Origin of the sequence: Pseudomonas sp. HS6, from assembly GCF_023375815.1 — a bacterium.
Lineage (GTDB): Bacteria > Pseudomonadota > Gammaproteobacteria > Pseudomonadales > Pseudomonadaceae > Aquipseudomonas.
The window spans coordinates 4,740,227-4,966,303 of the sequence record NZ_CP067412.1 but is presented as its reverse complement, the minus strand read 5'-3'; the positions used below and the strand labels follow the sequence as shown (position 1 = coordinate 4,966,303).

The following is a 226,077-nucleotide window of genomic DNA, read 5'->3' as shown; positions in this document are numbered from 1 at the left end:
CATTCGATCGTGCGCATCGATGAAGTGGAACGTCTCGGTACGCCGAAAATCAGCGAGGCGCGTGGCGCGGTCGGCAATGTGATGCCGTTTCCGGTGCCGATGCCCGAGAAGTAAGCGGGGCGGGAGAAGGGACTACGGCAGGGGCGAGAACGGCGTACGGCCGTCGGCGCTCTGCAGTTCCATCAGGTATTTACGGAAAATTTGCCCGAGCACCTGGGTGGCTGTTTCCAGGTCTTCGCGGGGCATTTTCTCGGCGACTTCGTCGGCGGTGTCCAGTGCATCTTCGGCGCCGTTGACCGCGGCCATCTTCAGCACGATGTACGCCTGAATGTTGTTGGCCTGCACGCCTTCACCGTGGAAGAACATGGTGCCGAGTTTGAATTGCGCCTGGGCGTGGCCTTGCAGCGAGGCCTTTTCGAAATAGCTCAGGGCTTGATTGAGGTCGCGCGGCGCATTCTTGCCGTCGTAGTAGAACTCACCCAACTCGTATTGCGCTTGCGCATCCCCCTCATCCGATGCCTTTTGGCAGGCGGCGAGGGCCTGCGTGACATCTTGCGGCTGAGTATTGAGGGTGCAACGACCCATCGCCGGGATCAACAACGAGTTGCCGCCTGCTTGTGCATGTGCGAGCAGTGGCTGAAGGAGCAACAGGCAGCCCAAGGCAAGGGTGCGGCCGGTGCGGTTCATGAGAATCGACTTACCTCTGAAGGGCGCGCGGACCCATCGAGGGATCCAATAAGCGCGCATTATGAAATAAGCAGGGCCAACCTTACAAAGTCTTTACTCGATTTTCTGCTGTGTGGGGAATATATCACCCGGTTTGCGGGATATTTTTGGCAGAAGCGTCGGAGAAAGCGCTGGAATGTAGGTGAAAGCTGACGCTGGCAATGGCCAACGTCAGCGATCAAGCCATTACTTCAGTTTGGCGAACGCGCGCTCGGCAGCGTCGAGGGTCAGTTTAAGCTCCGCTTCGCCGTGGGCGATCGAGGTGAAACCGGCTTCGAATGCGCTCGGTGCCAGGTACACGCCACCTTCCAGCATCAAGTGGAAGAACCGACCAAACAGTGCTGCATCGCTGGCCATCACGTCTTCAAAAGTAACAATGTCGTCGGCGCCGCTGAAGTACAGACCGAACATGCCGCCCGCCTGGGTGGTCACGAAGGGAATGCCCGCCGCGTCAGCGCGCTGTTGCAGGCCGTCGAGCAGGCGAGTGGTGTAATCGGTCAGCTCGGCATGGAAGCCCGGGCGGCTGATCAGGCGCAGGGTGGTCAGGCCGGCGGCCATCGCCAGCGGGTTGCCCGACAAGGTGCCCGCCTGATAGACCGGGCCCAACGGCGCAATGCGCTCCATGATCGAACGCTTGCCGCCGAAACAGCCGACCGGCATGCCGCCGCCGATGATCTTGCCGAAAGTGGTCAGGTCCGGGGTCACGCCGTAGTAAGCCTGGGCACCGCCGAGGGCCACGCGGAAGCCGGTCATCACTTCGTCGAAGATCAGCACCACGCCGTGCTTGTCGCACAGGCTGCGCAGGCCTTCGAGGAAACCCGGTGCCGGCGGCACGCAGTTCATGTTGCCGGCTACTGGCTCGACGATGATGCACGCCACGTCCTGGCCGACTTCAGCGAGCATTTTTTCAACGGCGTCGATGTCGTTGAACGGCAGGGTCAGGGTGTGTTTGGCGAACGCCGCCGGCACGCCGGCCGAGCTTGGTACACCCTGGGTCAGTGCACCGGAACCGGCCTTGACCAGCAGGCTGTCGGAGTGACCGTGGTAGCAGCCTTCGAACTTGATGATGCTGTCGCGGCCGGTGAAGCCTCGGGCCAGTCGGATCGCACTCATGGTGGCTTCGGTGCCGGAGCTGACCATGCGCACCATCTCCATCGACGGTACCAGCGAGCAGACCAGATCGGCCATCTCGGTTTCCATCGCGGTCGGCGCGCCGTAGGACAGACCGTGTTGCAGCTGGTTACGCACCGCGTCCAGTACGTCCGGGTGGCTGTGGCCGAGGATCATCGGGCCCCAGGAACCGACGTAATCCACATAGCGCTTGTCGTCTTCGTCGGTAACGTAGGCGCCTTCGGCGTGCTTGAAGAACAGCGGCGTGCCGCCGACGCTCTTGAACGCGCGAACCGGCGAGTTCACGCCACCGGGAATGTGTTTCTGGGCGTTGGCAAACAGGGTTTCGGAACGAGACATGATCGGGCTCTCAAAAATCAGGATTTGAACAATTCGTTGAATGCACGGGCGCGGCGGGTCACTTCGGCGGTGCTGTCGGCGCCGAACAGGCCATGGACCACGGCCAGCAGATCGACACCGTGGGCCACCAGCGGCGCGGCGTTGTCGAGGGTGATGCCGCCAATCGCGCAGATTGGCAGGTGCAGCGTCTGGCGGGCCTGATCGAGCAGTTCGAGGCTGCAGGTCGGCGCACCGGGTTTGGTGTTGGAGTTGAAGAAGCGACCGAAGGCGACGTAGCTCGCGCCTTCTTTGGCGGCTTGTTCGGCCAGCTCCAGCTGCGCGTGGCAGGTCGAGCCGATGATTGCCTTGGAACCGAGCAGGGCGCGGGTCGGCGACAGCGGGCCGTCGGTCTGGCCCAGGTGTACGCCGACGTTCAGGCGAGCGGCCAGTTCGGCGTCATCGTTGATGATCAATTGGGTCTTGTAGCGCTCGCACAGATCACGCAAGGCCTCGGCCTCACGCAATCGCCGGGCTTCATCGCTGCTCTTGTCGCGGTATTGCAGGAGGGTGACGCCGCCTTCCAGCGCCGCCTCCACATACGGCAGAAACTTGCCGGCCAGTAATGGGCCGTCGGTAATGGCGTACAGGCCACGTAGTTTCATCAGGCAGACCTCACGACGTTACGAGCAGAAATCCAGCGGCAGACGACGCGGCACGAACTGGCCTTTACCCAGTTGTTCGGCATCGCGCAGGGTGCGCCAGGTGTAATCCAAAGCGGTGCGCACAGCGCTGGCCAGGTTTTCGCCCAGTGCCAGTCGGCCGGCGAGGGTGCTGGCCAGGGTGCAGCCGGAACCGTGATAGCTGCCGGGCAGACGCTGGCACTTGAAGGTTTCGCGCAGGCCGTCGCGGCTGTAAAGGCGATTGTGGATTTCGGTTTCGTCGCCGTGACCACCGGTGATCAGCAGGTTCTTGATGTACGGCAACAGTTTTTCAGCGCACTCGTCCGCAGTGCCTTCTGGCAGTTCGGCGAGGATCCGGGCTTCGGGAAGGTTGGGCGTGGCGATGATCGACAGCGGCAGCAGGCGTTCGCGCATGGCGTAGCCGACCTCGTCCTTGCCCAGGCGTCCGCCGCCGCCGGCGCGCAGCACCGGGTCGCAGACCACTGGCAAATGCGGGTGCGCCTGAAGCAGTTCGACGACGGTGTCGACCATTTCCAGGGAACCGAGCATGCCCAGTTTCACTGCCGCGACTTCGGAGTCGTTAAGTACGGCATTGGCCTGGGCCAGTACCCACTCACGGTCTAGGACGCGGAAGTCAGTGACGTTGACGGTGTCTTGCACGGTCAGGGCGGTGACGGCCGGAGCCGCATGGCAACCCTGAGCGAGCAGGGCTTCGATATCTGCCTGCAAGCCGGCGCCACCACTGGGGTCGTGGCCGGAGAGACAGAGGACAACGGGGCGTGAGCTGTAGATATTCATGGTGCGCGAGCTTACCACCAAACCTGTTTTTCGGGTGTTGTGGCGCAGCACTCGGCCGATAACCTCGGCAACTGGATCCGCACGGGTTTTCACACTCTGACCGAGCCAACAGCTCTAGCTCGGTACTCTGCTCTGAAACGCCCGTTCTAGAGCCTTTGTCGGAAAAATTTCCATGGTGCTCAATGGCCATCAACGGCTATGCTAGAGTGGATCCAAACCAATAACAGGTAATACCGGTTTTACGTCTACTCAAAGGGAATGGGGGGCTTCCTGACACAACCGGACAAGCCACGCTGGGGCTTCAATGCGCTATTTGTTGATGTTGCTGTTCTGTTTGCCCCTCCTGGCAAACGCCGTCGAATTCGACGAGTTCACCCAGAGCCTCCCGCTGGGTCGATCCCTGCAAGTGTTCGAAGACCCGAGCGGTCAGGCGAGCATTGCCGACGTCCGCGCGCAAGCCGCTGCCGGACAATTCAAGGCCCACGATAAAGCCACGCTCAATGCCGGTTACTCGCGTTCGGCGTTCTGGCTGAAGATCGACCTGCATTACCGCCCGAGCAATCCGGCGGCGCAGCGTACCTGGCTGCTGGAACTGGCCTACCCGCCGCTCGATCACCTCGACCTGTATCTGCCCGATGCCGCCGGCGACTATCGTCTGGTGCGCCAGACCGGGGACGCGTTGCCGTTCGCCAGTCGTGAGATCCGGCAGAACAACTACCTGTTCAACCTCACGTTCCGGCCGGACCAGCAACAGACCGTCTATTTGCGGCTGTCCAGCGAAGGCTCGATCCAGGCACCGGTGACGTTGTGGTCGAGCACCGCGTACCTCGAAGACCAGCCGGTGCGCCTGTACGTGCTGGGTCTGATTTATGGCGTGCTGCTGGGGATGCTGGTCTACAACCTGTTCATCTACCTCAGCGTGCGCGACACCAGCTACCTCTATTACATCTTCTATATAGGCTCGTTCGGCCTTTATCAGCTATCGGTCAATGGCGCAGCGGTCGAATACTTCTGGCCAAACAACCCGTGGTGGACCAACGCCTCGACGCCGTTCTTCATTGGTTGCGCGGGCCTGTTCGGCAGTCAGTTTGCCCGCAGTTTCTTGCAGACCAAAAACCACAGCCGCTGGCTCGACCGTCTGTTGATTGCCCTGATCGCCTTCGGCGCGCTGGTGATGGGGCTGTCACTGATGACCAGTTATGCGCTGGCCCTGCGTCTGGCGACGACACTGGCGTTGACGTTCACCATAGTGATCTTCGCCGCCGGGATTCTCGCCTGGTGGCGCGGCCTGCGAGTGGCGCGCTACTTCATCATCGCTTGGTCGGCGTTTCTGCTCGGCGGCATCGTCAACACGATGATGGTCCTGGGTTTGCTGCCGAACGTGTTCCTGACCATGTACGCCAGCCAGATCGGCTCGGCCATCGAGGTGGCGCTGCTGTCGCTGGCGCTGGCCGACCGTATCAACGCCATGCGCGAGCAACAGGCACAAACACTGTTCGATGCCGGCCAGAAACTCGAAGTTCTCAACCAGCAACTGGCCCACAGCAACAAGCTCAAGGACGAATTCCTCGCGACCCTGACCCACGAACTGCGCACGCCGATGAACGGTGTGATCGGTTCGCTGGAGCTGATGCAGACCGTCGAACTCGATCCGGAACTGGAGCAATACCAGCAGACCGCCGCCGGTTCGGCCCGGGACATGATGCGCATGGTCAACGGCATCCTGACCCTGACCGAACTGCAGGCCGGCAAGCTCAAGGCAACGCCGGGCAGTTTCAGCCTGCGCGCCGTGGTCGAGGCGCTGCGCGTGCAGTTCGATGGCAACGCGTCCAGCAAGTCGCTGGACTTCAAGGTCGAGGTGTTGCCGACCCTGCCGGATCGCCTGCAGGGCGACAGCGCCAAACTCGCGCAATGCCTGGAGTGCCTGCTGGACAACGCGATCAAGTTCACGCGCGTCGGCGGTCTCGCCTTGCGAGTCACCGGCAAACCGTCGACGGACAATCGTCTGGCGCTGTCGTTTGCGGTGATCGACACCGGCATCGGTTTTACCGATCTGGGCGAGGCGACGATGTATCAGCGATTCTTCCAGCTCGACGGTTCGATGACCCGCGAATACGGCGGCCTGGGCGTCGGTCTGGCGATCTGCCGACAACTGGTGGAACTGCTCGGTGGCAAGTTGACTCACCGCTCGGAGCCGGGGCGCGGCAGTCGCTTTCAGCTGGATGTCGAGTTTGAATTGCCAGCGGTTGAAGCCGCTCCAGTGTTAACGCGCGATGCCGCGCGCGCCCCGCAGGACTGCACCGTATTGCTGGTGGACGACAACAGCGTCAACCAATTGGTGATGCGCGGCATGTTGCTCAAGCTCGGTTTCCGAGTGCGCACCGCCGACCATGGTGCCGCGGCGCTCGAATATTTGCAGCGCGAAGCGTTCGATGCGGTGCTGATCGATTGCCAGCTGCCACCGCTTGATGGCGCGTCGTTGTGCTGCCAGATCCACGACTTGCCGGGCTGCGCCAACCTGCCGGTGTTCGTGATCGCGCTGGGGGCGGATCGAGAGCATTGCGCATCTGCCGGCTCGATCGATTACCTGAGCAAACCGGTGAAATTCGAAGACTTGCAGGTCGCGATGCAGCGGCGGGTGTTGAGTTGTTGATAGGGTGAAAGCGCCGGCATTTAGGCCGGTATGACACTTTGATCGGTTCGGGGGCGGTGCTTAACTGAAGCTCTGGCCGATCAAGGAGCCCCGTCATGAACCTGCATCAGTTCGCCGAAACCCACGAAGTCACCAACCAGCCACCGTCGCTGGACGGCACCAACCTGTACCGCATCGACCTGCCGTTGCAGGAGTGGTCGCGGCGGTTCGGCGCTGGCTGGGCCGAGTCGCGGATTGACGCCTACGGCGCGCTGGCCGGCGGGCCGCTGATGGAGGCCGGGTTCCTCGCCAACCAGAACAAACCGGTGTTCGCCAGCCATGACCGCTACGGTCATCGCATCGATCTGGTGGAATTTCACCCGGCGTATCACGAGCTGATGCGCACGGCCATCGAACATGGCCTGACCTCGTTGCCTTGGGCTCATCCGCAGGAAGGCGCCCATGTTGCCCGCGCCTCCATGAGCTATCTGCACAGCCAGGCCGAGGCCGGCAGTGGTTGCCCGTTGACCATGACTTTTGCCAGTGTGCCCGCGCTGCGCTTGCAACCGGATCTGGCCGAACAATGGCTGCCGAAAATCCTCGCCACCGAATATGACCCGCGCAATGTCGGCATGGCCCATAAAACCGGCGTCACGATCGGCATGGCGATGACCGAGAAACAGGGCGGCACCGACGTGCGCGCCAACACCACCAAGGCTTATCCGGTCGGCGCCAGCGGCCCGGGCCAGGCTTATGAACTGGTGGGGCACAAGTGGTTCTGTTCGGCGCCGATGTGCGATGCGTTCCTGACGCTGGCGCAGACCGACAAGGGCCTGACCTGTTTCCTGCTGCCGCGCCATCGTCCGGACGACACGCGCAATCAGTTCTACATCCAGCGCCTGAAAAACAAACTCGGTAACCAGTCCAACGCCTCCAGCGAAGTGGAGTTCCGTGGTGCGTTGGCGTGGATGGTCGGCGAGGAAGGGCGCGGCGTGCCGACGATCATCGAGATGGTGGCCATGACCCGTTTTGATTGCATGGTCGGCTCCAGCTCGCTGATGCGTCAGGCCCTGACCCAGGCCAGCCATCACTGCGCCCATCGCAAGGTCGGCGGCAAACTGCTCAGCGAACAACCGCTGATGCAAAACGTGCTGGCCGATCTGGCGCTGGAAAGCGAAGCCGCGCTGGCCCTGAGCCTGCGCATGGGCAAGGCGCTGGATCATCTGAACGATCGCCACGAAGCGCAGTTCGCCCGACTGGTGACGGCGGTGGGCAAATACTGGATCTGCAAACGTGCGCCGGGGATGATCAACGAAGCCGCCGAATGCATGGGCGGCGCCGGGTATGTCGAAGACAGCATCCTGCCGCGCCTGTACCGCGAAGCGCCGGTGAACTCGACGTGGGAAGGTTCCGGCAACGTGCAATGCCTCGATGTGTTGCGTGCACTGTCGAAAGAGCCGGGCGTGCTCGATGTGCTGTTCAACGAGCTGGGCGACGGCCATGGCGACAAACGGCTGGCCGCGCATATCCAGCAATTGCAGGCGTCGTTCAAGGACACTGGCGACATTCAGTACCGGGCGCGGCAACTGACTGAAGACATCGCTCTGGGGCTGCAAGCGAAGCTGTTGCTGGAGTCCGGGAACTCGGCGGTCAGCGATGCGTTTATCGCCAGTCGCCTGAGTGGGGGCGGCCGTGTCTACGGCGCGTTGCCCCGCGGGCTCGATGTCGAAGCCATCGTCGCTCGCTCCACCCCGCAAGGTTTCTGACTGCAATTTCCAAGCACCGAAAGTCCTTGTGGGAGCTGGCTTGCCAGCGATGACGGCCTGTCAGTCAACATCGATGTTGAATGTGATCGCCTCATCGCGGGCAAGCCCGCTCCCACAGGGATCGCCTATACCTGTCAGATTGATGAATAGCCACAACGCCACTGTTTCCGTGACGCCACGATGCAGGCAAGATGAAGCTCTGCAAGTCAGAACACAGGAAGCTGATCGTGACCGAAGCGTTTATTGTCGTTCAAACCGCTGAACAAGCCGTGGATCGTCTGGCCGAGCTGCATGAGCGGGCCACCACGGCGCTGAACTCGGCGCTCAAGCGTTATCTGAAGGATCGCGTCGAGCCCGACGCCGAGCAACGTGCCCTGTTCCGTTATCCCGAACTGCGTCTGACCTATCACTGCCAGGGCGAAGTCCCGCAGACCACCCGCGCTTACGCCAAGGTGCAGTTGCCGGGCACCTACAGCGTGACCGTCACCCACCCGGCGGCGTTTCGCAAATACCTGCTGGAACAACTGGTGCCGCTGATGCACGACTTCACGGTGACCGTGGAAGTCGGGGTCAGTGCACAGAACATTCCGTACCCGTACGTGGTCGAGCAAGGCGATGAACTGGCTGGTTCCGGCGTCACCGCCGCCGTGCTGGCACGGGTGTTCCCAAGTACCGACCTGTCTGCCGCCACCGATGGCATCGCTGATGGTCTCTATGACTGGGAAAACACCGATCCGCTACCGCTGGCACTGTTCGATGCGGCGCGCGTCGATTTCTCGCTGCGTCGACTGGTGCACTACACCGGCAGCGACTGGCGCCACGTGCAGCCGTGGATTCTGCTGACCAACTACCACCGTTATGTCGACCAGTTCATCGTTCACGGCCTGGAACAACTGCGCAATGATCCGCGATTCGTGCGCATGGTGCTGCCGGGCAACGTGATTATCGAAAAAAGCATGGATCATGGCGAAGCGTCGGCAATTGCTGCCGGTGTGGTCTGGCACCGCTACCAGATGCCGGCCTATCACCTGATCGCCAGCGATGGCCATGGCGTGACGCTGGTCAACATCGGCGTCGGCCCGTCCAATGCGAAGAACATCACCGATCACCTCGCGGTGCTGCGTCCGCATTGCTGGTTGATGATCGGTCACTGCGGCGGTCTGCGTCAGTCGCAGACCATCGGCGACTACGTATTGGCTCACGCTTATATGCGTCGCGACGGGATTCTCGACCGGGTGGTGCCGCCGAACATTCCGATCCCGGCCCTGGCCGAAGTGCAGATGGCGTTGCAGCAAGCGGCGGCCAACATCACCGGCGAGAAGGGCGACGACCTGAAAAAACGCCTGCGCACCGGCACCGTGCTGACCTACGACGACCGTAACTGGGAATTGCGCTGGGCCCAGGAACGACCGCTGATCAACCTGTCCCGCGCCGTGGCGGTGGACATGGAAAGCGGCACCATCGCCGCCCAGGGTTATCGCCTGCGGGTACCGTACGGCACGTTGCTGTGCGTTTCGGACAAACCGCTGCACAGTGAAATCAAGCTGCCGGGTTCGGCCAACGCGTTCTACGAGCGTGCGGTCAGCCAGCACTTGAAGATCGGTATCGAAGCAGTGGACCTGCTGCGCACCGAACTCAACTCGCTGCACTCGCGCAAACTGCGCAGCTTCGACGAGCCACCGTTCCGCTAACGGTTTGTCGTGGTCATTTGGCGGTTGGGGCACTAGCATTAGCAGCCCGACCGCTAGATGCTCTTTTCGCCATGTCCCGTCCTCAACGTCCACCTTCCCGCCGCCCCGGTGCGAAGCCATCCTCTTCAGCCCCGCGCCGTGTCGCCAAGGCACCCCCGGCCGAGCCGAAGCTGATCCTGTTCAACAAACCGTTCGATGTGCTGACGCAATTCAGCGACGGCGAAGGGCGGGCGACGCTCAAGGATTACATCGACGTTCCGGGTATCTACCCGGCCGGGCGGCTGGACCGCGACAGCGAAGGTTTGCTGCTGCTGACCAACGACGGCCAGTTGCAGGCGCGGATTGCCGACCCCAAGCACAAGCTGGCGAAAACCTATTGGGTGCAGGTCGAAGGTGTGCCGACGGCCGAGCAGTTGCAGCGTTTGCGTGACGGCGTCGAACTGAATGACGGCATGACCTTGCCCGCCGAAGCGCGGCAACTGGATGAACCCGAGCTGTGGCCGCGCAATCCACCGGTACGCTTTCGCGCAACGATTCCGACAACGTGGCTGGAACTGGTGATTCGCGAAGGGCGCAACCGCCAGGTGCGACGGATGACGGCGGCGGTGGGGCTGCCGACGTTGCGGCTGGTACGGGTCAGGATTGGTGACTGGACGATCGAAGGGCTCGATCAGGGCCAGTGGAAAGAAGTGCCGGCGCGCTTATAAGGCGCCGGATTCGATCAGGCCGATCACCACACTCTTGATGATGAACGCGGCCACGCCCAGGCCCAGTACGAAGAACAGAATGAACGAGCCGAAGCGCCCGGCCTTGGACTTCTTCGCCAGATCCCAGACGATGAAACCCATGAAAATGATCAGGATGCTGACCAGACCAGTCATCATCCACTCTTCAAATACTGCTGGATCCATTGGGTTCTCCGGCGCGCACGGGGCTAAAAGGGCGCGGCGAGTATACGCCAAGGGGTGCGGGGTGGCATTGATCTGGGTCTGATCCGACGACTGGCCCTCACCCTAACCCTCCCGAAACGTCGGACCGCCCAGAGGGAGAGGGGACTGACCGTGCGATGCTCACGAATTACGCCGACGTGAAAAAGCTGCAGTGAATCCGAAACCAATCCGAGACCGAATCCATAATCGACCCAATTTCTCAGGTCGATGCATAGCGCAAGACAATAAGGTCGGCCCCCTCTCCCACCGGGAGAGGGCTGGGCGGGCGGCGTTCCGATGAGGGCTGCTCTTGATCAGCTACGCAGATGAGTCAGCGGCAATTCGGTACTGTTGAGCACCTGATTCAGCACAAAACTCGACCGCACGCTCGTCACTCCTTCAATCCGCGTCAGATGTCCCAGCAGCAGCTTCTGATAGTGATCCATGTCCGGCACCACCACTTTCAACTGATAGTCAGCATCCACCCCGGTCACCAGGCTGCATTCCAGCACTTGCGGCAAGGTGCGGATCGCCGCTTCGAAGTTCTCGAAACGCTCCGGCGTGTGCCGGTCCATGCCGATCAGCACGTAGGCGGTCAGGCTCAGGCCGAGCATCTTGCGATCCAGCAGGGCGACCTGACGGGAGATGTAGCCGTCGTCCTCCAGTTGCTTGACCCGGCGCGAGCACGGGGAGGGCGACAGACCGATGCGCTCGGCCAGTTCCTGGTTGGAGATGCGGGCGTCGCGCTGCAATTCCGCCAAAATGCTGAGGTCGTAACGGTCGAGTTTGCTCATCAATCGGTCCTTTGTCCTAACTATTGCGGCGGATTATCTATCCAGGGTTAAAAATTGCGCAAGTGATGTTTATTTGAGCAATCTTCGCAATCCTCTGTCGCGGCCTCCGGCCTATTCTTATCACCAGAATCACTGCTCGGTAACACAGTCCACGCGGCCCGCCCAATCCGGCCCGCCGCGGCCGCCACCCCCACCGGGGTTGTGCCGGCCCCCGAGCTACACACTGTCCAGAAGACGGCGTGAGGTGAGCCGACGTCAAAAGCGTCGAGCCAGGACGAAGTTCTCTAGAAGGGAGGCCGACGGGTCTCCCTTTTTTCTTGCCCGCAATTTGGCCTCGCTCGCTCAATAAATAAATGGCGTGACTGATAACCTGTAGCAGAACCCGGTGCGGACATTCCCGGTCTTAGCTACAAGCCCCTCTTAATTACAGGGTCCAGCCCGCAGTGAGGAATTTCATGAAGTCGCGTATCTGGCGTCTGGCCAGTGTTGGTTTGCTGTGTGTGAGTGTCTGTGCGCAAGCGCTGGCCGATGAGCCGCAGAATCGCGGTCCCGAGGGCGGTGGACGCGAGCGGGAGCATCAGGGCAATAATCAGGGCAACAACCAGAATCATGGCGGCAACAATCAGCCGCGTCCGCAAAACCAGCCGCAGCAGGAACAGCCGCGGCCGCAGAACAACGAAATCATTCGCGGCGACAACAGCCGCCAGTTCGAGCACAACGGCCAGCAGCACAACAACAATGGGCAGTGGCAGAACCACGACCAGAACCGTCCGGCCTACAACCCCAATCCGGTTCGCCAGCCACCGCCGCCACCGCAACTGCCGGCCAACAGCCTGCCGATCCAGCCACGCCCCGACACCGTGCGCCAGACTCAGGAACCCCGTCAGGGCTACTACCGCGATGAGCGTCCGCAGAATGGCTACCACCAGAACTGGCAGACCGGTAATCGTCCCAACGACAACCGCTGGCCGGGTCGTCCGGACGGGCATGGCAACGGTTGGGGCCCCGGCCCGCAATACCGGCCGGGCCACATGATCGACCGTTTCCCGGATCGTGATTACCGCGTGCCATATCGCGGCCAGGATTATTTCTACTCGGGTGGCTACTGGTATCGCCCGCAAGGCCCGCGCTACATCGTGGTTCAGCCGCCACGCGGCATCCGTATCCAGTACTTGCCGGATTACGCCCGTGAAGTGTGGATCGGCGGTTCGCTGTTGTTCCTGGCAGCAGGCTCGTACTACGCCTATCAGGAAGCGACTCAGGATTACGTAGTGGTCGAGCCGCCGGTTCAGCAACCGCCGCAACCGGCGAGCAACGGCTATGACGTCGAAGCGTATCCCGCCAACGGCCAGTCGCCGGAGCAGGTCCAGCAGGACGGCTATCAGTGCTATCAGTACGCGGTGCAACAAAGTGGTTTCGATCCGCGCACCGCGACCTATCAGCCGGCGCCCGAAGTGGTGCAGGCCTACCGCCAGGCTCAGGGAAATTGCCTGAGCAGTCGCGGTTATCAGGTCAGTTATTGAGCCTTGGCGGCTTTGACCACTTCCTGCGGGTCGGCGTGCACCAGCACTTCGGCCCGCGGGTAAGCGGCGTGAATCGCATCGGCCGCCTGATCGCTGATGCCGTGAGCGACTGACAGCGTCAGCTCTCCCGGCAATTCCAGATGCAACTGCACGAACCAATGATTGCCGGAAATCCGTGTGCGCAGATCATGCGCGCCCAAAACACCCGGCACACCACACGCCAATTCGAGCATGTGCTGACTGACATCCACCGGCAGTTCTTCATCCATCAGCACCGAAAAACTTTCCCGGGCGATCTGGATCGCGCTCCATAGAATGTATGCCGCGATCCCCAGACCGAACCACGCATCCAGTTGATCGAAACCGAACCCTGCCAGTACCAGCGCAATCAGAATGCTGCCGTTGAGCAACATGTCCGAACGGTAGTGCAGGGAGTCTGCGCGAACCGCGTTGGAACCGGTCTGTTTGATCACCCGGTGCTGCAAGGTCAGCAACGCCGCCGTCAGCAGCAGGGAAAACACGATCACACCGATGCTCAACCAAGGTGCGCCGAGCGGCTCCGGATTGTTCAAACGCTCATAAGCCTGAAACGCAATCAGCACCGCACTGCCGCCAATGAACAGCGCCTGCGCCATGCCCGCCAAGGACTCGGCCTTGCCGTGACCATAACGGTGATCGTCATCCGCCGGGCGTAGCGCGTAATGCACCGCCAGCAGATTGAGCAGCGAGGTGATGCCATCGAGGGCCGAGTCGGTAAGGCCGGCGAGCATGCTCACCGAACCGCTCAGCCACCAGGCGATGGCTTTGGCGATGATCAACGTACAGGCCACCGCCACCGAGGCGCGGGTCGCCAGCCGCAGCAGGCGGGCGTGTTCGGGGCTGGTGGTCATGAGTCGGGTCGTTCCTTCTTAAGCGGCGGGTTGCAGGCCGAACATCGCCAGTTGCTGTGTACTGCCCTTGTGCTGGATCAGGCGCGGGTCATCCAAAGGCAGGTTGCGGCCCAGCTCAGTTTCGAGAATAGCCTGCAACTTGAGGTTATCGACCTGGCCGTCCGGGCCGATGGCTTGCTTGAGCTTGGCCGGATCGACCTGTGCTGTGTGGCCCGGTTCGAAATAGATCGCGCCGGTGGTGAAGTCCACGGCGAACGCGATCAGGCCGGGAATGATGTAGAACAACAGGCCCACGGCATCGAGCACGGCAATCGCCGGGTCGATCTTGCCGTCGATCTGGCCGCGCCGGTCGGGATAGAAAATCGAACCGCACGCGGTGATCTGAGTGAGCAGGGTGGCAACCAGTACACCGCCGATCAGGCGAAAAGGTAAGCGCATGGGAATCTCCTGAGTCATCTATTAACGAAGCGTTGTCTTGTGAAGTTAAGACCCTGACGAACGCCTGGCAGTTCGCCGTTATACTCGCGGCGGCAGGGCGTGCCCACAGTAAATTGCGGCCCCGTCTCACCCCTATCGAAATACGTTGAGGATTGAAGTTGTTTTCTCCAGATCCATACCGCGTGATGGCTACCGAATCCTTTCGGGGTTCGGCCCTCCGGGCTAAAGCTGTGAGCGCGCCATGCTGCGTTGCGGGACTTGGCAAGGAAACGACCCTTACCTGCCTCCCGCGCCTTGCCTGGCACGCTCACAACTTTAACGCGACTCGCAATTTACTGTGGGCACGCCATGGGGAGCCAGCATGATTTCTTTGCCGATCGATGAAGTTTTACCCGCCCTGCGTGAAGCGTTGGCGACACGCCACGAAGCCGTGCTCGAAGCACCGCCCGGCGCCGGTAAAACCACCCGTGTGCCGTTGGCCTTGCTCAATGAAGCGTGGCTGAACGGGCAGACCATTCTCATGCTCGAACCTCGTCGGTTGGCCGCGCGCGCAGCGGCGGAACGGCTGGCCAGCGAGCTGGGCGAGAAGGTCGGTGAAACCGTCGGTTATCGCATTCGCCTCGACAGCAAGGTTGGCCCCAACACACGCATCGAAGTGGTCACCGAAGGCATTCTTACCCGACGCTTGCAGGACGACCCGGCGCTGGACGGCGTGGGGCTGCTGATCTTCGACGAATTCCACGAACGCAGTCTCGACGCCGATCTGGCGCTGGCCCTCAGTCTGAACGGTCGCGAACTGTTTCGAGCTGAACAACCGCTGAAGATTCTGCTGATGTCCGCCACCCTCGAAGGCGAACGTCTGGCCGGGTTGCTCGACGACGCGCCGATCCTGCGCAGCGAGGGCCGGATGTACCCGGTGACAATGCGCTGGGGCCGGCCGTTCCAGCCCGGCGAATACATCGATCAACGCGTCACGCAAACGGTACTCGAAGCGCTGCACGATGAAACCGGCAGCCTGTTGGTGTTCCTGCCGGGGCAGGCGGAAATCCGCCGTGTCCATCAGCAACTGGCGGACGCCATCGGTGCGCGCAGTGACGTCTTGCTCTGCCCGTTGCACGGTGAACTCGACCTTAATGCCCAGCGTGCCGCCATCGATCCGGCCCCGACGGGTCAGCGCAAGGTGGTGCTGGCCACCAACATCGCCGAGACCAGCCTGACCATCAACGGCGTGCGCGTGGTGATCGATGCTGGACTGGCGCGAGTGCCGCGATTCGATCCGGGCAGCGGCATGACTCGCCTCGACACTCAACGCATCTCCAAAGCCAGCGCCACCCAGCGTGCGGGTCGAGCCGGGCGTCTGGAACCGGGCGTTTGTTATCGCCTGTGGTCGCAGGATCAGCACGAACAACTGGCGGCCTATGGCAGTGCGGAAATCCTTTCGGCGGATCTCGCCGGCCTGGCTTTGCAACTCGGTCGTTGGGGCGTGGTGCCGAGTGATCTGATCTGGCTGGACGTGCCGCCAGCGGCCGCGTATGCACAGGCGCAGGATCTGTTGCAGCGCCTCGGTGCGTTGGACGGTGAAACCCTCAATCGTCACGGTCAGGCCATGGCTGAATTGCCGGCGCATCCGCGCATCGCGCATTTATTGCTACGCGGTCAGGCACTGGGTTTGGCGACCATGGCGTGCGACGTCGCCGCGTTGCTCGGTGAGCGCGACATTTTGCGCGGTGCGGGGGCGGATCTGCACAGTCGTCTGGTGCTGCTGTCCGGCGAAGAGCGCGCGGCGCGCGGTGCTCAGGGCGGGGTGCAGCGCGCCCGGCAACTGGCGCGGCAATATCGTGGCTACCTTCGCGGTAAGGCGAGCGAGCCGGTCAGCGATCCCGACCACCCGCGCTGGCTCGGCGCGCTGCTAGCGCTGGCCTACCCGGATCGCGTCGCCCAGCAGCGGCGTGCCGGTGGTGCCGAATATCGTCTGGCCAACGGTCGTGCGGCGCTGTTCGCCGAAGCCGACAGCCTGATGAAGGAACCGTGGATCGTGATCGCCGACCTCGGCAGCCGCCAAGGTCAGCGTGAAGAACGGATTTATCTGGCGGCGGATTTCGATCCGGCGCTGTTTGATTCGGTGCTGGCCGAACAGGTGCACACCGTCGATCAACTGGACTGGGACGAACGCGAAGGCGTGCTGCGCGCCGAGCGTCAGCGCAAAGTTGGCGAACTGATCCTCAGCCGTGAACCGCTGACCAGTCTCGACGAAAACGCCCGCAGCCAGGCGCTGGTCAATCTGGTACGGCGTAAGGGGCTGGAGCTGCTGCCGTGGACCCCGGAACTGCGCCAGTGGCAGGCGCGGGTCGCCTTGCTGCGCCAGCTCGATCTGGACGCCAAACGCGACAGCCAATGGCCGGATGTCAGCGACGCGACGCTGCTGAAAACCCTCGAAGACTGGCTGATGCCTTATCTGGGCAAGGTCTCGCGGCTCAGCCATTTCGCCAACCTCGACCTGTCGAGCATCGTGCGCAATCTGCTGCCGTGGCCGCTTCCACAGCAACTCGACGAACAGGCTCCGCATCACCTGAGCGTGCCGTCGGGCTCGTCGATTCGCCTCGACTACAGCGAACAACCACCGATTCTCGCCGTGCGCTTGCAGGAACTGTTCGGCCTCGCCGACACACCGCGCATCGCCGGCGGCCGGCAAGTGGTCAAGCTGCACCTGCTGTCGCCAGCACGGCGTCCGGTGCAGGTGACGCAGGATCTGGCCAACTTCTGGCGCAGCACCTATGCCGAGGTGAAGAAGGATTTGAAGGGGCGGTATCCGAAGCATTACTGGCCGGATGATCCGCTGGTGGCTGAAGCTACCGCACGAGCCAAACCGCGCGGTACTTGACGGTCAGCGACTGGCCTTCGCCGTCAGCTGCTCCCGGCAATAATCGGCAAACAACTGCGCCGGTTTGGTCAGTTGCCCGCGTTTGAGCCACGCGGCCACCAGGCCTGAGCCGGTAACGTCTTCGACGATGTCCACGCACACGACTTTCTTGCCGTCGTAGGTGCATTCCGAATGCGGGCGGGTGACCAGGATCGAGAAGCCGAAACCCTGGCCGACCATGCCGCGCACCATTTCGATCGACGGCGAGCTGAATTCGATGCGTGGCGACAGGCCCAGTTCTTCGAACAGGCTGACGAAGTAGGTGCGGCTCGGTTGCACGTCGAGCAGGATCATCGGCTCCAGGCACAAGTCCCGCAGCGACACTTGCTTGAGTTGGGCGAAGCGATGATCTGCCGGGAGCAGGGCGTAAGGCCGTTGGGCGGGCATCAAGGGTTCGGTTTCGATGGTGGCGTCGAGGTCGTGCTTGTACAGGATTGCCAGATCGAAGGTGCCCGAGGTCAGGCCTTGCACCAGCTCCTGTTGTTCGCCGTCGCGGATGCGGATTTTCACCCCCGGATACAGCGCCGAGAACCCGGCAATCAGCTGCGGCAAGTACAGCGGCGCGACCGTTTCAAAGCAGCCGATATCGATCTGCCCGGCCACCACGTCGTTGTCGGCGAGGGCGTTCTGTTCGAACTCCTTGGCCATGCGCAGCAGTTCCTGGGCTTTGCGGAAGAACCGCGCGCCGCTGGGTGTCAGGGACACGCCCTGGGCGTGATGGCGGATCAGCAGTTGCACGCCGAAGCTGTCTTCCAGCCCCTTGATCGCCGTGGAGATCGCCGGTTGCGCGATGTACAGCTTGCGCGAGGCTTCGGCGACGCTGCCGCATTCGACGGTGGTGATGAAGTATTTCAACTGACGCAGGTTGTAAGCGGCCACGGTGAACCTCAAAGCGAACGGATTCCACATCCAAGCAATTTGTAAGCCGCCGGCCTCCGTTCTGTCGGCGGTATTTTTGTTCCTGAACAATAGCCTTATGCGCGCGTGAAGGGGCCATCGGCTGGCTACCTTTTTTATTGTCTGCGAAGACATTTTTACTGGTTTTAGCTCACGCAGGCCTGAGCGACTATCGATTCCGCACTGTTCTCAAAAGAATAAAAGTCCAAGGAGCATCCACCGTGTTCGAGCTTGCAGACTGGCAGCGCAAGGCCGCTGAATTGAGTTTTCCCGATCGGGCCGTGATCGACGGCAAGTTGCGTCCAGCGCAGTCGGGGCAGACCTTTGCCGCGATCAACCCGGCCACCGGCCAACTGCTGGCAAACGTCGCCGCGTGCGGTGAAGAGGACGTCGATGCGGCGGTGCGCAATGCACGGCAGGTGTTCGAGGCCGGCACCTGGGCCGGGCGTTCACCGACCGAGCGCAAGCAAGTGCTGCTGCGTCTGGCGGATCTGATTCTGGCCCATCGCGAAGAACTGGCACTGCTCGATTCGCTGAACATGGGCAAACCGGTTATGGACGCTTACAACATCGACGTGCCGGGCGCCGCCGGGGTGTTTCGCTGGTACGCCGAAAGCCTCGACAAACTCTACGATCAGGTCGCGCCAAGCGCTTCGAATGTGCTGGCGACCATCACCCGCGAAGCGCTGGGCGTGGTCGCCGCCGTGGTGCCGTGGAATTTCCCGCTGGACATGGCCGCGTGGAAACTTGCGCCAGCGCTGGCGGCGGGCAATTCGGTGATTCTCAAACCCGCCGAGCAATCACCGTTTTCCGCCTTGCGTCTGGCCGAACTGGCGCTGGAAGCCGGGCTGCCGGCCGGCGTGCTGAACGTGCTGCCGGGGCTCGGCGAGCAGGCCGGCAAAGCCTTGGGCCTGCACCCGGATGTCGATTGTCTGGTGTTCACTGGCTCGACGCAGGTCGGCAAATATTTCATGCAGTATTCCGCGCAGTCGAACCTCAAACAGGTGTGGCTGGAGTGCGGCGGCAAGAGCGCCAATCTGGTGTTTGCCGACTGCAAGGATCTGGATCTGGCGGCGCAGAAAGCCGCGTTCGGGATCTTCTTCAATCAGGGCGAAGTCTGCTCGGCCAACTCGCGATTGCTGGTGGAGCGCTCGATTCATGATGAGTTCGTTGAACGGCTGAAGGCTCAGGCCGAGCGCTGGCAGCCGGGCGATCCGCTGGACCCCGCGAGTGCGGCCGGGGCAATCGTCGACACCGGTCAAACCGAAAGCATCTTGCGCTTCATCCACCAGGCCGAACGCGAAGGCGCGACCCGCGTCTGTGGCGGGCGGCAGTTGAGTTTCAACGGTTCGAGCAACTTCGTTCAGCCGACGATTTTCACCGACGTGCAGCCGCACATGACCCTGTTTCGCGAAGAAGTGTTCGGCCCGGTGCTGGCGGTGATTCCGTTCGATGACGAGGCTCACGCCTTGCAACTGGCCAACGACAGCGTCTACGGTCTGGCGGCGTCGCTGTGGACGGATGATCTGCATCGCGCGCACCGGGTGGCGCGGCAATTGCGAGCCGGTACGGTGTCGGTCAACAGCGTCGATGCGCTGGACGTGACCGTGCCGTTCGGCGGTGGCAAGCAGTCCGGTTTCGGTCGCGACCTGTCGCTGCATTCATTCGACAAATACACCCAGTTGAAAACCACCTGGTTTCAACTGCGCTCATGACAGCCGCTCACAACAAGAAAGGAGATCCGGCGATGACCACCTCACGTGAAACCCGCGACTACCAGGCCGCCGATGCAGCGCACCACATTCATGCGTTCGTCGACCAGAAGGCCCTCAACGACGAAGGCCCACGGGTGATGGTGCGCGGTGACCGCCTGCACCTGTGGGACAACGACGGTCGGCGCTACCTCGACGGCATGTCCGGGCTGTGGTGCACCAACCTCGGTTACGGCCGCAAGGATCTGAACGCCGCCGCGAGCCGGCAACTGGAGCAGTTGCCGTACTACAACATGTTTTTCCACACCACCCACCCGCAGGTGATCGAGCTCTCCGAGCTGCTGTTCAGCCTGCTGCCGGGGCATTACAGCCACGCGATCTACACCAACTCCGGCTCCGAGGCCAACGAGGTGCTGATCCGTACCGTGCGCCGTTACTGGCAGGTGCTGGGCAAGCCCGAGAAGAAAATCATGATCGGCCGCTGGAACGGCTATCACGGTTCGACCCTGGCGGCGACGGCCCTCGGCGGCATGAAGTTCATGCACGAAATGGGCGGGATGATTCCCGACATCGCGCACATCGACGAGCCGTACTTCTTCGCCCACGAAGGCAACCTGACACCGGCTGAATTTGGCTTGCGAGCCGCGCGGCAACTGGAAGCGAAGATCCTCGAACTGGGCGCCGACAAGGTCGCCGGATTCATCGCCGAACCGTTCCAGGGCGCGGGCGGAATGATCTTCCCGCCGGAAAGCTACTGGCCGGAAATCCAGCGCATCTGCCGCAAGTACGACGTGCTGTTGTGCGCCGATGAAGTGATCGGCGGCTTCGGTCGCACCGGCGAATGGTTCGCCCACGAGTACTTCGGTTTCGAGCCGGACACCCTGTCCATCGCCAAGGGACTGACCTCCGGCTACATCCCGATGGGCGGCTTGATTCTGTCGAAGAAAATGGCCGATGTGCTGGTGGAGCAGGGCGGGGTGTTCGCCCACGGACTGACCTATTCCGGGCACCCAGTGGCGGCGGCGGTGGCGATCGCCAACCTCAAGGCCCTGCGTGATGAAGGCGTGGTGACGCGGGTCAAGGATGACATCGGCCCGTACCTGCAACAGTGCCTGCGCGAGGTGTTCGGTAATCATCCGCTGGTGGGCGATATCCAGGGCACGGGCATGGTTGCGGCGTTGCAACTGGCCGAAGACAAGGCCACGCGCAAGCGCTTCGCCAATGAGAACGACATCGCATGGCGCTGCCGTACGATTGGTTTTGAGGAGGGGGTGATCATTCGATCGACTTTGGGGCGGATGATCATGGCGCCGGCGTTGATTGCCAGCCGTGAAGAGATTGACGAGCTGGTGGGCAAGACCCTGAAAGCGCTGGATCGTACGGCGCAGGAATACGGTCGGCTCTAAGCTCTATTGAAGGTCCTTCGGACCTTATCGCGAGCAAGCTCGCTCCCACAGTTTCGGGGTGGATCACAATTTTGTGAACGTCCGATAAACCTGTGGGAGCGGCGGTGCGACGTTTCGACTTGCTCGCGATTACGTCAGCCGATTCAACATCGTTTTTGCTGTCCTGCACCCCCTCCGTGCACCCCCGTCCGACGCGCCCTTTCGCGGTGCGCACTACCCAGTTTTTTCATCGTTCGCGTCTAACTATTTCCTCGTTTTCCTGACGCCAAGCCTGGGTCAACATCGATTTCGCCAGCCAAGGCATTGCCCGCCAGAGTCCAGCAGAGACCGCAGCGTGCAATCGCGACACCCCGGCTGGCCGTACTGCCCATGACAACTAAATCAACAGCGTTGGGAGTGCTCCATGAACAAGTCCTTGTTTACCCGTCTTGCATGTCCTCTGGCGATCTCCGCCCTTTCAATCACCGCCGCCCAGGCCGGCACCTTGTCGATCGGCCACACCACGTGGGTCGGTTACGGCACCCTGTATCTGGCCCAGGATCTGGGCTACTTCAAGGAAAACGGCCTGACCGTCGAATTGCCGGTGGTCGAAGAAGCGTCGATGTACATGGCCGCTCAGGCGTCCGGGCAATTGTCCGGCTCGGCCTCGACCATCGACGAAGTGCTCAAGTACCGCCCGCAGTTCTGCTTCAAGGCTGTGGCCGCGCTGGATGACAGCCATGGCGGCGACGGCGTGCTGGTCGGTAAAAACGTGAAGAGCCTGCAAGAACTCAAGGGCCAGGCCGTGGCCGTCAACGAGGGTTCGACCTCGCAGTTCTGGCTCTCGTACCTGCTGAAAAAGAACGGCATGAGCATGAGCGACATCACCGTGCAGAACATGACCGCCGACGATGCCGCCACCGCGTTCATCGCCGGTCGCGTGCCGGCCGCCGTGACTTGGGAGCCGCATCTGTCGATGGTGCGCGACAAGCAGCAGGGCAAGGTGCTGATCGACAGCAGCAGTACGCCGGGCGTGATCGTCGATGTGGTGGCGCTCAACTGCACGGTGATCGAGAAGCAGCCGGAAGACGTCAAGGCGTTGGTCGCCGGTCTCTACAAAGCCGTGCAGTACACCAAGGACCATCCACAGAAAGCCTACGAAATCATGGCCAAGGGCGTCGGCGGTTACCTGTCCGATCCGAAGGAACTGGCCGCTGCCGCGCAAGGCGTGCGTTTCTACGATCAGGCCATGAGCGAGAAGCTGCTGGGCAAACCGGGTACGCCGGGGGATAGCGCACCGCTGATCAAACTGGCCAACGAAACCGCCAGCGAATTGCAGGGCAAGCCCTACAACGTCAGCAACGACGATCTGGTCGACAACCGTTTCGTCAGCCCGCTCTAGGAGATTGGTCATGTTCAAGCGCAATTCATGGCTGAGCCGCTGCATCACACCGAAGACCGGATTGCCGGTGCCGGTAGTGTGGAGCGCCAGCGGTCTGGCCTGGGTGTTGCTGGTCGGCCTGTGGGCCGGGTTGTCCTACGGCGGCATCGTACCGGGAATGTTTCTGCCGACGCCCGGCGCGGTGGTCGAAGCCGCCGTGCGCCTGAGCCGCGACGGCACCCTCGGCCAGCATGTCTGGGCCAGTGTCGAAGTGGTGATGGTCGGCTTCATTGTGTCGTCGCTGGTGGCGGTGCCGCTGGGCTTGCTGATGGGCAGCTTTCGCATCGTCCAGGCGTTCCTCGAACCGCTGGTCAACTTCATCCGCTATTTGCCCGTGACCTCGTTCGTGCCGCTGTTCATCCTGTGGATCGGCATCGGTCTGGAACAGCGGGTGTCGGTGATCATTTTCGGCGTGTTCTTCCAGCAACTGGTGATGATCGCGGACGTGTCCAAAGGCATTTCCAAGGACTTGATCAACGCCTCCTACACCCTCGGCTCCAACCGGCGTGACGCGGTGCTGCATGTGATCGCCCCGGCGTCGTTGCCCGGCGTGCTCGACACTTTGCGGGTGACCATGGGTTGGGCCTGGACCTATCTGGTGGTCGCCGAACTGGTCGCGGCTTCCAGTGGCCTCGGTTATTTGAGCCTCAAAGCCATGCGTGGTTTTCAGGTCGACGTGATTTTTCTCGCCATCGCGATCATCGGCCTGCTCGGCCTGGTCACCGATCAACTGTTTCGCTTCTTGCGTTTGAGGATTGCCGCATGGGCTCAGTAACCGCTGCCAACCGTCGTTTCATCGAGCCGGTCGCCGCACCGACACTCGCCGCGGCAAGGTTGCAGGTGGACAAGGTCAGCCTGCGCTACACCAAACCCGGCGGCGGTACGTTCACCGCGCTGGAGGAAGTGTCGTTCGAAGTGCCGGATCAGCAATTTGCAGTGCTGGTCGGGCCGTCGGGCTGCGGCAAGTCGAGCCTGCTGTATCTCACCGCCGGCCTGGCCGAGCCGACCTCCGGCGAAATCTACGTCGGCGGCCAGCAAGTGCAGGGCCCCGGCGCGGATCGCGGGATGGTGTTCCAGAGCTATACGCTGTTCCCGTGGCTGACGGTGCGGCAGAACGTCGAGTTCGGCCTCAAGCGTCGGGGTATGCCGGCGGCGCGGCGCAAGGAGATCGTCGATCACTACGTCCATGAAGTTGGCTTGTCAGGATTTGCCGACAACTACGCCAAGCAGTTGTCCGGCGGCATGATGCAACGGGTAGCGATTGCCCGGGCGCTGGCCAACGATCCGCAGATCCTGCTGATGGACGAACCCTTCGGCGCCCTCGACAGCCAGACGCGCCTGCAAATGCAGCAGCTGTTGTTACGTGTGTGGGGCAACAGCAAAAAAACCGTGCTGTTCGTCACTCACGACATCGACGAGGCGATCCTGCTCGGCGACCGGGTGTATGTGATGGGCGCCAGGCCTGGGCGGATCAAGCAGATCCTGGATGTGCCGATCGAACGTCCACGCACGCTGGACATGGTCATGGAGCGCTCGTTCATCGACATGAAGCGGCAGATCTTCGGGCTGTTGCACGACGATCTTGAAGAGGCTCACTGAGATCAGTTGGGTGGCAGGAGGAACTTCGCAATCACCGGCAAATGATCGGAAATGCGCAACGTATCGTCCTGACGCACCGTGGCTTCGACCCGTTTGATTTTCGGGCTGTAGAACAGGTAATCGACCGTGCGGTCCGGGCCATTGAGGCCAGGGTCGTTGGGGTAATGGGTCAACCACTTGGCGCGGTCGATGCCACTGGCTTCGTTATTGGTCGGGATCATCGGGTACTTGTCCCACAGCAGATGCAGCGCACTGTCCACGGAGTAGGGCGTGCGCTGTTCGGTGGGCAGGCGCCGGTACTGGCCGAGCGGCAACAGGTTGAAGTCACCCCCGATCAGCCACGGCGTGCCGTGGCTTTCGTGTTTGTCGAGCACCTTGGCCACCGCCGCCACTTGCGCCTGCAAGGTTTCGTCCGGCTGGATGGCGCGATCCAGATGCGTGTTGAACACCACCAGTTGCCCGCCATCGCTGAACGGCAGGGTGGTGGCGAGCAGGGCGTTTTTCGGCTGGAACTGACGGCTGATGATATTCAGTGGTTGCACCGGCAATTGCAGGCGTTCGGCGTGTTCGATGCGAAAGCGGCTGAGGGTGGCGAGTTGCCGGCCAACGCTGCCGAAGATATGCGGATCTGGAACGAAATCGGCCTTCCAGTCGAAGGCATGGACGCTACACGGATAGAGGTCGGCGAGGCGCTCCTGCAACAGCTTGAGCTGGTTCTGATAGTCGCTGGCCTTGGCGCCGTCATCCAGCTCCTGGATCAACACCACATCGGGTTGCTCGTCGCGGATCACCCGGGCCACTTCGTCGAGGCTGAACGCCATGTCTTCAAGAGTGGGGGACTCGTCGTCGCCGTGGGCCAGGTCGTTCCAGAACACGTAACGCTTGCCGGCCAGGTATTGCACGTTCCAGGTCATGACCTTCAGCGCCTGGCCGGGCACCAGCGTCGGCGGCTGCCCGGTGCAACTGACCGGCAGGGTCTCCCGGGCGTCGGGGCGCCAGGTCAGGCTGAAGATCATCATGCCGATCAGCGCGACGGCCAGCAGCACGGAGAGCAGGGTGTAGCGCAGTAGACGGGTCATGGCTCGGCTTATAGCGATACGGAAGTGGTCCCGAGCATACGCGAGACCCCCGCATCACCCAAGCGCAGAGCGGTCAGACTATTCCGTCACGTTTGTCGGGCAATTCGCTGATCAGCATGAACAGGCGGAACAGCACCACGCTGGTAAACAGTTGCAGGAAGCTATGACCGCTGTCGATCAACACGGCGATCAACGGATTCTGCGGATCGGGATAGACCTGCAAGGTCAAACCCTTGAGCAGCCACAGCGGCCCCATCACACAGAGGATGCACACCAGAATCCGCAGGAAATGCCCACGGCTCAGGCGCAGGCTTTCCTTCATGGCCTGCAACGGGCCGTAGCCGCGCAGCACCAGCAGGTATTCACCGAAGGCCAGGGTGACCATCAGCCACAGGCCTGGCAGGAAATACAGGGACAGCCCGAGCAGAATCAGCAGCGTGTTGAGCGCGGTGAGCACGGCAAAGCGTGGCCAAAGGCGCGCCGACATCGCCAGCAGATCGAGGGTTTGCGGGGATTCGCCACGGGTGCGGGCGTCGAGAAACAGGATCAGCGCGGCGGTGTACAGCGGATAAACCAGCAGGCCGACGATCACGCTGATGGCCGAATAACCGTCCGGGTCGGTTGTGTGATCCACCACTTGTTGCAGCGCGGCTTCGAAGATCACCAGCGGCAGGCACAGCTGGACGATCCGCGCCAGATTGCGTTTAAAGAAATACAGCGAGTCACGCAGCACATCGAAGGCATTCATCAGTCGGTATCGCAGGTCAAAAACAGTGGCTCACTTTAACCGATGATGTGCTGCCGGGCGCAAACGTAAACGTTCGGTAAAGACCATTGAAACATTCTGTCACTGCCTCCATTACAGAGGTGCGCCTCCTCCACCGTGGAGGAGGGCAACGTTATCCCCGGCAATCTACGAGGTCGCCATGAACAGCGAAGAGCAAACCCTGATCGATGGACTGTTTTCCCGGCTGCAACAGGCCGAAACGGAGGCAGCCCCGCGCGACGCCCTGGCTGAGGCGCGGATCAAGGAACACCTGACGCGCCAACCGGCCGCAGGCTATTTCATGACCCAGGCGATTCTGGTGCAGGAGGCCGCGATCAAGAGCCTCGACGAACAGAACAAACAACTGACTCAACAGGTTCAGCAACTGCAAGCCGAACTGCAATCGGCCAAGGCGCAAAGCGCAGCCCCGGCGCCGAGCGGCGGTGGTTTCCTGTCGAGCATCTTCGGCGGCAGCAGCCCGCGCCCGGCGCCGACCCAAAGCGCCCCGGCGTCCACTGGCGGCTGGCGTGAACCGGCACCGCAACAGAACTTCGGTGCACCCGCGCCACAACAGAACTTCGGCGCGCCACCACCGGGTTATGGTCAGCAACAAGCGGCCCCGGCGGCGGGCAGCAGCTTCCTCGGCGGCGCCCTGAAAACCGCAGCGGGTGTGGCAGGTGGCGTGATGCTGGCACAAGGCATCAGCAGCCTGTTCCATCACAACCAGCAGCCGGAAGAAATCGTCGAAGTGATCAAGGAAGAGCCTGCGCAAGTGGCCGACCAGGGTAATAACGGTTGGGGCGACGACCAGCGCATGGCCAACAACGACTCCTTCGGCAACAACCAGGGTGGCTTCACCGACACCGACTACAGCGATGACAACTCGTCGTTCTTCGATGACGACGATTCCTTCGTCTGATTCACCATTCGTCCGGGGCGCCTGAGCGCCCCGGGCCGATTATTCGCGGAACCTTCCTTCGGGCTGGCATACTGAGCGCCTTTTTCGGGCCTGGTGCCTGATCCGGCTCATGCGCGTCAGCGCTCACAGGAACTCCGGTGAAAAAAATCGCAGTGTTCGCCGATGTGCAGAACCTCTACTACACCGTGCGCCAGGCCTATGGTTGCCACTTCAACTATGCGGCACTGTGGGCGGATGTCAGCCAGCACGGGCAGATAGTCGAGGCCTACGCCTACGCGATCGACCGGGGCGACAGCAAACAGCAGCAGTTCCAGCAGATCCTGCGCAACCTCGGTTTCACCGTGAAACTCAAACCCTACATCCAGCGCAGCGACGGCTCGGCCAAGGGCGACTGGGACGTGGGCATCACCCTCGACATCATGGACGCCGCCGACCACGTCGACGAAATTGTCCTGGCCTCCGGTGATGGCGACTTCGACATGCTGCTCGAACGCATCATCAATAAACACGGCGTGCAAGCGGTGGCCTACGGCGTCCCCGGCCTGACCGCCAACTCGCTGATCCGCGCCGCCAGCCGTTACGTGCCGATCGAAGGCGCGCTGCTGTTGAAAAACTGAGCGTTGCTCAAGAATTGATTTGGACGGAGTACCACCCGGTTTGGAACGCATTGCAGTCATCGACTTTGAAACCACCGGCATCTCGCCGAGCAGCAGCTGCCGGGCCACGGAAATTGCCGTGGTCATGCTGGAAAACGGCCGCATCGTCGAGCGTTACCAGAGCCTGATGAACGCGGGCGTACGCGTCCCGGCCTTCATCGAACAACTCACCGGCATCAGCAACGCCATGCTGCGCACCGCGCCCTCGGCCGAGCAGGTGATGAACGAAGTCAACGAATTCGTCGGCTGCACACCGCTGCTGGCGCACAACGCCGCCTTCGACCAGAAGTTCTGGGACTTTGAACTGGGCCGGATCAAACGTACTCGTTTGCAGAATTTTGCGTGCTCGCTGTTGCTGGCTCGCCGTTTGATGCCAGCGGCGCCGAACCACAAGCTCGGCACGCTCACCACCTTCGCCCAACTGCCGCATACCGGCCAGGCGCACAGGGCGATGGCGGATGCGGAGATGGCGGCGAATTTGCTGGCGCATCTGGCGGATGAATTGCGGCGCAAGCATGGGGTGCGGGAGCTATCGCACGACCTGCTGTGCAAATTGCAGAAGGTGCCGGCCGCCAAGGTCGGCGAGCACCTGCAACGCTATCGCTGATTTCAGGCAAACGAATTTCCCTGTGGGAGCGGGCTTGCCCGCGATGGCGTATTGTCTGTCACCCAAATTGTTGGATGTGACGGCCTCATCGCAGGCAAGCCCGCTCCCACAGGGATCACCATCGCCTCAGGATTTGCCGTTCCCTTCGATGTGACCGAGCGGCACCCGTTTCTCTATCGCACTCGACAACACGATCGACGTCTTGCTGAACCCGAATTTCGCCACCCGGTTGATCAGCTCTTCCAGTTCGGTCATCGAGCCTACGGCTGCCTGCATGATCACGCACGGGTCGCCGGTGACGCGGTGGCATTCGGTCAGTTGCGGAATTCTGATCAGTTCGTCGTACACCTTCGGGTTGCCGTGCTGGTTCAGGCGCAGTTCGATGACGCACTGGATCGGCAGGCCGAGCTTGGCCATGTCGACCTTGGCCGAGTAACCGGTGATGACGCCGCTGGCCTCGAGTTTGGCCACGCGCTCGGCAACGGCGGGGGCGGAGAGGTTCACTTTGCGGGCGAGGTCGGCGTAGGACGCGCGACCGTTTTCGAGCAGGGCGCTGAGCAGCATGCGGTCGTATTTGTCCAAGGTCGGACTCCTGAAAATGCCAGACTTTCGAAATCGCGGTATCGGCCGCCGATCTCCGTGTTTTCAAAAGTGTACCGGCGCGATAAACAGGTTTTGTAACTTATTTTTAGCGGTTGGCCTTTCTAGAATAACCAGTCTCCCTGCCTTGATGTCGAGTCGTCTCATGTCTGCCGTGCGCCGTTTTTCCTTGCCGCTGATCGCCGCGTTTTTTGCGTTGTACGTGATATGGGGATCGACCTATCTGGTGATCCGCATCGGCGTCGAATACTGGCCGCCGCTGATGCTCGGCGGTGTGCGCTTCGTGATTGCCGGCAGCCTGATGTATGCGTTCCTGCGCTGGCGCGGGGCACCGGCGCCGACCTGGGCGCAGTGGAAAGCGGCGGGGATGATCGGGATTCTGCTGCTCAGCTTCGGTAACGGCGCGGTGACGCTGGCCGAGCACAGCGGCGTGGCGTCGGGTGTCGCGGCGCTGGCGGTGGCTACGGTGCCGTTGTTCACTTTGCTTTGCGGTTATTTCTGGGGCGCACGAAACACCCGTCTGGAATGGGCCGGGGTGGCGATGGGGATTATCGGCATCGCGATGCTGAACATGGGCTCCAACCTGCAATCGAGCCCGCTGGGTGCGGCGCTGCTGATTTTCGCGGCGGCGAGCTGGGCGTTCGGCTCGGTCTGGAGCAAACACCTGCCGTTGCCTCAGGGCGCGATGGCCAGTGCCGTGGAAATGCTGGTGGGCGGCGTGGTGCTGCTGATCGGCAGCGCGGCCAGTGGTGAACATTTGCAGGCCATGCCGCCGCTGGAAGGCTGGCTGGCGCTGGCGTACCTGATCTTCTTCGGCTCGATCATCGCTTTCAACGCCTACATGTACCTGTTGAAAAACGTTCGTCCGGCGGCGGCCACCAGTTATGCCTATGTGAACCCGGCGGTGGCGGTGTTGCTGGGGATCGTGTTTGTCGGCGAGACCATCGGGATCGAGGAGGCGTTGGCGATGCTGGTGATCATCGGCGCGGTGGTGCTGATCGGTCTGCCGCAGTGGCGCCGCCCACGGCAGCTTCCGGTGGTCAGCGAGCCTGCTGCCGCAGCGAAGGCCATTGCGACGGAGCAACGTGCGAATTAGGGTAAACTGCGCGCCATCGCACACTTGCTCTGATTTTTCCTACGGTACTCCCATGACTTTCGCCACCCTTGGCTTGATCGAACCCTTGCTGCGCTCCCTCGAGAAGCTCGGCTACCAGACCCCGACGCCGGTGCAGGCGCAAGCCATTCCCGCTGTGCTGGCCAGTCGCGACCTGATGGCCGCGGCCCAGACCGGCACCGGCAAGACCGCCGGTTTCGCTTTGCCGCTGTTGCAGCTGCTGAGCATGGAAGGGCCGAAAGTCGCTGCCAACTCGGTGCGCGCATTGATCCTGGTGCCGACCCGCGAGCTGGCCGAGCAAGTCCACGAAGCCGTGCGCCAATACGCCGAAAACCTGCCGTTGCGCACTTACGCGGTGTACGGCGGCGTCAGCATCAACCCGCAAATGATGAAGCTGCGCGGTGGCGTTGATCTGTTGGTGGCGACCCCGGGCCGCTTGCTCGACCTGTTCCGCCAGAAGGCGCTGAAATTCAATCAGTTGCAAACCCTGGTGCTCGACGAAGCCGACCGCATGCTCGACCTGGGCTTTTCCGAAGAGCTGGCGAACATTTACCGCGCGCTGCCGAAGAAACGTCAGACGTTGCTGTTCTCCGCGACCTTCTCCGATGACATCCGCCTGCTGGCCGGGCAGATGCTCAACGATCCGCTGAGCATCGAAGTCAGCCCGCGCAACGTTGCCGCCAACACCGTCAAGCAGTGGGTGGTGACGGTGGACAAGAAGCGCAAGCCGGAACTGTTCGTGCACCTGATGCGCAAGAACAAGTGGAAGCAGGTGCTGGTGTTCGCCAAGACCCGCAATGGCGTGGACGCGCTGGTTGAAAAACTCCAGGGCCTGGGCGTGAATGCCGACGGCATCCACGGCGACAAGCCGCAAGCGACCCGTCAGCGTGCGCTGGATCGGTTCAAGGCCAGTGAAGTACAGATTCTGGTGGCGACCGATGTTGCTGCTCGTGGTCTGGATATCGAAGACCTGCCGCTGGTGGTCAACTTTGATCTGCCGATCGTTGCCGAGGATTACATCCACCGTATCGGCCGGACCGGCCGCGCGGGCGCAACCGGTGAGGCTATTTCGCTGGTGTGTGCTGATGAAGTGAACATGTTGTCGGCGATTGAAACGTTGACCCGAGCCACCTTGAAGCGTGAAGTTGAGCCGGACTTCGTGCCGGAGCACCGTGTGCCGGACACTGATGCCAGTGGTCAGGTGATCAAGAAGCCGAAGAAACCGAAGAAGCCGAAAGCTTCCGGGGGTGGCGGCAAGCGCAATCTGGGCAAGTGGGTGGACAGCGGGGACACCCCGGCGCCGGAGGTGGCGATCAAGCCTGTGCGCAAGGTGCCGGTGTTCAATACTGGGCCGCGTAAGCGTAAGCCTTAAAGATCAAAAGCCCCTCACCCTAACCCTCTCCCAAAGGGAGAGGGGACTGACGGGGTTGTTTTTACGAATTACGCCGACCTGAAATATCGATTCGAACTCAGGTTTTTAAAAGCACTCGATCGCTGAATCCATAATCGACTCGGTCTTTCAGGTCGATGTCGGACGCCAGACACCTCGGTCGGCTCTCTCTGAGGGAAGGGGACTGATGGGGGGATGCTTCAGAGATGCGCCGACCTGATCCTGCTTTCCCGAATCCATAATCGACTCGGTCTTTCAGGTCGATGGATGACGCCTGACACCTCGGTCGGCTCCCTCTCCCTCCGGGAGAGGGCGGGGGTGAGGGTGAAGGGGGGACGACTCAAATCTCCCGTCTTAACCACTCCAAAACTCCAAGACCTGCCGCCCGCCCACTGGCAAAACAAGCCGTCAGCAAATACCCCCCCGTCGGCGCTTCCCAATCCAGCATCTCCCCCGCACAAAACACCCCCGGCAACGCCTTGAGCATCAGCCGCTCATCCATCGCCTCGAACGTCACGCCACCGGCACTGCTGATCGCTTCGTCCAGCGGACGGGTTTTCACCAGCGTCAGCGGCAAGGCCTTGATCGCCCGGGCCAGCAGCGCCGGATCGGCAAAGGTTGCGGCATCAGTGAGTTCACGCAACAGCGCCGCTTTCACCCCATCAATCCCGACCTGACTGTGCAGATGCTTGGCCATCGAGCGCGAACCCCGAGGTTTGCTCAACGCCGTCTGCAATTTATCCACAGGTCGGCCGGGCAGGAGGTCGATGTGAATAGTTGCTGTACCGTGCACATTGATCGCCTCACGAATCGGTGCTGAGAGCGCGTAAATCAAACTGCCCTCGATTCCGGTCGCAGTGATCACGCATTCACCCAGACGCGGAACATCGTCGTTCAAACCGATGGCGATATTTTTCAGCGGCGCGCCGGCGAATTTGCTGACCATCACTTCGCTCCAGGCCTGCACCTCGAAGCCGCAATTGCTCGGCTGTAACGGCGCCAGTCCTACGCCGCGTTGCTCCAGCGGCAGCATCCACGCGCCGTCGGAGCCCAGCCGCGACCAACTGCCACCGCCGAGGGCCAGCAGGGTGGCGTCGGGATTGAGGGTTTTCTCGCCTTCCGGGCTGTCGATGCGCAACGCGCCGTTTTCATCCCAGCCGAGCCAGCGGTGGCGGGTGTGGATAACCACGCCGCTGTCGCGCAGGCGCTTGAGCCAGGCGCGCAGCAATGGCGCGGCTTTCATGTCTGTGGGGAACACCCGGCCGGAGCTGCCGATGAAGGTTTCGATGCCCAGTTCGTGAATCCAGCGGCACAGTGCGTCGGCGTCAAATGCGCGCAGCAGCGGGGCGATGTTCGGGGCGCGTTCGGCGTAGCGCGAGAGGAACGCCGGGTAGGCTTCGGAGTGAGTGATATTCATGCCGCCGACCCCGGCCAGCAGGAACTTGCGGCCCACCGAGGGCATGCCGTCGTACAGATCGACGCGGACTCCAGCCTGGCTCAGCACTTCGGCGGCCATCAGGCCGGCGGGGCCACCGCCGATGATGGCGACGTGGGCGGGAAGGGCGGCGGAAGTCTGGGTCATGGCGTGCGCTGCGGTCTGACGAAATATGGCGCGCATTCTAACAGCGCAGTCACTGGGTGGGAGCGAGCTTGCTCGCGAAAGCGGTGAGTCATTCAGTTAAATGTTGAATGTGCTGACGCCATCGTCGGATCGCCGCCCGGACGAAGCTCGCTCCCACAGGGATTTGTGATGATCTAAAGGTCTGATCAAAAAATAACCAGCTTGCTGCAGGCCATGTTCAGCGTGGGCTGTAGTCCCTTTCGCTCAGGTTATCCACAGGCCGTTCCACAGCCATTGTGGGTAACGCAGCACAACTCAATGACAACCGGATGACTGCCAGACGCGCTGCGCGCTGTGATGCAGGATGCCGTGGCGGCGGGCGAGGGCGTGGCGATCCTTGCTGTAACCGCCGCCGATCACGCCGACGACCGGGATGTCGCGACCCAGGCAGTGGCGCATCACGCTTTCGTCGCGGGCGGCAACACCTTCGTCGGTCAGTTGCAGATAGCCGAGGGCGTCGTCCTTGTGCACGTCGACACCAGCGTCGTATAGCACCAGATCCGGCTGATACAGCGGCAGCAGATAGTTGAGTGCATCGTCGACCACTTTCAGGTAATCGGCGTCGCCCATGCCGTTGGGCAGCGGAATATCCCAGTCGCTTTCGGCTTTGCGTGCAGGAAAGTTCTTTTCGCAGTGCAGGGAAACGGTGATCGCTTCCGGGGTGTTGTGCAGAATCCGTGCAGTGCCGTCGCCCTGATGCACGTCGCAATCGAAGATCAGCACGCGGTTCACCCGGCCACTTTGCAGCAGGTAGTGACTGATGATCGCCAGGTCATTGAAGATGCAGAACCCGGCGGGATAGTCGTAGTGGGCGTGATGAGTGCCGCCAGCGAGGTGACAGGCCAGACCATGTTCCAGCGCTTTCTCTGCCGCCAGGATCGAACCGCCGACCGCCCGCACGGTGCGTCGCGCCAGCGCTTCGTTCCACGGCAGGCCGAGGCGCCGCTGGTCTTCGCGGGACAGCTCGCCACTCATGTAGCGTTCGATGTAACTGCGGTCATGAGCCAGGGCGAGGATATCGGCGGGGCACAACTCAGGGCGCAGCAGGTCTTCATCGCGGGTCAGGCCGCTGTCCACCAGGTGATCGCGCAGCAGGCTGAATTTCAACTTATGCAGTGGTATACGCTGCCTGACCCGTCTTCCACCGTCCTCGATCTGCGTAGCTATACTGGCCCCCCAAACCCAATCAAGGTAGTCAACGTCCATGACGTCAAAGCAACTACGCTCGGCTCAAGCAGATTTACAGGTTTTGCTGAAATCATCGGAACTAATGAGCGAGATCCAAGCATTTAAGTCTTTCGATTTCATGGAGCGTTTGCGTAGAGAAGTGAGAACGCCAAACGGTTCTAAGGTTTGCTTTTCCGATAAGGCTGCAAAGAGCTTTGAACGGCTTAGTTCGATTGTTGAGAAAGTACTGCCGAGTAAGGAGTTCGTCGAGTCGGACGATATAGATCTCGCATGTAAAGCCGTACTCGGACGTTGGTACGAAGAAGGCGTAGCCGATGATGTCGGGTGTTTTGTCAACGAAGTTGAAAGCGTAGTTTTCCAATCAATCAACGTACACAAATTCTACTCATCCTTGAGTGGGCTTGAGTTCAAGGATCTTGATGAACTTACTTTTGGGGATGTGGTAATTCACAGGCCTCGTCTCGAAGTAATGGAGTCCAGCGTTGCCCAAGACGCCGTTATCAGCAGTGCATGGAGAGAAATGAACTATGGCCTGTGGTTGGTTGTTCAAGTTAAAGGAAGTCCAGATCACGCAGAACGTCGCTTCTTTGAACTGGCTAAAGCCACGTGTGGGTTACTTTCCCTTGCTTTCACCACTTGCCTAGATCGTGGCGGGGCGGCAGTACGTCTTATTCCGAGCGTAGAAGGCCGTTTTAAACCAGGGGCGGTTACATGGTTCTCAATAGACACAAGTACTCAGTTGCTAAATCTTAAAACCAGCTTCGATGGGTTTCAGTGTTTGGACCTGACACAAGATAATGCGACTTCCCTGCTAGATTGCGAGTGGTTCCAAGAGCTTGTTCGTATAAGTCAGTTAGATTCCGGAAGTGATGCAGAAAGAGCCTTGCGTCGTGGGCTGTATTGGTTCTTTGACGCTCAGGCAGATACAAGCATGGACATGAAATTCGTAAAGTACTGGAGCTGTATTGAATGCATGTTTTCCATAAGTAAAGATAAGGTGGTCAATCAGATTAGGAAAGGACTGACGGCCTTGCTTAGTTATGGGCGATATCAGTTCTCGAAGCCTGAGGGCTGGAGAGCATTAGATTCTCGAGTGGTTTATCTTTACGATTTACGCTGCAACGCTGTACACGATGCTCAACATGGTCATATTGCCTTGCGAGATGTTATTGATGTCAGCAAGTGGGCGGCCTTCGTTCTCATGGAAGTTTCAATGATGATATCCCGTGGGATGGAAACTCGTTTACAACTAAAGGAAGAGATAAGCTGCATTCAGAAGTTCCATTCTTCTATCGGGGTAGCTGATAGAACAGGCAGTGACTCGGCAATTTTCAAAAACAGCTATGCCCACTTCGAAAATCGTTTCAACGAGCGAGGGAGATAATATCACGACAGAATCGATAGCCGAGTATAGGCGGCTAAGTGTGGTTCGGTGGTTAACCCGGTTTTTAGCCCCGTGCAGCGCTTTACAGCACGTTTTTAAAATATGGTCGGGTGACATAAGCCACCCGTAGAACGCGGCTGTAATCGTTTCCTGATGGCTTTCAGCGTGTATCAGAACCCGAAGTCATCATATGTTGCATCCACCTCGGCTTGAGTGATGCCAATGTACGCCATCGTTACCGCTGGACTTGAGTGATTCAACACTTTGCAAATCAGCTCGATGGACTTGCCTCCACTGTGCATCAACCAGCCGCGCGTCTTCCGCATCGAGTGGGTGCCGAGGGCCAGCCCCATCTCATCACCTACGGCCTTGAAGGCGTTCGCTACGGCGATGCGGCTTACCGCTTTGCCCTTGGCCCGGTTGCTGTCCACCTGAAACAGGTACGCGTGTGTGGGATGTGCGGCCCTGCGGCGCCCGATGAGGGTCTTGGCGCTGGTGTTGAGTTTGATGGAACGGGTCTTGCCGGTCTTCCCTTCCGTGATAACCAGCCGTTCGCCCTGCACATCGTCGAAAGTAAGGGTCAGCAGATCGCTGATACGAAGGGCGGTGTTGACCCCGAACCGCCAGATATCGGCGTACAGGGTGTTGCCCTTGGCATTGAGGGTCAGCTTGCGGCTGATGGTTTCGGCGTCACTCTCGGTTTTTACTGCTTCGACGATCTTCATTCTAGTTTACGTTCCATGTTGTTTTCAGTTGATATGTTAATTAGAACACACCATCTCGGAAGGAGTCCACTGTTTCCGTGGGTTGGCTACTTAACACAATAGCATTCTGTTAATTAGAGGTCGTTCCCGTGGCGACTGGGCAGGCGCGTGGGTCTGTCCGTGGTATCCGTTGCCGTGGGGTGTAGGCCTGCTGGCCTGCCCCAGATCGATGCAAGGGCATTGGTCAGGGTGTGCAGTTGACTGTGCAGCGGCTGTGCAAGCGGTGTGCAGCCGCTGTGGGGGTTGCCTTGATCGTGTCCTGACCGCTGGCTGATCCGGCGATGCCGCCCCCGCTGTAGTGGAAAGCTGGCAATTCCTGGTGCTGGGTGTAGGGGAATCTGCCGTTACGGCGGAAAACCGCGTGTCAGGCGCGATCTGCTTAACCCCCGTGCCCGGAATCATTGGGTTTGACGCCATGTTATGCCGCTGGGGGCTGTAGCTGACGCCCATAATCTAATAGTTATTGGTCAAGAAATGACCAGTTATTCAACTTCAGTTTCAGTGCCTGCCAACAGGTGTTTGTTGATGACCCCGTATCGGCGTATCCGCACTTCACCAAACACTCTTGTAAGATCATGGGGGTTCTGAGTAAGAATCTTGTTTGCCTTCACTTCCCGCTTTCTCTCAGTCAGTTGCTGGTAGATCACGTTCACTTCCGTTGGAAAGTAACGATAAGCAAGCTCTTGAAAGCCTACAGTCTTCTGCGTTGTGTATAGCGTTAGATAAGCCTGATGGACTTTTCCCAGTCTGAGAGTCTGGATTCGGATCAGGAATGGTTGGTTTGGAAACTTTCTCCCCAACTCCCGTCTAAACACTTTCTGGTATTCAAGTAGGTTTACACTTTCTTCTGGATCATCACAGAAGACTGAGTACTGGTAAGTCCATATTGGATCAAGTAGGTACTTGGCAAACTTCCTCTTCGTCTTATCCTCAGATGATTCCATTTGCTTATACATCCTTTCCGATGGCTTACGTGATAGAGGGATAACCCATAGAGGGTCTTCATTTTCACCTCCTATACCATGCCGGTTTTCAACACCAAAAACGAGTGTGATATCCGGGGCGATAAACCGTTGTCTGGCCCTTTATCCATAGGGGTCTTATGGCGGTTAAGGTCTGTCGAGATAAGGGGCGGTCAATAGCGGCGATTCTGCTATTTTAGTGCGGTAAAATCAAGGCCGTTACCGGCCCAGACTCGATGCCTGTTCGGCCTGCTCCATTGCCGCAACGTACTGCACCGCCAGATGAGCCAGAAACGCCCGTGGGGACATCTCGTAACGTAGGGCGTGCCAAGACAGGGCGTGGAACACATCAGGCTGTAAACTCACCGCAAGCGCCTTGGGGCGGTGTTCTGGCTGGCCTTTCATGCTGCCACCTGTGCGTCAGGTTGGGCAGGCTTTGCGTGCATCGCCAGTAGTTCCGCCAGTGCCGTCTGTGCCTCGGTTGCTTCCTGCTTCGCTGCTGCTTTCGCAAGTTTCGCGGCGGTATCTGCCTCGGCTGCATGGCGCTTATTGAAGAGTGTTTCTTCCAGCACCTGGGTGGTCTGGGTTTTATTACGTTCGAAGCGAGTCTTCTCGTACTCTTCGCGTGTTGTTTCAGCCAAGTCCAGAAGTTCAACAGTAACAGTAGCCTCTGGCTTCCGAAGAATCGCCTTGAAGAACAAAGACTCCGCGTTAGCCTTAACGATCGAGTAACCTTCGCGGATAAACTCCTGTAGTTCTATCAAGGCAAGTTCCAGTGGCATATATCGAACGAAGTCTACGTGAACTGCCTTACCCTTGTGATGCAGTCCTTCCGACCATCGATTATATTGCTCAACATTCTTACTCAGAAGAGTCTGATACTCGTCCTCATCATAAGGGTAGAATTCTACAACGGTATCGCCGTAAGTGTAGTTTGTGTTAGTCATGTTTAGTTTCCTTTGGTTTGTTTCGAACGGGTTTAAAGCCATTCCTGAAGTTGGTGATGGTGGCCGCTTTGGTGGCCTTGGCAGGCTGCTGGGGAGCCGCTGGAGACGCCTTGACAGGTACGGTAGGCTTGGCCTTCTGTGCTGCTTGTACGCGCGTTCTGTGCGTGTACAAGTCATCGGTGGTGGCGACCATCCCGGCTGGGAATACTGCATCTTCCAATGCCGACAAGTACGTCAGTTCGTCCTGCGTTACTTGGGCATAATCAAACTTGTCTGATGCCGTGGTTGGTTGTTCCAAGTAGTACGATAAAATCGCTTGATTGGTCTTGTCGACCTCAAGCCACAAAGTGCTGTTATTCATCAAACGGCCCCTTGTTCTAGTTGGCTGGTATTCTCTAACTCCTGGGCGAGAAACTCTCGTTCAAGTTGTTCCGGGGTAGACTTGTTGTTAGCTCTCCAAGTTTTGACTTGGCAATGTACCGAGCAGAACCGAGACAGGCCGGACCTAGAAAAGAAGTTTCGAGAGCAACACTCGCAAGTGTGCTTGCGTAATGGACGCTGGGCCATGTTTATTACCTCATGTATGTATATGGATTTTCCCGAAGGAATAAAAAACCCGTTCTCGAAACGAGGTTACGGGCTTGGGGTACTGCTAGTTACACTTGTTAATGGGCAAGTGCAGTATTGCTCTGTTGCAGAGCGAATTAGTGGCCAGTTCGTTGCACCTCTGGCCGAGGCTGGACATTAAAGACTTTAGAAATCTCGCGAACTTCAAGCCTATCCATGTACAACTAAACCGATCATTCTGCCTCGGAATCGGAAACGAGGTTATGCATCATAGTTGGAAAGGAATGGTCCGAACTATGACGTAGCAGGCGGGTATGTGACGGGGGTATTGCGAGGGAGTGGTTAAGTTGTTTCTTCCACTAAGATAATGATAACACGCTTTACTGTAGAGTCAATACATGCATACGAAATAAGTTGCACTTTCTTTGTGATTGTGCGTCGTTGGCGAGTTGTTATTGGTGAGTTTACTAGTTGCGGAAGATATGAAGGCGATGCTGCGTGAAATCTGGTGGGGAATACCCCTGCTGGAGTTTCAGATTTCACACAGGAACGCACGTTTTCACTGACTTCCGTTGTTGTTCACGGAAATAACTAAGCCATCTGGATACCCGATGTTCCACCGCTTGGTCTTTCGGTCATAGCCGATGTACTGAACTGTCGCTGCTGGGTTGTCGTCGCCGGAGCGGTTGACTTTAAGTGTCCCGTTTTTGTGGCAAATGATTCGATAACCATCCAGTTGCAGCAGGTTGCTGACGGCGAATTTGTCTCCGTGCATGAACCGGTAGAATCCCCAGCCTGCTGGGTCTGCCTCAGTCCCGGCGGTGGCGGTGTTAGGCAGAGATGCCAGTTCCTGTTCCAACTGCTTCTTGTCGGACACCAATTGTGCGTACTCGGCCTCTGCATCCTTATCGCTCTCGTCCAGCATTACGAGTCGGCGAAGTCTGGCCTGCTGCTGCCTCAACTGATCTATCTGGCCCTCCAGCTTGATCTGTAAACGCTGGGTTTCTGGTAACTGGGTTCGCAAATACGCACGGAGGGCATGCGGCTTTCGCGTCTCCATGTAAAACCAATAGACCACCGGCACCGGGATTGTTTTTTGATTCGTACAGTTGGCGCTGTTCGCCATCCGGCGATAGCAACGTACTACATCGGTCTGCTGTCTGGTGGTCTGACGGAGCAAGACCATGTTGGCACCGCACTCGCCACACTGAAGCAGGCCAGCCAGTGAGAACTTACGTGCAACGGTTGGCGCCTGTTCAGCTAGGTCAGCCAACAGATTCTGCACCTGGTAGAACAGTTCCTCAGTCACCGCAGGATCAAACACATTCCTAATCAGTTCTCCGGGCTCCTGACGGGTCTTCCCGTTCTCCCGAACAGTCTTGGTGCGTTGCCAATGACCGATAGCAGCAATGTTCTTCAGGGCGTGTTTCAGGCTCTGCCGATTGGCGAAGTGTTCGGAGTCGCGGTTGGCAATGAGACGGAGCGGGACACCGTTGGAGAAAGATAAGAACGCCTGCTGGATCACTTTCTCAGAACCGTCCTCCTTGAGCTTGCCTTCACTGGTAAGCCAGAAGGGGTTGCGGCGTTTGATCGTCTCGCCATCCTTGGCTAACAGGGTTCGCCCGACATACGACTTCGTGATCTGACCAGACAGCCGCTTCGAAAAGTCATGGGCTGCTTTGGCTTTCATCGCCAGATACAGCAGGGAGTCATTCTCCAAGCTGGATATGTCGTAATGCTGGTTGTCATCCAGCGTCACCAGAGTGACACCCGCCTTCATAATAGTGTTCAGGTGGGAGAGTGTGTCGTACGGCTTCAGGCGGCTGAATCTGTCCATCGCCTCAACAAGAACGACGGAGCCAGCAGGGATGAAGCCTTCTTTAATGGCGGCTAGTAGCTTACTCAACTCGCCATCTGTGGCGTGTGCACCATCGAAGCCACTGACGCCCAAGTCTTCAAACCTACGCTCGTACTCTGTGTACTCAGGGTTGCGAGCCAGCCAGTCCGTAAAGTCTTGACGCTGGCGACGGCGGCTATCCCCGTCCTTCTGCTCCATGCTGCTAAAACGGAGGTACGGTACTGCGAATGGCATGTGGATTTCTCTGAAGAGGTATCACTGTATAGCTTAAAGTGTAGCAGGCGGAACTTGTCCATGGGGAAGCGGTGATCCGCCGGAAATTCCGGGCTGTAGTCTTCGTGGTAAATCAGCGGCAACGGCATGGTGGACTATTCATAAAGGCTGCAGGAAAGAGTGCAAAGCCTAACAGCGATGTAGACTTGCGGCATGGAAACGGAGGGGCACGATGGAGCCGATACTTGAGCTGGAAAGCGCGCGACTGCTGATGCGTCAATGGCAGGACGCGGATTTGCCGGCATTTGCGGCGATGTGCGCCGATCCGCAGGTGATGCGCTACTTTCCCGCCCCCTTGAGTCGGCTGGAAAGCGCTGCGCTGATCGGCCGTGTGCGCGGGCATTTCGCCGAACACGGTTATGGTTTGTGGGCGCTGGAGCGCAAGGACACCGGCGAGTTCATCGGTTTTACCGGGCTCGGCGTGGTCGGTTTCGATGCGCCGTTTACCCCGGCGGTGGAAATCGGCTGGCGTCTGGCGAAAGAACACTGGGGCCTGGGATATGCCAGCGAAGCCGCGTGGACCGCGCTGCGCTGCGGCTTTGATCGTTTGGCCCTGAAGGAGATCGTGGCGTTCACCGCGCAGAGCAATCTGCCGTCGGAAAAAGTCATGCAGGCCATCGGCATGCATCACGACCCGGCCCATGATTTCGATCACCCGAAACTGGCTGTCGATCACCCGTTGCGTCGACATCTGTTGTACCGCATCACCAGGGAGCAATGGCTGCAGACCCTGCATGGCTAAGCCGACACGGACGTTTACAATGGCGCGATCATGGCTCGCGCCAGAACCTGAATTGGCCGCCGCAGCCGAGACTGCGCGGCATAGCGTTGTGTGAGGAGAGTCTGAATGAGCCAAGTGTTGGAAGATCTGGTGGATCTGCTGACCCTCGAACCGATCGAGGAAAACCTGTTCCGTGGTCGCAGTCAGGATCTGGGCTTTCGCCAGTTGTTCGGCGGCCAGGTGCTCGGCCAGTCGCTGTCGGCGGCCAGTCAGACCGTTGAAGAAACGCGTCATGTGCATTCGATGCACGGTTATTTCCTGCGTCCAGGCGATGCCAAGTTGCCGGTGGTTTATTCCGTTGATCGCGTGCGTGACGGCGGCAGTTTCAGCACCCGCCGTGTGACCGCGATCCAGAAGGGCCACCCGATTTTCACTTGCAGCGCTTCGTTCCAGTACGACGAAGAAGGCTTCGAACACCAGAGCCAGATGCCGCAAGTTGTCGGCCCGGAAAACCTGCCTTCGGAGCTGGAACTGACCCAGCAACGCGCGCACCTGATCCCGGAGCACATGCGCGAAAAACTGCTGTGCCCGAAGCCGATCGAAGTGCGCCCGGTCACTGAAAAAGACCCGTACAACCCGCAGCCGGCGGATCCGGTCAAGTACGTGTGGTTCCGCGCTGATGGTGCGCTGGCAGATGCTCCGGCGCTGCACAAATACCTGCTGGCCTACGCCTCGGACTTCGGTCTGTTGACCACGTCGATGCTGCCTCACGGCAAATCGGTCTGGCAGAAAGACATGCAGGTCGCCAGCCTCGATCACGCCTTGTGGTTCCACAATGATCTGCGTGCCGATGACTGGTTGCTGTATGCCATGGACAGTCCGTGGGCCGGCAACTCTCGCGGGTTCTCCCGTGGCAGCGTGTTCAACCGCGCCGGGCAACTGGTGGCGTCGGTGACTCAGGAAGGCCTGATTCGTCATCGCAAGGATTGGGCATGAGTCTGGCGCAGGTGCGGCACTGGGTGTTCGACATGGACGGCACCCTGACCGTCGCCGTGCACGACTTCGCGGCGATCCGCGTGGCGCTGTCGATCCCGCCGGAGGACGACATCCTCACGCATCTCGCGGCGTTACCCGCCGAGAAAGCGGCGGCGAAACATGCGTGGCTGCTGGAGCATGAGCGGGATCTGGCGCTCGGCTCGACCCCGGCGGTCGGTGCGGTGGAGCTGGTGCGCGACCTGCACGCACGGGGTTATCGCCTCGGCATCCTGACTCGCAATGCGCGGGAGCTGGCTCATGTGACGCTGGAGGCCATCGGCCTGGCTGATTGCTTTGCGGTGGACGATGTATTGGGCCGCGATGAGGCGCCGCCGAAACCGCACCCGGGCGGTTTGCTGAAACTGGCCGATGCCTGGCAAGTGTCGGCGAGTGAGATGGTGATGGTCGGTGATTACCGGTTCGATCTTGATTGCGGCCGGGCGGCAGGCACCCACACGGTGCTGGTGAACCTGCCGGATAATCCTTGGCCAGAGCTGACGGACTGGCATGCGAAGGATTGTGTGGAATTGCGGCGGATGTTGTTCGCCTGAAAATAAACGGGGGCTTCGGCCCCCGTTTTTTATTGCTCGAATATTGCTTTCTGCCCTTCCGGCGAGGTCAGCATGCCGTCGCCGTTATGCCCGACCCCGGGAACCTCCACCAGCCGCTGATTCACCCCTTCAGGATGACGACGCAGCAAGTAACCGAAAAACAGCTTCCCGCGCTCCAGTCGATAAGCCCCCTGGGCTTTGGCGGCGCAGCTCTTGTCCAGCGCCGGGTGTTGCGGGTCGGTGTCCTGCTGGCCCAGCAGATAAATCACCTCGCGTTTGACGTAACGGCTTTCAAGTTGCGCGGGTGTTTGCCCACCCGAGTAAATCGGTGGGTCTATCAGACCGTACTTCCAGCGGTTGAAACCGGGGCACTGCGCGTGATCGAAGGCCACCGGGCGTTGCTCATTGAAGTAGGCGTACGACGAGGGGTTGGCGACCACGTAACGCAAGCGAATGCCTTCAGTCTTGAGCGCCGGTTGCTCCTGGGCCAGCAGCGCATAGCGCTGCACCACCTGACCGCCGCCGGAGTGGCCGAAGATCACGATCTGCTTCACGTCCGGAAACTGCTTGCGGTCGCTGAGCCGGCCAATGATTTCGTCGAGGGCGGCATAGGAGCTGAGCGCGTTCGGCCCTGTGGATAACCCGCCGCCCATCCATTCATTGCCTTTCCAGCGCAAAACGCTGGCGGGCAACGAGTAGAGAGCGACATCGCTTTCGTTGAGAAACTGTGGAGCGATCACCAGCGTGTTGGCGGTTTGCCCGGCCAGTTCGGCGGCGCTCTCTCCACTCTTGCGATAGGTTTCGGCGTTGCGCAGCTTGCCATGAATGACGATCAGCACCCGCTCGATTTTTGCCGGCGCCGGGCCGATGCCCACCGCCATTTCGCCGGCCTGCAATTGCAGGCGTCCGGGACTGATCGCGTCGACGCCGGCCGCTTGCGCGGTGCCGCCGATGAACAGTAAAACCAACAGCCATTTATGCATTTACAGGTTTTTCGCCGCAAAGGTATCGCACTGGCCGACCTGGCCCTGGGCGAATCCGGTTTTGAACCAGCGCACCCTTTGCGCCGACGTACCGTGGGTAAACGAGTCCGGCACCACACGGCCCTGACCCTGTTGTTGCAAACGATCATCACCGATGGCGTTCGCTGCGTTCAAGGCTTCTTCGATGTCGCCCGGTTCCAGCCAGTTCAGACGTTTCTGGGCGTTGTAGGCCCAGACGCCGGCCAGGCAGTCGGCCTGCAGTTCCTGGCGCACCAGCAGACCGCCGTCGCCTTGCATCTGCCGACCTTGCTGGCGGGCGGCCTGAATTTTTGCCGAGACGCCAAGCAGCGTCTGCACGTGGTGTCCGACTTCGTGAGCGATCACATAGGCTTGGGCGAAGTCGCCGGCCGCCTTGAAGCGTTGGGACATTTCCTGGAAGAACGCCATGTCCAGATAGACCTTCTGGTCTGCCGGGCAATAGAACGGGCCGGTGGCCGAGGTGGCCATGCCGCAGGCCGAATTGACCCGGTTGCTGAACAGCACCAGGGTCGGATCTTTATATTGGCGGCCGGCCTGCTGGAAGATCGCACCCCAAGTGTCTTCGGTGTCGCCGAGGATCGAGCGCACGAATTCGGCCTGTTCATCGTTGGCCGGCGGCGCCTGACGGGTTTGCGACGTCGGTGCGACTTGCTGTGTGCCTTGGCCGGTGAGCTGACCGAGAATCTGCAGCGGATCTTGCCCGGTGATCCAGCCGATACCGACGATCAACAGGATCGCACCGAGGCTCAGGCCTTTGCCGCCACCGAAGCGCATGCCGCCACCGCCACCGCCCATGTCATCGCCACGGGCATCGACGACGTTGTCACTGCGTCGACCTTTTCTCCATAGCATGTGGGAATCCTCTATCTGTATGTGGTGATCAGTGTTGCTGGTACGCGGGAACGGCGCCAGTCCGGTCGTCAGACCATAGTGATTGGCAGCGGTTCTGACAAACGCTGTCTGTTCGCAAATTTACAGCTGCGCGGCGTTGAAAGTATCGCAGGCATCGACCCGACCGCTATCGAGTCCGCGACTGAACCAGCGGCTGCGTTGAGGCGATGTGCCGTGGCTGAAAGTCTCTGGGCGTATCGTGAGATTTTGCGCGCGTTGTAAGTAGTCGTCACCGAATACGGAAGCCGCATTCAGGGCTTCGTCGATATCCCCTGGTTCCAGCCAGACCAGACGCTGCTGCGCTTGATGGGCCCAGACGCCGGCAAGGCAATCGGCCTGCAACTCGGTGCGGACCTCAAGACCAGCGTCGCCAGTTACGGGCTGGCGTGCCAGGAGTGCCGTTTCAAAGGGTGCGGAAAGTCCCATTTCGAGTTGCACATGATGACTGACCTCGTGGGCAATGACGAAAGCTTGAGCGAAGTCGCCAACTGCCGAGTATTCATGGGCCATTTGATCGAAGAACCCGGGGGCCAGATAAATCTGCCGGTCTACGGGGCAGTAGAAGGGGCCGCTCGACGCGCTGGCATAGCCACACGCTGACGCTATGTCATTGTCGAATAACGTCAGTGCTGGCGGCGGGTAGTGCAGGTCAGCCTGGGTGAACAACTGTTTCCAGGTGTCTTCGGTGTCACCCAATATCGATTCGATAAACCTCAGTTGTGGATCTTCAATCACTGAAGGTGAAAGGCTGAAGGCGTTTTCTTCGGTCGTGTGTTGCAGCGGCGCAGGAGTGAGTGTCGAGTAGATTACCGTGCCTGCCAGCGCGGCGGTGACCAGTCCTGCCCCGAGCTTCTTCCCCGTCAGTGTTCGGGCATCCTTGCCCTTTCGCCTGTCATTGACGTTGTCGCTGGGTCTTGCCTTGTTCCAAAACATGCTTGCGGTTCCTCATAGGTTGATCAGGGCGTTTTTCGCCTCGCCTATGAATAACCCGATCAAGTCCGAGACTGCAGGACATATGTGTAAGAGCGCGTAAGACGGTCCGCGAATGTGATGCTTCGTGCCTGACCAGCGCTCATTTTTCAATTCACTCTTCGGACACGTCCCACACTGGCGCAAAGTCCGGACTGACCTGACGTTCGCGCTTGGAGAGACTGGCGATCAACGCACGATCTTCATCGTCCAGATTGACCTCAAGTGCCTTCAGATTGGCTAGTTGGTTGGCTTTGCTGCTCGCTTTGGGAATGGCCGCGACGTTGCTTTGATCGAGCAGCCACTTCAGCGCAACCTGAGCCGGCAGTACACCATGCCTTGCAGCAATCTGCTGGATCTCGCGAATGTGTGAAACCTTATTGCGTGCCAGTGGCGTGTAGGCCGTCAGCGCCAGGTCGTGTTGCCGGGCGTAATCCAGCAGTGCGTTTTGTCCGAGCAGGACGTGGTACTCGACCTGGATCGCTGACAGAGGAATCCCAAAGTCATCGACGACTTTGCGCAACAACTGCAGCGGAAAATTTGCCACCCCGATATGGCGAGCCAGGCCTTGCTCCTTGAACGAGGCGAGGGTGTCGAGGGTGCGCGGCAAATCCCAATCAGTGGTCGGCCAATGGATCATGAACAGGTCGACATATTCGCTGCGCAACGCCTTGAGGCTGCGATCCAGTGAATGACGCATGGCATCAGGTTGCAACTGATCCCACCAGACTTTGGTGGTGACGTGGATCTGCTCGCGGGGTGTGGGTGTATTCATCAGTGCCCGCCCGACCGCGTCTTCGTTGTTGTAGGCGGCCGCCGTGTCGATATGTCGGTAGCCGAGTTCCAGCGCTTGCTCCACGGCGCGGGTGCATTCGTCGCCGAGCATCGGCCAGGTGCCGAGGCCGAGTTTCGGCAGGTTCAGTCCGTGTTTATTGACGATGTGCTGCATGGTCGGCGCTTCCTGCAAGATGGGGTTTCGGAATGGAATCCGAAAACTAAACAACGTCATCCGGCAGGGGCAACTCGTCAGCTGAGAAAGAGGGCGATTATCGAGCAATCGGTTCCAGATTTCGCAATCTCTGATATGTATTTTAGAATCGGCAAAACTTCACTGGGATCGCACCATGGCCGGCAGTCAGATCGAACGGGTTTTCAGCGTGCTCGAGAGCCTCACCCACGAGCCGCGCGGACTGCCGTTGCAAACCCTCGCGGAACAAATCGACATTCCGAAAAGTGCGACGCATCGCTTGCTCGCCGAATTGTCCCGGCTGGGCTATGTCCGGCAGAACCCGGAAACCCTGCGATATCACTTGTCGACCAAATTGGTGGCGATGGGCTTTCGTTACCTGTCGAGCAGCGGCGCCGACATCGTGCAGCCGGTGCTTGATCGACTGGCGCAGGAAACCGGCGAACTGGTGCGGCTGGGCGTCACCGACGGCGAGCGCCAGACCTGGATCGCCAAGTCACAGGGCGCGCGCAGCGGTTTGCGTTACGACCCGGACATGGGCCGCGATGCGCCACTGTTCTACACCGCGTCCGGTCATGCGTGGCTGGCGAGCATGAGTGATGCCGAGGCGTTGTCGCGGGTTGAACGTCAGGCCGCCGACATGCCGGTGGATCTCGGGCCGAATGCACCGCGAACCAACATTCAACTGCTCGAGCATCTGCGCGTGGCGCGCGAACAGGGTTACGCCTGTGTCGAAGAAAGTTCGGCGGTGGGCACGTCGGCCATTGCTGCCGTGGTTCGGCACCCGGCGGATGGCCGAGTGATCGGGGTGTTGAGCATTGCCGGCCCGAGTGCGCGGATGCCAGGGGCGAGATTGCATGAACTGGCGCCGCTGTTGTTGAAGTTTAGCGAGGAGTTGTCGGCGGCGAGCCTCGCTTCCGAGTTGTTCGTATAACCACGCAACGGCAGACGGGATTGGGCTGTCTGTAAAACTGTGCGTTGATCGCACAGCATTTGGCTTGAAGGGTGTGAGAATTTGGAACTTGGTTCTAAATTATCGCTGGAGGCTTTTTCCTCATTTTGATTTCTAGAGATAGCCAATGACCGTCAGCACTCCGCTTTCCGGCGTCAACCAACCCTTCAAGGGGATCTTGCTGATTGTCGTGGCGACGTTTCTGTTCTCCAGCCACGATGCGCTATCGAAATACCTCTCGGGTTTTTATCCGATCATCATGGTGGTGTGGGCGCGGTATCTGGTGCACACGCTGCTGATGGCGGGGATATTCCTGCCGCAATCCGGGCTGCGCGTGCTGCGCACCAAACGCCCGTTATGGCAATTGGCGCGGGCGTTGTGCCTGCTGGGCACCAGCCTGTTTTTCACCACGGCGCTTTTGTACATCCCGCTGGCCGAGGCCACCTCGGTCAACTTTCTCGCGCCGGTACTGGTGACGGCGTTGTCGGTGCCGTTGCTCAAGGAGCGGGTGACGCGGGGCCAGTGGATCGCAGTGATCTGCGGGTTTATCGGCGTGCTGATCATCGTCCATCCCGGCGGTGAATTGTTCACGCCAGCGATTCTGTTGCCGTTCTGCTCGGCGCTGTTTTTCTGCTTCTATCAACTGCTCACGCGCAAGCTCAGCGCGATCGACAGCCCGACCACCAGCAACTTTTTCGCCGGTTTATGCAACACGCTGGTGATGAGTGCGCTGGTGCCGTTCTTCTGGCAGGTGCCGAGCCTCGGCCACGCCTTGTTGATGCTGGCGCTGGGCAGTTGCGGGATGACCGCGCACCTGTTTCTGACCCAAGCATTCCGGCATGCCGCGCCGGCGTTGCTGGCGCCATTCGGCTATTGCCAGATTGTGTTTGCGGGGTTGCTGGGGTGGTTGCTGTTTGCCCACACGCCGACCCTGATGACGGTGATCGGGATCGCGGTGATCTGTTGCAGCGGACTGGCGGCAGCGTGGCAGCAGAGCCGGCGCTGAAGACGTGACCGGCCTGAAATCAGGCCGGTCAGTGCAGGAAGGTTATTCGGTGACTGTAGGAATTTTGCGCGGTGCCATGAAGTACATCCAGGTCAGCGCGAGGAAGTACATTGCCGGAATCAGGGTGAACAGCACGGTGTAGTTGTTGTTGGTGACGGTCAGGATGTGGCCGACGATCTGGGTCATGAACATCCCGCCGATCGCCGCGCACATGCCGCCGAAACCGAACACCGTGCTCATCATGTGCTTGGGCGTGTAGTCCATCACCAGGCTCCAGATGTTCGCCGTCCAGGCCTGGTGCGCGCCGATGGCCAGGGAGATCGCAGCCACTGCGACCCACAGGTTGGCGGAGCCGGCGGCCATGACCACGCCGATGATGCAGCAGGCGAACAGGAACATCGACAGCAGTCGCGCCTTGATCGAGTTCATGCCGCGACCGATCAGGAACGAAGACAGAATCCCGCCGCCCACACTTCCGAAGTCGGCGGTGACGTAGATGATGATCAGCGGAATGCCCATCTGGGTGACGTTGATGCCCAGGTTGTATTGCTGATTGAGAAACGGCGGCAGCCAGTACAGGTAGAACCAGAACACCGGGGCAGTCAGCGAGTAGGCGAGAGCGAAGGCCCAGGTGCCGCGCATGCGCAGGATTTTCGAGAACGGTACGCGGGCCTGTTCCGGTTCGACTTCTTTCTGGATGTAGTCCAGTTCCGATTGTTTGACGCTCGGGTGATCTTCCGGGTTGAAGTACTTCAAGCCCCAGAACAGCAACCAGATCCCGCCCAGTGCCGACATGCACAGGAACGCGGCCTGCCAGCCCCATACGTGAAGGATCAGCGGCAGCAGCATCGGGGTGAACATCGCGCCGACGTTGGTGCCGGCGTTGAAGATGCCGGTGGCCACCGCACGTTCGCCGGCCGGGAACCACAGGCGCGTGGTTTTCACGCAGGCCGGGTAGTTGGCCGCTTCAGTCAGGCCGAGGATGAACCGGCAGACCATGAAGCCCACCGCCGACGTCGCCAGACCATGGGCGCCGGTGGCCAGGCTCCAGAGGAGCACGGCGCAGAAGAACACGCGTTTCACGCCCACCCGGTCGATCAGGCGTCCTTGCAGCACGAAGCCGATCGCGTAGCCGACCTGAAACCAGAAGTTGATGTTGGCGTAGTCCATCGCCGTCCAGCTCATTTCCTTGGCGAGGATTGGCTGCATGACGCCGAGGGCGGCTCGGTCGATGTAGTTCAGGGTGGTGGCGAAAAACACCAGCGCCAGCATGCCCCAACGGGTCTTGCCGACGGCCATGGCGCCGCGGATCTTGTCGCCGATGCCACCCGTGGCAGTGCTCATGGCCGGGGCCATGCGGGAAGTCTGTGAAGGAATCATGTGTTCCACCCGTTTTTGGATTTGTTATTTGGTGTGCTTTTTTTGTGCACGCTGCGACCGGTGGTTCAGATCCGGACTCAAGGTGAAAGGGATGTTGGGCAGTGGGCGAAAAATCGTCAATTCGCCAAACCGGCATTGTGTTCGATAATCGCACGCAAAACTAACCGGGTAGTACAGTTTAAATTGCTCAATGAAAAACCGGGACCAATAATTCGCTCACCTTATAAAAACGGCGCAATCCCCGTAGCCGACGTCTCCACCGGGAGTTGAAACATGCAGCGATCCATTGCCACCGTTTCCTTGAGCGGAACCCTGCCGGAAAAACTCGAAGCCATCGCCGCCGCCGGGTTCGACGGGGTGGAGATTTTCGAGAACGACCTTCTGTACTACGACGGCAGTCCCCGGGAGATCCGGCAGATGTGCGCCGACCTCGGCATTGCCATCACCTTGTTCCAGCCGTTCCGCGATTTCGAAGGCTGCCGCCGCGATCGTCTGGACCGCAATCTGGAGCGGGCCGAACGCAAGTTCGATCTGATGCAGGAACTGGGCACCGACCTGGTGCTGGTGTGCAGCAACGCTTCCCCCGACAGTATCGGCGATCAACAGATCCTCATCGATGACCTGCGCCTGCTGGCCGAACACGCTGGTGCCCGTGGCTTGCGCATCGGTTATGAAGCGTTGGCCTGGGGCCGTCACGTCAATACTTATCAACAGGTCTGGGACATCGTGCGCCAAGCCGATCACCCAAGCCTCGGCGTGTTGCTCGACAGCTTCCACACCTTGTCGCTCAAGGGCGATCCTCGGGCGATTGCCGAGATTCCCGGCGACAAGATTTTCTTCGTGCAGATGGCCGACGCGCCGATTCTGGCGATGGATGTGCTGGAGTGGAGCCGGCATTTCCGCTGCTTCCCGGGGCAGGGCGAGTTCGATCTGCCGGGCTTTCTCGCGCCGATCATCCAGAGCGGCTACACCGGGCCGCTGTCGCTGGAAATCTTCAACGACGGCTTCCGTGCCGCGCCGCCTCGGGCCAATGCGGCTGACGGTCTGCGTTCGCTGCTGTATCTGGAGGAGAAAACCCGCCAGCGTCTGGAGCAGGAAATCCGCCCTGTGGATAACCGCGAAATCCTCTTCGAGACGCCGAAGGCCAGCGCCTACAACGGCATCGAGTTTCTTGAGTTTGCCGTGGACGAAGCGCTCGGCGCCAAACTGTCGAACTGGCTGGAGCGACTGGGCTTCGTCAAGGCCGGACAGCATCGCTCCAAGAGCGTCAGCCTGTTGCGCCAGGGCGATATCAACCTGATCCTCAACTCCGAACCTTACTCGTTCGCCCACAGTTTCTTCGAGGCACACGGCCCGTCGCTCTGCGCCACCGCCGTGCGGGTCAAGGACAGCGCCAGTGCGCTGGCCCGCGCCGTCGCCTATAAAGGTCAGCCGTATCGCGGACTGGTCGGCCCCAATGAATTGGAGCTGGCAGCGGTGCGCGCGCCGGATGGCAGCCTGATTTATCTGGTGGGCGAAGAGGCGGATGTTTACGGCACCGATTTCAATCTGCTGCCGAATGCTGTGGCTCGCGGCGGCCTCAAACGCATCGATCACATGGCCATGGCGCTACCGGCAGACAGCCTCGACAGTTGGGTGCTGTTCTACAAGAGCCTGCTGGATTTCGAGGCCGACGACGAAGTGGTGCTGCCGGATCCGTACGGTCTGGTGAAGAGTCGAGCGCTGCGCAGTCGCGACAGTTCGATCCGTCTGCCGCTGAACATTTCCGAGAACCGCAACACCGCGATTTCACACGCGCTGTCGAGTTATCGTGGCTCCGGGGTGCATCACATCGCCTTCGATTGCGATGACATCTTTGCTCAGGTCAGCCGGGCCAAAGAGGCGGGCGTGCCGCTGCTGGATATCCCGCTCAACTATTACGATGACCTCGCGGCGCGTTTCGACTTCGATGACGAGTTTCTCAGTGAGCTGGCGTACTACAACGTGCTTTATGATCGCGATGCTCAGGGCGGCGAGTTGTTCCATGTCTACACCGAGCCGTTCGAAGGGCGATTCTTCTTCGAGATCATCCAGCGCAAGAACGGCTATGCCGGCTATGGCGCGGCCAACGTCGCGGTGCGGCTGGCGGCGATGGCCAAAGCACGCAGTGGCGCTGTTCGCCAGGCGAAGTTGTAGGAAATTCGTAAACGCGGGATTAAACACGGGTCGCGCAGCTTCCTTCACCGGGGCGCGCGGCCCATAATCGCCAGCCTGTGCAGTGATGGCCGTGAGCCCGCAATGACAATGACTTCAGAACTTTCCGCAGCCCCCGTTTTACCAGCGGTAGAGCCGCGCAAGAGTCGCAAGAACAACCCGGAAAAAACCCGCGAAAACATCCTCCAGGAAGCGATCGTCGAGTTCGTCCAGCAGGGCCTGTCCGGTGCTCGCGTGGACGCGATCGCCGAGCGCATCCACACCTCCAAGCGCATGATCTATTACTACTTCGGCAGTAAGGAGCAGTTGTACGTCGAGGTGCTGGAGAAGCTCTACGGCGATATTCGCAGCACCGAAAACCGTCTGCACCTGGCCGAGCTGCCGCCGGTGGAAGCGATCCGACGCCTGGTGGAGTTCACCTTCGATCACCACGACCGCAACGTCGATTTCGTGCGCATCGTCTGCATCGAAAACATCCACAACGCCGAGTATGTGAAGCGTTCCGATGCGATCAAGGCGATGAACAACACGATCCTCGATTCGCTGGGCGAAATCCTGGCGCGGGGTGCCGCTGAAGGTGTATTTCGCACCGGGCTCGACGCGCTGGACGTGCACCTGCTGATCAGTTCGTTCTGCTTCTATCGCGTATCGAACCGCCACACGTTCGGTGAGATCTTTCAGATCGACCTGCCGGACGAAACCATCAAGCAGCGTCATCGCGAGATGATTTGCGAGTCGGTGCTGCGTTACCTGCAGGCGTGATCGGTATTGAGGGGGCGTCGCCCCCTCATGGTTTTATCCTTTCATGCTTTGAAAGTGCGCCAGCATTCGCTGCGCATCCGGCGCCACGCCGCTGAACAGCTCAAACGCCTTCACTGCCTGAAACACCGCCATGTTGCCGCCATCCAGGGTTCGGCAACCCAAGGCGCGGGCGTTGCGCAGCAGCTCGGTTTCAAGCGGGAAATACACGATCTCCGCCACCCACAATTCTGGACGTAGCAGCGCCGCCGGCACGGGCATGCCCGGCAATTTGGCCATGCCCATCGGCGTGGTGTTTACCAGGCCATTTGCCTGACTCAGTGTGCTCGCCAGATCATGCCCGGCAATCGCCCGGCCAGCGCCGAAATGCTGATTGAGGTTGTTCGCCAGACTTTCCGCGCGCTCGACGTCCACATCAAAAATGCTCAGTTGTTGTACGCCTTCGCTCAACAAGGCGTGGGCCACCGCCGCGCCTGCGCCACCGGCGCCCATCTGGACCACCCGTTCGCGGGCAACGTCTGGCAGGCCGCGACGAAAGCCTTCGGCGAAACCCAGGCAATCGGTGTTGTGGCCGACGCGCTTGCCGTCCTTCAGCACCACCGTGTTCACGGCGCCGATGCCCCGGGCTTCGGGAGACAGCTCATCGAGCAGCGGAATGATTGCCTGCTTGCACGGGAAGGTGATGTTCAGCCCGGTGTAGTTCATTCGTTCGGCGGCTAGCAGCAGGTCGGGCAGGGCGTTGCTGTCCAGTTGCAGTTGATCGAGATCGATCAAACGGTACAGGTAACGCAGACCCTGTTCGTCGCCTTCGTGTTCATGCAGCGCCGGGGTGCGGGACGCCTGGATGCCGGCGCCGATCAGCCCGGCCAGTATCACGTTGTTGCGGTTCATGCGGTTCGCCCCTTCAGCCGCTGGCTGAAATGTTCCAGGGCCAGGCGATAACCGTGGCTGCCGAAGCCGCACATCACGGCCGTGGCGATGGCCGAAACGAACGAGTGATGACGGAACGGCTCGCGCGCGTGGACGTTGGACAGGTGCACTTCGATCACCGGCAATTCGCTGGCGACCAATGCGTCGCGGATCGCTACCGAAGTGTGTGTCCAGGCGGCCGGGTTGATGACGATGCCGGCGCAGCGTTGTCGGGCGCCGTGAATCCAGTCGAGCAGTTCGCCTTCGTGATTGGTCTGGCGAAATTCCACGGCCAGGCCGAATTCTTCGGCGGCGCGGCCGCACAGGGCAGAGATGTCGGCCAGGGTTTCGTGACCGTAGGTCGCCGGTTCACGGGTGCCGAGCAGGTTCAGGTTCGGGCCGTTGAGCACCAGAACGATAGGGGGCATTGGGGCAAACTCCACTTATTGTTTTTGGCTTGGGTCGAGGGTTTCGACCTGTGGAGTTAAATTGTACTAGCTAGTTACTTTAAGCAATTGCTCTGCATCGACAGCCCTGTTTTGTGTGCGGTGATCGCACACTGGCGAGAGTCAGCGCGGCAATTGCTCCACCAGAAAATCGATGAAAGCCCTGACGCGCAGCGGCATGTGGCGATTCTGCGGATACAGCAAAGTGAACGGCCGCGAGCGTCCGCTGTAGGGTTTGAGCACTTCCACCAGTGAACCGTCGGCCAGTTCCTTTTCGACGATGAAGCGATAGGTCTGGAACAACCCGGCTCCGTGTTTGGCCAGGGTCACGCCGCCGAGTACGTCATCGGAACAGCAGAAATTGCCTTCGGCGAGAATTTCCCGTGGCGCGTCTTCGTCGTAAAACAGCCAGGTGATCCGCCGCCCGTTGCTCGGCAACTCGTACTGGATGCATTCGTGCTGTTCGAGGTCTTCAAGGGTCTGCGGCGTGCCGGCACGTTTCAGGTAATCGGGGCTGGCGACCATCACCAGCCCGGCATCTTCCAGGTGCCGTGCGATCAGGCCTGAATCGGGAATGGCCCGCACGCGGATAGCCATGTCGTAACCCTCGCCGACGAAGTCGATGTTGCGGTTGCTGATGTGCATGTCGACCTTCACCTGAGGGAAGCGCGCGCGAAAGGCCGGCAGCAGCGGCAGGATCCGATGATGGGCGTAGGTTGTAGGAATACTGATGCGCAGGGTGCCGGACGGTTCCTGCTGCTGGCCCATGGCTTCCCGTTGTGCCTCGACCAGTTGCGCCAGCGCCTGACGGCATTCTTCGTAATAGCGCCGGCCGCTGTCGGTCAATTTCACACTGCGAGTGGTGCGTGCAAACAGGCGTACGCCGAGACGTTCCTCCATGCGTGATACCGAGCGGCTCACCGCCGCCGGCGTCACCGAAGCCGCCTGCGCCGCCCCCGTGAAACTGCCGCACTCGGCGGCCAGGCAAAACAATTCGATGCTGCCCAGCCGAAGATCGTCGAAGTGTCGCTGCATGATTGATTACACCGGGGAATGAGTCTTCGTATGTAGCAAATGCGCAGCCGCTGCGAAAGAACTGCTTACCATTTTGCGCGGGGCTTTTGCGGTTCCCGCACTAGGCTCGGAAGGTAGCGGCGATAGCAGGCGTTGGCGCCGATGGTCGGATTTGCCAGGGAATGGCAAGTGTTGAAACTTTAAACCTAACGGATGGGTAGCATGAAGGTATGCAGTTACAAAGGACTGTCAGTGGTGATCATGTTGCATGACGAGCATTGTCCGCCCCACGCACATGTGGATGCAGGCGTCTGGAGCGCGCGCTTCAAATTCAGTTTCTGGCACAACGGCGTTGAACTGTGGGATGTGGTGCCGTTGTCGCACCGACCGCCGGTTGCCCTGCTTGAGGGGCTGCGCCAGTCGCTGCGTGAAACCGATCATCTGCGGCGAGCCCGCTGGATCTGGTGGACACGTTTGCGAACGGCCTGCCTCGACAATCAATGGTGGGACGGGCAGTCGAACCAGGTGGCGGTGCTGCGGGAAGTGACCAGCACCAGTTTCAGGATTGGATCGGCGTATTACGAGCCGGAGGTCAACAAAACCCTGTTGGATCTGGTCGGCGCATACGAAGGAGTGGAAATAGAATTATGAAAACAGTCAAAGCCGCGCTGCACGCCGATCGCCCCGTTACGCAAAAGCGTCTGGACGAGGCTGTCGACCGTGGTGGCGTGCGCCGTCGCAGCAGCCTGCAAGCCGTGTCGGTGGCCTTTCAGAAACCGTGTCTGGTCATCCACTTTGAAGACGACAGTGGCGTGTTGCTGCCAGTGAATCTCTACCGCGAATTCGATGATTTCGAACCGGAAGACTTCACCGGATTGAACATAGGCTTTGCCGGCACCGCCCTTTGCCATGACGGCAAGGACTTGCAGGTTTCCATCGCCGGCATGATCTCGGCCAGTCAGCCATTGATGGCTATGGCAGCCTCGGTGATCGCCTCCCGCAATGGTCGTCAAAGCAGCACCGCGAAAGCTGAAGCTGCACGGGCCAACGGCAGGAAGGGCGGGCGCCCGCGCAAGATCGATCCCGTGCCATGAACAGGCACAAAAAAGCCGTCGATCAGGACGGCTTTCTTGTTTCTGGCACTTGCGATCAACGTCGAGTCAACAGCACGCCGGATTCCATGTGGTGGGTCCACGGGAACTGGTCGAACAACGCGCAGCGGGTGATGCGATGCGTGTCGTGCAGTTGGGCGATGTTGGCCGCCAGGGTCTCCGGGTTGCAGGAGATGTACAGGATGTTGTCGAAGCGACGGGTCAGTTCGCAGGTGTCCGGGTCCATGCCGGCCCGTGGCGGGTCGACGAACACGCTGCCGAACTCGTAGCTCTTCAGGTCGATGCCGTGCAGGCGACGGAACGGGCGAACTTCGTTCAGGGCTTCAGTCAGCTCTTCGGCGGACAGGCGCACCAGCGTGACGTTATCCACAGCGTTTTCGGCCAGGTTGCTCAACGCGGCGTTAACCGACGTCTTGCTGATTTCGGTGGCCAGCACTTTTCGCACGCGAGTCGCCAACGGCAGGGTGAAGTTGCCGTTGCCGCAATACAGCTCAAGCAAGTCGTCGCTGCGATCGCCCAGTGCTTCGTAGGCCCAGTTGAGCATCTTCTGGTTCACGGTGCCGTTGGGCTGGGTGAACGCGCCTTCCGGCTGGCGATAGCTGAAGGTGCGGCCGCCGACTTCCAGTTTCTCGACCACGTAATCGAGGCCGAGCACTTCGCGCTTGCCCTTGGAGCGACCGATGATGCTGACGCCCAGGTCCGCCGCCAGTTTGGTGGCCGCCGCGTGCCAGTGCTCGTCCAGCGGACGGTGATAGCACAGGGTGATCATCGCGTCGCCGGCCAGAGTGGTCAGGAACTCCACCTGGAACAGCTTGTGGCTCAGCGCTGCACTGGCCTGCCAGGCCGCCTTCAATTGCGGCATCAACTGGTTTATGCGCAGGCTGGCGATCGGGAACTCTTCGATCAGGATCGGCGTGCGCTTGTCGTCCTGCGCGAACATCGCGTAGTGACGCTCGCCACCCTCGCGCCACAGGCGGAATTCGGCACGCAGGCGGAAGTTCTGCAGCGGCGAGTCGAACACCGTTGGCTCCGGTGCATCGAACGGGGCCAGCAGGTCACGCAGGCGTGTGACCTTGTCTTCGAGTTGTGCGGCGTAGGCCTGGGAATCAAAAGTCATGCGTTGAACCAACCCAACTTGATCACGAACAGAATCGACAGGATCACCAGCGCCGGGTTCAGCTCACGGGCGCGGCCGGACAGCAGTTTGATTGCTGTCCAGGCGATGAAGCCGAAGGCGATGCCGTTAGCGATGGAATAGGTGAATGGCATCGCCAGGGCGGTGACCACGACCGGCGCGGCGACGGTGATGTCGTCCCAGTCTATTTCCGCCAGGCCCGAAGTCATCAGCACGGCGACGAACAGCAGTGCCGGCGCGGTGGCGAATGCCGGAACACTCGATGCCAGTGGCGAGAAGAACAACGCCAGCAGGAACAGAATCGCGACGACGACGGCGGTCAGGCCGGTGCGGCCCCCGGCACTCACGCCCGCAGCAGATTCGATGTAGCTGGTGGTGGTCGAGGTGCCCAGCAGCGAACCGGCCATTGCTGCAGTACTGTCGGCGATCAGCGCACGGCCCATTTTCGGCATGTGGCCGTCCTTGCCCATCAGGCCGGCGCGCTTGGCGACGCCGATCAGGGTGCCGGAGTTGTCGAACAGGTCGACGAACAGGAAGGCGAAAATCACGCTGACCAGACCGATGTCCAGTGCGCCCTTGATGTCCAGTTGCAGGAAGGTCGGGGCCAGCGAAGGTGGCATCGAGGTCACGCCGCCGAACGGGGTGAAGCCCATCACGATCGAGACAATGGTCACCGCGAGAATGCCGATCAGCACCGCGCCGCGCACTTTCAGGGCTTCAAGGGCAACGATCAGGGCGAAACCAAGGGTGGCCAGGATCGGTGCCGGTTGCTTCAGGTCGCCGAGGCCGACCATGGTCGTCGGGTTGCTGACCACGATACCGGCGTTGTGCAGGGCGATCAGCGCCAGGAACAGGCCGATACCGGCGGCAATCGCCGAACGCAACGGCAGCGGGATGCTGTTGATGATCCATTCACGGATGCGGAAGATCGACAGCAGGAAGAAGCACACGGCCGAGATGAACACCGCACCCAGCGCCACTTGCCAGGTATGGCCCATGTGCAGCACGACGGTGTAGGTGAAGAAGGCGTTCAGGCCCATGCCCGGCGCGAGAGCGATCGGGTAGTTGGCGATCAGGCCCATGACCGTGGAGCCGATGGCGGCGGCAAGGCACGTGGCGACGAACACCGCGCCTTTGTCCATGCCGGTCTCGCCGAGGATGCTCGGGTTGACGAACAGAATGTAGGCCATGGCCAGGAAGGTCGTGACGCCCGCCAGAATCTCGGTCCGCACGTTGGTGTTGTGTGCCTTGAGTTGAAACAGCCTTTCCAGCATGTCTGCTCCCCGTGGCGCGCGTGGCGCCGTGAATGTATCGACCTCAACAGCAAAGCACAGACCGTCGCAAGCGCCTGGAAAATTGTGGTGGGCCGGAAAAAGCCGCGCATCATACCAGCAGCGTGAGGAATATGGCGGATGTTGGTATCGATCGTCGGCGAAGTTTTGTGTCGCGGCCAAACCGGCCATACTGCGCGCTGATTTTTCGGGAATGGATCGCATGAACAAGCATTGGATGAACGCCTGCGGGTTGATAGCACTGTTGCTGGCCGGGGCACCCGCTGCATTCGCTGCGTCGGCATCGCCGCTGAGCGAGGTGAAAGTCATCAAGGTTCAGTCGGCGTCCTGCGGGCTCGAGGACATTACCGATGGCCAGGTGCAGACCCGTTGCGATCACAGCGCGCCGGGCATCAAGGTCTATGTGCTGGAAATCGGCTATGGCCAGAGCCAGCCCCAGGCTGCACTGGATGGTTTTGAAGTGAACGGCACGCGAAGCCCGGTATGTGCCTTCGATAACGGCAATCTGACCGAGTGCACGCCCGGCAGCAAAACCGTTGGTTCTCTCTATACCTTCGATCTGGCAGGTCGGCAGGAGGGCACTTTCACGTTCAGCAACACATCGATCAACGCCCCGCGCAACACGATGTCGACCCAGCTTTACATCAAGTAACGGCTGTCGCGAACAGGGCAGGTCAAAGCTGACTACGCTTTAAAGATCACCCAGCGGATGTCGCCCATGACCTTTAGAGCCCTGATCACCCTCGCCGAGGGCATCGATGATCTGCAATGCGTGACCCTGATCGACGTTCTGCGCCGGGCCGGCGTCGAAGTGGTGGCGGCCAGCATCGAGGGCCGGCGTATGCTCACCTGCGCCCGAGGCACGCGACTGACTGCCGACGGTATGCTCATTGATGTGCTGGCCCAGACCTTCGACCTGATCGTCCTGCCCGGTGGCATCGTCGGCGCTCAACATTTGGCGGCCCACCAGCCCCTGCAGCAACTGCTCAAGGATCAGGCCAGCGCTGGGCGACTGTTCGCCGCCATCGCCGAATCCCCTGCGATCGCCCTGCAAAGCTTCGGCGTCTTGCGCCAAAGACGCATGACCTGTTTGCCCGCCACCAGCCATAACCTCTCTGGATGCACGTTTGTTGATCAATCGGTAGTTGTGGACGGCAATTGCATTACCGCCCAAGGTTCCGGCGCCGCGCTGGCGTTCGCGTTGGCGCTGGTCGAGCAACTGGTGGGCAAGGCCGCCAGAGCGAAGGTAGCGGGGGAGTTGCTGGCCTGAGAGCGTCAGGCGTGAGCGACGATTCGCTGAATGGCTGGCTGCTCACGATGTTCGGCTTGCCAAAGGTCGTAATCGGTTTGAACCCCTAGCCACATACGAGCCTTGCCAATCCCCGCGCGCTCCAGACGGACGGCCAAATCCGGGCTGATCGGCGCATGCCCGTGCAATACACGAGAAAGGTGAGGGCGGGCGAATCCAAGATGCCGAGCCAATTCGGTAACGCTGATACCTAATTCCGGCAATACATCCATCAGCAGTGTTTCACCGGGGTGTGGCGGGTTGTGCATGGGCATGAGCCTGCCTCCTGTCAGTGGTCATCCAGATAGTCGATCAGTTCGATATCCGAACCTGCAAATCGAAAGATAACCCGCCAGTTCCCGGACACACTGAGTGACCAGTACTCGCAAAGCTCCCCTTTCAGTGGATGCAGACGCCAACCGGGAAGGTCTAGATCCCCGGGGACCGCTGCCCGATCCATGAACTGCAGCATGCGCGATAGCCGTTTAGCGTGATCGGCGTGAGTCCCGCGAGTCGAACCAGTTTCATAGAAGCCACGAAGGCCTTTGTGCTGAAAGGATTTGATCATGCGGCGAGTGTAAGGTGATACGTTACACTCAATGCGGTATCTATGTACCGCATCTTTTCGAGTTGATTGTGCTTGGAGGGGGGCTCCGCTGATGGAACCCGTGCAGCTAGGCTTTCACCTCTTCCACCGGCACATGCATCCGGTCGCGATTGGCCAGGGTCGGGAACAGTTTGATCCAGGTCCCGGTTACCACCAGCGTACCGATCCCGCCCATGACCACCGCCGGCACGGTGCCGAACCAGTGGGCGGTGAGGCCGGATTCGAATTCACCCAACTGGTTCGAGGCGCCGATGAACAGGCCGTTCACCGCGCTGACCCGGCCGCGCATTTCGTCCGGGGTTTCCAGTTGCACGAACGAGGCGCGAATCACCATGCTGATCATATCCGCCGCGCCCAGCACCACCAGCACCGCCAGCGAGAACCAGAACGACGTCGACAGACCGAAGGCGATGGTGGCCACGCCAAATATGCCCACAGCGGTGAACATCACCCGGCCGACGTTTCGCTCGACGGCAAACCGCGCCAGGAACAGCGACATCATCAACGCCCCCACCGCCGGCGCCGAGCGCAACAGCCCCAGCCCCCACGGCCCGGTCAGCAGGATGTCCTTGGCGAACACTGGCAAAAGCGCCGTGGCGCCACCGAGCAGCACGGCGAACAGGTCCAGCGAGATAGCGCCGAGAATGTCCGGGCGGCTGCGAATGAAGCGAATCCCTGCCAGCAACGAGTCCAGCGTTGCCTTGCCTTTGTTCAGCGGTGTCTGCCGCGCGGGCAGGTTGAGCATCAACGTGCAGGCAATGACATACAGAATGACCGTCGGGCCATACACCCACACGCTGCCGAAGGCGTAGAGCAGACCGCCCATCGCTGGTGCGACGATGGTTGCCGATTGCTGCGCCGACTGCGCAGCGGCGACGGCCCGCGGGAACAGCGTGCTGGGCACGATGCTCGGCAACAGGGCCTGAGTGGTCGGCAGTTCGAAGGAGCGTGCGGCGCCGAGCATAAACGCCAGGATAAAGATCATTTCCCGGGTGACATGGTCGGTGGCGCTGCCGATGGCCAGCGCCAGGGCGATCAAGGCCTGTAACGACTGGCAAATCGCCGCGACCTTGCGCCGGTCGTAGCGGTCGGCGACATGCCCGGTGTGCAGCATGAACAGCACCCGCGGAGCGAATTCCACCAGCCCGACCAGACCCAGGTCGAGCACGTTGCCGGTCAGTTGATAGAGGTTCCAGCCAATCGCCACGGTGAGCATCTGGAAACCGCTGGCGGTGAAGACCCGGGCAAACCAGAACGCAAGAAAGGGACGGTGGTGACGTAACAGCAAGGGCTCTTGGCTGGGCATCGGCGGGCCGGTCTTGATCGAGGGGAACCGCGAGATTATCACCAGTCTGTAACAGGAAGTTGCCATGACAAAAAATTTAGTTAGCCAGACATCGATTTTCCGGCACCTGAACATCAATTCTCGTCAGCGATGTATTTCAGGGCGTTGCCAGGACTCTGAGGCAACTTGTCACGCGGCAAAAGACCACGCGGTTCCCCGTCGGAAATGGGACTACTCTTTCAACGTTGATTGATCCAGATCAAGACCCTTCGCGGAACCGATCCCGGACCCATCGGCAGACTCCCTGCGTCGCGATGCCTGTAAAAAGAAGAACGAATCCGAGTTCGCCGCACTCCATACCCGTGGGGGCAGTGGTTCAAGGCCGCCAGCCTTGGAACCGTTATCTGATAGAGGAAAGCTTATGTTCGGTTTAGAGGCACTAGATCTCGCCCGAATTCAGTTCGCGTTCACCATCTCGTTCCATATCCTGTTCCCGGCGATCACTATCGGTCTTGCAAGCTACCTCGCGGTGCTGGAAGGCCTGTGGCTGAAAACCGGCAACGACACCTACCGCGATCTCTACCATTTCTGGTCGAAGATCTTTGCCGTCAACTTCGGCATGGGGGTGGTCTCGGGCCTGGTCATGGCCTATCAGTTCGGCACCAACTGGAGCCGCTTCTCGGACTTCGCAGGTTCCGTCACCGGGCCTTTGCTCACGTATGAAGTGCTCACGGCGTTCTTCCTCGAAGCCGGTTTCCTCGGCGTGATGCTGTTCGGCTGGAACAAGGTCGGACGCAAGCTGCACTTCTTCGCCACGGTCATGGTTGCCATCGGCACGTTGATTTCGACGTTCTGGATTCTCGCCTCCAACAGCTGGATGCAGACGCCGCAGGGCTTCGAAATCGTCAACGGTCAGGTGATTCCGACCGACTGGTTTGCCATCATCTTCAACCCGTCCTTCCCGTATCGCCTGATGCACATGGCGACGGCGGCGTTCGTGGCGACCGCATTCTTCGTCGGCTCCTCTGCGGCCTGGCACCTGCTGCGTGGCAAGGACAACCCGGCGATCCGCACCATGCTGTCGATGGCGATGTGGATGGCGTTGATCGTTGCACCGATCCAAGCGGTGATCGGCGACTTCCACGGCCTCAACACCCTCAAACACCAGCCGGCGAAAATTGCCGCGATCGAAGGCCACTGGGAGAACCACGGCGACGAAGCAACGCCGCTGATTCTGTTCGGCTGGCCGGACATGAAGGAAGAGAAAACCAAGTATGCGGTGGAGATTCCGTACCTCGGCAGCCTGATCCTGACGCACTCGCTGGACAAGCAAGTCCCGGCGCTCAAGGAATTCCCACCGGAAGACCGGCCAAATTCGACCATCGTGTTCTGGTCGTTCCGGATCATGGTCGGCCTCGGTTTCCTGATGATTTTCACCGGTCTCTGGAGCCTGTGGCTGCGCAAGCGCGACACGCTCTACACCTCGCGGCCGTTCCTGTACCTGGCGTTGTGGATGGGGCCGTCTGGTCTGATCGCGATCCTGGCGGGCTGGTTCACCACTGAAATCGGTCGTCAGCCGTGGGTGGTCTACGGGCTGATGCGCACGGCGGATGCGTCGTCCAACCACAGCTTCATGCAGATGAGCATCACGCTGATCATGTTCGTGGTGGTGTATTTCGCGCTGTTCGGTGCGGGCCTGGGCTACATGATGCGCCTGGTGCGCAAAGGGCCGAAAACCGACGAAGGCAAGGAAACCAACGACGGTGGTCCTGGCCAGAAACGCACACCGGCCCGTCCGTTGTCCGCTGCCGACGACGATGGCGCCGAACACGACCGCAGCCTGACCAAGGAGATTTGAGTCATGGGTATTGATCTTCCGCTGATCTGGGCCGTGATCATCATCTTCGGCATCATGATGTACGTGGTCATGGACGGTTTCGACCTGGGGATCGGGATTCTCTTCCCGTTCATCCCGGGCAAAGTCGACCGTGACGTGATGATGAACACCGTCGCCCCGGTATGGGACGGCAATGAAACCTGGCTGGTATTGGGCGGCGCTGCGTTGTTTGGCGCGTTTCCGCTGGCCTATTCGGTGGTGCTGTCGGCGCTGTACCTGCCGCTGATTTTCATGCTGATCGGGCTGATTTTCCGTGGCGTGGCGTTCGAATTCCGCTTCAAGGCCAAGGACGACAAGCGTCACCTGTGGGACAAGGCGTTCATCGGTGGTTCGGTGGCGGCGACGTTCTTCCAGGGCGTGGCGCTTGGCGCGTTCATCGATGGGCTGCCGGTGGTCAACCGGCAATATGCCGGCGGCTCACTGGACTGGCTGACGCCGTTCACGCTGTTCTGCGGCGCTGCGCTCGTGGTGGCGTATGCCTTGCTCGGTTGCACGTGGCTGATTATGAAGACCGAAGGCAAGCTTCAGGAACAGATGCACAACCTGGCGCGCCCGCTGGCCTTCGTGCTGCTGGCGGTGATCGGTGTCGTCAGCCTGTGGACGCCCCTGGCTCATCCGGAAATTGCGACGCGCTGGTTCAGCATGCCGAATCTGTTCTGGTTCATGCCGGTGCCGATTCTGGTGCTGGTGACGATGTACGGTCTGATCCGCGCGGTGGCACGCAATGCCAACTACATGCCGTTCCTGTTGACCCTGGTGCTGATCTTCCTCGGCTACAGCGGTCTGGGCATCAGCCTGTGGCCGAACATCGTGCCGCCGTCGATCTCGATCTGGGACGCCGCCGCGCCGCCGCAAAGTCAGGGCTTCATGCTGGTGGGCACGCTGTTCATCATCCCGTTCATCCTGGGTTACACCTTCTGGAGCTACTACGTGTTCCGCGGCAAGGTCACCCACGAAGACGGCTATCACTAGGCGTGATCACGATGGCGCCGACGGCGGCGCCATCTCCCTCAACCGGAGGATGAAAGCATGACCGGCAAACATTCCCTGCACGACATTGAAGAAGCCGAAAAAAAGCCGCTGTGGCAGCGGCTCGGCTGGTTGGCCATGATCTGGGTCGGCAGCGTCGGTGCACTGTTCATCGTCGCCAGCCTGATGCGCATGTTCATGAACGCCGCAGGCCTGACCACGCATTGAAACTTCCCATCCCGCTGCCTTGCGGCACGGATTTTTGACCCTCCGACCGGAGGGTTTTTTTTGTCCGGGTTATTTGCGCGCCTTGAGGATCACGAATTTCGGCGTGGCCGCGACTTGCTCGACACCCCGGAACAGCCGCGCCAGTTTGCTGTGATAACCCAGGTGACGGTTGCCGACGATGTACAGCGCACCGCCAACCACCAGCGCTTCGCGGGCCTGCTGGAACATGCGCCAGGCCAGGAAGTCGCCAACCACCTGTTGCTGGTGGAACGGCGGGTTGCACAACACCACGTCCAGCGATTGGGCTTCCTGGCCGGCCAGGCCGTCGCCGGCGCGCACGATCACTTCACGTTCTCCCAGTGCCGCGCGCCAGTTTTCGGCCGCGGATTGCACGGCCATGAACGACTCGTCCACCAGCGTGTAATGCGCGTCGGGGTTTTGCAGCGCGCTGGCGATGGCCAGTACGCCGTTACCGCAGCCGAGGTCGGCGACTCGTGCCGCGCCGAGATTTTTCGGCAGGTGCGGAAGGAAGGCGCGGGTGCCGATGTCCAGCCCTTCGCGGCAGAACACGTTGGCGTGATTGAGCAGTTCGATGGCCGGCTCGTCGAGGTGATAACGGGTCGGGTAGGGCGAGACGGCCGGTGCCTTGGCCTCGGGCGTGGCAATCAGCAAGCGTGCCTTCTTCATCGCCAGCGACGCCTGAACCGGACCGATGTAGCGTTCCAGCAGATCGCCGGCGGCGCGAGGCAAATGCTTGACCATCGCCGCAGCCACCACCTGCGCACCGGGCGCCAATTGGCCTTGCAGGCGAATCAGTTGTTCTTCCAGCAGCGCCAGGGTTTTCGGGACGCGGATCAGTACCCGGTCGAACGGCCCGATTAACGGCTCGCTGGCAGGAATACCGCGAATAGCATCAAACACCTGGCCATTGCGCAGCAGATTCTTTTCCAGGCCCTGAAACGCCAGGAATGAATCGCCACTGGTACTGACCTGCACTTTGCCCGAGAGGCTGATGGCCAATGCGCCGAAACTGTCGTTGAGCACCAATACTCGGGTATCCGCCGGCAGATTCTGTTCGGCCAGATGATTGAGCAGGTATTCGTCAGCCGCATCGAAGGCTTGCAGCGGTTCGTTCTGCTGTTCGGGCTGGCGGATCAGATCAAGCTGGGCGAAGGGCGTATCGAGCAAAGGCATGGGGCGGGGACTCTGGGTAATCGACGGGTGTCCCGCGGCCCTGGGAATCGTGCGGCGGAACCGTCCGAGTGGACAGCGGCGCGAAGTCTCGCGTCATCACTCAGGAAGGTCGCAAATGGTACTTTTTTTTCGACTGTATTACTTGCCTGTTTTCGGGGGCGCCGACTAGATGATCCCTGCCTTGGTGGCGGCGATGACGGCGGAGATCTTGTTGCAGACATTCAATTTCAAAATCACGTTTTGCACGTGATAGTTAACGGTGCGTTCGCTAAGGCTCAGGATTCTGGCGGTTTCATAGGCTGTTTTACCGGATGCACACAGTTTCAACACTTCAACCTCCCGAGTTGACAGGCGAGGCGCTCGGGCCTTGGCCGGTCGCCTGGGAAGCGTGTGCGCGAACAATTCGGCGAGATGGCTGGTGACGTAAAACATGTAGCCAAAATGTTCATACAGCTCGATCGCACTGATTGGACAGTGGGGGCGGGCCAGGCTGAGAATGCTGCACAGACCACTCTCTTCGTGATGAAACGATTGCGACCAGCCGTATTGCAATCCCTGTTCTTGCAACGCTTCCCAAAGGGTTGGCGTATTTGAAAATAATTCCTTGCTCCATGATATCGGCAGCATTGAGTGATTGCAGTGTGCTATTATCGGGTCAACTTTACAGTAACTATTTTCCTCGTACTGTTTGTTCCACATTTCGGGATAGTTATTGATATTCAAGGCTTTGGGTAATGCCTCGCGATCAGTCGATGTGACTGATATTCCGCAAAACTTGAAGCCGATGTTTTTAGCAAATGTCAGCAGAATCGGGTAGGCCGTTTCAATTCTTGTTGAGAATGTCACCTGTTGTATCTGCCGCTCCTTCCACAGTTCCATTTGAAGAATCTCCGAAAGTATTTCACTGGGGTGTGATCTTGGATCCAAGAGTCAGTCACGGAAACGAGTGTAGGACTCTTCCTGCATGGATGTTTGGATTTTTTTGCTCTTAATGGCTGCGTTAGATAGGAATATCGGATTTTAAAATGAATAAAAGTTCATGCGTTGAATGGCGATGTCATTATATTCAAGGCGTCATTCAACGTCCGTCTTGAAGGCTGTTTGGCAGTTGTTAACGCTTCTGTTTTTCTTTAAGGATGATGGCGTTAAATGCCACTACAAACCGTCAGTGTTTCAAAAACAGTAATTGAGGGACACTGAAGCCCTTCGCCGAGGGAGTACCGCATGACCGCCAGCGCAGAAAAATACAGCCGTCAGACCTTGCTTGAAGTACAGCCGTTGACGTCGAGTCTGTTCACTTTGCGTACGACCCGCGATGCCGGTTTTCGCTTTCGAGCCGGGCAATTTGCCAGGCTCGGGGTGACCAAGGCGGATGGCAGCACGGTGTGGCGGGCTTACTCCATGGTGTCTTCGCCATTCGATGAGTTTCTTGAGTTCTTTTCCATCGTAGTACCCGATGGCGAGTTCACCAGTGAGTTGAGCCGTCTGAAGGCAGGCGATACGTTACTGGTGGATCGCCAGGCCTTTGGTTATCTGACGCTGGACCGTTTTGTCGATGGTCGTGATCTCTGGCTGTTATCCACAGGCACCGGTGTGGCGCCGTTTCTGTCGATCCTGCAGGATTTTGAAGTGTGGGAGAAATTCGAACGAATCATTCTTGTCTACAGCGTGCGGGAGGCGCGCGAACTGGCTTATCAACAGCTGATTGCCGAGTTGAGTCAGCGTGACTACTTGGCCGATTACGCTCACAAGTTCCAGTTCATTCCAGTAGTGACGCGCGAGCCGCATGTGGGCGCCCTCAACGGGCGCATTACCACGCTCATCGAAAACGGGGAGCTGGAGAAAATAGCCGGTATCGAGCTTGAGCCGGTTCATTCACGGGTCATGCTCTGCGGCAATCCGCAGATGATCGATGACACCCGGGCCTTGCTCAAGCAGCGGGGCATGAACCTCAGCCTGACGCGGCGGCCAGGGCAGGTAGCGGTGGAAAACTACTGGTGAAGAAACGGCGCCCTCAGGCGCCGTTAGTGGATATCAAGGCCGATTGTTCTGGGCCTTGAGCAGATCGCGGATCTCACCCAACAGTTCTTCTTCCTTGGTTGGCACTGGCGGCAAGGTCGGTGCCACGGCTTCTTCGCGTTTGAGGCGGTTGATGGCTTTGACGCCCATGAAGATCGCGAACGCGACGATCACGAAGTCCAGAATGCTCTGGATGAATTTGCCGTAGGCCATCACGACCGCTGGGGCGCTGCCCTCGGCGGCTTTCAGGGTAATCGCCAGGTCACTGAAGTCCACTCCGCCGATCAGCAGGCCGATTGGCGGCATGATGACGTCACCGACAAACGACGAAACGATTTTGCCGAAGGCCGCGCCGATGATGATACCGACGGCCATGTCGACCACATTGCCTTTGACCGCGAAGGCCTTGAACTCGCTGAGCACGCCCATAGTTATTTCCTTGTTACAGATGAGTTTGGTGTACGCAGTGTAAATCAGCAAAACGCGTCCTGCGCGAAACACCTTCTTACAATGCTCGTTTTTATCGACACATCAATTCGCGATTAGTTTGCAAAGTGCCACTAATCGCGCGCGAATTACTCCGCAAGGCTCTGATCGAGAAGCTATTTTTCTCAATCGCAGGAGTGTGGATTTTCTATTTATGTTCGCCGTCGTGACTCTCTAGCCTCTGGTTGGCGCACCTGGATGCGCCTCAAACAACAGAGGAACCTGAAATGAATTCCACACTTGGTTCAGGGGTATTTCCCCTTCGCCGTACCGTCGGCGTATTGGCCGCCAGCCTGCTGACCTTTTCCGTGAACGCCGCGCCCCTGACCCGTGACAATGGTGCGGCGGTCGGCGACAACCAGAACTCGCAAACCGCCGGCGCCAATGGCCCTGTGCTGTTGCAGGACGTGCAACTGATCCAGAAACTGCAGCGCTTCGATCGCGAGCGCATTCCCGAGCGCGTCGTGCATGCCCGCGGCACCGGTGCTCATGGTACGTTCACCGTCACCAACGATCTCAGTGATCTGAGCAAGGCCAAGGTGTTCGCTGCCGGCCAGGTCACACCGGTGTTCGTGCGTTTCTCCGCTGTGGTTCATGGCAATCATTCTCCGGAGACGTTGCGTGACCCTCGGGGCTTCGCGACCAAGTTCTACACCGCTGACGGTAACTGGGATCTGGTCGGTAACAACTTCCCGACGTTCTTCATCCGCGACGCGATCAAGTTCCCGGACATGGTGCATGCCTTCAAGCCCGATCCGCGCACTAACCTGGACGATGACTCGCGGCGCTTCGACTTTTTCTCCCATGTACCGGAAGCCACCCGTACATTGACCGAGCTGTATTCCAACTCAGGGACGCCCGCCAGTTATCGGGAGATGGATGGCAACGGTGTGCACGCCTATAAGTTGATCAACGACAAGGGTGAAGTGCACTACGTGAAGTTTCACTGGAAAAGTTTGCAGGGGATCAAGAATCTCGATCCTGAACAAGTCGCAAAAGTTCAGGGTCGTGACTACAGTCACATGACCAATGATTTGGTAACTAATATCAACAAGGGCAATTTTCCGAAGTGGGACTTGTACATCCAAGTCTTGAATCCGCAAGATTTGTCCAAGTTTGATTTCGATCCATTGGACGCAACCAAGATCTGGCCCAATGTTCCTGAACGGAAAGTTGGACAAATGGTCTTGAATCGCAATCCGGCAAATGTCTTCCAGGAAACTGAACAGGTGGCCATGGCGCCGGCCAATATTGTTCCCGGTATCGAACCTTCGGAAGATCGCTTGTTACAAGGCCGAGTGTTCTCTTATGCCGATACTCAAATGTATCGCCTGGGTGCCAATGCCCTGCAACTTCCTATCAACGCTCCAAAAGTTGTGGTGAACAATGGTAATCAGGATGGCGCGATGAACTTCGGTGCCAGCAATACGGGCGTGAACTACCAGCCGAGCCGCTTGCATCCGCGTGAGGAGCCGCAAGGCGCACGGTACAGCCAGACGTCCCTGCAAGGCAGCACGCAGCAGGCGAAAATCCAGCGCGAGCAGAACTTCAAGCAGGCTGGTGATCTGTATCGGTCCTTCAGCAAGAAGGAACGTCAGGACCTGATCGAGAGTTTTGGCGGTTCGCTGGCGAGCACCGATGACGAGAGCAAGCACATCATCCTGTCCTTCCTCTATAAGGCTGATCCGGAGTACGGCGCCGGCGTGACCAAGGTGGCCAAGGGCGACCTGGATCGGGTCAAGGCACTGGCGGCCAAACTGGTCGACTAAGAACGATCGCGGGGCCCGAAAGGGCTCCGTTTCCCTTCAAGGAGGCGACTCATGCGTGTCTGTCTTTCGCTGTTGCTGGGCTGTCTGTCGTTCGCGACCATGGCAGCACCGGCCGAACAGGACCCTGATGCGCTTAAGGCGCAATTGCAGGACTACTACTTCAATGCCGCCCGTGAGGGCGATATCGCCGTACTCGATACCTTCATCGAGGCGGGCTATTCCCTGGATACCCGGGATGCCAAGGGTTACACCGCGCTGATGCTCGCGGCTTACCACGGCGAAGGTGACGCAGTGGACAAGTTGCTGGCTGCCGGGGCGAATGCCTGTGCTCAGGATCAGCGCGGCAACACGGCCCTGATGGGGGCCATATTCAAAGGGGAATTGCAGATCGCCCGCCGATTGATGGCTACCGACTGCAACCCGGACCAACGCAACGGGGCGGGTCAGACCGCTGCGATGTACGCAGGGCTGTTCAAGCGTGAGGCATTGCTCGACGCCCTCAAGGCCAGGGGCGCCGATCTGAACGCGCAAGATCCGTTGGGCAACAGCGCCGCGCGTCTGGCCAGCGGGGAAATCCGTACTGCCGCGCCGCGCTGATCGGCGACGGCTGCGTTATCATCGCGGTTTTTGCCGGGGGTTCAGATGGCCAAGGCCAAGCGCATGTACGGCTGCACCGAATGCGGCGCAACCTTTCCCAAGTGGGCCGGGCAGTGCGGCGAATGCGGCGCGTGGAACACCCTGACTGAAACCATGGTCGAGAGCGGCGGCGCCGCCGCCCCGAGCGGGCGCACCGGCTGGGCCGGGCAACAGGCCCAGATCAAGACCCTGGCTGAGGTCAGCATCGAAGAGATTCCGCGTTTTTCCACCGCCTCCGGCGAGCTGGATCGAGTGCTTGGCGGTGGTCTGGTCGACGGCTCGGTGGTGTTGATCGGCGGCGATCCGGGTATCGGCAAGTCGACGATTCTATTGCAGACCCTGTGCAACCTCGCCAAAACCATGCCGGCGCTGTACGTCACCGGTGAGGAATCCCAGCAACAAGTGGCGATGCGCGCACGCCGACTTGGGCTGCCGCAGGATCAATTGCGGGTGATGACCGAAACCTGCATCGAAACCATCATCGCCACCGCCCGCCAGGAAAAACCCAAGGTGATGGTGATCGACTCGATCCAGACGATCTTCACCGAACAACTGCAATCGGCGCCGGGCGGCGTGTCTCAGGTGCGCGAAAGTGCGGCGTTGCTGGTGCGTTACGCCAAACAAAGCGGCACGGCGATTTTCCTGGTCGGCCACGTGACCAAAGAAGGGGCATTGGCCGGCCCGCGTGTTCTGGAGCACATGGTCGACACCGTGCTGTATTTCGAAGGCGAGTCCGATGGTCGGTTGCGTCTGCTGCGGGCGGTGAAAAACCGTTTCGGTGCGGTCAACGAACTGGGCGTATTCGGCATGACCGACAAGGGACTGAAAGAAGTCTCCAACCCTTCGGCGATTTTTCTCACGCGCGCTCAGGAAGAAGTCCCGGGCAGTGTGGTGATGGCAACGTGGGAAGGCACCCGGCCGATGCTGGTGGAAGTCCAGGCGCTGGTGGATGACAGTCATCTGGCCAACCCGCGTCGTGTCACGCTGGGTCTGGATCAGAATCGTCTGGCGATGCTGTTGGCGGTGTTGCACCGTCATGGTGGCATTCCGACCCACGATCAGGACGTGTTCCTCAACGTGGTCGGCGGAGTGAAAGTGCTGGAAACTGCGTCCGACCTGGCGCTGATGGCCGCCGTCATGTCGAGCCTGCGCAACAGGCCGTTGCCCCATGATTTGCTGGTGTTCGGTGAGGTCGGTCTGTCTGGTGAGGTGCGCCCGGTGCCAAGCGGTCAGGAGCGGTTGAAGGAAGCCGCCAAACACGGCTTCAAGCGCGCGATCGTGCCCAAGGGCAACGCGCCGAAGGAAGCGCCTCCAGGCTTGCAGATCATTGCGGTGACGCGTCTGGAGCAGGCGCTGGATTCACTCTTCGAGTAATCAGACGTCCATCAATGCCCCAAGCTCTCGTTCGAGCTCGGCCTCATCCCCGAGGTTGAGCTCGATCAGGCGGCGCAGGCGCTGGATCGACTCCAGGCTGATGTGCCGGCACTCGAAGCCCAACTGGCCATGATCGTCGTGTGCGAGTTGCACATCCATCTGGATGTCGGTGTCGTCGCTCAGGTGAATGTCGACGTTGAAGTCCTGCGTTTCATCCCCCAGCCACGGCTCCGGCCGCTCGATCAACAGCCCCTTGAGCGACAGGTCGATCAGCTTCACCGGCCAGATGTACTCGCCCTGGCTCAATTCGGTTCTGGCATCGAACGCGATACGTTTGAAGCGGCGACGCTCGGACGGGTGCTCGCTCATGGCGCAATCCTCTGGACGGTTCGCTGACTATAGACCCGCCATGTCGAGTGTTGCCAGTCAGGCAGGGCGTCCGACCAATGTCGGGGTATGGCCTTTGCCGCCAGTAGCGCTAAACTCGGGGTGGCTGTCTTTCTTGTCCACCCTGGCTGGAATAATAAAATGAAAAATAATAATAGCCTGCTGCGCCACTTACCCTGGCTAGTGCTGGCAATCGTAGGAGCGTGCGCCCTGGGCGTAGTGGCATTGCGCCGAGGCGAGGCGATCAACGCCTTGTGGATCGTGGTCGCCGCCGTGGCCATTTATCTGGTTGCGTACCGTTACTACAGTCTGTTCATCGCTAACAATGTGATGCAACTCGATCCACGCCGGGCCACCCCCGCCGTGCTCAACAATGACGGTCTGGACTACGTTCCGACCAACAAACACATTCTCTTCGGACACCACTTCGCGGCTATCGCCGGCGCGGGGCCTCTGGTCGGTCCGGTATTGGCTGCGCAGATGGGCTACCTGCCCGGCACGCTGTGGCTGATTGCCGGCGTGGTGCTGGCGGGCGCGGTGCAGGACTTCATGGTCCTGTTCATGTCCACCCGTCGTAACGGACGCTCCCTGGGCGACATGGTGCGTGAAGAAATGGGCCGTATCCCCGGCACCATCGCGCTGTTCGGCTGCTTCCTGATCATGATCATCATCCTCGCGGTGCTGGCGCTGATCGTGGTGAAAGCCCTGGCCGAGAGCCCGTGGGGCATCTTCACCGTGATGGCGACCATCCCGATCGCGATGTTCATGGGCATTTACATGCGCTACATCCGTCCGGGCCGCATCGGCGAAATCTCGGTGATCGGTGTCGTGCTACTGCTCGGTTCGATCTGGCTGGGCGGGCAGATTGCCGCTGACCCGGTGTGGGCCAAGGCCTTCAGCTTCACCGGCGTGCAAATCACCTGGATGCTGATCGGTTACGGCTTCGTTGCCGCTGTGCTGCCGGTCTGGCTGATCCTCGCGCCACGTGACTATCTGTCCACGTTCCTCAAGATCGGTACCATCATCGCCCTGGCGATCGGCATCCTGGTCACCATGCCCGAGCTGAAAATGCCGGCCCTGACCCAGTTCGTCGACGGCACCGGCCCGGTATGGAAGGGCGGTCTGTTCCCGTTCCTGTTCATCACCATCGCTTGCGGTGCGGTATCGGGCTTCCACGCACTGATCTCGTCCGGCACCACGCCGAAACTGCTGGATAACGAAACCAACGCCCGCTACATCGGTTACGGCGGCATGCTGATGGAGTCGTTCGTGGCCATCATGGCCATGGTTGCCGCCTCGGTGATCGAGCCTGGCGTGTACTTCGCCATGAACAGCCCGGCGGCAGTCGTTGGCGGTGATGTGGTGGCGGTGGCGACCGCTGTCAGCAACTGGGGCTTTGCAATTACCCCGGAAGCGCTGCAGGCCGTGGCGCATGACATCGGCGAAACCACCATCCTGGCCCGTGCCGGTGGTGCGCCGACCCTGGCGGTCGGTATCGCGCAGATCCTGCACAGTGTCCTGCCGGGTGAAAACACCATGGCGTTCTGGTACCACTTCGCGATCCTGTTCGAAGCGCTGTTCATCCTGACCGCTGTGGACGCCGGCACCCGTGCCGGGCGCTTCATGCTGCAGGACCTGCTCGGCTCCTTCGTACCGGCGCTGAAACGTACCGAATCCTGGACCGCCAACCTGATTGCCACCGCCGGTTGTGTGGCGATGTGGGGCTGGTTGCTGTATCAGGGCGTGATCGATCCGCTGGGTGGCATCAACACCTTGTGGCCGCTGTTCGGTATCTCCAACCAGATGCTGGCCGGTATCGCGCTGATGCTCGGCACCGTGGTCCTGATCAAAATGAAGCGTCAGCGCTACATTTGGGTCACCCTGCTGCCGGCCGCCTGGCTGCTGATCTGCACCACGACCGCAGGCTTCATCAAGTTGTTCGACGCCAACCCGGCCGTGGGCTTCCTGTCACTGGCCAAGAAGTACAGCGATGCACTGGCCGCAGGGCAAGTGATCGCACCGGCCAAGAGCGTCGAGCAGATGCAGCACGTGATCTTCAACGCCTACACCAACGCAACGCTGACCGCGCTGTTCCTGTTCGTGGTATTCAGCATCCTGTTCTATGCGCTCAAGGTCGGCATCGCCGCCTGGGGCAAAAAAGAGCGTACGGATAAAGAATCGCCATTCCAGGCCCTGCCGGACGCGTAACCAGAGGATTGCACCATGTTCAATGACCTGAGTCGCCTCGGTAAATACCTCGGTCAGGCCGCGCGCCTGATGGTCGGCATGCCCGACTACGACACGTACGTCGAGCATATGCAAACCAAACACCCGGACAAACCGGTGATGAGCTACGAGATGTTCTTTCGCGAACGTCAGGAAGCCCGTTACGGTGGCAAGGGTGGGCCGAAGTGCTGTTGATCTGACAGCCCGAGGTTGATGCAATCCCCCTGTGGGAGCGAGCTTGCTCGCGATAGCGGAGTGTCAGTTGGCGAATGCGTTGACTGACACACCGCATTCGCGAGCAAGCTCGCTCCCACATTTGTTTTGTGTTGTTCATCAATTTTGTGAAGGGGATCGATGTTGTCTTCTCCAATACCTGTAACGGTGCTCAGCGGTTTCCTCGGCGCCGGCAAGACCACCTTGCTGCGCCATCTATTGAAAGCCGAGCACGGCCTGAAGATCGCCGTGATCGAAAACGAATTCAGCGACGCCGGCATCGACACCCAACTGCTGGGTGACGAACCGGTGCAAGTCATGACCCTGGCCAACGGCTGCGTCTGCTGCACCATTCACACCGACCTGACCAAAGCCCTGTACCTGTTGCTCGAGCGGCTGGACAGCGGTGAAATCGCCTTCGATCGGCTGGTCATCGAGTGCACTGGCCTGGCCGACCCGGCGCCAGTGGCACAGACATTTTTCATCGACGAAGAACTGCGCGAGCGTTACCTGCTCGACGGCATCATCACTCTTGTCGATGCCGCTCACGCCGAACTGCACCTGACCCAGACCATCGCGCAGGCGCAGATCGGTTTTGCCGACCGCTTGCTGGTGAGCAAGACCGATCTGGTGGACGAAGCCGCGTTCACCGCGCTCAGTGAACGCCTGACCCGTATCAACCGCCGTGCGCCGATCCGCGTGGTGGAACACGGCAACATCGATCTGGCTGAATTGCTCGACGTGCGCGGCTTCAACCTGAATGCCGATCTCGGCGGCGGGGTGAGTCTGCGCCCGGTCAGCAAGGCGCCGTCCATTGACCGGATTTCCAGTCTGGTGCTGCGTACCGATCAGCCGCTGGATATCGATCAGCTCAGCGAGTTCATGAACGAATTGCTGGAAGAACACGGCAAGCAGTTGCTGCGCTACAAGGGCGTGCTGAACATTGCGGGCGAAGATCGTCGGCTGGTGTTTCAGGGCGTGCTGAAACTCTACGGCTTCGACTGGGACACCGAGTGGTCCGAGGGCGAGGCACGGGAAAGCGTGATCGTGTTTATCGCCGATGATCTGCCGGAAGAGAAGATCCGGGCGGGGTTTGCTCGGGTCGTGGCAGGCTGAGGGATATTCGGCGCCCGTGATGAAATCATCGCGGGCAGGCCCGCTCCCACAGGTCAAGCAGCGGGCACAATATTTTTGATCACCTCAAACCCTGTGGGAGCTGGCTTGCCAGCGATGGCGATCTAACCGACAACGCATTGCTCAGGGGCTGAACCCAGCAACGTCTGCTCAAGATGATCCAGATGCCGGTTCATCAGCATGCCGGCTTTTGAAATATCTCCGCGCTCCACCGCCTCGACAATTGCCAAGTGTTCCTCCCATGCGCAACAGCTGTGCGTCTGCTCGCCACATCGCGCAATCGCCAGTGACGTCAGCGGCACCAACGTGCCGAGAAAGTGCGCCAACGGTGCATTCCCCGCCATTTTCGCCAACTGCAAATGAAACTCCCCGGACAGACGAATCGCCGCGCCGCGTCGATCTTTATCCACAGCCTGGCGTTCGCGTTCGATCAAGGCGCGTAGACGTTTCAGATCTTCAGCCTGCGCATGCTGACAAGCCAGCCGCACCAGTGTGTTCTCAGCCAGGCGCCGAGCGTGCAAGGCCTGACGCGTCTGCTCGGCGTCCGGCGCGGCCACTCGCGGCCGGTGGTTGGCACGTAGCACGATGATCTGTTCGTGGGACAGTTGGGTCAGTGCCCGACGCACATCGGCGCGGCTGACACCGAACATGTGCTTCAGAGTGTCTTCGGTGAAGCGGCTGGCGGCATGCAGTCGCTGTTCGAGGATCGCGTCGAACAGTCGCGGATACAGATCCTCCACCGGCGCCTGCAGGCGGGAGAAGGGCAGGGCCGCCGAGGTCTGGCGAGGGTGCGACGGCGTGGCAAGACTGTTCATGGCCGGTCTCCAGTGTGAGGCGTTTCAATTGCTCAGGTTGTCATCCGGAATATTCAGTTCGATGCCCATGCGTTGGCCTTCACGCAGGATATGCCGGCGCATTTCGGCACTGGCCTGAGCGCTGTTCTTGCTGCGGATCGCGCGTACCACGGCTTCGTTTTCCTCAAGGCGTTCGGCCAGGTGCTCCGGCGAATTGCGCAGCACTTCGGCGCTCTGCTTGAGGGCGTTGCTGGTCTGTTGCACCACGCTCTGGAAAATCGGGTTCGAGGTCAGGGTGAACAGTTCTTCGTGGAACGCGATGTAGGCGCTGACGCCTGCCTCGCTGTCACCTGCTTCGAGGGCTTCGCGCATGTCCATCAGCGTCAGGCGCAATTGCCCGACTTCCTTGCTGCTGATCGACTGCGCCACCAGACCGACGATGAACGGTTCGAGGGTGTAGCGCAGTTGCAGTACGTCTTCGAGGCTGGCGCCGGCCACGGCGCTGTCGTGGCTTTGGCTGTCGCTGGCCTGGGCGTCAAGTACCACCACGCCTTTGCCTGGCATCGAACGCACCAGACCGAGGGTTTCCAGCACGATCACCGCTTCGCGCAGGCTCGGGCGGCTGATGCCCAGTTGTTCGGCCAGTTCACGCTGACCCGGCAGCATCTCGCCGGAGCGCCATTGGCCACGGGCGAGGGCAGCCCGGAGTTTTTCTACCACTGAGTTGACGACGGTGGATGTAGTAATCACGTGTTTGCTCCATGAGCCGTGCCTGCATGTGCGCAGGCACGGCGCTCATTCAGAATTCTTTGGCCGCCGCTTGAGCGACCGTTTTTCTCGGCTGAAAGTTATAGCCCTGCTCGCCGTTGAGTACCTTGTTCGCCCGTTGTACATCGATGTCCTTTTCCCAGCGGGCGATGGCCACGGTGGCGACGCAGTTGCCGATCAGGTTGGTCAGTGCCCGGCCGATGCCCATGAACCAGTCCACTGCCAGCACCAGCACCAGACCGACCACCGGAATCGCCGGGATGGCAGTCAGCGTGGCCGCGAGAATCACCAGCGCCGACCCCGGAATGCCGTGTGCGCCTTTCGACGTGATCAGCGACACCAACAGAATCGTCAGCAGATCGGTCATGGCCAGCGGTGTACCGGTGGCGTTGGCAATGAACACGATGGCCAGGGTCAAGTAGATCGAAAAACCGTCGAGGTTGAATGAGTAACCGGTGGGGATCACCAGCCCGACGGTCGAGCTGCCGATGCCCAGATGTTCCAGCTTGCGCATGATCTGCGGCAGCACGGCATCGGAGGACGCTGTGCCCATGACGATCAGCAATTCTTCACGCAGGTACTTGAGCAACGGCCACATACGCAGGCCGGAGACACGCATCACCAGACCGAGAATCACGCTGACGAAGGCGATGCAGGTCAGGTAGAACAAGCCGACCAGGCTGCCCAGGTGTTGCAGCGAATCCAGGCCATATTTGCTGGTGGTGAAGGCGATGGCGCCGAACACGCCGATCGGCGCCAGACGCACGATCATGCCCATGATCCGGAAGATCACATGGCTCAGTTCGTTGATCAGCCGCGAGATCCCGGAAGCCGCTTCTCCCACCAGGTTCAACGCGCTGCCGAACAGCACCGAGAACAACAGTACTTGCAGAATGTTGTTGTCAGCAAAGGCGCCGAGTACCGACGTTGGAATCAGATCCATCAGGAACTGAGTGGTGGTGTGCATGTGCTGGCCGCGCTCGGCGATGTCGCCCATGTCGGCGGCGGACAGCTGCTCCAGATGGATGTTGGCGCCGCTGCCGATCCCGGTGCTGAACGCGAACACCAGACCGATCACCAGCGCGATGGTGGTCAGCACTTCGAAGTAGATCACCGACTTGAGGCCGATGCGCCCGACCTTCTTCAGATCGCCGGCACCGCTGATGCCGCTGACCACCACGCAGAACACGATCAGGCCGATGAGCATCTTGATCAGTTTGATGAAACCGTCGCCGAGCGGTTTGAGCTGGGCCGAGTATTCAGGAAGGGTCAGCCCGCAGACGATGCCGAGCACCAGTCCGAGAACCACTTGGAGGAAGATTGAACGCGAGCACCATCTGAGCATGGGAGGAATCCTGGTCGGTGTCCTGACTGCCGTACGCGGGGCGTATCAGATTCAGGACTTAATTATTGTGGTCTTACCGGTATGTCCAGTGCGGGTGCAGTCTAGGCGCTGTTTTTTGGGGATCGCAAGTGAAAAATGACGAATTGGCATGACCGGTCTGACCAGTTGGGCGCAAGGCCCCGACCTTGAGCCATTCGTGGTTCAAAACTTTTTTGTGAACGAAAAAAAACCGGCCATCACTGGCCGGTTTTTCATGCTGCGGTTTTAACGTCGCAATTAAGCGCCGTATACCGGCAGTTTCTTGCAGATGGCTTTGACTTTCTCACGAACGGCGTCGATCACCGCTTCGTTGTTCAGGTCAGCCAGGATGTCGCAGATCCAGCCAGCCAGCTCTTTGCACTCAGCCTCTTTGAAGCCGCGAGTGGTCACAGCCGGAGTACCGAAGCGCAGGCCGGAGGTGACGAACGGGGAACGTGGGTCGTTTGGCACGGAGTTCTTGTTCACGGTGATGAACGCTTTGCCCAGAGCGGCGTCGGCGTCTTTACCGGAGATTTCCTGCTTGATCAGCGACAGCAGGAACAGGTGGTTTTCAGTACCGCCGGAAACCACGTCGAAACCGCGCTCGATGAACACACCGGCCATGGCCTGGGCGTTTTTCACCACTTGTTGCTGGTAAACCTTGAACTCAGGCTGCAGTGCTTCCTTGAAGCAGATCGCTTTGGCCGCGATCACGTGCTCCAGCGGGCCACCCTGAGCGCCCGGGAATACGGCGGAGTTCAGCTTCTTCTCGATGTCGGCGTTGGCGCGAGCCAGGATCAGGCCACCACGTGGACCGCGCAGGGTCTTGTGGGTGGTGGTGGTCACGACGTCAGCGAATGGAACCGGGTTCGGGTAGACGCCAGCGGCGACCAGACCGGCCACGTGAGCCATGTCGACGAACAGGTAGGCGCCAACCTTGTCGGCGATTTCGCGGAAGCGCGGGAAGTCCAGGATCTGCGAGTAGGCAGAGAAACCGGCCACGATCATTTTCGGCTTGTGCTCAACCGCCAGACGCTCGACTTCGTCGTAGTCGATCAGGCCGTTGGCGTCGATGCCGTACTGGATGGCGTTGTACAGCTTGCCGGAGGAGGAAACGCTGGCGCCGTGGGTCAGGTGACCGCCGTGAGCCAGGCTCATGCCCAGGATGGTGTCACCGGCCGACAGCAGGGCCAGGTAAACAGCAGCGTTGGCTTGCGAACCGGCGTGTGGCTGAACGTTGGCGTAATCGGCGCCGAACAGCTCTTTGGCGCGGTCGATGGCCAGCTGTTCAACAACGTCGACGTACTCGCAACCACCGTAGTAGCGCTTACCCGGGTAGCCTTCGGCGTACTTGTTGGTCAGAACCGAGCCTTGAGCTTCCATCACCGCTGGGCTGGTGTAGTTCTCCGAAGCGATCAGCTCGATGTGTTCTTCCTGGCGCTGGGCTTCTTGCTCCATGGCGGCAAAAAGATCGGCGTCGTACTTGGCAATAGTCAAATCACGGCTGAACATGGCGGTCCTCAAGGATCGGGGGCAGAAAAGGGGGGCATTCTAACCCATCGGGTTTTGGATGGCATATGAAACGACATCATGTCGCAGACAAGTGGCGTTCATGCACGGATATACGGTGTTTGTGCCGGCCAAATCGCCAGCAGGCTGGCTGCCACAGTAATCGCCAAAGCCTGCAAATTCCCTGACCCGCATCAATCCTTGTGGGAGCCAGCCTGCTGGCGATGGCTTCCCCACAAAGTCTCAGTCGAACATGAACAGCGCATCATTGCTGAATTGCGCCTCGAACCGGGTGGCCGGCATCGGCCGCCCGAACAGATAACCCTGAACCTCGTCGCAACCGTGCTCGCGCAGGAAATCCAGTTGTTCGTGGGTTTCCACACCCTCGGCGATCACCGCCAGATTGAGGCTGTGGGCCATGGCGATGATCGCCCGGGCAATCTGCGCGTCTTGCTCGCCGGACGGCAGGCCGTCGACGAAGGTGCGGTCAATCTTCAGCACGTCGATCGGGAATTGCTTGAGGTAGTTCAGCGATGAGTAACCGGTGCCGAAGTCGTCGACCGCAATGCTCAGGCCGAGGTTCTTCAGGCCGGCGAGGATCTGCATCGCTTCGCTGACTTCGCGCATCAGGATACTTTCGGTCAGCTCCAGCTCCAGGCACGCCGGCGGCAGGCCGGTTTCCTTGAGGATGGTGGCGATCCGCGTGCCGAGCTGGCCGTCGGAGAACTGCCGGGCGGAAATGTTCACCGAGACCTTCGGCACGCGCACGCGGCTCTGGTGCCAGGTCTTGAGCTGACGACAGGCCTCGCTGATCACCCAGTCGCCGACGTCCACCACCAGCCCGAGTTCTTCGAGCACCGGAATGAAATCCCCTGGCGGCACCAGCCCGCGACGCGGATGGCGCCAGCGTAGCAGGGCTTCGGCGCCGGTCAGGCGTTTGCCATCGCCGCTGAACTGCGGCTGGTAATACAGCACGAATTCGTTCTGCTCAAGGGCGTGGCGCAGGTCGCTTTCCAGTTCCAGACGCTCCAGCGCACTGGCGTTCATGTCGGCCTGATAGAACTGGAAGTTGTTTTTGCCGCGCTCCTTGGCGTGGTACATCGCGGTGTCGGCGTTCTTCATCAGCTGACTGAGTTCGTTGCCGTCCTGCGGACTCAAGGCGATGCCGATACTGGCGGTGACGAAGAACTCGCGTCCCTCCAGCACGAACGGCCGCACCAGGCTGCCAAGAATCTGCTCGGCTACATGGATCGCACGGTTCAGCGCCATCTCGCGGCTGGAGCGGTGTTGCAGCAGCAAAGTAAATTCGTCGCCGCCCATCCGCGCCACGGTGTCGTCATCGTCGACACAGGCCAGCAGCCGGGTGGCCATGTCCTTGAGCATGCGGTCGCCGGCGGCGTGACCGAGGGAGTCGTTGATCGGTTTGAAACGGTCGAGGTCGAGGAACATCAGCACCACCCACGACTTCTGCCGGTCGGCCGATTGCAGCGCAGTGTGCAGGCGATCCTGGAACAGCGTGCGGTTCGGCAGGTGGGTCAGGGCGTCGTAGTAGGCGAGGCGGTGAATCCGCTGCTCGCTGGCCTTGCGCTCGCTGATGTCACTGAAGAAGCACACGTAACTGGCGAGGTCGCCTTCATCGTCGAGCACCGCGGTGATGCCGACCCACGCCGGGTAGTGCTCGCCGTTGCGGCGCTTGAGCCAGACTTCGCCTTCCCAGGTGCTGTGCTGATGCAATTGCTTGAGCACGTAGCGCAGGTGCGCGTCCTGCTGTTCGTCGACGGTGAGCATGTTCGGCAACTGGTCGAGCACTTCGCTCACCGCGTAACCGCTGACGCGACTGAACGCTTCGTTGGCCTGGACGATGTAACCGGCCGGGTCGGTGATCAGGATCGCCGAAGTCGAGTGCTCGAATACCGTGGCCGCCATGCGCAGATCTTTCTCGGCACGACGTTGCTGGCTGATGTCGCGACCGACCCCGAGCACGCCTTCGAAGGCGCCGTGTTCGTCCCACACCAGCACCAGGCGCAGTTCGATCGGAATCTTGCGGCCGTCGGCGCGCAGGCAGTCGAACAGGAACATCTGGGTCTGCACCTGACTGCGCAGGACTGCCAGTTGCTCGGGCTTGTCCAAGGCTTTGCTGACCCGGTCCATCAAGTGATAGATGCCGCTCAGTTGCTGCGGGTTGGCGATGGTCGACTGCCAGCCGTTCTGGAAAATCCATTCGGCGTCATAACCCAGTACGGCTTGCACCGACGGGCTGACGTAGTTCAGCGAGAGCTTGCTGTCGGTGGAGAAAATTACGTCGCTGATGCTTTCGGCGAGCATCCGGTAGCGCTGTTCGCTGTCGCGCAGGGATTCGCTGGCCTCGATCTGCTCGGTGATGTCCTTGGCCACGCCGATGATCCGCGTGACCTGATCGTGCTTGTCCCGGGCCAGCGCCTGTTCACGGATATCGAAGCGCCGCCACTTGCCGTCGCGATGACGGAAGCGCAACTGACATTGCAGCAACTGGCTGTAACCGGCGTGACGCTGCATCTGCCGCGAGCGATGGTAATAGTCAGCGTCTTCCGGGTGCAGGAGAATTTCCCAGAAGTACTCGCCCATCTGGTGCAGCTCGGTGCGGTTGTAACCGAGGGTCTGGCCGAGGTGGTGGTTGCTGAAAATCATCCGCTGGCTGATCACATCCTGCACGTACAGATGATCCGGCACGGTGCGCACCACGTCCGACCAGAAGCCTTCGCGCTCCAGCAGCGACAGCTCGATCAGCTTGCGACTGGTGATGTCGTTGATGCTCAGGATCACGGCTTTGTAGTCGTGCTGTTCCTGGGGCAGGCGCAGCACCAGCCACAGGTGCTGGTCGCGGCCATTGATGTCCGGCAGTTTGATTTCCAGTTCCAGCTGTTTTTGCTGTTGGAGCACTGCATCGAGTACTTGATTGCCGATCGCGCACTGGCTGTGTGGATGACCGTCGATCAGCAGTTGCCAGGCGTGATTGCAGGAGTTGACGTTGAGCAGTTGCAGCGCCACCTGATTGACCTCGGTGACCCGCAGTTCCTGGAGCAATTGCTGACGCTGATGTGGCTGATCGAGCCAGGCCTTGAGCTGGTCGCTGGTCTGGATCTGGGCTTTCTCGAAAACCTGCTTGAGCCCCGAAAGATCCAGTACGCACAGAGCCACGCCGGTGCCTTCGAAAATGTCCTGATAGCGGCGGCGTCCTTCATGCACCTGACGCTGGCGGCGGCGCATGTTGAGCAGCGCGATAAATGGCAACAGCGAGAACGCCAGACCCAGCAGGCATTTGCCGATGAATGCGGGCAGCAATTCTTCCAGCACATGTTGCCGATCAAACAGTCCGCGCAATTGCCAGTCGCTGCTGCTCAGCGGCACGGTCAATACGCTGTTGGCCAGATCGTCGGGCGTCAGGGTATTGGTCTTGGTGGTTGGCAGGGCTTCGTCGCGGCTGATGATCTGATGGTTAATGCGGTTTTCCACCAGCCACAGCGGACGGATGCCGCTATCGCCCTGTTTGGTCAGCGAGGCAAAGAACGTCGGAGTCAGGCGCAGTGCCCAATAGCCACGAGTGCTGCCGCTGGCTTGATGCAGCAGCAAATGCACCACCGAGCCGTCGTCGTCGTTGCTGAAATAGTGTGCCTGGGCGTGGCTGCGGCGAACCAGATCGCTGAGGTAATCGGCGTCCTTGCTGTCTGTCGCGCTGTCGCTGAGGATTTTCCCGGAAGGGCTGAGCAAGGCGAGGCTGCGCAGGTCCGGCAGCGATTGCTGCAACTTGCGCAGCAGCGCCTGCTGTTCGTCGGTGGACTGCGGCTGTTCGACGATCGGTAGCAGATTGAGTGCGATCTGCGCGTTCAGCGACATGTTGAGGCTGACTTGCGAGGCGAGATCGGCGGTGTAATCGATGGTGTACTGGCGCTGGTTTTTTTGGGTTTCACGCAGTTGATCGAGCAGTTGCCAGAACAGCAACGCCAGCAGCAAAAGCACCAAAGTCGCCAGCGCGCCTTTCAATGTCCCGCGCAGGGACGAGCCGGGCGCCGGTGGGGTGCTGCTCACAGAAGTAGGCGGAGTGACATTCGACAAGCTGTAATCCTGCGGTTTGGCTGGACTGGCGCGACGTGCACTATAAGCCGGACGCCCAAAGGGCGGCTAGCATGCCTTGAGTTGTGGCTAAGTGCCAGCCCCGCTCGGCTGGACTGCCTTCCGTCATTCAGGTAGCTTTGCCGGTTACGCGGGAGCGTTCCAGCTCCTAGAATCAGACTTTTTTCAGCGCGCACGCATTGATGGCCCTCAAGTGGTCAAGTGAACGACGCGCATCGGTCTGGCCGGGCATCGCCTGCGCTCCAATCATTCATCTGTCACTGACCCAAGGTTCTCCATGGCTCAATACGTCTTCACCATGCATCGGCTGGGCAAAGTTGTTCCGCCGAAGCGGGAAATCCTGAAAAACATTTCTCTGTCCTTCTTCCCGGGCGCCAAGATCGGCGTACTCGGCCTCAACGGTTCGGGTAAGTCCACGCTGCTGAAGATCATGGCCGGCGTCGACACCGAATTCGAAGGCGAAGCGCGCCCGATGCCGGAACTGAACATCGGTTACCTGCCGCAAGAGCCGCAACTTGACCCAACAAAGACCGTGCGCGAAGTGGTCGAGGAAGCGGTCAGCGTGATCAAGAACGCCCAGGCGCGCCTGGACGAGGTTTACGCGGCTTACGCTGAAGAAGACGCCGACTTTGACAAACTGGCTGCCGAACAGGCCAAGCTCGAAGCGATCCTGCAAGCCAGCGACGGTCACAACCTGGATCGTCAACTGGAAGTCGCCGCCGATGCGCTGCGTCTGCCGGCGTGGGACGCCAAGGTCGAATTCCTCTCCGGTGGTGAAAAACGTCGTGTGGCCCTGTGCCGTCTGCTGCTGTCCGCCCCGGACATGCTGCTGCTCGACGAACCGACCAACCACCTGGACGCCGACTCCGTTGCGTGGCTCGAACACTTCCTGCACGACTTCCCAGGCACCGTGGTAGCGATCACGCACGACCGTTACTTCCTGGACAACGTTGCCGGCTGGATTCTGGAACTCGACCGCGGCGCGGGCATTCCGTACGAAGGCAACTACTCGGGTTGGCTGGAAGCCAAGTCCGATCGTCTGGCGGCCGAATCCAAGCAGCAATCGGCTCACGAAAAAGCCATGAAGGAAGAACTGGAGTGGGTGCGCAAAGGCGCCAAGGCCCGCCAGTCGAAATCCAAGGCTCGTCTGCAGCGCTTCGAAGAAATGCAATCGCAGGAATTCCAGAAGCGTTCGGAAACCAACGAGATCTACATCCCGGCCGGTCCGCGCCTGGGCGACAAGGTCATCGAATTCAAGAACGTCACCAAGGGCTACGGCGATCGCGTGTTGATCGACAACCTGTCGTTCTCCATGCCGAAAGGCGCCATCGTCGGCGTGATCGGCGGTAACGGTGCCGGTAAATCGACCCTGTTCCGCATGCTGATGGGCAAGGAAACCCCGGATTCCGGCACCATCGAAGTCGGCGAAACCGTGCAACTGGCCTGCGTGGACCAGAGCCGCGAAGACCTCGACGGCAGCAAGACCGTGTTCCAGCAGATCTCCGACGGTTCCGACCAGATCCGCATCGGTAACTACGAGATTCCGTCGCGCACCTACGTCGGTCGCTTCAACTTCAAGGGCGGCGATCAGCAGAAGTTCGTCAAGGACCTGTCCGGTGGTGAGCGCGGTCGTCTGCACCTGGCGCTGACCCTGAAGGAGGGCGGTAACGTCCTGCTGCTCGACGAACCGTCCAACGACCTCGACGTTGAAACCCTGCGTTCCCTGGAAGAAGCCCTGCTGGACTTCCCGGGCGCTGCCATTGTGATCTCTCACGATCGGTGGTTCCTTGACCGCGTGGCCACGCACATCCTGGCGTACGAAGACGACTCGCAAGCGGTGTTCTTCGAAGGCAACTACACCGAGTACGAAGCCGATCGCAAAAAGCGCCTCGGCGAAGCAGCGGCCCAGCCACACCGGGTACGCCACAAAAAACTGGCCTGATCACAGGTTGGTTGCATGAAAAAGCGGAGCCTTCGGGCTCCGCTTTTTTTTGCCTGCAATTCTTCGTGAAGACTGCGCTAGCCAAATCGCTGGCAAGCCAGCTCCCACAGTTTTTGCGGTGTTAACCCGTCCATGGCAAGGCACGAATTCTGTGGGAGCTGGCTTGCCAGCGATAGCGGAGTAACGGTCGATGAAGGTCTTAAATTACAACGTGTGTACTATTTGTTTTCATAAATGCGACATTTTTGTCTGTTGCTGTGTACATGTCGTTTGTTACAGTCCGGCTCAATCTCCTCCAACGACAACAAATTTGCCGAGACTTTTCCCATGATCGAATCCGTCGAATCCTTCCTCGCCCGTCTGAAAAAACGCGATCCGGATCAACCCGAATTCCACCAGGCTGTCGAAGAAGTCCTGCGCAGCCTGTGGCCGTTTCTCGAAGCCAATCCGCACTATCTGACGTCGGGCATTCTGGAGCGCATCTGCGAACCGGAACGGGCAGTGGTGTTCCGGGTGTCGTGGGTCGACGATCAGGGCAAGGTGCAGGTCAATCGCGGTTTCCGCATCCAGATGAACAGCGCCATCGGTCCGTACAAGGGCGGTTTGCGCTTCCATCCTTCGGTGAATATGGGCGTGCTGAAATTCCTCGCCTTTGAACAGACCTTCAAGAACTCCCTGACCTCGTTGCCCATGGGTGGCGGCAAGGGCGGTTCCGACTTCGACCCGAAGGGCAAGAGCGACGCTGAAGTCATGCGTTTCTGCCAGGCGTTCATGAGTGAGTTGTACCGCCACATCGGCGCCGACGTGGACGTGCCGGCCGGTGATATCGGTGTCGGCGCACGGGAGATCGGTTTTCTGTTCGGCCAGTACAAACGCCTGAGCAACCAGTTCACCAGCGTGCTGACCGGCAAGGGCATGACCTACGGCGGCAGTCTGATCCGCCCGGAAGCCACCGGTTTCGGTTGCGTGTATTTTGCCGAGGAAATGCTCAAGCGCCGCGAGCAGACCGTCGAAGGCAAACGCGTGGCGATCTCCGGTTCCGGCAACGTCGCGCAATACGCGGCCCGCAAAGTGATGGATCTGGGCGGCAAGGTGATTTCCCTGTCCGACTCCGAAGGCACGTTGTACTGCGAGGCAGGCCTGAGCGAAGAACAATGGCTGGCGCTGCTGGAACTGAAGAACGTCAAGCGCGGGCGGATCAGCGAATTGGCGGCGGCATTCGGCCTGGAGTTCCGCGCCGGTCATTTGCCATGGTCTCTGCCGTGCGACATCGCGCTGCCATGCGCCACCCAGAACGAACTCGACGCCGAAGCCGCCCGCACCTTGTTGCGCAACGGCTGCGTGTGCGTGGCCGAAGGCGCGAACATGCCGACCACCCTTGAGGCGGTGGATATCTTTATCGAGGCCAGCATCCTGTTCGCGCCGGGCAAGGCATCGAATGCGGGCGGCGTGGCGGTCAGTGGGCTGGAGATGTCGCAAAACGCCATGCGTCTGCTGTGGACGGCGGGCGAGGTGGACAGCAAGCTGCACGCAATCATGCAGTCGATCCACCACGCTTGCGTGCATTACGGTGAGGAAAACGGCCGGATCAACTACGTCAAAGGCGCGAACATCGCCGGCTTCGTCAAAGTCGCCGACGCGATGCTGGCGCAAGGCGTGGTTTAAGGCAGATCGATGCGAATCACTTCGATCAGTTGATTGCCGGCCGGGCGCTGCCACAGCACTTCGTCGTTGAGCCGGGCGCCAAGCAGCGCGCGGCCCAGCGGTGAGGCCCAGTTGATCAGGCCGTTGGCCGCATCGGCCTGGTCTTCGCCGACCAGTTGCACACGGCGCTCGGTGTTGTGTTCATCGGCGTAGGTCACCCAACTGCCGATCTGCACTTTGTCGGTCGAGGTTGGGGCCGGCGCGACCTGAGCGCTGCCGACCCGCTGATTGAAATAACACAAATCCCGTTCGAGATCGGCCAGCCGCTGTTTGTCAGCCTGCTCGCCCTTGGCGGATTGTTCGGCGTGCAACATCTGCAGTTCGGCGACTTTCGCCTGCAACTGCGCGAGCCCTTGCGGCGTGACATAGTTGGGCTGGGTGCTGACCTGCCGTTCGACCGGTTGATCGGCTTGCGCAGCGGCGTTGTCTTCGTTGACGAAAGCGCGACTCATGGTGGGCTCCTGTGACAACCGTTGGGCCATGGTCGCAGGCATTTGGTTTCAGCGGATGTCTGGAAACGACCTACTGCGAACGATAAGCCCGCGCGGCGCCCTGATCCTTCTGTTGCTGCCAGGCCCGTTCGCGCTCGTCCCAATGTTCGTTGCGATAGTCTTCGCGGTCCTTGTTTTCCAGCATCGCCTGGCACTGGCGGAAGCCATCGCTCCAGCCTTCGGCGTATTGCTTGTCCTTGAGATAACGCGGCACGTTCTTGCGAAATTCGCCGCTGATCGAACCGGCCGCCTGACGACCGCTGATGCAACCGTCATCGAAACCGTCGGCGAACGCCGGTGGATAACCCTTGGCAATCAGATCTTCGTGGGTGCTTTGACAGCCACCCAACAACAGCAACACGCCCGCAAAAACCGCATACCGCCACATCACACTCTCCCGCGCCGTTTTCCGGCTGATAGGGAAAGTCTAGAAGCGGATTCGTCGGAAGTATGTGAAAGGCGCGTGAGCAATCTGTAGAACACCGAAAATCCCTGTGGGAGCGAGCTTGCTCGCGATGACTGAGTGTCAGTCACCTCAATTTCGACTGACCGATTGCCATCGCGAGCAAGCTCGCACCCACAGAGGTCGTTTCAGTAGTGATACCACTTCACCTCAAGCATCACCTCGGTCTCAGGTGTTGCCAGATGGCTGAATTCACGCTGGGCGCTGAGGCGCAGGCCGAGGTTGCGGGATAACTCCCACTGCTGGTTCAGGCTCAGGCTGCGGCGCACTTCGCCATTGAAGAAGTAATCGCCTTTGGCCTCCACACTGAGATTGCCCAACGGGTTTTTCCACAGTACGCCGGTATTGAAACCGCCGGCGGGGGAAACGAACCCGGCGAAATCATTGTTGTGTTCAACGCGCACGGTGCCGAGGGCAAAACCCAGCACATCGTCACCCAGCGCCCAGGTTCCGCCACCGCCCCCATTGACGTGGCTGACCAGCGTCTCGTCATCATGCTTGCCCGGTACACGTTCAAGACCGCCGGTGACTTGCCACGACAACGGCTGTAACAGCGCATTGCGCGGCGTCAGCGAGCGGATGGTCGCCAGATCCAGTTGCTGGAACTGCCAATGATTGCCTTCGTACTGGCGCAGCTTCATTTGCAGGATTTCGATCTGCGCGCCGAGGGGGAAACTCTCGGCGTTGTCGTTGAGGTCGTGGTAGGCCATGCGCAAGCCGTACTCGCCGAACGCGCGGTCACCGCGGGTGCCGAGACCGGCCTGCCAGGTGCGTGATTCGTGGCCGTCTTCGGGCAGGCCCGGTTGTGGAATTTGCAGCTCCGGCGCCGGGTTCTTGTTGATCGCCCGCAGCAGTTCAAAGCTGCGTTGCGCTCGCTGCGGATCACGCTCCTGACCGTTGGCGCGGTAGCGCTCCAGCCGATACGCAGCGTCGATGATCAGCGCTTGCCGATCCCGGGGCAGGGACTTGAAGGCCGGGTCCTGCAATTGTTGCTGGTCGGCGCTGACTTTCAGCACCCAGTCCTGTTCCTCGCCGGTCAGGGGCTCGGCGCGGCTGAGCAATTCACGCTCGCGGGACGGGCGGTATTCGATGCTTTCCACCAGCCCGGCTTCCTTCACCGCTTTGACCGTGTCGGTGGGGATCGCGGTCAGCGGGAATTGTTCGGTCAGGCGCAGGCTCGGGCGCGCCACCTGCAACAGTTCGAGCAGGCGATAGGAGCAGTTTTCATCGAAGAAGAAGTAGTCGAACTGGATCTGCTTCAGTTCCCACACATGCTCGACCATCCGTGCGGTTTCGGCTTGTGTCAGATTGAGCCGGTATTCCCACAAATCGCGGTTTTCCAGGCTGCGGTATTCCGAGAGTTTTTCCTGATACGGCACCAGTGCGAACAGTCCCGGATAACCGCCCATCAGGCCTTTCCAGGCATACAGGATGCTGTTGTCCGAACCTTCGATGTAGGCGCCAAAGTTGATCGCATAGCTTAGCAGCGAGGTCTTGTCGCTTTGCACATCGGCCTGGTCGATGCGCAGCAGGGTGTGGCCGAACATCGACGATGGGCTGTTGAGGTAGGCCGCCGGGAAAATCATCACCGCGCTGTGAGGTGAGACGTCCTTGAACCATTTCTTGAAGTCGGCGCAGTCCGGCGTTGGCAGGTCGCTCAGGTTGAGCTGATCTTTCAGCCAGCGGGTGCGCGCCGGGTAGACACACTGGGCGTGCTGCTCACCGAGACTGGCCGGGGCATACAGCGCCTGCACGGTGGCGGCCAGTTCGTGGTCGGGGTGCTCGTTGCCGTCGGGGGCGAGGAAGAACTTCTTGTCGCTGACGTAACTACGCCAGCCGCCGAGCTTGGCAGTTTCGTAATGGCCGAGGGAAATCCAGAAACGATCGTTGGCCAGTTGCTGCAAACGTTGAGGGTCGATGTGGGGCGCGGCGGACAGCGGGGCGCAGACACACAGCGCCAGCCAGGCAAGGCGTTTGAGCATAGGTGGCAACTTAAGTCGAAAGAAACAAAAGACCCAAGGAGGGCGGGCCGAAAAAACAAAACCCGCTTCCCGAAAGAAGCGGGTGGGGTCGAGCTTAAGCCTGAGTCGCGTACTTGGCCAGACGAGGGTCTGCTTTCAGAACGGCCAGGGTGTTGGTATGCACGTCTTCGGCGGTCACGTCAGCCTTGCTGAAGATCTGCTGGAAGTGCTCGTGAGTGACGGCGGCGAAGTGCGCACGGTCTTCCGGCGCCACGCCCAGTACCACGGCATAGGTCGTCAGCGCTTCGCCGTTGCCTTTTGCCATGTCTTCGGACAGCTCGTTCATCATGCCATTCATGGCAAACCAGGATTTGCCGCCATAGGTCAGCGACGCGTTGGTGGAGCAACCGTTGGTGCCGGAAGTCATGCCGAACGTCGCGTTGCCGGAGGTGCCGTTAGTGGTGGATGCCAGGAAGTGAGCCGGGGTGCCACGCTGACCTTCGAACAGCATGTTGCCCCAACCGCAATCCGGACCGCCTGGCGCCTGAGCCATGGCGTTGAGTGATACAACGGTGAAGAGAGTACCGAGAAGAATCCGTTTCATAGCTTTGTTCTCTTTGTGTGCATACCAATGGACAGGGTTCTGGCCCCGCTCTCTACCTAAAAACGCCGCTTGGCGAGTTTTTGTACAGACCTTGTGGCGCCAGTGGGCCGGTATTAGTTCCAGCCGCGCAGTTTGGAGTTTAGGCACGTTCCCGTGGTTCCGTGATTTTTTGCACAACATTTGGAATAAACCCCGGTTTTACGGGGCCGGACCGTGGGCAGGCCGGTTGTCTATGCTTTGCCTTGTGGCGCGCCTTGCCAGTGGGGCACGGGCAGCGCCAGAATGCCGCTATCTGCCCCGCCTGATTGTTAAGGAAGCCCGATGCCTGATCCTGTTGCTGCCAGCTTGCGTCTAGCGCCCGAAGCGCTGACCCGTCCGTTTTCCGCTGAACAGTTCAGCTTCACTACCACCAATGATCTGGAGCCCTTTCGCGGTGTGCTTGGCCAGGAACGTGCGGTCGAAGCCTTGCAGTTCGGTGTGGCCATGCCACGCCCCGGTTACAACGTATTTGTCATGGGCGAGCCCGGCACCGGCCGTTTCTCGTTCGTCAAACGCTACCTGAAGGCCGAAGGCAAACGCCTGCAGACCCCGGCGGACTGGGTCTACGTCAACAATTTCGATGAACCGCGCGAGCCTCGCGCCCTGGAGTTGCCGTCGGGCACCGCCGGTGCATTCATCGGTGACATCAACGGCTTGATCGACAATTTGCTGTCGACTTTTCCCGCCGTGTTCGAACACCCGTCCTACCAGCAGAAGAAAAGCGCCATCGACCGCGCGTTCAACCAGCGCTACGACAAGGCACTGGACATCATCGAGCGTCTGGCCCTGGAAAAAGACGTCGCCCTTTACCGCGACAGCAGCAACATCGCGTTCACCCCGATGCTCGAAGGCAAGGCGCTGGACGAGGCTGAATTCGCCCAGTTGCCGGAAGCCGAGCGCGAGCGTTTCCACGAGGATATTTCCGGCCTCGAAGAGCGCCTGAACGAAGAGCTCGCCAGCCTGCCGCAATGGAAGCGCGAGTCGAGCAATCAACTGCGCCAGCTCAACGAAGAAACCATCACCCTGGCCCTGCAACCATTGCTTTCGCCGCTGTCGGAAAAGTACGCGGAAAACGCGGCGGTCTGCGGTTACCTGCAAGCCGTGCAGGTTTATCTACTGAAGACTGTGGTCGAGCAACTGGTCGATGACAGCAAAACCGATGCGGTCGCGCGCAAGTTGCTGGAAGAGCAATACGCGCCGAGCCTGGTGGTCGGGCATCCGAGCAGCGGCGGTGCGCCGGTGGTGTTCGAGCCGCATCCGACTTATGAAAACTTGTTCGGGCGCATCGAATACACCACCGATCAGGGCGCGCTCTACACCACGTATCGCCAGTTGCGCCCGGGTGCGCTGCACCGTGCCAACGGTGGTTTCCTGATCCTTGAAGCGGAAAAAATGCTCGGCGAGCCGTTCGTGTGGGATGCGCTCAAACGCGCCCTGCAATCGCGCAAGCTGAAAATGGAATCGCCACTGGGCGAGATGGGCCGTTTCGCTACCGTGACGCTCAACCCGCAGTTCATTCCGTTGAATGTCAAAGTCATCATCATCGGTGCGCGGTCGCTGTATTACACGCTGCAGGACCTCGATCCGGACTTCCAGGAGATGTTCCGCGTCCTGGTGGATTTCGACGAAGACATCCCGATGGTCGACGAGAGCCTGGAGCAGTTCGCCCAGTTGCTGAAAACCCGTACTTCGGAAGAAGGCATGGCGCCGTTGACCGCCGACGCGGTGGCGCGTCTGGCGACTTACAGCGCACGTCTGGCCGAGCACCAGGGGCGTTTGTCGGCACGGATCGGCGATCTGTTCCAGTTGGTCAGTGAGGCGGATTTCATCCGTCACCTGGCCAACGATGAAATGACCGACGCCGGCCACATCGAGCGCGCCCTGAAGGCCAAGGCCACCCGCACCGGGCGAGTGTCGGCGCGGATTCTCGACGACATGCTGGCGGGGATCATCCTGATCGACACCGATGGCGCAGCGGTCGGCAAGTGCAACGGCCTGACGGTGCTGGAAGTCGGCGACTCGGCGTTCGGTGTGCCGGCGCGGATTTCCGCCACGGTGTACCCGGGCGGCAGCGGCATTGTCGACATCGAGCGCGAGGTCAACCTCGGCCAGCCGATTCACTCCAAGGGCGTAATGATTCTCACCGGGTATCTGGGCAGCCGCTACGCCCAGGAATTCCCGCTGGCGATTTCCGCGAGCATCGCGCTGGAGCAATCCTACGGTTACGTCGATGGCGACAGTGCGTCGCTGGGCGAGGCGTGCACGCTGATTTCCGCCTTGTCGAAAACCCCGCTCAAGCAGTGCTTCGCGATCACTGGTTCCATCAACCAGTTCGGCGAAGTGCAGGCGGTGGGCGGGGTCAACGAGAAGATCGAAGGCTTCTTCCGCCTTTGCGAAGCACGCGGGCTGACGGGCGAGCAGGGCGCGATCATTCCGCACGCTAACGTGGCCACGCTGATGCTCGACGAGAAAGTGCTGGCGGCGGTGCGTGCCGGGCAGTTCCACGTTTACGCGGTGCGTCAGGCCGATGAAGCGTTGAGTCTGCTGGTGGGTGAGCCGGCCGGTGAGCCGAACGAAGAGGGTGAATTCCCGGAAGGCAGTGTCAACGCACGGGTGGTGGAGCGTCTGCGGGTGATTGCCGAGATGATCAGCGAAGAAGACCTGAAAGAAGCCGAGAAGGAACTGGCGCAGGAGGCGCTGGCCGAGGCCAAACCGGCGTAAGCCAGGCGGTGGTCAAAAAAATGGGAGCCTGGTGCTCCCATTTTGTTTTGTCGCGAACGTCGGCAAAAGTGCCATCACTCTGACGTCAATATTCACACAATGACCATTCGGCGCCTTCTGGTTCTGTGCGGCTTGCGCGGCGGACTTTTCTTCTATTCTCTGCTCAAGGACATCGACAGTATCACGGGATCGAAACAGCTCTTCAGCAAGGGCTGAATACCGGCTTTACCGAGGGTCGCCGCCATGTCGCGCAACCTCTGTCTCACCCGTCAGTGCCTGGGTCTTGTGACCCGTATCGAATGCGCCATCAAACCGTTGGCTGGCGATAACGGCATGTGGACGTTGCTCTTCGCCGCCGGCATGGCCGGTGAACAACCTTCCGCCATCAAGGCTCAGGGCCCGTTTCATGGGCCGATCGCCGCCGAATCGATCCTCGATACCATCGTCGAAAGCCTGACGATGCACGGCTACGAGCTGGCCAATGATCCGCAGATCTGGTCCCTGCACCTGCAAGCCCAGCTACGGCAGATCAACGGTGGACGTGGGCGCAGCATCGGCGTTTTTGACCACTAGCACCGGTCATGGCGCAGCGCCCTGGGTCTGCGCCTTGTCGAGTTTGACTTCAAAGCCGTACTGCACGGTGGCCAGGTCGGTTCGCTGATAGGTTTCCACGTGCGTCGGGCGGCCATAGAAATAGTGCACGCCGAACAGCGCCGGGCCTTCTGCGCTCGTGTCGTGGCTGACGGAAAGGATCTGTTTCAGGTAGTTGCCACTGTCGTCCTTGACGAAGAATCGCCATTCGCTGGCCGGGAACAGTTTCAGATCCACCACCAGTGCGTTGTTCCTGATTTCCAGACCTTTGGGCAACGCCTTGGCTTCGAAGGCTTGCTTGGCCACCGTGGCCAGAAACAGCGGCATCGAGCCGACGGCAATCGCCGGGGTTTCCGGGAACAGGTTCAAGTCATAGGTGATGGTCGCTTGCAACGGATCCACCTGATACGCCTCGGCCGGCAATTCGATTGGCTCGTCGAGCTTGCCGTTGTGTTTTTCGGTGAAGAACGTCACCGGGCTTTCGCCGGGAGCCAGGTCGTCGCCGATCAATTCGTCATTGAAGGTCTTACGGTGATCGAACTCGATGCGTGCGGCGCTCGGCTCTTCCACTGACTGGCGGATATGGATGCTTTTTTTCAGCTCATCCTCGGTCAGCGCCGCTCCTTTGAGCCAGTTGGGCGCCTGATCGTCATAGACGGTGATCGCCAGATCCAGCGGTTGCACGGTTTTCGCTGTGGTGTGCGAGTCGAACTCGCGGACCGGCAGGTCCAGTGGCTTGCGGGTGACGGTCGCTTCGGAAAAATCCAGCACGCTGACTTCGAGGGTATCGATCGGGCCGTTGAAGTACACCTTGTTGTAGCGGCGCGGATGCTGTTGCTCGAAGGCGTGCTGGTCGTCGTTCAGCTGTTTTTCCAGTGTTTCGCTCCAGGCCTTTTGCTGTTGCAGGTGCGCCAGTTGTTTCTGGTAGAAACCGACCTGCTCGGGGCTTTCGTTGATGGCGCCGGCGCGCACCAGATATTGGCCGGTCGCGTCGCGGGCCTGGACGATCAGCGGATTGAGCGGCGTGTTGGCGACTTCCGGGGCGAGCGGCAGACTGTTGCTGAACTCGACTTCGGCGTAGTTCTTTTCCAGCTTCAGCAAGGTCACGCTGAGGTTGGCGTCGGTTCGGGTCTGGCCGATGTCTTTTTTGCCAAGATCGAAGCTGTGCAGGCGTTTCGGGGCGATGACTTCCACCTCGCCTTGCAGGCTTTCGGGGCGCGGCTGGCTTTTCTTGTCGACGTCCAGGCCTTCGATGAACGGGTAGGTCACGGTCAGGTCGTCGGGGTTGGTGACGTTGGAACTGGACGGGCTCAACTGAATGCCCGGATCGGTTTCCGACCACTCGGGCTGGTAGGCGATCACCCGCTTGTTGCTCAAGGTCACCGATTGCCATTCCACACCATGGGGGAACAGGAACCCGCCGGGAATGTTGAGGTTGAAGGGAAACACCGGTTGCAGGTCGGTGAGGTAATCGGAGCTGGCGTCCTTGTGCAGCACGAACAGGCCGTTGATGAAGGTGTCGACCAACGCCTGGGGCGTCGGGTAATGCTTGAGCACGCCGAGGGCGTCTTCGCCGTATTCGGTTCTGGACGGTTTGTTGTCGAGGCGTTGCTGCGCGCGCTCCAGCAACAGCAGCGAGCCGCCGAGTTCGGTCACGGTATCCTTGAGTTTCGGATCGGTGATGGTGTCCAGCGACTGTTCGAACTGTGCAGTCTTCTGTTCGAGGCTGAGCGGATGTTTTTCCTCACCGGGCGAGCAGCCGCCGATCATCAGGGCAAGGCAGATTCCGGCAGTCGTTAACGGCAATCGCACATCCATTTCCAGTCGTCCTGTCCACTGTCGCTGGGCTGTCAATGGTTTGGACACTAGCAGAAAAACTTTGTCACACACACGCAGGTAGCGGATTTTCGGGCGGTTTCTGGCTGTCATGGGGGACTGGTATACTCGCCGCCGATTACAACCCCCTTGTGTGAGAGTCAATGGAACGCTTTATCGAAAATGCAATGTACGCCACGCGCTGGCTGCTGGCGCCGATCTATATCGGGCTGTCCCTCGGGCTGCTGGCGCTGGCATTGAAATTCTTCCAGGAAGTGTTTCATGTCATTCCCAACGTGTTCTCCATGGCCGAGTCCGAGCTGATTCTGGTGCTGCTGTCGCTGATCGACATGGCGCTGGTGGGCGGTTTGCTGGTGATGGTGATGATTTCCGGCTACGAGAACTTCGTGTCTGAGCTGAACATCGACGAAGGCAAAGAGAAACTCAGCTGGCTGGGGACCATGGACTCCTCGTCGCTGAAGATGAAAGTGGCGGCGTCGATCGTGGCGATCTCCTCGATCCACCTGCTGCGGATCTTCATGGATGCCAAGAACGTCGATCCCGAGCATCTGATGTGGTACGTGATCATCCACATGACCTTCGTGATCTCGGCGTTTGCCATGGGTTATCTGGACAAGCTCACCAAGCACTGATGAGTTGTCAAAGGCTGTAACAAAACCGCCCGTCTGTTGCGAAACAGACGGGCGGTGTCGTTTATGGCTTGTGCTTTGTAGCGCCGAGGCATATCCCTGTAAGCGTCCCGACTCGCCACTGCGTGAGGTGCGTTCATGAACCTGCAAGAATTGAATGCGTTTGCCATCGCCAAGAAGGTCGATGAGTTGAACCTGATCTCCATGGAGGGCGGCATCTATCTGCTGGAGGCGCGCATGCATGGCGCGGCGTACCCGCTGAGTGATCCACAGGGCAAGATGCTGATGCTGCGCTCGGTGGAGCATGCGCGGGATGTGCTTCACAGCTTTCCGGTGCTGCCGTTCAATCTTGTGCACACCTCGGTGCACGATGAAATGTGCGGTCTGGGCGCCAGCGGTGAAGAAAGCCTCAAAGTCCCGCTGGCCTGGCGCTCGGCACTGTAGGCCCGAGGGTCTGATCAATGCCGGAACAACTGTGCTAGTCTGCTCGCCCTTTTGGTTCCGGGCGCGCCGGGACGCGCTGTGCACGCACGGCATGTCCTGAGGCCGTCCGCACAGCGGAGCAGTGTCATGTCCGAAGTAAATCTGTCCACCGACGAAACCCGCGTCAGCTACGGTATCGGCCGTCAGTTGGGTGACCAGCTGCGCGACAACCCGCCACCGGGTGTCAGCCTGGACGCCATCCTGGCCGGCCTGACCGACGCATTCGCCGGCAAGCCAAGCCGTGTGGGTCAGGACGAATTGTCCGCCAGCTTCAAAGTGATCCGCGAGATCATGCAAGCCGAAGCCGCTGCCAAGGCTGAAGCCGCTGCCGGCGAAGGCCTGGCGTTCCTGGCTGAAAACGCCAAGAAAGACGGCATCACCACGCTGGCTTCCGGCCTGCAATTCGAAGTGCTGACTCAAGGCGAAGGCGCCAAGCCATCCCGTGAAGACACCGTGCGTACTCACTATCACGGCACTCTGATCGACGGCACCGTGTTCGACAGCTCCTACGAGCGTGGCCAGCCGGCAGAATTTCCGGTTGGCGGCGTGATCGCTGGCTGGACCGAAGCCCTGCAACTGATGAATGCCGGCAGCAAATGGCGCCTGTACGTGCCGAGCGAACTGGCTTACGGCGCTCAAGGCGTTGGCAGCATCCCGCCGCACAGCGTTCTGGTGTTCGACGTCGAGCTGCTCGACGTTCTGTAATCCCGTTACCCTGCGCAAGCGTGGCTTGCGCAGGGTTTCTCCGCCGTTCTCATACTTCGATCTTGTGATGCAACTCACTGGTCGGGCGCAACGCCCGGGCATAGCAGAACAGGAACAGATTGCGCACCAGCTCCTTTAACACCAACGGTTCGCTGGAACTCAGGCCGCTGACGTCCAGATCCCCTTGATCCTGCAACTCGTGCAGGGCTTCTTCTTCCAGTACCGCGCAGACTTCACCGGTTTCCCGATGCAGGATCCTGAGGTACGGGTGCGGGCGATCCAGCCAGGCGTCGATCAAATAAGTCATGGTTCTCATCTCCATTGAAAGGGTTTCAATGAGAATAATTCTTATTCGTCAAATAGCAAGCGCCTATTGGCGGTTTGGGATTTTTTGCGGGTAAAGATTGCGTAAGGTCAAAATGGCTGGCGTTTGGCTATCGCGTGGATTTGTTTGGGAAGGCGGGGGAGGGCGAAGCTCCATCCCACGTCGGGCGCGGGATGGAAGACAGCATGTTCAGACTTTTCTGACGAACTCGGATTTGAGTTTCATCGGGCCGATACCGTCGATCTTGCAGTCGATGTCGTGGTCGCCGTCGCACAGGCGGATGTTCTTGACCTTGGTGCCGACTTTGACCACCAGCGAGGTGCCTTTGACCTTCAGGTCCTTGATCACGGTGATGGTATCGCCGTCCTGCAGGACGTTGCCGACCGAATCTTTCTTCACGGCATCATCGGACGCCACTTCGGCTTCGCCGCCGGCAGACCACTCGTGGGCGCACTCCGGGCACACCAGTTGGGTGCCATCTTCGTAGGTGTATTCGGAATTGCATTTCGGGCAGGGTGGCAACGTGCTCACTAAGGCTCCTTGGAGAGGGGATCGCTAAAAGTCGCACATTGTATAGGGTTTTAGCTGCTGATGGCAGGCAACAAAAAACCGCAGGCTCCAACGGAGGCTGCGGTTTCTTGATGGTGCGGCGTTGATCAGTGCGTGCGGGCGACCGCGAACTCGCTCAGCTCAACCAGTGCATCGCGGTATTCGCTGGCCGGCAGTGCTTCGAGGCACTTGATCGCACGGGCTACGTAGTCACGAGCCAGTTGCGCGGTGTATTCCAGCGAGCCGGACGCTTCCACGGCGATGCGGATGCTTTCCAGGTCTTCGATCCCGCCTTTCTGGATCGCCTGGCGTACCAGTGCGGCCTGTTCCTGCGTGCCTTCGCGCATGGTGTAGATCAGCGGCAGGGTCGGCTTGCCTTCGGCCAGATCGTCACCGACGTTCTTGCCCAGGGTTTCGGCGTCGCCCTTGTAGTCGAGCAGGTCGTCGACCAGTTGGAACGCCACGCCCAGGTGATCACCGAAGGTGCGCAGGGCTTCGCTCTGCTCGGCGGTCGCACCGGCCAGTGCCGCGGCACTGTGGGTCGAGGCCTCGAAAAGCATCGCGGTCTTGCCGCGGATGACTTCCATGTAGGTTTCTTCGGTGGTGCTGGCGTCACGAACCTTGGACAGTTGCAGCACTTCGCCTTCGGCGATGATGCGCGTGGCCTGGGACAGGATCTTCATCACCGGCATCGAACCCAGTTCGACCATCATTTCGAACGAGCGCGAGTACAGGAAGTCGCCGACCAGTACGCTTGGGGCATTGCCCCACATGGCGTTGGCGGTCGAACGGCCACGGCGCATGCCGGACATGTCGACCACGTCGTCATGCAGCAGGGTGGCGGTGTGCAGGAATTCGATGGTGGCGGCCAGCAGGCGCATGTCGTCGCCTTCGCGACCCAGGGCCTTGCCACACAGCAGCACCAATAAAGGACGCAGGCGTTTTCCGCCGGCCGACGTGATGTAATCGCCGATTTTCGATACCAGCGGCACTCGGGAAGTCAGCTGCTTCTTGATGATGCCGTCGACGGCGCTAAAATCGTCCGCCACCGCGCGGTAGAAAGCTTGGGGTTGCATCAGCGACAGGTGCTCCAGAAGGGTTGCGCGGCATGCTAGGACCCACGTCCGGGCCTGTCAAGGCGCGATGGACGGCCACTTGCATGACTCTTGTAGCTTGCGTACAATCGCGCACCCTGAACTTCCTGGGCAGCACCTGCCTTACGCAATTGCAATCGGGCCTCCAGCCCAATGCAGCCATGCCAGCCAATACCTCTTCTTATAAAGAGCTGGGTGAGCAGGATTATCGGAGAAATACCATGTCTTATGCAGTAATCGTTACTGGTGGCAAGCAGTACAAAGTTGCACCAGGTGAATACCTGAAGATCGAAAAACTGGAAGTCGCTACTGGCGAATCCGTAACTTTTGATCGCGTTCTGTTGGTTGCCAATGGCGACGACGTGAATATCGGCGCTCCAGTTGTTGCTGGCGCTACCGTTGTGGCTGAAGTGATCTCCCAAGGTCGTCACGATAAAGTTCGCATCATCAAGTTCCGTCGTCGTAAGCACCACATGAAGCGTATGGGCCACCGCCAGTGGTACACCGAGATCAAAATCACCGGTATTCAGGCTTAATTTCAGCCTAATTCCTCACTAGGAGAATTGACTCATGGCACACAAAAAAGCTGGTGGTAGTACCCGTAACGGTCGCGACTCAGAAGCCAAACGCCTTGGCGTGAAGATGTATGGCGGCCAGGTCATCAAGGCCGGCAACATCATCGTGCGTCAGCGCGGCACCCAATTCCACGCTGGCTACGGCGTTGGCATGGGTAAAGATCACACCCTCTTCGCGAAAATCGAAGGCGTGATCAAGTTTGAAGTAAAAGGCGCCTTCGGTCGTCGTTACGTGAGCGTAATCGCAGCCTAACTGCGATAGTGCTGGAGAAGCCCTGTCTTGCGACGGGGCTTTTTCGTTTGTGGGGTGAGTCTCTTGCAAAGCTGTTTGTATGGGCTGCCGGCGTGCGATGCAGGTCGTGGATTGGGGTCGCTGCGCTCATTTTTGCAAGAGTCTTATGTCTTGATTGTTTTTCGGCTCGTCCGTACGGCGAGAGGCGTTGGTTATGAAGTTTGTTGATGAAGTATCGATTCGCGTAAAAGCTGGCGACGGTGGCAATGGCGCCATGAGTTTCCGTCGGGAAAAATTCATTGAAAACGGTGGCCCGAACGGCGGTGACGGCGGTGACGGCGGTTCCATCTTTATGATGGCCGACGAAAACCTGAACACTCTGGTGGACTACCGCTACACCCGGCACTTCGACGCCGAGCGCGGTTCCAACGGTGGCAGTACCGACTGCACCGGCAAGAAGGGTGAAGATCTGATCCTGCGTGTGCCAGTCGGCACTACGGTGATCGACTCCGCCACCCAGGAAGTCATCGGCGACCTGACCAAGGCTGGTCAGAAACTGATGGTGGTTCAGGGCGGCTGGCACGGTCTGGGCAACACCCGTTTCAAATCCAGTACCAACCGTGCGCCGCGTCAAACCACGCCGGGCAAGCCGGGCGAACAGCGCGACCTGAAACTGGAAATGAAGGTTCTGGCCGACGTGGGTCTGCTGGGGTTGCCGAACGCCGGTAAAAGTACCTTTATCCGTTCGGTGTCGGCTGCCAAGCCGAAAGTCGCCGATTACCCGTTCACGACTCTGGTGCCAAACCTGGGTGTGGTCAGCGTCGACCGCTGGAAAAGCTTCGTCATCGCCGACATTCCGGGTCTGATTGAAGGTGCTTCCGACGGTGCTGGTCTCGGTATTCGCTTCCTCAAGCACTTGGCGCGTACCCGTCTGCTGCTGCACCTCGTGGACATGGCGCCGCTGGATGACGCCAGCGCACCGGATGCTGCTGAAGTGATCGTCAACGAGCTGATCAAATTCAGCCCGTCGCTGGCTGAGCGTGATCGCTGGCTGGTGCTGAACAAGTGCGACCAGATCCTTGAAGAAGAGCACGATGCTCGCGTCAAGGAAATCGTTGATCGCCTGGAATGGACCGGTCCGGTCTACGTGATCTCGGCCATCTCCAAGCTGGGTACCGAGCGTCTGTGCCACGACATCATGCGTTACATGGAAGATCGTGCCGATCGCCTGGCCAATGACCCGGCCTACAAGGAAGAGCTGGCCGATCTCGATCAGCGCATCGAAGACGAAGCCCGTGCTCAGTTGCAGGCGCTGGATGACAAGCGTGCCCTGCGTCGCAGCGGCGTGAAGTCGGTCCACGACATCGGCGACGATGATTGGGACGAAGAAGATGTGGATGACGAAGACGGTCCGGAAATCATTTACGTGCGTGACTGATTCGTTGAAGTAAACTTAAGCGCCGCTCAATCGAGCGGCGTTTTAGTATCTGGAAATCGATCGTTGGTCACGAATAACCACGAATAACGTCACGGGCAGCGCTGGGTCGTGCTGCCCTCAAGCTAAGGTTGAAGATGATGCGGAGCAAAGTGACAGGTGCGCAGCGTTGGGTCGTGAAGATCGGCAGCGCGTTGCTGACAGCGGATGGCAAGGGGCTTGATCGCGCGGCAATGGGTGTCTGGGTCGAGCAGATGGTGGCCTTGCATGAGGCTGGCGTCGAGTTGGTGCTGGTGTCCTCCGGGGCGGTAGCGGCCGGCATGAGCCGTTTGGGCTGGACCGCACGACCCAGTGCGATGCATGAGCTCCAGGCTGCTGCTGCAATCGGTCAGATGGGCTTGGTTCAGGCCTGGGAGTCGAGCTTTGCCGAGCATGGTCGACACACGGCGCAGATTCTCCTGACTCATGACGACCTGTCCGATCGCAAGCGTTACCTGAACGCCCGCAGCACCTTGCGTGCGTTGGTCGAGCTGAAAGTCATCCCGGTGATCAACGAAAACGACACCGTGGTCACCGATGAAATCCGTTTTGGCGACAACGACACGCTCGCGGCGCTGGTGGCCAACCTGGTCGAGGCTGATCTGCTAGTGATCCTGACGGATCGCGATGGCATGTTCGACGCTGATCCGCGCAGCAATCCTGATGCGCAACTGATTTACGAAGCGCGTGCGGATGATCCGAGCCTGGATGCGGTGGCGGGTGGCACCGGCGGCGCGCTGGGTCGTGGCGGCATGCAGACCAAATTGCGTGCAGCGCGTCTGGCGGCCCGTTCCGGAGCGCACACCATTATTGTCGGTGGGCGTCTGGAACGAGTGCTCGATCGTCTGAAGGCGGGCGAGCGCATCGGTACGCTGTTGTCGCCAGAGCGCGGCATGCTGGCGGCGCGCAAGCAATGGCTGGCCGGGCATCTGCAAACCCGTGGCACGCTGGTGCTGGATGATGGTGCGGTCTCCGCGTTGTCCCAAGGCAACAAAAGTTTGCTGCCGGTTGGTGTCAAATTGGTGCAGGGCAGTTTTCGTCGCGGCGAAATGGTGGTTTGCGTGGCGCCGGACGGTCGTGAAATCGCCCGTGGCCTGGCCAACTACAGCGCGCTGGAGGCACAAAAAATCATCGGTCAGTCGTCAGATGCGATTGTCGGTTTGCTGGGTTACATGGCTGAGCCGGAACTGGTTCACCGTGACAACCTGATTCTGGTCTGAGGAAAGCGCAATGCGCATGGCAAAAGGATTGTTGGGCTTGCTGATGGCGTTGCCATTGCTGGCCTCGGCCGAGGAAATCGGCCAGGTATCGACGGTGTTCAAGTTTGTCGGTCCGAACGACCGGATCGTGGTCGAGGCCTTCGATGACCCGAAAGTCGAAGGTGTGACGTGCTATCTGTCGCGCGCCAAGACTGGCGGCGTGAAAGGTGGGTTGGGGCTGGCCGAGGATCGTGCCGAGGCGTCCATTGCTTGTCGTCAGGTAGGTCCAATCAACTTCAAAGGTGAGTTGAAGGATGGCGAAGAGGTGTTCAAGGAGCGCACTTCGCTGGTGTTCAAGACCATGCAGGTGGTGCGTTTCCTCGACAAGAAGCGCAATACGCTGGTGTATCTGGTCTACAGCGATCGCTTGATCGAGGGTAGTCCGCAGAATGCGGTGACAGCGATCCCGATTCTGCCGTGGGCGCCAGTCCATTAATTTGGGCGTAAATAAAAAGAGGAGCCGGGTGGCTCCTCTTTTTTTGCGTTGTTTTCAGCAAATCGCAGGCAATAAAAAACCGACCCTGAGGTCGGTTTTTTAATGACTACGTCGCTTAGGCAGCTTCTTTCAGTGCCTTGACGTGGCCATTCAGACGGCTCTTATGACGAGCAGCCTTGTTCTTGTGGATGATGCCTTTATCGGCCATACGGTCGATAACTGGCACAGCCAGAACGTATGCAGCTTGAGCTTTTTCAGCGTCTTTTGCGTCGATGGCTTTAACTACATTCTTGATGTAGGTACGAACCATGGAACGCAGGCTGGCGTTGTGGCTGCGACGCTTCTCAGCCTGTTTTGCACGTTTTTTGGCGGAAGGTGAGTTGGCCACCGTCGAGCTCCTCGAAAGACTTTTTAGGAAATAGCAAACAAAATAGGCCGCGAATCATGCCGATGAAGAGAAGTCTTGTCAAGGGCGCTTGAAACGTTCCGCTAAGTGGTAGGTGTAAAGAGGCGGGATATTTATTTCCGGCGCTTGACCTGTAAACTCGCGAGCTTTGGCTCTGTGCTGTTGCGGCGCGGAGTATCGCACAAGTAGGCGCATTGTTCGCCTGCTGTTTATCGACAGGCACAAATTCCTTCAATGAATCTGCTCAAATCGTTGGCCGCCGTCAGCTCTATCACGATGCTTTCCCGGATTCTCGGGTTTGTCCGCGACACGCTCATTGCGCGTACATTCGGCGCCGGAATGGCGACAGACGCCTTCTTTATCGCCTTCAAGCTACCCAATCTGCTGCGGCGAATCTTCGCTGAGGGTGCGTTTTCCCAGGCATTCGTGCCGATTCTTGCCGAATACAAAAGTCAGAAGGGCGAGGAGGCAACTCGCACCTTCATTGCCTATGTGACGGGGCTTCTGACGCTGGTTCTGGCACTGGTGACGGCGCTGGGCATGATCGCCGCTCCCTGGGTGATCTGGGCCACGGCCCCTGGTTTTGCCGATACACCGGAAAAATTCCAGCTGACCTCCGACCTGCTACGGGTGACCTTCCCCTATATATTGCTGATCTCCCTGTCGTCTCTGGCAGGTGCGATTCTCAATACCTGGAACCGTTTCTCGGTGCCGGCGTTCGTGCCGACCCTGCTCAACGTCAGCATGATCGTGTTTTCGCTGTTTCTGACGCCGTACTTCGATCCTCCGGTCATGGCGCTCGGCTGGGCAGTGCTGGTCGGTGGTCTGGCGCAGTTGCTCTATCAACTGCCGCATCTGAAAAAGATCGGCATGCTGGTGCTGCCACGCCTGAATCTGCGCGACACCGGCGTCTGGCGGGTCATGAAGCAGATGTTGCCGGCGATCATCGGTGTCTCGGTCAGCCAGATTTCCCTGATCATCAACACCATCTTCGCCTCGTTTCTGGTGGCAGGCTCGGTGTCGTGGATGTATTACGCCGACCGTCTGATGGAATTGCCGTCCGGTGTGCTGGGTGTGGCGCTGGGCACGATTCTGCTGCCGACATTGGCCAAGACATACGCCAGCAAGGACCGTCACGAGTATTCGCGGATTCTCGACTGGGGCCTGCGCCTGTGCTTCGTACTGGTGTTGCCGTGTGCTCTGGCGCTGGGGATTCTGGCCGAGCCGTTGACGGTTTCGCTGTTCCAGTATGGCCAGTTCAGTGGGTTTGACGCAGCTATGACCCAGCGCGCGTTGATTGCCTATTCTGTCGGTCTGCTCGGCATTATCGTGATCAAAGTGCTGGCGCCGGGTTTTTATGCGCAACAGAACATCCGTACGCCGGTAAAAATCGCAATCTTCACCCTGGTGGTCACGCAGTTGTTCAACCTGGTGTTGATCGGCCCGCTGGCCCACGCGGGGCTGGCATTGGCGATCAGTGCCGGTGCCTGTCTGAACGCCGGGCTGCTGTTCTATCAACTGCGCAAACAGCAGATGTATCAACCGCAGCCTGGCTGGCTGAAGTTCGGTTTGAAGCTGGTGGTCGCCGTGGCGGTGATGTCGGCGGTGCTGTTGATCGGCATGCATTTCATGCCCGCGTGGGATCAGGGTCATATGCTTGAGCGCTTCCTGCGCCTTGGTGCATTGGTGGTTGCCGGCGTAGTGGCGTATTTCGGTATGTTGCTGGTTCTCGGTTTCCGCTTGCGCGACTTCAATCGCAAGGCGTTGAGCTGAGGTTTTATCCTTGATAAACGGGCTTGAGCCGGCAGTTTTGTCGGCTCGATCACTTTGGGTTACGGTGTTGCCTGTCGTCTGCCGCCGGGTGTGGTTATAATCGGCCACTTTATGAGCAAGAAGCGCGTTATGCAGCTGGTTCGAGGCCTTCACAACTTGCGCCCCCAGCATCGGGGCTGCGTCGCCACTATTGGCAACTTTGACGGTGTTCACCGTGGTCACCAGGCCATCCTGGCCCGACTGCGTGAGCGTGCGCTCGAGTTGGGCGTACCCAGCTGCGTGGTGATTTTCGAGCCGCAGCCACGGGAATTCTTTGCCCCGGAGACCGCTCCGGCACGTCTGGCCCGATTGCGCGACAAGCTGCAACTGCTGGCCGCCGAAGGCGTCGACCGGGTCTTGTGCCTGGCCTTCAACCAGCGCCTGAGCAAACTCAGCGCCAGTGAATTCGTCGATACGATTCTGGTGGATGGCCTGGGCGTGCAGCATCTGGAAGTCGGTGACGACTTCCGCTTCGGTTGCGACCGCCTCGGCGATTTCGATTTTCTGTTGCAGGCCGGGCAGGTCCACGGTTTTACCGTGGAAGCCGCGCAAACTGTCGAGCTGGACGGCATACGTGTCAGCAGCACCCAGGTGCGCAATGCGTTGGCCGCCGCCGATTTTGCCTTGGCTGAACGTCTGCTTGGTCGCCCGTACCGGATTGCCGGTCGCGTGCTGCATGGCCAGAAACTGGCCCGGCAACTGGGTACGCCCACTGCCAACATTCAACTCAAGCGCCGTCGCGTGCCGTTCACCGGGGTTTACCTGGTCGACGTCGACATCGACGGCAAGACGTGGCCCGGCGTCGCCAATATCGGCGTGCGGCCCACGGTGCAAGGTGATGGCAAGGCCCACCTTGAAGTCCATCTTTTAGACTTTGCCGGCGATCTGTATGACCGGCGTTTGACGGTGGTTTTCCACCAGAAGCTGCGTGAAGAGCAGCGTTTCGCCTCCCTGGAGGCATTGAAAACGGCGATCACCGCGGATGTCGCCGCCGCCCGTGCACTAGCCGCACCTAGCGCCCATCGCTAATGAAGAGCCTTAAATGACCGACTATAAAGCCACGCTAAACCTTCCGGACACCGCCTTCCCAATGAAGGCCGGCCTGCCACAGCGCGAACCGCAGATCCTGCAGCGCTGGGACAGTATTGGCCTGTACGGAAAGTTGCGCGAGATTGGCAAGGATCGTCCGAAGTTCGTCCTGCACGACGGCCCTCCGTATGCCAACGGCACGATCCATATCGGTCACGCTCTGAACAAGATTCTCAAGGACATGATCATCCGCTCGAAGACCCTGTCGGGTTTCGACGCGCCGTATGTCCCGGGTTGGGATTGCCACGGCCTGCCGATCGAGCACAAGGTTGAAGTGACTCACGGCAAGAACCTGGGCGCGGACAAGACCCGCGAACTTTGCCGTACGTACGCCACCGAGCAGATCGAAGGGCAGAAATCCGAATTCATCCGTCTCGGCGTGCTGGGTGACTTCGCCAACCCATACAAGACCATGGACTTCAAGAACGAGGCCGGGGAAATCCGCGCCCTCGCCGAAATCGTCAAGGGCGGTTTCGTGTTCAAGGGCCTGAAGCCTGTGAACTGGTGCTTCGATTGCGGTTCGGCCCTGGCCGAAGCTGAAGTCGAGTACGAGAACAAGAAGTCCTCGACCATCGACGTTGCGTTCCCGATCGCTGACGAGGCCAAACTGGCCGCTGCGTTCGGTCTGCCGTCGCTGAGCAAGCCAGCTTCGATCGTGATCTGGACCACGACTCCGTGGACCATCCCGGCCAACCAGGCGCTGAACGTTCACCCTGAGTTCAACTACGCGCTGGTTGATGTTGGCGACAAACTGCTGGTGCTGGCTGAAGAGCTGGTCGAATCCTGCCTGTCCCGCTACAGCCTGGAAGGTTCGGTCGTCGCGACCACCTCCGGTAAAGAGCTGGAGCTGATCAACTTCCGTCACCCGTTCTACGATCGTCTGTCGCCGGTGTATCTGGCCGACTACGTGGAACTGGGCGCTGGCACCGGCGTGGTTCACTCCGCCCCGGCCTACGGCGTGGACGACTTCGTGACCTGCAAGAAATACGGCATGGTCAACGACGACATCATCAACCCGGTGCAGAGCAACGGCGTTTACGTGCCGTCGCTGGAGTTCTTCGGCGGCCAGTTCATCTGGAAGGCCAACCCGGCGATCGTCGAAAAACTGACCGAAGTCAGTGCGCTGCTGCACACCACCGTCATCGAACACAGCTACATGCACTGCTGGCGCCACAAGACCCCGCTGATCTACCGCGCCACCGCGCAGTGGTTCATCGGCATGGATAAAGAGCCAGTCAGCGGCGACACTCTGCGCGAGCGCTCGCTCAAAGCCATCGAAGACACCACATTCGTTCCGGCCTGGGGCCAGGCGCGTTTGCACTCGATGATCGCCAACCGTCCGGACTGGTGCATCTCCCGTCAGCGCAACTGGGGCGTGCCGATCCCGTTCTTCCTGAACAAGGAAAGCGGCGAGCTGCACCCGCGTACCGTCGAACTGATGGAAGAAGTCGCCAAGCGCGTAGAAGTCGAAGGCATCGAAGCCTGGTTCAAGCTCGACGCTGCCGAGCTGCTGGGCGATGAAGCCCCGCAATACGACAAGATCAGCGACACCCTCGACGTCTGGTTCGACTCGGGCACCACGCACTGGCACGTCCTGCGCGGTTCGCACCCGATGGGTCACGAGACCGGCCCGCGCGCCGACCTGTACCTGGAAGGTTCCGACCAGCACCGTGGCTGGTTCCACTCGTCCTTGCTGACCGGTTGCGCCATCGACAACCACGCGCCGTACCGCGAGCTGCTGACTCACGGTTTCACCGTGGACGAGTCCGGCCGCAAGATGTCCAAGTCGCTGGGCAACGTGATCGCACCGCAGAAAGTCAACGACACCCTGGGCGCCGACATCATGCGTCTGTGGGTTGCTTCGACCGACTACTCCGGCGAAATCGCAGTGTCCGAGCAGATCCTGCAACGCAGCGCGGACGCCTACCGGCGGATCCGTAACACCGCGCGCTTCCTGCTCTCGAACCTGACCGGTTTCAACCCGGCCACCGACCTGCTGCCGGCCGAAGAGATGCTGGCGCTGGATCGCTGGGCTGTGGATCGCACATTGCTGCTGCAACGCGAGTTGCAAGAGAGCTACGGCGAATACCGTTTCTGGAACGTGTACTCGAAGATCCACAACTTCTGCGTGCAGGAGCTGGGTGGTTTCTACCTGGACATCATCAAGGATCGCCAGTACACCACCGGCACCGACAGCAAGGCCCGCCGTTCGTGCCAGACCGCGCTGTTCCACATCTCCGAAGCGCTGGTGCGCTGGATCGCGCCGATCCTGGCGTTCACCGCCGACGAACTGTGGCAATACCTGCCGGGCGAGCGCAACGAATCGGTGATGCTCAACACGTGGTACGAAGGTCTGACCGAGTTGCCGGAAGGCTTCGAACTGGGTCGCGAGTACTGGGATCGCATCATGGAAGTGAAGGTTGCGGTCAACAAAGAGATGGAAATCCAGCGCGCGGCCAAGGCTGTCGGTGGCAACCTGCAAGCCGAAGTGACGCTGTTCGCCGAAGACGCTCTGACTGCCGATCTGGCCAAACTGAGCAACGAACTGCGCTTCGTTCTGATTACTTCGACCGCCAGCGTTGCGCCGTTCGTGCAGGCTCCGGCCGATGCTGTGTCGACCGAAGTCAGCGGCCTGAAGCTGAAGATCGTCAAGTCTGCCTTCCCGAAATGCGCCCGCTGCTGGCACTGCCGTGAAGACGTCGGCGTGAACCCGGAGCATCCGGAAATCTGCGGCCGCTGCGTGGACAACATCGATGGCGCCGGCGAGGTTCGTCACTATGCCTAATGCCGTTGGCCGTTTCGGACGGCTGAGCTGGCTCTGGTTGAGTTTGCTGGTTCTGGTCATCGACCAGGCCAGCAAGTTTTACTTCGAAGGCAAGCTCGAGATGTACCAGCAGATCGTGATCATTCCCGATTACTTCAGCTGGACCCTGGCCTACAACACGGGCGCGGCATTCAGCTTCCTGGCTGACAGCTCCGGCTGGCAGCGCTGGCTGTTCGCCCTGATCGCGGTTGTGGTCAGTGCGGTGCTGGTGGTCTGGCTGAAGCGACTGGGCCGCAACGAAACCTGGCTGGCCGTCGCGTTGGCACTGGTGCTGGGCGGCGCGCTGGGCAATTTGTATGACCGCATTGCCCTGGGCCATGTGATCGATTTCATTCTGGTGCACTGGCAGAACCGCTGGTACTTCCCGGCGTTCAACTTCGCCGACAGCGCCATCACAGTGGGTGCGGTGATGCTGGCACTGGATATGTTCAAAAGTAAGAAAACCGGAGAAACCGTTCATGACTGAACAGGTATTGGCTGAGCAACGTATCGGCCAGAACACGGAAGTCACCTTGCACTTTGCATTGCGCCTGGAGAACGGCGATACGGTCGACAGTACCTTCGACAAGGCCCCGGCGACCTTCAAGGTCGGCGACGGCAACCTGCTGCCGGGCTTCGAAGCAGCGCTTTTCGGCTTCAAGGCGGGTGACAAGCGCACCCTGACCGTTGAACCGGAAAACGCGTTCGGCCAGCCTAACCCGCAGAACGTGCAGGTCATTCCACGTTCGCAGTTTGCGGACATGGAGCTGTCGCCGGGTCTGCTGGTGATCTTTAATGATGCGGCGAATACTGAGCTGCCGGGTGTGGTGAAAGAGTTTGACGACGCGCAAGTGACCGTCGACTTCAACCACCCGCTGGCCGGCAAGACGCTGACCTTTGACGTGGAAATCTTCTCCGTCAAAGCGCTGTAAACGCTGTTCTGCAGGGGCCATAGCGGCTCCTGCATTGATCTGAATTTTCGCGCGCAAGACACGAGGCACAGCATGCAAATCAAACTCGCCAACCCCCGTGGCTTCTGCGCCGGCGTGGACCGGGCGATCGAAATCGTCAACCGCGCCCTGGAAGTCTTCGGGCCACCGATCTATGTGCGTCATGAAGTGGTGCACAACAAGTTCGTCGTCGAGGACCTGCGCAGTCGTGGCGCGATCTTCGTCGAAGAGCTGGATCAGGTGCCGGACGACGTCATCGTGATCTTCAGTGCCCATGGCGTATCGCAAGCCGTGCGTACCGAGGCCGCCGGTCGTGGCCTGAAAGTGTTCGACGCCACCTGCCCGCTGGTGACCAAGGTGCACATCGAAGTCGCCAAATACAGCCGTGACGGCCGTGAATGCATCCTGATCGGCCACGCCGGTCACCCGGAAGTCGAAGGCACCATGGGCCAATACGACGCCAGCAACGGCGGTGCGATCTACCTTGTCGAAGACGAGAAAGATGTTGCCGAATTGCAGGTGCATAACCCGGACAAACTGGCCTTCGTGACTCAGACCACCTTGTCGATGGACGACACCAGTCGAGTCATCGACGCGTTGCGCTCCCGTTTTCCGGCCATCGGTGGCCCGCGCAAGGACGATATCTGCTACGCCACGCAGAACCGTCAGGACGCGGTCAAGCAATTGGCCGACGAATGCGACGTGGTGTTGGTGGTCGGCAGCCCTAACAGCTCCAACTCCAATCGTCTGCGCGAGCTGGCCGAACGCATGGCCACGCCGGCGTACCTGATCGACGGTGCCGAAGACCTGCAAAAGAGCTGGTTCGATGGCGTCGAGCGCATCGGTATCACCGCCGGGGCCTCTGCACCTGAAGTGTTGGTGCGTGGCGTGATCCAGCAGCTGCAGGCCTGGGGCGCCACCGGTGCCGACGAGTTGGCCGGGCGAGAAGAGAACATCACGTTCTCGATGCCTAAAGAGCTGCGCGTACGTTCGATCTGACCGCTTTATCCTTTCGACACAACGCCTGTTCAGCCTTTTCGCTGGCCAGGCGCACGCGACCGGTCGCCGCCAGCACCAGTTGAAGCTGGCTGACCGGTTCGCGGGTCGAACAGATATGTAGTTTTCCTGCCTGAAACGCCCGCCCGGGCATCAGCGGTTGCCCCAGACTGCTGAACCGAATGTACCGACTGACGAACCAGTTGCCGACAATGGGTATTCGCCCATCACTGGAGTGCTCCATCAGCAGCGGATTGCTGCTGTCCTCCGCACCCTGGCCACTGACATCCAGAATGATCCGCCAGCCTTGGCTCCAGTCCCCGCCGATGCCGTGAATCACCACGCTCTGATTGCGCGTGATCGCCTGAGTGCGGGCGGTGCGGATCCCGCTGATCAGCGACTCCGCCGCTTGTTGCCGCTGGTTTGACTCCATCAGTGTTGCAAACGCCGGGCTGACCAGCGACAGAACAATTGCGCCGATCGTTAGTCCCATAAGCAGTTCGACCAGACTGAAACCCTGTTGCCGCATGTGTATTCCCTCCGTGGAGCATGGCGTTCGGCGCGATCCGTGCGCCGGGCAGGGCAAATCAACCGACGTAACCCGGTCGAATGTTCTAGGTTTGTAGAGCAGGTATAGCCGACGGCAACGGAGGGCATCGATGGATCATCGTACAAAAGGTTTCACGCTGATCGAGCTATTGGTGGCGGTCGCGTTGTTTGTGATCCTGATCACGATGGCCGTGCCGGCGTTTACCCGCTCGATACAGGGCAGCAAGGCCGACACCGAAGTCGGCGACCTGCAACGGGCGCTCAATTACGCACGCCTGGAAGCCATCGATCGCGGGACCACCCTCCGATTGCGGCCGACCGCCGGGGGCAGCGTCTGGACTGGCGAATTGTCGGTCTACGACAGTACTGGCACTTCGGCCAATGTATTGCGGGTTGTTCCAGCGATGAGCAGTGGTGCAACTCTGACGCTAACCTCAGGAGTGACCGCGCTGGATTTCAACAATCTGGGCGGGCTGGCAGCACCGTCCACGGCGGTGGTGTTCAGTTACACGCTGGGCACGCAAAGCAGGACGCTGAACGTGTGTCTGAACGGACGAATTCAATCGGGTGGAAGCTGCGGATGAGGGCAGGGAGCAAAGGTGCACAGGAAGGCATGTCGCTGATCGAAATACTGGTCGCGTTGCTGATTCTGACGGTCGGGTTGCTCGGGGCTGCGGCGGTTCAGCTCAATGCGTTGAAATACACCGACAGCTCGCGCATGACCAGCCAGGCCAGTTTCATCGCCTACGACATGATGGACCGCATCCGCGCCAACTCCGGCGCCGACTACACCGTCACGCCGCCGACCTCGGGCAACCTGAATGTCACCCGGGATCAGGATCTCTACGACTTCACCACCAACATCGTCAATTTCGGCGGGCCGAGCGCCACCGGCAGTATCACGCTCAACCAGCGCGTGTACACCATCACTATCAACTGGAGTGACGCGCGGGCCGCCAACACCGCGAGCGCCCCGCGCAGTTTTGTCCTGACCAGCCGCGCCGCGGTCGATCCGGTGGCCTCGCCATGAAGCGCCATAACCAGGGTTTCGGTCTGATCGAAATGCTCATCGCATTGGCGCTGGGGCTGATCATCGTACTGGGCGTCGTACAAACCTTTCTAGCGGCGAAGAACACCTACGTCAGCCAGAACACCTCGGCTGCCATGCAGGAAGATGCGCGGTTCGTGTTGAGCAAGATGATTCAGGAATTGCGCATGGTCGGGATGTTCGGCTGCCTGGGGACGATCACCGATTCCAGTACCAGCGGCGATTTCAACGCCGCCCAGATCACGCCGATCAGTTGGGACAACACCAACCTCAAGCTGACGCTGGTCACCGCCGACGTCGGTGGCGCGGGCGGGACGCCGACCTGGACGGTGGTGTCCGACTGCCGCAACAGTTCAACGGCCTATACAGGCGTGCGAGCACCGGCGACCGGGCAACTCGGGTTTCCGATCCGGCGTCTGGTCTACAGCTTCAGCAACAACCAGATCCTGATGGGCACCGGCAGCGGCACGCCGACTCAACAAGTGCTGGTGAGCAACGTCAGTGCCTTCACCGTCCTGTTTGGTCTGGCCAGTACCGCGACCGATGTGGCTGCCTCGACCTACAGCAGCAACCCCAGTGATCCGGCACGCATCCGCAGCGTGCGCCTGAGCCTGACCCTCACCGATCCGGCCAACCGGATCGCCAATCAAACCTTCAACGTGGTTGCCGCGCTGCGCAACCGCTTGCAGTGAGGGCCGGTCGATGAGCGTTTCTCTCCATCAACGACGAAGCCAGCAAGGCATGGTGTTGTTGGTCAGCCTGGTATTTCTGCTGCTTTTGACCGTGATCGGTCTCTCTTCGATGCAGAGTGCCAACCTGCAGGAAAAGATGGCTGGCAGCGTGAGTCTGCGCAACCAATCGTTCCAGACTGCCGAAGCAGCGCTGCGCATGGGTGAAAGCGCGGTGCAGCTGGACAGTTATGCGCTGGCGGTGTGTGCCAATACCACGCAATGCGCGCCGCCGGCGGAGTCGTCGGTGGTCAGCGCGGCGGGGCTCAACTCGACGTCGGGGGTTACCTGGGTCGCTGCGGGCACCGGCTTCTACGGGGTGCAGAACATCGGTACCACCCTGACAGCGGTGAACGTGCCGAGCAATACCTCGGCGACGCTGTACCGGGTCACGGCCGTCGGCATCGTCGGCAGTTCACGCAGTGTGGTGGAGAGCGTTTATGCGAAGTACTGAGCGGCGCTCTGGCAGGTGGTCCCGGTTCATGGGTTTGTTATTGGGCCTGTATCTCGCGGCGCCAGCGTATGCCTTCACCCCGTCCGACTCACCACTGTTGAGCGCGGCGGCAGTACCGCCGAATGTCATGCTGTTGATCGACGATTCGGGGAGTATGAACAGCATCATTTACGCTTCGGGTTTTGATCCGACGGTTACCCGCACGCCGGCCCGGCAGTGCAACGCGGTGCTTGGTTTGTGTCTGACTTCGACGGCGATCACCGGTGACCCGGTGTTTCTCTCGAGCTTGCCGACCTCAGGCTGCTCCGGCGGTGCCTATGCGTTCTACAACAACAGCCTGGCGCCGCTGTGTCTGAAACTGCCAGATCCGGTGGGCGGCGGAAACACCCGCTATTACGGGGATTACATCGCCTACGTGGTCGGCCTGGCCATCAGTAACGGCACTCGCGACTTCACCACCGGGGCCATTCCCAACGACTACCGGATCAACGTCGCACGCAACGTTTCCAATGCGCTGGTGGCCAGCAACCGCAACCTGCGCATCGGTCTGTCGACGTTCAACCCGGCCACCAGCAACAACCCGGGCAATGGCGGGTATATCGCCCGTTCCATCAGCGATCTGTCACCGGTCAGCGGCAGCGTCACCCAGGCCCAGGCCGACACCAACTACAACGCCCTGATTTCGTCGATCAATGGTCTGAGTGCCGTGGCCAACACGCCGCTGGCGGAAACCTATTACGAAATCACCCGCTACATGCGCGGCATGGCGCCGTATTACAACTCGACGCCGACCACCTACACCAGCCCGATCCAGTACCGTTGCCAGAAAAACTACGGGGTGGTGATTACCGACGGTCTGCCGACCTACGACCGCACGTTTCCCTCCAACGACCCGCTCGGGGGCAGCCGTCTGCCGAACTGGGACGGCATCAACAACGACGGCAACGACCTCAATGGTGACGACGAAGGCGATACGCTGTACCTGGACGACATCGCCAAGTTCGCCTTCGACATCGACATGCGTTCGACCGGTGTCGATGCCGCCGGCAAGAGCTGGAGTTCGGCGGACTTTCCCAAGCAATACATGAACACCTACACGGTGGGATTCACCGCTTCCAATAGCATGCTGTCGGATGCGGCGAGCTACGGGCAGGGCAAGTATTACCAGGCGACCGACAGTGCCGGCCTCAACACGGCGCTGTCGTCGGCGTTGAGCGACATCACCTCCAAGGCAGGTTCTGGTGGCGCGGGTGTCAGCAGCGGAACCACCCTGACCAGTAGCAGCAGTTTTTATCAGACCACCTATGACCCCAAGGATTGGCGCGGCACGATCAAGTCCTTCGGCTTCACCTCGGCCGGAGTGGTGAACACCTCAGCGGTGCAGTGGACGACTGACACCGCTATCGTTCCGGGTGCCACCGCACCGACCTACCAATCCTGGAATACGTCCAGCAACGCACCGGTAACCCTGGTCTACGGCAACTTTTCCGCTGCGCAACAGACGACCTTGAGTCAGAGCTTGCCCACAGGCATCAGTGGCAGTGATCTGGTGGAGTGGAGCAAAGGCACCAACAAAACCGGGCTCAAGGTGCGCAGCGTGCTGTTGGGCGACATCATCAATTCGCCACTGGTACTGGCTTCTCCGACGGTACAGACCGCCTCGGACCTTATCGGTGATTCAACTTACAGCGCCTACCTGGCGACCAAGGCTGCGAACATGAACGCCAGCCTGGTGGTGAATGCCAACGACGGTTTTGTCAACGTCATCAACTCGGCCAACGGCACCCGGCGCTACGCCTACATGCCATCAAGCGTGCTGCCGTCATTGCGGCTGATCGCTGACCCGACCTACATCAATGGCGTCAGCCACAAGTTCCTGGTGGACGGGCAGGTCGGCGTCTATGACGCGCAGTTCGGGAGCGCCTGGAAAACCCTGGCCATCGGCGGCACCGGGGCCGGCGGCAAGACCTTCTATGCGCTGCAATTGTTCGACGCATCGGCCGGGAATATTCTCAATGCACTGTGGGAAGTCAGCGCTCCAGCCACGGCCAACACGGCCAACACTTTCAATGATCTGGGTTATGCCTACGCCCGGCCGGAAGTGGCACGCTTGGCCGATGGTCGTTGGGCGGCCTTCATCGCTAACGGATACGGCAGCAATTCGGGGGTAGCGGCGTTGTATGTACTGGATGTGCGCGATGGCTCGTTGATCAAGAAAATCGTCATCGACAGCACGGAAACCACCAATGGCTTGTCTTCGGTGAAGCTCAAAGTCAATTCGCAGAATGTGGTGCAGGCCGCCTATGGCGGCGACTTGAAGGGACGCCTGTGGAAGTTCGACCTGAGCGCGACCACGACCGACGGCTGGGGCGTGGCGTTTTCCGGCAAGCCGTTGTTCACGACGGCTGGCGGGGCGACTCAACCGATTACTGCGCAACCGCTGCTGGCGGACAACTCACTGGGCGGCAAACAGATCTTCGTCGGTACCGGCAAGTTCAATGAAACCGCCGACAAGACCAACAAGGATTTGCAGGCGTTTTACTCGGTGTGGGATGCCGATGGAGGTTCAGGTCAGCTCACGGTCAGCAGTTTGCAGGCGCAGGCGATTACTGGATCGTTCTCTGGCAGTTCCGGGCAGTTCTTGACCACGACCCAGAACGACACGACTTATCCGGGGGAGAAGGGCTGGTATCTGCCACTGGTTTATAACAACGTGCTGACCGGTGAGCGGGTGATCAATCAAGCCAGTCTGGTGCTGGGGCGCATCGTATTCACCACGGCCAGTGTCGATACCACCGACCCGTGTTCAAGTTTCGGCACCGGCAAACTGGTCGAACTCGATGCGTTCAGCGGTAAGATGCTCAACTACGCGGTGCTCGACACCAGCGCCGATGGCGTGGTCGACAGCAACGATACGATTTCCAGTGGTGTGATATTCACCGGCGGTATACCGACATTTAACGGAGCTGTTAATAACGCAACGCGCAAACCCGTGACGGATACCAGTGGCAACATCACGACCCTGGTGGAAAAGGGCGGCGGCGGCAGCCGTCGTATCATGTGGCGACAAATACAGTAAGCGAGAGTTGAGGCATGCGCAGATCCATCCGAGGATTCACCCTGATCGAAATCATGATCGTGATTGCGATTATCGGGATCATCATCACCATTGCCGCACCGAGCTATACCGAATACCTGAAGAAGGGCCGTCGCGCCGAGGTGGTATCGCTACTGTCGGAGCAGGCGCAGACGCTCGAGCGCTTCTACACCAAGAACAATGTCTACACGGGCATCACCGGTCTCAGCACGGGCAATGATTTCTACACCATCACCCCGACCATCGCTGACCAGACCTTTCTGCTGACCGCGACCCGCAAGGCCGGTACGACCATGGCCGGCGACAAGTGCGGGGACTTCACCCTCACCAACACCGGTGTAAGAAGCATGAACAACGCGACAACCGGGCTTGCCACCAAGGATTGCTGGGGCCGCTGAACCGCATTTATTCGGGTGCCTTTTGCGCCCACTGTCTTTTTTACGGTTGGATCAAACATGACCAGGCAACAGCAAGTGGTGATTGTCGGTGGCGGGGTGATTGGCCTGCTCACCGCGTACAACCTCGCGTCCGAGGTAGGCAGCGTGGTGCTGCTGGATCGTTCGAACGTTGGTCAGGAATCGTCCTGGGCCGGTGGCGGCATCGTTTCTCCGTTGTATCCGTGGCGCTATAGCCCGGCCGTCACGGCGCTGGCGCACTGGTCGCAGGATTTTTATCCACAGCTGGGCGAGCGGCTGTTTGCCGATACCGGTGTTGATCCCGAAGTACACACCACGGGCCTGTACTGGCTGGACCTGGATGACGAAGCCGAAGCGTTGGCCTGGGCCAAGCGGGAAAACCGTCCGCTGCGGGCTGTGGATATCTCGGCGGCCCACGATGCGGTGCCTGTACTCGGCGGTGGTTTTTCCCGGGCGATCTACATGGCCGACGTGGCCAACGTGCGTAATCCACGGCTGGTGAAGTCATTGAAAGCGGCGTTGCAGGCGCTGCCGAACGTGACGATTCAAGAGCAGTGCGAGGTCAGCGGGTTTGTCCGTGAGGGTGAGCGGGTTGTCGGTGTGCAAACATCGAAAGGTGTCTTCAGCGGCGATCAGGTGGTGCTGACTGCCGGTGCGTGGAGCGGCGAGTTGCTCAAGACACTGAATCTGTCGCTGCCGGTGGAGCCGGTCAAGGGCCAGATGATTCTCTACAAGTGTGCGGCGGATTTCCTGCCGAGCATGGTGCTGGCCAAGGGGCGTTACGCAATCCCGCGCCGCGACGGGCATATCCTGATTGGCAGTACGCTGGAGCATGAAGGCTTCGACAAGACCCCGACCGACATCGCACTGGAAAGCCTCAAGGCCTCGGCAGTGGAATTGTTGCCGGCACTGGCGGATGCCGAAGTGGTGGGGCACTGGGCCGGTTTGCGTCCTGGCTCACCGGAAGGGATTCCCTACATTGGCCGCGTGCCGGGCTTTGATGGCCTGTGGCTCAATTGCGGGCATTACCGCAACGGGCTGGTGCTGGCGCCCGCATCCTGTCAGCTGTTTGCCGATGTGATGCTCGGGCGAGCGCCGATCATCGATCCGGCGCCTTATTCCCCGACCGGACGTATCTAGTCAGTTTTTCTTCTGGTGACTGACAAATCGCTTTCGCGGGCAAGTCGAATCGTCGCACCGCCGCTCCCACAGTTTTGTGGCGTGCTCAACTTTTGATAAAAACGCCATACCCTGTGGGAGCGGGCTTGCCCGCGATGGGGCCCTTAATCCAGGCCCAGTTTCTTGAGCCTGTAACGCATCGATCGAAACGATAGATTCAACCGCTGGGCCGCTGCCGTGCGGTTCCAGCGGGTTTCCTCCAGCGCCTGCAGGATCAGCTTGCGCTCGACGTTCTCCAGATAGTCTTCCAGGTTGTCGATCTGCGTCAGGTCGGCGATGCCACCTTCGGCCGCGCAGTTGCCTTCGCTCAGGCGCAGGTCGTCGGCTTCGATCATGCGGTTTTCGCACAACGTGTGCGCGCGCTCGAGGACGTTCTCAAGCTCCCGGACATTTCCCGGGAAGCGGTAGTTCTTCAAGACTTCAAGCGCTTGCGGGTGCAGACGGGTCGAGGGTTGACCGGTGCCGTGGGCCAGACGCTTGAGCACATGGGAGGCCAACGCTTCGATATCGTCACGGCGTTCGCGCAGGGACGGTACGCGCAGTTCGATCACGTTCAGCCGGTAATACAGGTCCTGCCGAAAGCGCTCGGCGGAGACTTCCGCGTCCAGATCCTTGTGGGTGGCGCAGAGAATCCGCACATCGACCACGGTTTCCTGCTGGCCGCCGACGCTGCGCACGGCTTTTTCCTGGATGGCCCGCAGCAACTTGACCTGCATCGATAGCGGCAAGTCCGCCACTTCATCGAGAAACAACGTCCCGCCATGGGCTGCCTGGAAGAGACCCGGTTTGTCCTCCACCGCGCCGGTGAAACTGCCTTTGCGATGGCCGAAGAACTCGCTTTCCATCAACTCTGAAGGAATGGCCCCGCAGTTCACCGGCACGAACGGCTGGCTGGCGCGCGGGCCTTGCTCGTGAATCAGGCGGGCGACCAGTTCCTTGCCGCTGCCGGACTCACCGCTGATGTAGACCGGCGCCTGACTGCGGGCCAGTTTGTCGATCTGTTTGCGCAGATCGCGCATCGGCTGCGAGTCGCCGAGCAGGCGCCGGTCAATCGAGGTACAGACACCGCCGGTCGTGGGCATGCGCAACGCCGTGGCGACCAGTTCACGCAGCCGCGTGAGGTCCACCGGTTTGGTCAGGAAATCAAAAGCCCCGGCCTTCAGGGCGTTGATCGCCGTTTCCAGGCTGCCGTAGGCCGTAATCATCGCCACCGGCAATTGCGGGTAGCGTTGCTGAATGTGCTGCACCAGCTCCAGCCCGGTACCGTCGGGCAGGCGCATGTCGGTCAGGCACAGGTCGAAGGTGTCGCGATTCAGCAACGCCTTGGCTTCGCCGAGATTACGTGCGCTGAAAGTGTCGAGTTTCATCCGTCCCAGGGTGATTTCCAGGAGTTCGCGGATATCCGGTTCGTCGTCGACGATGAGGATTTTTTGCCGTGGGCTCGTGTTCAACTTTGTTTCCGTCCGTGAGCAAAGGTGATGCGAAAGCAGCCGCCGCCTTGGCGTGGTTTGAAGTCTAGGCGGGCCTGGTTGCTTTCGCACAGCTCACGGGACAGATAAAGCCCAAGGCCGGTGCCCTGGCTGCTGGTGGTGAAGAAAGGTTCGAACAGATGGGCTTGCTGATCCAGCGCCACACCGGGGCCGTTGTCTTGTACTTCAAGCACGGCCAACTGGCTTTCAGGGTCGATGAACAGCCGCAGCCAGACCTCCGCCGGATCGTGCAACAGGGCGCTGTGCCGCCAGCCGTTGCGCAACAGATTGTCGAGAATTTGCGTCAGTTGGCCCGGGTCCATCAGGGTGCGGAAATCCCCGGATTCGATATGCAGATGAATCCGCTGGCGCTCGCTGGCCTGTTCACGGCTTTCGTCGACGAACTGCGCGAGCCAGGGTTCGAGATCGAGCCGCTGCGGCGCGCTTTGCTGGCGGCGCGACAGTTGCAGGACGTTTTCAATGACTCGGTTCATGCGCTGGGAGTGATCCTGGATGATCTGCGTCAGACGCCGATCCGCGCCGTCGAGTTCCTCGGATTCCTGCAACAGCTGCGCGGCATGACTGATGGCGCCCAGCGGGTTGCGGATCTCGTGGGCGATGCCGGCGGTCAGGCGCCCGAGCGCGGCGAGCTTCAGTTGCTGGGCCTGTTGGGCGATCTGAGCGAGGTCTTCGAGAAACACCAGGGTCTGGCGGTTGGGGCTCTGTTCCAGTGCGATGAAGCTGGGTTGCAGTTCCAGACCGTTGGTCGCGATTTTCAGGCTTTGGGGGCGCAGGGTCGGGTTGTTCAGCCACAGGTGCAGACGCTCGACCAGCGCGGTCGAATAATCATCGATCAGATGCCCCTCAAGAGGCGACTGGGCCAGCAGGGTCCGGGCGCTGTGGTTGGCCAGCTGTACCCGGCGTTGTTCGTCGAGGACCAGAATGCCGGTGCGCATGCGTTGCAGGATCAAGGCGTTGAGGGCTTCGAGGCTGATCACCTCGCTGGCCCGTTGTTCGGCCAGGGTCTCACTGACTTCGAGGCGGCGGATCAAGCCTTGAACCAGAAGGGCGCCGGCAAAACACAGGGCGCCGAGGGTGCCCGCTTGCAGGTATTCGTTGGCGCTCAAGGGATGGCTGAAGCTCAGCAGGAAGCTGAGGCCGACAATGCCGAGTGCCGCGATGGCCGCAATCAGCACACCGATACGTCGTCGCAACAGGGTATTGCTGATGGCCACCGAGACGATCAGCAGATTGCCGATCGGGCTGGCCACGCCGCCAGCGGCGTAAAACAGCCCGCACAGCAGCAGGATGTCGATCAGGGCCAGCCCGAACAACTGGGCCGGGCGGCGGATGTTCTCCAGGAACACCACCAGCAGGATGTTCAGCACCAGGTACAACCAGCTGCCATTGCGCAGCAACTCGTCGTCGGCCGACGTCAGCAGGCGGTTGTCCATGTTGCTGGAAATCAGCAACACCAGAGTGATGCCGACGCTTAAACGATAGAGGTGATAGAGGCGCAGCAGTCGCTGGGCCTGTTTGCGAGTGGCGTTGGTGGCCTCAGCGATCACTGTGGCCAGGGCCTTGCTCAAGGTGAGCCTGGCTGCAATACCACTGTTGTCGAAGGCTCAGCGCGCGGTCGCGTGGCAAGTGCACGCCGCAATGGGCGCATCGCACCATGGGCGCGGCATCCTGCTCGCGCGGGGATTGCGTCGGTGAAGCAGGGGCCTTGAATTTGCGCCACAACCAGACGGCGGCGGCGATCAGGGCGATCCAGAACAGTAAACGAAGCATGATGGGCGGCTTTTTGACTGATGATCCGGCAGTTTAGCCAAGGACTTGGCAGGCGCACAGCTCAATAAAACGCGGCAATAAAAAAGGGAGATCCGAAGATCTCCCTTTCTCGTGCTTGCGCTGTGATCAGTCGAACACACCGAAAGTCATGTAGCTGAACCACGAGCGGTCGTCGTTGTTGCCTGCCGCGCTGTGCTCTTCTTCTTCGATCACTGCGCCGTTTTCGTCTTTAGGCTTGAGCTCGTTCGGGATCGCGTCTTTCGCATCCTGGAACTGCTTCTGCACGTCCTGGTTGGCGCGGGTTTCTCCCGGCGGCAATGGAGGACGGGATTCGATCAGGCCCAGGGTTGCCTTGCTCAGCCACGAACGGTTGTCGGCTTCAGCGACCGACGGTACGAACTGACCGTCTTTCAGGCTCGGGTGGTTCGGGTAGTTGAGCTTCAGGGTTTCCAGGCTGGAAGCTGCCAGTTCGTCCAGGTGCAGACGCTGGTAGGCTTCGGTCATCACCGCCAGGCCGTCACCGACCGATGGGGTTTCCTGGAAGTTTTCCACGACATAACGGCCACGGTTGGCGGCGGCGACGTAGGCCTGACGGGTCAGGTAATAGTCGGCTACGTGGATTTCGTAGGCTGCAAGCAGGTTGCGCAGGTAGATCATGCGCTGCTTGGCGTCCGGCGCGTAGCGGCTGTTCGGGTAGCGGCTGGTCAGCTGGGCGAACTCGTTGTAGGAGTCGCGGGCAGCGCCCGGGTCACGCTTGGTCATGTCCAGCGGCAGGAAGCGCGCCAGCAGGCCGACGTCCTGGTCGAACGAGGTCAGGCCCTTGAGGTAGTAGGCGTAGTCGACGTTCGGGTGCTGTGGGTGCAGACGAATGAAGCGCTCGGCGGCGGACTTTGCAGCTTCCGGCTCCGAGTTCTTGTAGTTGGCATAGATCAGTTCCAGCTGTGCCTGATCCGCGTAGCGACCGAACGGATAGCGCGACTCCAGAGCCTTCAGCTTGGCTGTGGCGCTGGTATAGCTGTTGTTGTCCAGGTCCTGTTGAGCCTGCTGGTACAGCTCGGCTTCACTCAGGTTTTCGTCTACGACTTCCTTCGATGAGCAAGCAGCGGTCAATGCGAGGATGGCGATCAGCAGCAGGTGTTTCACTTGCATGGCGGCTTGCGTCCCTATGACGGCCGCTGTCTTGGGCGGGGCCGTCCTGTTATGATGAGCGCCCCGTTGAAAAGCCCCGGGGCAAAAGACGCCGTATTTAACCACAAGCGCGCAGCCGAAACCAAAGGCTGTAGCCGACGCCCAGTCCGAGCATGTCCGATAAAATTGAACTTCGCGCAGAGGTGCCGTCCGAATTGGGCGGCCAACGCCTCGATCAAGTCGCCGCCCAACTCTTCGCAGAGCACTCACGCTCGCGCCTTTCCGCCTGGATCAAAGAAGGTCGCCTGACTGTGGACGGGGCGGTCATCCGCCCGCGCGACATCGTTCATGGCGGTGCCATCCTTGAGCTGACCGCCGAGCAGGAGGCCCAGGGTGAATGGGTCGCTCAGGACATCGAGCTCGATATCGTCTATGAAGACGATGACATCCTCGTGATCAACAAGCCTGCGGGCCTGGTGGTGCACCCGGCTGCTGGTCACGCCGATGGCACCTTGCTCAACGCCTTGCTGCACCACGTGCCGGACATCATCAATGTCCCGCGCGCCGGTATCGTGCATCGTCTGGACAAGGACACCACCGGTCTGATGGTGGTGGCCAAGACCATTCAGGCGCAGACCAAACTCGTTACCCAGCTGCAAAGCCGCAGCGTGAGCCGGATCTACGAGTGCATCGTGATCGGCGTGGTGACGGCCGGTGGCAAGATCAACGCCCCGATCGGTCGCCACGGCCAGCAGCGCCAGCGCATGGCGGTGATGGAAGGCGGCAAGCCTGCCGTCAGCCACTACCGCGTGCTGGAGCGTTTCCGTTCGCACACCCACGTACGGGTGAAGCTGGAAACCGGTCGTACCCACCAGATCCGCGTGCACATGGCACACATCAACTTCCCGTTGGTCGGCGATCCGGCGTACGGCGGTCGTTTCCGCATTCCGCCAGCGGCGAACCCGACCATGGTCGAATCCCTCAAGCACTTCCCGCGTCAGGCTCTGCATGCTCGGTTCCTGGAGCTGGATCATCCGACCACCGGTGAGCGCATGAGCTGGGAATCGCCGTTGCCGGAAGATCTGGTCTGGCTGCTGACGCTGCTCAAGCAGGATCGCGAGGCATTCATCGGATGAACTGGCTGACGCCGGACTGGCCCGCGCCGGCCAGCGTCAAGGCCTGTGTCACCACCCGTGAGGGCGGCGTCAGCGAGGCGCCGTTCGACAGCCTCAATCTGGGCGATCATGTTGATGACCGCCCGGAGGCCGTTGCCGAAAACCGTCGGCGTCTGACCGAACACTTCTCCATACAGCCTGCTTGGTTACAGCAAGTGCATGGGATTGCCGTGGCGCATGCTGATCCGTCCGTGGTGGCCACGGCGGATGCCAGTTGGACTGCAACGCCCGGTATCGCTTGTTCAGCGATGACCGCCGACTGTCTGCCGGCGTTGTTCTGCGACCGTGCCGGTACTCGCGTTGCTGCCGCTCATGCCGGTTGGCGTGGCCTGGCGAATGGCGTGCTGGAAGCCACCCTCGACAGTCTGGATGTGCCTGCCGAAGACATTCTGGTCTGGCTCGGCCCGGCCATCGGCCCGCAAGCCTTCGAAGTCGGCCCGGAAGTCCGGGAAGTCTTCATCAATCAATTGCCCGAAGCCGCGACAGCCTTTGTCCCGAGCCACAATGCCGGCAAGTTCATGGCTGACATCTATAAGCTGGCGCGACTGCGTCTGGCGGTTCGCGGTGTCACTGCTGTTTATGGTGGCGGTTTCTGTACCGTGACCGATCCGCGCTTCTTCTCTTATCGCCGTGCATCGCGCACAGGTCGCTTCGCCTCCCTGATTTGGCTCACCCGCTAAGCTTGTCTGACCTGCATCAACTCCCTGACGCTTGAATCTTCCAGAATCGACCGCATCTATAGCGGTATCTGGCAGGTTTCTTTATTCAGGATGGTTTTTTAGGTCCGGCCTGCTCAAAAGGAAGGTGACCCATGCGTATAGACCGTTTAACCAGCAAGTTACAGTTGGCGTTGTCCGATGCCCAATCTTTGGCAGTCGGCCACGATCATCCGGCCATCGAGCCGGCGCATTTGATGCAAGCCATGCTTGAACAGCAGGGTGGTTCGATCAAACCCCTGCTGATGCAGGTGGGCTTTGACGTCAACAGCCTGCGTAAAGAGCTGACCAAAGAGCTCGATCAATTACCGAAAATCCAGAACCCGACCGGCGATGTCAACATGTCGCAGGATCTGGCGCGTCTGCTCAACCAGGCCGACCGTCTGGCCCAGCAGAAGGGCGACCAGTTCATTTCCAGCGAGCTGGTGCTGCTCGCCGCGATGGACGAGAACAGCAAGCTCGGCAAGTTGCTGCTCGGCCAGGGCGTGAGCAAAAAGGCCCTGGAAAACGCCATCAACAACCTGCGCGGTGGTGAAGCCGTCAACGACGCCAACCACGAAGAGTCGCGTCAGGCGCTGGATAAATACACCGTCGACCTGACCAAGCGCGCTGAAGAAGGCAAGCTCGATCCGGTGATCGGCCGTGACGACGAAATCCGTCGCACCATTCAGGTTCTGCAACGCCGCACCAAGAACAACCCGGTGCTGATCGGCGAGCCGGGCGTGGGTAAAACCGCGATTGCCGAAGGTCTGGCCCAGCGCATCATCAACGGCGAAGTGCCGGATGGCCTCAAGGGCAAGCGTCTGCTGTCCCTCGATATGGGTGCGCTGATTGCCGGTGCCAAGTATCGCGGTGAGTTTGAAGAGCGCCTGAAATCCCTGCTCAATGAGCTGTCGAAGCAGGAAGGGCAGATCATTCTGTTCATCGACGAACTGCACACCATGGTCGGCGCCGGTAAAGGCGAAGGCTCGATGGATGCCGGCAACATGCTCAAACCGGCTTTGGCCCGTGGCGAGCTGCACTGTGTCGGCGCGACCACGCTCAACGAGTACCGCCAATATATAGAGAAGGACGCAGCCCTCGAGCGGCGCTTCCAGAAAGTGCTGGTGGACGAGCCGAGTGAAGAAGACACCATCGCGATCCTCCGTGGCCTCAAGGAGCGTTACGAGGTTCACCACAAGGTGGCGATCACCGACGGCGCGATCATCGCGGCGGCCAAGCTCAGCCATCGCTACATCACTGACCGGCAGTTGCCGGACAAGGCGATCGACCTGATCGACGAAGCGGCCAGCCGCATCCGCATGGAGATCGACTCCAAGCCGGAAGTGCTGGATCGTCTGGAGCGTCGCCTGATTCAACTGAAAGTCGAATCCCAGGCGCTGAAGAAAGAAAGCGATGAAGCGGCGATGAAGCGCCTGGAAAAACTCCAGGAAGAAATCGTCCGCCTCGAGCGTGAGTACTCGGATCTGGAAGAAGTCTGGAACTCGGAAAAAGCCGAGGTGCAGGGTTCTGCGCAGATTCAGCAGAAGATCGAACAGTCCCGTCAGGAACTGGAAGCCGCGCGCCGCAAAGGCGACCTGAATCGCATGGCCGAGTTGCAGTACGGGGTAATCCCGGATCTGGAGCGCAGCCTGCAAATGGTCGACCAGCACGGCAAGAGCGAGAACCAGTTGCTGCGCAGCAAGGTGACCGAAGAGGAAATCGCTGAAGTCGTCTCGAAGTGGACCGGTATCCCCGTGTCGAAAATGCTCGAAGGCGAGCGCGACAAGCTGATGAAGATGGAAAACCTGTTGCACCAGCGTGTGATCGGCCAGGACGAAGCAGTGGTCGCAGTGGCCAATGCGGTGCGGCGTTCCCGTGCCGGGTTGTCCGACCCGAATCGTCCGAGCGGCTCGTTCATGTTCCTCGGCCCGACCGGTGTCGGTAAAACCGAGCTGTGCAAGGCGCTGGCCGAATTCCTCTTTGATACTGAAGAGGCGATGGTGCGGATCGATATGTCCGAGTTCATGGAGAAACATTCCGTGGCACGGCTGATCGGTGCACCACCGGGATACGTCGGTTACGAAGAGGGCGGTTACCTGACCGAAGCGGTACGGCGCAAGCCTTACTCGGTAATCCTGCTGGACGAAGTCGAGAAGGCTCACCCGGACGTGTTCAACATCCTGCTGCAAGTGCTGGAGGATGGACGCCTGACCGACAGCCACGGCCGCACGGTGGATTTCCGCAATACCGTGATCGTCATGACCTCTAACCTGGGTTCGATGCAGATTCAGGAACTGGTCGGTGACCGTGAAGCGCAACGTGCAGCGGTGATGGATGCGATTTCCACCCACTTCCGTCCGGAGTTCATCAACCGGGTCGACGAAGTGGTGATCTTCGAGCCATTGGCGCGGGATCAGATCGCGGGCATTACCGAGATCCAGTTGGGTCGTCTGCGCAGTCGTCTGGCTGAGCGCGAGCTGAAGCTGGAACTGAGCCCGGAGGCGATGGACAAGCTGATTGCTGTCGGTTACGACCCGGTCTATGGCGCACGGCCGCTGAAACGGGCGATCCAGCGCTGGATCGAGAACCCGTTGGCGCAGTTGATCCTGTCGGGTCGCTTCCTGCCAGGCGAGACTGCAACCGGCGTCGTGGAGAACGACGAGATCACGTTCAACTGACACCTGCTGGTGGTTAAGTAAGCAAGGCCTCGCAATGCGAGGCCTTTTTTTTCGTTAGGCTGTTGAACTCAAAGGAAAAGGCTTGTAAAGTGCGCCCCGCAGTCAGTCACCAACACGGTTTCAGCTCACTGGGCAGAAATCTGAAATAAGTTGCAAATCATTAACTTGAAAGCAATTTAGGGGGTTGACAGAGGTGTTCTAGGTTGTAGAATAGCGCGCCTCAGACACACGAACGCAGCGATGCGAAAACGGTGTCGAGAAGCTGCAAGTTTCACCGTAGTAAATTGAAATATGTAGTTCCGTGATAGCTCAGTCGGTAGAGCAAATGACTGTTAATCATTGGGTCCCAGGTTCGAGTCCTGGTCACGGAGCCAATTTCAAGCCGGGGTATAGCGCAGTCCGGTAGCGCGCCTGCTTTGGGAGCAGGATGTCAGGAGTTCGAATCCCCTTACCCCGACCATTTTTGGGTCGTTAGCTCAGTTGGTAGAGCAGTTGGCTTTTAACCAATTGGTCGTAGGTTCGAATCCCACACGACCCACCATTTTTGAAACCAGTTAACGCTGGGATCGAATCTTAAGGTCAGAGGCCAAAAGCGCTGATCGAAGAAGGCGATCTTTGAAAGGTCGCCTTTTTTTTACCGGGGTATAGCGCAGTCCGGTAGCGCGCCTGCTTTGGGAGCAGGATGTCAGGAGTTCGAATCCCCTTACCCCGACCATATTAAAAATCCTCGTATCGAAAGATACGGGGATTTTTTTTGCCCTCCAGAAATGTTTCATTCAAGTCATCGTACAACTTGCCGATAGCCCGCTAACGAAAGGGGTCTGCCGTCGATCGCCCCTTGAATCCGGCCAATACAAGAAAAAGGGCGTTCGTCATGTTGCTTCGTCAGTTGAATATTGCTCCCCGCGCCGCCCTGGGCTTTGCCCTGATCGCCGTGCTGGTGGCGTTGCTCGGCGTGTTTGCCCTGGGGCAGATGTCGAGCATCCGCGAGAGCGAGGTCGCGGTGGAGAACCAGTGGCTGCCGAGCATCCGTGGCGGCGACGAGATCCGCGAAATCATGCTGCGCATTCGCACCATCTCCCTGCGCATGGCGCTGGATCAGGACCCGAACAACGTCGCCACCTACCGCAGCCAGATGGACACCCGCGACAAAGAGCTGAGCGAGAAAATCGCCGCGTACGACCGACTGGTTACCACCTCGGAAGGGCAGCAGTTGTACGATCAGTTCAAGAAAACCTTCGCGGCCTACCGCGCCGGCATCGCTCAATCGTTCACGCTGGCCGAGCAAGGCAAGCGTGACGAACTGACCAAGCTGCTGCTGGTCGACATGAAAACCGTGGTCGATGGCTCCGGCAAACAACTCAACGATCTGGCCGATTTGTTCGCCCGTCAGGTCGCCGCCGAAAGCCAGAACTCTGCCGACCACTACGAAACCTCGCGCACCATCGTGAGTCTGTTCATTGCTCTGGCGGCGCTGGCGACCGTGGCCCTGGCCATGTTGCTCACCCGCAGCATCGTTCGCCCTCTGAGTGCCGCCGTCGACGCTGCTGAACACGTCGCCAGAGGTGATCTGACCCGCCCAATCGAAACTCACGGCAATGATGAGGTCAGCCGGCTGCTCAAGGCGTTGGCGACCATGCAACAAAACTTGCGCGAAACCCTGCAGGGCATCAGCGGATCGGCCACGCAACTGGCGACCGCTTCCGACGAACTGAGCGCAGTCACCCATGACAGTACTCAAGGGCTGCAACAGCAGAACAACGAAATCGAACAGGCCGCCACCGCCGTCAACGAGATGACCACGGCGGTCGAGGAAGTCGCCCGCAATGCGGTGTCGACCTCCGACGCGACGCGCCAGTCCAGCGAATCGGCGCATCTTGGGCAAGAGCGGGTCAGTGAAACCGCCAGCGCCATCAACGCTTTGGCCAATGACGTGCAGCACACTGGCGAGCTGGTGCAATCGCTGGCCAACCAGTCGCAAGACATCGGCAAGGTGCTGGACGTGATCCGGGCGATCGCCGAGCAGACCAACCTGCTGGCGCTCAACGCCGCCATTGAAGCAGCGCGGGCCGGGGAGAGCGGACGCGGGTTCGCGGTGGTTGCTGACGAGGTCCGCGCGCTGGCCTATCGCACGCAACAATCGACCCAGGAAATCGAGCAGATGGTGCAAGGCATGCGTAACGGTTCAAGCCTGGCGCTGGAGTCGATGCAGGCCAGCGCCTCACGTGCGTCCACCACGCTGGTGCTGGCCGAGCGGGCCGGCGAGGCGCTGCAAACCATCACCGCGTCGGTGCATGAGATCCATGAACGTAACCTGGTGATCGCCAGCGCCGCCGAAGAGCAGGCGCAAGTGGCGCGGGAAGTGGATCGCAATCTGGTGAACATTCGTGACTTGTCGGTGCGTTCGGCGGCCGGCGCCGATCAGACCAGCGCTTCCAGCCATGAGTTGTCGCAACTGGCCAATGCCCTGCAAGGCATGGTTCGCCGCTTCCAGCTGTAATCATGCAGGCGTGAAAAAGCCGCGCTTCTCGTCAGAGAAAGCGCGGCTTTGTTTTGTCGGGCAGGCTGAAAATCAGGCACCGTCCTGGTCTTTCAGGTGTTCGAACAGACCCTTCGGCATTTTCTTGCCATTGGCTTCGAAGTTGGCTTTTACGTTGTTGTACGCCTCTTGCTCGTCGATGAAACCGTCGTGGTTGGTGTCGATCTTGTCGAAGTCGGACTTCGGCGCAACCTTCAGGAACTCGGCGCGCGAGACCTTGCCGTCGCCATCGGTGTCGGTCTTGGCCATCGACGCATCGCCGCATTTGCCTTCACCGCATTTGCCTTCCGGGGTTTTCACCGAGGTTTCAGCCGAGGCAACCATGTAGCCCTGGGCCAGCGGTTGCGCGGCGAAGACCGAGCCGGACAGCATCAGGCCGCCAGCCAGTACGGCACCGACCAGGCCAAGGGAGGTTTTGCCAATTTTCGAAGTGCGGGTCATTTCATTCTCCTTCGGTTGCACTGCGCAACCACACGTTAAGGGCGATCAGCCGGAGCAGGTGTGCTCGGGTGTGGCCATTAAGCGGTGGCGGTGTATCGCGTCTGTGTCGAGGAGCGGGGGCGTTTGTAAGCGAAGGTGGGGAAAGTGGGGGCAGATACAGTAAAAGACAAAACGCTGTGGGAGCGAGCAGGCCCGCCCCCACAGCGTTTTACATCAGTGCAGCTTCAGGCGTGGCTCGGTGCCGCGTCCGATCTTGCTGCCCAGCATCAGCATGGCGGTGCGGAACGGTCCGTACAGCGCCATCTGGTGCATGCGGTACAGCGAAACGTAGAACATCCGCGCCAGCCAGCCTTCGAGCATCACGCTGCCGGTCAGGTTGCCCATCAAGTTACCCACAGCCGAAAAACGCGACAGCGAAATCAGCGAGCCGTAGTCGGTGTACTTGTACTCCGGCAGGGTCTTGCCTTCGATCCGCAGTTTCAGCGACTTGGCCAGCAGCGACGCCTGTTGGTGCGCCGCCTGGGCCCGTGGTGGAACGTTGCGATCCGAACCCGGTTGCGGGCAGGCAGCGCAATCGCCGAAGGCGAAAATGTTTTCGTCGCGGGTGGTCTGCAGCGTCGGCAAAACTTGCAGCTGGTTGATGCGGTTGGTTTCCAGGCCATCGATGTCTTTGAGGAAACCCGGCGCGCGGATCCCGGCAGCCCAGACTTTCAGACTGGCCTTGATCTCGTTGCCATCGGCGGTGATCAGGCTGTCGGCGGTGACCTGGCTGACCGACGCGTTGGTCATCACATTGACCCCGAGTTTTTCCAGAGTCTTGTGCACCGGCCCGCTGATGCGTTCCGGCAGGGCTGGCAGCACCCGTGGTCCGGCTTCGATCAGGGTGATGTGCATGTTTTCCGGTTTGATCCGGTCCAGACCGTAGGCCGCCAGCTCATGAGCGGCGTTGTGCAGCTCGGCCGCCAGTTCGACGCCAGTGGCGCCGGCACCGACGATTGCCACGCTGATCTGCTGGACCACATCGGTTTGCCCGGCGTGAGCACGCAGATAGTGATTGAGCAGTTGCTGGTGGAAACGCTCGGCCTGTTTGCGGGTGTCGAGGAACAGGCAGTGCTGCGCTGCGCCCTGGGTGCCGAAATCGTTGGTGGTGCTGCCGACTGCGATCACCAGCGAGTCATACGGCACTTCCCGCGCCGGAACCAGTTCCACGCCGTTTTCGTCGTAGGTGGCGGCGAGCTGGATCTTCTTCTGCTCACGGTCGAGCCCGCTCATGCGCCCCAGCTGGAACTCGAAGTGGTTCCATTTGGCCTGGGCGACATAGTTGAGTTCGTCTTCGGAAGAGTTCAGCGATCCGGCGGCCACTTCGTGCAACAGCGGTTTCCAGATGTGCGTGAGGTTCGCGTCGACCAGCATGATGCTGGCGGTGCCGCGCTTGCCCAGAGTCTTACCCAGACGGGTAGCCAACTCCAGACCGCCGGCGCCGCCGCCGACAATGACAATACGATGGGACATGGGGATAGCTCGCAAGGTTTTTAAAGGAAATCTTTGTCGTCGTAACCCGAGCGAGCGCGATGCAGCTCATAGCGTCAGGTAACTGATAAATCGGCTCAACAGGCCCAGACCAATGGTCACTGCCAGCACCACCACCAGGAGCATCCACGGCCGGAATGGCCGGCGCTCGACACGGTGTTGGGACAACTGCAGGTACTCTTCGACATGCTTCTGGTCATCGGGGTTCAGGCGGCTGGTCATAAAGGCCTCGTCAGGTAGACGTTACTGAAAGTGAACAAGCTACAGCGGTTTTCAACCGGGATTGAATGCAGCATAGCCACTGTCCGGGACCGGTTCGACAGACACGCTGTCCTCGAGGCGAATGATCCCGCTTTGTAACACTCGCGCGGTGATTCCGCCATGGCCGCGCACCGCCTGGAATGTTCCGGGGCCGAGGTTGTTCTGCAGGCGCGCGCACGGCTGACACCAGCCCGTGGTTTCGAAAATCGCCTGACCAATGCGAAAGCGCCGCCCCTTGAGGCTGAACAGGTTGATCCCGCTAATGACGAGATTGCGCCGCAGATCTTCAGGCGTGACCGGTTGTTCTACCGACCTTCCCATCAAGGCGCTGATGACTGCCAGGTGCTCCCACTGAATCAGCGTCACCTGCCGCGCATTGCGCACTCCAGGTCGAGCGTGATCGCCGGTGAGACCGGCTTCAAGCCGCGCCTCAACCGCATCGAGCGCGAGCATCGGACCCCGGGATTCAGGGCGCACGCCGATCCAGCGCACACGCCCGGTCTGTGGGACATCGGCAATCAATTGTTGAAGTGGCGTCACAGGCTGATCCCGACATCGAACACGATGCTGCGACCCAGGTTGCCGCGCAGAAAATCCGGTGCATCGGGGTGGGCGAAGAGCACTCGGGCGAACGTCGGCCCGACCAGTGACAGCGAGCGCCAGCCCTGTCGCAAATATTCGGTGGGCGGAGGAAAGTGGCTGTTGAGGTCGAGCACTTCGCGCTTGAGGCTGGCGAAGGCGATGATGTCCAGCTCCCCCAGGTCCATGCCGCGTTCCTTGTAGTTGTGCGCCTTCTTGCGCAAGGTCGGCGCCAGCCTGAGCAGGAATTCGTTGGCCGGTATCCGTCGCGGCTTGGCCTCGCGGCGCACCAGTTGACTCAGGGAAAATGCACTGCGTCGGCGTTGCAGCTCGTCGCGCCATTCATCGTTGAGTCGGCGACCTTCGTCGAGGACGAAAAACACCTCGAAATTGGCATCGCGAAACAGCACGTCCGGTGGCTCGCCGGCGGGGGCGAATTCGTCGGCACGATACGGGATATTCAAGCCTTGCAGCAGGCGCTGGCAGACCCAACGCTCACGCTCCCATTTGCGGGCATTGGACAGGAACGCGTTGGCTTGCTCGGCCGCGATGGTCAGCAGGCGTAAATAATCTGAGTCATCCATAGGCCCAAGCTTAGCGTTCAATTGCGACAAGCAGAAAGCTTTGCATCGGCAGTTTCGCCCGGGCGGGGGTGTAGACTTCGCCGCAGGAGCGCCAATCAAAGGAGTCTGCGGTGCGAACGAAGGTGATGGGATCATGATCGGTGCAGAACTGCTGTCATCGACAAGTTTGACCCTTGGCTGGCTGATTTACCTGCCGGTGCTGCTCTGGGCGATCTGCCGTGCACCGTGGGTCGAACTGTTCAGTGACAGTCGTCGTCAGCACTTGCTGTTCGGTACGGTGTTCGCGCTGTTTCTGCTGTGGATGGTGCGCAGGGATTTCGACACGGGTGTGTCCTATCACTTCATCGGCATGACTGCCGTGACGTTGCTGCTCGACTGGCCGTTGGCGATTGTCGGCGGGCTGGTGGCGCAAATCTCGTTGGTCATGCTGGGACGCCAGGATCTTGCAGCGATCGGGGTCAATGGTGCGTTGCTGATCCTTTTACCGGTACTGATCACCGAGGGTGTGGCGATCCTGGTCGAGCGTGCGCAACCGCGTAATCCGTTTGTGTATATTTTTTGCTCCGGTTTTTTTGCGGCGGCCTTGTCGGCGTTGTCGTGCCTGGTGCTGAGCCTGACGCTGCTCTGGTACGACGGCCTCTTCGCTATGCCCGAGTGGCTGGAAGATTTCATCGGCTACCTGTGGCTGCTGATTTTTCCAGAGGCGTTCATCAACGGCATGGTGATCAGCGCGCTGGTGGTGTTCTGCCCGGAATGGCTGGAGACCTTCAACCGCACCCGCTACCTTTCGGCACCCTGGAAGGACGACGATCCCAAGTCTTGATCCACATCAAATCCACCCCGCGCGCGGCATTTCATGCTCGGCCAAATCCCTTCAGGAGCAGCGGCATGAGCGTTTACGAGTGGGCGAGGCAGGAAACCCGGCAAAGTCTGGAAATGGCGCAGGAGGTGGGATTCGATCCGGGTTTGAGTCTGCGCGCCTTGCTCAGTGCGGTGGTGCAACAGAGCAAGGCCGTACGCAACGCCGAAGACCTGGCCGACGAGTTGCGCTTTCTGGCAGAAAACCTCGACGACGATCAGGACTACGGCTTCATGCGACCCTGATCAGGGGATCAGTGACGCGGATCGAAATCGCCGGAGAACAGCTCGTCCTCGGCATCCGGGGCTACCGGAATCTTGTGTTCTTCCGACGCCCAGGCGCCGAGGTCGATCAGTTTGCAGCGGTCCGAGCAGAACGGCCGGAATTTGTTCTCGGGGGTGAATTCCACCGGGGCGCCACAGGTCGGGCATTCAACGGTCGGGATCGGGCTCATGACTGGCCTCCAGATAAAGTCAGGTAAAAGTGATGCAGGCGCTCGACCTCGCTGTGCAGCCACGCGAGGTCGCGGTCGTTGACCACCACATCGTCGGCTCGGCTTGTGCGGTCTTCGCGGCTGGATTGAGCCTTGAGGATGGCGTGGACCTGCTGTTCGCTGGTCTGGTCACGCTGCAAGGTGCGTTCGATTTGCAGTTGCTGCGGAGCGTCGATCACCAGTATCCGTTGGGTCATCGCGTACTGTCCGGACTCGATCAACAGCGGCGAAACCAGAATCGCGTAAGGCGATTTTGCCAGCGCCAGGTGATGGGCGATTTCCTCGGCGATCAACGGATGCAGCAGCGCTTCGAGCCAGCGACGTTGTTCCGGCACCTCGAAGATCAGCTTGCGCAGCGCCGCGCGATCCAGCGTGCCATCGGCCTGCAGGACATCGGGGCCAAAGTGCTCGGCAATTTTTGCCAGCGCCGGTCGCCCCGGCTCAACTACCCAGCGTGCTGCATGATCGGCATCCACGACATGGATGCCGAGGTCGATGAAGTGCTGGGCGGCTGCACTTTTGCCGCTGCCGATGCCGCCGGTCAGGCCGAGAATCCAGGGTTTTTCCACAGGGGTATTCATTTCAAACCGACAAACTGCCAATAGAAGTCGGTTATTTGACCACCCCAGAGCAAGGCAATCCAGCCGGCAATTGCCAGATACGGCCCGAAGGGGATTGGCGTCGAGGTTTTTCGGTCGCGCAGCTTGAGCAGAATCACCCCCAGCACCGCCCCCACCAGCGAAGACAGGAGGATGGTCAGCGGCAGAATCTGCCAGCCACCCCAGGCCCCGAGCAGCGCCAGCAACTTGAAGTCACCGTGACCGATGCCGTCCTTGCCGGTGAGCAGCTTGAACAGCCAGAACACCGACCACAGCGCCATGTAGCCAGCCACCGCTCCCCACAGGGCGTCGTGCAGCGAGACGAACAGGCCGAAGCTGTTGACGATCAACCCCAGCCACAGCAACGGCAGCACCAGCACATCAGGCAGCAACTGATGCTCGGTGTCGATCAGACTCATCGCCAGCAAGCCCCAGGTCAGGACGATCATCAGGCACGCCGGCCAGCCAAAACCCAGGTGCCAGGCGATGAACGCCGAGAGCAGGCCGCAGGCCAGTTCGGTCAAGGGATAACGCTTGCTGATCGGCGCCGCGCATGACGAGCAGCGGCCGCGCAAAAGCAGGTAACTGAGCAGCGGAATGTTTTCCCACGCACGAATGCGGTGGGCGCAATGCGGGCACTGCGAGTGCGGCAGCATCAGGTTGTAGACAGGCGGAGGCGTTTCTACCGGCAACCCGAGCACGTCGTGGGCCTGCTGGCGCCATTCGCGTTCGAGCATTTTCGGCAGGCGCCAGATCACCACGTTGAGGAAGCTGCCGACCACCAGCCCGAGCAACAGGGCGGTGAAGACAAAGGCCAGCGGATAGAAAGCGAAGAGTTCGTCGATGGGCATGTCAGATCGCTGAGCCGAGTTGGAAGATCGGCAGGTACATGGCCACGACCAGTCCGCCGACGATCACCCCAAGCACCACCATGACGAAAGGCTCCATCAGGCTGGTGAGGTTATCGACCATGTTATCCACTTCTTCCTCGTAGAACCCGGCAACCTTGTCGAGCATGTCGTCCAGGGCGCCGGACTCTTCGCCGATGGCGGTCATCTGTATCGCCATGTTCGGAAAGATTCCGGTGGTGCGCATCGAGAAATTCAGTTGCATGCCGGTGGCAACGTCCTGACGAATGCGCAGCACCGCACGTTTGAACACCACGTTGCCGGTGGCTCCAGCGACCGAGTCCAGCGCTTCGACCAGCGGCACGCCGGCGGCAAACGTGGTCGACAGGGTTCGGGCGAAACGGGCCACGGCGGACTTGTACATCATGGTGCCCACCAGTGGCAGTTTCAGCAGCCAGGCATCACGCCGGTCACGCAGGGCCTGGGATTTTTTCAGGGCATGTCGAGTGCCGAAAAACGCCGCAACCAGCACGCCGAGAATCGCCCACCACCATTGCTGCATGAACTCCGAGAGACCAATCACCATCAGGGTGAACGCCGGCAGTTCGGCACCGAACCCGGAAAACACCGACTGAAACTGCGGTACTACTTTCACCAGCAGAATCCCGGTGACGACCGCCGCCACCAGGATCACGGCGGTCGGGTAGGTCATGGCTTTCTTGATCTTGGCCTTGAGGCTTTCGCTCTTTTCCTTATAGGTCGCCACGCGTTCGAGCAGGGTGTCGAGGGCGCCGGCTTGTTCGCCGGCATCGACCAGGTTGCAGTACAGCTCGTCGAAGTATTGCGGCTTCTTGCGCAGGGCTGCGGCGAAGCTGTTGCCGGCGGCGACTTCCTGTTTTACCTCGTCCACCAGTTTGCGCATCGCCGGGTTTTCAAAGCCTTCGCCGATGATGTCGAACGACTGCAGCAACGGCACGCCGGCCTTCATCATGGTCGCCATCTGCCGGGTGAAGAGGGCGATGTCCAGCGGCTTGATGCGTTTGCCGAAATTCAGCCACGACGCGGATTTCTTGCGCACCTTGCCGGGGTTGATGCCCTGCTTGCGCAACTGGGCCTTGATCAGTGCGGGGTTCTGCCCGCTCAGTTCGCCGGTGATCCTGCTGCCTTTCTTGTCGGTGCCTTCCCAGGCATAGACACTGATTTTCGCTGCCTTGACCGCCATGTTCAGTCCTTGGTGACTCGGTTGATTTCTTCAAGGCTGGTGATGCCTTGCATCGCCTTGATCAGTCCCGAGGTGCGCAGGTCGTTGAAGCCGTCCAGGCGCATCTGGCTGTCGATTTCCAATGAGTTGCCCTCGGCCATGATCAGCCGTTGCAGCTCGGGGGTGTTTTTCACCACTTCATAAATCCCGGTGCGTCCCTTGTAGCCGCCGTTGCAGTGATCGCATCCGGCGGGCTCATAGATCGTGAAACTGCCAATGCGTTCCTCGGGGAAGCCTTCCTTGAGCAAGGTTTCGCGAGGAATCTCGATGGGCTTCTTGCAGTGGCTGCAGAGTTTTCGCGCCAGACGCTGGGCGATGATCAGGCTGACCGAGGTGGCGATGTTGAAGCCGGGAATGCCCATGTTGTGCAAGCGGGTGAGTGTCTCGGCGGCGCTGTTGGTGTGCAGCGTGGAGAGCACCAGGTGACCGGTCTGCGCTGCTTTGATGGCGATCTCGGCGGTCTCCAAGTCACGGATTTCACCGACCATGATCACGTCCGGGTCCTGACGCAGGAACGAGCGCAGGGCCTGGGCGAAGTCCAGCCCCTGCTTAGGATTGACGTTGACCTGGTTGATGCCTTCCATGTTGATCTCTACCGGGTCTTCGGCGGTGGAGATGTTGATGTCGACGGTATTGAGGATGTTGAGCCCGGTGTACAGCGACACGGTCTTGCCGGAACCGGTGGGGCCGGTGACCAGAATCATGCCTTGCGGCTGTTTCAGGGCGGCCAGGTAGAGTTCTTTCTGCTCCGGCTCGTAGCCGAGGGCGTCGATGCCGATCTGCGCGCTGGACGGGTCGAGGATCCGGATCACCACTTTTTCGCCCCACAGGGTCGGCAGGGTGTTGACCCGGAAATCGATCGACTTGGTTTTCGACAGGCGCATTTTCAGTCGCCCGTCCTGAGGTTTGCGCCGTTCCGAGATGTCGAGGCTGGCCATGACCTTGAGGCGTGCGGCGATGCGTCCTGCCAGTTGAATCGGCGGCTTGGCCACTTCGCGCAGGATGCCGTCGGTACGCACCCGCACCCGGTAGTTTTTTTCGTAGGGTTCGAAGTGCAGGTCTGAGGAACCGCTCTTGATCGCGTCCAGCAGCATCTTGTGGACGAAACGCACCACCGGCGCATCGTCGGCGTCCAGCACGCCGATGGCGTCCTGCTTGCTGTCATCGATGGACTCGACATCCAGCCCGTCGAGGTCGACGTCGGCCATGTCCTCCAGGCCGGAGGCGTGGGTGTCGAAGAACTTCTCGATGGCGTCGGTGAGCTTGTCGTCCTCCACCAGGATGGCTTCGGTGGTCAGCCCGGTGCTGAACTGAATGTCGTTGATTGCCTGATGATTGCTCGGGTCGGAAATCCCCACGAACAGCTTGTTGCCGCGCCGCCACAGGGGCAGGGCGTGGTGCTGGCGCACCAGTTTTTCGCTGACCAGGCCCTTGGGCTGGGTCTCTTTGTCGAGGCAATTGAGGTCGAGGAACGCCATGCCGAAATGCTCCGAGGCAATCTCGGCGACCTGTGAACTCTTCACCAGTTTGTTCTGTACCAGATAGCTGACCAGCGGCAGGCGATTGCGCTGGGCCTGCTGCCAGGCTTGCTGGGCGCTTTTTTCCGTGAGCAGTTCGGCCTGTACCAATTGCTTGGCCAGACCGCTCAGAGCGATGTCATTCATGGGAATCCCGGATGCAGACAGTTCATGACTTATAGCCTAGTCAAGTGACAGCGCCAAACCGCCTCGGTGCAGGTGACAAAAAGTGTCAGATAGTGCGGTTTCAGGTTGTAGGAAACGCCGCGATAACGTGATCACGCCCAGCCAACATGGGGATGAACGCCTTGGCACGGGCTGTGCTGAGTCTTGTTCAGATCATGAGATTCCGACTCATGCATGGAGCGTGTCTATGAAGAAACAACAAGGTTTCACTCTGATCGAGCTGCTGATCGTCGTGGCGATCATCGGCATTCTGGCCACCATCGCGTTGCCGCAATACACCAAGTACCAGGCTCGGTCGAAGGTGACGGCAGGGCTGGCGGAAATCAGCGCCCTCAAAGTGCCGTTCGAGGACACCATTAATCAAGGTACCGACCCATCACTGACAAACGTCACGGGGAGCGCGACTTACGTAACAACCAACTGCGGCACAGTGACCGCATCCGGCACCGCGTCTTCGGGCGCAGGCACGATCGTCTGCACCATCGCGAATGCACCGGCGCCGGTGCTGGGCAAAACCATCACGCTGACCCGCACCGGCGGGGCGACCGGCAACACTGCCGGCGTCTGGAGCTGCGCTTCGACCGTCAACGCCGACTACGCCCCTAAAGGTTGCCCAGGCAGCGGTACTTGATCGGCTTTGCAGCCCACTGAAATGCCCCGCCTCGCGGGGCATTTTCTTTTGCGCAGCACTTCACAAAAAGCTTCAATCTTTTCAGTGTGTTAGGAACTTTCCCAAAAGCCGCAACTTGCATGCAGATAATTCGAAGGTCATGCAATTTGCATGATTCCGGAATTTCGCGAAATTAATAACTTATTGATTTATAAAGGATTATTCTATTTCGAAAAGTTGGCACAGCGTTCGCAATATCCCTGGTAACCCTGCTGACAAGACACGCAGCAGACTTTCCAGAAAAACAGGAGTTACTCGTATGAAGAAGTTCGCTATCACTGCCGCTGCTGCTACCGCGCTGACCCTGACCATGGCCACCGGCGCATTCGCACAATCCACTCAGGCAACCCAGGCGCCAATGACCCTGGCCGCCGGTGAAATGACCAAGGCGAAAGAAGCCACTTCCGACACCTGGATCACCACCAAAGTCAAAAGCGACCTGGTCACCGAAAAAGGCATTCCAGGCACTGACATCAAAGTAGAAACCAACAAAGGTGTCGTCTCCCTGTCTTCGACCGTTGCCATCACCGAAGCTCAGAAAACTACCGCCGTGGCCATCGCCAAGAAAATCAAAGGCGTCAAAGCGGTCTCCGCTGACGGCCTGAAAGCCGAGTAAGGCAAGACTTCTCGCCTGAACCGGGAGAAGACGCGACAGGCGGGCCGAGCAATACGTCTGCCGCACTTTAGAGTTCATGCGAACGGCCACACGGAATGTGGCCATTACAGGCCCCGGCACATGTGTCGGGGCCTGTTCTATTTCAGGGGAGGAAAAGCGGGGAGGTCAGTTGCCGCGCTTGCTGTTGATCTGTTTCAGGCGATTGCCTTCAAAGCGCAGGTATTGGTACATGCCGTTGCTCGGGCCGTAGGTCCATTCCTCGACCTGAAACTCTTCCCGGCGATTGATACTGCGCTTGTAGCCCAGCACGTCGCGGCTGACGGGTTCACCGCACTTTTGCAGCACCTCGCTGGAGCGGTCGCCAAGGCTGACCAACTGGCTGCCGCAACGCAGCGTATCGGAAGCCGACGCCTGGCCGGCGACGAGCGCCAGCGCCATTACCGCCAGCCATTGGCGGTTCATCACTCGGCATCCAGATGCATTTGCGTCACCACACGGCCGTCGCTCTCCGCTTCGCCGAGATTGGCGTCGATGAAGTACACGCGGTCGTCGGCCAGTTGGCCCTTGTCGACGAGGTAGTCCTTGATGCTGCTGGCACGGTCCTGACCGAGCTGGCGCAGCAGCACATCGCTGGAGCTCCAGAACTTGATCACGTCCGCACGCATTTTCGCGGTGCGCTCTTCTTTGCCCAGGTCTTTCCACTCGGCCGGTGGCTGGGTTTTCAGGCGGGTGCGGTAGATGCCTTCGAGCAGCGGGCCTTTTTCGCCATCCGGTACCTGGATCAGTGATGCCTGAGCCGGCACCTTGTCGCCACGGCGCTGCAGCATCTTGTAGTAGTTGTACTGGTATTCGCGCTCTAGACGCTGCTCGGCAATCAACGGACCGTCGCTGCTCTGGGCGGCGGTGCCTTCGATTTCCAGACGCAGGGCCGGACGCTCCTTCAAGGCCTGCGACAGTTTGACCAGCGCCGCTTCGGCGTCCTTGTTCAGTTCGCTGGAGCCCGGTGCGAAGGACACGGTGCCGAGATCTTCGGAACCGCCACCGCTGATCAATCCGCCAATCATCTTGAACGGTGCGGCGGCGGCTTTGACGATCAGGTTGCGCAGGGTCTGCCAGACAATCGGCATCACGCTGAATTGCGGGTTGTTCAGGTCGCCGGTGACCGGCAGTTCGATGGATATCTTTCCGTCCACGTCCTTGAGCAGCGCAATCGCCAGTTTCAGCGGCAGGCTCACGGCATCCGGGCTGTCGACTTTCTCACCCAGTTGCAATTGCTCGATCACCACTTTGTTCTCGGCCTTGAGCTGTCCCTTGGTGATCAGGTAGTGCAGGTCGAGATTGAGCCGGCCCTTGCGGATCCGGTAACCGGCAAACTTGCCGGAGTAGGGCGTCAGGGTGGTCAGTTCGACCCGTTTGAAACTGGTGGCGATGTCGAGGCTGGCCATCGGGTCGAACGGGTTGACCGCGCCCTTGATGGTCACCGGTGCATAGCGGTCGACCTTGCCATTGACGTCGACGCTGGCGGGTTTCGCCTGACGGCTGTCGATGGTGCCGATCTGGCCGTTTAGCTGTTGGACAGCAGTGGCGAAGTTCGGGGTCAGGCTGAAGTCGGCGAAGTTGGCCGAGCCGTCATTGATCGCAATGCCACCGATATGAATGCCCAGCGGTTTCGAGTTGCCGGCCGGTTTGGCCGCTGCCGTTTTCGCCCCGGAATCGGCAGGTTGCGGAATCAGCAAGTCGTCGATGTTGGTGGTGCGGTCATCGTTGATCATGAATCGCACATAGGGCTGGAACAGGTTGATCTTGTCGATCGACAGACTGTCGCCGTGCTGATAGTTCAGGCCTTCGACCACCACTTGCTGCCACTTGAGGAAGTCGCGGGTCTTCAGAGTATCGAGGGTGTGCAACTGATCGACCTGGGCGCGTCCGGTAACGCTGAGTGCCAGCGGATCGGTACTCTTCAGGTTCACTTTCAGGTCGCTGCCGAGCATGCCGCTGCGCAGTTCGAGTTTGATGAACGGGTTGATGTAGGACTGGGCCACGCGAAGGTCGATGTCCTGGGTCTTCACGTTGAGCTGAGCCGTGACCGGGGCCAGATTGACCACGCCGTCGGCGCTGATCTTGCCTTGCTTGCCCAGGCCGGTGTCCAGTTTGACGTTGAAGGGCGAGCCGTTGAGGCTGTCGAAATTCTGCAGGTCGACGTTCAGCGGCGTGACATCCAGCGTGACTTCCGGCTTCGCCGAGCGGTCGGCCAGATGCACTTTGTAGTCACGCAGTTGCACGTCCTTGAGCAGCACCTGCCACGGTTTTCCCGGTGCGGCCGGTTCCGGTTTCGGTGAGTCGGCAGCCGCCGGCGTGCTTTTCGGTTCCGCCGCCGCTTTGGCGGCAGGCTTGGACGGCTGACTGGCGAACAGTTTTTGCCAGTCCAGTTGCCCGTCCGCTTCAAGGGCGGCCCAGGTTTCGAGTTTCTGGCTGCGGATCTTGCCGACCACTACTTGCTGCTTGGCCAGGTCCACCGTGGTCTCGCTGACGTCGAGGCGGTCGAGTTTCGCCAGCGGGCGCCCGTCCGGGGCCTTGATCGCAAACGGTGCGACGCTGACTGACACGTTGCTCAACAGCAGCTCGGTTTCCTTGGACAGGTTGAGCTTGTAGTCGGTGCTCAGGCTGACCACGCCGTTTTCCAGCACCAACGGCACGGCGTCGCGCACGTAGGGCCAGAAGGCTTTCATCTGGCCATCGGTGACTTTGAGCGTGCCTTCGGAAGCGATCGGGATCAGGCTGAAGTTGCCTTTCCAGTCGATCTGCCCACCAGCCGGGCCGATGGCGACCAGGGTCATGTCGGCGTTGTCTTCGGGCAGGGTGCTGAGGTTGTTCAGTTCGAAATCGAGCTTGTCGTAGAGGAATTCGATCGGCTCGCTCGGGCGTGCATCCTGGAAGTGCACGTTGCCACCGGCCAGTTTGATCCGGTCGATACGCAGAGGAAACGGTTTGGCATTCGGATCGGTCGGCGTCGGTTCACTGGCCGGCAGCTTGAACAAACCCAGCAGATTGAGCTTGCCGTCCTGGGCGAACAGGACTTCGGTCTTGGGTTTGTCCAGTTCGATGTCGGACAGGTGCAGGGCTTTTGTCCACAGGCTGTCGAGTTGCAGATTGGCGTACAGGCGTTCGAAACCGACCTGTTCCTTGCCCGGCTCGCCGATGACCAGGCCCCAAAGCGTGACTTCGAGGCTGAATGGATTGAGTTCGATACGCTGGATGTGCGCAGGCACCGTGGCGTAGTTGGCCAGTTGCTGGTTGGCGATCCGGAGCGCAATGCCCGGCAAAATCAGAAACCCCAGCAGGCTGTAGAGGGCCAGAGCAGTCAACAAGGCGCCAATCGCGCGAATCAATCCTTTGGGCATGTGCGGCTTCATCTGTCTGAATCGGAGTGCCTTGGAGTATGGCACGCGATTCCGGTTCCGAAGTACATCGCGCGAGACAGGATTATTCAGATTTGTCTGCAATGTCTGTAGGAGCAGCCTTCGGCAGCTCCTACAGATGGGGTCAGAGTTGAAGGATCAGGGTCTTCAACGGCGGCTGTTGATCCTGCGAAGGGAAGTCGGCACCCGGTGTCATCACGCTCCACTCGCGCACCGGGCGCCCGGCCTTCTCGGCGCAACGCAGCACCTGTTCGCGCCAGTCGTCCATGCTGACTTTCGCCAGGTTGTTGCAGCAGATCAGCACGCCATTTTCGGCGGTGGTCAGCAGGGCCGGCTTGAGCAGGCTTTGATAGTCGCGCAGCAGATCGACCGTGCCGAACGCGCTTTTGGCCCAGGCTGGAGGGTCGAGCAGCACCAGATCGTACTGGCGCTGTTCGAGGCGTTGATAGCTCGGCAGTTTCTGTCCGCGACGCTGACTGATCGGCAGGCCGGCCAACTGGCGGATCGCCGGGAAGTAGTCGGACTGGATGAACTCCATGGTCGGCAGTTGCGGATTGAGCAAACCGTTCTCGCGCCCGACTGCCAGGTTGCCCTCGGCGAAATCCAGGTTGCACACCTCGCGGGCACCACCGGCGGCCGCGCTGAGGCCGACGCCGCAGGTGTAGGCAAACAGGTTGAGCACGCTTTTGCCCTTGGCGTGATCCTTGACCCAGCCGCGGGTGTTGCGCAGGTCGAGGAACAACAGTGGATCCTGGCCGGCATGGCGTCCGCGCACACGGTAGTTCAGGCCCCATTCGTGGCCGACCAGATCAACCAGTGCTGCGTCGTCGGCGCGGTACACATTGTCCTCACGATCAATGCGCGAGTTGCCACGGGAGCGGTCGTTGTAAACCAGCAGGGTTTGCAGGCCCAAGGTTTCATTTACTGTGGCGTGCAGTTGCAGCAGGTCGGCGAGTTCCAGCGTCTGGTGGAAACTCTGCACCATCAGTTGCGGGCCGTAGCGATCGATAGTCAGGCCGCCGGCGCCTTCCTGGCTGCCGTGGAACAGGCGATAGCAGTCGGTGCCCTGGCGGTGCAGCTCGGCGAGCAGATCCTGGCGTTGATCGAGGGCGGCGCGCAGCGCCTGATTCAGGGAAGACATGCTTGCGCCTTGCTGGAGGGAATCGGGGCGCGGGAGTTTAGCAGTTACTGAGCTTCAGCTCAGCCCCATCCGCCGCTGGGCCCGCTGAACCGATCCATTGCGCATTGCCCAACGCAGCATCGGTGCACTGCGTTTGACACTGGCGCGAATCAACTGACGTTGCAACGGGTTTTGGCGGGCATCCAGCATGTCGCTGGCCCAGTCCGGCAGCAGGTCGATGCCGGCCTTCATCATCAGATCGCCAAACGGCCGCGCCAGAACACTGGGAGCCGGCGCATCGAGCAACAGGCGCAGTACTTCACGACTGCGCTCGTCACACAGCAACTGCGGACGCATGCGTTGCAGGTAATCGGCCACGGCCTGGCGCGACTTCGGCACACTCCGGGCACCCAGTCGTTCAGCAACCACGGCGATTTCCGTGTAGTAACGATCCTGATCGACCGGCGACAACTGTGGGTTGCGGTAACGTAAATGGGCGGCGAGAAAGTTGCTGACTTCGGCCACGTGCACCCAGGTCAGCAGATCCGGATCACTTGCCGCATAGGGCCGGCCATCGGGCGCGGTGCCGACGACTTGCAGGTGGATGGTGCGGACTTTCTCGATCAGCCATTCGGCGTCCCGCCGCGAGCCGAACGTAGTGCCGGAGACAAACTGACTGGTACGACGCAGGCGGCCGAGCATGTCCTGGCGAAAGTTCGAGTGGTCCCAGACGCCGGCCAGGGCCAGCGGATGCAAGGCTTGCAGTAACAAGGCACTGATGCCGCCGATCAACATGCTGCTGAAGTCGCCGTGTACCTGCCAACTGATTGAGTCCGGGCCGAACAGGCCGGGATCGCCCTTGGGGTTTTCCAGATCGAGCTGGCCGAGGGACAGACCGGTCAGGCTCATGAGTTGGTTTTCGATACGGCTGCGGATGAATTCCATGGCAACTCAGTGGTGAAGGGCAGCGCGGCCGGTTGACCGCGCCTGTGATTCTACTGGTTAAGGCGCTTGTCGATCAGCCCCTGCACCACGCTCGGGTCGGCCAGGGTCGAGGTGTCGCCGAGGCTGTCGAGTTCGTTGCAGGCAATCTTGCGCAGAATCCGCCGCATGATCTTGCCGGAGCGGGTTTTCGGCAGGGCCGGGGCCCATTGGATCAGGTCCGGTTTGGCGAAACTGCCGATCTCCTTGCTGACGTGGGCCAGCAGTTCCTTCTTCAGCTCGTCGTTGGGTTCGGCGCCGTTCATGGGCGTGACGAAGGCATAGATGCCCTGGCCTTTGACGTCGTGGGGGTAACCAACGACTGCGGCCTCGGCGATGCTTTCGTGTAGCACCAACGCGCTCTCGACCTCGGCGGTGCCGATGCGATGGCCGGAGACATTGATCACGTCGTCGATGCGCCCGGTGATCCAGTAGTCGCCGTCCTCGTCGCGGCGCGCGCCGTCGCCGGTGAAGTAGTAACCGGGGTAGGGCTTGAAGTAGGTGTCGACCATGCGCTGCGGATCGCCGTAGACGCTGCGGATCTGCGCCGGCCAGCTCGACTTGATCGCCAGCACGCCGCTGCCGGCGCCTTTGATTTCCTTGCCATGCTCGTCGAGCAGCACCGGTTGCACGCCGAACATCGGTTGGGTGGCGCAGCCCGGTTTGATTCGCTGGGCACTGACCAGCGGACTGAGCATGATCCCGCCGGTTTCGGTCTGCCACCAGGTATCGACTATCGGGCAGCGTTGTTCGCCTACGACGTTGAAATACCATTCCCACGCTTCCGGGTTGATCGGCTCACCGACGCTGCCGAGCAATCTGAGGCTTTCGCGCGACGTTTCCTGCAAGGGACCTGCACCTTCACGCATCAGTGCGCGCAGTGCGGTCGGCGCGGTGTAGAAGATGTTGACCTTGTGTTTGTCGATCACCTGCCAGAACCGCGAACTGCTTGGGTAGCTTGGCACGCCTTCGAAGATCAGCGTGGTGGCGCCGTTGGCCAGCGGGCCGTAGACGATATAGCTGTGGCCGGTGACCCAGCCGACGTCGGCGGTGCACCAGAACACTTCGCCATTGCGGTAATCGAGCACGTACTTGAAGGTCATCGCCGCTTGCAACAGGTAACCGCCGGTTGTGTGCAGCACACCCTTGGGTTTGCCGGTGCTGCCGGAGGTGTAGAGGATGAACAGCGGATCTTCGGCGTCCATCGGTTCCGGCGGGCAATCGTCGCTGACGTCGCGCACGGCCTGGTGATACCAGAGGTCACGGCCTTCGACCCAGTCGATCTTGTTCTGTGTGCGTTCGACCACCACCACGGTGCTGACGTCCGGGCAGCTTTGCAGGGCCTTGTCGACATTCTGTTTCAGCGGCACGAACTTGCCGCCACGCACGCCTTCATCGGCGGTGATCACGGTGCGGCAGTCGGCATCGAGAATGCGGTCGCGCAACGAGTCCGGGGAGAAACCGCCGAACACCACCGAGTGAATCGCGCCGATGCGCGTGCAGGCGAGCATGGCGTAGGCTGCTTCGGGGATCATCGGCATGTAGATGCAGACTCGATCGCCTTTCTTCACGCCACGGCTTTTCAGCACGTTGGCCAGTCGGCAGACGTGGTGATGGAGTTTGTTGTAGGTGATTTGCGTCGATTCGGCAGGGTCGTCGCCTTCCCAGAGGATGGCGGTCTGATCGCCGCGCTTTTCCAGGTGTCGGTCGATGCAGTTGTAGCTGACATTCAGTTTCGCCCCGGCAAACCATGAAGCTTCGCCGGTCTTCAGGTCATAGCGCTGGACGGTCTGCCACGGCGTGCTCCAGTCGAGGAAGCGTGTGGCCTGTTCGGCCCAGAAGGTGCTGGGGTGTTCAATGGATTCGCGGTACAGGCGATGGTAGTCGTCCTGACTCAACTGGGCAGCCCGGCGGACGGCATCGGCTTTGGGGAACGTGCTGATATCGAACATGACGGTTCCTTATTCTTGTTGTGCGACAAGGATAAAGATGCGCCGAGAGTCCAAGAGGTTCAAGTCATCCACAAACGACTGTGGGAGCGAGCTTGCTCGCGAAGGCGAAGTCCCAATCAACATTGATGTTGAATGAAAAACCGCAATCGCGAGCAAGCTCGCTCCCACAGGGTTACTACAGCGCGATCAAATCAGCCGCGGTGACGGCCGCGGAAGTAGTTGATCAGGCCTTGGGTAGAAGCATCTTCGGCAACGCTTTCTTCGCTGCCGACCAGGCGGTTGTACACGCCCTTGCCCAGTTCCTTGCCCAGTTCCACGCCCCACTGGTCGAAGGCGTTGATGCCCCAGACCACGCTTTGCACGAAGACTTTGTGTTCGTACATCGCCACCAGTGCGCCGAGACGACGCGGGCTGATGCGCTCGACCACGATGGTGTTGCTCGGACGGTTGCCCGGGATCACCTTGTGTGGTGCCAGTTTCTGCACTTCGGCTTCGCTCATGCCCTTGTCGCGCAGTTCCGCTTCGGCTTCCGGCAGGGTCTTGCCGAGCATCAGTGCCTGGCTCTGCGACAGGCAGTTGGCGTACAGCCACTGATGGTGGTCGGACACCGGGTTGAAGCTGACGATCGGCACGATGAAGTCGGCCGGGATCAGTTGGGTCCCTTGGTGCAGCAACTGGTGATAAGCATGCTGACCGTTGCAGCCGACGCCGCCCCAGATCACCGGGCCAGTGTCGGTCGACACCGCGGAGCCGTCCTGACGAACGCTCTTGCCGTTGGATTCCATGTCCAGCTGTTGCAAGTGCTTGGTGATGTTACGCAGGTAGTGGTCGTACGGCAGGATCGCGTGGCTATGCGCGCCCCAGAAGTTGCCATACCACACGCCGAGCAGGGCCAGCAGTACCGGCATGTTCTGTTCGAACGGCGCGCTCTGGAAATGCTGGTCCATGGTGTAGGCACCGGACAGCAGTTCCTTGAAGTTGGACATGCCGATGGCCAGCGCGATTGGCAGACCGATGGCCGACCACAGCGAGTAACGACCGCCGACCCAGTCCCACATCGGGAAGATGTTTTCTTCGCGGATACCGAAGGCCACAGCTGCCGCGTTGTTGCTCGATACGGCGATGAAGTGACGATACAGCTCGGCTTCCGAACCGCCCTGAGCCAGGTACCAGGCACGCGCGGCCTGGGCGTTTTTCAGGGTTTCGAGGGTGTTGAACGACTTCGAGGACACGATGAACAGCGTGGTCTCGGCGCGCAGTTTTTGCGTCAGCTCGTGGAATTCGCTGCCGTCGATGTTCGCCAGGTAATGGCAACGCACGCCTTTCTGGGCGTAGGACAGCAAGGCTTCGGAGACCAGTTCAGGGCCGAGGAACGAGCCACCGATGCCGATGTTCACCACGTCGGTGATCGGTTTCTCGGTGTAACCGCGCCACAGACCGTCGTGGATACGGCCCACGAGATCGGTGATCTGGTTCAGCACCTTGTGTACTTCAGGCATCACGTTGACGCCGTTGACCGACAGCTTGTCGCCGACCGGGCGACGCAGGGCGGTGTGCAGCGCCGGGCGGCCTTCGGAGGAGTTGACGATTTCGCCGTCGAACAGCGCCTTGATCGCGCCTTTGAGATCGACTTCATTGGCCAGACCCACCAGCAGGTTGCGGGTCTCGGCGTTGATCAGATTCTTCGAATAGTCGAGAAACAGTCCGCAGCTGCTGAGAGTGAACTGATTGAAGCGCTGCGGATCGGCGTTGAAGGCTTCGCGCATGCTGAAATCCTGCATGGCTTGGCGGTGATCTTTCAACGCTTGCCAGGCAGGCAGAGCGGTAACGTCATGAGGAGTGCGGTAGTACGCCATCGCTGCGGTTTTCCTTTTTACTTGAACGGCCTTTTGAACACTGAAAAGACCTCCCCGCCATGTTTGGGCGAGGGGGCAACTGCGTCGACACGATTACACTGGCGCAGGGCGAATACAGTAAACCTAGCGCTGCGATCTGTCTTGGCTTCTTCTGACCTGTTACCTGTACTTTTTTAACATCGATAACAGGAGCGGCCGACAGACGGCGAGTAATGCGGGCAAGTCCCTGCTTTTCGCGCGCAGTGAAACGGCGGGCAGTTTGCCCGATGGTCTGGTGGTCAGCAATACGGTTTGGAAGAGGAGGTAACACGAATGTGAGAGCGAGCTGGCTCACTCTCACATTCTGATATTGCGGTGCTCAGGCAGGGGTATCGAGGTTCAGGTGCAGGTTGTCGATCAACCGCGTCGTGCCGAGGAATGCGGCCACCAGAATCACCAGGTCACGATCTTCCGCCGTCGCCGGACGCAGGGTCAGGGCGTGGCGGATTTCCAGGTAGTCCGGACGCAGGCCGGCGGCTTCCAGCTGTTGCCGCTGAGCCTGGATCAATGCCGGAAAGTCGCGCTCACCCTGCTTGATCGACTCGGCAATGCTGCTCAGGGCACGATAGACCACGGGTGCCACGGCACGTTGTTCCTCGTTGAGGAAACCGTTGCGCGAGGACAGTGCCAGGCCGTCGGCGGCACGCACGGTCGGCTCGCCGATGATCTGAATCGGCATGTTCAGGTCATGCACCAGCGCACGGATTACCGCCAGTTGCTGATAGTCCTTCTGACCGAAAATCGCCAGATCCGGCTGGACCATGTTGAACAGCTTGCTGACCACTGTGGCCACACCTTCGAAATGTCCGGGACGGCTGGCGCCGCACAATCCTTCGGACAATTGCGGCACGCTGACCCGGGTCTGGCCGGCCATGCCGTCGGGATACATCTCTTCGACGGTCGGGGCGAACAGCAGGGAGCAACCGGCTTCCAGCAGTTTTTCCTGATCGGCTGCGAGGGTGCGCGGGTATTTGTCGAGGTCTTCGCCGGCGCCGAACTGCAGCGGGTTGACGAAAATGCTCGCGACCACGAAGTCCACTCGCTGTTTGGCCTTGGTCACCAGCGCGATGTGGCCGCTGTGCAGGTTGCCCATCGTTGGCACAAAGCCGATGCGCTTGCCTTCACTGCGGGCGCGCGCCACGGCGGCGCGCAGTTCACGTACGGTTTTGACGGTGTTCATGCAGAGAATCCGTGTTCGATCCCGGGGAAGGTGACGGCTTTGACTTCACTGACGTAAGCCTTCAATGCGGACTGGATGCTGTCCTGACCTTGCATGAAGTTCTTCACGAATTTCGGTACGCGGCCGCTGATCGACAGGCCGAGCATGTCATGCAATACCAGCACCTGACCGTCGGTGTCGAAGCCGGCGCCGATGCCGATCACCGGGATTTTCACGGCCTGGCTGATTTCAGCCGCCAGTTCACTTGGTACGCATTCCAGCAGCAACATGGCCGCGCCGGCCTGCTCCAGGGAGATCGCGTCAGCGCGCATCTGGCGCGCCTGGTTTTCGTTGCGACCCTGCACTTTATAGCCGCCGAGAATGTTCACGGCTTGCGGGGTCAGGCCCATGTGGGCGCAGACCGGAACGCCGCGTTCGGCCAGCAGGCGGATCGACTCCGCCAGCCACAGCGCGCCTTCGACCTTGACCATGTGTGCGCCGGCCTGCATCAGCATGGCGCTGTTGGTCATGGTTTGTTCGAGGGTGGCATTGGCCATGAAAGAAAGGTCGGCCAGGATCAAGGCATCGGTGTTGCCGCGTTTGACGCAGGCAGTGTGGTAGGCCATTTCCGCAATGGTCACCGGCAAGGTGCTGTCGTGACCTTGCAGGACCATGCCGAGGGAGTCGCCCACCAGCAGCACTTCGACACCGGCCTCGTTGCAGGCGTGGGCGAAGGTCGCGTCATAGCAGGTCAGCATGGTGATTTTTTCACCTTTCTGCTTGAGGCTCTGGAGCGTGGTCAGGGTGATGGCTGGCATGTAAGAAATCCTCGTTCAGGCGCTTTGGAAACTACTGCGAGTAACGCGCGTGATTCGTCATCTATTCAGGCGCACGCTCTTTTGTCGTGCTTATAAGGCCTGGATTGCGCCCTTGTATGCCGGGTTGGCGGCAGCGGGACGCCTATAGTCGTGATGAGGCCTCAGGAAGTCAATTGCATGTGTTACCGCATTGTTACGACGGGAGTGTTACCGGCGTTACTGATGCGATTCAGCGGGCCGGCGGGCCTGATCTACGGAGTTTTTGTCCTACAAGAACGCAAAATGCGGGAGCCAGTTTGCTCCCGCATCGGCGGTTGGGGTCAGGCGTGGGAGAGGCGCTCGAGGCCGACGAACGGACAGGCCGCTAGCAGATCGGCAAGACTGCGACCATCGGCCAGGCGGAGATCTTCGGGGGCCAGTTCGGCCAAGGGATATAGAACGAATGCGCGTTCCTGCATGTGGTAATGCGGGACTTTGAGGCGCGGCTCGTCGATCAGACGGTCACCGAACAGCAGGATGTCCAGATCCAGCGTGCGCGGGCCCCAGCGTTCCAGGCGTTCGCGGCCCTGATCGTTTTCGATGGCTTGCAGGGCATCGAGCAGGTCCAGCGGGGCGAGTGTGCTGTCCAGCGCCGCCACCGCGTTGGTGTAACGGGGCTGGCCCGGCAGCAACGAGTCGCTCTGGTAAAAGGCAGACACGCCTACAAGGGCTGTATCCGGCAGTTGCCCCAAGGCGTCGACCGCGCTGCGCAGTTGTTCGGCCGGGTCAGCCAGGTTGCTGCCCATGCCGATGTAGATGCGTTCCATGCCTTATTCGCCCGTGGCGCTCGGTGCGCCGGCGCGTTTGCGCTTGGAACCGCTGCTGCGGCGACGCTTGCGCGGAGCGCCACTCGCGTCATCACCCTTACCGCTGAGGTCGCGGATCATGTCGCGGCGTTCGCTGTCGTTGGCGTCCTGATAATCGGTCCACCATTCGCCCAGGCCATCGGTCTGCTCGCCGGCGCTTTCACGCAGCAGCAGGAAGTCGTAGCCGGCGCGGAAGCGCGGATTGTCCAGCAACAGGTCGGCGCGTTTGCCGCTGCGGCGAGGCAGGCGTTCCTGCATGTCCCAGATCTCGCGGATCGGCATGGTGAAGCGTTTTGGAATCGCAATTCGCTGGCATTGTTCGGCGATCAGTTCGTGAGCGCCTTCCTGCATCGCCGGAATCGGCGGCATGCCACGCTCTTGCAGACGCAACACACGGGCCGGCAGGGCAGGCCACAGCAGCGCGGCAAACAGGAACGCCGGGGTCACCGGTTTGTTCTGCTTGATCCGCAGATCGGTGTTGGTCAGTGCTTCGCTGATCAGCGTGTGGGTGTATTCCGGGTTGTGTTCCAGCGCATCGGCACTGGCCGGGAACAACGGCGCGAACAGTTGCAGGTCGACCAGCATTTCGAAGGTGATGGCGCCATGCCCGGAGAGGAACAGCTTGAGCACTTCCTCGAACAACCGGGCCGATGGAATCTCGCGCAGCATCGGCGCCAGCTCGCGGATCGGCTGGACGGTGTGCTTTTCGATGCCGAAGTTGAGCTTGGCGGCGAAACGTACGGCCCGCAGCATCCGCACCGGGTCTTCCTGGTAGCGCTGCTTCGGGTCGCCGATCAGGCGGATCAGGTGATTGCGGATGTCGTGTACGCCATTGGCGTAATCGAGAATGCGCTCGCTGACCGGATCGTAATACAGGGCGTTGATGGTGAAGTCGCGGCGTTGCGCGTCCTCTTCCAGTGTGCCGTAGACGTTGTCACGCAGAATGCGCCCGCTCTCGTTGCGCGAAGACTGGTTGCTGTCTTCGTCATCTTCGTTTTGCGGGTGATTGGCGCGGAAGGTTGCGACTTCAATGATTTCGCGACCGAAATGGATGTGCACCAGCTTGAAGCGGCGGCCGATGATCCGCGCATTGCGGAATTCGGCGCGAACCTGCTCGGGGGTGGCACTGGTGGCGACGTCGAAGTCTTTGGGCGTGATGCCCAGCAGCATGTCGCGCACACAACCGCCGACCAGATAAGCCTGGTAACCGGCGCCTTGCAGACGTTCGACGATGTTGACCGCGTAACGGCTGAATTGGCCCTTTTGCAGCGAGTGTTGGCCGCTGTTGAGGACTTCAGGCGTGCTACGGATGTGTTGAGTACGACGAACGGGAGTTCGGAATGACTGGAACAACTTCTTCAGCATGGGATGCACTGTTTGAAGGAATGTTCGGCCAGACCAAAGAATGACCGCATGATGGGCCGGGATTCTAGCATTTAGTCGAGTGATGGTGTAGGACGCAGGCATTTTGCGCTGCAAACCGCAGGCTAAAGGCGTCGAATTGCATGAGTGAGGGAGATTTTGCTGCGGGGGAGAAACTACAAGGGGAGCCGAAGCTCCCCAAGAAGTAGTTGCGTGCTCTTTTTATTATTGATTCGGGCTTCTTGTTTTTATTGAGTGCCCTCGTCATGAAGCTTTTCCTTCATGACCCTCCCAATCGGGAGCCAAGAGCAAACGGATTGCTTTGGTCGCTGAATTGCAGTGATCTCTCGATCCAACCAGTACAGGCTCTGTCTTAAGACAGTTTTTTGTTGTTCTCGGCCTGGTCGTGGGGCAAGCCCCAAATACAACGCCTCTCCAAAAGAATCAGTTAGCTGCGCCTCTCGCCGTCTTGTTTTTATTGTGCGTGAGTCGATTCGTCTTATTTTTATTGTCTTGTGCATTGCTTGTTATTGTTCTTGTACCAAACATATAGCAGGTGCCGTGCCAACTTTTGTGAAACCCAATAAAACAAGGGGTTAGGTCGATATAACCGTTTTCGCAGGGCGAAAAAAAGCCGGGGTTTCGTTACCGATAACCCCGGCTTCTGTTACGTGAAATGACTGAGGTAACAGTTTTTTCACATCTTCAACCGTTACCCGCACACTCTACAGGTAACGTTCAGCTCTCGCTGGCGACTCCGGTCTTGCGCCGTGGAATGCCCAGACGCTGGCGACGTTCCCACAGGCATTTGCGGCTGACGCCCAGTTTTCGCGCCAGTTCGGTCTCGGTCATGTGGTCTTGGTGCTCAAGCACGAAATGCTGGAAATAGTCTTCCAGTGACAGGTCTTCGGTCGGCTCGTGGCTGCTGTTGCCGGCGTTACCGGTCGGTTGCGCCGGCAGACCAATGAACTCGTCGTCTTCCAGATCGCCCAGCTCGATGTCGATGCCCAGCAGGTCGGCGGAGATTTCCGGGCTTTCGCTCAGGATCACGGCGCGCTCGACGGCGTTTTCCAGCTCCCGCACGTTACCCGGCCAAGAATAGTGCCGGATTGCCTGCTCGGCATCGGCGGCAAATTTCAGGTCGGTGCGGTTGATGCGCGCGCTTTGACGAGCGAGGAACGCATTGGCGATTTCGTTGACGTCTGCACCGCGCTCGCGCAGGGCCGGCAGTTTCAACGCGATCACGTGGAGGCGGTAGTACAAGTCCTCACGGAACTGGCCGATTTTCGCCAGGCTCTTGAGGTCACGGTGAGTTGCGGCGATCAGTCGGACATCGACCTTCTGCGACTGAACCGAGCCCACCCGGCGAATTTCGCCTTCCTGCAACACGCGCAGCAAACGAGCCTGAGCTTCAAGTGGCAATTCGCCGATCTCGTCGAGAAACAGCGTGCCGCCGTCCGCCGCTTCCACCAGACCGGCGCGACCTGCGCTGGCACCAGTGAACGCACCTTTCTCGTGGCCGAACAGTTCGGACTCGATCAGGCTTTCCGGAATGGCTGCGCAGTTCACCGAAATCATCGGTGCCTTGGCGCGTTTCGACAGGTTGTGCAGGGCGCGGGCCACCAGCTCTTTACCGGTGCCGGATTCGCCCTGGATCAGCACATTGGAATCGGTCGGCGCGACTTTACGGATCTTGCCGTAAAGGTCCTGCATCGGCGGGCAGGAGCCGATGATGCCGATCTCGCCGTTGCTGTTGTCGACGGCAGACTTGCCGTTACCGTTGGCCGTTTTGCCAGTAACAATTTCGCCGGCAGCCGGCGCCGACTGACGATCGCGCAGGATCCGCGCGACAGCCTGAAGCATCTCGTCGTGGTCGAAAGGCTTGGCGATGTAGTCCACCGCGCCCATCTTCATCGAGTCGACCGCCGAGCGCAGGCTGGCGTAGCTGGTCATGATCAGCACCGGTGTGCCCTGGCCAAGCTTGATCAGCTCGGTGCCCGGAGCACCCGGCAGACGCAGGTCGCTGACGATCAGATCGAAAGTGGGAATACTGAAGCGTTCTTGTGCTTCCTGCACTGAACCGGCTTCGCTGACCTGATACTGGTTGCGTTCCAGCAGGCGGCGCAAGGCGGAGCGGATAATGGTTTCGTCTTCGACGATCAAAATGTGCGGCATTGATTCGATACTCTCGACGGTCTCAGTTCACAGCGGACGTCGCTTCGACATGACGCGGCAATGTCACCCGGATACGGGTGCCGCGCTGGCTCGGAACATCAGCCGGGCTGTCGATGGTGATTTGTCCATAATGCTCTTCAACGATGGAATAGACCAGTGCAAGGCCCAGACCGGTGCCTTCGCCAGGATCCTTGGTGGTGAAGAAGGGTTCGAACAATCGGTCCATGATGTTCTTCGGAATACCGCTGCCTTCGTCCTCGACGATCAGATCGACCGTGTGTTCGCCGGCTTCGCTCTTGACCCGCACCGCACTGCCGGCAGGCGAGGCGTCGCGGGCGTTGGAGAGCAGATTGATCAAGACCTGGGCGAGCCGCTGCGGGTCGCCTTCGACCCAGTGGTCGGGGTCGCACAGGTTATAGAACTGGACTTCGAAGTTGCGTCGGTTCAGAGCCAGCAGGCCGATGGCGTCCTGAGCCACTTCCGCCAGACAGACGGGCTCGTCGCTGTGCTGATGGCTACCAGCGTGGGCGAAGCTCATCAGCGACTGCACGATGCGTGACACGCGTTTGGTCTGTTCGAGGATCTGGCCGCTGATTTCCGTCAGTTCGCCGTCGTCTTCGCGTTCTTCACGCAGGTTTTGCGCAAGACACGCGATGCCGGTGATCGGGTTGCCGATTTCATGGGCCACGCCGGCTGCGAGTCGGCCAATGCTGGCCAGGCGCTCGGAGTGCACCAGTTTGTCTTCGAGCATCTGGGTTTCGGTCAGGTCTTCCACCAGCAGCACCAGGCCGCTGTTACCCGGCGCGAGTGGCTCGTCGATGGCCGCTTTGTGCAGGTTCAGCCAGCGGGTCTGGCCGTCGAGTGCAAGATGCTGTTTGTGCAAGTGCTCGTCGGGCAGGTTGATGAAACCTTGCAGCAATTCTTTCCACGGATTGGCGATGGTGCTCAAGCGCGAGCCGACGACCCGTTGTGCGGCAATCCCGGTCAGCTCTTCCATGGCCTTGTTCCACATCAGGATCTCCTGATCCTTGGCCAGCGAGCAGACACCCATCGGCAGCTCCTGCAGGGTCTGACGGTGGTAACGGCGCAAGGCATCGAGTTCGGCGGCCAGACCGGTGAGGCGCGAGTGGTAGTCCTCGAGGCGGCTTTCGATAAAGTGGATGTCTTCGGTGACGTAGTTTTCGCCGCCGGCCTTGTACGGCAGGAAGGTTTCTACCATGTCCTGGGCGACGCTCGGGCCCATCAGGCCGGACAGGTTGGCTTCGATCCGGTCACGAAGACGACGCAACGCATAAGGGCGGCGCTCATCAAAAGGCAGATAGAGGTCGCGCAGAGCCTGTTCGACTTCCTTTTGCGCCGCTTTGGCACCCAATGGCTTCGCCAGTTGCGTGGCGAACTCCTGCGGGGAGGCCGCATGCAGTTCCCGGCGTTGCGGGCGACGCACGTTGTCCACCGCGCAGGCTTCGGCGGCGCTGGCCTCTTCCGGACTGGCGTTGGTGAACAGCGAGATCAGGGTGAACATCAAGACGTTGGCCGCCAGCGAGGCGATGGCCGCCATGTGCCAGCTGGTGTCGTCCAGCACGTAGATCATGTTCAGCAGCGGGATATAGAAACCCTGCAAATTGCCGACCAGCGGCAGCAGCATGGTCACCACCCACACCAGAATCCCCGCCAGCAGTCCGGCGATGAAACCACGGCGATTGGCGGTCGGCCAGTAAAGGACCGACAGCACGCCCGGCAGAAATTGCAGGGTTGCCACAAACGCGACGATGCCGAGGTTGGCCAGATCCTGCTCGGCGCCGAGCATCAGGTAGAAGCAGAAACCGGCCATGATGATCGCGACGATCAGTGCCCGGCGGGTCCATTTCAACCAGCGATAGATATTGCCTTCGGCAGGTGGCTGGTAGAGCGGCAGCACCAGGTGATTCAGGGCCATGCCCGACAACGCCAGCGTGGTGACAATGATCAGGCCGCTGGCCGCCGACAGGCCGCCGACATACGCCAGCAACGCCAGTGCCTTGCTGTTGGCAGCAATGCCGATGCCGAGGGTGAAGTATTCCGGGTTGGTGGTGGCCCCGAGTTTCAGGCCGGCCCAGAGAATCAGCGGAACGGCCAGGCTCATCAACAGCAGAAACAATGGCAGGCCCCAGCTCGCACTCACCAGAGAGCGCGGGTTGAGGTTCTCGGTGAACGTCATGTGATACATGTGCGGCATCACGATCGCTGAGGCGAAAAACACCAGCAGCAGCGTGCGCCACGGGCCTTCCTGCAAAGGGGTGTGCAGGGCGGCGAGGGCGGTCTGATTCTGGAGTAGCCACAATTCAAGCTGTTGCGGACCGTCGAACACGCCGTACAAGGCATAGAGGCCGACGCCGCCGAGGGCGGCCAGTTTGATCACCGATTCGAAGGCAATCGCGAACACCAGCCCTTCATGTTTTTCGCGGGTGGCGATATGGCGCGAGCCGAAGAATATCGTGAACAGGATGATCAGTGCGCAGAACGCAAGTGCCACGCGACTCTGCACGGGTTCACCGGTGAGGATGCCGATGGAATCGGCCACGGCCTGGATCTGCAACGCCAGCAACGGCAATACACCGATCAACATGAAAATCGTGGTCAGCGCACCGGCCCAGGTGCTGCGGAAGCGAAAGGCGAACAAGTCCGCCAGCGACGACAGTTGATAGGTGCGGGTGATCTTCAGGATCGGATACAGCAGCACCGGTGCCAGCAGAAACGCGCCGGACACCCCGAGATAACTGGACAGAAAGCCGTAGCCGTACTGATAAGCCAGACCGACCGTACCGTAGAACGCCCACGCACTGGCGTAGACCCCCAGCGACAGGGTGTAGGTCAACGGATGGCGAATGATCGCCCGCGGGATCATGCCCCGTTCACTGATCCACGCCACTCCGAACAGCGCGGCCAGGTAGGCGGCGCTGATCAGCAGCATCTGGGTCAGGCTAAAGCTCATCGGCATCTTTTTGGCTCTGAAGGATGAAGGTCACGACGATCAGGATCAGCCAGAGCAGATAAGGGCGATACCAGGCGCCCGTGGCGTCGATCCACCAATCCATGATGGCGGGAGAAAACAGGTAGATCCCCACGACCAGAAGCAGGACCAAGCGATAGATGTACATCCCGGCCTCTCTTTTTTATGCGCGTGCCCGAAAACGTGCGGCGATGGTAACGGATGGGCGCGCCACTGCAAGTGTCGTCACAGCAGTTGCGCTTCGGGCAGGGTCAGTGTGCGCGGGATTTTTGAGGCATCCCAGTGGGCGCGGCCCCAGTTCAACAGTTCTTGCGGCGAGGCGTGGGCCAGTTCGGTGCCGGGATTTTGCCCCAGTGCCCGCAACGCCCGCAGCAGCAACGGTGTGGCCTGATCGGCTTCCAGCGGTGGCGAGCGGTAGGACTTGCCGAGCTTGTTGCCGTCGGGCTGGGTAATCAGCGGCAGGTGCAGAAAACGTGGCTGGCGCAGGCCCAGCAGTTCTTGCAGATAGAGCTGGCGCGGCGTCGAGTCGAGCAGATCGGCACCGCGCACGATATCGGTAATGCCCTGCCAGGCGTCGTCCAGCACCACCGCCAGTTGATAGGCGTAGAGGCCATCGCGGCGGCGGATCACGAAATCACCCACGTCGCGGCCCAGGTGCTGGCGGTATTCGCCCTGCACCCGGTCGATGAAGTGATATTCCAGCTCCGGCACGCGCAGGCGGATCGCGGCGTCTTCCTGACCATGGCCGGCATTGCGGCACAGTCCCGGATAAATGCCGTGATAAGGCTCCAGTTGTTTGCGCGAGCAGGTGCAGGCGTACGCCAGGCCGTGATTGAACAGGCTGTCGAGCACTTGCGCGTAGGCTTCGTGCCGGTCGCTCTGGCGAACCATCTCGCCGTCCCATTCGAAACCGTAGCTTTCCAGTGCCCTGAGAATCGCTGTTTGCGCGCCCGGCTCTTCGCGGGGCGGATCAAGATCTTCCATGCGCACCAGCCAACGGCCATTCACCGAACGGGCATCCAGATAAGAAGCGAGCGCTGCTACCAGCGAGCCGAAGTGCAGGTGTCCACTGGGCGTCGGGGCAAAGCGGCCGATGTAAGCGGGGAGGGTGTTGGCAGTCATGAGGGCGATGTTACTTGAAGAGTAAAAAACGGCGGAAACAAAAACGGAGCGTTCGCACGCTCCGTTTTTCGTTCAGGTCGGGATTACTTGCCGACCTGCTTTTCCTTGATTTCCGCAAGGTTCTTGCAGTCGACGCACATGTCGGCAGTCGGGCGGGCTTCGAGGCGCTTGACGCCGATCTCGATGCCGCAGGAATCACACCAGCCGTACTCTTCGTCTTCGATCAGTTGCAGCGTCTTGTCGATCTTCTTGATCAACTTGCGCTCGCGGTCGCGGGCGCGCAGCTCAAGGGCGAACTCTTCTTCCTGGCTGGCACGGTCGGCCGGATCAGGGAAGTTGGCTGCTTCGTCCTTCATGTGATCAACAGTACGGTCGACTTCCTGCATCAACTCGTGTTTCCACTTGGACAGGATCTTGGTGAAGTGCGCGCGCATCGGGGCGCCCATATACTCTTCGCCCGCTTTCGGAACATAAGGTTCGAAACCGCTGATCGTCTGATTCTGCTGCTGCTTTGCTTGGGTGGGCATGAAATGGACCGCCTCTACTCTTGTAATCCATTGCGCAGGATTGCTCCATCACCGACACCTGCCGGCCCTGCGGCTGCAAGCGGGCGAACTTACCAGATCAATTCGGCCCGCGCTACTCCCGGATGTCGAGCCCGCGGCCGGTGGTGCCTGCAAATGTTTGCCAAGCCATGTCCGGTGGTAATGGAGACCTGATCAATCACTGATTTTAGTCAATTCTGGAGCGTACGCTCGGGTCGTTACAGTCCAGTGTTCTTGAGGCTGTGACCGCTACGGGTTCTCGCTCGTTCCGGCAGATGGGTAGAATCGTTTCTTTTCCCTCGTTGAAGGAAGGCCAATGGCTCAGCCCTACAGTGCGCGCAGTCGTGCGATCGAACCGTTCCATGTGATGGCGCTGCTGGCGCGGGCCAATGAATTGCAGGCCGCCGGCCACGACGTGATCCACCTGGAAATCGGCGAACCGGACTTCACGACCGCCGAACCGATCATCCGCGCCGGCCAGGCTGCGCTGACAGCGGGGAAAACCCGTTATACCGCCGCCCGTGGCATTCCTGAGTTGCGCGAAGCGATTTCCGGTTTCTACCAGACACGCTATGGCCTGACGATCGATCCTCGACGGATTCTGATCACGCCGGGCGGCTCCGGGGCGCTGTTGCTGGCCAGCGCATTGCTGGTGGATCCGGGCAAGCATTGGCTGTTGGCCGATCCTGGTTATCCATGCAATCGGCACTTTTTGCGCCTGGTTGAAGGTGCGGCTCAGCTGGTTCCTGTCGGCCCGGATGTGCGCTATCAACTGACGCCTGATCTGGTGGAGCGCCACTGGGATCACGACAGTGTCGGCGCACTGGTCGCTTCACCAGCCAACCCGACCGGCACGGTTCTGACCCGCGATGAGCTTTCGGGTTTATCCACAGCCATCAAGGCGCGGCACGGGCATCTGGTGGTGGACGAGATCTACCACGGCCTCACTTACGGCACCGATGCGGCCAGCGTGCTGGAAGTCGACGACAGCGCGTTTGTCCTCAACAGTTTCTCCAAATATTTCGGCATGACCGGTTGGCGTCTCGGCTGGCTGATAGCGCCGGAAGCGGCTGTCAGTGAGCTGGAAAAGCTCGCGCAGAATCTCTACATCAGTGCGCCGAGCATGGCCCAATATGCGGCTCTGGCATGTTTCGAGCCGGATACCATTGCGATCCTCGAAGAGCGTCGTACCGAATTCGGCCTTCGCCGTGACTTCCTGCTGCCGGCGCTACGAGAGCTGGGTTTCAATATCGCCGTAGAGCCGGAAGGTGCGTTCTACTTGTATGCCGATATCAGCCAGTTCGGCGGTGATGCCTTCTCATTCTGCCAGCATTTCCTTGAAACCGAACACGTGGCATTCACCCCGGGTCTGGATTTTGGTCGTTATCAGGCCAGCCATCACGTGCGCTTTGCCTACACGCAAAACCTCCCTCGCCTACAAGAAGCGGTGGAGCGTATCGCTCGTGGCTTGAAGAGCTGGCAAGGCTGATGCGCTTTCATCCTCCTCTTGAAGAAGGTCGGTTGATCCGCCGTTACAAGCGCTTTCTCGCCGACATCGAAACTGTTGGCGGCGAATTGCTGACGATTCACTGCCCGAACACCGGTTCGATGCTCAATTGTCAGGTCGAGGGAGGTCAGGTCTGGTTCAGCCGTTCCAATGACCCCAAGCGCAAGCTGCCCGGCACCTGGGAAATCGGTGAAACCCCGCAGGGCCGGTTGTTCTGTGTGAACACCGGGCGCGCTAACACACTGGTCGAAGAGGCGTTGCAGGCCGGTGTCATCAGCGAGTTGAACGGGTTTACCGCGCTGAAACGCGAAGTGGCCTATGGACAGGAAAAAAGCCGTATCGACTTTCGCCTCGAATACCCGACAGGGCCGGCGTACGTGGAAGTGAAAAGCGTCACGCTGGGTTTCGACGGTACGGCGGTGGCAGCCTTTCCCGATGCCGTGACAGATCGCGGTGCCAAGCACTTGCGTGAGCTGGCGCATCTGGCGCGAGACGGGATTCGGGCGGTGCAGTTGTACTGCGTGAATCTGACCGGCATCGAGGCGGTGCGTCCTGCGGTGGAAATCGATTCGGCCTACGCCGATGCCTTGCGCGAAGCGGTGGCGGCCGGGGTTGAGGTGCTGGCTTATGGTGTGCGGTTAAATCATGAGGAAATGTTGATCGATCGTCGGCTGGGCGTCTTGCTCGACGGTTAAACGTCGACCCACAGCCCTTGGGCATCTTCACGGCAATCGATGGCCGTCAGCGATTGCCCGGCGCAGGGGCCCGCCACGCATTCACCGTCCTCGATCAGAAACAATGCGCCGTGTGTGGCGCACTGGATCAGGCTGTTGCTCGGGTCGAGAAACTGATCGGGTTGCCATTCCAGCCCGACGCCCCGGTGCGGGCAGCGGTTGAGGTAGACGTACGCCTGGCCGGCCCGGCGCACGGCGAACAGTCTTTTCCCGTCGATCTCGAAACCGCGGCTGCCGGCCTCGATCAGATCGGCCCCCGTACACAGAAACTTCATGGCTATCCTCAAGTGTCAGCTCATGTCCGGATATGTCCGAGCTTGACGTTTAAATGCAAACAATTATCAAATGGCCGCCTTCGCCCGCTGCGCGGTGACCGCTGCCGAGGATACTTGGCCTGCCGTCCCGATGCCCGGGAAAATCCTTCAAGGAAGCTGTCTATGCGCCTGAATACCCGCGTTGCCGTGCTGTGTGCCGGACTTTTGGTCAGCCACCAGGCTGCAGCGGCCCAATTGCCGCAACGCTGGGTCAGTGCCGGCGGTGCGCTGTCGGAGTGGGTGAGTGCGTTGGGTGGCGAGGTGAAACTGGTCGGCGTTGACACCACCAGCCAGCATCCTGAGTCCCTCAAGTCGCTGCCGAGCATTGGTTACCAGCGCAGTCTGTCGGCCGAAGGCATCCTCAGCCTGCGCCCGGACATCCTGATCGGCACCGAGGAAATGGGTCCGCCACCGGTGATCTCGCAAGTTCGCAGTGCCAAGGTGCAGGTGGAGTTGTTCTCCGCTCAGCCGGATCTGCCGACGCTGGAAAAAAACGTCACCCATCTGGGCCAGTTGCTGGGCGCCGAGACTCAGGCGACGCAACTGCTGCAAAGTTATCAACAGCGACTCGATGCGCAGAAAGCGCGAGTGGTTGAGATGCAGTCAAAACACAAGGCTCCCGGCGTGCTGTTGCTGCTCGGGCATGCCGGCGGCAAACCGTTGATTGCCGGCAAGGACACCGCAGCCGACTGGATGCTGCAACAGGCGGGCGGACACAACCTGGCCACTCACACTGGTTACAAGCCGTTCTCCGTGGAGTCCCTGGCCGGGCTCGACCCCGAAGTGTTGGTGTTTGCCGACCGCGCACTGACCGGCGAGGCGGCGAAAGCGGCGCTGTTCAAGGAAAATCCGATTCTCAATTCCAGCCGTGCGGCCAAGTCCGGACGCGTGCTGGAGCTGGACCCGACGCTGCTGGTTGGCGGGCTCGGACCGCGTTTGCCGGGAGCGCTGAAAACCCTGTCTGACGGTTTCTACCCGACCCAGAGCGGCCAATGACCACGCTGGTCAAACCCCGTGGCTTGTTCATCGGCCTGATCCTGCTGTGCCTGTTGGCGATCTGGCTGTCGCTGGCCTTGGGGCCGGTCAGCCTGCCGCTGTTCGATACCTTACGTGCCGCGTTGCGCATGATCGGGGTGCCGCTGGCGCCGGACGGGCTGGAACAGGCTGAGCTGATTCTCGGGCAGATTCGTCTGCCTCGGACCTTGCTCGGGTTGGCGGTCGGTGGCGTGCTGGCGTTGTCCGGTGTGGCGATGCAGGGGTTGTTTCGTAATCCGCTGGCGGATCCGGGGTTGGTTGGCGTCTCCAGTGGCGCTGCTTTAGGCGCGGCGGTGGCGATTGTCGGCGGCTCGTTTTTCGGCGGTTTGCCGGAGTGGTTCGGGCCGTACTTATTGTCGGTGTGCGCGTTTCTCGGTGGCCTAGGTGTGACGGCGCTGGTCTATCGACTCGGCCGTCGCAACGGGCAGACCAATGTCGCGACCATGTTGCTGGCGGGCATCGCCCTGACTGCGCTCGCCAGTTCGGCAGTGGGGCTTTTTACTTATCTGGCGGACGATGCGACCCTGCGAACCCTGACTTTCTGGAATCTTGGCAGCCTCAACGGCGCGAGTTACGCGCGGTTGTGGCCGCTGCTGATCATCAGCGCTGGCGTCGCATTGTGGTTGCCGCGTCGGGCCAAGGCTCTGAATGCGTTGTTGCTTGGGGAGTCGGAAGCCGGACATCTGGGGATCGATGTCGAGCGACTCAAGCGTGAGCTGGTGTTCTGCACCGCGTTGGGTGTGGGTGCCGCGGTGGCGGCGGCGGGCATGATCGGATTCGTCGGGCTGGTGGTGCCGCATCTGGTGCGTTTGCTTGCCGGGCCGGATCATCGCGTGTTGTTGCCGGCCTCGGTGCTGGCCGGGGCCAGTCTGCTGTTGCTGGCGGATCTGGTGGCGCGGCTGGCGCTGGCGCCGGCGGAGTTGCCGATCGGTATCGTCACGGCATTCATCGGCGCGCCGTTCTTCCTTTATCTGCTGCTGCGAGGGCGTGCCTGATGTTGCGTGCGCACAATCTGCACATCCGTCGTGGCCGCAAGACGGTATTGGCTGACGTCAGTCTGCAATTGGAACCGGGAGAAGTGCTCGGTGTGCTCGGCCCCAATGGCGCCGGCAAAAGCACTTTGCTCGGGGCGTTGTGCGGGGAGCTGACGCCCAGTGAAGGCAACGTTTCTCTCGACGGTGAAGCCTTGAGCCATTGGAGTGGCAGCCAGCGCGCTCAGCGGCTGGCGGTATTGCCCCAGGTGTCGACGCTGGATTTCGCCTTTCGCGTCGAAGAAGTGGTCGGGATGGGGCGTTTGCCTTATCAGACCGGCAGAGTGCGCGACGACGAGATTGTTGCCGCCGCTTTGCTGGCTGCAGATGCCGGGCATCTGAGCGGACGCAGTTATCTGGCGTTGTCCGGTGGCGAGCGCCAGCGGGTGCATCTGGCCCGCGTGCTGGCGCAGCTGTGGCCGGGGCAGGCCGGGCAGACCTTGTTGCTGGATGAGCCGACTTCGATGCTCGACCCTTTGCATCAGCACACCACGCTGCAAGCCGTGCGTGAGTTTGCCGACCGTGGCGCTGCAGTGATGGTGATCCTGCATGATCTGAACCTGGCGGCGCGCTATTGTGATCGCATCTTGCTGCTTGAAGGCGGGCGCCCGGTGGCACTGGACACGCCGCAGCAGGTGTTGCGTCCTGAATCGCTCAAGGCCGTGTTCGGTCTGGAGGTGTTGGTGCAGTCGCACCCGGAGCGCGGGCATCCGCTGATTATCGCCCGCTGATTTCGTCATCGAGGTGAGAGCATGCGTGGGATTTTGCTGTTCGCGGTGTTGTTGCTTGGCGGTTGCCAACATGTGGCACCGCCGCCGGTCGGTGGCGAGATTCGCGACTTGCGCAGCGGGACACTGATTACCCCGCAAGAATTGCTGACGCGTCTGGGCAAGCCAGCACGGGTGATCATCGGTGAGCAGCATGACAACGCCGATCATCATGCCGTGCAATTGTGGCTGCTGCAGACGCTGGGCGAAGCGCGCCCCCAGGGCAGTCTCCTGCTTGAAATGCTGACACCCGATCAACAATCGCGGGTTGATGACGTACGCCATTCCCCAATACCTCCTGTCGATCTTCCGGTAGAGCTGGCGTGGCAGGACGGTTGGGACTGGAAACTCTACGGGCCGATTGTGCGGTTTGCTTTCACCCAGCCGTATCCACTGCTGGCGGCTAATCTCGATAACATTGAAATTCGTGCGTTCTATCGCGACCCTCCGGTATTGAAGGGGGGTCACAGCAATGCCGAGTCGGTGAAAAACGAACTGGCCGGGCAGATCAGCGATTCTCACTGCGGCTTGCTGCCCCAATCGCAAATGCCGGCGATGCTGGCGGTGCAGCAGCAACGGGATCGGCGGATGGCGACAAGATTGTTGGCGGCGCCTGCGCCGGCGTTGTTGCTGGCGGGTGTGTTTCATGCGCGCAAGGATGTGGGTGTGCCGCTGCATGTGCTGGATCTGGGCGCGCCCGAAGCACCGACGGTGCTGATGCTGGCGGAGCAGGGCAGCGAGGTCACGGCGGCTATGGCCGATTATGCCTGGTTCACGCCGGCCACACCGAAACCGGATTACTGCGCCGAGATGCGTAAACAGTTCGGCAAATGACTTTCTCTCAGGCAAAAAAAGACCCGGTAAAAACCGGGTCAAATAACCGTGATTAGCCTGATGAGGAGATAATCTGAGAGTCCGAACCAAGGGCTTTTCAGAATATCGACTGATCTCGCGACCAGTTGTGATAATCATAGCGATTCTCATTAACAAGTCAATGAGTGTTTTTCCATTTCTTCGGTTTTGTTTTGGGATTGGCTGAAAAGCCCTGCAAACACTGGGTTTCAGTTTGGACGGTCAAGCGCGGTGAGCTGCTTGTTCAACTGGTCGATGCGTCGCGCCATGCTTTCGATCAGGCTGTGGGCGATTTTCGGATTGCTGCGGGTCATGCTCAGAAACTGATCGCCGGGAATCAGCATCACCGTGCTCGGCTCGCGGGTGATGACGGTGGCGTTGCGGGGTTCGCCGGTAAATATCGCCATCGCGCCAAAGATTTCGTCCTTGGGCACTTCGCCAACCTTGTGCCCGTCGACAAATGCTTGCGCGTGTCCCTCGATGATCACAAACACGTGATCGGCGGGGTCACCCTCGCGGATCAACACTTCTCCAGCTTCGACCCGTTTAAAGCCATTGGTGCTGCGAAACTCCCTCGGCTTCAGTTCGGCAACCGTATGGGCCAGCAGCGCCATTTGCCCGAGCAGATAGTGCAGAAATTGCTCCGAGCGTGCCGGTTCTGAATACACATGCTGAAACAAATCGCGTCGACGATAGGGCAGGAGGCTCAGCGGTCCGTCCGAACGCAGGATGCAATCCGTCCAGTCCGGGCTTTGCTGCAGACCGATCAGATCACCTTCCTGCCAATAGAAAAGTGCCCGGCCACCGAACTGGCCGTTGATGACGCCCTCTGTCAGTAAAAACAGCTCATCACCCGGCAATTGCGCCATCAGATCATCCGTGGCCTCCAGTTCCAGCACGGGCCCGCACGGCTCAAGGTCCAGCAGAAATTGACCGGGCAGGTTCTGCAAACGGTTGATCATTGCTTCGGCAGGCGCCGATTGTTCCCCGAGCAGATACATGAAGGTGGGTACCCGTCAGTTCTTGTGGCGAGAGGAAATGGCTTCGAGCTGTTTGTTCAGGGCGTCCTTGCGTTCAGCGGGAATGTCATTCCAGTGCACATCCATCAACGCCCCTTCGATCGCATACAACAACACCTTCGACGCCCGGAACCCGCGCGTGCGCACGGCCCGGTAGGCATCCACGGCGCCCAGGCGACGCAGATCCGAGGCGCTGTGGATGCCCACGGCATGCAGCCATTGCGCCGACGTCTTGCCAAGATTCTTCAGGTGTTGCAATTCATCATTCATCAAGCCTCCTTGCGACGGCCGAATGGTGCGTGGGCGAGCTTCTCAGGAGTGTAGCCATCAGTAGGAAAAGCGTGGTTGTTTGGTCGGATTCAACGCAAACGCTTCTAAGAAACGGCAGGTTTTCGCTGATGAATCAGGAGGGGGAGAGCATAGAGGGGTTACGAATAGCACGCAGTCCAGCGCAAAGCGGGGGCGCTGGACGGGTCAGCCTCTTGGGGCCTCAGCGGGTGCGATAGCGCAGGCGTGTACCGAAGTTCATCGACATCAGGATTTCGTCTGCACTCAGCTCCGGCGGGAAGTAAGCACCGGAAATCTGCGCATGCGCCAGGCTTGCGCCTTCCAGTGCTGCATTGCGAAAGTCGATACCGCGCAGGTCGGCGGAACGGAAGTAGGCGTCCCGGAAATCCACGCCATCGGCGTTCAGTTCACGCAGGTCGAGGCCACGAAAATCACCGCCGACCATATCGATCGGACCGTCTTTCGGGCGTTCTTTGTTGAAACCGGTTATGTCGTCTTTGTGCAGCAAGGCATAAAGCGGGGTGTCGAGAAGTTTCGGCTGGCTCATGTCAGATCACCTGTTGGTTTTATGACGCCAGTATAGTGCCACTATTTGACGGCCGTGAAGCGAGCGAGGGCTTCACGGCCGAAATAGTTTCTTACAGGCCTGGCAGGCGCTGGCGAATTTGCGCCACGACGGTGTCGAGTGTGCCGGACTCGTTGGTTTGCACGCGCTTGCTGCGCAGGATTTCGTCTGGGGTCAGCGCTTCACGATTAGCTTGCTGTACTTCGATCACGGCGAGCGTGGCGTCGGACGGATCCTTTTTGTCTGCCTGACGTTGGGCCAGCCAGCTCTCGATCACCGCTTGTGGTGCGTTGCAGTCGAGGATCAGGAACGGCGTGCCGGTGGCCTCGGCAACCTTGGCTGCACTGTCACGTTGTTCGCGCTTGAGGTAAGTGGCATCGATCACTACCGGGAAACCGGCGTGCAGGATCACTTCGGCGATTTCATGCAGACGCGAATAAGTAGCGGCGCTGGCGTCGGTGCTGTAAATCCCGGCCTGAACGTCATTGGCGACGGTTTGCTCGCCGAACAGGCGCTTGCGTTCAACATCGGAACGCAGGCGAATCGCGCCCAGCGCTTCGACCAGGCGCATGGCCACGTGGCTTTTGCCTACAGCGGATACGCCGTGGGTGATTGCCATGAAGCGCGAAGGAATGGTGCTGTAGCTTTCCGCCAGGTTGGCGTAGTTGCGGTACTGGCGCAGGGTGGTAGCGCGCTGCACCGGAGTCGCATCGGCAGGCATGCTGAACAGGGCGACTTTCGCACGGACCAACGCGCGGTACGCCTTGTAGAAGTTCAGCACTTCCAGGCCTTGATAGTCGCCGGTCAGTTCCAGGTATTGGCTGATGAAGCGGCGGGCCAGGGATTTCAGACCGCGGTCTTCCAGGTCCATCGCCAGGAAACCGGTGTCGGCCCAAACGTCGGTGAAACGGAACGGCTCGTTGAATTCGATGCAGTCGAAGATCACCACTTTGCCGTCGATCAGCGTGGCGTTACCCAGGTGAATGTCACCGTGGCATTCGCGGGTGAAACCTTCGGTCTTGCGCTGGGCGAACAGCGGCTTGAGGCGATCGAAGCTGCTTTCAGCCCAGGCTTGCAGGGCATCCAGTTGCAACAGATCGGTTTTATCGCTGAGGAACGGCAGGATTTGTTCGAAGTTCTGACGAACCGGTGCCATCACGCTTTCAGGCGTGCCGGCATCGTGCTCGGCCGGGACTTTCGGCGCGCTGAGGTGGAAACGGGCGATCTGTTCGGCCATTTCATCGATGTGCGTGGTGGTCAGCTCGCCATTGGCTTGCAGGGTGCTCAGCAGGCCGGTCTGCGGGAACTGGCGCATTTTCAGCACGTATTCGATGGCCGGGCCTTCGCCAGCCAGTTGCGGAGCTTCGGCAGTGCCGGTCACTGGAATAACTTCCAGGTACAAATCGTCGGTCAGGCGCTGGTTGAGGCGCAGTTCTTCACCGCAGAAATGCTCGCGGGATTCGAGGCTGGTGAAGTCGAGAAAGCCGAAGTTCACCGGCTTCTTCACTTTATAGGCGTAAGGACCGGTGAGCAGGACCCACGAGATATGGGTTTCGATGACCTGAAACCCTTCGACAGGGTGCGCAAACAGGGCCGGGTTTTGCAGGGCGGCGATCAGGGACTGGCTCACAGGCGATCCTTCAGAGACTGGGGGAATTCGATGCCGCCATTATGGCCGCTCGCCAGCCCGACGCAAACCTCGGAGCGCTCCTGTTGAGTATGAATAAAGTGCGTATAATCCGCCGCCATGACTCGTACTCGATCCCCCCGCACCCCTAAAAAACCACCTTCCCGGGGCCTGCGCCCATGGTTGGGTTGGGCCCTTAAACTCAGTCTGGTCGGCCTTGTGGTGCTGGCTGGCTTCGCCGTTTACCTCGATGCCGTGGTGCAGGAGAAGTTCTCCGGCAAACGCTGGACCATCCCGGCCAAGGTATACGCGCGTCCGCTCGAGCTGTTCGTCGGACAGAAACTGAGCAAGGACGATTTCCTCATCGAACTCGATGCCCTCGGCTATCGCCGTGAAGCCGTGAGCAATGGTCCCGGCGCGGCGGCGGTCAACGGCAACACCGTCGATCTGAACACCCGTGGCTTCCAGTTCTATGAAGGCCTCGAGAAACCGCAGCCGGTGCGCGTGCGTTTCTCCGGTGATTACGTGGCCGAGCTTTCGGCGACGAACGGTTCGAAGCTGTCGGTGGTGCGTCTGGAACCGCTGATGATCGGCGGGATCTACCCGAAAAACCTAGAAGACCGGATTCTGATCAAGCTCGATCAGGTGCCGCCGTATCTGCTGGAAACCCTGGTTGCTGTGGAAGACCGGGATTACTACAGTCACTGGGGTGTGTCACCGAAGTCGATTGCCCGCGCCATCTGGGTCAACACCTCTGGCGGCAAGATGACTCAGGGCGGCAGTACGCTGACCCAGCAACTGGTCAAGAACTTCTACCTCACCAACGAACGGAGCCTGACGCGCAAGCTCACCGAAGCGATGATGGCGCTGTTGCTCGAGGTGCATTACGACAAGAAGGAAATTCTTGAGGCCTACCTCAATGAAGTCTTCGTCGGTCAGGACGGTCAGCGTGCGGTACACGGGTTCGGTCTGGCCAGTCAGTTCTTCTTCGGCCAGCCATTGTCCGAGCTGAAACTGCATCAGGTCGCGCTCTTGGTCGGCATGGTCAAAGGCCCTTCCTATTACAACCCGCGTCGCAACCCGGAGCGGGCGCTGGAACGACGCAACCTGGTACTCGACGTACTTGAGCAGCAGGGTGTTGCATCTGCCGAGCAGGTTGAGGCCGCGAAGAAAATGCCGCTGGGCGTAACCTCGCGCGGCAAGCTGGCCGACAGCTCGTTCCCGGGCTTCATCGATCTGGTCAAACGCCAGTTGCGTGAAGACTACCGCGACGAAGACTTGACCGAGGAAGGTCTGCGGATCTTCACCAGTTTCGACCCGATCCTGCAGATGAAGGCCGAAGCCTCGGTCAATGACACCTTCAAGCGTCTTGCCGGCCGCAAGGGTTCCGATGACGTGGAAGCGGCGATGGTCGTGACCAACCCGGAAACCGGTGAAGTCCAGGCGATGATCGGCAGCCGCCAGGCCAGTTACGCCGGGTTCAACCGGGCACTGGATGCGGTGCGGCCGATCGGTTCGCTGGTCAAGCCTGCGGTTTATCTGACGGCACTGGAGAAACCAAGCCAGTACACGCTGACCAGTTGGCTGTCGGACGACCCGCTTTCCATCAAGGGTGCGGACGGTCAGGTCTGGAAACCACAGAACTATGATCGTCGTTCACACGGTACGGTGTTCCTTTATCAAGGACTGGCGCATTCCTACAACTTGTCGACCTCGCGTCTCGGGCTGGCGGTGGGTGTTCCGAACGTCCTCAAGACCATCGGGCGTCTGGGTGTGACCCGTGAATTCCCGGCGTTCCCGTCGATGCTGCTGGGTGCCGGAGCCATGACGCCGATCGAAGTGGCGACTATGTACCAGACACTCGCCAACGGTGGCTTCAATACACCGATGCGCGGGATTCGCAGCGTGCTGACCGCCGAGGGCGAGCCGCTCAAGCGTTATCCGTTCCAGATCGAGCAACGTTTCGATCCGGCCTCGATCTACCTGATCCAGAACGCCATGCAGCGAGTCATGCGTGAAGGTACCGGCAGTTCGGTTTACAACGTGTTGCCGAAGACCCTGACGCTGGCCGGCAAGACCGGTACCAGTAACGATTCGCGCGACAGCTGGTTCGCCGGTTTCAGTCAGGATCTGCTGGCAGTGGTCTGGCTCGGTCGTGACGATAACGGCAAGACGCCATTCACCGGGGCTACGGGTGCGTTGCAGGTCTGGACCAGTTTCATGCGCAAGGCCGATCCGCTGCCGCTGGACATGCCGCAGCCGGACAACGTGGTTCAGGCGTGGGTTGATTCGCGTACGGGACAGGGCTCTGATGCCAACTGTCCGGGCGCCGTGCAGATGCCGTATATTCGCGGCAGCGAACCGCCACCCGGCGCCTCCTGCGCGGGCGAAAGCCCGGCGTCGAGCGAGTCGGTGATGGATTGGGTCAAGGGCTGGATGAATTAAGCGAAGAGGGTTTCAAGTGAACAAGTGGTTGATTCCAGCGGTGACCGCCGTGGCTTTGCTCAGCGGCTGCTCCACCGTACAGCGTGGTTCGATCCCGGTTGTCGATTCGGGCACGGCCGTGTCCAACAGCGAACGCATTTCGGCCAATGGTGGCTTCCGGCAGACGACGGTGAAACGTCCTGTACAGGGCCAGACTCAGGCTATTCCACAGGGTGATACCGGTGTAGTGGTCATGGTCCCGGGCGGCGCTGCGGCGTCGGCTCCGATCAGCAGCTCGCCGATCGTTCCGGGTCCGGCATCCGGCGGTATCACCTCGGGCCCATACAACCCTTCGCCGGTCGAATCGGCGCCGATCAGCTCCGGCAGCTACAGCATGCCTTCGACGCCAAGCGGCATTCCTTCGGCCAGCAGCGGCGGTGGATTATCTGCCGATGAGCAACTTGACGGTCCGGTACTTGCCTTGTTGAGCACTGCGCAGCAGCAACAGGCCGGCGGTGACCTGAATGGCGCTTCGTCCAGCCTTGAGCGCGCTCAACGCGTTGCCCCGCGTGAGCCACAAGTACTTTATCGTCTGGCACAAGTGCGCATGGCGCAGGGCGATGCCCCGCAGGCCGAGCAAACCGCCCGCCGCGCGCTGACCATGGCCAACGGTCGTCCGGACTTGCAGGCCAGCCTGTGGGAGCTGATTGCCCAGGCTCGCGAAAAACAGGGTGATTCCGCCGGCGCCGCACTGGCCCGTCAAAAGGCCAAGGTTTCGCTGTGATGGACGCGCGTTTCTCGAAAGTTGCCGATCAATTGTTGTTGATCGAGCGCGAACTGCGCGCCCAGGGCTGGTGGGATGACGTCCAGCCTTCGGCTGAAGCCTTGAGCAGTGTCGAGCCGTTCTCGGTCGACACCCTCGATTTCGAGCAGTGGCTGCAATGGATCTTCCTGCCGCGGATGAAGATGATCCTCGAGCAGGACCTGCCATTGCCCAATGCCTCGGGCATTCAGGAAATGGCCGAAATGGTCTTCGCCCAACGCAATCTGCAGGGCAAGGATCGGCAGTTGCAGGTATTGCTCAAAGAGTTCGACCTGCTGATCACTGCTTCGCGCTGAACGGCCGAGAACTGCCAGTGATCACTGGCAGTTTTCGGCAATCTGTTTCTGCGTCTCAGCGATACGCTCCTCACGTTGCGTATCGCTGAGTCGACGCAACTCCCCCTCGGTTTCCTCCCTCAGGCGCGGATTGTTCTGCAACTGCGCCAGGTTCGTGCGTGCCTGTTCGCAGAAGGTCTTGAGCTGATCCTGTTGCTCGGCGACCTGTTTCCTGACCTTGTCGTTGATGGCTTTCTGATCGCCCAGCGCGCCGCTGTCGGGCATCGCGGTGGGGCGCGGCGCAGGCGAGGGCGGCGTTTGCACTGTGGTCGCCGATTGATCCTGCGGCGGCTGCGCATCGAAATGCGTGACACCTTGAGCATCGACCCATTTGTATATCTGACCGGCCATGCACCAGGGGCTGAGGCCGATCAGCAGGATGATGAGGAGCGTTCGCATGCTGATTCCTTGGCAAAATTGCGCAATTGACGCTAACAGAGTAGCGCTTTTCAGGTTTTTTCTTGCGTTCTCATGTGCTTACCCACAATTAAACACATTGACGGCTTGACTTGGAGAGGGCGAAACAGAAGAATCCAAAGTCCGCTGTACAGGGACTGCCAGAAGCAGACCCTCTCGGCAGATCATGAGGCGCATATCCGCGTCGACCTGTTACACCCGCAACGCGTTACCTCGCGCTGGGTGGGAAAAGCCCGCAACACTTGGGACGATCCCAATACTTGCTCAGTCAGTGCTGACGTAGTCGGCGACCACCGTCGCTCATGCTCTGCCGAGAAGTAAACCTATTAAGACCCGTTCGCTTTTTTGTGGACGGTATTCTGGCGTTTTAGAGGTGAACAACGTGGAGCTTTTATCTGGCGGTGAGATGCTCGTCCGCTTCTTGCGTGACGAAGGCGTCAAATATATCTACGGGTACCCGGGTGGTGCTCTTCTTCATGTTTACGATGCCCTGTTCAAAGAACCGGAAGTGACTCACATCCTGGTTCGTCACGAACAAGCGGCTACCCATATGGCTGACGGCTACGCCCGTGCCACCGGTAAAGCCGGTGTGGTATTGGTGACTTCCGGTCCAGGCGCCACAAACGCCATCACCGGTATTGCCACGGCCTACATGGACTCGATTCCGATGGTGATCATTTCCGGTCAGGTGCCAAGCACCATGGTCGGCACCGACGCGTTCCAAGAAACCGACATGATCGGTATCTCCCGGCCGATCGTGAAGCACAGCTTCATGATCAAGCACGCCTCGGAAATCCCGGAAGTCATGAAGAAAGCCTTCTACCTGGCGCAATCCGGTCGTCCGGGCCCGGTCGTGGTCGATATCCCGAAAGACATGACCAACCCGGCCGAGAAGTTCGAATACATCTTCCCGAAGAAAGCCAAACTGCGTTCCTACAGCCCGGCCGTTCGCGGTCATTCGGGGCAAATCCGCAAGGCGGCAGAAATGCTCCTGGCGGCCAAGCGTCCAGTGATGTACGCCGGTGGCGGTGTGATTCTGGGCCACGGTTCGGAGCCTTTGACCGAACTGGCGAAGATGCTCAACCTGCCAGTGACCAATACTCTGATGGGTTTGGGTGCCTACCCGGGCACTGATCGTCAGTTCATCGGCATGCTGGGCATGCACGGCAGCTACACCGCGAACCTTGCGATGCACCATGCCGATGTGATCCTGGCGGTCGGTGCGCGTTTCGACGATCGCGTGATCAACGGCGCGCCGAAGTTCTGCCCGAACGCCAAGATCATTCACATCGATATCGACCCGGCTTCGATCTCCAAGACCATCAAGGCTGACGTGCCAATCGTTGGCCCGGTGGAGAGCGTCCTGACCGAAATGGTCGCGATCCTCAAGGAAATCGGCGAAACCCCGAACAAGGAGGCGGTCGCCAGTTGGTGGAAGCAGGTTGATGAGTGGCGCGGTGATCGCGGCCTGTTCCCTTACGACAAGGGCGACGGCAGCAAGATCAAGCCGCAGACGGTGATCGAAACCCTGTGCGAAGTGACCAAGGGCGACGCCTTTGTGACCTCCGACGTGGGTCAGCACCAGATGTTTGCTGCGCAGTACTACAAGTTCAACAAGCCGAACCGCTGGATCAACTCCGGTGGCCTGGGCACGATGGGCTTTGGTCTGCCGGCCGCGATGGGGATCGCCTTGAGCTTCCCTGAGTCTGACGTTGCGTGCGTCACCGGCGAAGGCAGCATCCAGATGAACATCCAGGAACTGTCGACCTGCCTGCAATACGGTTTGCCGGTCAAGATCGTCATCCTGAACAACGGTGTTCTGGGCATGGTTCGTCAGTGGCAGGACATGAGTTACGGCAGCCGTCACTCTCACTCCTACATGGAATCGCTGCCTGATTTCGTCAAGCTGGCTGAAGCCTATGGCCACGTCGGCGTGCGCATCACCGAATCGAAAGATTTGAAGTCGAAGATGGAAGAAGCGTTCGCCCTGAAGGATCGCCTGGTCGTGATCGATATTTCGGTCGACACCAGCGAGCACGTGTACCCGATGCAGATCAAAGACGGCTCCATGCGCGATATGTGGCTGAGCAAGACGGAGCGTACCTAATCATGCGGCACATTATTTCCTTGCTTCTGGAAAACGAACCCGGTGCTTTGTCTCGCGTAGTCGGCCTGTTTTCGCAGCGCAACTACAACATTGAAAGCCTGACCGTGGCGCCAACCGAAGACCCGACCCTGTCGCGTCTGACGCTGACCACTGTCGGCCACGATGAAGTCATCGAGCAGATCACCAAAAACCTGAACAAGCTGATCGAAGTGGTCAAGCTGGTGGACCTGTCGGAAAGCGCTCACATCGAACGCGAACTGATGCTGGTCAAGGTCAAGGCCACTGGCGCCCAGCGCGCCGAGATCAAACGCACCACCGATATTTACCGTGGACAGATCGTCGACGTCAGCGCCAGCGTTTATACCGTTCAACTGACCGGTACCAGCGACAAGCTCGACAGCTTCATTCAGTCCATCGGCACCGCATCGATTCTGGAGACCGTCCGCAGTGGCGTCACCGGTATTGCCCGCGGCGACAAAGTACTCAGCATCTAAACCAAATTAGCGAATGGCCTGAACGGCCTGGATATAAAGGGGAAATTCATGAAAGTTTTCTACGATAAAGACTGCGACCTGTCGATCATCCAGGGCAAGAAAGTTGCCATCATCGGTTATGGCTCCCAGGGCCACGCTCAAGCGTGCAACCTGAAAGACTCCGGTGTCGACGTTACCGTCGGTCTGCGTAAAGGTTCGGCTACCGTTGCCAAGGCCGAAGCCCACGGCCTGAAAGTGACTGACGTTGCTTCCGCCGTCGCTGCTGCCGACCTGGTCATGATCCTGACCCCGGACGAGTTCCAGTCCTCCCTGTACAAGAACGAAATCGAGCCGAACATCAAGAAAGGCGCCACCCTGGCCTTCTCCCACGGCTTCGCGATCCACTACAACCAGGTTGTTCCGCGTGCCGACCTCGACGTGATCATGATCGCGCCGAAAGCCCCGGGCCACACCGTACGTTCCGAGTTCGTGAAGGGCGGCGGTATCCCTGACCTGATCGCGATCTACCAGGACGCCTCGGGCAACGCCAAGAACGTTGCGCTGTCCTACGCCGCCGGCGTTGGTGGCGGTCGTACCGGCATCATCGAAACCACCTTCAAGGACGAAACCGAAACCGACCTGTTCGGCGAGCAAGCCGTTCTGTGTGGCGGTACCGTTGAATTGGTAAAAGCCGGTTTCGAAACCCTGGTTGAAGCTGGCTACGCGCCGGAAATGGCCTACTTCGAGTGCCTGCACGAACTGAAACTGATCGTTGACCTCATGTACGAAGGCGGTATCGCCAACATGAACTACTCGATCTCCAACAACGCTGAATACGGCGAGTACGTGACCGGCCCGGAAGTGATCAACGCCGAATCCCGTCAGGCCATGCGCAACGCCCTGAAACGTATTCAGGACGGCGAATACGCCAAAATGTTCATCAGCGAAGGCGCAACCGGCTACCCTTCGATGACCGCCAAGCGTCGTAACAACGCCGCTCACGGTATCGAAATCATCGGCGAGCAACTGCGCTCCATGATGCCGTGGATCGGTGCCAACAAGATCGTCGACAAAGCCAAAAACTAAGTCGTCGACCCTTGTATGAAAAAACGCGGCCTCGGCCGCGTTTTTTCGTATGGGCGGGCGGTTCTGGTATAAAGCTGCATCGTTTGTGGCCGAACCGTCGTCACAGACACCTGTCGAAAATGTCCAATCCGTTGCAAGGTAATGTCCATGAGCGAACGCCCCGAAGAGCCGAACCAGGCCTCAGACGCCGAAAGCCTGCTGCCCATCGATGAACATATCGAAGAAGGGCATGACGCAGAAGGCCGCAAGGTCCGGCATCGTGGTATCTATCTTCTGCCGAATCTGTTCACCACTGCGAACCTGTTCGCGGGGTTTTATTCCATCATCAACTCGATGAGTGCTCAGGCTGCGTTGAGCGCCGGCGACTCGGCGAATGCGAGCAAGTATTTCGCTTTCGCGGCTATCGCGATTTTCGTTGCCATGGTGCTCGACGGCCTCGACGGCCGTGTAGCGCGAATGACCAATACGCAGAGTGCGTTCGGTGCCGAGTACGACTCTCTGTCGGACATGGTTGCCTTTGGCGTCGCGCCGGCGTTGCTGGCATTCGGCTGGGCGCTGGGTGACATGGGCAAGGTCGGCTGGATGGTCGCCTTCATTTATGTGGCTGGCGCGGCACTGCGTCTGGCGCGCTTCAATACTCAAGTGGGTACTGCTGACAAACGCTACTTTATTGGTCTGGCCAGCCCGGCGGCTGCGGGTGTGGTCGCGGGGATTGTCTGGGCGTTCAGCGATTACGGAATCCAGGGTTCGAAGATGTCGTTCCTGGTTGCACTGATGGTGGCAGCTGCCGGAATGCTGATGGTCAGCAACATCAAGTACAACAGCTTCAAGGAGCTGGACCTGAAGGGGCGCGTGCCATTTGTGGCGATCCTGGCGGTGGTGCTGGTGTTCGCCGTGGTGTTCAGTGATCCTCCGCGCATTCTGCTGTTGGTGTTCCTTGCCTATGCAGCCTCGGGTCCTGTGCAATACCTGTTGCATCTTCGTCGCCACAAAAACGTCGAGTGATGTAATTTCCCTCATACTCCGCAGTCTATGGGTGCATCTGTCCTCCAAAACTGCGGAGTTGTCATGCTGATCAAAATCCCCAAAGCGTCCGACTGCCATGAGTCGGACGTCACGCCTGAATCCATTTATCTCTCTCGCCGGCAATTGCTCGGAGCAACTGCGGCTGGCTTGGCCGTGAGCACTCTGCCGCGTTGGGCCAGTGCCGAAGAGGCCGCCCGTTATGCCGATGTCGAGTCTGGCAATGCGCCCGCCTGGTTTACCGAGAAGCAGCCTTTTATTAAATGGGGCGCCGTGAACGTCAAGGATGAGGCGATCACGCCCTATAAGGACGCGACCCACTACAACAACTTCTATGAGTTCGGTACCGACAAGGGTGACCCGGCAGCCAATGCCGGATCACTTAAGACCGAACCCTGGAGTGTGGTAGTGGACGGGGAGGTGGGGAAGCCAGGGCGCTATGCACTGGAAGACTTCATGAAGCCTTATCAGTTGGAGGAGCGCATCTATCGTCTGCGTTGTGTCGAGGCGTGGTCGATGGTCATCCCTTGGATCGGTTTTCCCATTTCGGCGCTGCTCAAGCAGGTCGAACCAACGTCCAACGCCAAGTACATCCGTTTTGAAACCTTGCAGGATCCCAAGAGCATGCCCGGACAGCGGTCGGGATTTGCCCTGATCGACTGGCCTTATGTAGAAGGCTTGCGTCTGGATGAGGCGATGAATCCATTGGCGATCCTGGCGGTGGGCATGTATGGCCGTGAATTGCCGAATCAGAACGGTGCGCCATTGCGTCTCGTCGTGCCCTGGAAGTATGGCTTCAAGAGTGTGAAGTCCATCGTGCGAATCAGTCTGGTCAGTGAGCAGCCCAAGACCACCTGGCAAAGCATTGCGGCCGATGAGTACGGGTTCTATGCGAACGTGAACCCGACGGTTGATCACCCTCGCTGGACTCAGGCTCGGGAACGACGTCTTCCTAATAGTCTGTTCAAGCCGAATGTGCGTGATACGCAGATGTTCAACGGCTACTCCGATGAAGTCGCTTCTTTATATACAGGGCTCGATCTGCGGAAGAATTACTGATGCGATATCCGTTCTGGCGTGTGGGCGTTTTCATTGCGGCGGCTATCTGGCCGTTGTGGTGGTTCTATCAGGCCTTTGAGGATCTGCTCGGGCCGGATCCCGGAAAAGTCCTGGTTGATCGACTTGGGCTCGGGACGCTGGTGTTGCTACTGATCACGTTGAGCATGACGCCGCTGCAGAAGCTTACGGGGTGGGCAGGGTGGATCGCTGTTCGCCGGCAGTTGGGGCTCTGGTGTTTTGCGTATGTGGTTTTGCATTTATGCAGCTATATGGCATTCATCCTTGGATTTGATTGGTCGCAACTGGGAGTGGAGTTGCGCAAGCGTCCCTACATTATTGTAGGGACGCTAGGATTCCTGGGGTTGCTGGCACTGGCGGTGACGTCCAACCGATATAGTCAGCGTCGTATGGGCGCGCGCTGGATGAAGTTGCACCGGCTGGCGTATGTGATTCTTGGGTTGGGATTGCTGCATATGTTGTGGATTGTGCGCGCCGATCTAAAGGAGTGGGCGGTCTATGCCTCTATAGGTGGTCTGCTTCTTGTGCTGCGACTGCCGCCGGTAACCCGCCGAATCCCGCGGTTGCTGGGTAAAAGGCAGGTTTTGCAAGAAAAGCGAAATTAAGAGTTGACGGCAGATTCTGGAGGCCTATAATTCGCCCCACTTCCGGCGCAGTCGAAACGGAAAACTCCTTGAAACTCAATGAGTTACGCAGTTTTCGACAGCGACTTGCTTCAGGTCATCGAAGCCTGGAAGGAGTTGAAAATGCCGGTTTATCTGGTGCTTTCAACGGTTCGATCTTCTCGATCGAAAGCGGAGAAAAAGAGGTGTTGACAGCAGCGTGTAACGCTGTAGAATTCGCCTCCCGCTAACGAGAGATCGGAAGCGCAAGTGGTTGAAGTTGTTGAAGAATTCTTCGAAAACTTCTGAAAATAATCACTTGACAGCAAATGAGGCTGCTGTAGAATGCGCGCCTCGGTTGAGACGAAAGATCTTAACCAACCGCTCTTTAACAACTGAATCAAGCAATTCGTGTGGGTGCTTGTGGAGTCAGACTGATAGTCAGAAAGATTATCAGCATCACAAGTTGCAGCTTTTAAGGCGCAGCCCGCTTTGGAAGCAGTTTCAGCGTACTCCGCGTATTCGCCGTCACCTCTTCCTCACTGAAATGCGCCTGCACATACATTCCGTCCACATACGCCTCCGCCTGATCGTCATAGTGGCTGTCGAACGGCACGCCGCTCTGGCCGACCGGGTTGATCGTCAGGCTGTGAGCAGGATCAGCGAAGTCCACCAGCCGTCGCGTCGACGGACCGTAGGTCACCGGCCACGGCGCCGGGCCGATCTTCGCCGAGAGGTTGTTCGGTACTTCATGGGAGCCCGGTGCGGCAAACGTGCCTACGTTGAAAATCCGATCCAGCGGCTTCTGCTGACCCAACGGATGACCATGAGTCAGGGTGTGCGCCTTGCCCCATTGCCAGCCGGAAGCATCGTCGCCGAGGGTCTGTTTCAGGTGCGCCATGCTCGCCTGCCACGCGGTGCGCACGGTGTCGGCGCGGGTCTCCTTGCCCGGAGTGTTGCGGTTGTCCCACCACGGTGAGTCGGCGTTTGCGGCCAGTCGCGGCAGCGCTGCATCGAGCACGCGGGTCGACAGCAGGGTCTCGAACATGTCGTTGCCCAGTTCATCGCGCATCGCCGCGTCAGCCAGGTCATAGAGGAACTGGTTGAACACCGTCGCGTTGACCGAATCCAGTGGATAGTCGCCTTGCCACTGTGCCAGTTGCTCGACCAGTTTCAGTTGCGCCGGATCACTTACCACTTCTCGCAACACAGGCAGCAGAGGTGCCAGCACGCGAGGGCCGTAACCGGTGGTGGTGCCCAGTTGCAGCTTCTGATTGGCCTCGTTGTCCCACTTCACATTCTTGTCGGCGAGCTGGCGGTTGAGTTGCTGGCCACGGTCGGCGAGGTTGTAGTAACCGGGAATCTCCATGCCGGTCGGCGACACGGGCTGGAAGTTGGCCGAGACGATATAACCCCTCGCCGGGTTCTCTTCCTGCGGGTTGGCGCTGAACGGGAAGAAGCCGTCCTTGTCCGCCTGATTGCCGCTGCCATCGAGGATGAACTCGGGTTTGACCCCGGTCGGACGCTTGGGCAGCAGCGCCGAGGCCCACCAGGCGATATCGCCCTTGGCGTTGGCGTAGACAATGTTCAGCCCCGGTGCCTGCACCTTGGCGGCAGCGGCGCGGGCCTTGGCCAGGGTGTCGGCGCGGTTGAGCTGGTAGAAGCCTTCGAGGATCGGGTTCGGTGTTTCGAGGAACGCCCACCACATCGCAATCGGGGTTTTCCCGGCGGCGCTGCCGAGAGCGTCATTGACGATCGGGCCGTGGGGCGACTGGCGCAGGGTGATGGTCACCGGCGCCTGGCCTTTCACCGCAATCTGCTGCTCGGTGCTGACCATGTCGGTCCACTGGCCGTGATACCAGACCTGGTTCGGATTGTCTGGATTGACCTTCTCGGCGATCAGGTCCAGGTCATCGTTCTGGAACATGGTCAGGCTCCAGCCGAAATCCAGGTTGTGCCCCAGAAACGCAAACGGCACCAGCGCCTGATGATGGCCGTAGAGTTCAAAACCCGGCGCCGACAACTGCGCTTCGTACCACACCGACGGCACCGAGAAGCGGATGTGTGGATCGCCGGCCAGTAATGCCTTGCCGCCCTTGCTGCGGCTGCCGGCAATCACCCAGGCGTTGCTGCCTTCGAACTGCGGCAGGCCGTTGTCGATCAGTGCCTGTTCGCTGAGGCGGGCGAGGGCATTCAGGTCTTTCCAGTCTTCGGCAGCGAGTGCCGGTGCGCTGTTGGCGCGGCCCTTGGCAAGCACGCCTTTGGGCTGCCAGTCGAGATCGAACACGTTCAGGTAATCGGCGCCGAGCTGATCGCGCACGTAGGTCAGCAACGGTTCGGTGCGAAACGCGGCGGCGAAGCTGTAGGCCATGTAGCCGGCGACGCTGATGCTGTCCTCGGCGATGAACGGCCGCTTGGGGATGCCCAGCACGTCGAATTCGACAGGGGCGGCGTGCGAGTCCTGATATTGATTGATGCCGTCCAGATAGGCTTGCAGGGCCTTCCACGCCGGTGACTGTTTGTCGAGGCTGGCCACGTAAGTGGCGGCGCGCTCGCGGATGCGCAGGCTGCGGAACAGTTTGTCGGTGTCGAGCAGTTTCGGCCCGAGCACTTCGGCCAGTTCGCCCTGGGCCAGACGGCGCATGGCTTCCATCTGGAACAGCCGGTCCTGGGCGTGCACATAGCCGAGGGCACGATAGAGGTCGGCCTCGTTTTCGGCGCGGATGTGCGGCACACCGCGCTCGTCATAACGCACGGTCACCGAGCCTTGCAGGTTGCGCAACTCCACCTGGCCCTGACGCGTCGGTTGTTTGCTGTAGAGGTAGCCGCCGACCCCGACGGCGGGAATGACGATCAGCAACGCAAGTACGGTCAGGCCTTTTTTCATAAAAATCTGCTCCCTGTCGTTCTATTTATATGAAGGCATTGATGGTGCTGATCTAGTTGAAGATGGCAACCAGGATTTCATAACACAGTATTTCCTGAATAGGAAGTTTCCTTCAGGTTTTCGGGAAGTGCACTACAAGTTTGTTATTGCGGTGTTTAACGGCGTGGCCCTATAAAAGGCCTCGAGAAAAAGCAGAGGGCGAAAACGAAGTTAGCGAATTCAATACATGGAATAACTGACATGGAGAAGTCGTATGAGTGATATTGAAAATTATCTTGGGCCTCACAGGCAGACCGGGCCGGGTAAATATGAACTGGCGCCAATACCCATCAAGGGGGTGAAGCCAGTTCGATTGGGACAGGGTGGGTTTTTCTCGGGAAGCTGGGGGTTGAATGAAGGGCCGCATAGAGGCACCGGTCAAGGTTCCGGCAAACTCGATCCGTTAACCCCATTCATTTGGGATGACTTGATGCATGAGCAGCAGAATGCTCAGGCACATATTGATCTCGAGTACGCTGGAATATTCAGCAATATAGGAGCGACTTCAAACAATGAAGTTGAACAGGCCCGGCAAGCCGCCGGCGCAGGGCTTTCTCCAGAGCGGAAAGTAAAGGCCGATCAGGAAATAACCATTCAGGTTATTCATGCGAAGTTGTTGGAGTATCGGGCCCACACCGAGGGCGCTTATTCGTTATATGGCCATAATCCGTTTTTTCTGATGAAGGATTTGTCCTTCAGGAAAATACGGGAAAGTCTGACGTTGCCCGTGCCGGACGTATCCATCGCTTATGCCGCCATCGACAGGGCCTATCGCTCGGCAATGGAGCTGCGGCGACTTTCCTGGGTGATGGCCATCATCGCCAATCAACTTCCGGAGTTGGCCACAAGAAGAGCCCAGGTTGAGGCCGCAACTCAAACCACCAGGGACGCCCAGCAGATTCTTTCTGCCGAAAGGCTATCCGTGGTCAATCTGGAAACGAATATCCGTTTGCATTTCCTGCCGGGCTTTCTCGTTGAAAGAATGGCCGCCATTGCGGGATCAACCGGAGGCAGTCTCTCTCAAACGCTCACGAACTATAAATTTGCAGCGGACAACATCAGCGCCGCAGAGCAGGCAGCTGTCCGGCCCTATGCAATCGCCAACCCGGCGATCAACTTCCCATTGAGCAAGCCTGAGCTCGAGGCGCTGAAGAATCTGGTGGACTTGCAGGCCACTACGGATCTGGGCAAGCGCTGGCAGGACTATCACGCATCGCTTCTGCACTCGGAAAGTGCCCGGCACATGGCGGCGGCTGCGGACGCTTTTGCCGGTCTGATCGCCCGCGCCCAAGAGGCGGAGCGTCTGCAGGAACAGATACGCATTGCCAAGGAACAGGAAGCTCGGCATTTGCAGGAGCAGGCGCGTATTGCCGCGGAGGCTGAGGCCCGGCGTGTTGCCGAGGAGCAGGCACGTATACGGGAGGAGGCGCGAGTCGCCGCAGAAGCAGAGGCCAGGCGCCTTGCCGAAGAGCAAGCGCGTATAGCGGCAGAGGCGCTGCGTTCCGCCCATACCTTCCGCGCCCCGGGTGCCACTTCTGCGGCAGGACCGCTGTTCATGACTTCGGCGGGAGTCCTGGCGGTTGCCGAGGCCGCTTCGGTCAGTCTGCAAGCGGCGGTTCGCAGCGCCATCACGGCTCTGGGCAGTCTGGCGGCCAGCGTCGGGGCGGGCGCGGTGGTCGGCGTTTCCGCGTTGGTCTACTCCTCGAAACTGGGTAACGGCGAACTGCCGGACCGTTATGCGTTCAGTACGCCGCTGTCGGATCTCGCGCCAGAATTTGCGCCAGATCTGTACGCCATCGCGGCGGCTGGCGGGACGGTTGATCTGCCTTACCGTGTCAGTTCAAAGACCGACGCGAACGGGCAGTCAGAGGTTTTTGTCGTCAAGACTGATGGGCGGAGTATTCCGTCGGCCACCAAGGTGGTGGCGGCTGCTTACGACGCCGAACGCAACGTCTACACCGCGACTACCGCCGACGTTCCGCCACGCACCCTGACGTGGACGCCGATCGTCAATCCGGGAAACAGCTCGACGACCTCACCGGCGGGGCAGCCGGATGTGCCTGCCTATACTGGGGCGACGGTAGTCCCGGTCGAGGGACGCCTCGATTCGTTCCCGGCCGTTTTAGAAGCCGGATTCGATGACTATGTCCTGGTGTTCCCGCAGGACTCCGGGCTGCCGCCGAACTACACGATGTTTCGGGATCGGCGGGAGGATCCGGGTGTCGCGTCAGGTGTTGGGCAGGTGGTATCGGGCAACTGGCTCGGGAGCGCATCGCAGGGCGAAGGCGCACCGGTGCCGGCGCAGATTGCCGATCAGTTGCGAGGGCGGGAGTTCAGGAATTTTCGGGCGTTTCGGGAGGCGTTTTGGAAGGCGGTGGCTGGGGATCCGGAGTTGGCGGCTCAGTTTAAAAAGCAGAGTCTGTCTGCGATGGAAAAAGGAAAGTCCCCCTATGCACCTGAAAAAGAGTGGGCGGGCGAAGCGGGAAAGTTTGAGCTTCATCACAAAATATATATATCGAATGATGGCAGTGTGTACGGTTTAGAAAATATCAGTGTTGTTACGCCAAAGCGCCACAAAGATATTCATGGCAGGGGGTGGTGAGATGAGAGTTAGGTCGATTTCTGATTATACAGAGCAAGAGTTTTTAGAGTTTGTGATTTCAGTCTGTGACAGCGACGCACGCACGGAGGAGGATGACGTGAAAATGGTTTTGGAATTTAGACGTTTAACAGAGCATCCAGATGGGGCGGATCTGATTTATTATCCTAGAGACGATAGAGAGGACAGTCCTTCAGGGATTGTTGAAGAAGTAAAAAAATGGCGGGCGGCTAATGGTAAGCCGGGTTTTAAGAAATAGTGAGTTTTAGTTCAGTTCGTGCTCTTGCATGTTTAGTGCAAGGGCACTCTTTGATTTGGGTGGTGAGATGAAAGGTAGGTTGATCTCTAGTTTTACTGAGAAAGATTTTTTACTGTTCGTCAGAGGTATATATGAGTCATCCTATTCGACTGAGAGGGAGCAAATTGAAGCCGTTTTTGAGTTTGAGAATTTAACAGAACATCCGGATGGGTCCGATCTGATCTACTATCCAAAGGACGGTAGGGAAGATTGCCCTGAAGCGATTGTGAAAGAAGTTAAGGCGTGGCGGGCGGCCAACGGCAAGCCTGGTTTCAAAGTAGTTTAGTTTTGGAGTGTGGCGAAACTCTCACTCTCCACTCACCCACGGGCAATAACACCCAACCGCCAACGTATGAGTCGCATTCACCGGACGATCATCACTCAACGCTTGCAGGATCGGTTCGATAAAACTGTTGCTGGAGTTGCAGGTCAGCCCTTCGCTGTAGGGGCCGAAGTACGCCAGTTTGCCGCTGCGGTCCCAGATCGCCACGGCCGGGCTGGCGGGGATCTGTTCGGAACCGGGCAGGACCGTGATGGTTTTCAACTGGCTGAGCGTGGCAGGCAACTGGCCGTGGCTGCCAGTCTTCTGCACGGCAAAGAACTCCACACCCTTGGGACCGAACTGTTCGACCATCTCGGTCAGGTGCTGCTGATTGCCGACGTTGCACGGGCAGGCCGGGTCCCAGAAGTGCACGAGGCGGATATTGCCGGGGCCGGCGAGATTGTCGGGCAGTCGCAGCGGATCGCCGGAAAACACCGCAGTGTGTTCGCTGAAGGCCCGCAGGTAGCGGCCCTGAAACCAGTCGTACGCGGCCCACAGCACGCCGGCACACACGATGGTGAGCAGGCTGGCGAACAACGCGGTGCGGTAGGGCGAACGCATGTTTTCGATCCTCGAAGGCTGGGGGCGCTCTCGACTGATTTCCCCGCCGCGCTGGGTCTGCTGTTGTGCAGGGCAAGACGCGAGAAGCGCGGTTTGGTTGTTCCAAATAAGCTTCGAGCAACGCAGCCCTGCACAACAGCAGGCCCGGCCCTTCGGGTTGTGCCTTAAAGCGAGCCAGCCTGCGTTGCAGGCCTTGGAAAGGGAACAACCATTCCCAGCGGCCTGCGCCTTGCCTGGCTCGCTTTAAGGCGACAACGCGGTGGGGAAATCAGTCGAGAGCGCCCCCAAGCTTGCCATGCTTGCTTCTACAGATGAATATCGCAGGCCGATAAAGTCCGTTTACCGTTTTGGAATTGCCCATGTCTGCTGCCTTCAATCCCGATCATCTGCGTGCGAGCCTCAAGCCGTTGGCCGAGTGGCAGCCGTTGTCCGAGGAGGCGAAGGCGTATCAGCGGTTTTACAAGACCGACTTCCCGGAACGCGATGTCTGGCGCGGCATGGGTCGGTTCGACGTCGATGGATATGAACTGGTCAGCCATTGCTGGTGGCCGGCGGAAACAGCCAAGGCCACGCTGTTTCTGGTGCATGGTTTTTATGACCACACCGGCCTGTACCGGCATGTGATCGAGTGGGCGCTGGATCAGGGCTTCGCGGTGATTGCCTGCGATCTGCCGGGGCATGGGTTGTCCAGCGGCGAGCGGGCGAGCATCCGCGACTTCTCTGAATATCAGGACGCGCTGCAAGGCCTGTTCGCCGAGGCGCGCTCGATTGCGCTGCCGCAGCCGTGGCACTTGTGCGGGCAAAGCACCGGCGGGGCGATCATTGTCGATCACGTGCTCAACCATGGCGAAAACAGCCCGGCGCAAGGTCAGTTGATCCTGCTGGCGCCGCTGGTGCGGCCGCGTGCCTGGGGCTGGTCGCAGTTCAGTTATTACCTGCTCAGACCTTTTGTCAGGGGCATCGCCCGACGTTTCAGCGAGAACTCCAACGACCCGGATTTCCTGCCGTTCCTGCAGGCCGATCCTTTGCAGCCAAAACGCTTGCCGACCGCGTGGGTCGGGGCGTTGTCACGCTGGATCAAACGTGTGGAATACGCGAAGAAAAGTCCGCGCCGGCCGCTGATCATTCAGGGGCAGGCGGACATGACGGTGGATTGGCCGCACAACCTGCAAGTGCTGAAGTGGAAGTTCGACCGGCCGCAGATTCTGCTGCTGGCGGAGGCGCGGCATCACCTGGCCAACGAGACGGCGGAAATGCGCGAGGAATATTTCGAATTCTTGAACAAGCGGATCAAGGGCCGCAATCCCTAGTTCACTGATTGAGGTTCGAAGTACTTTGCCCCACGGCCAACCCGGCGCGGATCGCCGCCAGCGCTGCCTGATAGTAGGCTTTGCCTTCGGTGGACTCGGCAAAGGTCGCGAACTCTTCCAGTTCTTCATCCGACAAATCGCGATAGACGTACAGCAGCGTGTTGTTCAGTTCGGTACCGATCTGATCCATCAGCCGTTGGCGCTGACCATTGAGCATGCTCTGGGCCTGACCGCCGCCGAGCAGGCCGGGGATCATCGAGCTCAGGCTGTCCGCCGCCACGCCGGCAATCGCCAGGCTGACCTCGGCACCGGCTTCACGGGCGGGCAGGGCCTGGGCGAGGTGGCCGATGATCAGCAGGCGACTGTCGCTGGCCGGCATCTTCGGCAGGCCCTTGGCGTTTTTCGCCAATTGATCGCGACGGGTCGCCAGCAGTTCGGCGGCAACGATCTTCTTGCCCAGCGGTGACTGAAAGAACGACAGGGCCGGTTTTGGATCGGCGAGGTTTTTGCGCAGTTGTGCTTCGGCTCGTTGATCCACGGCCTGAGGGGCGAAGCGCTGATTGCTGTTATTCACCAGCGCCTGAAACACCGCCGGCGGCAGGCTGTTCTGGTAACGCTGTTGCGCGGCGTTCAGGGCGTCATTGAAATGCGCGCGTTGGTCCGGCCAGCCGGCGACCTTGTACAACTGGTCATGGCCGTCTGCCCAGGCGGGCAAAACGCAGAACATCAACAGTGAAAAAAGCAAACGGCGCATAGGGACTCCTGTCAGCAGCGGACTATTCTCCGTGCGGTGCCAGTACTTGTCGAGAATTCGTATCAAGCCGCCGCGTGGCTCTGTCGCAATTCCCGGCGCAGGCATACTATGCGCGCCATGCAAATATCCTCTGAACACCCGCTGCTGTTACGTATCGTCGACGACCTGGCCGAGCGTGGCTGGTCGCAGCAGAACATTTTCCTGCCTGCGGATCTGACTCGCGCGCTAGCCGCCGAGTGCCGTAAACGTGATGCCGAAGGTGAACTGGCGCCGGCGGGCGTTGGACGCGGGCCGTTTTCGGAGGTCCGCGAGGGCATTCGCGGCGACCATATCCAATGGATCGATCCCGGTCAGGCCGAGGCCAGCGACCGTTATCTGAACCTGATGGACAGCCTGCGCGAGGCGCTCAATCGCGGACTGTTCCTCGGTCTGGAAGACTTCGAATGCCATTTCGCCCTGTACCCGCCGGGTGCGTTTTATCGCAAGCATGTCGACCGATTTCGCGACGATGACCGGCGCATGGTCTCGGCGGTGATCTACCTCAATGACGGCTGGCTGCCGGAGGATGGCGGGCAGTTGCGCATGTACCTGGAGAATGATCGCGTCCATGACGTGCAACCTACCGGCGGTTGTCTGGTGGTGTTTCTCTCCGGTGAAGTGCCCCACGAAGTGTTGCCGGCCCATCGCGAGCGGCTGTCGCTGACAGGCTGGTTCCGTCGCCGTGGCAACGAGCCGTTCTGAGATGCAGAAGATCCTCGTGAGTCGCTGCCTGCTGGGCCATCGCGTGCGTTACGACGGTGGCGCAAGCGGGCCGTTCGATCTGCTGGAACAGTGGATTGCCGAAGGGCGTGTCGTGCCGCTGTGCCCGGAAGTGGCCGGTGGTTTGCCGACGCCTCGGGCAGCGGCGGAGATTCCGGGCGGGCAGGGCAGTGAAGTGCTGGATGGCCTTGCGGCGGTGCTTACTACCGAGGGCGAGGACGTCAGTGCGCAGTTTCTCGACGGCGCGCGGCAGGCGCTGGAACTGGTGCAGAAACACGGGATTCGTGTGGCGGTGCTCAAGGCCAACAGTCCATCGTGCGGGAATCTGCTGACGTATGACGGGACGTTCAGTGGGGTGAAGGTGAGTGGTGAGGGGGTTGCTGCGGCGTTGCTGAAGCGCCATGGTGTGCAGGTTTTCAGTGAGCTTGAGTTGGCTGAGGCGGCGGTGGCTTTGGGCGCTTTGGGTTGATCCAGGATCCTTTCCCTCACCCCAGCCCTCTCCCGGAGGGAGAGGGGGCCGACCGAGCGGTCTGACGTTATACATCGACCTGAAAAAAACAGTCGATTATGGATTCGGCAGAGCAGCATCAGGTCGGCGGATCTCTAAAGCATCCTCCAATCAGTCCCCTCTCCCCCCGGGAGAGGGCTAGGGTGAGGGGGCTTTCAAGGTTTCAACCACTTCTGCGACAACGCCTCCAGCCGCCCATCCGCCTTGATCCGCTGCAACGCATTCTCAAGACTCGCGTGAAACGCCGGGTTGCCCTTCTGAAATGGAATCGCCAGATCCACCGGCGGCCCGACCTTCGGTTTTTCCTCAGCCAATGTCTGTACCAGCACCAATGGACGAGGCTGCTTATCCTTTTTTGCCAGCAACTGCGCATTGACCTGCGTGTAAGGCTCGCTGAAGTCGAAACGATCCTTGAGTTCCGGGGTCAGTGCTATGTGGTTGAGCGCGACGTCGTACTTGCCGCTTTCGACGCCCTGGAGCAGATCGGCTTCGTCGGTGACGATGAAATCGGCGCGAACATCCAGCTCGTTGGCCAGCAGTTGCCCCAGCTCGACCTCGAACCCCGTGAGTGTGTCGCCGTCCTTGAAATTGAAGGGCGGTGTATTAGCCTCAAGGGCAATGCGCAACTCGCCACGGTCGTAGACGTCGTCAATCAGTTCGGCATGAGCCAGCGGGCTCAGAAGGGGTAGCAGGCAGATCAGGCCAGGCAGAAAGCGCATGGTCACTCCTTTGAAATCATTGTCGCGGCCTGCTGTTCAGGCTCGCTTTGCTATGGTTGTCGAGTGCCTTCGACAACGAATGGTCATGAAGTTGTCATGACCGCGCGGATTTTACGGAAAAACTGGAGAAGAGAATGAAAACATTCATGTCACGCGCCGCTTTGGCAGGGCTTCTGTTAAGTGCTTCGATGATGGCCAGCGCCGCTACACCGGCACCGGCGGGTGCTTCAGTGAGTATCGTCGAACCGAGCAGCGGTGCCGTTGTGGACAAGACATTCAAGGTCAAGTTTGAAGTCAAAGGCATTGCCCTGGCACCGGCCGGCGACCCGACCGCGAACACCGGGCACCATCACCTGCTGGTCGATGCCAAGGAAATTGTCCCGGCGGGCAGCGTGATCCCGACCGATACCAACCACATCCACTTCGGCAAGGCCCAGACCGAAACCGAGCTGACCTTGACGCCAGGCAAGCACACCTTGCAGCTGGAGCTGGGCGACAAGGGCCACATGGCCTTCGATCCGCCAATCGTTTCGGAAAAGATCACCGTGACGGTGAAATGACTTTTCCGCCGGCATGAAAAAGGGAGCCCCGAGGGGCTCCCTTTTTTGTCGCTCAGCGTTTGATCAGAACAGCACGCGGCTACGGATGGTGCCGTTGACGTGTTGCAGCTTCTCTTGCGCCAGCTCCGAGTACTCGGCGTCGACGTCGATCACCACGTAGCCGACCTTCTCGTTGGTCTGCAGGAACTGACCGGAGATGTTGATGCCGTTTTCGGCGAAGACCTTGTTGATCTCGCTCATCACACCCGGGATGTTCTCGTGGATGTGCAGCAGGCGGTGCTTGCCAGGGTGAGCCGGCAGGGCCACTTCCGGGAAGTTCACGGACGATACCGAGGTACCGTTGTCGCTGTACTTGACCAGTTTCTCTGCCACTTCCAGACCGATGTTGGCTTGCGCTTCAGCGGTGGAACCGCCGATGTGCGGGGTCAGGATCACGTTGTCCAGGCCACGCAGCGGGCTTTCGAACTCTTCATCGTTGGAACGCGGCTCGACCGGGAACACGTCGATGGCGGCGCCGATCAGGTGCTTGTCCTTGATCGCTGCAGCCAAGTGATCCAGCTCGACCACGGTGCCGCGTGCCGCGTTGATCAGGATGCCGCCCTTCTTGATGGCGCGGATTTCCTTCTCGCCGATCATCCACTGGGTCGCAGCAGTTTCCGGAACGTGCAGGGTGACGATGTCGGACATGCCCAGCAGCTCGTGCAGGTTTCCGACCTGGGTCGCGTTGCCCAGTGGCAGCTTGGTCACGGTGTCGTAGAAGAACACCTGCATCCCTAAGCCTTCAGCCAGGACCGACAGCTGAGTACCGATCGAGCCGTAGCCGACGATGCCCAGTTTCTTGCCGCGGATCTCGAAGGAGTTGGCCGCCGACTTGATCCAGCCACCACGGTGGCAGGAAGCGTTTTTCTCAGGGATGCCGCGCAGCAGCAGGATCGCTTCGGCCAGCACCAGCTCGGCAACGGATCGGGTGTTGGAGTACGGCGCGTTGAAAACGGCGATGCCGCGCTCGCGGGCAGCACTCAGATCAACCTGGTTGGTGCCGATGCAGAAACAGCCGACTGCCACCAGCTTCTTCGCGTGATCGAAGATCTCTTCGGTCAGTTGGGTGCGCGAACGAATGCCGATGAAGTGAGCGTCAGCGATCTTTTCCTTGAGCTGGTCTTCCGGCAGGGAGCCAGTCAGGTATTCGATGCTGGTGTAGCCCGCCGCCTTGAGGACGTCGACAGCCGATTGGTGGACGCCTTCGAGAAGAAGGAACTTGATCTTGCTCTTATCGAGAGAAGTCTTGCTCATCTGCGTAAACCTGTATCCCGGAGAAAAATGGCAGGAAATGGTCAACAGACGCTGACCCGGACGACAAGAAAGCCGTCACCGCAGAACCGCCGTTGGGCACTGGCCTGCGGGGTCGGTATGCTAGCATAGCCGCCCCGCTAATCACTCATTCCTGCGACGTGAAGCGTTCTCAGGATGACCATGAATTGTTCGAGAGTTCCGTCGATGACCAATCCTGCCCTGATTGATGAACTGAAGACCCTGGTCGAGCCTGGCAAGGTCCTGACCGATGCCGACTCCCTGAACGCATACGGCAAGGATTGGACCAAGCACTTCGCCCCGGCGCCCAGCGCCATTGTGTTCCCCAAGACCATCGAGCAGGTGCAGGCCATCGTCCGCTGGGCCAACGAACACAAAGTGGCGCTGGTGCCGTCGGGCGGCCGCACCGGACTTTCCGCCGCTGCCGTAGCCGCCAATGGCGAAGTGGTCGTGTCGTTCGACTACATGAACCAGATTCTCGACATCAACCTCACTGACCGTACCGCCGTTTGTCAGCCGGGTGTGGTCACCGAGCAATTGCAGAACGCGGCCGAAGAACATGATTTGTACTACCCGGTGGACTTCGCGTCGGCCGGTTCCAGCCAGATTGGCGGCAATATCGGCACCAATGCCGGCGGGATCAAGGTCATTCGCTACGGCATGACCCGCAACTGGGTGGCGGGCATGAAAGTCGTCACCGGCAAGGGCGACGTGCTGGAACTCAACAAGGATCTGATCAAAAACGCCACCGGTTATGACCTGCGGCAGCTGTTCATCGGCGCCGAAGGCACCCTCGGTTTTGTGGTCGAAGCCACCATGCGCCTGGATCGTGCACCGAAAAACCTGACCGCGATGGTCCTCGGCACCGCCGATTTCGATTCGATCATGCCGGTGCTGCACGCCTTTCAGGGCAAGCTCGACCTGACCGCGTTCGAATTCTTCTCCGACAAGGCCCTGGCCAAGGTCATGGGCCGTGGCGATGTCCCGGCACCGTTCGAAACCGACTGCCCGTTCTATGCCTTGCTGGAATTCGAAGCGACCACCGAGGAAGTGGCCAACAGCGCCCTGGAAACCTTCGAGCATTGCGTGGAGCAGGGCTGGGTGCTGGACGGCGTGATGAGCCAGAGTGAAACCCAGTTGCAGAACCTGTGGAAGTTGCGCGAGTACATCTCCGAAACCATCTCCCACTGGACGCCATACAAGAACGATATCTCGGTCACCGTCTCGAAAGTGCCGGCGTTCCTGCGGGAAATCGACGCGATCGTCGGCAAACATTATCCAGACTTCGAAATCGTCTGGTTCGGCCACATCGGCGACGGCAACCTGCACCTGAACATCCTCAAGCCGGACAACCTGAGCAAGGACGAGTTTTTCGCCAAGTGCGCCACCGTCAACAAGTGGGTGTTCGAAACCGTCGAGAAGTACAACGGTTCGATTTCCGCCGAGCACGGCGTGGGCATGACCAAGCGCGACTACTTGACCTACAGCCGCTCGCCGGTCGAAATCGAATACATGAAAGCGGTCAAAGCAGTGTTCGATCCGAACGGCATCATGAACCCGGGCAAGATCTTCGCGGTTTGATTGGCAATCCCTGATGAATCAATGAAGGCAGGAGTCGGTAATGAGCTATCAGCACCAGTATGTCGACGGTACGCGGATTCATTTTCCGCTGGGGAAAGTGGTGTGCATCGGCCGCAACTACGCCGAACACGCCAAGGAACTGGACAATCCGGTGCCTACCGAGCCGTTGCTGTTCATCAAGCCGGGCAGTTGCGTGGTGCCGCTGGAAGGCGGTTTCAGCATTCCGACCGAGCGTGGCTCCGTGCATTACGAAGCGGAAATCGCCGTGTTGATCGGCAAGCCGCTGTCGACCAAACCCAGCCGTGAAGAAGTGCTGGACGCGATCTCCGGTTTCGCCCCGGCGCTGGACCTGACCCTGCGCGACAAGCAGGCCGAGCTCAAGTCCAAGGGCCTGCCGTGGGAAATCGCCAAGTCGTTCGACGGCGCGGCGGTGATTGCACCGTTCGTGGTCGGCAGCACCTTTGCCGACCTCACCGACATCGGCATCCGCCTGACCATCAATGGCGAAGTGCGCCAGGACGGCAACAGCAGCGCGATGCTCAACCCGATCGTGCCGATGATCCAGCACATGGCCGGCTGCTTCTCGCTGCAGGCCGGTGACGTGATCCTGACCGGTACGCCGGTGGGCGTGGGTCCGCTGAACGTCGGCGATGACATCGTGCTGGAACTGCCGGGCGCCAGTCGCTTCATCAGCAGCGTTCGCTGACTGCAACACTGCAAAACCCTGTGGGAACCAGCCTGCTGGCGATGACGGAATGTCAGTTGATGTTTGATTCGACTGATACACCGCAATCGCCAGCAGGCTGGCTCCCACATTTGTTTTTGTGTCGCAGCCCGCAAAGGCATAAGGCAATCCGGCCATTTGCCGTTTTTTTCACATCTTGTCCGGATAATTCCGGTCATTCTGGCGTCTGAGCCGGCCTCTTTGTGCTATTACCCTTAGCCTGAATTTTTCGGAACGCGTCCTCTGATGTCATCTCAAACTCAGCTCAATACACCTCGCCGTTCACGTTTCGCCCTGCGCTGGTATTACTGGCTGTTGCTGGTAGTCGCCGCCGGTTACGGCCTGGCGTATGCGATGCATTGGGATGACAGGGGCCTGCTATGGGTGCGCGAGCGCTTCGAAAGCCCGGCTGAACGCACGGCGAGTGTCTGGTTGCCGGACTATCGGGTGGTGATCGACGCCAAGCTGTTGCCGGGCATGGAAAAGGACGAGGCGTCGGATCTGTCTTATGACCCGCAGACCAAGACCCTGTTTTCGGTCATGGGCAAGAACCCGTTTCTGGTCGAGCTGACCTTGCAGGGCGACGTGCTGCGCAAGATGCCGCTGGTGGGCTGGATCAACCCGGAAGGCGTGACCGTCATGGGCAATGGCTTGCTGGCCATTGTCGATGAGCGTGAACATATGCTGTCGATCGTCAAGGTCGATGCCAATACTCGCGAGCTGAAGCGCGACGATTTCCCGAAATATGACCTCGGCCCCTCGAAGAACCAGAACAAGGCCTTCGAAGCTATCACCTGGGACGCGCGCAATCAGCGACTGTTGCTGGGCGAAGAGCGCCCGCCGGCGCTGTTCACCTGGAAAAGCGACGGCAGCCAGACCCTCACCGGCGACAAGCAAAAACTGCCGAGCAACGAGTTGGACATTCGCAACCTCTCGGCCCTGGCCATTGATCCTCGTACCGGCCACACACTCGTACTGTCTGCCGACTCGCACCTGTTGCTGGAGCTGGACGAGAAGGGCGATCAGGTCAGTTTCATGACCCTGCTGGGCGGTTTCAATGGCCTGAAGCAGACCATTCCCCGCGCCGAAGGCGTGACCATGGACGAGGCGGGCACGCTGTACATGGTCAGCGAGCCGAACCTGTTCTACCGCTTCGAAAAACAGAAATAATCCGCCTGCCGCAGCAAGGTTGTCGTCCGGGGCAAGTGGCCATTAAGCTTCGATTCAGACAGGCGTGATATTTCATCCGCCTGTTTTGATCCCGAGCCCAGCCCGAATGCGTCGACTTGCCCGTCCCAAACCCTTTCTGATCATCCTGTCGGTGATTGCCTTGATCGCGTTGATTGCGATCGGCCAATACCTGCGCCTGTTCGAGCGTGCCTGGTTCAATCTGCATACCCTTTGGCAGCCACAGAGCACGGAGTCCATCGGTCTGGATCAATATCGGGTGGACATCGAATCGCGGGTCATCGAAGGGTTGAACGATGACGTCTCCGCGCTGACCTACGACCCGGTGCGCAAAAGCCTGTTCACCGTTACCAACAAGAATGCCGAGCTGATCGAGCTGTCGCTGGAAGGCCGGATTCTGCGGCGTGTTGCGTTGATCGGTTTCGGCGATCCAGAGGCGGTGGAATTCATCAGTGCCGACACTTACGTGATTACCGACGAACGTCAGCAACGTCTGATCAAGATTCATCTGGAGCACGACACCACGTTCCTCGACGCAGCGGACGCGGAGCAGATGACGCTCGGCGTGCACATGAGCGGCAACAAGGGTTTCGAAGGTCTGGCCTATGACTCGGTGGGCAAGCGCCTGTTCGTGGCCAAGGAGCGCGATCCGATGCTGATCTACGAAGTGCACGGCTTTCCGCACTTCAACCCGGAAAAGTCCTACGCAGTACATGTGATCAACAACCCCAAACGCGACGCCGGGATGTTCGTGCGTGACCTGTCGAGCCTGCAATACGACGAGCGCAGCGGCCATTTGCTGGCGCTGTCGGATGAGTCGCGGCTGATTCTGGAACTGGATGTGGACGGGCGCCCGTTGAGCACCCTTTCCCTGATCAAGGGTCGGCAGGGCTTGCGGAAAACCGTGCCGCAGGCGGAGGGTATAGCGATGGATGATGACGGGACGTTGTATCTGGTGAGTGAGCCGAATCTGTTTTACGTTTTCAAGAAACCTGCGCAAAACTGATTTGCACCACAAAGCACTGTGGGAGCGAGCTTGCTCGCGATGAGGGAGGGTCAGCCGCCAAACATGTCGGCTGACATACCGCTATCGCTGGCAAGCCAGCTCCCACAGTTTTTTCATCTGCCCACAAAAATGTGGGCAGTTTCGGCTTACTCAGCCTTCAGGGTCTTCACACCTTCACTCGTGCCCAACAACAGCAGATCCGCCGGACGCGCCGCGAACAAACCGTTGGTGACCACGCCGACGATCGCGTTGATCTGCGCTTCCAGCTCCACCGGGTTGGTGATCTGCAGGTTGAACACGTCGAGGATGATGTTGCCGTTGTCGGTCAGCACGCCTTCACGGTAGACCGGGTCGCCGCCCAGTTTCACCAGTTGGCGGGCAACGTGGCTGCGAGCCATCGGGATCACTTCCACCGGCAGCGGGAACGCGCCGAGTACTGGCACCAGTTTGCTGCCGTCGGCGATGCAGATGAAGGTCTTGGCCACGGCCGCGACGATCTTCTCGCGGGTCAGGGCTGCGCCGCCGCCCTTGATCAGGTTCAGGTGCGCGTCGCTTTCGTCGGCGCCGTCGATGTAAAACTCCAGATCGCTGACCGTGTTCAGTTCGTACACCGGAATCCCGTGGCCCTTGAGGCGCGCGGCAGTGGCTTCAGAACTGGCGACCGCGCCATCGAACGCGCCCTTGTGCTGGGCCAGGGCATCGATGAAGCAGTTGGCGGTGGAGCCGGTGCCGACCCCGACGATGCTCTTGTCGTCGAGTTTCGGAAGGATGAAGTCGACGGCGGCCTGGGCCACGGCCTGTTTGAGTTGATCCTGGGTCATGCGGGCTCCGGAAGCGGGCAAGGTAAGAACGGAAAGGCCGGCATTATAGCCTCAAGCCGGGTTAAAACCTCTGGATTCGTGTGGTCGTCCGGCCGAAAGCCGGGTTAGACTCGTTGGTCCCGCTCAATCGCCAGTGATGCTTTCCGATGCTCGAACAGTACGTCAAAAAGATCCTCACCTCGCGCGTTTATGACGTTGCCGTAGAAACCCCGCTGCAGAACGCTCGCCAGCTCTCCGAGCGGCTGGGCAACGACATCTGGCTCAAGCGCGAAGACTTGCAGCCGGTGTTCTCGTTCAAGATTCGCGGCGCCTACAACAAGCTGACCCAGTTGAGCGACGAAGAACGCGCCCGTGGCGTGGTCACCGCGTCGGCGGGCAACCATGCGCAGGGCCTGGCCCTGGCGGCGAAAGTGCTGGGCGTGAAGGCAACCATCGTGATGCCCAAGACCACCCCGGAGATCAAAGTTGAAGGCGTGCGCTCGCGCGGCGGCAAGGTGGTGCTGCACGGGGATTCGTTCCCGGAAGCCCTGGCCTACTCGCTGAAACTGGTCGATGAAAAAGGCTACGTCTACATCCACCCGTACGACGATCCGCACACCATTGCCGGGCAGGGCACCGTGGCGATGGAGATTCTGCGCCAGCACCCGCAGCCACTGGACGCGATCTTCGTACCGGTGGGCGGCGGCGGTCTGATCGCCGGCATCGCGGCGTACGTGAAATACCTGCGGCCGGACATCAAGGTCATCGGCGTCGAGCCCGACGACTCCAACTGCCTGCAAGCGGCGATGGCGGCGGGCGAGCGCGTCGTGCTGCCGACCGTGGGCATCTTCGCTGACGGCGTGGCGGTGGCGCAGATCGGCCAGCACACGTTCGATATCTGCAAGGATTACGTCGATGAAGTGATCACCGTTAGCACCGACGAAATCTGTGCGGCGATCAAGGACATCTACGACGACACCCGTTCGATCACCGAACCGGCCGGCGCCCTGGGCGTGGCCGGGATCAAGAAGTACGTCGAGCAGCGCGGCGTCAGCGGTCAGACCTTCGTCGCCATCGACTCCGGGGCCAACGTCAACTTCGACCGCTTGCGCCACGTCGCCGAGCGCGCCGAGCTGGGTGAGGGTCGTGAAGCGATCATCGCCGTGACCATCCCGGAGAAGGCCGGCAGCTTCAAGGCGTTCTGCGAAGCCATCGGCAAGCGCCAGATCACCGAATTCAACTATCGCTACAACACCGGCAGCGAAGCGCACATCTTTGTCGGCGTACAGACCCACCCGGAAAACGACCCGCGCAGCGCGCTGCTTGCGAGCCTGACCGAGCAGGGCTTCCCGGTACTCGACCTGACCGACAACGAACTGGCCAAGTTGCACATTCGCCACATGGTCGGCGGGCGTGCGGCGCAGGTGGTCGATGAAGTGGTGCTGCGCTTCGAGTTCCCGGAGCGTCCGGGCGCGTTGTTCAACTTCCTCAACAAGCTCGGCGGGCGCTGGAACATCTCGATGTTCCACTACCGCAACCACGGTGCGGCCGATGGCCGTGTGGTTGCCGGTCTGCAAGTGCCTCACGAAGAGCGTCATCTGGTTCCCGCAGCGCTGGCGGAAATCGGCTACCCCTACTGGGACGAAAGCGACAACCCGGCCTATCAGCTGTTTCTTGGCTGAGCGGCTACGCTGATGGGCAGGCCATAAGGAAATCGGACAATGGAAACGTTAACTGCCCTGAAAACGGCGCACATGGTCGCCACCGTGGTTCTGCTGACGGGTGCGCTGGGGCTGGGCGTCTGGGTGTTTCTCGCTCGGCGCAAGGGTGATGCGACGGCGGGCAGCCGCACCTTGCAGCGGCCAAGGCTGTTTGTCTGGCTGCTGATGGGTCTGGCACTGCTGAGCATGCCGTTCACGGGGTGGTGGATGGTGCATCTGGTGGGCTGGCCGTTGGGGCAGACGTGGATTCTGGCCTCCAGCGTGCTGTACACCGTGGCGGCGCTGGCGTGGTTCTGGCTGCTGGTGCGCTTGAACCGCTTGCGCAAGGCGCCGGGCGGCGTCGGCAGGTTCAGCTTTGCCCTGGCGCTGTTCAGTTTTGTCTGCTTTGTCGCGATTGCCGGGTTGATGGGCGCCAAGCCGGTTTAGGGTTCGGGACCGAGTAGACCCTAATCGCGAGCAAGCTCGCTCCCACAGGGAATTGTGTACGACACAGATCCCATGTGGGAGCGGGCTTGCTCCGGGCGGCGTTCCGACGAAGGCGTAGTCAGTCGCGCAGACTGATCACCTGCCAGCCACGTTTCTCGGCTTCGGCCCGAAGATTCGGATCCGGATCGACGGCTACTGCGTTTGCTACCTGCTCCAGCAGCGGCAGATCATTCATCGAATCGCTGTAGAAGTAGCTGTCCTCCAGCGAATGCCCGGTCTCTTCCAGCCAGCGGTTCAGGCGCGTCACTTTGCCTTCACGGAAGCACGGCACGTCGGTGCTGCGCCCGGTGTAGCGGCCATCCTGCATCTCGCACTCGGTGGCGATCAGGGTTTCAACGCCCAGGCGCACGGCAATCGGTGCGGTGACGAAACGGTTGGTGGCGGTGATGATCACCAGTTTGTCGCCGGCGTCGCGGTGCTTTTTCAGCAGCTCGACCGCTTTTGGCAACATCAGCGGCTCAATGCAGTCGCGCATGAAGTCGCTGTGCCATTGCTCGAGCACGGCCATGTCGGTGCGGCCGAGAATTTCCAAGCAGAAGTTCAGGTACGCGGCGTTATCCAGTTTGCCCGCCAGGTAGTCCTGATAGAACTCGTCATTGCGTGCCTTGTAAGCGATCGGGTCGAGGAAGCCGCGTTCACACAGATAATCGCCCCAAGCGTGATCGCTGTCGCCGCCCAGAAGGGTGTTGTCCAAATCGAATAAAGCCAGGCGCATTGCAGTTACCCGCTGAAAAGTCAGTAAAAAGGCCACAAGAATACGGTCTTTTCACAAGAGTGCACATAAGGTAGGAAGCTTCATTGCTGCCTTCACAATCTTTGTGGAACAATGCGGCGACATGCGTTTGCGAGGTTGTTGCCGTGATCGACCCCGATGGTTTCCGTCCTAATGTCGGGATCATTCTGACGAATGACGCCGGACAGGTGCTATGGGCTCGCCGTATCAATCAAGATGCCTGGCAGTTTCCACAGGGGGGGATCAATCCCGAGGAGACGCCGGAAGACGCCTTGTACCGCGAGTTGAACGAAGAAGTAGGCCTGGAACGCGAGGATGTTGAAATTCTCGCCTGTACCCGGGGCTGGTTGCGCTATCGTTTGCCGCAACGTCTGGTGCGAACCCACAGCCAACCGCTGTGCATCGGCCAGAAACAGAAGTGGTTTCTCCTGCGCCTGATCTCCAACGAGCAGCGGGTGCGGATGGATTTGACCGGTAAACCGGAGTTCGATGGCTGGCGCTGGGTCAGCTATTGGTATCCGTTGGGCCAGGTGGTGACATTCAAGCGCGAGGTGTATCGCCGCGCTCTCAAAGAGCTTGCCCCGCGCCTTTTAGCGCGCGACTGACGACGGAGTTCGACCCCGAGCCATGCTCAATACGCTGCGCAAGATCGTCCAGGAAGTTAACTCCGCCAAGGATCTCAAGGCGGCGTTGGGGATTATTGTGTTGCGCGTCAAAGAGGCCATGGGCAGCCAGGTCTGCTCGGTCTACTTGCTTGATCCTGAGACCAACCGCTTCGTCCTGATGGCCACCGAGGGCTTGAACAAGCGCTCGATCGGCAAGGTCAGCATGGCACCCAACGAAGGTCTGGTCGGCTTGGTCGGCACGCGTGAAGAACCCCTGAACCTCGAAAACGCCGCGGATCACCCGCGTTACCGCTACTTCGCCGAAACCGGCGAGGAGCGCTACGCCTCGTTCCTCGGGGCGCCGATCATTCACCACCGCCGCGTCGTCGGCGTGTTGGTCATCCAGCAGAAAGAACGCCGCCAGTTCGATGAAGGTGAAGAAGCCTTCCTCGTGACCATGAGCGCGCAGCTCGCCGGCGTAATTGCTCATGCCGAGGCCACCGGTTCGATCCGTGGCCTGGGCCGTCAGGGCAAGGGCATCCAGGAAGCCAAGTTCGTCGGCGTGCCGGGTTCGCCGGGTGCGGCGGTCGGTACGGCGGTGGTCATGTTGCCGCCGGCGGATCTGGACGTGGTGCCGGACAAATCTGTCGACGACATCGATGCCGAAATACAATTGTTCAAGAAGGCGCTTGAAGGCGTGCGCGCCGACATGCGCAACCTGTCGACCAAACTGGCCACCCAGTTGCGCCCCGAAGAGCGCGCGTTGTTCGACGTGTACCAGATGATGCTTGACGACGCGTCCCTCGGGAACGAAGTCAAAACCGTGATCAAGACCGGTCAGTGGGCCCAAGGCGCGCTGCGTCAGGTGGTCACTGATCACGTCAACCGTTTCGAATTGATGGACGATGAATACCTGCGTGAGCGGGCGTCGGATGTACGTGACCTCGGTCGACGTCTGCTGGCCTACCTGCAGGAAGACCGCACTACCAACATGGTTTTCCCCGACAATACCATCCTGGTCAGTGAAGAGCTGACCGCCACCCAGCTCGGTGAAGTGCCGGAAGGCAAGTTGATGGGGTTGGTCTCGGTACTGGGTTCGGGTAACTCCCACGTCGCGATCCTGGCCCGGGCCATGGGTATCCCGACGGTGATGGGTGTCGTCGACTTGCCGTACGCCAAGGTCGATGGCATCCCGATGATCGTCGACGGGATCAAGGGCGAAATCTATACCAACCCAAGCGAAGTGCTGATCAAGCAATTCGCCGACGTGGTGGAAGAAGAGAAACAACTGGCGCTGGGCCTCGATACCCTGCGCGACCTGCCCTGCGTGACCCTCGATGGCCACCGCATGCCGCTGTGGGTCAACACCGGTCTGCTGGCGGACGTGGCGCGGGCGCAGAAGCGTGGCGCCGAAGGCGTCGGCCTGTACCGCACCGAAGTGCCGTTCATGATCAACCAGCGCTTCCCGAGCGAGAAGGAACAACTGGCGATCTACCGCGAGCAGCTCGCCGCGTTCCATCCGCAACCGGTGACCATGCGCAGCCTGGACATTGGCGGCGACAAATCGCTGTCGTACTTCCCGATCAAGGAAGACAACCCGTTCCTCGGCTGGCGCGGGATTCGCGTTACCCTCGACCACCCGGAAATCTTCCTGGTGCAGACCCGCGCGATGCTCAAGGCCAGCGAAGGCCTGAACAACCTGCGAATCCTGTTGCCGATGATCTCCGGCATCCACGAGCTCGAAGAGGCGCTGCACCTGATCCATCGTGCCTGGGGCGAAGTGCGCGACGAAGGCACCGACGTGCCGATGCCGCCGGTGGGGGTGATGATCGAAATTCCTGCGGCGGTCTACCAGACCAAGGAACTGGCGCGGATGGTGGACTTCCTGTCGGTCGGCTCCAACGACCTGACCCAGTACCTGCTGGCCGTGGACCGCAACAACCCACGGGTGGCCGATCTCTACGACTACCTGCACCCGGCGGTGCTGCAAGCCCTGCAAACCGTGGTGCGTGATGCCCACGCCGAAGGCAAGCCGGTGAGCATCTGCGGCGAGATGGCCGGTGACCCGGCGGCGGCGGTGCTGTTGATGGCGATGGGCTTCGACAGCCTGTCGATGAACGCCACCAACCTGCCGAAGGTGAAATGGATGTTGCGCCAGATCAATCTGAGCAAGGCCAAGGATCTGCTGGCGGAACTGATGACCATCGACAACCCGCAGGTTATCCACAGCTCGTTGCAATTGGCGTTGAAGAGCCTTGGGTTGGCGAAGATGGTCAATCCGGCGGCTGCCAAACCTCTCTGAAATCCTGAGGGCCTAATCGCTGGCAAGCCAGCTCCCACAGTTTCTTCTGGTGTTCACAAGATGTGTGTCCACCGAGCATCCTGTGGGAGCTGGCTTGCCAGCGATGGCGCCCGTATAGCAACGCCTAAATCAGAATCTCCACTTCCCCCAGATGCCCGCCATACGGCCCAAAACTCCGCTCAACCATTCGCCGCGTCCCATCCGCCTGCACAATCAACGCCGTACTCGCCCGCGTCCCATAACTCTGGCTGGCAATAAATACACTCGACAGCAACGACTCGGTCGCCAGCCCCACGCCAGTGTCCGGCAGTTCGGCGAACGGCGCCGTCTGCGCATCGCCCAACAATGCCAACAACCGCTCGGGCTGCGGATCATCCAGCACCGCACTCAATGCCGCCTTGGCCTTGAGCAGTTTCGGCCACGGTGTATCCAGCCCGGCGTTTGAAAGTCCATAAATGCCCGGCTGCAACATCACCGGTTCCGAAGACCGGGCGTTGAAATGCCACAGCTCGTTGGCATTGCCCAGCAGCAGATTGAACCCGGCATATTCCGGCGAACGGGCGACAACGTCGGACAAATAGTCATCGATCGACAGGCTTCCGGTCAGAAACCCCGCCACCAGCTCGCCCCGAGAACGACGGGCCGGCGGTTGATGCGGATCGCGAATGTTGGTCAACGCGGCAAAACGTCCGTTGGCGCCGAGGCCGAGCCAGGTGCCTCCGGCCTCAAGATCCCGTCCGGCGTGGACGTGCGGTGCTTCCGGCCACTGGGCCAGCGGCAGGCTGGGCCGGGCGTAGAATTCGTCACGGTTGGCCGCGACGATCAGCGGCTGGGCATGCCCCGGCCGCCAGGCGAAAACGATCAGGCACATAAGGTGGTCCTTGTGTGTTTTTTGCCCACTCTACGCAGACATCGTCCGTGCATCCATCGCCAGTGGAGCCGAAGGCCATGCATCCGTTACCATGCCGCTCCGGTTTTGGGATGCGCCTCTGGAGGCAGTCATGGAATTTCTGCTCTATCTGGCGCTGGGTGCCTGTGCTGGCGTGTTGGCCGGGCTGTTTGGCGTTGGTGGCGGGATCATCATTGTCCCGGTGCTGGTGTTCAGTTTCACTTTGCAGGGCTTCGATCCGTCGATCCTGACTCACCTGGCCGTTGGCACGTCGCTGGCGACGATCATTTTCACCTCGGTCAACGCCGTGCGTGAACATCATCGACGCGGAGCCGTACGCTGGTCGATCTTCAAGTGGATGACCGTCGGGATTCTGCTCGGTGCCGGTTTCGGTGCGCTGACCGCCGAAGCGATCTCCGGGCCCAACCTGCAGAAGATCATCGGTGTGTTCGCCTTGGTGATCGCCGCGCAGCTGGCGCTGGACGTCAAACCCAAGGCCAGCCGAACGGTGCCCGGCAAACTCGGTCTGACCATGGCCGGCAGTGTGATCGGCTGGGCCTCGGCGATTTTCGGCATTGGCGGCGGCTCGCTGACCGTGCCGTTCCTCACCTGGCGCAGCGTGCCGATGCAGCAGGCGGTGGCGACCTCGTCGGCCTGCGGTTTGCCGATCGCCGTGGCAAGTGCAATAAGTTTCATGATTCTGGGCTGGCATGATCCGTTGCTGCCGGCCCATAGTCTCGGGTTTGTGTATCTGCCGGCGCTGCTGGGCATTGCGTTGACCAGCATGGTGTTTGCGCGTATTGGCGCGCGGCTGGCGCACAAGTTGTCGCCGAAGTTGCTGAAACGGCTGTTCGCCGCTTTGCTGTTCTGCGTGGGGCTGAGCTTTCTGTTCTGAGACGCTGGTTTCGGGCAGGCACAATCCTGGCTTAATCCTGAGGTGGCAGCGTCGCCCGGGAATTTTGAAGATTTGAACTCTAACGAGGAGTCGCAATGCTGCCTTACCCGCAGATCGACCCGGTGGCCCTGGCCATCGGTCCGCTGAAAATCCACTGGTACGGCCTGATGTATCTGGTCGGCATTGGCGGTGCGTGGCTGCTGGCGTCGCGCCGGCTCAACCGTTTCGACCCGACCTGGACCAAGGAGAAACTCTCCGATCTGGTGTTCTGGCTGTCGATGGGCGTGATTGTCGGCGGGCGTCTGGGCTATGTGCTGTTTTACGATCTGAGCGCCTACATCGCTAACCCGACGCTGATTTTCGAAGTGTGGAAGGGCGGCATGTCGTTCCACGGCGGCTTCATCGGCGTAATGCTGGCGGCGTTGTGGTTCGGCAAGCGCAACGGCAAGACATTCTTCCAATTGATGGACTTCGTCGCGCCAATGGTGCCGATCGGCCTGGGTGCCGGGCGTATCGGCAACTTCATCAACGCCGAGCTGTGGGGCAAGGCCACCGACGTGCCATGGGCCATGGTGTTCCCGCCGTTCAGCGACCCGGCGCAACTGCCGCGTCACCCGTCGCAGCTGTATCAGTTCGCCCTGGAAGGCGTGGCGCTGTTCCTGATCCTTTGGCTGTTCTCGCGCAAGCCGCGACCAACCATGGCGGTCTCGGGCATGTTCGCGCTGTTCTATGGCATCTTCCGTTTCATCGTCGAATTCGTCCGCGTGCCGGACGCGCAACTGGGCTATCTGGCCTGGAACTGGCTGACCATGGGTCAGGTACTGTGTGTACCGATGATCATCGGCGGGCTGTTCCTGATCTGGCTGGCCTACCGTCGTGCCCCGGCGGCGCCGGTTGCACCGACGGCTTAAATATTCGAACCCCGGCGCGGTTGGCCGGGGCTCAAGGACACAGGTAACTCATGAAGCAATATCTCGATCTGGTGTCGCACGTCATCAACAACGGCACCAAACAGGCCAACCGTACCGGCGTGAACACCATCAGCTTTCCGGGCGCCATGCTGCGCTTCGACCTGCAGGAAGGTTTCCCGGCGATCACCACCCGCAAGATGGCCTTCAAATCGGCCATCGGCGAGATGTGCGGCTTTCTGCGTGGCGTGAACAACGCCGCAGAATTCCGTGCGCTGGGCTGCAAGGTCTGGGATCAGAACGCCAACGAAAACGCCCAGTGGCTGGCCAACCCGTTCCGCCAGGGCGAAGACGACCTCGGCGAAATCTACGGCGTGCAATGGCGCAAATGGCCGGCGTACAAGCAGATCCCGTTGAGCAACACCGCCGCCATCGAACAAACCTTGAGCAACGGCTACAAGCAGATTGCCCAGGGCGAAGAAGACGGCCAAGCCTACGTGGTCTTGTACAAAGCCATCGATCAGGTGCGCCAGTGCGTCGACACGATCATCAAGGACCCGGGCAGCCGCCGCATCCTGTTCCACGGCTGGAACTGCGCCCAGCTCGATGAAATGGCTTTGCCGCCGTGCCATCTGCTGTATCAGTTCCACCCGAATGTCGAGACCAAAGAGATTTCTCTGACCCTCTACATCCGCTCCAACGACCTGGGTCTGGGCACGCCCTTCAACCTCACCGAAGGCGCTGCGCTGCTGAGCCTGATCGGTCGCCTGACCGGCTACACGCCCCGCTGGTTCACCTATTTCATCGGTGACGCCCACGTCTACGAAAACCACCTCGACATGCTCAACGAACAGCTCAAGCGCGAGCCGTTCGCCATGCCGAAGCTGAAGATTTCGGATCGCGTGCCGGAGTTTGCTAAGACGGGTGTTTATCAGCCGGAATGGCTGGAGCTGGTAGAGCCAGGCGACTTCTCGCTGGAAGGCTACGAGCACCATGCGCCGATGACTGCGCCGATGGCGGTCTGACAGACTGCGATTGAACCTGTGGGAGCTGGCTTGCCAGCGATGACGGCAGCACATTCAACATTGATGTGTCTGTAAAACCGCTATCGCTGGCAAGCCAGCTCCCACAATGTTTTGTGGTGTTGTCAGTGGCCGTGACTACGGCCCACATGCGAATGCTCGACCTCCGTCGCCACAACCCCGCCACTGACTTCCAGCCGCTGCAGAATCCCGCACTGATCCGCTTCCGGCCCTTCGCCACAACGCTGACGCAGGTCGAGCAGTTGCGTCTGCAACGCCAACAACCCATCGATCCGCGCCTTGACGTGCTGGATGTGCTCGTCGATCAGCGCATTCACGCTTTCGCACTGATCCTGCGGGCTGTCGCGCAAGGCGAGCAGGCTGCGGATTTCTTCGAGAGTCATGTCGAGGGTGCGGCAGTTGCGGATGAACGTCAGGCGTTCGGCGTGGGCCTGGGTATAGACGCGGTAGTTGCCGTCGCTGCGAGCCGGCTCCGGCAGCAGGTTTTCGCGCTCGTAGTAGCGGATGGTTTCCACGGCGCAATCGGTCTGTTTCGCCAGTTCTCCGATCTTCATGACGGCAATCTCCAAAAGGGTGCTTGACCCTATAGTGGCTACAGGGTCTTTACTTGGCAACAGGCACCTTCATGGACGCGACCAATGAGCGATTCCCAGCACACCCACCCTCACACCCACAAACCGGGCGACGGGCACGATCACAGTCATAAATTGCAGCCTGTGCATAAACATGCCCACGGCGGCGATTCCTGCTGCTCGTCGAAAGCCGCTGCGCCAGCGCTGGTGCAACTGAGCGAGGCGAAAAGCGCCGACGCCCGGTTGAGCAGCTTCCGCATCGAGGCGATGGACTGCCCGACCGAGCAGACGCTGATCCAGAACAAACTCGGCAAACTGGCCGGGATCCAGCAGCTGGAATTCAACCTGATCAACCGCGTGCTCGGCGTGACCCACAACCTGGCAGACACCACGCCGATCATCGACGCGATCAAATCCCTCGGCATGCAGGCCGAGCCGCTGGAGGCGGGCGTTGATTCCCCGGTCGCCGCCCCAGTGAAAAAACACTGGTGGCCATTGGCGCTGTCCGGCATCGGTGCGCTCGCCGCCGAAGTGATCCACTTCACCAGCGCCGCGCCGACCTGGGTGGTGGCGATCATCGCGCTGATCTCGATCCTCAGTGGCGGCCTCACCACCTACAAGAAGGGCTGGATCGCCCTGAAGAACCGCAACCTCAACATCAATGCGCTGATGAGCATCGCCGTGACTGGCGCCGTGTTGATCGGCCAATGGCCGGAAGCGGCAATGGTGATGTTCCTGTTCACCGTGGCCGAGCTGATCGAAGCGCGCTCGCTGGATCGCGCACGCAACGCCATCAGCGGTCTGATGCAGATGACGCCGGAGCAGGCGACGGTGTTGCAGGCTGACGGCAATTGGGTCGAACTGGATGTGAAAAGCATCGATCTCGGCGCCCGTGTGCGGGTCAAACCCGGTGAGCGCATCGCGCTGGACGGTGAAGTCGTCAGCGGTAGCTCGACCATCGATCAGGCGCCGATCACCGGCGAAAGTCTGCCAGTGGAGAAAACCGTCGGTGACAAGGTGTTCGCCGGCACCATCAACCAGGCCGGTTCGCTGGAATACGCAGTGACCGCCGCGGCGAACAATTCCACCCTGGCGCGAATCATCCACGCCGTGGAACAGGCGCAAGGCGCGCGGGCGCCGACCCAGCGCTTCGTCGATCAGTTCTCGAAAATCTACACCCCGGTGGTCTTCGTCCTGGCCCTGGCCGTGGCGATTATCCCGCCGCTGTTCATGGGCGCCGCGTGGTTCGACTGGATCTATCGCGCCCTAGTGCTGCTGGTCGTCGCTTGCCCATGCGCACTGGTGATTTCCACGCCAGTGACCATCGTCAGCGGCCTCGCAGCGGCGGCGCGCAAAGGCATTCTGGTCAAGGGCGGCGTGTACCTGGAGGGCGGTTTCAAGCTCGACTATCTGGCCCTCGACAAGACCGGCACCATCACCCACGGCAAACCGGTGCAGACCGACTACCTGTCCCTCGACCCGACCGCCGACGCCACAGCCCCGGCGATTGCCGCCGCACTGGCCGGGCGTTCCGATCATCCGGTGTCACTGGCCATCGCCAATGCGGCTGTGGATAAAGGTTACGCGACGCTGGTTGTGGATAACTTCGAAGCGTTGGCCGGGCGCGGTGTGAAGGGTGAGGTCAATGGTCAGGCCTACCACCTGGGCAACCATCGCTTGGTGGAAGAACTGGGCCTGTGCTCGCCGCAACTGGAAGAAAAACTGTTCGCGCTGGAGAAACAGGGCAAGTCCGTGGTGTTGCTGCTCGACAGCTCCGGACCACTGGCATTGTTTGCCGTGGCCGACACCGTCAAGGAAACCAGCCGCGAAGCGATTCGCCAATTGCACGATCTGGGCGTGAAAACCCTGATGCTGACCGGCGACAACGTCCACACCGCGCAGGCGATTGCGGCGCAGGTCGGGATCGATCAGGCCAAGGGTGACTTGCTGCCAACCGACAAACTGCAAGCCATCGAAGACCTGTACGCGCAGGGCCGCCGGGTCGGCATGGTCGGCGACGGCATCAACGATGCGCCGGCACTGGCTCGTGCCGAGATCGGTTTCGCCATGGCAGCGGCCGGTACTGATACGGCGATTGAAACCGCCGATGTCGCCCTGATGGACGACGATCTGCGCAAGATTCCGGCGTTCATCCGCCTTTCGCGCGACACTGCCAGCATCCTGAAACAGAACATCGCTTTGGCATTGGTGATCAAGGCTATCTTTCTTGGGGTAACCTTCGCCGGGCTCGCGACCATGTGGATGGCGGTGTTTGCCGACATGGGCGTGAGCCTGCTGGTGGTGTTCAACGGTTTGCGCCTGTTGCGCAAATAGAGGAAGAGGGACAGTTGTGCTGAGTGCCGAGCTGAAAGCGTTTTACATGGTGGCCCGCCTGGGCAGCATCACGCTGGCGGCGAAGAAACTCGGCCTCAGTCAACCGACCGTGACCACCCAGATCCGCAATCTGGAAAGCCAGTACTCGGTGGAGCTGTTCTACCGTGGCGGTCGGCGCCTGAGTGTCAGTGACGAAGGCGCGCGACTGTTGCCGATGGTCAAGGCGCTGTTGCAGCAGGAGGCCGATATCGAGTTCTTCCTGCGCAACAGCGGCCAGGTGCAAGGCACCCTGCGCATCGCCGCCACCGCGCCGTATTACATCCTCGATCTGGTGAAGACCTTCCGCGAGCGCCTGCCGCAGGTGGAAGTGTCGGTGGAAATCGGCAACTCGCAGCAGGTACTCGAAGCGCTGGAGGACTATCGGGTGGATGTCGCGGCGTCGTCGCAGTTGCTCGATGATGCACGGCTGATCCGCCGGGTGCTCGGCAGCGATCCGCTGGTGCTGGCGGTGCATCGCAATCATCCGCTGGCGGCACACGATCATGTCACGCTGAGTGCGCTGGCCGGGCATACCCTGTTGATGCGTGAGCCGGGCTCGACCACCCGTCGCCTGACTGAAGAATTGCTGGCCGGTGCCGGCGTCAGTTTCGGCCCGTTGCTGGAGATCGGCAGCCGCGAGTCGATCCGCGAAGCGGTGCTGCGCAATATCGGCATCAGCATCATCGCCCGCCAGGAAGTGCCGCACGATCCGCAGTTGCGGGTGCTGACCCTGGAGAATGCGCCGCAGATTCCCGAATACCTCTACTGCCTCAAGGAACGCAAAAACGCCCGCTTGCCGGCGGCGTTTCTCGGGTTGGCGCAGGAAATGTCCCCGGCCTGAGATCTTCAGTGCCTGTGCTGGCCTCATCGCTGGCAAGCCAGCTCCCACAGGAATCCTCATTAAATACAAACTTTGTAAACACTCGAGAAACTGTGGGAGCTGGCTTGCCAGCGATGGGGCCAGATCAAACAACACAGGATCTGAAATTCTGAACCAAAATCCCTGAATACCACTATCGGTCGATTTTGCCTTGTTGCCATATGACCGACGCATTACAACTCTAGGATTCGTCTCATCTGCTTGATGAGGCCTGTCCATGAACCCTGCAATCGCAACTGCCCTGACCAACCCCGGCGCACCGATGAAAGTGCGCGGCGTGCAGAAGCGCTTCGGCGCTTTCACGGCGCTGGATAACGTCTCCCTCGATGTCGCGGCCGGTGAGCTGGTGTGCCTGCTGGGCCCGTCGGGCTGTGGCAAGACCACGCTGCTGCGTTGCATCGCCGGTCTGGAAAAGCAGGACAGCGGCGAGTTGTACCTCGGCGAGCGCGATGTTTCCCACCTCGCCCCCCAAGCCCGGGACTACGGCATTCTGTTCCAGTCCTACGCGCTGTTCCCCAATCTGACCGTCGAAGCGAACATTGCCTACGGCCTCGCCGGCAGCGGCCGCGATGAAGTGCGTCGTCGCGTCGGTCAGATGCTGGAGCTGGTCGGCCTCACCGGCAGTGAGAAAAAGTACCCGGGCCAGTTGTCCGGTGGTCAGCAGCAACGGGTGGCACTGGCCCGCGCCCTGGCTCCCGCGCCGTCGCTGCTGCTGCTCGACGAGCCGATGTCGGCCCTCGACGCCCGGGTCCGCGAGCATCTGTGCACCGAACTGCGCCAACTGCAACGCAACCTCGGCATCACCACCCTGATGGTCACCCACAATCAGGACGAAGCCATGCTGATGGCCGACCGCATCGCCGTGATGAATAACGGCAAGGTCGAGCAGTACGCCACTCCGCAGGAAATCTACAACCGCCCGGCCACACCGTTCGTGGCCGAGTTTGTCGGCCAGGGCAACTGGCTGCCGTTCCAGCGCAGCAGCGACAGCCACGCCAAGGTTGGCGGGATGAACCTGCGCCTGGCCGACGGCAGCGTCCACAGCCCGTCGGGCCGATTGTTCTGCCGCCCCGAAGCGATCAACGTCAATCCGCTGGTGCATGAGGAAAACCTGTTCCCGGCCAAGGTCCGCGAGATCACCTTCCTCGGTAACCGCTGCCGCATGAGCTTCGAGCTCGATCAACTCCCCGGTCACGCCTTGCTCGCCGAACTGGCGCCGGAAGCCATGCCGCGCCTCGGCGCCCAGCAGATCATGGTCGCCTTGCCGCCACGCAGCCTGCAGGTGTTTGCCTGATGAACAGCAACCTCGCACTGCCGCTACCGCAAAAGCAGGCGCGGCAGGTGTCCGGGGCCGAGGTCGGCGACCGGATCTTCATCCTCGGCGGCAAACTTCTGCTGCTGGTGTTGCTCGGTGTGGCGGTGTTGTTGCCATTGCTGGCGATCTTCTGGCGCGGCTTCAGCAGCGAAGCCGGGCAGGGCGGTGGCTGGCTCGCCGCCAAGGAGCTGGTGACCAGCGACAACTTCCACTGGTTGCTCGGTAACAGCCTGAAAGTTTCCCTCAGCGTGGCGGCGATCGTCGTACCGCTGGCCTACCTGTTTGCCTACGCCTTGCAGCGCACGTTGATTCCCGCCAAAGGTATCTGGCGCGGGATTTCGCTGTTGCCGCTGATGGCGCCGTCGATGCTGCCGGGGATTGCGCTGGTCTATCTTTTCGGCAATCAGGGGATGTTGCGCGGGCTGCTGTCGGACAACATCTATGGTTTCTGGGGCATTGTTCTGGGTGAGGTGATCTACACCTTCCCACACGCCTTGATGATTTTGCTGTCAGCCCTGTCGCTGGCGGATGCGCGACTGTTCGACGCCGCGTCGAGCATGGGCGCGAGCCCTGCGAAAGCCTTTCGCAGCATCACTTGGCCGGCCACCCGTCAGGCTGTGTTCGCCGCGTTCTGTCTGGTGTTCACCCTGACCATCACTGATTTTGGCGTGCCGGTGGTGGTTGGTGGCGACTATCAGGTGCTGGCGCTGGAAGCCTACAAAGCGGTGGTCGGCCAACAGCAATTCGGTCGTGGTGCGTTGATCGGCATGGTTCTGCTGCTGCCAGCGCTGTTCAGTTTCGGCGTCGATGCCTGGCTGCGTCGGCGTCACGGCGACTCCATGAGCGGCCGCGCCCAAGTGTTCAAACCGGCGCCGTCGAAGAAGCGCGACGCCTGTTACCTGGCCATCGTCCTGCTGATCAGCGCCGCGTTGCTGCTGGTGTTCGGCATGGCGGTGTTCTCGTCGCTGGTGAAGTTCTGGCCGTATAACCTTTCGCTGTCGCTCAACCATTACCAGTTCAACGAGACCGCCGGCGGTGGCTGGCTGGCCTACGGCAACAGTTTGAAGATGGCGCTGGGCACGGCGTTGATCGGCAGCGTGCTGATCTTCACCGGCGCCTACCTGATGGAAAAGACCCGCAGCCAGCGCGGCCTCAATCTGACACTGCGCATGCTCAGTTTCGTACCGATGGCGGTGCCGGGGCTGGTGCTCGGTCTGGGTTACGTCTTCTTCTTCAACCTCACCGGCAACCCGCTGCACGTGTTGTACGGGACCATGACCCTGCTGATCGTCTGCACCATTGCTCACTATTTGACCACTGCGCAGATGACCGCCACCACCGCGCTGCGCCAGCTCGACGCCGAGTTCGAAGCTGCCGCGCTGTCGCTCAAGGCGCCGTTGTACCGGCATTACCTGAAGGTCACCGTACCGATCTGCCTGCCGGCATTGCTGGACATCGTGCGCTACCTGTTTGTCTCGGCGATGACCACCGTGTCGGCGGCGATATTCCTCTACAGCCCCGACACCATCCTCGCGGCGGTGGCGGTGCTGAACATGGATGACGCCGGCAACGTCGGCGGCGCAGCGGCGATGTCGACCCTGATTCTGTTCACCTCGGCGGGCGTGTCCTTGCTGCTGGCGTGGGCTTCGCGCGGCTTGCTGCGCCGTTCCCAGGCCTGGCGGCAAACGGCGCCCGGCCACTGATCCACGACTTGTCCCTTTAGCCTCAACTCACCTACAGGAAAACGATCATGTTCAAGCCTATGGCCCTGGCCGCTGCTGTGCTCGCTACTTTCAGCCTGAATGCCTTCGCGGCAAAAACCGAGTTGACGGTGTACACCGCCCTCGAAGCCGAACAGCTCAAGAGCTATAAGGAAGCGTTCGAAAAGGCCAACCCGGACGTCGAGATCAAGTGGGTGCGCGATTCCACCGGGATCATCACCGCCAAACTGCTGGCCGAAAAAGAGCGTCCACAGGCTGACGCGGTGTGGGGGCTGGCGGCATCGAGCCTGGCGATCCTCGATCAGCAAGGCATGCTGCAAAGCTATGCGCCGAAGGACCTGGGCAAGATCGGCGCGAACTACCGCGATGCCGCCAATCCGCCAGCCTGGGTCGGCATGGACGTCTGGGCCGCGACCATTTGCTTCAACACCGTCGAGGCCGAGAAACAGGGCCTGACCAAGCCGGTGAGCTGGCAGGACCTGACCAAGCCTGAGTACAAAGGCAAGATCGTGATGCCGAACCCGGCTTCGTCCGGCACCGGTTTCCTCGACGTCAGCGCTTGGCTGCAAACCTTCGGCGAGAAGCAGGGCTGGGCCTACATGGACGGTCTGCACCAGAACATCGGCCAGTACGTTCACTCCGGTTCCAAGCCTTGCAAACTGGCGGCGGCGGGCGAATTCCCGATCGGCATTTCCTTTGAATATCCAGCCGTACAGTTGAAGCGCCAGGGCGCGCCGCTGGACATCATCCTGCCGAAGGAAGGCCTGGGCTGGGAGATCGAAGCGACTGCCGTGATCAAAGGCACGCCGCACGAAGAAGCCGCGAAGAAACTGGCCGACTTCTCCGCCAGCGCTCCGGCGATGGACCTGTACAAGGAAAACTTCGCCGTCCTCGCCCAACCGGGCATCGCCAAGCCGCAAACCGAACTGCCGGCCGACTACGAGCAGCGCCTGATCAAGAACGACTTTGCCTGGGCCTCGAAGAACCGCGACGAGATCCTGACCGAATGGCGCAAGCGCTATGACGGCAAGTCCGAGAAAGTCGCTGCCAAGTAAGAACTTCATCGACTGACGGGGCCCCTTCGCTGGCAAGCCAGCTCCCACAGGTTTGGCGGTGTTCACACAATGTGTGTTTCACACCGGCCAATGTGGGAGCTGCGGTTCGACGATTCGACTTGCCAGCGATGGCGGTCTCTCATTCAGAGCACCTTTCAATGACACAACACAAAGACTTGCTGATCGTCGGCGCCGGCATCCTCGGCCTGTCCCACGCTTATGCTGCCGCCCGGCGCGGTCTCAAGGTCACGGTTTTCGAGCGCACCGCCACGCCACTCGGCGCGTCAGTGCGCAACTTCGGCCAGGCACTGGTCACCGGCCAGCCACCGGGCCCGATGCTCGAACTGGCCAAGGCCAGCCGCGAAATCTGGGGCCAGTGGGCGCAGCTCGCCGGCCTGCAACTCAAGCGCAACGGCTCGTACCTGTTCGCCCGCACCGAGGCCGAAGAGCACTTGCTCGAAGCCTTCTGCGCCGGGCGCGCCGTGGAGCATGACTATCGCGTCGAGTTGCTGCGCGGAGCCGAATTACGCGATCTGTATGGCGGCCAGTTCAGCCATCACCGCGCCGCGCTGCACGGCATGGACGATCAACAGCTGTATTCCCGGGAAGCGATTCCGGCGCTGATCGATTACCTGCGTCGCGAACTCAACGTCGAGTTTCACTTCTCGACGCTGGTGCGCGATGTCGAGCCGGGGCGGCTGCAAAGCACTGCTGGCACTTTTACCGCCGAGCAGATCATCGTTTGCTCGGGCCACGATTATCAGACCTTGCTGGCCGAACCGATTGCCGCCCTCGACCCGCAGATCTGCCGTCTGCAAATGCTCCGCGCCCGGCCGCAGATCGACCTGAACCTGCAACACGCCTTGCTCACCGGTCTCAGTTGCGTGCACTACGGCGCCTTCGCCGATCTGCCGGAAGCGGCCGCAGTGCAGGCGCAAATCCTGCGCGAGCAACCGCACCTGCAGGAAAACGGCATTCACCTGCTGATCAGCCCGACGCCTTACGGAGAACTGATCATCGGTGACTCGCACCATTACGGCAGCGACGTGTCACCGTTCAACGCCGAGCAAGTCGACAACTGGATGCTCGAACTGGCCGAACAGACCCTCGGCTGCAAGGTGCAAATGGTCGAGCGTTGGCAGGGTGTCTATGGTTCCCGGGGGCCGGGGCCGTTTTCGTTCCTGCGTCCGGAACCAGGGCTGAGTGTGGCGCTGATGCACAGTGGCGTCGGCATGAGCGTCGGCCCGGCCATGGCCGAGCGCAATGTTGCACAGCTTTTTGGAGAGCGTTGATGTTGAGTCAGGAGCAAGTCATCGAACGGGTGTTCGGACTCTATGAGCGCTTCGGCGCCAGCGATTACATCGGCGAACCGGTGTCGCAGATCGAGCACATGTCCCAGGCGGCGCAACTGGCCATCGCCGAAGGCTTTGACGACGAAGTGGTGCTCGCCGCGTTCTTCCATGACATAGGCCATTTGTGTGCCGAGGGCGCGGAGAACATGGGCGGTTACGGCGTCGTCAGCCATGAGCGCCTCGGTGCCGATTATCTGCGTGAGGCCGGATTCAGCGAGCGTCTGGCTCGGCTGGTGGAATATCACGTCCAGGCCAAGCGCTATCTGACGCTACGGGAGGCGGGTTATTACGAGCGTTTGAGCGAAGCCAGCCGCCGCACCCTGGAATATCAGGGTGGGGTGATGACCGAGGCTGAAGCTGATGCGTTCGAGCAGGATCCGTTGTGCGCCGTCAGTCTGCGGATGCGCCAGTGGGATGAACTGGCGAAGGAGATGGCAGTGCCGGTGATGGATCTGTCTGTTCTCAAGCGCAAGGCTGAAGCTTTGTTGTCTGCTTAGTGATTGCTGCCCTCACCCCAACCCTCTCCCGGAGGGAGAGGGAGCTGACCGTGTTGTTCTTGGGTCATACATCGACCTGAGATAATTAAGTCGAACTCAGGTTTGAAAAGCATGAAGATCGGCTCCCTCTCCCTCTGGGCGGTCCGACGTTTCGGGAGGGTTGGGGTGAGGGCAGGGATCTAAAGCTCAAGCACCTTCCCCACCAACGACTCAATCTGCTCCTGCCGCTCCGCCTGATTCAGCTTCGGATGTGGGTTGAGCGACGACCACTGCGGATGGGCCCGCGCCTTCCCCAAAGCTTCGGGCAACTTACCCTCGCGCCAGTTCTTGTCCTGCGGCGTCGCCACCTGAATGCTGTCCAGCGCCGCATGGCCACGGGCATTCAGCGCTTGCAGCAGTTGCCGCTGACGCAGTGCCAGCAGACGCAACACGTTGTCGTCGACCGTCAGTTCTCGCTGCCCTTTGATCTTGCCGAGCAGGCGATTGCCATAGCTGCGGGCGGTTTGCAGGGCGCCACCGGCAATTGCACCGGCCAGTGCTGCGGCGCCGAGGGTGATGCCGCCCACCAACAGATCCACACCCGCACCGGCGGCTGCGCCGGCCGCAATCCCGCCGCCGACCCGCACGCCGAGTTGCTTGAGGGTTTCCGGGTTGAACAGGTCATCGCCCCAGCGCCCATCGAGCAGCGGCAGATCGCTGGCCGCGGCGTCTTGCGGTCGGAAGGCGTAGAGCTTGAGCAGCGCCTCGACGCATTTCTGTTCGCGTTGGCGCACGGCTTTGCGCAGTTCGCTGATAGCTTGTTGTTCCTGTTCGGCGTTGCTCGCCACACTGCGCCGGCACGCGGCGCAGTCGATCAGCAACTCGGCGATCAGGCGTGCGGCGCTTTGCTCGCGGGCGAGGCGTTGGGCCTGTTGATCGGCGATCAGCCGTTCGAGCTGAGGGCGGGCGTTTTCCAGCAACAGTGCGAGGCTTTCATATAGCCGCCGCTCGCCATCTTCGGGCGGGGCGACGCTGTCGAAACGCACCAGCGCATGCAGGCCCAGACGCGCCAGCGCTTCACGCCAGTCCGGTTCCCGGTGGTTGGCGCTGCTGACGAAATTCAGCACTGGCAGCAACGGCTTGCCGCAACTGGCCAACACCTCCAGCTCATCGCGGTACTTGGCCAGCACCGGTTCGCGGGCATCAATTACGTACAGGCCAGCGTCGGAATCAAGCAGTTGCCGCAGCACCTTGGCTTCCTGTTCGAACCGCTGGCGCGCTTCGCTGCCGTCGAGAAACCGCGCCAGTCGCGCCGGGCCGTCGAGGCGTTCGCCGGGGCGCTCAAGTCGCTCGAGAAAATCCAGCAGGGCGATGGCGTCTTCCAGGCCCGGCGTGTCGTAGAGGTCGAGCAACGGCTCGCCATCCACCGACAACCGCGCGCCTTCGACATGCCGCGTGGTGCTCGGGCGATGGGAAACTTCGCCGAAACCGACATCGCGGGTCAGGGTGCGCAACAGCGAAGTCTTGCCGACGTTGGTGTGGCCGACCACCGCCAGTTTCAGCGGCGCTTTCCAGGCATCAGTCATGTCCGTGCTCCAGCCAGTTCAACGGGGCGCAATCGGCGAATGGCAGCTCCAGTTGTTGCAGCGCCAGATGCCAGTCACCGAGTCGTTGGGCATCCAGTGCTTGTCCTTGCGGCGCTTGCAACAGCCAGACGCGGGTCGCGGCGGCATTGCGCGCCAGCTCGGCGATGAGGGCAAGACTGCCGCGATCCGGGGAGCGCCGTGGGTCGCAGGCAATCGCGAGGCGCGCCGGCGGGAAGCGGCTGAGCTGTTCGAGCAGTTTGTGGCGTGATTCACGGCTATCGAGGATGCCGGCGTTGCTGACGTTCTTCGGCAGCGTCGGTGGCCATGGGTGTTGATCGTCGAGTTCGATTGCTACGAGTAATGCTCCATCGCTGGCGTGTTCGCCGACGGCGCTTTCGACGCGGTGCAGTTGCGCAGGCTCAGGGTCGGTGATGCCGAGGCGTTCGCTGGTTGGCATCAGGCGTTCGCGCAGCTGGGCGTAACCAGGCAGGTTCAGATCCAGACGCAACGCCGCTTTACCGCTGTTCCAGCGCCAGAAGCAAAGCAGCGCCAGCAGCAGGCGCGGTAGCACGCCGTAGACCACCAGCACGCCGACCAGCCAGGTCGCCCAGGCCTGACGGGCGCTTTCTATGTTCAGCGCGGTGTCGCCGCTGGCGCGGATCATTTCGACGGTCGGCACGTTGAAGCCCAGCAGCGCTGGCAATGCGCCGAGGGCCTGGGTCATGTTGATGAACGTATCGGCACTGAGAATTGTGGTTTCCCAGACGAAGCCGTAGCGTCGGGTCGCCATCAGCGTCAGCAGCAAAACCAGCGCGCTGAACATCGCCAGCAGCCACAGGCCATTGACCAGCGTACCGAGCGCCCAGCGATTGAGCTTCTTGCGTTGCAGCATCAACAGCAGGGCCGGCGCCAGTTGCGCAGCCTTGGCGTCGCGGGCGAGTTTTTCACTGAGCCACAGCCACGAGCGGCCGAGGGTGGCGCCGTGTTCGCCGGCAAAGATCAGCCCCAGCGCCCAGCTCAACAGCAAGATCAGGTTCAGTCCGAGCAGGCTACCCAAGGCCCAGAACACATTGACCGGCGTCTGGCCCAGCGCGGCGAAGGCCAGCCCGGCGCCGCTCAATACCGCGAGGATCGCCAGCAGCACCAGCGCCAGACGCGCGCCTTGCAGCCAATGCTTGAGCGCCGAGGTCAGGCCATCGCGCTCGGCCAGCCACAGGGCGCGGCGTTGAATGCGTCCCGGCAGATCGCCGCCGGCCGCGCGGGCCAGGCGATTGGCTTCCAGATCGTCCAGCGGACCTGCGTGTTCTTCGCGCAGGCGCACGGTTTCGGTGAGCCAGAGGTTTTGCAGTGAAGTCAGTTCAGTCACGCGGCATCCCGTTGCTTGATTGAGCCGTGAGCATAACCGCTGTGGCGCTTATCGGGGTAAGCACGGCTCTGGTATCCTCGCCGGCATGACTAAATCACTCCCTCTCAGCCTGATCGCAGCCCTCGGTGAAAACCGCGTGATCGGCGTCGACAACAGCATGCCCTGGCACCTGCCGGGGGATTTCAAATACTTCAAGGCCACGACGCTCGGCAAGCCAATCATCATGGGCCGCAAGACCTGGGATTCGCTGGGTCGTCCGTTGCCGGGGCGCTTGAACATCGTGGTCAGCCGTCAGACCGATCTGGTGCTGGAAGGCGCGGAAGTCTATCCGTCGCTGGAAGCCGCGGTGGTTCGCGCCGAAGAATGGGCGAAAGAACAGGGCGTCGATGAATTGATGCTGATTGGCGGGGCACAACTGTATGCACAGGGGCTGGCGCAGGCGGATCGTTTGTATCTGACTCGCGTGGCACTGAGCCCGGAAGGCGATGCGTGGTTTCCGGAGTTCGATCTGAACCAGTGGAAACTGGTGTCGAACGTGCCGAATCCGGCTGAAGGCGAAAAACCGGCTTACCACTTCGAAGTCTGGGAAAAAGCCTGAATCTGTGGCGAGGGAGCACGCTCCCTCGCCACAACGTCAATCAAGCCTGAGCAAGCTCCGCATGCTCATCGGCATCCAGCAGGGCCTTGTCGGTCTGCTGCATCGCCTGGCTGGTAATCGCGCCAGCGGTGATCGAACCACTCACGTTCAGCGCCGTACGACCCATGTCGATCAGCGGCTCGACCGAAATCAGCAACGCCACCAGCGAAACCGGCAAGCCCATGGCCGGCAGCACGATCAGTGCCGCGAAGGTCGCACCGCCACCCACGCCCGCCACACCGGCCGAACTCAGGGTCACAATCGCCACCAGCGTCGCGATCCACAGCGGATCCAGCGGGTTGATGCCCACGGTTGGCGCAACCATCACCGCCAACATTGCCGGGTACAGGCCGGCGCAGCCGTTCTGGCCGATGGTCGCGCCGAACGAGGCCGCGAAGCTTGCCACCGATTGCGGAATGCCCAGGCGACGGGTCTGCGCTTCGATGCTCAGCGGGATGCTCGCCGCGCTGGAACGGCTGGTGAAGGCGAAGGTCAGCACCGGCCAGATCTTGCGGAAGAAACGCAGCGGGTTGATCCCGGCCGCCGATACCAGCAGCCCATGCACCACGAACATCAGGCCCAGGCCGAGGTACGAGACAACCACAAAACTGCCGAGCTTGATGATGTCCTGCAGGTTGGAACCGGCAACCACTTTGGTCATCAGCGCCAGTACGCCGTACGGGGTCAGCTTCATCACCAGACGCACCAGACGCATCACCCAGGCTTGCAGGGTGTCGATGGCGTTGATCACTTTCTGACCTTTTTCGACGTCATCCTTGAGCAGTTGCAGCGCGGCAACCCCCAGGAACGCGGCGAAGATCACCACGCTGATGATCGAGGTCGGCTTGGCCCGGGCCAGGTCGGCGAACGGGTTCTGCGGGATGAACGACAGCAGCAGTTGCGGCACATTCAGGTCGGCGACCTTGCCAGCATAGTCGGTCTGAATGGTTTGCAGACGGGCCATTTCCTGAGTGCCGGCGACCAGGCCTTCGGCGGTCAGGCCGAACAGGTTGGTCAGGCCGATACCGATCAGCGCCGCAATCGCGGTGGTGAACAGCAGCGTGCCGATGGTCAGGAAGCTGATCTTGCCCAGCGACGACGCGTTGTGCAGACGGGCCACCGCGCTAAGAATCGAGGCGAACACCAGCGGGATCACGATCATTTGCAGCAGTTGCACGTAACCGTTGCCGACCAGATCGAACCAGCCGATCGAGGCTTTCAGTACCGGGTTGCCGGCACCGTAAATCGTGTGCAGCGCGACGCCGAATGCCACGCCCAGCACCAGCGCGAGCAGGACTTTCTTCGCCAGGCTCCACGAGGTGTGACGGGTTTGCGCCAGGCCGAAGAGCAGGGCGAGGAACACCAGCAAGTTAAGAATCAGGGGCAGATTCATGAGGACTCCAGAAAAGACTGTGCCAACAACCTTCCGGGGCTGTTGCGAACCGGCAAGCCTAACAGTTTGATTTCCAATGAATTAATACCGAAATCGAAGGTCGTCCGTCGTTTTTGGAATAAGCGGGTGTCGCTCTCGGGGATGCAACTGGCGCGGAAGGGACGCGGACGGTCGCTGACAGACGAGGACTGTCACATTTATTTGTTAGCGTCGATTTC

At 60.2% G+C, this 226,077-nt stretch carries 212 protein-coding genes, 4 tRNA genes and 2 pseudogenes (1 of these 218 running past the window's edge); 119 read left to right on the top strand and 99 right to left on the bottom strand.

Features of this window, described 5'->3' with window-relative positions:
* Nucleotides 1-114: the end of a DUF1820 family protein gene (locus JJN09_RS22510; protein ID WP_077045543.1), read on the top strand. It extends 216 nt beyond the left edge of the window; the window shows 114 of its 330 coding nt (coding positions 217-330); its start codon lies beyond the left edge, outside the window; the stop codon is at nt 112-114.
* 18 nt (nt 115-132) lie between these two features.
* On the opposite strand, the gene JJN09_RS22505 is transcribed toward JJN09_RS22510, so the two are convergent.
* From JJN09_RS22505 to JJN09_RS22490, 4 genes are all read right to left on the bottom strand, one after another.
* Nucleotides 133-687 carry a tetratricopeptide repeat protein gene (locus tag JJN09_RS22505; RefSeq protein WP_096820799.1) on the bottom strand — a complete coding sequence of 185 codons (555 nt, stop codon included), beginning with the start codon at nt 685-687 and terminating at the stop codon, nt 133-135.
* A 225-nt stretch (nt 688-912) separates the two neighbouring features.
* Entirely contained in the window at nt 913-2,196 is a 1,284-nt protein-coding gene (gene hemL, locus JJN09_RS22500) for a glutamate-1-semialdehyde 2,1-aminomutase (RefSeq protein WP_064599654.1), read from the bottom strand.
* 17 nt (nt 2,197-2,213) lie between these two features.
* Nucleotides 2,214-2,837 (bottom strand): thiamine phosphate synthase, encoded by a 624-nt coding sequence (thiE, locus tag JJN09_RS22495; protein ID WP_249483846.1) that lies wholly within the window; start codon nt 2,835-2,837, stop codon nt 2,214-2,216.
* Nucleotides 2,838-2,855: 18 nt separating this feature from the next.
* Nucleotides 2,856-3,653: a hydroxymethylpyrimidine/phosphomethylpyrimidine kinase gene (locus JJN09_RS22490; RefSeq protein ID WP_007958699.1), complete on the bottom strand. Its 798-nt coding sequence runs from the start codon at nt 3,651-3,653 to the stop codon at nt 2,856-2,858.
* Between the two features lie 304 nt (nt 3,654-3,957).
* Between JJN09_RS22490 and JJN09_RS22485 the strand changes: the two genes are divergently transcribed.
* The 4 genes from JJN09_RS22485 to JJN09_RS22470 all read left to right on the top strand — a co-directional run bounded on the left by JJN09_RS22485 (nt 3,958) and on the right by JJN09_RS22470 (nt 10,449).
* On the top strand, nt 3,958-6,306 hold the full coding sequence (locus JJN09_RS22485) for a hybrid sensor histidine kinase/response regulator (protein WP_249483845.1): 2,349 nt from the start codon (nt 3,958-3,960) through the stop codon (nt 6,304-6,306).
* A 95-nt stretch (nt 6,307-6,401) separates the two neighbouring features.
* Nucleotides 6,402-8,051 (top strand): acyl-CoA dehydrogenase family protein, encoded by a 1,650-nt coding sequence (locus tag JJN09_RS22480; RefSeq protein WP_249483844.1) that lies wholly within the window; start codon nt 6,402-6,404, stop codon nt 8,049-8,051.
* A 191-nt stretch (nt 8,052-8,242) separates the two neighbouring features.
* Complete coding sequence (amn, locus tag JJN09_RS22475) at nt 8,243-9,742, top strand: AMP nucleosidase (RefSeq protein ID WP_249483843.1); 1,500 nt, start codon at nt 8,243-8,245, stop codon at nt 9,740-9,742.
* A gap of 71 nt (nt 9,743-9,813) precedes the next feature.
* Complete coding sequence (locus JJN09_RS22470; protein ID WP_065259609.1) at nt 9,814-10,449, top strand: pseudouridine synthase; 636 nt, start codon at nt 9,814-9,816, stop codon at nt 10,447-10,449.
* On the opposite strand, the gene JJN09_RS22465 is transcribed toward JJN09_RS22470, so the two are convergent.
* Both JJN09_RS22465 and JJN09_RS22460 read right to left on the bottom strand, forming a co-directional pair.
* A complete protein-coding gene (locus JJN09_RS22465; RefSeq protein ID WP_003228500.1) occupies nt 10,444-10,653 on the bottom strand; it encodes a DUF2788 domain-containing protein in 210 nt (69 codons plus the stop codon). The genes JJN09_RS22470 and JJN09_RS22465 overlap by 6 nt on opposite strands.
* A gap of 332 nt (nt 10,654-10,985) precedes the next feature.
* Nucleotides 10,986-11,465 (bottom strand): Lrp/AsnC family transcriptional regulator, encoded by a 480-nt coding sequence (locus JJN09_RS22460; RefSeq protein WP_007909658.1) that lies wholly within the window; start codon nt 11,463-11,465, stop codon nt 10,986-10,988.
* A gap of 455 nt (nt 11,466-11,920) precedes the next feature.
* Between JJN09_RS22460 and JJN09_RS22455 the strand changes: the two genes are divergently transcribed.
* Nucleotides 11,921-12,988 carry a DUF6515 family protein gene (locus tag JJN09_RS22455; protein WP_249483842.1) on the top strand — a complete coding sequence of 356 codons (1,068 nt, stop codon included), beginning with the start codon at nt 11,921-11,923 and terminating at the stop codon, nt 12,986-12,988.
* Here JJN09_RS22455 and JJN09_RS22450 read toward each other — a convergent pair.
* Nucleotides 12,982-13,878 carry a cation diffusion facilitator family transporter gene (locus JJN09_RS22450; RefSeq protein ID WP_249483840.1) on the bottom strand — a complete coding sequence of 299 codons (897 nt, stop codon included), beginning with the start codon at nt 13,876-13,878 and terminating at the stop codon, nt 12,982-12,984. The two genes, JJN09_RS22455 and JJN09_RS22450, sit on opposite strands and share 7 nt — an antisense overlap.
* 18 nt (nt 13,879-13,896) lie before the next feature.
* A complete protein-coding gene (locus tag JJN09_RS22445) occupies nt 13,897-14,316 on the bottom strand; it encodes a polyribonucleotide nucleotidyltransferase (RefSeq protein ID WP_169432047.1) in 420 nt (139 codons plus the stop codon).
* 361 nt (nt 14,317-14,677) lie between these two features.
* Between JJN09_RS22445 and hrpB the strand changes: the two genes are divergently transcribed.
* Nucleotides 14,678-17,197 carry an ATP-dependent helicase HrpB gene (gene hrpB / locus JJN09_RS22440; RefSeq protein WP_249483838.1) on the top strand — a complete coding sequence of 840 codons (2,520 nt, stop codon included), beginning with the start codon at nt 14,678-14,680 and terminating at the stop codon, nt 17,195-17,197.
* Between the two features lie 3 nt (nt 17,198-17,200).
* Here the strand turns inward: hrpB and JJN09_RS22435 are convergent, their stop codons facing one another.
* Nucleotides 17,201-18,115 carry a LysR family transcriptional regulator gene (locus JJN09_RS22435; protein WP_007958716.1) on the bottom strand — a complete coding sequence of 305 codons (915 nt, stop codon included), beginning with the start codon at nt 18,113-18,115 and terminating at the stop codon, nt 17,201-17,203.
* Between the two features lie 239 nt (nt 18,116-18,354).
* Between JJN09_RS22435 and JJN09_RS22430 the strand changes: the two genes are divergently transcribed.
* The 5 genes from JJN09_RS22430 (at nt 18,355) to JJN09_RS22410 (ending at nt 24,270) form a co-directional block, all read left to right on the top strand.
* On the top strand, nt 18,355-19,848 hold the full coding sequence (locus JJN09_RS22430) for an aldehyde dehydrogenase (RefSeq protein ID WP_249483836.1): 1,494 nt from the start codon (nt 18,355-18,357) through the stop codon (nt 19,846-19,848).
* Nucleotides 19,849-19,880: 32 nt separating this feature from the next.
* A complete protein-coding gene (locus JJN09_RS22425) occupies nt 19,881-21,251 on the top strand; it encodes an aspartate aminotransferase family protein (RefSeq protein ID WP_249483834.1) in 1,371 nt (456 codons plus the stop codon).
* Nucleotides 21,252-21,654: 403 nt separating this feature from the next.
* Nucleotides 21,655-22,632: an ABC transporter substrate-binding protein gene (locus JJN09_RS22420; RefSeq protein ID WP_249483833.1), complete on the top strand. Its 978-nt coding sequence runs from the start codon at nt 21,655-21,657 to the stop codon at nt 22,630-22,632.
* 10 nt (nt 22,633-22,642) lie between these two features.
* A complete protein-coding gene (locus tag JJN09_RS22415; RefSeq protein ID WP_007958721.1) occupies nt 22,643-23,446 on the top strand; it encodes an ABC transporter permease in 804 nt (267 codons plus the stop codon).
* Nucleotides 23,434-24,270 (top strand): ABC transporter ATP-binding protein, encoded by an 837-nt coding sequence (locus JJN09_RS22410; RefSeq protein WP_249483832.1) that lies wholly within the window; start codon nt 23,434-23,436, stop codon nt 24,268-24,270. The genes JJN09_RS22415 and JJN09_RS22410 overlap by 13 nt, the downstream gene beginning before the upstream one ends.
* A gap of 2 nt (nt 24,271-24,272) precedes the next feature.
* On the opposite strand, the gene JJN09_RS22405 is transcribed toward JJN09_RS22410, so the two are convergent.
* The gene (locus JJN09_RS22405) at nt 24,273-25,349 is read right to left on the bottom strand and encodes an endonuclease/exonuclease/phosphatase family protein (protein WP_249483831.1); all 1,077 of its coding nucleotides are present in this window, start codon (nt 25,347-25,349) and stop codon (nt 24,273-24,275) included.
* 73 nt (nt 25,350-25,422) lie between these two features.
* Nucleotides 25,423-26,097 (bottom strand): YciC family protein, encoded by a 675-nt coding sequence (locus JJN09_RS22400; RefSeq protein WP_249483829.1) that lies wholly within the window; start codon nt 26,095-26,097, stop codon nt 25,423-25,425.
* Nucleotides 26,098-26,275: 178 nt separating this feature from the next.
* On the opposite strand from JJN09_RS22400, the gene JJN09_RS22395 reads away from it, so the two are divergent.
* The 3 genes from JJN09_RS22395 to JJN09_RS22385 all read left to right on the top strand — a co-directional run bounded on the left by JJN09_RS22395 (nt 26,276) and on the right by JJN09_RS22385 (nt 28,297).
* A complete protein-coding gene (locus JJN09_RS22395) occupies nt 26,276-27,034 on the top strand; it encodes a DUF2076 domain-containing protein (RefSeq protein WP_207864674.1) in 759 nt (252 codons plus the stop codon).
* A gap of 137 nt (nt 27,035-27,171) precedes the next feature.
* Nucleotides 27,172-27,651: an NYN domain-containing protein gene (locus JJN09_RS22390; RefSeq protein WP_007958730.1), complete on the top strand. Its 480-nt coding sequence runs from the start codon at nt 27,172-27,174 to the stop codon at nt 27,649-27,651.
* A 40-nt stretch (nt 27,652-27,691) separates the two neighbouring features.
* Nucleotides 27,692-28,297: a PolC-type DNA polymerase III gene (locus tag JJN09_RS22385; protein ID WP_039771802.1), complete on the top strand. Its 606-nt coding sequence runs from the start codon at nt 27,692-27,694 to the stop codon at nt 28,295-28,297.
* 126 nt (nt 28,298-28,423) lie between these two features.
* On the opposite strand, the gene JJN09_RS22380 is transcribed toward JJN09_RS22385, so the two are convergent.
* Nucleotides 28,424-28,879 (bottom strand): Lrp/AsnC family transcriptional regulator, encoded by a 456-nt coding sequence (locus JJN09_RS22380; RefSeq protein WP_085612578.1) that lies wholly within the window; start codon nt 28,877-28,879, stop codon nt 28,424-28,426.
* A 163-nt stretch (nt 28,880-29,042) separates the two neighbouring features.
* On the opposite strand from JJN09_RS22380, the gene yedA reads away from it, so the two are divergent.
* Nucleotides 29,043-29,993 (top strand): drug/metabolite exporter YedA, encoded by a 951-nt coding sequence (gene yedA, locus JJN09_RS22375; RefSeq protein WP_249483828.1) that lies wholly within the window; start codon nt 29,043-29,045, stop codon nt 29,991-29,993.
* 52 nt (nt 29,994-30,045) lie between these two features.
* The gene (locus tag JJN09_RS22370) at nt 30,046-31,383 is read left to right on the top strand and encodes a DEAD/DEAH box helicase (protein ID WP_249483827.1); all 1,338 of its coding nucleotides are present in this window, start codon (nt 30,046-30,048) and stop codon (nt 31,381-31,383) included.
* 358 nt (nt 31,384-31,741) lie between these two features.
* Here JJN09_RS22370 and JJN09_RS22365 read toward each other — a convergent pair whose 3' ends face one another.
* Nucleotides 31,742-32,983, bottom strand: coding sequence for a TIGR03862 family flavoprotein (locus tag JJN09_RS22365; protein WP_249483825.1), 1,242 nt, complete (start codon nt 32,981-32,983; stop codon nt 31,742-31,744).
* 294 nt (nt 32,984-33,277) lie between these two features.
* A pseudogene (locus JJN09_RS22360) lies at nt 33,278-34,126 on the bottom strand (histone deacetylase); the annotation flags it as partial.
* Between the two features lie 100 nt (nt 34,127-34,226).
* On the opposite strand from JJN09_RS22360, the gene JJN09_RS22355 reads away from it, so the two are divergent.
* Complete coding sequence (locus JJN09_RS22355) at nt 34,227-35,594, top strand: HEPN domain-containing protein (protein ID WP_249483823.1); 1,368 nt, start codon at nt 34,227-34,229, stop codon at nt 35,592-35,594.
* Nucleotides 35,595-35,764: 170 nt separating this feature from the next.
* Here the strand turns inward: JJN09_RS22355 and JJN09_RS22350 are convergent, their stop codons facing one another.
* The 6 genes from JJN09_RS22350 to JJN09_RS22325 all read right to left on the bottom strand — a co-directional run bounded on the left by JJN09_RS22350 (nt 35,765) and on the right by JJN09_RS22325 (nt 40,926).
* Nucleotides 35,765-36,319, bottom strand: coding sequence for a tyrosine-type recombinase/integrase (locus JJN09_RS22350; RefSeq protein WP_249483822.1), 555 nt, complete (start codon nt 36,317-36,319; stop codon nt 35,765-35,767).
* A 521-nt stretch (nt 36,320-36,840) separates the two neighbouring features.
* The gene (locus JJN09_RS22345) at nt 36,841-37,302 is read right to left on the bottom strand and encodes a hypothetical protein (protein ID WP_249483821.1); all 462 of its coding nucleotides are present in this window, start codon (nt 37,300-37,302) and stop codon (nt 36,841-36,843) included.
* A 237-nt stretch (nt 37,303-37,539) separates the two neighbouring features.
* Nucleotides 37,540-37,725 (bottom strand): hypothetical protein, encoded by a 186-nt coding sequence (locus JJN09_RS22340; protein WP_249483819.1) that lies wholly within the window; start codon nt 37,723-37,725, stop codon nt 37,540-37,542.
* A complete protein-coding gene (locus JJN09_RS22335) occupies nt 37,722-38,267 on the bottom strand; it encodes a hypothetical protein (protein WP_249483817.1) in 546 nt (181 codons plus the stop codon). The genes JJN09_RS22340 and JJN09_RS22335 overlap by 4 nt, the downstream gene beginning before the upstream one ends.
* Complete coding sequence (locus JJN09_RS22330; protein ID WP_249483815.1) at nt 38,260-38,628, bottom strand: hypothetical protein; 369 nt, start codon at nt 38,626-38,628, stop codon at nt 38,260-38,262. Before JJN09_RS22330 ends, JJN09_RS22335 begins: the two co-directional genes overlap by 8 nt.
* A gap of 765 nt (nt 38,629-39,393) precedes the next feature.
* Entirely contained in the window at nt 39,394-40,926 is a 1,533-nt protein-coding gene (locus JJN09_RS22325; RefSeq protein WP_249483814.1) for a recombinase family protein, read from the bottom strand.
* A gap of 211 nt (nt 40,927-41,137) precedes the next feature.
* On the opposite strand from JJN09_RS22325, the gene JJN09_RS22320 reads away from it, so the two are divergent.
* The 3 genes from JJN09_RS22320 to JJN09_RS22310 all read left to right on the top strand — a co-directional run bounded on the left by JJN09_RS22320 (nt 41,138) and on the right by JJN09_RS22310 (nt 43,272).
* On the top strand, nt 41,138-41,707 hold the full coding sequence (locus tag JJN09_RS22320; RefSeq protein ID WP_249483812.1) for a GNAT family N-acetyltransferase: 570 nt from the start codon (nt 41,138-41,140) through the stop codon (nt 41,705-41,707).
* Between the two features lie 105 nt (nt 41,708-41,812).
* Nucleotides 41,813-42,682, top strand: a complete 870-nt coding sequence (tesB, locus tag JJN09_RS22315) for an acyl-CoA thioesterase II (RefSeq protein ID WP_249483811.1) — start codon at nt 41,813-41,815, stop codon at nt 42,680-42,682.
* Entirely contained in the window at nt 42,679-43,272 is a 594-nt protein-coding gene (locus JJN09_RS22310) for an HAD family hydrolase (protein WP_249483810.1), read from the top strand. The genes tesB and JJN09_RS22310 overlap by 4 nt, the downstream gene beginning before the upstream one ends.
* Before the next feature lie 29 nt (nt 43,273-43,301).
* Here JJN09_RS22310 and JJN09_RS22305 read toward each other — a convergent pair whose 3' ends face one another.
* From JJN09_RS22305 to JJN09_RS22290, 4 genes are all read right to left on the bottom strand, one after another.
* Nucleotides 43,302-44,255: an alpha/beta hydrolase gene (locus tag JJN09_RS22305; RefSeq protein ID WP_249483808.1), complete on the bottom strand. Its 954-nt coding sequence runs from the start codon at nt 44,253-44,255 to the stop codon at nt 43,302-43,304.
* Nucleotides 44,256-45,146, bottom strand: a complete 891-nt coding sequence (locus tag JJN09_RS22300) for a neutral zinc metallopeptidase (RefSeq protein ID WP_249483806.1) — start codon at nt 45,144-45,146, stop codon at nt 44,256-44,258.
* Nucleotides 45,147-45,266: 120 nt separating this feature from the next.
* A complete protein-coding gene (locus JJN09_RS22295) occupies nt 45,267-46,118 on the bottom strand; it encodes a neutral zinc metallopeptidase (RefSeq protein ID WP_249483805.1) in 852 nt (283 codons plus the stop codon).
* A 151-nt stretch (nt 46,119-46,269) separates the two neighbouring features.
* Complete coding sequence (locus tag JJN09_RS22290; RefSeq protein ID WP_249483804.1) at nt 46,270-47,103, bottom strand: aldo/keto reductase; 834 nt, start codon at nt 47,101-47,103, stop codon at nt 46,270-46,272.
* A 175-nt stretch (nt 47,104-47,278) separates the two neighbouring features.
* Between JJN09_RS22290 and JJN09_RS22285 the strand changes: the two genes are divergently transcribed.
* The gene (locus JJN09_RS22285) at nt 47,279-48,055 is read left to right on the top strand and encodes an IclR family transcriptional regulator (RefSeq protein WP_249483802.1); all 777 of its coding nucleotides are present in this window, start codon (nt 47,279-47,281) and stop codon (nt 48,053-48,055) included.
* A gap of 145 nt (nt 48,056-48,200) precedes the next feature.
* Nucleotides 48,201-49,079, top strand: coding sequence for a DMT family transporter (locus JJN09_RS22280; RefSeq protein ID WP_249483801.1), 879 nt, complete (start codon nt 48,201-48,203; stop codon nt 49,077-49,079).
* Nucleotides 49,080-49,121: 42 nt separating this feature from the next.
* Here JJN09_RS22280 and JJN09_RS22275 read toward each other — a convergent pair whose 3' ends face one another.
* Nucleotides 49,122-50,459 carry an MFS transporter gene (locus JJN09_RS22275; RefSeq protein ID WP_249483800.1) on the bottom strand — a complete coding sequence of 446 codons (1,338 nt, stop codon included), beginning with the start codon at nt 50,457-50,459 and terminating at the stop codon, nt 49,122-49,124.
* Nucleotides 50,460-50,732: 273 nt separating this feature from the next.
* Here JJN09_RS22275 and quiC point away from each other — a divergent pair, with 273 nt between their 5' ends.
* Complete coding sequence (gene quiC, locus JJN09_RS22270; RefSeq protein ID WP_249483798.1) at nt 50,733-52,634, top strand: 3-dehydroshikimate dehydratase QuiC; 1,902 nt, start codon at nt 50,733-50,735, stop codon at nt 52,632-52,634.
* 102 nt (nt 52,635-52,736) lie between these two features.
* Complete coding sequence (locus JJN09_RS22265) at nt 52,737-53,414, top strand: TetR family transcriptional regulator (protein ID WP_249483795.1); 678 nt, start codon at nt 52,737-52,739, stop codon at nt 53,412-53,414.
* Between the two features lie 33 nt (nt 53,415-53,447).
* Here the strand turns inward: JJN09_RS22265 and JJN09_RS22260 are convergent, their stop codons facing one another.
* From JJN09_RS22260 to JJN09_RS22250, 3 genes are all read right to left on the bottom strand, one after another.
* Nucleotides 53,448-54,302, bottom strand: coding sequence for a shikimate dehydrogenase (locus tag JJN09_RS22260; RefSeq protein ID WP_249483793.1), 855 nt, complete (start codon nt 54,300-54,302; stop codon nt 53,448-53,450).
* Entirely contained in the window at nt 54,299-54,748 is a 450-nt protein-coding gene (aroQ, locus tag JJN09_RS22255) for a type II 3-dehydroquinate dehydratase (RefSeq protein ID WP_039771771.1), read from the bottom strand. The genes JJN09_RS22260 and aroQ overlap by 4 nt, the downstream gene beginning before the upstream one ends.
* Before the next feature lie 141 nt (nt 54,749-54,889).
* Nucleotides 54,890-55,801, bottom strand: coding sequence for a LysR family transcriptional regulator (locus tag JJN09_RS22250; protein WP_249483791.1), 912 nt, complete (start codon nt 55,799-55,801; stop codon nt 54,890-54,892).
* A 201-nt stretch (nt 55,802-56,002) separates the two neighbouring features.
* Here JJN09_RS22250 and JJN09_RS22245 point away from each other — a divergent pair, with 201 nt between their 5' ends.
* Both JJN09_RS22245 and JJN09_RS22240 read left to right on the top strand, forming a co-directional pair.
* Nucleotides 56,003-56,431 carry a DUF4160 domain-containing protein gene (locus JJN09_RS22245; RefSeq protein ID WP_249483789.1) on the top strand — a complete coding sequence of 143 codons (429 nt, stop codon included), beginning with the start codon at nt 56,003-56,005 and terminating at the stop codon, nt 56,429-56,431.
* Nucleotides 56,428-56,874 carry a hypothetical protein gene (locus JJN09_RS22240; protein ID WP_249483787.1) on the top strand — a complete coding sequence of 149 codons (447 nt, stop codon included), beginning with the start codon at nt 56,428-56,430 and terminating at the stop codon, nt 56,872-56,874. Before JJN09_RS22245 ends, JJN09_RS22240 begins: the two co-directional genes overlap by 4 nt.
* A 55-nt stretch (nt 56,875-56,929) precedes the next feature.
* Here JJN09_RS22240 and trmA read toward each other — a convergent pair whose 3' ends face one another.
* Together trmA and JJN09_RS22230 are read right to left on the bottom strand one after the other, a co-directional pair.
* Nucleotides 56,930-58,009 carry a tRNA (uridine(54)-C5)-methyltransferase TrmA gene (gene trmA / locus JJN09_RS22235; RefSeq protein WP_249483785.1) on the bottom strand — a complete coding sequence of 360 codons (1,080 nt, stop codon included), beginning with the start codon at nt 58,007-58,009 and terminating at the stop codon, nt 56,930-56,932.
* Nucleotides 58,006-59,301, bottom strand: coding sequence for an NCS2 family permease (locus JJN09_RS22230; protein WP_249483783.1), 1,296 nt, complete (start codon nt 59,299-59,301; stop codon nt 58,006-58,008). Before JJN09_RS22230 ends, trmA begins: the two co-directional genes overlap by 4 nt.
* A 220-nt stretch (nt 59,302-59,521) precedes the next feature.
* Between JJN09_RS22230 and JJN09_RS22225 the strand changes: the two genes are divergently transcribed.
* Together JJN09_RS22225 and JJN09_RS22220 are read left to right on the top strand one after the other, a co-directional pair.
* Nucleotides 59,522-59,971: a DUF4879 domain-containing protein gene (locus JJN09_RS22225; RefSeq protein WP_249483781.1), complete on the top strand. Its 450-nt coding sequence runs from the start codon at nt 59,522-59,524 to the stop codon at nt 59,969-59,971.
* Nucleotides 59,972-60,037: 66 nt separating this feature from the next.
* Complete coding sequence (locus JJN09_RS22220; RefSeq protein WP_249483779.1) at nt 60,038-60,589, top strand: DJ-1 family glyoxalase III; 552 nt, start codon at nt 60,038-60,040, stop codon at nt 60,587-60,589.
* Nucleotides 60,590-60,594: 5 nt separating this feature from the next.
* Here JJN09_RS22220 and JJN09_RS22215 read toward each other — a convergent pair whose 3' ends face one another.
* The 3 genes from JJN09_RS22215 to JJN09_RS22205 all read right to left on the bottom strand — a co-directional run bounded on the left by JJN09_RS22215 (nt 60,595) and on the right by JJN09_RS22205 (nt 62,520).
* On the bottom strand, nt 60,595-60,882 hold the full coding sequence (locus JJN09_RS22215; protein WP_249483777.1) for a HigA family addiction module antitoxin: 288 nt from the start codon (nt 60,880-60,882) through the stop codon (nt 60,595-60,597).
* 14 nt (nt 60,883-60,896) lie between these two features.
* A complete protein-coding gene (locus JJN09_RS22210; protein ID WP_249483771.1) occupies nt 60,897-61,175 on the bottom strand; it encodes a type II toxin-antitoxin system RelE/ParE family toxin in 279 nt (92 codons plus the stop codon).
* A gap of 106 nt (nt 61,176-61,281) precedes the next feature.
* On the bottom strand, nt 61,282-62,520 hold the full coding sequence (locus JJN09_RS22205) for an MFS transporter (RefSeq protein ID WP_249483769.1): 1,239 nt from the start codon (nt 62,518-62,520) through the stop codon (nt 61,282-61,284).
* Between the two features lie 400 nt (nt 62,521-62,920).
* On the opposite strand from JJN09_RS22205, the gene JJN09_RS22200 reads away from it, so the two are divergent.
* From JJN09_RS22200 to JJN09_RS22190, 3 genes are read left to right on the top strand one after another with little or no spacing between them, the layout of a single operon-like run.
* Nucleotides 62,921-64,357 carry a cytochrome ubiquinol oxidase subunit I gene (locus tag JJN09_RS22200; RefSeq protein WP_249483767.1) on the top strand — a complete coding sequence of 479 codons (1,437 nt, stop codon included), beginning with the start codon at nt 62,921-62,923 and terminating at the stop codon, nt 64,355-64,357.
* A gap of 3 nt (nt 64,358-64,360) precedes the next feature.
* Nucleotides 64,361-65,368 (top strand): cytochrome d ubiquinol oxidase subunit II, encoded by a 1,008-nt coding sequence (gene cydB / locus JJN09_RS22195; protein ID WP_103303629.1) that lies wholly within the window; start codon nt 64,361-64,363, stop codon nt 65,366-65,368.
* A gap of 57 nt (nt 65,369-65,425) precedes the next feature.
* On the top strand, nt 65,426-65,593 hold the full coding sequence (locus JJN09_RS22190) for a DUF2474 domain-containing protein (RefSeq protein ID WP_007950992.1): 168 nt from the start codon (nt 65,426-65,428) through the stop codon (nt 65,591-65,593).
* A gap of 69 nt (nt 65,594-65,662) precedes the next feature.
* Here JJN09_RS22190 and JJN09_RS22185 read toward each other — a convergent pair whose 3' ends face one another.
* Nucleotides 65,663-66,787, bottom strand: a complete 1,125-nt coding sequence (locus tag JJN09_RS22185; RefSeq protein WP_249483764.1) for a class I SAM-dependent methyltransferase — start codon at nt 66,785-66,787, stop codon at nt 65,663-65,665.
* A gap of 165 nt (nt 66,788-66,952) precedes the next feature.
* Nucleotides 66,953-67,666: an autoinducer binding domain-containing protein gene (locus JJN09_RS22180; RefSeq protein WP_249483763.1), complete on the bottom strand. Its 714-nt coding sequence runs from the start codon at nt 67,664-67,666 to the stop codon at nt 66,953-66,955.
* Between the two features lie 345 nt (nt 67,667-68,011).
* Here JJN09_RS22180 and JJN09_RS22175 point away from each other — a divergent pair, with 345 nt between their 5' ends.
* Nucleotides 68,012-68,788 carry a ferredoxin--NADP reductase gene (locus tag JJN09_RS22175; protein ID WP_249483762.1) on the top strand — a complete coding sequence of 259 codons (777 nt, stop codon included), beginning with the start codon at nt 68,012-68,014 and terminating at the stop codon, nt 68,786-68,788.
* A 33-nt stretch (nt 68,789-68,821) separates the two neighbouring features.
* Here the strand turns inward: JJN09_RS22175 and mscL are convergent, their stop codons facing one another.
* Nucleotides 68,822-69,235: a large-conductance mechanosensitive channel protein MscL gene (gene mscL, locus JJN09_RS22170; RefSeq protein WP_102354481.1), complete on the bottom strand. Its 414-nt coding sequence runs from the start codon at nt 69,233-69,235 to the stop codon at nt 68,822-68,824.
* A gap of 284 nt (nt 69,236-69,519) precedes the next feature.
* Here mscL and katB point away from each other — a divergent pair, with 284 nt between their 5' ends.
* The 3 genes from katB to radA are packed head-to-tail and all read left to right on the top strand — an operon-like array spanning nt 69,520 to nt 73,071.
* Nucleotides 69,520-71,061, top strand: coding sequence for a catalase KatB (katB, locus tag JJN09_RS22165; RefSeq protein ID WP_249483761.1), 1,542 nt, complete (start codon nt 69,520-69,522; stop codon nt 71,059-71,061).
* A gap of 51 nt (nt 71,062-71,112) precedes the next feature.
* Nucleotides 71,113-71,658: an ankyrin repeat domain-containing protein gene (locus JJN09_RS22160; RefSeq protein WP_192559045.1), complete on the top strand. Its 546-nt coding sequence runs from the start codon at nt 71,113-71,115 to the stop codon at nt 71,656-71,658.
* Between the two features lie 45 nt (nt 71,659-71,703).
* On the top strand, nt 71,704-73,071 hold the full coding sequence (radA, locus tag JJN09_RS22155) for a DNA repair protein RadA (RefSeq protein ID WP_039771749.1): 1,368 nt from the start codon (nt 71,704-71,706) through the stop codon (nt 73,069-73,071).
* Here radA and JJN09_RS22150 read toward each other — a convergent pair whose 3' ends face one another.
* On the bottom strand, nt 73,072-73,440 hold the full coding sequence (locus JJN09_RS22150; RefSeq protein ID WP_249483760.1) for a PilZ domain-containing protein: 369 nt from the start codon (nt 73,438-73,440) through the stop codon (nt 73,072-73,074). It lies immediately after the preceding gene.
* 159 nt (nt 73,441-73,599) lie between these two features.
* Between JJN09_RS22150 and JJN09_RS22145 the strand changes: the two genes are divergently transcribed.
* The 3 genes from JJN09_RS22145 to yjiA all read left to right on the top strand — a co-directional run bounded on the left by JJN09_RS22145 (nt 73,600) and on the right by yjiA (nt 77,013).
* Entirely contained in the window at nt 73,600-75,666 is a 2,067-nt protein-coding gene (locus tag JJN09_RS22145; RefSeq protein ID WP_096820844.1) for a carbon starvation CstA family protein, read from the top strand.
* Nucleotides 75,667-75,681: 15 nt separating this feature from the next.
* Nucleotides 75,682-75,879 carry a YbdD/YjiX family protein gene (locus JJN09_RS22140; RefSeq protein ID WP_003228401.1) on the top strand — a complete coding sequence of 66 codons (198 nt, stop codon included), beginning with the start codon at nt 75,682-75,684 and terminating at the stop codon, nt 75,877-75,879.
* Nucleotides 75,880-76,038: 159 nt separating this feature from the next.
* Entirely contained in the window at nt 76,039-77,013 is a 975-nt protein-coding gene (yjiA, locus tag JJN09_RS22135) for a GTPase (RefSeq protein ID WP_249483759.1), read from the top strand.
* A gap of 122 nt (nt 77,014-77,135) precedes the next feature.
* Here yjiA and JJN09_RS22130 read toward each other — a convergent pair whose 3' ends face one another.
* The 5 genes from JJN09_RS22130 to JJN09_RS22110 all read right to left on the bottom strand — a co-directional run bounded on the left by JJN09_RS22130 (nt 77,136) and on the right by JJN09_RS22110 (nt 85,557).
* Entirely contained in the window at nt 77,136-77,846 is a 711-nt protein-coding gene (locus JJN09_RS22130; protein ID WP_249483758.1) for a GntR family transcriptional regulator, read from the bottom strand.
* 24 nt (nt 77,847-77,870) lie between these two features.
* Entirely contained in the window at nt 77,871-78,575 is a 705-nt protein-coding gene (locus JJN09_RS22125; protein ID WP_096820847.1) for a FadR/GntR family transcriptional regulator, read from the bottom strand.
* Nucleotides 78,576-78,624: 49 nt separating this feature from the next.
* Nucleotides 78,625-79,938 carry a C4-dicarboxylate transporter DctA gene (locus JJN09_RS22120; RefSeq protein WP_249483757.1) on the bottom strand — a complete coding sequence of 438 codons (1,314 nt, stop codon included), beginning with the start codon at nt 79,936-79,938 and terminating at the stop codon, nt 78,625-78,627.
* Nucleotides 79,939-80,214: 276 nt separating this feature from the next.
* Nucleotides 80,215-81,468 (bottom strand): serine hydroxymethyltransferase, encoded by a 1,254-nt coding sequence (glyA, locus tag JJN09_RS22115; RefSeq protein WP_249483756.1) that lies wholly within the window; start codon nt 81,466-81,468, stop codon nt 80,215-80,217.
* A 240-nt stretch (nt 81,469-81,708) separates the two neighbouring features.
* Complete coding sequence (locus tag JJN09_RS22110) at nt 81,709-85,557, bottom strand: EAL domain-containing protein (RefSeq protein WP_249483755.1); 3,849 nt, start codon at nt 85,555-85,557, stop codon at nt 81,709-81,711.
* A 295-nt stretch (nt 85,558-85,852) separates the two neighbouring features.
* Between JJN09_RS22110 and ettA the strand changes: the two genes are divergently transcribed.
* On the top strand, nt 85,853-87,517 hold the full coding sequence (ettA, locus tag JJN09_RS22105) for an energy-dependent translational throttle protein EttA (RefSeq protein ID WP_249483754.1): 1,665 nt from the start codon (nt 85,853-85,855) through the stop codon (nt 87,515-87,517).
* A 327-nt stretch (nt 87,518-87,844) separates the two neighbouring features.
* Nucleotides 87,845-89,182 (top strand): NADP-specific glutamate dehydrogenase, encoded by a 1,338-nt coding sequence (gene gdhA / locus JJN09_RS22100; protein WP_249483753.1) that lies wholly within the window; start codon nt 87,845-87,847, stop codon nt 89,180-89,182.
* Here the strand turns inward: gdhA and JJN09_RS22095 are convergent.
* From JJN09_RS22095 to JJN09_RS22080, 4 genes are all read right to left on the bottom strand, one after another.
* Nucleotides 89,179-89,673, bottom strand: a complete 495-nt coding sequence (locus JJN09_RS22095; RefSeq protein ID WP_249483752.1) for a GreA/GreB family elongation factor — start codon at nt 89,671-89,673, stop codon at nt 89,179-89,181. The two genes, gdhA and JJN09_RS22095, sit on opposite strands and share 4 nt — an antisense overlap.
* A 70-nt stretch (nt 89,674-89,743) precedes the next feature.
* Nucleotides 89,744-90,100 carry a hypothetical protein gene (locus tag JJN09_RS22090; protein WP_249483751.1) on the bottom strand — a complete coding sequence of 119 codons (357 nt, stop codon included), beginning with the start codon at nt 90,098-90,100 and terminating at the stop codon, nt 89,744-89,746.
* Between the two features lie 203 nt (nt 90,101-90,303).
* A complete protein-coding gene (locus JJN09_RS22085) occupies nt 90,304-92,157 on the bottom strand; it encodes a DUF4105 domain-containing protein (protein ID WP_249483750.1) in 1,854 nt (617 codons plus the stop codon).
* Between the two features lie 94 nt (nt 92,158-92,251).
* Nucleotides 92,252-92,740, bottom strand: a complete 489-nt coding sequence (locus JJN09_RS22080) for a DUF3015 domain-containing protein (RefSeq protein WP_025108775.1) — start codon at nt 92,738-92,740, stop codon at nt 92,252-92,254.
* Nucleotides 92,741-93,061: 321 nt separating this feature from the next.
* Here JJN09_RS22080 and JJN09_RS22075 point away from each other — a divergent pair, with 321 nt between their 5' ends.
* A complete protein-coding gene (locus JJN09_RS22075) occupies nt 93,062-95,500 on the top strand; it encodes a Lon protease family protein (RefSeq protein ID WP_249483749.1) in 2,439 nt (812 codons plus the stop codon).
* Nucleotides 95,501-95,743: 243 nt separating this feature from the next.
* Nucleotides 95,744-96,073 carry a hypothetical protein gene (locus JJN09_RS22070; RefSeq protein WP_085732860.1) on the top strand — a complete coding sequence of 110 codons (330 nt, stop codon included), beginning with the start codon at nt 95,744-95,746 and terminating at the stop codon, nt 96,071-96,073.
* A gap of 6 nt (nt 96,074-96,079) precedes the next feature.
* Here the strand turns inward: JJN09_RS22070 and JJN09_RS22065 are convergent, their stop codons facing one another.
* Nucleotides 96,080-97,909 carry a hypothetical protein gene (locus JJN09_RS22065; protein WP_249483748.1) on the bottom strand — a complete coding sequence of 610 codons (1,830 nt, stop codon included), beginning with the start codon at nt 97,907-97,909 and terminating at the stop codon, nt 96,080-96,082.
* A 161-nt stretch (nt 97,910-98,070) separates the two neighbouring features.
* Here JJN09_RS22065 and JJN09_RS22060 point away from each other — a divergent pair, with 161 nt between their 5' ends.
* From JJN09_RS22060 to JJN09_RS22050, 3 genes are all read left to right on the top strand, one after another.
* Nucleotides 98,071-98,559: a TIGR00645 family protein gene (locus JJN09_RS22060; RefSeq protein ID WP_007950967.1), complete on the top strand. Its 489-nt coding sequence runs from the start codon at nt 98,071-98,073 to the stop codon at nt 98,557-98,559.
* Between the two features lie 135 nt (nt 98,560-98,694).
* Nucleotides 98,695-99,000: a DUF6482 family protein gene (locus JJN09_RS22055; protein ID WP_096820859.1), complete on the top strand. Its 306-nt coding sequence runs from the start codon at nt 98,695-98,697 to the stop codon at nt 98,998-99,000.
* A gap of 126 nt (nt 99,001-99,126) precedes the next feature.
* Entirely contained in the window at nt 99,127-99,744 is a 618-nt protein-coding gene (locus tag JJN09_RS22050) for an FKBP-type peptidyl-prolyl cis-trans isomerase (protein WP_249483747.1), read from the top strand.
* A 49-nt stretch (nt 99,745-99,793) separates the two neighbouring features.
* On the opposite strand, the gene JJN09_RS22045 is transcribed toward JJN09_RS22050, so the two are convergent.
* From JJN09_RS22045 to JJN09_RS22035, 3 genes are all read right to left on the bottom strand, one after another.
* On the bottom strand, nt 99,794-100,051 hold the full coding sequence (locus JJN09_RS22045) for a hypothetical protein (RefSeq protein ID WP_039771721.1): 258 nt from the start codon (nt 100,049-100,051) through the stop codon (nt 99,794-99,796).
* Between the two features lie 207 nt (nt 100,052-100,258).
* Nucleotides 100,259-100,600, bottom strand: coding sequence for a zinc ribbon domain-containing protein YjdM (locus tag JJN09_RS22040; protein WP_007950963.1), 342 nt, complete (start codon nt 100,598-100,600; stop codon nt 100,259-100,261).
* Between the two features lie 125 nt (nt 100,601-100,725).
* Nucleotides 100,726-101,694: a polyprenyl synthetase family protein gene (locus JJN09_RS22035; RefSeq protein ID WP_249483746.1), complete on the bottom strand. Its 969-nt coding sequence runs from the start codon at nt 101,692-101,694 to the stop codon at nt 100,726-100,728.
* A gap of 239 nt (nt 101,695-101,933) precedes the next feature.
* Here JJN09_RS22035 and rplU point away from each other — a divergent pair, with 239 nt between their 5' ends.
* The 5 genes from rplU (at nt 101,934) to JJN09_RS22010 (ending at nt 105,688) form a co-directional block, all read left to right on the top strand.
* Nucleotides 101,934-102,248 carry a 50S ribosomal protein L21 gene (gene rplU, locus JJN09_RS22030; RefSeq protein ID WP_007950961.1) on the top strand — a complete coding sequence of 105 codons (315 nt, stop codon included), beginning with the start codon at nt 101,934-101,936 and terminating at the stop codon, nt 102,246-102,248.
* A gap of 34 nt (nt 102,249-102,282) precedes the next feature.
* On the top strand, nt 102,283-102,540 hold the full coding sequence (gene rpmA, locus JJN09_RS22025) for a 50S ribosomal protein L27 (protein WP_016773121.1): 258 nt from the start codon (nt 102,283-102,285) through the stop codon (nt 102,538-102,540).
* Between the two features lie 193 nt (nt 102,541-102,733).
* A complete protein-coding gene (gene cgtA / locus JJN09_RS22020; RefSeq protein ID WP_096820862.1) occupies nt 102,734-103,957 on the top strand; it encodes an Obg family GTPase CgtA in 1,224 nt (407 codons plus the stop codon).
* 137 nt (nt 103,958-104,094) lie between these two features.
* Nucleotides 104,095-105,213, top strand: coding sequence for a glutamate 5-kinase (proB, locus tag JJN09_RS22015; RefSeq protein ID WP_249483745.1), 1,119 nt, complete (start codon nt 104,095-104,097; stop codon nt 105,211-105,213).
* A gap of 10 nt (nt 105,214-105,223) precedes the next feature.
* Nucleotides 105,224-105,688 carry a CreA family protein gene (locus JJN09_RS22010; protein ID WP_085712193.1) on the top strand — a complete coding sequence of 155 codons (465 nt, stop codon included), beginning with the start codon at nt 105,224-105,226 and terminating at the stop codon, nt 105,686-105,688.
* 115 nt (nt 105,689-105,803) lie between these two features.
* Here JJN09_RS22010 and rpsT read toward each other — a convergent pair whose 3' ends face one another.
* Nucleotides 105,804-106,076 (bottom strand): 30S ribosomal protein S20, encoded by a 273-nt coding sequence (gene rpsT, locus JJN09_RS22005; protein ID WP_003228351.1) that lies wholly within the window; start codon nt 106,074-106,076, stop codon nt 105,804-105,806.
* 252 nt (nt 106,077-106,328) lie between these two features.
* On the opposite strand from rpsT, the gene murJ reads away from it, so the two are divergent.
* From murJ to ispH, 6 genes are all read left to right on the top strand, one after another.
* A complete protein-coding gene (gene murJ / locus JJN09_RS22000) occupies nt 106,329-107,867 on the top strand; it encodes a murein biosynthesis integral membrane protein MurJ (protein ID WP_249483744.1) in 1,539 nt (512 codons plus the stop codon).
* A gap of 129 nt (nt 107,868-107,996) precedes the next feature.
* Complete coding sequence (gene ribF / locus JJN09_RS21995) at nt 107,997-108,935, top strand: bifunctional riboflavin kinase/FAD synthetase (protein WP_249483743.1); 939 nt, start codon at nt 107,997-107,999, stop codon at nt 108,933-108,935.
* 13 nt (nt 108,936-108,948) lie between these two features.
* Nucleotides 108,949-111,780: an isoleucine--tRNA ligase gene (gene ileS / locus JJN09_RS21990; RefSeq protein ID WP_249483742.1), complete on the top strand. Its 2,832-nt coding sequence runs from the start codon at nt 108,949-108,951 to the stop codon at nt 111,778-111,780.
* Entirely contained in the window at nt 111,773-112,285 is a 513-nt protein-coding gene (gene lspA, locus JJN09_RS21985) for a signal peptidase II (RefSeq protein WP_223449009.1), read from the top strand. Before ileS ends, lspA begins: the two co-directional genes overlap by 8 nt.
* A 7-nt stretch (nt 112,286-112,292) precedes the next feature.
* Nucleotides 112,293-112,730 carry an FKBP-type peptidyl-prolyl cis-trans isomerase gene (gene fkpB / locus JJN09_RS21980; RefSeq protein ID WP_173861359.1) on the top strand — a complete coding sequence of 146 codons (438 nt, stop codon included), beginning with the start codon at nt 112,293-112,295 and terminating at the stop codon, nt 112,728-112,730.
* A 72-nt stretch (nt 112,731-112,802) separates the two neighbouring features.
* Entirely contained in the window at nt 112,803-113,747 is a 945-nt protein-coding gene (ispH, locus tag JJN09_RS21975; RefSeq protein WP_064118727.1) for a 4-hydroxy-3-methylbut-2-enyl diphosphate reductase, read from the top strand.
* Here ispH and JJN09_RS21970 read toward each other — a convergent pair.
* Nucleotides 113,719-114,273 carry a GspH/FimT family pseudopilin gene (locus tag JJN09_RS21970; protein ID WP_249483741.1) on the bottom strand — a complete coding sequence of 185 codons (555 nt, stop codon included), beginning with the start codon at nt 114,271-114,273 and terminating at the stop codon, nt 113,719-113,721. The genes ispH and JJN09_RS21970 overlap by 29 nt on opposite strands.
* Nucleotides 114,274-114,403: 130 nt before the next feature.
* On the opposite strand from JJN09_RS21970, the gene JJN09_RS21965 reads away from it, so the two are divergent.
* The 7 genes from JJN09_RS21965 to thiO are packed head-to-tail and all read left to right on the top strand — an operon-like array spanning nt 114,404 to nt 121,176.
* Nucleotides 114,404-114,877, top strand: a complete 474-nt coding sequence (locus JJN09_RS21965; protein WP_249483740.1) for a GspH/FimT family pseudopilin — start codon at nt 114,404-114,406, stop codon at nt 114,875-114,877.
* Entirely contained in the window at nt 114,874-115,323 is a 450-nt protein-coding gene (gene pilV, locus JJN09_RS21960) for a type IV pilus modification protein PilV (protein WP_249483739.1), read from the top strand. Before JJN09_RS21965 ends, pilV begins: the two co-directional genes overlap by 4 nt.
* On the top strand, nt 115,320-116,033 hold the full coding sequence (locus JJN09_RS21955; protein WP_249483738.1) for a PilW family protein: 714 nt from the start codon (nt 115,320-115,322) through the stop codon (nt 116,031-116,033). The genes pilV and JJN09_RS21955 overlap by 4 nt, the downstream gene beginning before the upstream one ends.
* A gap of 10 nt (nt 116,034-116,043) precedes the next feature.
* Nucleotides 116,044-116,523 (top strand): PilX N-terminal domain-containing pilus assembly protein, encoded by a 480-nt coding sequence (locus JJN09_RS21950; RefSeq protein ID WP_249483737.1) that lies wholly within the window; start codon nt 116,044-116,046, stop codon nt 116,521-116,523.
* Nucleotides 116,510-119,602 carry a pilus assembly protein gene (locus JJN09_RS21945; protein WP_249483736.1) on the top strand — a complete coding sequence of 1,031 codons (3,093 nt, stop codon included), beginning with the start codon at nt 116,510-116,512 and terminating at the stop codon, nt 119,600-119,602. Before JJN09_RS21950 ends, JJN09_RS21945 begins: the two co-directional genes overlap by 14 nt.
* Nucleotides 119,603-119,616: 14 nt before the next feature.
* Nucleotides 119,617-120,018 (top strand): type IV pilin protein, encoded by a 402-nt coding sequence (locus tag JJN09_RS21940; protein WP_249483735.1) that lies wholly within the window; start codon nt 119,617-119,619, stop codon nt 120,016-120,018.
* Between the two features lie 57 nt (nt 120,019-120,075).
* A complete protein-coding gene (gene thiO / locus JJN09_RS21935) occupies nt 120,076-121,176 on the top strand; it encodes a glycine oxidase ThiO (RefSeq protein ID WP_249483734.1) in 1,101 nt (366 codons plus the stop codon).
* A 143-nt stretch (nt 121,177-121,319) separates the two neighbouring features.
* On the opposite strand, the gene JJN09_RS21930 is transcribed toward thiO, so the two are convergent.
* From JJN09_RS21930 to JJN09_RS21915, 4 genes are all read right to left on the bottom strand, one after another.
* Nucleotides 121,320-122,666: a sigma-54 dependent transcriptional regulator gene (locus JJN09_RS21930; protein ID WP_249483733.1), complete on the bottom strand. Its 1,347-nt coding sequence runs from the start codon at nt 122,664-122,666 to the stop codon at nt 121,320-121,322.
* Nucleotides 122,663-124,252, bottom strand: coding sequence for a PAS domain-containing sensor histidine kinase (locus JJN09_RS21925; RefSeq protein ID WP_249490838.1), 1,590 nt, complete (start codon nt 124,250-124,252; stop codon nt 122,663-122,665). The genes JJN09_RS21930 and JJN09_RS21925 overlap by 4 nt, the downstream gene beginning before the upstream one ends.
* The gene (locus tag JJN09_RS21920; protein WP_249483732.1) at nt 124,242-124,475 is read right to left on the bottom strand and encodes a PP0621 family protein; all 234 of its coding nucleotides are present in this window, start codon (nt 124,473-124,475) and stop codon (nt 124,242-124,244) included. Before JJN09_RS21920 ends, JJN09_RS21925 begins: the two co-directional genes overlap by 11 nt.
* A 126-nt stretch (nt 124,476-124,601) precedes the next feature.
* On the bottom strand, nt 124,602-125,624 hold the full coding sequence (locus JJN09_RS21915) for an outer membrane protein assembly factor BamD (RefSeq protein ID WP_249483731.1): 1,023 nt from the start codon (nt 125,622-125,624) through the stop codon (nt 124,602-124,604).
* Between the two features lie 152 nt (nt 125,625-125,776).
* Here JJN09_RS21915 and rluD point away from each other — a divergent pair, with 152 nt between their 5' ends.
* From rluD to JJN09_RS21875, 8 genes are all read left to right on the top strand, one after another.
* Complete coding sequence (gene rluD / locus JJN09_RS21910) at nt 125,777-126,739, top strand: 23S rRNA pseudouridine(1911/1915/1917) synthase RluD (protein ID WP_249483730.1); 963 nt, start codon at nt 125,777-125,779, stop codon at nt 126,737-126,739.
* The gene (gene pgeF, locus JJN09_RS21905; protein WP_249483729.1) at nt 126,736-127,458 is read left to right on the top strand and encodes a peptidoglycan editing factor PgeF; all 723 of its coding nucleotides are present in this window, start codon (nt 126,736-126,738) and stop codon (nt 127,456-127,458) included. The genes rluD and pgeF overlap by 4 nt, the downstream gene beginning before the upstream one ends.
* Nucleotides 127,459-127,589: 131 nt before the next feature.
* Entirely contained in the window at nt 127,590-130,154 is a 2,565-nt protein-coding gene (gene clpB, locus JJN09_RS21900) for an ATP-dependent chaperone ClpB (protein WP_249483728.1), read from the top strand.
* Nucleotides 130,155-130,452: 298 nt separating this feature from the next.
* Nucleotides 130,453-130,528, top strand: a tRNA-Asn gene (locus JJN09_RS21895).
* A 9-nt stretch (nt 130,529-130,537) separates the two neighbouring features.
* A tRNA-Pro gene (locus tag JJN09_RS21890) sits at nt 130,538-130,614 on the top strand.
* Nucleotides 130,615-130,619: 5 nt separating this feature from the next.
* A tRNA-Lys gene (locus tag JJN09_RS21885) sits at nt 130,620-130,695 on the top strand.
* A gap of 97 nt (nt 130,696-130,792) precedes the next feature.
* Nucleotides 130,793-130,869: transfer RNA gene (locus JJN09_RS21880), tRNA-Pro, on the top strand.
* A gap of 159 nt (nt 130,870-131,028) precedes the next feature.
* Nucleotides 131,029-132,654, top strand: a complete 1,626-nt coding sequence (locus JJN09_RS21875) for a methyl-accepting chemotaxis protein (RefSeq protein ID WP_249483727.1) — start codon at nt 131,029-131,031, stop codon at nt 132,652-132,654.
* A 72-nt stretch (nt 132,655-132,726) separates the two neighbouring features.
* Here JJN09_RS21875 and JJN09_RS21870 read toward each other — a convergent pair whose 3' ends face one another.
* The 5 genes from JJN09_RS21870 to JJN09_RS21850 form a co-directional block, all read right to left on the bottom strand.
* Nucleotides 132,727-133,134, bottom strand: a complete 408-nt coding sequence (locus JJN09_RS21870) for a hypothetical protein (protein WP_096820884.1) — start codon at nt 133,132-133,134, stop codon at nt 132,727-132,729.
* Between the two features lie 213 nt (nt 133,135-133,347).
* Nucleotides 133,348-134,646, bottom strand: a complete 1,299-nt coding sequence (locus tag JJN09_RS21865) for an NAD(P)/FAD-dependent oxidoreductase (RefSeq protein ID WP_064599500.1) — start codon at nt 134,644-134,646, stop codon at nt 133,348-133,350.
* Nucleotides 134,647-134,712: 66 nt separating this feature from the next.
* Nucleotides 134,713-134,886 carry a DUF3094 domain-containing protein gene (locus JJN09_RS21860; protein ID WP_096820886.1) on the bottom strand — a complete coding sequence of 58 codons (174 nt, stop codon included), beginning with the start codon at nt 134,884-134,886 and terminating at the stop codon, nt 134,713-134,715.
* A gap of 51 nt (nt 134,887-134,937) precedes the next feature.
* Entirely contained in the window at nt 134,938-135,465 is a 528-nt protein-coding gene (locus tag JJN09_RS21855; RefSeq protein ID WP_249483726.1) for an MOSC domain-containing protein, read from the bottom strand.
* Complete coding sequence (locus tag JJN09_RS21850; RefSeq protein WP_007959580.1) at nt 135,462-136,088, bottom strand: DUF1780 domain-containing protein; 627 nt, start codon at nt 136,086-136,088, stop codon at nt 135,462-135,464. The genes JJN09_RS21855 and JJN09_RS21850 overlap by 4 nt, the downstream gene beginning before the upstream one ends.
* Before the next feature lie 133 nt (nt 136,089-136,221).
* On the opposite strand from JJN09_RS21850, the gene JJN09_RS21845 reads away from it, so the two are divergent.
* Both JJN09_RS21845 and JJN09_RS21840 read left to right on the top strand, forming a co-directional pair.
* Entirely contained in the window at nt 136,222-136,911 is a 690-nt protein-coding gene (locus JJN09_RS21845) for an energy-coupling factor ABC transporter permease (RefSeq protein WP_249483725.1), read from the top strand.
* Between the two features lie 65 nt (nt 136,912-136,976).
* Nucleotides 136,977-137,192, top strand: coding sequence for a hypothetical protein (locus JJN09_RS21840; protein ID WP_007959584.1), 216 nt, complete (start codon nt 136,977-136,979; stop codon nt 137,190-137,192).
* Nucleotides 137,193-137,200: 8 nt separating this feature from the next.
* On the opposite strand, the gene yacG is transcribed toward JJN09_RS21840, so the two are convergent.
* From yacG to pilB, 5 genes are read right to left on the bottom strand one after another with little or no spacing between them, the layout of a single operon-like run.
* Nucleotides 137,201-137,401, bottom strand: coding sequence for a DNA gyrase inhibitor YacG (gene yacG, locus JJN09_RS21835; RefSeq protein WP_096820889.1), 201 nt, complete (start codon nt 137,399-137,401; stop codon nt 137,201-137,203).
* Entirely contained in the window at nt 137,398-138,021 is a 624-nt protein-coding gene (gene coaE / locus JJN09_RS21830) for a dephospho-CoA kinase (RefSeq protein WP_249483724.1), read from the bottom strand. Before coaE ends, yacG begins: the two co-directional genes overlap by 4 nt.
* Nucleotides 138,018-138,890, bottom strand: a complete 873-nt coding sequence (locus tag JJN09_RS21825) for an A24 family peptidase (protein WP_249483723.1) — start codon at nt 138,888-138,890, stop codon at nt 138,018-138,020. Before JJN09_RS21825 ends, coaE begins: the two co-directional genes overlap by 4 nt.
* A 1-nt stretch (nt 138,891) precedes the next feature.
* Complete coding sequence (locus JJN09_RS21820; protein ID WP_249483722.1) at nt 138,892-140,109, bottom strand: type II secretion system F family protein; 1,218 nt, start codon at nt 140,107-140,109, stop codon at nt 138,892-138,894.
* A 2-nt stretch (nt 140,110-140,111) separates the two neighbouring features.
* Complete coding sequence (gene pilB, locus JJN09_RS21815) at nt 140,112-141,812, bottom strand: type IV-A pilus assembly ATPase PilB (RefSeq protein ID WP_249483721.1); 1,701 nt, start codon at nt 141,810-141,812, stop codon at nt 140,112-140,114.
* A 226-nt stretch (nt 141,813-142,038) separates the two neighbouring features.
* Between pilB and JJN09_RS21810 the strand changes: the two genes are divergently transcribed.
* Both JJN09_RS21810 and JJN09_RS21805 read left to right on the top strand, forming a co-directional pair.
* Nucleotides 142,039-142,482, top strand: coding sequence for a pilin (locus tag JJN09_RS21810; RefSeq protein WP_249483720.1), 444 nt, complete (start codon nt 142,039-142,041; stop codon nt 142,480-142,482).
* A gap of 298 nt (nt 142,483-142,780) precedes the next feature.
* Entirely contained in the window at nt 142,781-143,137 is a 357-nt protein-coding gene (locus JJN09_RS21805; protein ID WP_096820895.1) for a BON domain-containing protein, read from the top strand.
* Nucleotides 143,138-143,302: 165 nt separating this feature from the next.
* On the opposite strand, the gene JJN09_RS21800 is transcribed toward JJN09_RS21805, so the two are convergent.
* From JJN09_RS21800 to acs, 5 genes are all read right to left on the bottom strand, one after another.
* Nucleotides 143,303-143,599, bottom strand: a complete 297-nt coding sequence (locus JJN09_RS21800) for a DUF2845 domain-containing protein (RefSeq protein WP_249483719.1) — start codon at nt 143,597-143,599, stop codon at nt 143,303-143,305.
* Entirely contained in the window at nt 143,599-146,550 is a 2,952-nt protein-coding gene (locus JJN09_RS21795) for a DUF748 domain-containing protein (RefSeq protein ID WP_249483718.1), read from the bottom strand. The genes JJN09_RS21800 and JJN09_RS21795 overlap by 1 nt, the downstream gene beginning before the upstream one ends.
* 130 nt (nt 146,551-146,680) lie before the next feature.
* Nucleotides 146,681-147,697 carry a class I SAM-dependent rRNA methyltransferase gene (locus JJN09_RS21790; RefSeq protein ID WP_249483717.1) on the bottom strand — a complete coding sequence of 339 codons (1,017 nt, stop codon included), beginning with the start codon at nt 147,695-147,697 and terminating at the stop codon, nt 146,681-146,683.
* 54 nt (nt 147,698-147,751) lie between these two features.
* Nucleotides 147,752-148,621, bottom strand: a complete 870-nt coding sequence (locus JJN09_RS21785) for an oxygenase MpaB family protein (protein WP_249483716.1) — start codon at nt 148,619-148,621, stop codon at nt 147,752-147,754.
* 50 nt (nt 148,622-148,671) lie between these two features.
* A complete protein-coding gene (gene acs, locus JJN09_RS21780) occupies nt 148,672-150,609 on the bottom strand; it encodes an acetate--CoA ligase (protein WP_249483715.1) in 1,938 nt (645 codons plus the stop codon).
* 80 nt (nt 150,610-150,689) lie between these two features.
* Here acs and JJN09_RS21775 point away from each other — a divergent pair.
* Nucleotides 150,690-150,779 (top strand): annotated as a pseudogene (locus JJN09_RS21775) (metal ABC transporter ATP-binding protein); the annotation flags it as partial.
* Between the two features lie 21 nt (nt 150,780-150,800).
* Here the strand turns inward: JJN09_RS21775 and pgi are convergent.
* The 10 genes from pgi to dksA form a co-directional block, all read right to left on the bottom strand.
* Nucleotides 150,801-152,465 carry a glucose-6-phosphate isomerase gene (gene pgi, locus JJN09_RS21770; RefSeq protein WP_249483714.1) on the bottom strand — a complete coding sequence of 555 codons (1,665 nt, stop codon included), beginning with the start codon at nt 152,463-152,465 and terminating at the stop codon, nt 150,801-150,803.
* 358 nt (nt 152,466-152,823) lie between these two features.
* Complete coding sequence (gene panC / locus JJN09_RS21765; RefSeq protein ID WP_249483713.1) at nt 152,824-153,684, bottom strand: pantoate--beta-alanine ligase; 861 nt, start codon at nt 153,682-153,684, stop codon at nt 152,824-152,826.
* Nucleotides 153,681-154,481: a 3-methyl-2-oxobutanoate hydroxymethyltransferase gene (gene panB / locus JJN09_RS21760; RefSeq protein WP_249483712.1), complete on the bottom strand. Its 801-nt coding sequence runs from the start codon at nt 154,479-154,481 to the stop codon at nt 153,681-153,683. Before panB ends, panC begins: the two co-directional genes overlap by 4 nt.
* A 320-nt stretch (nt 154,482-154,801) precedes the next feature.
* On the bottom strand, nt 154,802-155,287 hold the full coding sequence (gene folK, locus JJN09_RS21755) for a 2-amino-4-hydroxy-6-hydroxymethyldihydropteridine diphosphokinase (RefSeq protein WP_249483711.1): 486 nt from the start codon (nt 155,285-155,287) through the stop codon (nt 154,802-154,804).
* A gap of 3 nt (nt 155,288-155,290) precedes the next feature.
* Complete coding sequence (locus tag JJN09_RS21750; protein WP_249483710.1) at nt 155,291-156,691, bottom strand: polynucleotide adenylyltransferase PcnB; 1,401 nt, start codon at nt 156,689-156,691, stop codon at nt 155,291-155,293.
* Nucleotides 156,692-157,426: 735 nt separating this feature from the next.
* Nucleotides 157,427-158,863, bottom strand: a complete 1,437-nt coding sequence (locus JJN09_RS21745; protein WP_249483708.1) for a sigma-54 dependent transcriptional regulator — start codon at nt 158,861-158,863, stop codon at nt 157,427-157,429.
* Nucleotides 158,864-158,885: 22 nt separating this feature from the next.
* Complete coding sequence (locus tag JJN09_RS21740; RefSeq protein ID WP_249483706.1) at nt 158,886-161,840, bottom strand: sensor histidine kinase; 2,955 nt, start codon at nt 161,838-161,840, stop codon at nt 158,886-158,888.
* The gene (locus JJN09_RS21735; protein WP_003176118.1) at nt 161,824-162,000 is read right to left on the bottom strand and encodes a hypothetical protein; all 177 of its coding nucleotides are present in this window, start codon (nt 161,998-162,000) and stop codon (nt 161,824-161,826) included. The genes JJN09_RS21740 and JJN09_RS21735 overlap by 17 nt, the downstream gene beginning before the upstream one ends.
* Before the next feature lie 77 nt (nt 162,001-162,077).
* On the bottom strand, nt 162,078-162,974 hold the full coding sequence (gene gluQRS, locus JJN09_RS21730) for a tRNA glutamyl-Q(34) synthetase GluQRS (protein WP_249483704.1): 897 nt from the start codon (nt 162,972-162,974) through the stop codon (nt 162,078-162,080).
* Between the two features lie 83 nt (nt 162,975-163,057).
* The gene (gene dksA, locus JJN09_RS21725; RefSeq protein WP_249483702.1) at nt 163,058-163,501 is read right to left on the bottom strand and encodes an RNA polymerase-binding protein DksA; all 444 of its coding nucleotides are present in this window, start codon (nt 163,499-163,501) and stop codon (nt 163,058-163,060) included.
* Between the two features lie 334 nt (nt 163,502-163,835).
* On the opposite strand from dksA, the gene JJN09_RS21720 reads away from it, so the two are divergent.
* Nucleotides 163,836-165,008 carry a pyridoxal phosphate-dependent aminotransferase gene (locus JJN09_RS21720; protein WP_249483701.1) on the top strand — a complete coding sequence of 391 codons (1,173 nt, stop codon included), beginning with the start codon at nt 163,836-163,838 and terminating at the stop codon, nt 165,006-165,008.
* Entirely contained in the window at nt 165,008-165,721 is a 714-nt protein-coding gene (gene sfsA / locus JJN09_RS21715) for a DNA/RNA nuclease SfsA (RefSeq protein WP_249483699.1), read from the top strand. The genes JJN09_RS21720 and sfsA overlap by 1 nt, the downstream gene beginning before the upstream one ends.
* Here sfsA and JJN09_RS21710 read toward each other — a convergent pair.
* Complete coding sequence (locus tag JJN09_RS21710; RefSeq protein WP_249483698.1) at nt 165,718-166,035, bottom strand: Rieske (2Fe-2S) protein; 318 nt, start codon at nt 166,033-166,035, stop codon at nt 165,718-165,720. The two genes, sfsA and JJN09_RS21710, sit on opposite strands and share 4 nt — an antisense overlap.
* Before the next feature lie 162 nt (nt 166,036-166,197).
* Between JJN09_RS21710 and JJN09_RS21705 the strand changes: the two genes are divergently transcribed.
* Genes JJN09_RS21705 through JJN09_RS21690 form a run of 4 tightly spaced genes read left to right on the top strand, consistent with a single transcriptional unit; the run spans nt 166,198 to nt 169,741 of the window.
* A complete protein-coding gene (locus JJN09_RS21705; RefSeq protein ID WP_249483696.1) occupies nt 166,198-167,070 on the top strand; it encodes a hemin ABC transporter substrate-binding protein in 873 nt (290 codons plus the stop codon).
* Between the two features lie 50 nt (nt 167,071-167,120).
* Nucleotides 167,121-168,104 (top strand): iron ABC transporter permease, encoded by a 984-nt coding sequence (locus tag JJN09_RS21700; RefSeq protein WP_170931651.1) that lies wholly within the window; start codon nt 167,121-167,123, stop codon nt 168,102-168,104.
* Nucleotides 168,104-168,871: a heme ABC transporter ATP-binding protein gene (locus tag JJN09_RS21695; RefSeq protein WP_249483694.1), complete on the top strand. Its 768-nt coding sequence runs from the start codon at nt 168,104-168,106 to the stop codon at nt 168,869-168,871. The genes JJN09_RS21700 and JJN09_RS21695 overlap by 1 nt, the downstream gene beginning before the upstream one ends.
* Before the next feature lie 21 nt (nt 168,872-168,892).
* Nucleotides 168,893-169,741: a ChaN family lipoprotein gene (locus tag JJN09_RS21690; protein WP_249483692.1), complete on the top strand. Its 849-nt coding sequence runs from the start codon at nt 168,893-168,895 to the stop codon at nt 169,739-169,741.
* A gap of 227 nt (nt 169,742-169,968) precedes the next feature.
* Here the strand turns inward: JJN09_RS21690 and JJN09_RS21685 are convergent, their stop codons facing one another.
* From JJN09_RS21685 to JJN09_RS21670, 4 genes are all read right to left on the bottom strand, one after another.
* Nucleotides 169,969-170,760, bottom strand: coding sequence for a Crp/Fnr family transcriptional regulator (locus JJN09_RS21685; protein WP_249483690.1), 792 nt, complete (start codon nt 170,758-170,760; stop codon nt 169,969-169,971).
* Between the two features lie 15 nt (nt 170,761-170,775).
* Nucleotides 170,776-171,048 carry a TfoX/Sxy family protein gene (locus JJN09_RS21680; RefSeq protein WP_003228231.1) on the bottom strand — a complete coding sequence of 91 codons (273 nt, stop codon included), beginning with the start codon at nt 171,046-171,048 and terminating at the stop codon, nt 170,776-170,778.
* Nucleotides 171,049-171,268: 220 nt separating this feature from the next.
* Complete coding sequence (locus tag JJN09_RS21675; RefSeq protein WP_096820917.1) at nt 171,269-171,613, bottom strand: pentapeptide repeat-containing protein; 345 nt, start codon at nt 171,611-171,613, stop codon at nt 171,269-171,271.
* Between the two features lie 91 nt (nt 171,614-171,704).
* Nucleotides 171,705-173,261, bottom strand: coding sequence for a bifunctional aminoglycoside phosphotransferase/ATP-binding protein (locus JJN09_RS21670; protein WP_249483688.1), 1,557 nt, complete (start codon nt 173,259-173,261; stop codon nt 171,705-171,707).
* Between the two features lie 117 nt (nt 173,262-173,378).
* Between JJN09_RS21670 and mrcB the strand changes: the two genes are divergently transcribed.
* Genes mrcB through JJN09_RS21655 form a run of 3 tightly spaced genes read left to right on the top strand, consistent with a single transcriptional unit; the run spans nt 173,379 to nt 176,801 of the window.
* A complete protein-coding gene (mrcB, locus tag JJN09_RS21665) occupies nt 173,379-175,703 on the top strand; it encodes a penicillin-binding protein 1B (RefSeq protein WP_249483685.1) in 2,325 nt (774 codons plus the stop codon).
* 16 nt (nt 175,704-175,719) lie between these two features.
* Nucleotides 175,720-176,466, top strand: coding sequence for a hypothetical protein (locus JJN09_RS21660; protein ID WP_249483683.1), 747 nt, complete (start codon nt 175,720-175,722; stop codon nt 176,464-176,466).
* Nucleotides 176,466-176,801 (top strand): YqcC family protein, encoded by a 336-nt coding sequence (locus JJN09_RS21655; protein WP_249483681.1) that lies wholly within the window; start codon nt 176,466-176,468, stop codon nt 176,799-176,801. The genes JJN09_RS21660 and JJN09_RS21655 overlap by 1 nt, the downstream gene beginning before the upstream one ends.
* 21 nt (nt 176,802-176,822) lie before the next feature.
* On the opposite strand, the gene JJN09_RS21650 is transcribed toward JJN09_RS21655, so the two are convergent.
* Nucleotides 176,823-177,239, bottom strand: coding sequence for a DUF4124 domain-containing protein (locus JJN09_RS21650; RefSeq protein ID WP_249483679.1), 417 nt, complete (start codon nt 177,237-177,239; stop codon nt 176,823-176,825).
* A gap of 400 nt (nt 177,240-177,639) precedes the next feature.
* On the opposite strand from JJN09_RS21650, the gene JJN09_RS21645 reads away from it, so the two are divergent.
* From JJN09_RS21645 to JJN09_RS21615, 7 genes are all read left to right on the top strand, one after another.
* On the top strand, nt 177,640-179,364 hold the full coding sequence (locus JJN09_RS21645; protein WP_249483677.1) for an acetolactate synthase 3 large subunit: 1,725 nt from the start codon (nt 177,640-177,642) through the stop codon (nt 179,362-179,364).
* Nucleotides 179,365-179,366: 2 nt separating this feature from the next.
* On the top strand, nt 179,367-179,858 hold the full coding sequence (gene ilvN, locus JJN09_RS21640; RefSeq protein ID WP_003176102.1) for an acetolactate synthase small subunit: 492 nt from the start codon (nt 179,367-179,369) through the stop codon (nt 179,856-179,858).
* A gap of 48 nt (nt 179,859-179,906) precedes the next feature.
* Nucleotides 179,907-180,923: a ketol-acid reductoisomerase gene (gene ilvC, locus JJN09_RS21635; RefSeq protein ID WP_003228216.1), complete on the top strand. Its 1,017-nt coding sequence runs from the start codon at nt 179,907-179,909 to the stop codon at nt 180,921-180,923.
* A gap of 147 nt (nt 180,924-181,070) precedes the next feature.
* Nucleotides 181,071-181,928 carry a CDP-diacylglycerol--serine O-phosphatidyltransferase gene (gene pssA / locus JJN09_RS21630; protein WP_249483675.1) on the top strand — a complete coding sequence of 286 codons (858 nt, stop codon included), beginning with the start codon at nt 181,071-181,073 and terminating at the stop codon, nt 181,926-181,928.
* 63 nt (nt 181,929-181,991) lie between these two features.
* Complete coding sequence (gene msrP / locus JJN09_RS21625; RefSeq protein WP_249483672.1) at nt 181,992-183,005, top strand: protein-methionine-sulfoxide reductase catalytic subunit MsrP; 1,014 nt, start codon at nt 181,992-181,994, stop codon at nt 183,003-183,005.
* Nucleotides 183,005-183,628: a protein-methionine-sulfoxide reductase heme-binding subunit MsrQ gene (msrQ, locus tag JJN09_RS21620; protein ID WP_249483663.1), complete on the top strand. Its 624-nt coding sequence runs from the start codon at nt 183,005-183,007 to the stop codon at nt 183,626-183,628. The genes msrP and msrQ overlap by 1 nt, the downstream gene beginning before the upstream one ends.
* 68 nt (nt 183,629-183,696) lie before the next feature.
* Nucleotides 183,697-183,876 (top strand): hypothetical protein, encoded by a 180-nt coding sequence (locus JJN09_RS21615; protein WP_249483661.1) that lies wholly within the window; start codon nt 183,697-183,699, stop codon nt 183,874-183,876.
* A 224-nt stretch (nt 183,877-184,100) separates the two neighbouring features.
* Here the strand turns inward: JJN09_RS21615 and JJN09_RS21610 are convergent, their stop codons facing one another.
* Nucleotides 184,101-186,512 (bottom strand): penicillin acylase family protein, encoded by a 2,412-nt coding sequence (locus JJN09_RS21610; protein WP_249483659.1) that lies wholly within the window; start codon nt 186,510-186,512, stop codon nt 184,101-184,103.
* Nucleotides 186,513-186,765: 253 nt separating this feature from the next.
* Between JJN09_RS21610 and JJN09_RS21605 the strand changes: the two genes are divergently transcribed.
* Genes JJN09_RS21605 through JJN09_RS21595 form a run of 3 tightly spaced genes read left to right on the top strand, consistent with a single transcriptional unit; the run spans nt 186,766 to nt 189,734 of the window.
* The gene (locus JJN09_RS21605; protein WP_249483657.1) at nt 186,766-189,153 is read left to right on the top strand and encodes an S-type pyocin domain-containing protein; all 2,388 of its coding nucleotides are present in this window, start codon (nt 186,766-186,768) and stop codon (nt 189,151-189,153) included.
* The gene (locus tag JJN09_RS21600; RefSeq protein ID WP_368388969.1) at nt 189,137-189,409 is read left to right on the top strand and encodes a bacteriocin immunity protein; all 273 of its coding nucleotides are present in this window, start codon (nt 189,137-189,139) and stop codon (nt 189,407-189,409) included. Before JJN09_RS21605 ends, JJN09_RS21600 begins: the two co-directional genes overlap by 17 nt.
* Nucleotides 189,410-189,437: 28 nt before the next feature.
* Nucleotides 189,438-189,734, top strand: coding sequence for a bacteriocin immunity protein (locus JJN09_RS21595; RefSeq protein ID WP_368388968.1), 297 nt, complete (start codon nt 189,438-189,440; stop codon nt 189,732-189,734).
* 21 nt (nt 189,735-189,755) lie between these two features.
* Here JJN09_RS21595 and JJN09_RS21590 read toward each other — a convergent pair whose 3' ends face one another.
* Nucleotides 189,756-190,331 carry a DUF6436 domain-containing protein gene (locus JJN09_RS21590; protein ID WP_249483653.1) on the bottom strand — a complete coding sequence of 192 codons (576 nt, stop codon included), beginning with the start codon at nt 190,329-190,331 and terminating at the stop codon, nt 189,756-189,758.
* A 359-nt stretch (nt 190,332-190,690) separates the two neighbouring features.
* Here JJN09_RS21590 and JJN09_RS21585 point away from each other — a divergent pair, with 359 nt between their 5' ends.
* Nucleotides 190,691-191,641, top strand: a complete 951-nt coding sequence (locus tag JJN09_RS21585) for an alpha/beta hydrolase (protein ID WP_249483651.1) — start codon at nt 190,691-190,693, stop codon at nt 191,639-191,641.
* 1 nt (nt 191,642) lies between these two features.
* Here JJN09_RS21585 and JJN09_RS21580 read toward each other — a convergent pair whose 3' ends face one another.
* A complete protein-coding gene (locus tag JJN09_RS21580; protein WP_249483650.1) occupies nt 191,643-192,395 on the bottom strand; it encodes a DUF2059 domain-containing protein in 753 nt (250 codons plus the stop codon).
* A 108-nt stretch (nt 192,396-192,503) separates the two neighbouring features.
* On the opposite strand from JJN09_RS21580, the gene JJN09_RS21575 reads away from it, so the two are divergent.
* Together JJN09_RS21575 and JJN09_RS21570 are read left to right on the top strand one after the other, a co-directional pair.
* Nucleotides 192,504-193,136 (top strand): 2OG-Fe(II) oxygenase, encoded by a 633-nt coding sequence (locus tag JJN09_RS21575; RefSeq protein ID WP_249483648.1) that lies wholly within the window; start codon nt 192,504-192,506, stop codon nt 193,134-193,136.
* A gap of 1 nt (nt 193,137) precedes the next feature.
* Nucleotides 193,138-193,623, top strand: a complete 486-nt coding sequence (locus JJN09_RS21570; protein WP_249483647.1) for a DUF523 domain-containing protein — start codon at nt 193,138-193,140, stop codon at nt 193,621-193,623.
* Nucleotides 193,624-193,817: 194 nt separating this feature from the next.
* Here JJN09_RS21570 and JJN09_RS21565 read toward each other — a convergent pair whose 3' ends face one another.
* The gene (locus JJN09_RS21565) at nt 193,818-194,381 is read right to left on the bottom strand and encodes a transporter substrate-binding domain-containing protein (RefSeq protein ID WP_249483645.1); all 564 of its coding nucleotides are present in this window, start codon (nt 194,379-194,381) and stop codon (nt 193,818-193,820) included.
* Nucleotides 194,382-194,515: 134 nt separating this feature from the next.
* On the opposite strand from JJN09_RS21565, the gene JJN09_RS21560 reads away from it, so the two are divergent.
* A complete protein-coding gene (locus JJN09_RS21560) occupies nt 194,516-194,941 on the top strand; it encodes a DUF4399 domain-containing protein (protein WP_249483643.1) in 426 nt (141 codons plus the stop codon).
* Between the two features lie 63 nt (nt 194,942-195,004).
* On the opposite strand, the gene serA is transcribed toward JJN09_RS21560, so the two are convergent.
* A complete protein-coding gene (serA, locus tag JJN09_RS21555) occupies nt 195,005-196,234 on the bottom strand; it encodes a phosphoglycerate dehydrogenase (protein WP_169432351.1) in 1,230 nt (409 codons plus the stop codon).
* Between the two features lie 204 nt (nt 196,235-196,438).
* Here serA and JJN09_RS21550 point away from each other — a divergent pair, with 204 nt between their 5' ends.
* The 4 genes from JJN09_RS21550 to JJN09_RS21535 all read left to right on the top strand — a co-directional run bounded on the left by JJN09_RS21550 (nt 196,439) and on the right by JJN09_RS21535 (nt 200,751).
* Nucleotides 196,439-197,833, top strand: a complete 1,395-nt coding sequence (locus JJN09_RS21550) for an FAD-binding oxidoreductase (protein ID WP_249483641.1) — start codon at nt 196,439-196,441, stop codon at nt 197,831-197,833.
* Nucleotides 197,834-197,873: 40 nt separating this feature from the next.
* Nucleotides 197,874-198,539 carry a fumarylacetoacetate hydrolase family protein gene (locus tag JJN09_RS21545; RefSeq protein ID WP_249483639.1) on the top strand — a complete coding sequence of 222 codons (666 nt, stop codon included), beginning with the start codon at nt 197,874-197,876 and terminating at the stop codon, nt 198,537-198,539.
* A gap of 264 nt (nt 198,540-198,803) precedes the next feature.
* Nucleotides 198,804-199,727 (top strand): SdiA-regulated domain-containing protein, encoded by a 924-nt coding sequence (locus tag JJN09_RS21540; RefSeq protein WP_249483637.1) that lies wholly within the window; start codon nt 198,804-198,806, stop codon nt 199,725-199,727.
* 106 nt (nt 199,728-199,833) lie between these two features.
* Nucleotides 199,834-200,751, top strand: coding sequence for an SdiA-regulated domain-containing protein (locus JJN09_RS21535; protein WP_249483635.1), 918 nt, complete (start codon nt 199,834-199,836; stop codon nt 200,749-200,751).
* A gap of 146 nt (nt 200,752-200,897) precedes the next feature.
* On the opposite strand, the gene rpiA is transcribed toward JJN09_RS21535, so the two are convergent.
* Nucleotides 200,898-201,572 carry a ribose-5-phosphate isomerase RpiA gene (gene rpiA / locus JJN09_RS21530; protein ID WP_249483633.1) on the bottom strand — a complete coding sequence of 225 codons (675 nt, stop codon included), beginning with the start codon at nt 201,570-201,572 and terminating at the stop codon, nt 200,898-200,900.
* 146 nt (nt 201,573-201,718) lie between these two features.
* Here rpiA and ilvA point away from each other — a divergent pair, with 146 nt between their 5' ends.
* Nucleotides 201,719-203,233, top strand: coding sequence for a threonine ammonia-lyase, biosynthetic (gene ilvA / locus JJN09_RS21525; protein WP_249483631.1), 1,515 nt, complete (start codon nt 201,719-201,721; stop codon nt 203,231-203,233).
* A 39-nt stretch (nt 203,234-203,272) separates the two neighbouring features.
* Complete coding sequence (locus JJN09_RS21520; RefSeq protein WP_249483628.1) at nt 203,273-203,698, top strand: DUF2269 domain-containing protein; 426 nt, start codon at nt 203,273-203,275, stop codon at nt 203,696-203,698.
* Between the two features lie 118 nt (nt 203,699-203,816).
* Here the strand turns inward: JJN09_RS21520 and JJN09_RS21515 are convergent, their stop codons facing one another.
* Nucleotides 203,817-204,473 (bottom strand): HAD family phosphatase, encoded by a 657-nt coding sequence (locus JJN09_RS21515; protein ID WP_249483623.1) that lies wholly within the window; start codon nt 204,471-204,473, stop codon nt 203,817-203,819.
* A gap of 143 nt (nt 204,474-204,616) precedes the next feature.
* Between JJN09_RS21515 and JJN09_RS21510 the strand changes: the two genes are divergently transcribed.
* A complete protein-coding gene (locus JJN09_RS21510) occupies nt 204,617-205,096 on the top strand; it encodes an RNA pyrophosphohydrolase (RefSeq protein WP_003229203.1) in 480 nt (159 codons plus the stop codon).
* Nucleotides 205,097-205,118: 22 nt separating this feature from the next.
* The gene (gene ptsP, locus JJN09_RS21505) at nt 205,119-207,398 is read left to right on the top strand and encodes a phosphoenolpyruvate--protein phosphotransferase (RefSeq protein ID WP_249483622.1); all 2,280 of its coding nucleotides are present in this window, start codon (nt 205,119-205,121) and stop codon (nt 207,396-207,398) included.
* 124 nt (nt 207,399-207,522) lie between these two features.
* On the opposite strand, the gene JJN09_RS21500 is transcribed toward ptsP, so the two are convergent.
* Nucleotides 207,523-208,269, bottom strand: coding sequence for an NRDE family protein (locus JJN09_RS21500; protein ID WP_249483620.1), 747 nt, complete (start codon nt 208,267-208,269; stop codon nt 207,523-207,525).
* Between the two features lie 130 nt (nt 208,270-208,399).
* On the opposite strand from JJN09_RS21500, the gene JJN09_RS21495 reads away from it, so the two are divergent.
* The 3 genes from JJN09_RS21495 to JJN09_RS21485 all read left to right on the top strand — a co-directional run bounded on the left by JJN09_RS21495 (nt 208,400) and on the right by JJN09_RS21485 (nt 211,115).
* A complete protein-coding gene (locus JJN09_RS21495) occupies nt 208,400-209,182 on the top strand; it encodes a sulfite exporter TauE/SafE family protein (protein ID WP_249483618.1) in 783 nt (260 codons plus the stop codon).
* 95 nt (nt 209,183-209,277) lie between these two features.
* Nucleotides 209,278-210,093, top strand: a complete 816-nt coding sequence (gene lgt, locus JJN09_RS21490; protein WP_249483615.1) for a prolipoprotein diacylglyceryl transferase — start codon at nt 209,278-209,280, stop codon at nt 210,091-210,093.
* A gap of 50 nt (nt 210,094-210,143) precedes the next feature.
* A complete protein-coding gene (locus JJN09_RS21485; protein ID WP_114886153.1) occupies nt 210,144-211,115 on the top strand; it encodes a thymidylate synthase in 972 nt (323 codons plus the stop codon).
* A gap of 122 nt (nt 211,116-211,237) precedes the next feature.
* Here JJN09_RS21485 and cadR read toward each other — a convergent pair whose 3' ends face one another.
* The gene (gene cadR, locus JJN09_RS21480; RefSeq protein WP_064600182.1) at nt 211,238-211,687 is read right to left on the bottom strand and encodes a Cd(II)/Pb(II)-responsive transcriptional regulator; all 450 of its coding nucleotides are present in this window, start codon (nt 211,685-211,687) and stop codon (nt 211,238-211,240) included.
* Nucleotides 211,688-211,771: 84 nt separating this feature from the next.
* Here cadR and JJN09_RS21475 point away from each other — a divergent pair, with 84 nt between their 5' ends.
* The 7 genes from JJN09_RS21475 to JJN09_RS21445 all read left to right on the top strand — a co-directional run bounded on the left by JJN09_RS21475 (nt 211,772) and on the right by JJN09_RS21445 (nt 220,898).
* Nucleotides 211,772-214,039, top strand: a complete 2,268-nt coding sequence (locus tag JJN09_RS21475) for a heavy metal translocating P-type ATPase (RefSeq protein ID WP_249483611.1) — start codon at nt 211,772-211,774, stop codon at nt 214,037-214,039.
* A gap of 16 nt (nt 214,040-214,055) precedes the next feature.
* A complete protein-coding gene (locus JJN09_RS21470; protein ID WP_102619666.1) occupies nt 214,056-214,919 on the top strand; it encodes a LysR family transcriptional regulator in 864 nt (287 codons plus the stop codon).
* 256 nt (nt 214,920-215,175) lie between these two features.
* Complete coding sequence (locus tag JJN09_RS21465; RefSeq protein ID WP_007953451.1) at nt 215,176-216,252, top strand: putative 2-aminoethylphosphonate ABC transporter ATP-binding protein; 1,077 nt, start codon at nt 215,176-215,178, stop codon at nt 216,250-216,252.
* Complete coding sequence (locus tag JJN09_RS21460) at nt 216,252-217,976, top strand: putative 2-aminoethylphosphonate ABC transporter permease subunit (RefSeq protein WP_249483605.1); 1,725 nt, start codon at nt 216,252-216,254, stop codon at nt 217,974-217,976. The genes JJN09_RS21465 and JJN09_RS21460 overlap by 1 nt, the downstream gene beginning before the upstream one ends.
* Before the next feature lie 47 nt (nt 217,977-218,023).
* A complete protein-coding gene (locus tag JJN09_RS21455) occupies nt 218,024-219,049 on the top strand; it encodes a putative 2-aminoethylphosphonate ABC transporter substrate-binding protein (RefSeq protein ID WP_102619669.1) in 1,026 nt (341 codons plus the stop codon).
* Nucleotides 219,050-219,207: 158 nt separating this feature from the next.
* A complete protein-coding gene (locus tag JJN09_RS21450; protein ID WP_249483603.1) occupies nt 219,208-220,341 on the top strand; it encodes a TIGR03364 family FAD-dependent oxidoreductase in 1,134 nt (377 codons plus the stop codon).
* On the top strand, nt 220,341-220,898 hold the full coding sequence (locus JJN09_RS21445; RefSeq protein ID WP_249483601.1) for a phosphonate degradation HD-domain oxygenase: 558 nt from the start codon (nt 220,341-220,343) through the stop codon (nt 220,896-220,898). Before JJN09_RS21450 ends, JJN09_RS21445 begins: the two co-directional genes overlap by 1 nt.
* Before the next feature lie 179 nt (nt 220,899-221,077).
* Here the strand turns inward: JJN09_RS21445 and JJN09_RS21440 are convergent, their stop codons facing one another.
* A complete protein-coding gene (locus JJN09_RS21440) occupies nt 221,078-222,463 on the bottom strand; it encodes a GTPase/DUF3482 domain-containing protein (RefSeq protein ID WP_249483599.1) in 1,386 nt (461 codons plus the stop codon).
* Complete coding sequence (locus JJN09_RS21435) at nt 222,456-223,829, bottom strand: DUF2868 domain-containing protein (protein WP_249483597.1); 1,374 nt, start codon at nt 223,827-223,829, stop codon at nt 222,456-222,458. Before JJN09_RS21435 ends, JJN09_RS21440 begins: the two co-directional genes overlap by 8 nt.
* An 85-nt stretch (nt 223,830-223,914) precedes the next feature.
* Between JJN09_RS21435 and JJN09_RS21430 the strand changes: the two genes are divergently transcribed.
* Nucleotides 223,915-224,427 (top strand): dihydrofolate reductase, encoded by a 513-nt coding sequence (locus JJN09_RS21430; RefSeq protein ID WP_249483595.1) that lies wholly within the window; start codon nt 223,915-223,917, stop codon nt 224,425-224,427.
* A 40-nt stretch (nt 224,428-224,467) separates the two neighbouring features.
* Here JJN09_RS21430 and JJN09_RS21425 read toward each other — a convergent pair whose 3' ends face one another.
* Nucleotides 224,468-225,859 carry an L-cystine transporter gene (locus tag JJN09_RS21425; protein ID WP_007953434.1) on the bottom strand — a complete coding sequence of 464 codons (1,392 nt, stop codon included), beginning with the start codon at nt 225,857-225,859 and terminating at the stop codon, nt 224,468-224,470.
* Nucleotides 225,860-226,077 lie beyond the last annotated feature (218 nt).

Excerpts from the sequence above, each read along its gene's own strand:
- JJN09_RS22355 (WP_249483823.1), top strand. The coding sequence starts at position 34,227 with ATGACGTCAAAGCAACTACGCTCGGCTCAAGCAGATTTACAGGTTTTG.
- JJN09_RS22490 (WP_007958699.1), bottom strand. The coding sequence starts at position 3,653 with ATGAATATCTACAGCTCACGCCCCGTTGTCCTCTGTCTCTCCGGCCAC.
- ptsP (WP_249483622.1), top strand. The coding sequence starts at position 205,119 with ATGCTCAATACGCTGCGCAAGATCGTCCAGGAAGTTAACTCCGCCAAG.
- JJN09_RS22060 (WP_007950967.1), top strand. The coding sequence starts at position 98,071 with ATGGAACGCTTTATCGAAAATGCAATGTACGCCACGCGCTGGCTGCTG.
- JJN09_RS22205 (WP_249483769.1), bottom strand. The coding sequence starts at position 62,520 with ATGCCCAGCCAAGAGCCCTTGCTGTTACGTCACCACCGTCCCTTTCTT.
- JJN09_RS21440 (WP_249483599.1), bottom strand. The coding sequence starts at position 222,463 with ATGACTGATGCCTGGAAAGCGCCGCTGAAACTGGCGGTGGTCGGCCAC.
- JJN09_RS21520 (WP_249483628.1), top strand. The coding sequence starts at position 203,273 with ATGGAAACGTTAACTGCCCTGAAAACGGCGCACATGGTCGCCACCGTG.
- JJN09_RS22365 (WP_249483825.1), bottom strand. The coding sequence starts at position 32,983 with ATGACCCAGACTTCCGCCGCCCTTCCCGCCCACGTCGCCATCATCGGC.
- JJN09_RS21800 (WP_249483719.1), bottom strand. The coding sequence starts at position 143,599 with ATGAACCGCCAATGGCTGGCGGTAATGGCGCTGGCGCTCGTCGCCGGC.
- dksA (WP_249483702.1), bottom strand. The coding sequence starts at position 163,501 with ATGCCCACCCAAGCAAAGCAGCAGCAGAATCAGACGATCAGCGGTTTC.
- lgt (WP_249483615.1), top strand. The coding sequence starts at position 209,278 with ATGCTGCCTTACCCGCAGATCGACCCGGTGGCCCTGGCCATCGGTCCG.
- ilvA (WP_249483631.1), top strand. The coding sequence starts at position 201,719 with ATGCTCGAACAGTACGTCAAAAAGATCCTCACCTCGCGCGTTTATGAC.
- JJN09_RS22050 (WP_249483747.1), top strand. The coding sequence starts at position 99,127 with ATGTCCGAAGTAAATCTGTCCACCGACGAAACCCGCGTCAGCTACGGT.
- JJN09_RS22230 (WP_249483783.1), bottom strand. The coding sequence starts at position 59,301 with ATGCTGGAAAGGCTGTTTCAACTCAAGGCACACAACACCAACGTGCGG.
- sfsA (WP_249483699.1), top strand. The coding sequence starts at position 165,008 with ATGCGCTTTCATCCTCCTCTTGAAGAAGGTCGGTTGATCCGCCGTTAC.
- JJN09_RS21680 (WP_003228231.1), bottom strand. The coding sequence starts at position 171,048 with ATGAATGATGAATTGCAACACCTGAAGAATCTTGGCAAGACGTCGGCG.
- JJN09_RS21580 (WP_249483650.1), bottom strand. The coding sequence starts at position 192,395 with ATGCGCCGTTTGCTTTTTTCACTGTTGATGTTCTGCGTTTTGCCCGCC.
- JJN09_RS22300 (WP_249483806.1), bottom strand. The coding sequence starts at position 45,146 with ATGCTATGGAGAAAAGGTCGACGCAGTGACAACGTCGTCGATGCCCGT.
- amn (WP_249483843.1), top strand. The coding sequence starts at position 8,243 with ATGAAGCTCTGCAAGTCAGAACACAGGAAGCTGATCGTGACCGAAGCG.
- JJN09_RS22175 (WP_249483762.1), top strand. The coding sequence starts at position 68,012 with ATGACCGCCAGCGCAGAAAAATACAGCCGTCAGACCTTGCTTGAAGTA.
- JJN09_RS21785 (WP_249483716.1), bottom strand. The coding sequence starts at position 148,621 with ATGGAATTCATCCGCAGCCGTATCGAAAACCAACTCATGAGCCTGACC.
- quiC (WP_249483798.1), top strand. The coding sequence starts at position 50,733 with ATGCAGCGATCCATTGCCACCGTTTCCTTGAGCGGAACCCTGCCGGAA.
- JJN09_RS22325 (WP_249483814.1), bottom strand. The coding sequence starts at position 40,926 with ATGCCATTCGCAGTACCGTACCTCCGTTTTAGCAGCATGGAGCAGAAG.
- clpB (WP_249483728.1), top strand. The coding sequence starts at position 127,590 with ATGCGTATAGACCGTTTAACCAGCAAGTTACAGTTGGCGTTGTCCGAT.
- cadR (WP_064600182.1), bottom strand. The coding sequence starts at position 211,687 with ATGAAGATCGGAGAACTGGCGAAACAGACCGATTGCGCCGTGGAAACC.
- JJN09_RS22470 (WP_065259609.1), top strand. The coding sequence starts at position 9,814 with ATGTCCCGTCCTCAACGTCCACCTTCCCGCCGCCCCGGTGCGAAGCCA.
- JJN09_RS21875 (WP_249483727.1), top strand. The coding sequence starts at position 131,029 with ATGTTGCTTCGTCAGTTGAATATTGCTCCCCGCGCCGCCCTGGGCTTT.
- msrP (WP_249483672.1), top strand. The coding sequence starts at position 181,992 with ATGCTGATCAAAATCCCCAAAGCGTCCGACTGCCATGAGTCGGACGTC.
- JJN09_RS21820 (WP_249483722.1), bottom strand. The coding sequence starts at position 140,109 with ATGGCGGTCAAGGCAGCGAAAATCAGTGTCTATGCCTGGGAAGGCACC.
- yjiA (WP_249483759.1), top strand. The coding sequence starts at position 76,039 with ATGTTGTCTTCTCCAATACCTGTAACGGTGCTCAGCGGTTTCCTCGGC.
- JJN09_RS22210 (WP_249483771.1), bottom strand. The coding sequence starts at position 61,175 with ATGATCAAATCCTTTCAGCACAAAGGCCTTCGTGGCTTCTATGAAACT.
- trmA (WP_249483785.1), bottom strand. The coding sequence starts at position 58,009 with ATGACTTTTGATTCCCAGGCCTACGCCGCACAACTCGAAGACAAGGTC.
- JJN09_RS22450 (WP_249483840.1), bottom strand. The coding sequence starts at position 13,878 with ATGACCACCAGCCCCGAACACGCCCGCCTGCTGCGGCTGGCGACCCGC.
- hrpB (WP_249483838.1), top strand. The coding sequence starts at position 14,678 with ATGATTTCTTTGCCGATCGATGAAGTTTTACCCGCCCTGCGTGAAGCG.
- JJN09_RS21795 (WP_249483718.1), bottom strand. The coding sequence starts at position 146,550 with ATGAAGCCGCACATGCCCAAAGGATTGATTCGCGCGATTGGCGCCTTG.
- JJN09_RS22410 (WP_249483832.1), top strand. The coding sequence starts at position 23,434 with ATGGGCTCAGTAACCGCTGCCAACCGTCGTTTCATCGAGCCGGTCGCC.
- JJN09_RS21515 (WP_249483623.1), bottom strand. The coding sequence starts at position 204,473 with ATGCGCCTGGCTTTATTCGATTTGGACAACACCCTTCTGGGCGGCGAC.
- JJN09_RS21865 (WP_064599500.1), bottom strand. The coding sequence starts at position 134,646 with ATGTCCCATCGTATTGTCATTGTCGGCGGCGGCGCCGGCGGTCTGGAG.
- JJN09_RS22330 (WP_249483815.1), bottom strand. The coding sequence starts at position 38,628 with ATGAATAACAGCACTTTGTGGCTTGAGGTCGACAAGACCAATCAAGCG.
- JJN09_RS22185 (WP_249483764.1), bottom strand. The coding sequence starts at position 66,787 with ATGCCTTTGCTCGATACGCCCTTCGCCCAGCTTGATCTGATCCGCCAG.
- mscL (WP_102354481.1), bottom strand. The coding sequence starts at position 69,235 with ATGGGCGTGCTCAGCGAGTTCAAGGCCTTCGCGGTCAAAGGCAATGTG.
- coaE (WP_249483724.1), bottom strand. The coding sequence starts at position 138,021 with ATGAATACCCCTGTGGAAAAACCCTGGATTCTCGGCCTGACCGGCGGC.
- cydB (WP_103303629.1), top strand. The coding sequence starts at position 64,361 with ATGGGTATTGATCTTCCGCTGATCTGGGCCGTGATCATCATCTTCGGC.
- pilB (WP_249483721.1), bottom strand. The coding sequence starts at position 141,812 with ATGAATGACATCGCTCTGAGCGGTCTGGCCAAGCAATTGGTACAGGCC.
- JJN09_RS21425 (WP_007953434.1), bottom strand. The coding sequence starts at position 225,859 with ATGAATCTGCCCCTGATTCTTAACTTGCTGGTGTTCCTCGCCCTGCTC.
- JJN09_RS22220 (WP_249483779.1), top strand. The coding sequence starts at position 60,038 with ATGACCTTTAGAGCCCTGATCACCCTCGCCGAGGGCATCGATGATCTG.
- ileS (WP_249483742.1), top strand. The coding sequence starts at position 108,949 with ATGACCGACTATAAAGCCACGCTAAACCTTCCGGACACCGCCTTCCCA.
- JJN09_RS22415 (WP_007958721.1), top strand. The coding sequence starts at position 22,643 with ATGTTCAAGCGCAATTCATGGCTGAGCCGCTGCATCACACCGAAGACC.
- JJN09_RS21565 (WP_249483645.1), bottom strand. The coding sequence starts at position 194,381 with ATGCGCTTTCTGCCTGGCCTGATCTGCCTGCTACCCCTTCTGAGCCCG.
- JJN09_RS21475 (WP_249483611.1), top strand. The coding sequence starts at position 211,772 with ATGAGCGATTCCCAGCACACCCACCCTCACACCCACAAACCGGGCGAC.
- JJN09_RS21590 (WP_249483653.1), bottom strand. The coding sequence starts at position 190,331 with ATGCGTTCGCCCTACCGCACCGCGTTGTTCGCCAGCCTGCTCACCATC.
- JJN09_RS22275 (WP_249483800.1), bottom strand. The coding sequence starts at position 50,459 with ATGATTCCTTCACAGACTTCCCGCATGGCCCCGGCCATGAGCACTGCC.
- JJN09_RS21545 (WP_249483639.1), top strand. The coding sequence starts at position 197,874 with ATGAGCTATCAGCACCAGTATGTCGACGGTACGCGGATTCATTTTCCG.
- JJN09_RS21920 (WP_249483732.1), bottom strand. The coding sequence starts at position 124,475 with ATGCTTCGTTTACTGTTCTGGATCGCCCTGATCGCCGCCGCCGTCTGG.
- JJN09_RS22070 (WP_085732860.1), top strand. The coding sequence starts at position 95,744 with ATGTCGCGCAACCTCTGTCTCACCCGTCAGTGCCTGGGTCTTGTGACC.
- JJN09_RS21945 (WP_249483736.1), top strand. The coding sequence starts at position 116,510 with ATGCGAAGTACTGAGCGGCGCTCTGGCAGGTGGTCCCGGTTCATGGGT.
- JJN09_RS22245 (WP_249483789.1), top strand. The coding sequence starts at position 56,003 with ATGAAGGTATGCAGTTACAAAGGACTGTCAGTGGTGATCATGTTGCAT.
- JJN09_RS22130 (WP_249483758.1), bottom strand. The coding sequence starts at position 77,846 with ATGAACAGTCTTGCCACGCCGTCGCACCCTCGCCAGACCTCGGCGGCC.
- JJN09_RS22090 (WP_249483751.1), bottom strand. The coding sequence starts at position 90,100 with ATGTGGCGGTATGCGGTTTTTGCGGGCGTGTTGCTGTTGTTGGGTGGC.
- panB (WP_249483712.1), bottom strand. The coding sequence starts at position 154,481 with ATGCCAGCCATCACCCTGACCACGCTCCAGAGCCTCAAGCAGAAAGGT.
- JJN09_RS21540 (WP_249483637.1), top strand. The coding sequence starts at position 198,804 with ATGTCATCTCAAACTCAGCTCAATACACCTCGCCGTTCACGTTTCGCC.
- JJN09_RS22160 (WP_192559045.1), top strand. The coding sequence starts at position 71,113 with ATGCGTGTCTGTCTTTCGCTGTTGCTGGGCTGTCTGTCGTTCGCGACC.
- JJN09_RS22200 (WP_249483767.1), top strand. The coding sequence starts at position 62,921 with ATGTTCGGTTTAGAGGCACTAGATCTCGCCCGAATTCAGTTCGCGTTC.
- ettA (WP_249483754.1), top strand. The coding sequence starts at position 85,853 with ATGGCTCAATACGTCTTCACCATGCATCGGCTGGGCAAAGTTGTTCCG.
- panC (WP_249483713.1), bottom strand. The coding sequence starts at position 153,684 with ATGAACACCGTCAAAACCGTACGTGAACTGCGCGCCGCCGTGGCGCGC.
- JJN09_RS22095 (WP_249483752.1), bottom strand. The coding sequence starts at position 89,673 with ATGAGTCGCGCTTTCGTCAACGAAGACAACGCCGCTGCGCAAGCCGAT.
- JJN09_RS22055 (WP_096820859.1), top strand. The coding sequence starts at position 98,695 with ATGAACCTGCAAGAATTGAATGCGTTTGCCATCGCCAAGAAGGTCGAT.
- JJN09_RS21430 (WP_249483595.1), top strand. The coding sequence starts at position 223,915 with ATGACTAAATCACTCCCTCTCAGCCTGATCGCAGCCCTCGGTGAAAAC.
- JJN09_RS21860 (WP_096820886.1), bottom strand. The coding sequence starts at position 134,886 with ATGACCAGCCGCCTGAACCCCGATGACCAGAAGCATGTCGAAGAGTAC.
- JJN09_RS22350 (WP_249483822.1), bottom strand. The coding sequence starts at position 36,319 with ATGAAGATCGTCGAAGCAGTAAAAACCGAGAGTGACGCCGAAACCATC.
- gdhA (WP_249483753.1), top strand. The coding sequence starts at position 87,845 with ATGATCGAATCCGTCGAATCCTTCCTCGCCCGTCTGAAAAAACGCGAT.
- JJN09_RS22405 (WP_249483831.1), bottom strand. The coding sequence starts at position 25,349 with ATGACCCGTCTACTGCGCTACACCCTGCTCTCCGTGCTGCTGGCCGTC.
- JJN09_RS22395 (WP_207864674.1), top strand. The coding sequence starts at position 26,276 with ATGAACAGCGAAGAGCAAACCCTGATCGATGGACTGTTTTCCCGGCTG.
- yacG (WP_096820889.1), bottom strand. The coding sequence starts at position 137,401 with ATGAGCCCGATCCCGACCGTTGAATGCCCGACCTGTGGCGCCCCGGTG.
- lspA (WP_223449009.1), top strand. The coding sequence starts at position 111,773 with ATGCCTAATGCCGTTGGCCGTTTCGGACGGCTGAGCTGGCTCTGGTTG.
- JJN09_RS21465 (WP_007953451.1), top strand. The coding sequence starts at position 215,176 with ATGAACCCTGCAATCGCAACTGCCCTGACCAACCCCGGCGCACCGATG.
- JJN09_RS22265 (WP_249483795.1), top strand. The coding sequence starts at position 52,737 with ATGACAATGACTTCAGAACTTTCCGCAGCCCCCGTTTTACCAGCGGTA.
- msrQ (WP_249483663.1), top strand. The coding sequence starts at position 183,005 with ATGCGATATCCGTTCTGGCGTGTGGGCGTTTTCATTGCGGCGGCTATC.
- yedA (WP_249483828.1), top strand. The coding sequence starts at position 29,043 with ATGTCTGCCGTGCGCCGTTTTTCCTTGCCGCTGATCGCCGCGTTTTTT.
- pgeF (WP_249483729.1), top strand. The coding sequence starts at position 126,736 with ATGAACTGGCTGACGCCGGACTGGCCCGCGCCGGCCAGCGTCAAGGCC.
- JJN09_RS22225 (WP_249483781.1), top strand. The coding sequence starts at position 59,522 with ATGAACAAGCATTGGATGAACGCCTGCGGGTTGATAGCACTGTTGCTG.
- ispH (WP_064118727.1), top strand. The coding sequence starts at position 112,803 with ATGCAAATCAAACTCGCCAACCCCCGTGGCTTCTGCGCCGGCGTGGAC.
- JJN09_RS21825 (WP_249483723.1), bottom strand. The coding sequence starts at position 138,890 with ATGCCCATCGACGAACTCTTCGCTTTCTATCCGCTGGCCTTTGTCTTC.
- mrcB (WP_249483685.1), top strand. The coding sequence starts at position 173,379 with ATGACTCGTACTCGATCCCCCCGCACCCCTAAAAAACCACCTTCCCGG.
- JJN09_RS21570 (WP_249483647.1), top strand. The coding sequence starts at position 193,138 with ATGCAGAAGATCCTCGTGAGTCGCTGCCTGCTGGGCCATCGCGTGCGT.
- pssA (WP_249483675.1), top strand. The coding sequence starts at position 181,071 with ATGAGCGAACGCCCCGAAGAGCCGAACCAGGCCTCAGACGCCGAAAGC.
- JJN09_RS22455 (WP_249483842.1), top strand. The coding sequence starts at position 11,921 with ATGAAGTCGCGTATCTGGCGTCTGGCCAGTGTTGGTTTGCTGTGTGTG.
- rpmA (WP_016773121.1), top strand. The coding sequence starts at position 102,283 with ATGGCACACAAAAAAGCTGGTGGTAGTACCCGTAACGGTCGCGACTCA.
- JJN09_RS21675 (WP_096820917.1), bottom strand. The coding sequence starts at position 171,613 with ATGAGCCAGCCGAAACTTCTCGACACCCCGCTTTATGCCTTGCTGCAC.
- JJN09_RS22340 (WP_249483819.1), bottom strand. The coding sequence starts at position 37,725 with ATGAAAGGCCAGCCAGAACACCGCCCCAAGGCGCTTGCGGTGAGTTTA.
- JJN09_RS22310 (WP_249483810.1), top strand. The coding sequence starts at position 42,679 with ATGAGTCTGGCGCAGGTGCGGCACTGGGTGTTCGACATGGACGGCACC.
- JJN09_RS22480 (WP_249483844.1), top strand. The coding sequence starts at position 6,402 with ATGAACCTGCATCAGTTCGCCGAAACCCACGAAGTCACCAACCAGCCA.
- glyA (WP_249483756.1), bottom strand. The coding sequence starts at position 81,468 with ATGTTCAGCCGTGATTTGACTATTGCCAAGTACGACGCCGATCTTTTT.
- JJN09_RS22295 (WP_249483805.1), bottom strand. The coding sequence starts at position 46,118 with ATGTTTTGGAACAAGGCAAGACCCAGCGACAACGTCAATGACAGGCGA.
- JJN09_RS21950 (WP_249483737.1), top strand. The coding sequence starts at position 116,044 with ATGAGCGTTTCTCTCCATCAACGACGAAGCCAGCAAGGCATGGTGTTG.
- JJN09_RS22345 (WP_249483821.1), bottom strand. The coding sequence starts at position 37,302 with ATGGAATCATCTGAGGATAAGACGAAGAGGAAGTTTGCCAAGTACCTA.
- JJN09_RS22285 (WP_249483802.1), top strand. The coding sequence starts at position 47,279 with ATGGCCGGCAGTCAGATCGAACGGGTTTTCAGCGTGCTCGAGAGCCTC.
- ilvN (WP_003176102.1), top strand. The coding sequence starts at position 179,367 with ATGCGGCACATTATTTCCTTGCTTCTGGAAAACGAACCCGGTGCTTTG.
- tesB (WP_249483811.1), top strand. The coding sequence starts at position 41,813 with ATGAGCCAAGTGTTGGAAGATCTGGTGGATCTGCTGACCCTCGAACCG.
- JJN09_RS22065 (WP_249483748.1), bottom strand. The coding sequence starts at position 97,909 with ATGGATGTGCGATTGCCGTTAACGACTGCCGGAATCTGCCTTGCCCTG.
- JJN09_RS21450 (WP_249483603.1), top strand. The coding sequence starts at position 219,208 with ATGACACAACACAAAGACTTGCTGATCGTCGGCGCCGGCATCCTCGGC.
- JJN09_RS21965 (WP_249483740.1), top strand. The coding sequence starts at position 114,404 with ATGGATCATCGTACAAAAGGTTTCACGCTGATCGAGCTATTGGTGGCG.
- JJN09_RS22250 (WP_249483791.1), bottom strand. The coding sequence starts at position 55,801 with ATGCAGCGACACTTCGACGATCTTCGGCTGGGCAGCATCGAATTGTTT.
- JJN09_RS22485 (WP_249483845.1), top strand. The coding sequence starts at position 3,958 with ATGCGCTATTTGTTGATGTTGCTGTTCTGTTTGCCCCTCCTGGCAAAC.
- JJN09_RS21750 (WP_249483710.1), bottom strand. The coding sequence starts at position 156,691 with ATGCTGAAGAAGTTGTTCCAGTCATTCCGAACTCCCGTTCGTCGTACT.
- JJN09_RS21870 (WP_096820884.1), bottom strand. The coding sequence starts at position 133,134 with ATGACCCGCACTTCGAAAATTGGCAAAACCTCCCTTGGCCTGGTCGGT.
- JJN09_RS22180 (WP_249483763.1), bottom strand. The coding sequence starts at position 67,666 with ATGGAACTGTGGAAGGAGCGGCAGATACAACAGGTGACATTCTCAACA.
- thiO (WP_249483734.1), top strand. The coding sequence starts at position 120,076 with ATGACCAGGCAACAGCAAGTGGTGATTGTCGGTGGCGGGGTGATTGGC.
- cgtA (WP_096820862.1), top strand. The coding sequence starts at position 102,734 with ATGAAGTTTGTTGATGAAGTATCGATTCGCGTAAAAGCTGGCGACGGT.
- JJN09_RS21600 (WP_368388969.1), top strand. The coding sequence starts at position 189,137 with ATGGCAGGGGGTGGTGAGATGAGAGTTAGGTCGATTTCTGATTATACA.
- JJN09_RS21790 (WP_249483717.1), bottom strand. The coding sequence starts at position 147,697 with ATGTCTTCCCTGAATCAGGCGCTGCGCGCCGCCCTCGATCAACGCCAG.
- JJN09_RS22445 (WP_169432047.1), bottom strand. The coding sequence starts at position 14,316 with ATGCGCTTACCTTTTCGCCTGATCGGCGGTGTACTGGTTGCCACCCTG.
- JJN09_RS21585 (WP_249483651.1), top strand. The coding sequence starts at position 190,691 with ATGTCTGCTGCCTTCAATCCCGATCATCTGCGTGCGAGCCTCAAGCCG.
- JJN09_RS21720 (WP_249483701.1), top strand. The coding sequence starts at position 163,836 with ATGGCTCAGCCCTACAGTGCGCGCAGTCGTGCGATCGAACCGTTCCAT.
- JJN09_RS22280 (WP_249483801.1), top strand. The coding sequence starts at position 48,201 with ATGACCGTCAGCACTCCGCTTTCCGGCGTCAACCAACCCTTCAAGGGG.
- gluQRS (WP_249483704.1), bottom strand. The coding sequence starts at position 162,974 with ATGACTGCCAACACCCTCCCCGCTTACATCGGCCGCTTTGCCCCGACG.
- aroQ (WP_039771771.1), bottom strand. The coding sequence starts at position 54,748 with ATGCCCCCTATCGTTCTGGTGCTCAACGGCCCGAACCTGAACCTGCTC.
- JJN09_RS21690 (WP_249483692.1), top strand. The coding sequence starts at position 168,893 with ATGCGTGGGATTTTGCTGTTCGCGGTGTTGTTGCTTGGCGGTTGCCAA.
- JJN09_RS21605 (WP_249483657.1), top strand. The coding sequence starts at position 186,766 with ATGAGTGATATTGAAAATTATCTTGGGCCTCACAGGCAGACCGGGCCG.
- serA (WP_169432351.1), bottom strand. The coding sequence starts at position 196,234 with ATGAGCAAGACTTCTCTCGATAAGAGCAAGATCAAGTTCCTTCTTCTC.
- JJN09_RS22045 (WP_039771721.1), bottom strand. The coding sequence starts at position 100,051 with ATGACTTATTTGATCGACGCCTGGCTGGATCGCCCGCACCCGTACCTC.
- ribF (WP_249483743.1), top strand. The coding sequence starts at position 107,997 with ATGCAGCTGGTTCGAGGCCTTCACAACTTGCGCCCCCAGCATCGGGGC.
- murJ (WP_249483744.1), top strand. The coding sequence starts at position 106,329 with ATGAATCTGCTCAAATCGTTGGCCGCCGTCAGCTCTATCACGATGCTT.
- JJN09_RS21745 (WP_249483708.1), bottom strand. The coding sequence starts at position 158,863 with ATGCCGCACATTTTGATCGTCGAAGACGAAACCATTATCCGCTCCGCC.
- JJN09_RS22305 (WP_249483808.1), bottom strand. The coding sequence starts at position 44,255 with ATGCATAAATGGCTGTTGGTTTTACTGTTCATCGGCGGCACCGCGCAA.
- rluD (WP_249483730.1), top strand. The coding sequence starts at position 125,777 with ATGTCCGATAAAATTGAACTTCGCGCAGAGGTGCCGTCCGAATTGGGC.
- JJN09_RS21740 (WP_249483706.1), bottom strand. The coding sequence starts at position 161,840 with ATGCCGATGAGCTTTAGCCTGACCCAGATGCTGCTGATCAGCGCCGCC.
- JJN09_RS21655 (WP_249483681.1), top strand. The coding sequence starts at position 176,466 with ATGGACGCGCGTTTCTCGAAAGTTGCCGATCAATTGTTGTTGATCGAG.
- JJN09_RS21850 (WP_007959580.1), bottom strand. The coding sequence starts at position 136,088 with ATGGATGACTCAGATTATTTACGCCTGCTGACCATCGCGGCCGAGCAA.
- JJN09_RS22190 (WP_007950992.1), top strand. The coding sequence starts at position 65,426 with ATGACCGGCAAACATTCCCTGCACGACATTGAAGAAGCCGAAAAAAAG.
- JJN09_RS21455 (WP_102619669.1), top strand. The coding sequence starts at position 218,024 with ATGTTCAAGCCTATGGCCCTGGCCGCTGCTGTGCTCGCTACTTTCAGC.
- JJN09_RS21735 (WP_003176118.1), bottom strand. The coding sequence starts at position 162,000 with ATGTACATCTATCGCTTGGTCCTGCTTCTGGTCGTGGGGATCTACCTG.
- JJN09_RS21810 (WP_249483720.1), top strand. The coding sequence starts at position 142,039 with ATGAAGAAACAACAAGGTTTCACTCTGATCGAGCTGCTGATCGTCGTG.
- JJN09_RS22150 (WP_249483760.1), bottom strand. The coding sequence starts at position 73,440 with ATGAGCGAGCACCCGTCCGAGCGTCGCCGCTTCAAACGTATCGCGTTC.
- JJN09_RS22075 (WP_249483749.1), top strand. The coding sequence starts at position 93,062 with ATGCCTGATCCTGTTGCTGCCAGCTTGCGTCTAGCGCCCGAAGCGCTG.
- JJN09_RS22120 (WP_249483757.1), bottom strand. The coding sequence starts at position 79,938 with ATGCTCAGATGGTGCTCGCGTTCAATCTTCCTCCAAGTGGTTCTCGGA.
- thiE (WP_249483846.1), bottom strand. The coding sequence starts at position 2,837 with ATGAAACTACGTGGCCTGTACGCCATTACCGACGGCCCATTACTGGCC.
- katB (WP_249483761.1), top strand. The coding sequence starts at position 69,520 with ATGAATTCCACACTTGGTTCAGGGGTATTTCCCCTTCGCCGTACCGTC.
- ilvC (WP_003228216.1), top strand. The coding sequence starts at position 179,907 with ATGAAAGTTTTCTACGATAAAGACTGCGACCTGTCGATCATCCAGGGC.
- JJN09_RS22465 (WP_003228500.1), bottom strand. The coding sequence starts at position 10,653 with ATGGATCCAGCAGTATTTGAAGAGTGGATGATGACTGGTCTGGTCAGC.
- JJN09_RS21940 (WP_249483735.1), top strand. The coding sequence starts at position 119,617 with ATGCGCAGATCCATCCGAGGATTCACCCTGATCGAAATCATGATCGTG.
- JJN09_RS21460 (WP_249483605.1), top strand. The coding sequence starts at position 216,252 with ATGAACAGCAACCTCGCACTGCCGCTACCGCAAAAGCAGGCGCGGCAG.
- JJN09_RS21445 (WP_249483601.1), top strand. The coding sequence starts at position 220,341 with ATGTTGAGTCAGGAGCAAGTCATCGAACGGGTGTTCGGACTCTATGAG.
- JJN09_RS21610 (WP_249483659.1), bottom strand. The coding sequence starts at position 186,512 with ATGAAAAAAGGCCTGACCGTACTTGCGTTGCTGATCGTCATTCCCGCC.
- JJN09_RS22425 (WP_249483834.1), top strand. The coding sequence starts at position 19,881 with ATGACCACCTCACGTGAAACCCGCGACTACCAGGCCGCCGATGCAGCG.
- JJN09_RS22260 (WP_249483793.1), bottom strand. The coding sequence starts at position 54,302 with ATGAACCGCAACAACGTGATACTGGCCGGGCTGATCGGCGCCGGCATC.
- acs (WP_249483715.1), bottom strand. The coding sequence starts at position 150,609 with ATGTTCGATATCAGCACGTTCCCCAAAGCCGATGCCGTCCGCCGGGCT.
- JJN09_RS22505 (WP_096820799.1), bottom strand. The coding sequence starts at position 687 with ATGAACCGCACCGGCCGCACCCTTGCCTTGGGCTGCCTGTTGCTCCTT.
- JJN09_RS22085 (WP_249483750.1), bottom strand. The coding sequence starts at position 92,157 with ATGCTCAAACGCCTTGCCTGGCTGGCGCTGTGTGTCTGCGCCCCGCTG.
- proB (WP_249483745.1), top strand. The coding sequence starts at position 104,095 with ATGCGGAGCAAAGTGACAGGTGCGCAGCGTTGGGTCGTGAAGATCGGC.
- JJN09_RS22290 (WP_249483804.1), bottom strand. The coding sequence starts at position 47,103 with ATGCAGCACATCGTCAATAAACACGGACTGAACCTGCCGAAACTCGGC.
- JJN09_RS21695 (WP_249483694.1), top strand. The coding sequence starts at position 168,104 with ATGTTGCGTGCGCACAATCTGCACATCCGTCGTGGCCGCAAGACGGTA.
- JJN09_RS21560 (WP_249483643.1), top strand. The coding sequence starts at position 194,516 with ATGAAAACATTCATGTCACGCGCCGCTTTGGCAGGGCTTCTGTTAAGT.
- JJN09_RS21485 (WP_114886153.1), top strand. The coding sequence starts at position 210,144 with ATGAAGCAATATCTCGATCTGGTGTCGCACGTCATCAACAACGGCACC.
- JJN09_RS22240 (WP_249483787.1), top strand. The coding sequence starts at position 56,428 with ATGAAAACAGTCAAAGCCGCGCTGCACGCCGATCGCCCCGTTACGCAA.
- rpiA (WP_249483633.1), bottom strand. The coding sequence starts at position 201,572 with ATGACCCAGGATCAACTCAAACAGGCCGTGGCCCAGGCCGCCGTCGAC.
- JJN09_RS21535 (WP_249483635.1), top strand. The coding sequence starts at position 199,834 with ATGCGTCGACTTGCCCGTCCCAAACCCTTTCTGATCATCCTGTCGGTG.
- JJN09_RS22010 (WP_085712193.1), top strand. The coding sequence starts at position 105,224 with ATGCGCATGGCAAAAGGATTGTTGGGCTTGCTGATGGCGTTGCCATTG.
- JJN09_RS21840 (WP_007959584.1), top strand. The coding sequence starts at position 136,977 with ATGAGCGTTTACGAGTGGGCGAGGCAGGAAACCCGGCAAAGTCTGGAA.
- JJN09_RS21500 (WP_249483620.1), bottom strand. The coding sequence starts at position 208,269 with ATGTGCCTGATCGTTTTCGCCTGGCGGCCGGGGCATGCCCAGCCGCTG.
- folK (WP_249483711.1), bottom strand. The coding sequence starts at position 155,287 with ATGGAACGCATCTACATCGGCATGGGCAGCAACCTGGCTGACCCGGCC.
- JJN09_RS22370 (WP_249483827.1), top strand. The coding sequence starts at position 30,046 with ATGACTTTCGCCACCCTTGGCTTGATCGAACCCTTGCTGCGCTCCCTC.
- radA (WP_039771749.1), top strand. The coding sequence starts at position 71,704 with ATGGCCAAGGCCAAGCGCATGTACGGCTGCACCGAATGCGGCGCAACC.
- JJN09_RS22335 (WP_249483817.1), bottom strand. The coding sequence starts at position 38,267 with ATGACTAACACAAACTACACTTACGGCGATACCGTTGTAGAATTCTAC.
- JJN09_RS22215 (WP_249483777.1), bottom strand. The coding sequence starts at position 60,882 with ATGCCCATGCACAACCCGCCACACCCCGGTGAAACACTGCTGATGGAT.
- JJN09_RS22035 (WP_249483746.1), bottom strand. The coding sequence starts at position 101,694 with ATGCAACCCCAAGCTTTCTACCGCGCGGTGGCGGACGATTTTAGCGCC.
- JJN09_RS21955 (WP_249483738.1), top strand. The coding sequence starts at position 115,320 with ATGAAGCGCCATAACCAGGGTTTCGGTCTGATCGAAATGCTCATCGCA.
- JJN09_RS22080 (WP_025108775.1), bottom strand. The coding sequence starts at position 92,740 with ATGAAACGGATTCTTCTCGGTACTCTCTTCACCGTTGTATCACTCAAC.
- JJN09_RS22420 (WP_249483833.1), top strand. The coding sequence starts at position 21,655 with ATGAACAAGTCCTTGTTTACCCGTCTTGCATGTCCTCTGGCGATCTCC.
- JJN09_RS21595 (WP_368388968.1), top strand. The coding sequence starts at position 189,438 with ATGTTTAGTGCAAGGGCACTCTTTGATTTGGGTGGTGAGATGAAAGGT.
- JJN09_RS21805 (WP_096820895.1), top strand. The coding sequence starts at position 142,781 with ATGAAGAAGTTCGCTATCACTGCCGCTGCTGCTACCGCGCTGACCCTG.
- JJN09_RS22400 (WP_249483829.1), bottom strand. The coding sequence starts at position 26,097 with ATGAATGCCTTCGATGTGCTGCGTGACTCGCTGTATTTCTTTAAACGC.
- JJN09_RS21685 (WP_249483690.1), bottom strand. The coding sequence starts at position 170,760 with ATGTATCTGCTCGGGGAACAATCGGCGCCTGCCGAAGCAATGATCAAC.
- JJN09_RS21710 (WP_249483698.1), bottom strand. The coding sequence starts at position 166,035 with ATGAAGTTTCTGTGTACGGGGGCCGATCTGATCGAGGCCGGCAGCCGC.
- JJN09_RS21845 (WP_249483725.1), top strand. The coding sequence starts at position 136,222 with ATGATCGGTGCAGAACTGCTGTCATCGACAAGTTTGACCCTTGGCTGG.
- JJN09_RS22460 (WP_007909658.1), bottom strand. The coding sequence starts at position 11,465 with ATGAGCAAACTCGACCGTTACGACCTCAGCATTTTGGCGGAATTGCAG.
- JJN09_RS21705 (WP_249483696.1), top strand. The coding sequence starts at position 166,198 with ATGCGCCTGAATACCCGCGTTGCCGTGCTGTGTGCCGGACTTTTGGTC.
- JJN09_RS21550 (WP_249483641.1), top strand. The coding sequence starts at position 196,439 with ATGACCAATCCTGCCCTGATTGATGAACTGAAGACCCTGGTCGAGCCT.
- JJN09_RS22320 (WP_249483812.1), top strand. The coding sequence starts at position 41,138 with ATGGAGCCGATACTTGAGCTGGAAAGCGCGCGACTGCTGATGCGTCAA.
- JJN09_RS21575 (WP_249483648.1), top strand. The coding sequence starts at position 192,504 with ATGCGCGCCATGCAAATATCCTCTGAACACCCGCTGCTGTTACGTATC.
- JJN09_RS22145 (WP_096820844.1), top strand. The coding sequence starts at position 73,600 with ATGAAAAATAATAATAGCCTGCTGCGCCACTTACCCTGGCTAGTGCTG.
- JJN09_RS22140 (WP_003228401.1), top strand. The coding sequence starts at position 75,682 with ATGTTCAATGACCTGAGTCGCCTCGGTAAATACCTCGGTCAGGCCGCG.
- hemL (WP_064599654.1), bottom strand. The coding sequence starts at position 2,196 with ATGTCTCGTTCCGAAACCCTGTTTGCCAACGCCCAGAAACACATTCCC.
- pgi (WP_249483714.1), bottom strand. The coding sequence starts at position 152,465 with ATGGCGTACTACCGCACTCCTCATGACGTTACCGCTCTGCCTGCCTGG.
- rplU (WP_007950961.1), top strand. The coding sequence starts at position 101,934 with ATGTCTTATGCAGTAATCGTTACTGGTGGCAAGCAGTACAAAGTTGCA.
- pilV (WP_249483739.1), top strand. The coding sequence starts at position 114,874 with ATGAGGGCAGGGAGCAAAGGTGCACAGGAAGGCATGTCGCTGATCGAA.
- JJN09_RS21650 (WP_249483679.1), bottom strand. The coding sequence starts at position 177,239 with ATGCGAACGCTCCTCATCATCCTGCTGATCGGCCTCAGCCCCTGGTGC.
- JJN09_RS21970 (WP_249483741.1), bottom strand. The coding sequence starts at position 114,273 with ATGCGGCAACAGGGTTTCAGTCTGGTCGAACTGCTTATGGGACTAACG.
- JJN09_RS21915 (WP_249483731.1), bottom strand. The coding sequence starts at position 125,624 with ATGCAAGTGAAACACCTGCTGCTGATCGCCATCCTCGCATTGACCGCT.
- JJN09_RS21495 (WP_249483618.1), top strand. The coding sequence starts at position 208,400 with ATGGAATTTCTGCTCTATCTGGCGCTGGGTGCCTGTGCTGGCGTGTTG.